Here is a 211,778-nt window from a genome sequence, read left to right on the forward strand (position 1 = left end):
CCGGTCTCGATCGAGACCGGCGGTTTAGAGTTTCACGTGAATCCGCCGCCTTTTATTCGGCGGCAGTCAGCAGTACGGGTGCCGCATCGCGGACCTTGCTGTCGACATGGCCTTCGAACTTCTCGAAGTTGGCGATGAACATCGAAACCAACTTCTTCGCCTGCACGTCGTAAGCTGCACCGTCGGCCCAGGTGGAGCGCGGGTCGAGGATCGCCGTGTCGATGCCTTCTGCTGCAATCGGAACAGCAAAGCCGAAGTTCGGATCGGTGCGGAACTCGGCCTTCTTGAGTTCCCCGGTGAGTGCCGCCGTCAGCAAGGCGCGGGTCGCCTTTATCGGCATGCGGCGACCGACGCCATAGGCACCACCGGTCCAGCCGGTGTTGACCAGCCAGCAATCGACGCCATGGCGGGCGATCAGCTCCTTCAGGAGGTTGCCGTATTCTGCCGGGTGGCGAGGCATAAAGGGAGCGCCGAAGCAGGTCGAGAAGGTGGCCTCCGGCTCCGTCACGCCCTTTTCGGTTCCGGCAACCTTGGCCGTGTAGCCGGAGAGGAAGTGGTACATGGCCTGTTCCGGTGTCAGTCTGGCGATCGGCGGCATGACACCGAATGCATCAGCGGTCAGCATGATGATCGTCTTCGGATGCGGCGCGATGCCGGTCTCCGATGCATTCGGGATGAAGTGCAACGGATACGCGCTGCGGGTGTTTTCCGTCAACGAGGCATCGTCGAAATCGGGTACGCGATTTTCATCGAGCACGACATTCTCGAGTACGGTGCCGAACCGCCGCGTCGCCGCGTAGATCTCAGGCTCGGCTTCGGCCGAGAGCCTGATCGCCTTGGCATAGCAGCCGCCTTCGAAGTTGAAGATCCCGTTCTCACCCCAGCCGTGCTCGTCGTCGCCAATGAGCGTGCGGCTCGGGTCGGCGGACAGCGTCGTCTTGCCGGTACCCGACAAGCCGAAAAACACTGCGGCATCCCCGTCCGGTCCAACATTCGCCGAGCAGTGCATCGGCATGACGCTCTTTGCAGGCAGCAGGTAATTCAGCACCGTGAAGACGGATTTCTTGTTCTCACCCGCATAGGAGGTACCGCCGATCAAGACGATACCGCGCGTCAGATCGCAGGCGATCACAGTTTCAGTGCGGCAACCATGCCGCGCCGGATCGGCTCGAAAGCTCGGCAAGTTGATGATCGTCAGCTTCTGTACGAAGGTTGCAATTGCTTCGCGGCTGGGTCGGATCAGCAGGTTGCGGATAAACAGCGCATGCCAGGCAAACTCGGTGATGACGCGTGTCGGCAAAGCGTTCTCGGGATCGGCGCCACCGATCAGGTCCTGGACATAAAGCGTTTTACCGGCGGCATGCGCCAGCATGTCACGATGCAGGATGTCGAAGTGATCCGGGGACATCGGTTTGTTGTTGTCCCACCAGATGGCGCCTTCGGTCTTTTCGTCGCGGACGACGAACTTGTCCTTCGGCGAGCGGCCGGTGTGCTGGCCGGTCACGGCCCGCAATGCGCCATCGGCGGTCAGGTCAGCTTCGCCCTTACGGATCGATTCCTCGCAAAGCTCCGTTTCCAGGAGGTTGTAATTCACGCGGGAAACGTCGGTGAAGCCGATCGCTGCGACCCCATTGGACGGATTGAAAAGTCCAAACTCCTGCATGCGCGCTTCCTTCACTAGGTGTTGATATTTCCCACCAACTAGCTCTCGTTCACGCAAAGAGCAATAGCAACCCCCCTAATAACACAATGATATCAATTATTTAATCGATTTAAAAAAATTTATTCCAGATTAAATCGGTTTAGTATCTGTTTTAGTTCCCGCCGCTGACCAGTCGGCGAAGGATGAGCTATAATTGTATTCCCTGGAGCGGCATCTATCTTTGCCACAATTTGTTCCACCTTTATACTCACAACGCGCAACGGCGGATTTGCCGAACCTGGCTGGGGTTACTCCAGGAGATGCGCAAAATGATGATGGAGACGGAGAGCATGCAGACAATCGCGCTCGTAGACGACGATCGCAACATTCTCACCTCGGTATCGATTGCGCTTGAAGCGGAAGGCTACAAGGTCGAGACCTATACCGATGGTGCGTCCGCACTCGACGGCCTCCTTGCACGGCCGCCGCATTTGGCGATCTTCGATATCAAGATGCCGCGCATGGACGGCATGGAACTGTTACGCCGGCTTCGGCAGAAATCCGACATTCCAGTAATCTTCCTGACATCCAAGGACGAGGAGATCGACGAATTGTTCGGCCTCAAGATGGGTGCGGACGACTTCATCACCAAGCCGTTCTCCCAGCGACTCTTGGTCGAGCGTGTGAAGGCGATCCTTCGGCGCGCCACCGCGCGGGAGACACAGGGCGGCGCAATCGGCGCGAAGCCGGGCATCGACGCGCAACAGGCGCGCACGCTCGAGCGCGGTCAGCTGCTGATGGACCAGGAACGCCACACCTGTACCTGGAGGGGCGAGCCGGTCACGTTGACCGTGACGGAATTCCTGATCCTCCATTCGCTGGCCCAGCGCCCCGGCGTGGTAAAGAGCCGCGACGCCCTCATGGACGCTGCCTATGACGAGCAGGTCTATGTCGACGACCGCACTATCGACAGCCACATCAAGCGCCTGCGCAAGAAGTTCAAGATGGTTGACGGCGACTTCGATATGATCGAAACGCTCTACGGCGTTGGCTATCGCTTCCGCGAAGCGGCCTGACTGGCCGCTTCCGCGCCCGGCGTGAAAGCCATGCCTGGCCGGGCTCAAAGCCGGTCCTTTGAGAGGACGTTTGGTGGCAGATCAACTGCTCGAAAGCGAGATGATCGATGATTCCGAGATGCGCCGTGCACCACGGCGCATCTGGTCGCATCCCTTTACCCTTATACGGCGCGTATTCGGCCATGCGGTCTTTTCGAGCCTCACACGCCGAATCCTGTTCTTCAACATCGCCGCAACCGTCGTTCTTGTCGGCGGCATCCTGTACCTCAACCAGTTTCGCGAAGGGTTGATCGACGCGCGCGTAGAGAGCCTGCTGACCCAGGGCGAGATCATTGCCGGAGCAATATCGGCGTCCGCCTCGGTCGACACCAATTCGATCACCATCGATCCCGAAAAGCTTCTGGAGCTTCAAGCCGGGCAGAGCATCACACCGGTCCCCAACGATGAGGACCTCGATTTTCCCATCGACCCGGATAGGGTGGCACCGGTCCTCCGCCGGCTGATCTCACCGACCCGTACCCGTGCGCGCATGTTCGATGCAGACGCCAATCTGCTTCTCGATTCCCGACATTTGTATTCCCGAGGCCAGGTGCTGCGCTTCGATCTGCCGCCCGTCGAGCATGAGGCGACGAGCTGGAGCGACTGGACTGCCGGTCTCTTCAACCGCATGCTGCAGCAGCGCAACCTTCCTATCTACAAGGAGGCACCCGGTGGCGATGGTTCGATCTATCCGGAAGTCATGAATGCGCTGACCGGCGTACGTGGCGCCGTCGTCCGTATTACAGAAAAGGGCGAACTGATCGTTTCCGTCGCAGTCCCCGTGCAACGGTTTCGGGCCGTCCTCGGCGTCCTTCTCCTATCGACCCAGGCAGGTGATATCGACAAGATCGTCCACGCGGAACGGCTCGCGATCATGCGCGTCTTCGGGGTGGCGACCCTGGTCAACATCCTCTTGTCGCTGCTGCTCTCGTCGACGATCGCAAATCCGCTACGGCGGCTCGCGGCAGCGGCCATCCGCGTTCGTCGTGGCGCAAAGCAACGTGAGGAAATTCCCGACTTCGCCTACCGCCAGGACGAGATCGGCAACCTTTCGATTGCACTTCGTGAAATGACGAATGCGCTCTACGACCGTATCGATGCCATTGAAAGCTTTGCGGCTGACGTCAGCCATGAGCTGAAGAACCCCCTCACCTCCCTCCGGAGTGCGGTGGAAACTCTGCCGCTCGCAAAAACGGACGATGCGAAACGCCGATTGACGGAAATCATCTTCCACGACGTGCGCCGGCTCGACCGCCTGATCAGCGATATCTCGGATGCTTCCCGCCTCGATGCCGAGCTGGCCCGCACGGATTCTTCACCCGTCGATCTTCAGGCATTGCTCAGCAACCTCGTCGACATTTCGCGGCAGATCCGCAGCGGCCGCAAGCCCGTCGAGATCAACCTGACCGTCGAGAACAAGGGCCTCGCCAAATCGGCGTTCGTCGTCAACGGCCACGACCTGCGGCTCGGGCAGATCATCACAAACCTTATCGAAAACGCCCGGTCCTTTGTCCCCGAACAGAGCGGCCGGATCGCCATCCGTCTGTTTCAATCCCGCGGACGCACCAACATCACAGTCGAGGACAACGGCCCCGGGATACAGGCGGAAGACATCGATCGGATCTTCGAGCGCTTCTACACCGATCGCCCAGAAGGCGAGAGTTTCGGGCAGAATTCAGGGCTTGGGCTGTCGATCAGCCGCCAGATTGCGGAAGCGCACGGCGGCACACTGAGGGCGGAGAACATCATCGACGCCAAAACCGGTGAGATCAAAGGCGCCCGCTTTGTCCTCTCGTTTCCGGCAGGGGAACAACAATGACCGCAGTACCGGTCAACGTACACGCAACCGCTATCGTGGTCCGCGAAGCAGGACTGCTCTTCATCGGACCATCGGGGGCTGGAAAATCAATCACCGCATTCAACTGCATGGTTGCAGCGCGACGTTCGGCCGCATTCGCGGCACTTATCGCCGACGACCAGGTTTTCCTGTCCCAGAAGGACGGCGCACTGTTTGCCACATGTCCTGATACAATCGCGGGACTGATCGAGATCAGGGGAAGCGGGATTGCACGTCTGCCGCATATTCCATCCGCGCCCATTCACCTTGCCGTGTTGCTCGTCGAACGCAATTCCATGGAACGACTGCCCCCGGAAGGGGAAGTCTTCGACATCCCGGGAATTGGGTCGCTACCACAGCTTCGAATGGTGCAGGAAGCACAGGAGCCGTTGGCCATAATCGCTGCTTTTTATCCAGATATCGGTATACCGCGGACGTTCTGAACGTCGAAGCAACGGATTTTTGACTTGCACTTCAACTCTACATGGCGAAGATGGCTTCCCACCGCTGGACGGCCTTTGTGCAATGCGATATTGGCCGCTTGTTTCCGGAGCAGGGGGAATTCATGATCGGACTTGTGCTTGTCACGCATGGCAAGCTGGCTGAAGAATTTCGACATGCACTCGAGCATGTCGTCGGTCCTCAGAAGTACATCGAAACCGTATCCATCGGCCCTGAAGACGACATGGATCAGCGGCGTCAGGACATCTTGGATGCGATCGATCGCGCCGATGATGGTCACGGCACGATCATCCTGACGGACATGTTCGGCGGCACGCCGTCGAACTTGTCGATCTCCGTCATGGACAGCGGCCGCATCGAGGTCATTGCCGGTGTGAACCTGCCAATGCTGATCAAGCTTGCGGGGATCCGCAGCGAGAACGACATGGACAAGGCGCTTGTCGATGCATCGGAAGCCGGCCGCAAGTACATCAACGTCGCCAGCCGCGTCTTGAGCGGCAAGTAAGCATAAGACACATGTCCTCTCAGTCCCGCGAACTCCTCATCATCAACAAGCGTGGCCTGCATGCCCGAGCTTCCGCGAAATTCGTGCAGACCGTCGGCCAGTATCAGGCCGAGGTTACGGTCACGAAAGACGGGACCAGTGTCGGCGGCATGTCGATCATGGGTCTGATGATGCTGGCGGCCAGCACAGGCTGCAGCGTCGAGGTCACGGCCTGCGGTCCGCAGGCGACTGAAGCCCTGGACGCCCTGGAGCACCTGGTGGCCAACAAATTTGGCGAAGACGCCTGACGCTCCGCCTTCAGGCGACATAAACATATAAACACTTCTTTATGTCCCGTTGCCAGCAGCCGGCAAGCCTGATAAACCGGCTGCCGACTGGTCTGCGGAGGCGCCTCCGGCGTCCACAGCACATTTTCAGCTGGAGAGCTTCATGAGCACTGAAAAAGATTACATCGTCGCCGACATCGAGCTTGCCTCATACGGCCGGAAAGAACTGGACATCGCGGAAACCGAAATGCCAGGCCTGATGGCTTGCCGCACTGAATTCGGTGAAAGCAAGCCGCTCAAGGGCGCCCGGATTTCCGGTTCGCTGCACATGACGATCCAGACGGCCGTTCTGATCGAGACACTGACGGCACTCGGCGCCGACGTACGCTGGGCTTCGTGCAACATCTTCTCCACCCAGGACCACGCCGCTGCCGCGATCGCGGCCACGGGCGTACCGGTCTTTGCCGTCAAGGGCGAGTCTCTGACGGAGTACTGGGAATACACCGACAAGATCTTCCAGTGGGCCGACGGCGGGCTCTCCAACATGATCCTCGATGACGGCGGCGACGCCACCATGTACATCCTGCTCGGTGCCCGCGCCGAAGCCGGCGAGGACGTTCTTTCGAACCCGACCTCGGAAGAAGAAGAAATCCTCATCGCGCAGATCAAGAAGCGCCTCCAGGCATCGCCGGGCTGGTTCACCAAGCAGCGCGACGCCATCAAGGGCGTGACCGAAGAAACCACGACCGGCGTTCATCGTCTCTATGAACTTTCCAAGAAGGGCCTGCTGCCCTTCCCCGCGATCAACGTCAACGACTCGGTCACAAAGTCCAAGTTCGACAACAAGTACGGCTGCAAGGAATCGCTGGTCGATGGCATCCGCCGCGGCACCGACGTGATGATGGCCGGCAAGGTTGCCGTTGTCTGCGGCTACGGCGATGTGGGCAAGGGCTCCGCGGCGTCGCTCGCCGGTGCCGGCGCCCGCGTCAAGGTTACGGAAGTCGATCCGATCTGCGCCCTTCAGGCCGCCATGGACGGGTTCGAAGTGGTCGGTCTTGAAGATGTCGTCGATTCAGCCGATATCTTCATCACCACAACCGGCAACAAGGACGTCATCCGCATCGACCACATGCGTGCGATGAAGGACATGGCCATCGTCGGCAATATCGGCCACTTCGACAACGAGATCCAGGTTGCGGCTCTCAAGAACCTCAAGTGGACCAACGTCAAGCCGCAGGTCGACCTGATCGAGTTCCCGAAGGGCAACCGCATCATCCTTCTTTCGGAGGGACGCCTGCTGAACCTGGGTAACGCCACCGGCCACCCGTCCTTCGTCATGTCGGCATCGTTCACCAACCAGACGCTGGCGCAGATCGAGCTGTTCACCAAGCAGGACGAGTACAAGAACGACGTCTATATCCTGCCGAAGCACCTCGACGAGAAGGTTGCGCGCCTTCACCTCGGCAAGCTCGGCGTGAAACTCACGGAACTTTCTGAAGAACAGGCAAGCTATATCGGCGTGTCTCAGCAGGGTCCGTTCAAGGCGGAACACTACAGGTACTAAATCTAGACCTTTCATCCACAACATATTGATGGCCGCGGTCTTGACGAGACCGCGGCTTCTTTTTTGCGCTCACCCTTCCCGCCGATTCCTTAACCAAGTATTGTCTGAGATGTCGATTCGCTCCTGCTTCGGGCAAGGGCGAAATGGGATGTCTTGTCGAGATGCGGCAAAGGACGGAGACAGACCGGAGATGTCGGTGAACAAAAAGAACCTCCCTCAAGAGGTGGATTCCCGTTGCGATGGCGCAGCTTCGTCACAAGACGACAACGGGGATGACGCTTCCAGGGCCTCTTCCAAACCGAAGGCTTCGGCTCGTCGGAAGTTTCCATTGCGCGCGCTCCTTTCCGGCAGCGCTCTTGCAACATTGGCAACCGGTGCCCTCGCGCAGCAACAGGCCGATCCCACCGGGAGACTGTTTTCCTCCACTGAGGTCGCCATCTCGTCGCTGATCGTCGGGGCCTTGGGTGCCGCACTTCTTTCCGTCCTCTGGCTGGTGCGCCAGCGCGGCAATATGGAGGCTGAGACGCAGGAGATGCGCTCTGCACTCTCCGAGGCGCAACAACGAATTTCGAAATACGAGGCGCTGATCGCGGAAAAGAACCGCCGGATCATTATCTGGGAAGGCTCGAATTCGCGGCCGGAAGTTCTTGGTCACCTGCCGGCCGATACCGGAGCACCCCAGAACGACCGAGAGTTTCTTGCCTTCGGCCGCTGGCTGCGGTCCGGCTCGGCCGGCGAACTCGACGGGGCCGTGGAGGCGCTTCGCAGCGACGCCCGCAGCTTCGACATGGTCGTCGAAACCAATCGGGATGAAATCCTCGAAGTGCAGGGCCGCGTCTCTGGCGGAAAGGCCTTCGTACGTTTCATAGCCCTCAACAACCTGCGCGCCGAGCTCGCAGAGTTGAAAATCGAGCGGGAGCGGCTTCGAGGATCCATCACACTCTTCCAGTCCCTCCTCGACACGATCGAACAGCCGGTCTGGCGCCGCGACAACGACGGCAAACTCACCTGGGTCAACCATGCCTATAGCGACGCTGTGGATGCATCCAACCCGACCCAGGCAGTCGGCGAGGCGCGAGAGTTCCTCGGCACGATCTCACGCGAGAACATTCGCGCCAACTCGACCCCGACGTCGCCCTTCCACGATCGGATATCCACCGTCGTGCAAGGAAACCGAACGATTTACGAAATCGTCGACGTGGTCGCTACCGGCGGCTCCGCCGGCATGGCCATCGACGTATCGGAGGCCGAAGCCGTCCGCGAGGAACTGAAACGGACGCTGCGCAGCCACGCGGAAACTCTCGATCATCTCGCAACGCCCGTTGCGATCTTCGACCGGGACCGTCGCCTGCAATTCTATAACCAGGCTTTCGTCACATTGTGGGGCTTCGATCTCGGCTTCCTGGATTCACGGCCGGACAACAACGAACTGCTCGACCGGTTGCGCAGCGCCAACAAGCTGCCCGAACAGCTCAACTGGCGGACATGGAAGGAATCAGCGCTGTCGGTCTACCAGGCGCTTGATACCAAGACCGACCTTTGGCACCTGCCGAACGGTCAGACATTGCGGGTTATCGCCACGGCGCATCCCCAGGGCGGCGCGACCTGGGTCTTCGAGAACCTCACCGAACAGGTGGATCTAGAAACGCGCTACAATACCCTCGTGAAGGTTCAGGGCGAAACGATCGACCACCTTTCCGAAGGCGTAGCGGTGTTCGGCCCCGATGGCCGCATCCGCCTGTCCAACCCCGCATTCCGTGCACTCTGGGGCGTTACCGCAGAGCAGGCAACGCCCGGCACCCACATCCGCACCGTTGAGGAGGCCTGCGCACCGTCCTATGACAAGCCAGACGGCTGGCGCCGTTTTGGCCAGATGCTGACCAATTGCGACGACGAGAGACCCTCGCTGCAGGGGACGTTCGAGCTCTATTCGGGCCTGATCCTGGATTACGCGGTCACTCCGCTTCCGAACGCCCAGACGATGTTCACCTTCGTCGACATGACGGCGAGTGCGCGGGCCGAGCGCGCGCTGACGGAAAAGAACGAAGCACTGCGGAGGGCGGACGAGATCAAGAACGATTTTGTCCAGCACGTTTCCTACGAATTGCGATCGCCGCTGACCAATATCATCGGATTTACCGATCTGTTGAAGACGCCCGGCGTCGGACCACTCAGCGAGCGGCAGGCCGAGTATATCGAGCACATCTCGACGTCGTCGTCACTGCTGCTCACCATCGTCAACGATATCCTCGATCTCGCGACCGTTGATGCCGGTATCATGCATCTCGATTATGCGGAGGTCAGCATCGACGACCTTCTCGATGACGTCGCCATGCAGATCGCCGACCGGTTGCACGAAAACGAGGTCACCCTGGAGATCACTGCCCCAACGGGTCTCGGCAGCATCGTCGCCGACCAGCAGAGATTGAAGCAGATCCTCTTGAAGCTGCTGACCAACGCGGCGAAATTCGCGCCTGAGGGCAGCACCATAACGCTGAACTGCCGGCGCACAGATTCGGACGTTTTCTTCTCCGTTTCGGACAACGGTCCGGGCATTCCCCAAGACATGCTGAGCACCGTATTCAACCGCTTTGCATCCAACCCCCGCGGCGGCAAACGGAGCGGGGCAGGGCTCGGCCTTTCCATCGTCGAGAGCTTTGTCCACCTGCACAAGGGTGAAGTCAGCATCGACAGCCAGCCCGGCAGCGGCACGACCGTCACATGCCGCATCCCCACAGGCGCAACCATGCGCTCCATCGCTGCTGCAGAATGACGGCCAGTCAGCCGATTGTTCTGGAGCTCGCCGACGAGGCCGCCACCAAGCGCTTCGGTGAGGATCTCGCGCTTGCCCTGAAAGCGGGCGACTGCCTGGCGCTGTCGGGCGATCTCGGCGCCGGGAAATCCACATTGGCGCGCGCACTGTTGCGAGCGCTTGCCGATGACGACCAGCTCGAAGTCCCCTCGCCGACGTTCACGCTGGTTCAATCCTACGAGCTGCGCATCCCTGTTTCGCACTTCGATCTCTACCGCCTTGGTGATCCTTCGGAACTCTATGAACTGGGGTTCGACGAGGCGCTTGCTTCGGGCATCTGCCTTGTGGAGTGGCCGGAGATGGCAGACGAGCTGCTACCACCCTCGCGGCTTACGCTGCGCCTTGAGCACCAGGATCACGGCCGCCTTGCGACACTGCACGGGCCGGATGCTGCCTTGAAGCGCATCAGGCGATCGCTGGCCATTCGGGAATGCCTTGACCGGTGGGGATATGCTGGTGCCGGTCGTCGCTATCTGACCGGCGATGCCTCCATCCGGGCTTACGAGAGCACCACCTTGGGCGACGGCTCGACTTACGTCCTCATGGATTGGCCAAGGCAGCCCGAAGGACCGCCTGTTCTCGATGGCAAACCCTATCCGAAGGTCGCCCATCTGGCGGAAAACGCCTATCCCTTCGTCGCGATTTCCAACTACCTGAGGGAAATCGGGCTGGCGTCACCCAAAGTCCTGCATGTGGACTACGAACAGGGCATCGTTCTCCTCCAAGACCTTGGAAGCGAGGGCGTGGTTGACGACGACGGCCAGCCGATCGACGACCGTTATCGGGAAAGCGTCGTCTGCCTCGCCTTCCTGCACGACCATCCGATGCGTCAGGACTTGGCCGTGGATACCGACCACGTCCATCACATCCCGGACTTCGATCCTGTAGCGATGAAGATGGAAGCCCGTCTGCTTCTCGACTGGCACCTGCCCTGGAAGCGCGGTGCACAGCCGACCGACGAGGAACGGCAGGACTATCTTTCGATCTGGGACGAGCTGATCGGCAAACTCGACAATGCCGAGAAGAACCTTCTCCTGCGCGACTTCCATTCGCCGAACATCATCTGGCGCCCGCAGGAAGTCGGCGTCCGGCGCGTTGGGCTCATCGATTTCCAGGATGCCATGATCGGGCCAACCGCCTACGACCTCGCCTCCATCGTCCAGGACGCCCGCGTCGATATTCCAAAGCCCTTGGCCGAACAGATGATGGCCGACTACCTGGCGCTAAGGCATCGGCAGGGAAATTTCGACGAGAAAACCTTCCTGAAGGCCTTCGCGATCATGTCGGCGCAACGCAACTGCAAGCTGGCTGGCCTCTGGGTACGGCTGATGCAGCGCGACGGCAAGCCGGGCTACATGAAGCATATGCCGCGCACGCTGTCTTATCTGGCGGCAGCGCTGAGCCACGAAACACTTTCACCGTTGCGCGAGTGGTGCATGAAAGCCGGAATAACCCTACCCGAATCATGAGCCCTGCTTTAGAAAGCAAGGCATGAAGATCACCCAGGCCATGGTGCTGGCGGCGGGGCTCGGAACCCGCCTTCGCCCGATCACCGATACGATGCCGAAGCCGCTGGTGCGCGTCGCCGGCAAACCGATGATCGACTATGCGCTCGATGCGCTCGCCGATGCCGGCGTTCGCCGCGCGGCCGTGAATGTCCACCATTTCGCCGATCAGATGGAATTACATCTGGCGCGCTATCCACGGCTCGACGTGATCGTCTCCGACGAACGCGACCGGCTGATGAATTCCGGCGGCGGGCTCGCCAAAGGCATCAAGCTGCTCAAGCCCGGCCCGCTTTTCGTGATGAATTCCGACCTCTTCTGGGTCGGCGAGCCACGAAACCAACCCACGAACCTGCAGCGGCTTGCGGAATTCTTTGATCCGGCCTCGATGGACATGGCGCTGCTGTGCGTACGGCTTCAAGACACCACGGGTCATAACGGCAAGAAGGATTTCCAGCTCGACGCCGACGGCCGGCTGAGCCGTTACACAGATGGCGCGGAGCCTCTCGTCTATGCCGGTGCCATTGCGCTCAATTCCTCGCTGTTCGACGATGCGCCGGACGACGCCTTCAACCTCAATCTCTACTTCGACAGGGCGATCGAACGCGGCCGACTGCACGGTCTGGTCCTGAATGGCCACTGGCTGACCGTCGGAACACCAGAGGCGCTCGACGACGCGGAGGAGGTCCTCGCGCGCTTCACGGCGGAGGCCTGAAAATGCAAACACATCGCCCGAAGCGAATCTTCACAATTCCGCCCGGCACTCCCTTCCTCCGCACCCTTGCCCGGTCTCTGTGCGAAGGGCATCTGAACGAGAACTTCCGCCACGATCCGGCCGACCCGCTGTCGCTTGCCAACGTCACCATTTTCGTACCTACCCGACGCTCGGCCCGCGTCCTTCGATCCGAATTCGTCGATCTTCTCGGTGGTGGGTCGGCAATCCTGCCGGTTATCAGACCGCTCGGCGAAACGGATGACGACAGCGGCTATTTCGATCTCGCCGCCCCGGAAGAAATGGATCTCGCGATGCCGATCGGCGGGGTCGCCCGGCTCCTGGAACTCGGCCAGCTTATCCTCGCCTGGCGAAACCGGCTGCCTCAGGTGGTCATCGATATCCACTCCGATTCTCCGCTGATCGCGCCTGCCAGTCCGGCCGATGCGATCTGGCTTGCCCGCTCGCTCGCCGAGCTGATCGATTCGGTGGAGACCGAAGAGCGGGACTGGGCAGATCTCGAAAAGCTGGACTCAGGCGAGCACGCCCTGTGGTGGCAGCTGACGGCCGAATTCCTGCTGATCGCCAGCGCCTTCTGGCCAGCACGCCTGGAGGAGCTGCGGCGCTCATCCCCGGCAAGGCATCAATCCACTCTTCTGCGCGGCGAAGCCCGACGGATGGCCGAGCGCGAGCACAAGGGACCTGTGATCGTTGCCGGTTCTACGGGTTCTGTGCCGGCCGCCGCGGACCTGATTGCCGCCATCGCATCTCTTCCCCATGGTTCGGTGGTTCTCCCGGGCCTCGACCTGACGGAGGAAGACTGGTGGGCGACGCTTTCCAGCGAGGGGCCAGATGGTCGGATAGAGCCTTCGAGCCGCAGCCATCCGCAGTTCGGTCTAGCGCGGCTACTTAACAAGCTCGGTGTCGATCGCTCGGAAATCAAAACGCTGGGCACGCTCGCACCGGACTTGGCCTATCGCGCGGCCACACTGTCCCACGCCATGGCCCCGGCAGCGGCGACGGACCAATGGAATAGCTGGCGCGCATCCGCTGACAGGGACGAGCTCGGCCAGGCCTTCGCCGAGGTCGCGCTGATTGAAGCCGCCAACGAACGAGAAGAGGCCGTTGCCATCGCAATTGCCCTTCGGTTGGCGCTCGAACAACCGGCCGCAGACGGCGGTGCATCGCAGGCGGCGCTGATCACTCCTGATAGAAATCTTGCCCGACGGGTTACGGCTGAGCTCGGGCGCTTTGGCATCATTGCCGACGATACGGCGGGTACGCCGCTATCCGCTACACCGCAAGGCACGCTGCTTCAGCTCCTCCTGGAGGCAACGCTGAGGCCGGGCGATCCCATCCCACTCACGTCCCTGCTGAAGCATCCACTCGTGCGGCTTGGCCTTGGCTGGGATGAGATGCGGCACGCGGCGGAAGCACTGGAGCTTCTGGCGCTTCGTGGCGGTCGTGGCGACCTCGAAATATCGGCGCTGGAGCCGCTCTTGGAACGCCAGCTGGCGGCGCATGCCTCGGACAGACATCCGCCCGCCTGGCGCCTGGCGGTTGGCGATGCCGCGATCGGGCAGGCACGCGACCTCGCACAACGCTTGCAGAAGGCCGTAGAGCCGCTAGCCTCCGCTCTCCTCGGCCGCAGGCTCGATGGTCGTGGCATCACCTCCAAGCTTGCCCTCTCCGATTGGGCAGAGCGCACCGGGCGCACGCTGGAAGCCCTGGGCATGGATGAGAGAGGCGATCTGGCCGCACTCTGGTCCGGCGAAGCGGGCGAGCGGCTGTCGTCTCTGCTTTCTGAAGTGATCGAGACTGACGGACAGATGGAGGCCGACGGGCCGCAATGGATCGATATCGTGCAGGCGATCACCACCGGCGAGGCTGTGAAACCGCGCTCGCTCAGCCATCCGCGTGTCTTCATCTTCGGCACGCTGGAAGCCCGGCTGCAGAACGTCGATACGATGATCCTCGGCGGACTGAACGAAGGTTCATGGCCCGGGCAGACCGTCAACAACCCCTTCCTGTCGCGCACCATGAAGACCGACATGGGACTTGAGCCGCCAGAGCGGCGCATCGGCCAGCTGGCCCATGACTTCGCGATGGCGAGCGGCACCCGCCATCTGATCTTTTCTCGATCACTGCGCAAGGGTTCCACGCCGACGGTTGCTTCCCGCTGGCTGCAGCGGCTTCTGGCGCTCGGCGGCGACGATTTTGCCAGCAAGCTGAAAGAACGTGGCCGACAGTACCACCATTGGGCGACCGCCATCGATGCCGGTGAAACACAGCCTCCGGCAAGGCGACCAGCACCGAAGCCTCCCGCCCATCTGCAGCCGGTGAAATATTCCTTCAGCGAAGTCGGGCGCCTGCGACGCGATCCCTATTCGATCTATGCCCGCCGCATCCTGAAGCTCGACCCGATCGACCCCTTCAACGCCGATCCCGGTGCGTCCGAGCGTGGGACGCTCTATCACGCGATCATCGATCGCTACACGCGCGAAAAGCATGTGCCCGACACTCCGGCGTCCCACGAGGCGATGGCGCGGATCATTGACGAGCTGTTTGCTGCAGAAGGCCTGCCGGGGCACATTGACCAGGTCTGGCGCCCGCGTTTCGTAGAAGTGTCCCGCGCCTTCCTGAGATGGGAAGCCAAGCGCATTGGCGACATCCGATCGACCGAGACCGAATGCGGCGCCAGCTGGGAGATTCCCGGTGCCGGCATCCGGCTTACCGGCATCGCCGACCGGATCGACATCAAGGGCACCGGTCTGGCGACGATCATCGACTACAAGACGGGCTCCAATCCGACGCCATCCCAGGCACGCACACTTCTCGATCCGCAGCTCGCGCTCGAGGCGGCAGCGCTACGGGCCGGAGCCTTCAAGTCTGCTGGCAGTACCGAACCTGACGAGCTTCTCTACGTGCGACTGAAGCCCGGCGACCGGTTCAAGCCTGAAATCATCAACAATGAGGCCACCAAGAACGGAAAGTCGGCCATCGACCTTGCAGATGAATCGGTCGAGCAGTTGACCAAGTTCGTTACGGTCCTGAAGAGCGGAGAAGCCGGCTACGCGTCCCGCCTCGTTCCGTTCATGCAGAGCAACTATGGCGGCGAGTACGACCATTTGGCGCGCGTTGCGGAATGGTCCACAGCAGACGACGAGGAGGAAGAAGCCGATGAATAGCGCTCTTCCCGTGGGAAACGATCCGATCAACTGGCTGGACTGGACGGCGGTCCAGCAGTCGCTGGCGTCCGACCCGATCAGCTCTGCCTGGGTTTCGGCCAATGCCGGTTCCGGCAAGACACATGTGCTGACGCAACGCGTGATCCGGCTTCTACTGTCGGGCTGCCGTCCCTCCTCGATCCTCTGCCTTACCTATACGAAGGCCGCCGCCTCCGAAATGTCGAACCGCGTCTTCCAGAGGCTGGCAGAGTGGGCAGTTCTTGGCGACGCGGATCTAGCGAACCGCATCAGCTTAATTGAAGGTCATGAGCCGGATTCTCTCAAGCTTGCGGAAGCGAGACGACTGTTCGCAAAAGCACTGGAAACGCCGGGTGGGCTGAAGATTCAGACCATCCATGCCTTCTGTGAAGCGCTACTGCACCAGTTCCCGCTCGAAGCCAACGTTGCCGGCCACTTCGCGGTCCTCGACGACAGTGCCGCTTCCGCCCTGCTGGGCGAAGCACGTCGCTCGTTGTTGACAGCAACTTCGGCCGAAGACGACCCGGCGCTTGCCGAAGCGTTCGCGCACGTTCTCGATCTCGGCGACGAGTTCGGCCTCGAAACCCTGCTCGGCGACATCATCGCCCGGCGCACCGCCATCCGGAACTTTCTCGAGCATGCCGAGGGACAGGGCGGCGTCGATCTTACCCTGAAGGCGGCTTTCGGGCAGCAGCCTGGCGATACGGAACAGAGCCTCGCAGACGCCTACTGGCCGCTACCCGGCCTGTACGGCGGGGCCTTGACGACCTACCTGCAGCTTGCCGACGAGAAGGGCGGGTCGAAGGTTCTGGAGGTTGCCTACGGGCTGAGGCTCTGCGCCAAGGAGATCGATCCGCATCTTAGGGCGCAATACCTCGATGATATCTTCCTGACGAAGACGGGCAATCCGAAAGCCGACAGTTCGCTGGTGGCGAAGAAGATGCTGGATGCATCACCGATGCTGGGCGAGGCCATTGAACTCGCCCGCGCACACGTCGTCGCATGTCGTGACCGGCTGAGGATCATGCGGATGATCCGGGCAACCAAAGCAGCGCTCCTTCTCGCCGACCGCCTGAACGGTGACTATGAGGACCTGAAAAGGCAGCGCAGCCTGCTCGACTTCGAAGACCTTATCGCCAAGACGGCGGACCTTCTGACCCGCGACGGGGTCGGCGCCTGGGTGCATTACAAGCTGGATCAGGGCATCGACCACATCCTCGTCGACGAGGCGCAGGATACCAGCTCCGTGCAGTGGACGGTGATCAAGTCGCTGGCCGAGGATTTCTATTCCGGCCAGAGTGCCCGGGACCTCCGCCGCACCATCTTTGCCGTCGGTGACGAGAAGCAGTCGATCTACTCCTTCCAGGGCGCACGCCCGGAACGCTTTGCGGAAGAGCGCGCCCGCACGGAGAAGGATGTCCGGAAAAGCGGCCAGAGTTTCAACCCGGTCCGGTTGCCGCTGTCGTTCCGCTCGACCGCAGACGTCCTTGCCGCCGTCGACCAGGTATTTTCCCTGGAGGATAACGCGAGGGGATTGAGTTTCGACCGCGAACCGATCGTCCATCGTTCAAACCGCATCGGCCATCCCGGCGCCTTCGACCTGTGGAACGTCGTCGAGCCCGAAATTGCGGACAGCGCCGACGACTGGACAGCGCCCTTCGATTCCACGCCCGACAAGGCGCCATCCGCGATCCTTGCCGCACGCATCGCCCACTCGGTCGAGGGACTGATCGGCAAGGAAACGATCATCGAGAAGGGCGTCGAGCGTGCCATCGCGCCGGGCGACATACTCGTTCTGGTGCGCAAGCGCGACGCCTTCGTGAATGCGCTGACCCGGGCCCTCAAGCGACGGGGCAACATTCCCGTTGCCGGCGCCGACCGTCTCCGTCTCACCAGCCACATCGCCGTGCAGGACCTTCTGGCGCTTGGGCGCTTCCTCGTCCTGCCGCAGGACGACCTGTCGCTGTCGGCGCTCCTCAAGAGCCCGTTGTTCAATCTGTCGGAAGAGGACGTGTTCGAGGCCGCCGCAATTCGACCGGAGAAAACGAGCGTTTGGCAGCATCTGGGTCGGCTGGCAGAAGACCAGCCCCTCCGTTTCGCTTCCACCGAGCAGTTGCTGAGGCAGTTGCTCGCGCTATCACGGCGAATGAGCCCACATGACCTTTATGCACGGCTGCTGGGGCAGATGGGCGGCCGGCGCAAGTTCTTGGGGCGGCTGGGCACAGAAGCCGGCGACATCCTCGATGAGTTTCTCAACTTTGCACTGGATCACGAGGGCAAGGGCCTGCCGGGTCTGCAGTCCTTCGTATCAACGCTCGAAATGGAATCGCCTGAAATCAAGCGCGAGCAGGACAGCGGCCGCAACGAAGTCCGGATCATGACGGTGCATGCCTCAAAGGGGCTGGAGGCACCGATCGTCTTCCTCATCGACGGCGGATCGAAGGCCTTCGTGTCCTCGCATGTGCCAAAGCTGCGCCTCGTTCCTCACAGGGACGTCGAGATCCCTGCCTGGATGCCGTCAAAGACACTCTCCAATTCCATTACCGCCGGCGACGACGAGCGGCTGAAGCAGGCGACCGAGGAAGAGTATCGCCGGCTTCTCTATGTTGGCATGACACGTGCGGCGGATCGCCTGGTTGTCTGCGGCTATCGCGGAGCACGGCCCAACCCTGACACCTGGCACAGCATGATCGTCACGGCTCTCTCTGGCCATCCAGAACATTGCACCGCCGGCGTATTCACGGGTCCGGAGGGCGAATGGGACGGCTTCCGCTGGCGACTTCCCGCCTCGGCAGGGAAGATCGCGCAGAAGGAAGCTTCCACCGAAAAGAACCTCGCCGCCGCGCCCCTGCCGCCGGTGTTGAACAGGCCGTTGCCACCGCAGGCGTCCCTCCCCCGGCCGCTCAGTCCGTCCGGCGCCGGCACAATGATCGACGACGATGCCGACGATCTGGTCACAGCGTCCCCCTTGTTCGGCGAGAAAACCGAAGGCAACCTGTCGCTTCAGAAGGGCCGGCTGGTGCACCGCATGCTTCAGGTCCTGCCTGACTTTCCGGCGGATGAACGACCGCAGGCAGCGCGACGCTATGCGGAACGTGCGGCACGCTTCTGGCCTTCCGAACCGCGCGAAGCCCTGATCGGCTGCGTGCTCACCGTCCTGACGCACCCCGACCTGCAGCCCGTCTTTTCCGGCCACAGCCGTGCGGAAGTGTCCGTCATGGGCACGGTCCAGCTCAAGGGCACGGATTACGCGATCTCAGGCCGGCTCGACCGGATGGCGGTGAGCGAGCGCGAAGTCACCATTCTGGACTACAAGACAAACCGGCGTCCTCCACACCGGGAGGAGGACGTGCCCCTGACGCATCGCGCACAGCTTGCGCTCTATCGAGAGATCCTGCGACCGCTCTATCCAGACCACGATTTCCGTTGCGTTCTGGCCTATACCGAGACCGGAAATGTGATCTCGCTGACGTCAGAGATCCTCGACCGTTCGCTTGCAGAGCTGAGGACAAAGTGAGATAGCGGTATTGAAAACGGGGCTAGCCGGCCTCACATTGAGCACAACCAAATCTTCCCCAATGCTTCCCAAGGAGAGCCCCATGGCTACCGTGAAAGTCGACAACAGCAACTTCCAGGCCGAAGTTCTGGACTCCACCCAGCCCGTCGTCGTTGATTTCTGGGCCGAATGGTGCGGTCCGTGCAAGATGATCGGTCCACACCTGGAAGAGATCTCGAACGAACTCGCCGGCAAGGTGAAGGTCGTCAAGCTGAACATCGACGAAAATCCGGAGCTGGCAGCAAAGTTCGGCGTTCGCTCCATTCCGACGCTCGCCATGTTCAAGGACGGCGAAGTTGCCGACATCAAGGTTGGCGCAGCGCCGAAGACGGCGCTTTCCGCCTGGATTTCCAGCGCCGCCTGAGTGCCTGCTTCCTTCAAATGAAAAGCCCGGCTTTGAGCCGGGCTTTTTTATTTCGGGGGTGTCCCGTTGTCGGCGAGCACATTGCCGACGAGATAGAGCGAGCCGCCGATCAGTATCCGCGGCGACATCTCGCCCGGCATCTGGCGCCTGGCAATCTCCGCCAAGGCCTCGGCAACCGAGCTGACCGGTTCTGCGATCAAGCCGGCGTCAAATGCGCTGTGAGCCAACAGGATCGGATCAAGCCCTGCATCCGAACCATGAATCGGCACGGTGAAGACATGTTCGGCAATATCGGCGAAGGCGCGGAAATAGCCGACAGGCTCCTTGGTATTGATCATGCCTATTATGAGATAGAGCGGGCGGGACTGGCGCTCCTCGAAGCCGGCCATTGCCTCGGCTATGACTTCGCCAGCGCCTGGATTGTGGCCCCCATCGACCCAGATTTCCGCATCCGCCGACGCAAAATCCAGAAGAGCCCCTTCCAGAAGCCGTTGCAAGCGGCCGGGCCAATCAACCGTCGACATCGCCTTTTCGATCATCGCATCGGTCAGCTCAAATCCCGCGGCCTTGACCGCGCGAATGGCGGCAGCGGCGTTGGCAATCTGGTGACGACCAGGCAACCGCGGCAGCGGCAGATCCGCAAGCTCGAACTCGTCCTGATAGATGAGCCGCCCGAACTCCTCGTGCGCCGAGAAATCCTGCCCGTAGACTGAAGTCGGGCAGGAAAGCCGTTCTGCAGTATGGACGAGAACGTCAAGAGCGGGCTCGTATTCCTGCCTGCCGATGACGACGGGGCAACCGCGCTTCATGATACCGGCCTTTTCTGCCGCGATCAGTTCGACCCTGTCCCCCAGGTATGGCTGGTGGTCCAGCGAGATCGGCATGATGACGGAGACGGCCGGCTTGTCGATGACGTTGGTCGCATCGAAGCGGCCACCCAGACCGACCTCGAGAATGACTGCGTCCGCAGGCTGCTCGGAGAACAGGACGAAGGTGACGGCGGTCAGTATTTCAAAGACGGTGATCGTCTGCCCGGCGTTGGCGGCCGCTACGCGCCGCAGTGCCTCGGCGAACAGTTCGTCGTCAACAATGGCCGATCGGCCCCCTCGGACGCCGATACGGTACCGTTCGTGCCAGTTCACCAGATGCGGCGAGGTGTGAACATGAACGCCAAGACCCGCCGCCTCCAGCAATGCGCGGCAGAAAGCAGTCGTCGAGCCCTTGCCATTGGTGCCGGCGATATGGATCACCGGCGGCAGTTTCTGGTGCGGATTTCCCAGGATCTCCAGAAGCCGCCGGATGCGATCCAGCGAAAGATCGAAGCCCTTCGGATGAAGGGTCATCAGCTTCTCGATCTCCTGTTCGGCCGCACTGACGGCGGGTGTGTTCGTGGCGTTCATCCCGCCGCTCCGGCTCATCAGGGTCTGGTTATCAGGCGCTCGCCGCCATGGCAGGGATCGCCGCCGGTACGGCTGCCGTATCGTTTGCCGCGGGTGCCTTGGTCAGTATCTTCAAGAGCGTGGCAAGAGTGTCCGCCAGGTCGTGGCGCTTGACCACCATGTCGACCATGCCGTGCTCGAGGAGATATTCCGCGGTCTGGAAGCCTTCAGGAAGCTTTTCGCGCAGGGTCTGCTCGATGACGCGCTTGCCGGCAAATCCGATTTCGGCGCCGGGTTCGGCGATATGGACGTCGCCCAGCATCGCATAGGATGCGGTTACGCCGCCCGTCGTCGGGTTGGTCAGCACGACGATGTAGGGAAGACCGGCTTCCTTGAGCATATCGACGGCGACAGTTGTCCGTGGCAACTGCATCAGCGACAGGATGCCTTCCTGCATACGGGCCCCACCAGAAGCGGGGAAGATGACCAGCGGGCACTTTTCCGCAAGCGCACGTTCGCAAGCCTTCACGATCGCTTCACCGGCGGCCATGCCGAGCGAACCGCCGATGAAGTTGAATTCATGAACGACTGCGACCAGCTTCACGCCGCGCACCTTGCCGAGGCCGGCCAGGATCGTGTCTTCCTGCTCCGTTTTCAGACGGCTGTCCTTCAACCGGTCGGCGTATTTCTTCGAATCGCGGAATTTCAGCGGGTCCTGCGCCACCTTCGGCTGCGGCAGGGACTCGTAGACGCTGCCATCGAACAGGTCGGTCAGACGAGCCTTTGCCGGCATCTTCATGTGAAAGCCGGACGCAGGTATGACCCACTTGTTTTCTTCCAGGTCCTTGTGGAAGACCATCTCACCCGTTTCCGGGCACTTGATCCAGAGGTTCTCCGGAACCTCACGGCGGCCGAGCATGGAATTGATCCGCGGCCGGACGTAATTGGTGATCCAGTTCACTTGGCTTACTCCTAGTAAATTCTGCCCAATGTGGGAAAACTATTCGGCGGCAACAAGGCGTGCCGAGCGGACGCCCGTTGCAAGACCGCGGACGAATGTCGCCACGGACTGCACCGTATCGGCGGTTGCCTGACCATCCTTGTCAAGCGATGTCGCCACCTGATTGACGATGGCTGTGCCGACCACCACGCCGTCGGCCGAGGCGCCGATTAGACGCGCATGCTCGGCCGTCTTGACGCCGAAACCGACGCAGACCGGCAGATCGGTCGAAGCCTTGATGCGGTTGACCGCATCGGCGATCTTCGTCGTATCGGGCAGCGCCGAGCCAGTGATGCCGGTCATCGAGACGTAGTAGACGAAGCCGGACGTATTATCGAGCACCTTCGGAAGACGCTTCGCGTCGGTCGTCGGCGTCGTCAGGCGGATGAAGTTGATGTCCCTGCTGCGGGCGGGGATGCAGAGCTCGTCGTCCATTTCTGCCGGCAGGTCGACGATGATCAGCCCATCGATACCTGCTTCCAGCGCCTCGTCCAGAAAGCGATCAACGCCATAGACGTAGATCGGGTTGTAATATCCCATGATGACGATCGGGGTCGTATCGTCGCCCTTGCGGAAATCCCGCGCCATCTGAAGCGTCTTCGCCAGCGAATGGCCGCCCTTCAGCGAGCGCTGGCCTGCCAGCTGAATCGCAGGACCATCGGCCATCGGATCGGAGAACGGCGCGCCGAGTTCGATTACGTCGGCGCCGGAAGCCGGAAGCGCCTTCATGATTTCCAGCGAGGTCTCATAGTCCGGATCGCCGCCCATGAAGTAGGTGACGAGTGCTGGGCGGCCCGCGGCCTTCAACTCGGCGAATTTCTTGTCCATGCGTGCGGTCATATCAGAGCCCCATTCCGAGAATCTTGCCGACGGTGAAGATGTCCTTGTCCCCGCGGCCGGAGAGGTTCATCACGATGATCTGGTCCTTACCCATCTTCGGGGCGCGCTTGATCACCTCGGCGATGGCATGGCTCGGCTCCAGCGCCGGGATGATCCCTTCGACACGGGTCAGCAGCTGGAAGGCTTCGAGCGCCTCGTTGTCCATGATCGGCGTGTATTCGACGCGGCCGATGGAATGCAGCCAGCTGTGCTCCGGACCGATGCCCGGATAGTCGAGCCCGGCGGAAATCGAGTGGCCCTCGAGGATCTGGCCATCATGATCCTGCAGGAGATAGGTACGGTTGCCGTGCAGCACGCCGGGGCTGCCGGCGGTAATCGACGCACAATGCTCGTCACCTTCGAGACCGTGACCACCTGCCTCCACGCCGACAAGCTGGACGTCCTTGTCGTCGAGGAAGGGATGGAAGATGCCGATGGCATTCGAACCGCCGCCGACCGCAGCAATGATGAGATCGGGAAGCCGGCCCTCAGCTGCAAGAATCTGCTCGCGCGTTTCCTGGCCTATCACCGCCTGGAAGTCGCGGACCATTTCCGGATAGGGATGCGGGCCGGCGGCCGTACCGATCAGATAATAGGTGTCATCGACGTTGGTGACCCAGTCACGCAGCGCTTCGTTCATGGCGTCCTTCAGCGTGCCGTTACCGGCGGTCACCGACTTCACTTCGGCACCGAGGAGCTTCATGCGGAAGACGTTAGGCGCCTGACGCTCGACGTCGGTGGCGCCCATGTAGACGACGCAAGGCAAGCCAAAACGGGCAGCCACGGTCGCTGAAGCGACACCATGCTGACCAGCACCGGTTTCAGCGATGATGCGGGTCTTGCCCATGCGCTTGGCAAGCAGGATCTGGCCGATGCAGTTGTTGATCTTGTGCGAGCCAGTATGATTCAGCTCTTCACGCTTGAAGTAGATCTTGGCACCGCCGAGATGTTCCGTCAGGCGCTCGGCGAAATAAAGCGGGCTCGGTCGGCCGATATAGTGCGTGCCAAGATGCGCCAATTCCTTCTGGAATTCCGGATCCGTCTTCGCCCTGTCCCATTCCTCCTGCAGCTCAAGGATGAGGGGCATCAAGGTTTCCGCGACGAAACGTCCGCCGAAGATGCCGAAACGGCCATCCTCGTCGGGTCCGGAACGGAAGGAATTCGGTAGCGGCGTCTCGTTCACTCTGTACTCCCTCAGGCTCGGACCGAACCGGCCTCTGCAATGGCATCAAAGAAGGCGTCGATCATTCCGAGATCCTTCACGCCGGGCGCAGTTTCGACCCCGGACGAGACATCTACGCCGCTCGCCCTGGTGGACGCGAGCGCCAGACCGACATTGTCTTTGTTCAATCCCCCGGAAAGCATGTAATCGACGCTTTCGTCAAGCGAAGCCATGATATTCCAGTCGAACGAAACACCGTTGCCGCCCGGCAGCTCGGAGCCGGCCGGCGCCTTCGCATCAAAGAGGAACCGATCCGCTACGCCGATATAGCGGTCTACCGGATCGAGGTCGACGGCTTCACGAACTGAGAATGCCTTCATCACCGGCAGGCCGTAAAGTGCCTTCACGTGCAGGATGCGTTCGGGGCGCTCGTGCCCATGCATCTGGAGAATGTCAGGCTTCAGGAGGTGGACGATGTCGTCCAGTTCCTCATCATTCGCATCGACGGTAACCGCAACGATCTTCACCCTGCCTCGCACGGGCTCTGCCAGATCGGCCGCAGCCTCGGGCGCGATGTTGCGCGGGCTCTTGGGAAAGAAGATGAAGCCGACATGGGTCGCCCCGCGGGCCACGGCCCGCTGGACAGCCTCCAGCGTCTTCAATCCGCAAATCTTGATGTCCGGTTTCATGCCCTGCGAGTTCGCATGAAATCATGGCGGAGTCGAGATAAAAGCGCCAAGAGGCCGGGGGTTGCCCTCATCCTGAGGCGGCCAGGCACAGGCGTTCCGCACGAAAGATCAATCAGCAAGGCGCGAACTGCGGCCCCACTCTCCCTGAACCTGCAGCGGGGAGATAAGACACGGTCGCACTGTTAGCCAAAGTCTATCGCGTGCAACTGCGAACCGTACTGTTTCAACCAGGCTTTGGCTTCGTCAGTGCGCGGGCACAGCTGATGGCAAAGAGCCCAGAACCCGGGGCCGTGGTTCATCTCGTCGAGATGCGCGACCTCGTGGGCGGCGAGATAATCGATGACGAAGGGCGGTGCCATGACGATGCGCCACGAGAAGCTGAGATTGCCGTCCCAGGAGCAGGAACCCCACCGGCTTCGGGTGTCCTTCATGGTGATCGACTTCACCGGCTTCCGTACGCCCCGCGCATGGACCTGAACCGCCGCTTCCAGATCGCGGCGCGCCTCCTTTCTCAGGAAGGCGGAGATGCGCCGACCGGAATGCTCCGGCAGGCCGCTGACGCGGAGGACCGCCCTGCCGTCCGTGACGACAGGCTCCGTAACACCACGCAGGCTGCCTGTGTGTTCGATACGATGGGATACGCCACGCAGCATGAGGGTGGCGCCATGGCCAAGCGCCGTCTGTTCTTGTGGGAAACGGGCAAGCCTGGTCAGCAGCCAGCCCTGGTGACGATCCAGAAAGTCGTCAATTTCGACCTTGCGGAGGCCGACCGGCACAGTCAGGCTCAGTCCCCTCGCCCCCGGTTCGATACGTAGGGTGATCCGGGTGGAACGCGGATGCTCGCGGATCGTCAGCGGCATGGCGCGGTTGCCGATCTCAAGGGTCCGCTTCTCGGAAGCCAGGGGCTGCCGCCGCGAGCGGACCGATTTTTTGAGAAGTGCGAACATCCGTTCTATCTAGCCGATTCGTGCCCTGCGCTCATAACAAAACCGGCACCCGAAGGCGCCGGCCGATATTGTTTCACGTGAATCCTCAGAGATCGACGACGCCGTTCTCGCCCGAAGGGCGGTTCTTGCGCTCGCGCATGAAGCGATCGAACTCTTCCTGATCCTTGGCGCGGCGCAGTTCCCGCGCGTAGCTGTCGAACTCTTCGCGCATCTCGTCGAGCTTGCGGCGCTCTTCGTCGAGACGGTTCAGCTCTGCTTTCCGCCAATCATCGAAGGCTACGTTGCCCGTCGAAAAATGCGTGTTGTAGTGGGACTTCGCCCGCCGGCAGCCGGCAAACATGCCATCTGCCCTGCGGTTTGCGTCGCGTTTGAAGCCCTGCAGGCGTTCGCCGAACAGGATGTAGGCAAGCATGGCGAGGCCAAGCGGCCAGAAAACCACGAAACCGAGCACCATCAGTGCGATGGTGGCCGGCGTCCAGTCCGGACGAATCAATGCTGATTGGTTCATCGGTCACACCCTTCGTTTCTCTTGTTTCCCCGGGGGCAACCTCATGCCGACCCGTGAGAATCGATTTGGGAAGTCGAAAGACCTGCTTCAAGAATAAGCCGTGAAAATTCGGCGATCTCCCTGAAACTACCGGGTGAAATCGGATCAGCCCGCCTTTCCGCCCTTTATGACGCGCTTTACCGGGCTCTTCTTCGTGGATGCACCGCGGGCATTTCTCGCCGTGAACTCAAGAATGCGCGGCGCGATTTCCCTGCGGAAACGGGAACCGTTGAAGACGCCGTAATGGCCTACATCCGGTTGCATGTAATGCATGCGCATGTCTTCCGGAATGTTCGGCGAGATTGTCTGCGCCGCCCTCGTCTGACCAAGACCGGAAATATCGTCGTTCTCCCCCTCCACAGTCAGGAGCGCGACGTTGCGGATCGCCTGGGTATCCACCCGGGTGCCGCGATGCATCATCTCGCCCTTCGGCAAGGCATGCTTGATGAAGACGGTATCGACCGTCTGCAGGTAGAACTCTTCCGTGAGGTCCATGACAGCGAGATACTCGTCATAGAAATCGCGGTGTTTCTCGGCAGAATCACCGTCGTTCTGCACCAGGTGTTCGAAGAATTCGTTGTGGGCCGTAATGTGACGGTCGAGGTTCATCGACATGAAGCCCGAGAGTTGCAGGAAGCCCGGATAGACCCGCCGCATGAAGCCGGGATGCGGAAATGGAACGTTCATGACGACGTTGTCGCGAAACCATTCCAGCGGCTTGTCCTGAGCCAGATCGTTGACGGCAGTGGGGTTCTCCCGTGTATCGATGGGCCCGCCCATAAGCACCATGGACGCAGGCACAAGCGGATCCCCGGCAGCCTCCATGAGTGCGACGGCCGCCAGAACCGGAACGGAGGGCTGACAGACACCGATAACGTGGGTGCCGGGACCGATGTGGTGGACCATCTCGATCAGATAATCGATGTAATCGTCGAGATCGAAGCGACCGTCGACTGCCGGCACCATGCGGGCATCGATCCAGTCGGTGATATAAACCTCCGCGCTTGGCAGCAGTGCTTCGACGGTGCCGCGCAGCAGTGTCGCATAGTGCCCTGACATCGGTGCCACGAGCAGCAGCTTCTGGTCCGACGCAGGCTCTGTCGGCAAGTCCCGCCGGAAGTGGATCAGATCGCAGAACGGCTTCGACCACACGATCTCCTCCGTCACCTTGACGGTCTGACCATCGACGATCGTCGTCGGCAACCCGAATTCCGGCTTGCCGTAGCGGCGCGTCATCCGTTCGAACAATTCAAGGCTCGCGGCCATGCTGCGGCCCATCGCCGTATGGGCGAGCGGATTGAGGGGGTTGGTATGAAAGAACTTCATCGCGTCGGCTGCAGCGCGGAACGGCGCAATAGCTGCGTGATTCATCTCGTAGAACTGGTAGATCATGGAGGTGCCGCCTTTCGTGAGGTCCGACGCGACATCCGGGAACAGGCGCATCGTTTCAGGAGCAGGGAGAGGCTAACAGGTTTTCGTTGCAGCGCAACATCAGGACCAATCACCGATAAAAAATGCCAGACGCAAGCGCCTGGCATTGAGAATGGCAGAGACCAATTAAGGTTCCGTTCGTCGCGGCTCTTTAGCGATCGGCAACAAAGGTCTGGCGCTGGTCGCCCAAGCCCTCGATGCCGAGTTCAACCACGTCACCCGCCTTGAGGTAGCGCGGCGGCTTCATGCCCATACCGACGCCGGGCGGCGTTCCGGTGGAAATGACGTCGCCCGGCTGCAGCGACATGAACTGGCTGAGGTAGGAGACGACAAAGGCGACGCCGTAAACCATGGTCTTCGACGAGCCGTTTTGCATGGTCTCGCCGTTGACCTTAAGCCACATACCGAGATTCTGCGGGTCTGCAACTTCGTCCTTGGTAACCAGCCACGGGCCGATCGGGCCGAAGGTGTCGCAGGATTTGCCCTTGGTCCACTGGCCGGAACGTTCGGTCTGGAAAGCGCGCTCGGAAACGTCGTGGGATACGCAGTAGCCGGCGACATAATCCATCGCATTCGCTTCCGAAACGTACTTGGCAGTCTTGCCAATGACGACGCCAAGCTCGACTTCCCAATCGGTCTTTTCAGAGCCGCGCGGAATGAGGACATCATCATTCGGGCCGACGATCGCGGACGTCGCCTTCATGAAGATGACTGGCTCCGGAGGTACAGTGGCACCGGTCTCAGCTGCATGGTCGGAGAAATTCAGGCCGATGCAGATGAACTTGCCTGTACCGGCAACGCAGGCGCCGATGCGGTCGACCTGGAGTTCCGGGAGGCTCTTCGGATCAATGGCCGCGATCTTTGCAAGACCTTCCGGCGAAATCGCTGCGCCGCCGATATCGGCGACGTGCTGGGAGAGATCCCTCACCTTGCCGTCCGCATCAAGAATTGCCGGCTTTTCCTGGCCCGGCTGACCAACACGCATCAGTTTCACGAATGTGCCTCCACTTGTCTGACAAGTGCCTTATGGAGGATGGGCGCGCCGTTGTCACCCCGTTTTATGAGACGAGCAGTTGCACTTGCCTGCTTCGGTTCTATCTAACATTCAAGCAAATGCAGCAGCGCCAGAGGCATCATGACCCACAGCAACCACCGTGAATCAGAGCATATGATCGATGCCTTCTTTCTGGACCGCTGGTCGCCACGCGCCTATACCGGCGAGGCGATGGACAAGGAAACGATCATGACCATTCTGGATGCCGGCCACTGGGCTCCGTCGTCTGGAAACAACCAACCCTGGCGGTTCGTCTATGCGTTGCGGGATAGCGAGAGCTGGCCGGTCCTTCTCGACATCCTGGCGCCCAGCAACCAGCGCTGGGCGCAGAATGCGTCCGCCTTGATCATCTTCGTATCGAAGACATACCGGGTGTCGAAAGACGGCGAAAAGAAGCACGCTCATACCCACGCCTTCGACACAGGCGCGGCCTGGTTCTCGATTGCTGCGCAGGCGATGAAGCTTGGCTACCACGCGCATGGCATGGAAGGCATGGATCGCGACAAGGCGGTCCAGGTACTGGGGATTCCGGAAGGTTTTCGAGTGGAAGCTGCCTGCGCAATCGGCAAGCTGGCTCCGAAGGAAACGTTACCGGACGATCTGCGAGAACGGGAAACGCAGAGCCAACGCAAGGCGCTGGCCGAGGTTGCCTTTGAAGGAAGCTTCGCCGGCGAAGAATAAAAGGTTTCACGTGAATCATCCACAGAAAGATTCACGTGAAACGCTTCAATCTAGATATCCAGGTTAGCTACGTTGAGGGCGTTGTCCTGAATGAATTCGCGGCGAGGCTCGACTTCGTCGCCCATCAGGCGCGAGAACAATCCATCCGCATCTGTTGCATCGGGGACCTTTACCTGCAGCAGCGTACGAACATTCGGATCGAGCGTAGTTTCCCAGAGCTGCTCGGCATTCATCTCGCCCAGTCCTTTGTAGCGCTGCATGGAAATACCCTTGCGGCCGACCGCAAATACCGCATCCAAGAGCGCCAGAGGCCCGGAAATCTCTTCCTCAACGTCCTTTCGTCCGAGCATCGGCGGGGTGCCGTATGCTTCGTGCAGACGATCAGTCATCTGGTCGATATGGCGGGCATCGGCGGAACCGATAAGGGCGACATCGAGGAACGCGATTTCCTTGACCCCACGCACCATACGCTCGAAGCGAAGACCGCCCTCGCTCGTGACGTGACCAGACCAGCCGCGTTCAGTTTCTTCCGCAATCACGTCAAGGCGGCGCGCCACCTCGTCCGCGGTCTGCTGGGCCCGTTCCGGATTGTCGGTCAGATCCGGGTGGAGAGCGCCGGCGATCGCCGCCTGTTCCACCACGGAGCGACTGTAGCGTGAGTGCAGGCCATCCAGTAGATGGCGTAGCCTCATCGCATCATGGATAACCTCCCGCAGGTCCGCACCGGTGCGAACTTCGCCCGATCCAAGCGACAGGCGGGTATCCTCCAGGCCACTGCTAATCAGGTAGTCTTCAAATGCCTTCTGGTCCTTGAGGTATTGCACCGACTTGCCGCGCGTAACTTTGTAGAGCGGCGGCTGGGCGATATAAATGTGGCCGCGCTCGATCAGAGCCGGCATCTGCCGGAAGAAGAAGGTGAGCAGCAAGGTACGGATGTGGGCGCCATCGACATCAGCATCCGTCATGATGATGATCTTGTGGTAGCGCAGCTTCTCGATGTTGAACTCGTCTTTGCCGATCGACGTGCCGAGCGCGGTAATCAGCGTGCCGATTTCCTGGCTGGACAGCATCTTGTCGAAGCGCGCGCGCTCGACGTTGAGAATCTTACCACGCAGCGGCAGGATCGCCTGGTTTTCACGCGAACGTCCCTGCTTTGCGGAGCCCCCGGCGGAATCGCCCTCGACGAGGAAGAGTTCGGACTTTGTCGGATCGCGCTCGGAGCAGTCGGCGAGCTTGCCGGGCAGCGAAGCGATATCAAGAGCGCCCTTGCGGCGGGTAAGTTCACGCGCCTTGCGTGCGGCCTCGCGTGCAACGGCCGCTTCCACGACCTTGCCGACCAGGATCTTCGCATCGGCGGGATGTTCTTCGAACCAGGTGCTGAGCGCCTCGTTGACGAGGCTTTCGACAACCGGCCGTACTTCGGAGGATACGAGCTTGTCTTTCGTCTGCGACGAGAACTTCGGATCCGGAACCTTGACCGAAAGCACCGCCGTCAGACCTTCACGGCAGTCCTCGCCCTGCAGCGTCACCTTTTCCCTCTTGGTGATACCCGAGGTTTCTGCATAGGAGGTGACCTGACGCGTCAGCGCGCCGCGGAAGCCAGCCATATGCGTGCCGCCGTCGCGCTGCGGGATGTTGTTGGTGAAGCAGAGGACATTCTCGTGGTAGCTATCGTTCCACCACATCGCCACCTCGACGGTGATGCCGTCCTTTTCGCCCCTGATCGCGACCGGCTTGTCAACGAGCGGCTTCTTGGCACGATCGAGATAGCGGACGAAGGCTTCAAGACCGCCGTCGTAGAGCATTTCCTCTTCGCGAACATCCGGCTTGCGCTTGTCTGTTAGCCGGATTCGAACACCGGAATTCAGGAAAGCGAGTTCGCGCAGGCGATGCTCGAGCGTATGATAATCGTACTCGGTCATGGTGAAGGTTTCGGAGCTGGCGAGGAAGGTGACCTCGGTGCCCGAACGCCCTTCATATTCACCGACGACCTCCAGCGGTGCATCCGCGACGCCGTGGGTGAAGGAAATCTGGTGGATCTTGCCGTTGCGACGGATGCGAAGCTTCAGCCATACGGAGAGCGCGTTCACAACCGAGACGCCAACGCCGTGCAGACCGCCGGACACCTTGTAGGAGTTCTGGTCGAACTTACCGCCGGCATGCAGCTGCGTCATGATGACCTCTGCCGCAGATACTCCCTCGCCGGTGTGAATATCGGTCGGAATGCCGCGGCCGTTGTCCGTTACCGTGATCGATCCGTCGGCATTCAGCGTGACGGTGACCAGGTCGGCATGACCTGCAAGCGCTTCATCAATCGCGTTATCGACGACCTCGTAGACCATGTGATGGAGACCCGAGCCGTCATCGGTATCACCGATATACATGCCCGGCCGCTTGCGCACCGCATCCAGTCCCTTCAGGACCTTGATGGAGTCTGCACCATATTCTTCACTCGCGCCGTTTTCGTTCACGGGTGTGTCGGTCATCAACGATCTTTCCAAATTGTCCGTCGGCAGGAGATTTCAGTAGCGAATCACCTGCGTATCCACTGGGGAATATAGGGAGTTTGGGACGGTTTCTAAAGAACAAGCCCCCTCATCGAGGCGTTAAATCAGGGGATTCCGCACGATTCAGTTCTTCGAACGAGGCTCGTCCAGAAGTTTCTCCAGCGCCTCTACCATATCCGGTGACAAAGTGCGAATCTCGCGGGCGAGCCGGTTCGCAAGCGCCGTGAATTGCGGGGGAAGACCGCTCGTATCAACCACGACACGCGGATGCGAGGCTTCCGCTGTCATGAACAATTCGTCCGCCTCGTCCCAGATGATGTTGAAATAGCCTGCGATCCGCTGGAGCAGGTCGAAGCTCGGCTTGCCCTTCTTGCCGTGTTCGAGCGCTGAAAGATAAGCGGGCGATACGCCTATCGCTCGAGCCAGATCCCGCTGAGTTACTCCCTTGCGTTTCCGCAAGTCGCGAAGTGCATGGGCAAACGGCGTCACAACTGCCGCCTCGAGCGACTGAGACGCACGTAAAGGGCGCCCTCGCCGCCATGGTGACGTGCTGCCCATTCGTAGGATGACACCAGGAAACGGAAGTCCGGCTTCGAAAGCCAGAGTGGCACCGCGCGTCGCAAAGCACCTTCGCTACCCATCGAGCTTCCCTTGCCCGTGATCACCAGGACATGTCGCAATCCGCGATCGTGAGCCCGGAAAAGAAAGTCGAGCAGAAGATCGTGCGCCTCATCCTGAAAGAGGCCATGGAGATCGATCCTGGCCTCGATGGGAAGACGTCCCTTGGCAAGCTTGCGATGCACGGGCTTTTCGAGCGGATGATGGTTCCCGGCAGGTCGCTTCGGTCTTGCCGCGCTCTCGTCCCGGACCACGGGATTCTGTGGCGGTGCAGGCCGGGCAAGCGCGGCCTCTTCAGCCGCGAGCATGGCTGCGATCTCTTCTTCGTATTCGCGCGCATCGTCCTGGCGACCGGGCATGGCACGCGTCGATTTCGCGACCTTCCCCCAGAGGATCCGTTCTTCCGGGCTTAGCTTTCGACTGCTTGTCATCCTACAAGCCTTGCCGCCGCAGCTTTGGGAACGAGGATATAGAAATCAGCGTCGTTTCGCACGGTCCCCGCCATTTCGCCCGCTGCATCGCCGGAGCCGGTAAAGACATCTCCGCGGGCGGGTCCAACAATTGCACTGCCCGTATCGAGCGCCAGCATCGTACGCGCAAACGGCTTGCCCTGGTCAAGATGGGTGAGCGTCGGTGCATGGACAAAGAAGGGGAATCCGAAGGTATGGATGAGGCGATCCACGGCCAATGCCCGGCCCGGTGGAAGCGGTATCTTCGCCGCGGCTATGGGACCCAGACGTTCGTCACCGGCCTCGGCTTCCTTGAAGAAGATGTATGAGCGATTGTGCCAGAAGACTTCATCGACCTTTTCCGGATTGGCCGTGAGCCACGCTCGGATGGTCTGCATCGACACCGTAGCGGCATCGATTTCACCACGCTCGATAAGAAGCTTGCCGATCGCCGAGAATGGATGGCCCGCCTTGGCGGCGTAGGTGATGCGCTTCATCTGTCCGTCCCGAAAGCGGAGCCGCGCCGCGCCCTGCACGTGCGTGAAGAAGACATCCTGCCTGGACCTTGCCCAGGCTATTTCCAGCCCGCAGCCTTTCAGGTGGTCGCAGTCGATCGCCTTTCGGTCCGGGTATGCCGAAACGATGCCATGCTCCAGCCGCCCGAACATGTAGGACGGATCGAGGCTCTGGGGACGGTTCACGTCATCGAGATCGATAAGGTCACCCGGCCGGCGATAGAACGGAAAGGCCCATTCATCCGAGGGGGTATCCGAAACATCGACTTCCGGTTCATAGAACCCCGTGACGAAACCGGATCCGCCGCCATCACAACAGATCAAAAATGGCTGAAAGTTGTTTTCGAAAAACGTCCGGGCGGCAGCGGGATCAGAGGCATCCTCCTCCCGTACCGCTTCATAGGTCGGGAGAATGTCGGCGCATGTCAGTCCAAGAGAGCCCGCCCTGTACGCTTTGACGGAGCGGATATGGTCGAGACAATTCCGCATGCCCTCGAACAGGCCAGCGGGATTGTCGGCTTTCCAGCCCGGCAGATGCTGGAAATCGACCCGCCGGAGGGAAAAGCCCGACGAGCCGTTGGTCATTGCTCGGATTCAGTGGCGACGAGCTTCCAGTTCGGATCGCGAGACCGAACATCGCGTGCGAAGGTCCAGATATCGGTCACTTCCGCAACGGATTCCTGGTCACCTTCAACGACTCCGCCATCCTTGTCGTAAGTTGCCGAGATGAGCTGGCTGACAATGCGCACCGTAATCTGCTCCTCATCATCCTTAACGCTCGCATGGGTGAGATCGGCCTTGTCGATGCCGACGAACGTCGACTTGACCACATCGCCCTTCGCTTCGCGATCGGAAATCGCAGCATCGAACCCATCATAGACTTCCTTGGACAGGAGGCCCTTCAGGGTTTTACGATCGCCATCAGCGAAGGCCATCACGATCATCTCGTAAGCCATGCGGGCGCCATTGAGGAACTCGCGCGGATTGAAGGATGAATCAGCCTTGAGCAGATCGCGCAAGCCGTCATTCAAAGGCGTACCCGGCTTTGCGACGGCATCGATCTCGGCGAACCGGTCTTCCTCGGAGACATCGCGGCGTGGCAGCGTCACAACCTTGCTGTCATCGCTGGCGGGTGCCTTCGTTGCTTCGCGAGCGCTATAGGGATCGAAGGGCGGCTTCTCGCTGCCAGTCCGCCGGCCGAGCACGCTACGCAACTGCAGAAAGATCAGGACTGCCGCGACGAGGAAAAATAGAGTTATGAAGTCGTTGGAGCCCATATTAACCCGCAATGCCGTTTAAATTGTTGCTACGAGTTCTCATATAGTCCGCAAAGCAGGATCATTCAAATAGCGAACGCGAGATCGATTTGCGACAAGTCAGGAACAACATGCGTACTCCCTGGATAGCTATCCTATTCCTTCTCCTGCCACTTGCCGAAATTGCCGGTTTTGTGGTGGTGGGACAGATGGTTGGGGTTTGGGGAACTCTCGGCCTGGTGCTGCTGAGCGGCGTAGTGGGAATAATGCTCCTGCGGATACAGGGACTTCAGATGCTACGGCGTCTCTCGGAGGAAGGTCGCGAGGGTAGAGTACCGGGGGACACGATCGTCCAGGGAGCGATGATTGTCGTAGCCGCCGTGCTTTTCATCGTTCCTGGCTTCGTCACGGACCTGATCGGGCTGGCGCTGCTCATCCCTTTCGTCAGGCGCACCTTGTGGTCGGCGATCGGGCGCCGCGTCGTGGTGGTCCGATCCGCGCCCCACAGCCGAGGTCCCACCAGCGGACGGAGCACAACCCCCGGGCCGGACGGGCCAGTGGTCGATCTGGATGACGAGGATTTCCGGCGTGATCCCAATCCGTCCTCTCCATGGTCGGACCGCAGGATCCGCGACGAGTAGGCCGAAGAGCCTCAGGCTTGTAAGGTTTCCGGCGAAATGTTAGACGGCCTCAACCTTACAAAGTCTCGAGGACATCGCATGGCCAACGAAAACGAATCGGGCGCACAGAGCCCTTCGCTCAACATTCTTGCCCAGTACACGAAGGACCTGTCCTTCGAAAATCCGGGCGCTCCTCGTTCGCTGCAGTCCCGCGACAAGGCTCCGGCGATCAACATCAATGTGAACGTCAACGCCAATCCGCTTTCCGAAACGGATTTCGACGTCGTGCTAACGCTCAACGTCGATGCCAAGGATGGCGACAAGGTCGTGTTCGCAGCGGAACTCGTCTATGGCGGCGTCTTCCGCGTCACTGGCTTCCCGCAGGAACACATGCTGCCGGTTCTCTTCATCGAGTGCCCGCGCCTTCTTTTCCCGTTCGCCCGCCAGATCGTTGCAGACGTCACCCGCAATGGTGGCTTCCCGCCGTTGATGATCGACCCGATCGACTTTGCGCAGATGTTCACCCAGCGCATGGCGCAGGAAAAGGCCAAGGCGCAGGTTCAGCCGCTCAACAGCTGATTGCTTCCAGATTTGGTATTTTACGAAGCCCGGGCCTTTGCGTCCGGGCTTTTTGTTTCGTAGCGATTCCACATCGCCTTATCGCCCAGGCCAGCAAGCATCTGCTGATGGGCCTCTTGTTCGGTTTCCGTGAACCGCGGAGCCAGAGGCCGTTGCCGGCGGGAGATACCGGCAACGTGATCGTCCATTTCGACGACGGTTGTCGAGGATTCGACGCCGACAAGACCAAGTGCCGCCTGCCGGCCGCCAGTCATCTCAATATAGACTTCGGCTAGCAGTTCGGAGTCGAGAAGCGCACCGTGCTTGGTGCGGTGAGTATTGTCGATACCGTAACGACGGCAGAGTGCATCGAGCGAGTTTGGGCCCATGGGGTGCTTCCGGCGGGCCATCGACAGAGTGTCCACGACGTGTTCTGTCGGCACCGGCGGCAATCCGATACGTTCGAATTCGGCATTGATGAAACCCATATCGAACGTCGCGTTATGGGCGATCCACTTCGCGCCGTCGAAAAACTCTATGATCTCGTTCGCAACGTCTGCGAAGCGCTTCTTGTCCTTCAGAAACTCATCGGTAATGCCGTGAACGGCAAGCGCATCGGGATGAACCTTCCGGTCTCCCGGATTGATGTAGATATGCAGCGTTCGGCCGGTCGGGAAATTGTTGAAGAGTTCGATGCCGCCGATTTCGATGATGCGGTCGACCTTCGACTCCAGGCCCGTCGTTTCCGTATCGAAGATAATCTCACGCATCTTTTGTCTCGCTTGTAATGCCCGCGCGCAATGCGGCAATAATTTCGTGCACGCGCTGCCGCGCCGCATCCACGCCGTGCCCGGTATCGATCAGGAAATCGGCCTTCTTGCGTTTCTCGGCGTCGGAAATCTGCCGAGCGAGAATCATGTCGAATTTTTCCACAGTCATGCCGGGACGCGCAAGCACCCGGGCGCGCTGTATCTGTGGATCGCAGGTGACAACGACCACGATGTCGACACGATTTTCCGCGCCGACCTCGAACAATAGTGGAATGTCGAGCAGAACCATGTCGCTTTCGGCTGCCCGATTGGCATGAAGGAATTGAAGCTCCCTTTGCCGCACGAGCGGATGGACTATGGCCTCAAGCTCCTTAAACTTAGCCGGATTCTCAGCCAACTGCCGGGCTAATTCCTCGCGGTTCACGCCTTCCGCGTTTACCGTGGCAGGAAAAGCCTTGCCGATGGGCCCAACCGCTTCAGACCTGTAGAGATCGTGCACCACCGCATCAGCGTCGTTCACCGGGATCCCAGCATCGGCGAACATTTTTGCCGTCGTCGATTTCCCCATGCCGATCGAGCCGGTCAATCCAATAACAATCATGCGTGACGATCCATATCCGCAATCACCAAGGAACGAAGGTCGTCATCGACTTTGGGACGAGTACCGAACCATTTCTCGAAACCCGGTACAGCCTGGTGCAGCAGCATGCCTAGACCATCGACTGTCGCAACGCCATGCGCATCGGCCTGCCGGAGGAATGGCGTCTTGAGTGGAACATAGACGATGTCCGTAACCAGGGCTTTAGGCCCCAGCAACGTGAAGTCGATCTCTGGTGCGGCCTCACCATCCATTCCGAGCGAGGTCGTGTTGACGAAAAGGCCGGCGCCCTCGAGCACTTCCGGCAATGCCTCCATCGGGTGAGCATGAACAGTTTCGCCAAACCGGTCGGCAAGTTCCCGCGCTCGTGCCACCGTGCGGTTGACCACATTGATTTCGCCAACGCCGCGGTCGCGTAGCGCGCGGATCACGGCCCGGCTGGCGCCGCCGGCTCCAAGGATTACTGCTCGTTCCGCCTTGTCCCAGCCGGCATGACGTTCATCCAGATTGGCCGCAAAGCCATAGACATCTGTGTTTGTCGCGCACAGGCGCCCATTTTCCAGCCAGAGGGTATTTGCCGCGCCCAATTCCTCAGCCAGAGAATCGCGCTGATCGGCAAGAGCGAAGGCCGTTTCCTTGTGCGGGATTGTGACGTTGCCACCGACATAGGGCGACCGACCGGATTTCAGCGCCACAATAAAGCTTGTAAAATCGTCGGCGGTCAGAGCTTCGGCCCTGTACTCACCCTCAATGCCGAACTGCTTCAGCCAGTAGCCGTGGATAAGGGGCGAGCGTGAATGCTTCACCGGCCAGCCGGTTACGAAAGCCTTAACCATTGTTTCACGTGAATCAGCCATCGATTGCACCCAATTCCCGCAGTTTCTCCAGGAGAGGCAGCATGGGCAGTCCCAGAATGGTGAAATAATCTCCTCTGATTTCCGAGAAGAGTTGAATGCCCTCGCCTTCCAGCTGGTAAGCGCCGACGCTCGCAAGCAGCTTGTCGCCGCAACGTGCGACATAGTGATCAATGAAGGCATCGCTGAGTTGGCGAACTGTCATGTCGGCATGCGAGACATGTTCCCACACGACCGTGCCATCCCGCACGAGAACTACCCCGCTGTTAAGACGATGGGTCTTTCCCGACAGGGAGGCAATATGGCACCTCGCCTCTTCGATGTCCCTGGGCTTGTGATAGACGCGCGCTCCCAGCGACATGGTCTGGTCCGACCCTATGACCAGTGCGCCTGGAAAATGCCGGGCGACATCGAGTGCCTTCTCCCGTGCGAGTTCTACAGCGACCTGTTCCGGGCGGGCATGACTTGCTTCAAGACCGGCCTCGATCGAGCGCTCGTCGATCTCTGCGGCGCGTGCTTCGAATGGTAGGCCCGCATTCTGCAAAAGCATGCGGCGGAAAGGGCTGGACGAAGCGAGAATAAGGGATGTCGTCAAGGCCATGTGTTCCTGCGGAAGGGATTATCCCGCTTATCGCAGCCGAGGGCGCAGCGCAACGATAGCGGCGGCCGTCTCTTCGATCGACCGACGCGTGACATCGATGATCGGCCATCCGTGTCGGGCGCAAAGGCTGCGGGCATACTTCAGTTCTTCCTGGATGCTCGCACGATCGGTGTAATCACGTCGATCGAACCCATATGTCACGCCAAGTTCGCGATGTTCCCTCACCTGTGAAATGCGATCCGTCGTTGCGAGGAGGCCAACGATGAGCGGGCGCGTTGCACGCAAGAGGCTGTCGGGCAGTTCAACGCCGACGACGATAGGGAGGTTGGCAGTCTTGATACCCCGGTTAGCGAGATAGATGCTGGTCGGCGTCTTTGACGTCCGGCTGATCCCCACCAGAACGACATCTGCCTGATCATAGTCTTCCGGAAACTGACCGTCATCGTGATCCATGCTGAAGTTGAGCGCCTCCATACGGGCGAAATAGTCCGCATCCAGTGCATGCTGAGCACCGACCCGCCGCCTCGACGGGGAACCAAGATAGGCCTGGAACGTTAGCATCACCGGCTCGAGGACGTTTACGCAAGGAATACCGAGTTCACGGCAGCGGATATCGAGAACCTGGGCGAGGTCCTGATCGACGACCGTATAGAGCACGATCCCGGGCTCTCGATCGATCGCCTCAAGGACCGCGAGCAACTGCTTTCTGTTCCGGATCAGGGGATAGATATGCTCGACGGGCGATGAGCCCTGGAATTGAGCCGAGACCGCCCTGCCGGCGGAGATGAGCGTTTCGCCGGTTGAGTCAGAAATCAGGTGCAGATGAAAGAAGTTTTTACGGTTCTCCACGTTGTTCTTTACCCTTTGTTGATAACTAGGGAGAACCGGGTCGGATTGACCGGAGCTGCCTTAGGGGCCGGGATAACCTCCGACTTTTCCACATTTAGATCGGCTTCGGAGAGCCCGTCAGCGGGGTTGTGGACAAACTTGAAAGGCGCCCGCCTATCCTCACTCATCCACACGTTATCCACACACAGCCTACCTTTATGGAGCGCCTAAACCACTGACTTATCGTGACAAATCCAACTCTTCCCAGGTACCACGCCTTTCAGATAGATTTTTTTCCTCAAGCAGGCTCATAGGTGACGGATCGTCGCGCTTTCTGTGGAGAGCGTTTAATCCTTGATATTCACCGACTCTAAGAAATAGAAACTCTTTTAAAATCATTTCTTTATTTAGGAGGAAACCTTGACCGGCCCATTCCGGAAGATAATTTCAGTGCTCGAAGGCAAAACGATCGCTCCTCCGCCGATCTGGCTTATGAGACAGGCTGGACGATACCTTCCCGAATATCGCGAGACACGAGCCAAGGCGGGAAGCTTTCTTGATCTCTGTTACTCGCCCGACCAGGCGGTCGAGGTGACATTGCAGCCGATCCGACGTTACGGCTTCGACGCCGCAATCCTGTTTTCGGATATTCTCGTGATCCCCGATGCCCTGCAGCGGAACGTACGCTTTGTGCAGGGAGAGGGCCCACAGATGGATCCGATCACCGTGTCGGATATAGAACGCTTGAAAGGTGACCGTGTCGCCGGTCACCTTTTGCCCGTCATCGAGACTGTTCGCCGTCTTCGCCAGGAATTGCCGGAGGAAACGACGCTGCTCGGATTTTGCGGTGCGCCTTGGACGGTGGCGACCTACATGATTGCCGGGCATGGGACGTCCGACCAGGCGCCAGCGCGACTGTTCGCCTACCGCAACCCTGCGGCGTTCGAAAAGCTACTGGATTTCCTGGCTGACATTTCAGCCGAATATCTGATTGCTCAGATCGACGCTGGTGCCGATGCGGTGCAGATCTTCGATTCCTGGGCCGGTGTGCTGGGTGAAGCAGAGTTCAATGCCTATGCCGTCAAGCCAGTTGCGCGAATGATCCGCACCGTGCGCACGGCGCGGCCCGGTGCGAAGATCATCGCTTTCGCCAAGGGAGCCGGCATGAACCTTCGGACTTACCGCCAGGGAACCGGCGCAGACGCGATCGGACTCGACTGGTCGGTCCCGCTTTCGTTTGCTGTGGAGCTCCAGAAGGAAGGTCCGGTACAAGGAAATCTGGATCCTATGCGTGTCGTCGCGGGTGGCCGGGCACTGGAGGAAGGTATAGACGCTATCCTGCAGGCATTGGGCAACGGACCGCTGATATTCAATCTCGGTCATGGCATTACGCCGGAAGCGGATCCGTCTCACGTTACCGATCTCGTGCGGCGCGTGCGTGGTGAAACGGGATGAACTCCGATGAGAAGCAGGTTTCCGAGAGTGCAGGAAGGCGCGCCAACAAGCGGGCGATAACAGCGCTCGCTGTGTTCGTCGCGATCATCCTGGTTCTGTACGTCTGGCAGCCGGACAGCTTCCATCTGTGGATCAAGGCACTCCACGTGGTCGCGGTGATTTCCTGGATGGCCGCGCTCTTTTACCTGCCACGGCTTTTCATCTATCACAGTGACGCTGAACCCGGTTCAGCTCAATCCGAGACGTTCAAGATGATGGAGCAGCGGCTGCTCAAGGTCATCATGAACCCGGCGATGATGATCTCCTGGGTCCTGGGTCTCTACCTCGCGTGGGACGTCTACGGTTTCCAGGGTGGCTGGTTGCACGCGAAAATTGCTCTTGTCGTTCTCTTGACCGGCGTGCATGTCCTTTTCAGCCGTGCGGTACGCACATTTTCGGCCGATGGGCCAAGGAAGTCGCCGCGCTACTGGCGGATAATGAACGAAGCGCCCACCCTGCTGATGATCGCGATCGTTATCCTCGTGATTGTAAAGCCGTTTTGACGTCACTCCGCTTTACGCAGGAATTTGAATGTTTTCCCTTGCGGCTGGCAGCATGAGTCGCTATTTTCATCACACCTCATCTCGTGGCATGCTTGTAATCCCTCTTCCTCCCCGGACATCTCCGCGGCGAGAATTTGACCAGCACGCCCTTTTCCCTTCTCTGCATTTAACGTGGTTCCCTTCATGGCTGAAATGAAGCTTCAAGAACTTAAGAGCAAATCGCCTACCGATTTGCTGACCTTCGCCGAGTCCCTCGAGGTCGAAAACGCCAGCACGATGCGCAAGCAGGAGCTGATGTTCGCGATCCTGAAGGTTCTGGCCAGCCAGGATGTGGAAATCATTGGCGAAGGCGTGGTGGAGGTTCTGCAGGATGGCTTCGGTTTCCTGCGCTCCGCCAATGCGAACTATCTTCCCGGTCCGGATGATATCTACATCTCGCCATCGCAGATCCGTCGCTTCTCGTTGAAAACCGGCGATACGGTCGAAGGACCGATCCGCGGGCCAAAGGAAGGCGAACGCTATTTCGCGCTCCTGAAGGTGAATACGATCAACTTCGATGATCCGGAGAAGATTCGTCACAAGGTTCACTTCGACAACCTGACACCGCTCTATCCGAATGAGCGGTTCAAGATGGAACTGGACGTTCCTACGTCCAAGGATCTCTCGGCGCGGGTTATCGACCTGGTGGCGCCGCTTGGTAAGGGCCAGCGCGGCCTGATCGTGGCACCGCCTCGTACCGGTAAAACCGTACTGCTGCAGAATATCGCCCATTCGATCACCGCCAATCACCCTGAATGCTATCTGATCGTTCTCCTAATCGACGAGCGTCCGGAAGAAGTGACCGACATGCAGCGTTCGGTGAAGGGCGAAGTGGTTTCCTCGACCTTCGACGAGCCGGCCGTGCGCCACGTACAGGTTGCTGAAATGGTGATCGAGAAGGCCAAGCGTCTTGTCGAGCATGGGCGTGACGTCGTGATCCTGCTCGACTCGATTACCCGTCTCGGCCGCGCCTACAACACCGTTGTTCCTTCTTCGGGCAAGGTTTTGACCGGTGGTGTGGACGCCAACGCCCTGCAACGCCCCAAGCGTTTCTTCGGCGCTGCGCGTAACATCGAAGAAGGTGGCTCGCTGACGATCATCGCCACTGCGCTGATCGACACCGGCAGCCGCATGGACGAAGTGATCTTCGAAGAATTCAAGGGCACGGGTAACTCCGAAATCGTGCTTGATCGCAAGGTTGCGGACAAGCGTATCTTCCCGTCGATGGATATCCTCAAGTCGGGTACCCGTAAGGAAGACCTTCTCGTCCCGCGTCAGGACCTTCAGAAAATCTTTGTCCTTCGCCGGATTCTCTCGCCGATGGGAACGACGGACGCTATCGAGTTCCTTATCGACAAGCTGAAGCAGACAAAGAGCAATGGCGATTTCTTCGACTCGATGAATACATAATCATTAGCCGGATTCATTAACAGAAAGCGCCCGGTAGGATTACCGGGCGCTTTTGCCTTTCTGGTCCTATACGGTGAGCAGAATGACTAAACCGACGGATACGATATTTGCTCTTTCCAGCGGCGCCTTGCCTGCCGGCGTTGCCGTAGTGCGGATCAGTGGTCCCCTCGCATTCGAGGCATTGATCCGGTTGACAGGCAAACCTCCCGGTACGGCGCGTCACGCTGGGCTACGCTCTGTCAGAGACAGCCAAACTCACCTGATCGATCAAGCGCTGGTGATATCCTTTGTTGCACCCCACTCCTTTACTGGCGAGGACTGCGTAGAGCTGCAGCTGCATGGCAGCCGGGCGGTGGTCAACGCAGTCCTTGCCGAACTGGCGGCGATCGACGGCTGCCGGCTTGCAGAGGCGGGTGAGTTTTCCCGTCGGGCTTTTGAGAATGGGCGCCTGGACCTGGTCGAAGCCGAGGGTTTGGCCGAGCTGATTGCAGCAGAGACCGAGATGCAGCGGCGTCTCGCTGTGGAACAGGGATTTGGTGGCCAATCGAAGCTCTATGAGGGTTGGGCAAAACGCCTCACTTTCGCGCGTGCGATGATCGAGGCTGAACTCGATTTTGCGGACGAGGATGACGTTCCCGGCGCCGTCGGCGAGCAGGTGACTGAGGAGATATCCTCGGTACAGAAGGAGATAGAGGACCACCTTTCCGCAGCCAAGGCCGGGGAGATCATCCGCGGAGGTTACAAGGTCGCGATCGTGGGGCCGCCGAACGCAGGCAAATCCAGCCTTATCAATTTCCTTGCGCAACGTGACATCGCTATCGTGACTGATATCGAAGGCACCACGCGGGATGTTCTCCATGTCGATCTGGACATGGATGGTTACCTGGTAAGGGTTTTTGATACTGCCGGCCTGCGGGAGACCAGCGATATTGTAGAGCGGGAAGGTGTGCGTCGTGCTGAGCAGTTGATCGGCCAGGCGGATCTTGTTCTTCTGCTAGCTGAAATCGATTCGGTAGCGGAACGTTGTGGGGTGGAAGCCGGGGATGTCCTACACATCGGCACAAAGCTTGATATTCATGGCGCCTCGTCTCGGTATGATATCTGCCTGTCGACTGTTACGGGCGAAGGCACAAGCGTATTGCGTGAGGCCATCATTGCTCGGATCCAACGGGTTTGGTCGGGCGCGGTGGCGCCCACTCGCGAGCGTCAGCTCCTTTTGCTGCGAGAGACTTCCCTTTCTGTGCATTCGGCGCTAAAGGCAAGTGAGCTAGAACTGCGCGCGGAGCATCTGCGGGCCGCGGCAAGCTCTCTTGGCCGCATAACCGGACAAGTAGACGTCGAACAACTGCTGGACGTCATCTTTTCGCAGTTTTGCATCGGCAAATAATCACGTGATTCACGTGAAACACACCATGGTAGTGAGCAAATGACCGGGCGGTATGATGTCATCGTAATTGGCGGAGGCCATGCAGGTTGCGAGGCGGCCAGCGCGGCGGCGCGCTTGGGCGCCAGAACCGCCTTGATCACGCACAAGCGTGACACGATCGGCGTCATGTCCTGCAATCCTGCGATCGGGGGTCTTGGCAAGGGGCACCTCGTTCGGGAAGTGGATGCCCTCGACGGGTTGATGGGCCGTGTTGCCGACGCAGCGGGCATTCAGTTCCGTCTGCTCAATCGTCGTAAGGGTCCGGCAGTGCGTGGCCCACGCACGCAGGCAGACCGCAAACTCTATCGACTTGCGATGCAGCGCGAAATCTTCGAACACCCCAACCTGGAGGTAATCGAGGGCGACGCCTACGACATATCTTTTGAGAATCAAAGAGTTACAGCCGTAATTCTTGGCGACGGACGAAGCTTCCCATGCGAGTCCGTTGTGTTGACGACGGGAACATTTCTGCGCGGCCTCATTCATATCGGATCCGAAAGGACACCTGCGGGGCGAGTTGGTGAAGCGCCTTCACTTGGCCTTTCCTCCACTCTGCAGCGGTTCGGTATACAGTTGGGGCGGTTGAAGACCGGCACCCCTGCCCGCCTTGACGGAACCACGATCGACTGGACTTCAGTCGGCCGGCAGGAAGCGGACGATATTCCTGTACCGTTCTCATTCATGACGGATGCGATCGTGAATCCTCAGGTTGCTTGTGGAGTGACCCGCACAGTTGATGCAACCCACCGGATCATCAGCGAGAACATCCATCAATCAGCCATGTATTCAGGCCAGATCGAAGGTGTGGGGCCACGCTATTGCCCATCCATTGAAGACAAGATCGTTCGCTTCGGAGAACGGGATGGCCATCAGATTTTTCTGGAGCCGGAAGGTTTGGACGATAGCACCGTATATCCGAACGGCATTTCCACCTCTTTACCCGCCATTATTCAGGATCTCTTCATCCGCACTATCCCGGGATTGGAAAAGGTCAGGATTGTGCAACCTGGATATGCGATCGAGTATGACCATGTTGACCCGCGAGAGCTATCTGCCGCTCTCGAGGTTAAGAAGCTTCCTGGACTTTTCCTCGCCGGTCAAATCAATGGCACGACCGGATATGAAGAGGCAGCGGCGCAGGGACTGGTTGCTGGCCTTAACGCAGCACTCAAGGCGGGTGGCAGCACTGCCTATCACTTTAGCCGCTCTAGTTCTTATATCGGCGTTATGATTGATGACCTGACCACGAGGGGGGTTACGGAGCCCTACCGCATGTTCACCTCCAGGGCGGAGTACAGGCTTTCATTGCGGGCCGACAACGCGGACGAAAGGCTTACGCCGGAAGGTGCGCGCCTTGGATTGGTGGGCAGCAGAAGAGCTGAACGCTTCATCGCATATGAGACTGATCTGGCAATGTGGCGCGAACGACTGCAAGCCGTTTCGGTGACGCCGAATGAGGCTGACCAGTATGGCCTGAAACTCAACCGCGACGGACAACGGCGTAACGCTTACGAGCTCCTGGCTCATCCTGACCTCACCATGGTGGATGTGAAGAGGATCTGGACCGAGTTCAACTCCGTTCAGCCGCGCGTCTCGGATGCCCTGGAAATAGAGGCCGGCTATGCCGTCTATATCGATAGACAGCAGGGGGACATTCTGGCGCTCCGCCGGGACGAGAGCTTGGTGATACCTGATGACTTTGACTATTCAGAGCTCTCTGGGCTTTCGAATGAGTTGAAGAGAAAGCTATCGGCGCAGCGCCCTGCCACTCTTGCCCACGCTTCGAAAATTGAAGGCATGACGCCCGCCGCATCCGCTTTGCTTCTGGCGTTGATGCGTAAACAGAATGCAAAACCCGCAATGCGAGTCCAGTGATGCAGTTGAACGGAAGACGTGTTTCACGTGAAACGCAGCAGAAGCTTGAGCATTTTGCGGAACTGTTCGGCAAGTGGGCCAAAAGCATAAACCTCGTCGCCCCGTCAACACTCGACGAGTTGTGGAACCGGCATATTGTGGACAGCGCGCAGCTTTTCCATCTCCATCCGAAGCCGGCGGTCTGGCTGGATCTGGGTTCCGGGGGAGGATTTCCCGGAATTATTACTGCTATTCTTGCCAGCGAGTTTGACGACGGCTGGGTTCACCTCGTGGAAAGCAACCACAAGAAGGCCTCGTTTCTACGAGTTGCCCTGATGGAGACCAAAGCGCGGGGAACGGTTCATCCGGTCCGGATCGAGGATGCACAAGGCAAGATCGGTGCCTGTGATGTCATCTCGGCGAGAGCGCTGGCCGATCTAGATCTCCTTTTTCGCTATATCTCGCCCTGGATGATCGGAACTGAAACGAAGGCTTTGCTGCACAAAGGCCGGGATTACAGACGGGAGGTAGACAAAGCGCGTGGTGATTGGGACTTCGATCTGGTAATACATCCAAGCGTCGTTGAGACCGACTCGGTTATTCTCGAGATCAGCGATCTCCGTCCCAAGGATCCATAGCGTCGTCAGGTGCGGCATGAACCACAGTAATCGTATTATCACCATAGCGAACCAGAAGGGTGGCGTCGGCAAGACGACGACCGCCATCAATCTCGCAACCGCCCTAGCGGCAATCGGTGAGCATGTGCTTATCGTGGACCTGGACCCGCAGGGAAATGCCAGTACGGGCCTGGGAATTGATCGGCGTGATAGGGCTGTTTCGTCCTACGATCTGCTGATGGGGACGCACACTGTCGAACAAACCGTCATGCCGACCGCCGTCCCCAACCTCTCCATCATACCGTCCACGATGGATCTTCTGGGATTTGAAATGGAAATTTCCCAGGAGGCGGATCGCGTTTTTCGGCTCAAGCGCGCGCTGCACCAGGAGTTGCTGCCCTACTCCTATGTGATCCTTGATTGCCCGCCATCGTTCAACCTGTTGACGATGAATGCAATGGCGGCTGCGCAATCTGTCCTCGTGCCGCTTCAATGCGAGTTCTTTGCCCTCGAGGGACTGAGCCAGTTGCTGGAGACCGTGAACCAGGTGCGCGAAACGGTAAATCCGGGTCTGGACATCCAGGGTATCGTGCTGACGATGTTCGATTCACGAAACAATCTGGCGCAGCAAGTTGTGAACGACGTGCGGACTTATCTTGGCGACAAGGTCTACCATACGTTGATCCCGCGGAATGTTCGCGTGTCCGAAGCCCCCTCTTATGGGAAGCCTGCCCTCCTTTACGATCTCAAATGCGCCGGAAGCCAGGCCTATCTTCAGCTGGCGTCGGAGGTTATCCAGCGAGAGCGTCGCCGCAAAGCGGCCTAACTATTGGTGACAAGAATGAGTGACGATCTTTCGAAACGACGGCTCGGCCGCGGCCTTGCAGCCCTGATCGGACAGATGGACCAACCTGTTCCGGTAGATGCCGCGCCCAAGGGCGTCAGCGCGGACCGTATGGTGCCGATCGAGCATGTCAGCCGTAATCCGCGTAATCCGCGTCGGCAGTTCGATGAGGGTGATCTGCAGGATCTGGCAAGTTCGATCCGCCAGCACGGAATTGTCCAGCCGGTTGTCGTCCGCCCCGTCGAAGATCGCTATGAGATCATCGCCGGCGAACGCCGTTGGCGCGCGGCGCAACTGGCCGGGCTTCACGAAATTCCGGTTATTGTTCGTGACGTTGACGACCGGACGGCTTTGGAAATCGCCATCGTAGAAAACGTTCAGCGCGCTGACCTCAATCCGCTTGAAGAGGCCCTGGGCTACGATCAGCTAATTGCGGAATACGGCTATACACAGAACGATCTTGGCGGCATTATCGGCAAAAGCCGTAGTCACGTCGCCAACAGCCTGCGGCTGCTTAAGCTCCCGGAACCCGTCCGAGATATGCTATCGTCAGGCGATCTTTCCGCCGGCCACGCGAGAGCGCTGATCACCACATCGGATCCGGTTTCTCTTGCCCGCATGATCGTTTCCAAGGGGATGTCGGTTCGCGATGCGGAGCGTCTTGCCCAGAACGATATCAAGGCTCAGTCGGAGCCAGCAGCGGGAAAGTCGGACCAAAAGGATTCCGATACGCTGGCGCTGGAGCGCACGCTTTCCGACTCGCTTGGTCTGGACGTAAAAATCAATCATCGTGGTGGTTCCGGCCAGGTGCGGATCAACTACCGGACACTTGAGCAGCTGGAAGAGATCTGCAGGCTGTTAGAGCGCCGCTGATTAACGCTGCGCGCGAGCGGACTGTATGGCGATCGCCATAAGGGCCTGGAAGGCAATGCTGTCCTCCAGGCTTTGCTTTTGCCGGGTTTGCAGTATTGCGCCCTGAAGCCGCTCTGTCTCACGGCTTATTCCCTCTGCCTGCCAGCTTCTGAGTGCCCTTTCAATCAAGGGCTTACGCTTGAAGTGGATATGCCGACCGAGCGTCATCATCACCTGGCCCGGCTGCATCTTCTTGTCATCCATTTCTGCGCGCATGAGTTCCATCATCTGGAACTGCTTGAGGCAGGACTGGAGGACGAGGAAGATCGGGGTCTTTGACGTGCTCACCTTCTGAAGGGCATGCCGAAGTGCAGGAAGGTCGCCCGTTAGGACCGCGTCTACCGCCTCGTCTGCCGAAACACTGCTGGCGTCGCCAATGATTGCCGCAACATCTTCTTCCTCGATCGTTCCTGCGCCGCGGCAGTAAAGCGCCAGCTTGCGAATCTCGTTCCTCGACGCCGCGCGGTCGCCGCCGAGTAGGTCCAGAAGGTGACTACGTGCTGTGGAAGTGATGGCAAGGCCGTCGGCTGCCAGTTCCATGTCTATCAAAGCGTTCAGCGCGCGGACATCATCCGCATAGCAGGGAACGATTGCTATCAGCTTCGACGGTTCGGCAATCTTGCGCAGCCCGCTTCCCTTCTTCAACTCGCCTGCTTCGACAATCAGAATATTTGCGGGGGCCGGCCCATCGGCAAGCACCGACATGGCATCCAGAAGTGCCTTCTCGTTCGAGGCGCCACGCAGCCATATGAGCTTGTCGCCGCCGAACAGGCCGAGTGCGTTGACCTCGTCCAGTAGTCGACCGGGGTCATTCTGGAGGTCAGATACGCTGAGTTTCAGGGTCGCAAACGGGTCGTCCTGTACTATGCCCGTCTTTTTGGCGAGCAGAGCCGCGCGCTCAGATACAAGACCGCGGTCGGGACCATAGATCACGAAGATCCGATAGAGTTCTCTTGAACGCTCTGCGAAGCGCTCGAACTCGTGCGACTTTATTTCTGCCATGTCACTTGTGGCTGGGGCGTTTGAGGCGGCTCTTTGGCCAGCGCGATCGCAAGATCGGCGCGGATGAATTCCGCAAGCTCACGTGCCGCCCGGTTCTCCGCGTCCCGGACGGATCGAAGCTCGGCAAACTCCTGGCGCGAAACGTCTAGAAGTGCGGTTGCTCTACGAGAACCGGACTTCAGCACCTGACCATCGCTGACACGAGATATGGCGTATGTGCCAGACACAACCACGCGCCCAGGCTGCAATCCACGGGCATCCTCGTCATCCAGAATGTCGCTATAGGTCGAATAGACAGACAACTGAACCTGATACTGAGGGTTAGAAGCTTCGCCTTCCCCACCGGAAGTGAGGAAAATAAGCTGATTGCGGACGACCTGTCCTACTCGGTCGGAAGCGTCGGAGAATGCGATCGCAGCCAGCTTTGTCCCTGTCCCAGACGCTTCAGAATAAAGCGGGCGGACCTGACAAGCAGACAGCCCCGCTACGACGATCAGACCTGTGGCAAGTGTTGCAAGCCGGCGGATGGAGCGGAAGGCGTCAAACGACAATGTTCACAATCCTCTGTGGGACGATGATGATTTTTCTCGGTGCCCGCCCGTCCATTGCAGCACGCACAGCATCCAATTGTAGAACCGCAGCCTCGATGGCATCTTGAGCCGCGTCGCGCGCGATTGTCAATTCCGCACGCTTCTTGCCGTTGATCTGCACCGGTAGCGTGATCTCGTTCTCGACAACGAGCGCGGCATCATACCGAGGCCAGTCCGTGCGCGAAAGCAGCTCGTTGTTTCCGAGCACAGCCCAGCACTCTTCTGCAAGATGCGGCGTCATCGGGGCCACGATCTGAACGAGGATCTGGGCGGCATCGCGCACTGCGGCGCGATAGTCTTTGTCCCCTTCTCCAGCGATGACGCGCGTCAAAGGAGCGGCAAGACTGTTCACAAGCTCATAGATACGCGCAACTGCTTTGTTGAAGGACAACCTGTCGTAATCGTCTTGGACTGCCTTAAGCGTTTTGTGGGCAGCTTGGGAAATCGCCAGCCCCTCACCTTCCTTAGCCGGATTCGAAGATACGGTGGCAAGGTTGGGTGCAGCCTCGGAAATCAGTCGCCACATACGCTGCGTGAAACGGTGCGCACCTTCGACCCCTGCTTCCGACCATATGACATCGCGATCAGGCGGTGAGTCGGACAGAACAAAAAAGCGAGCAGTATCAGCGCCATATGAGGCGATGATATCGTCCGGATCGACGACGTTCTTCTTCGACTTCGACATCTTCTCGATCAAGCCGATCGTAATCTCCTCGCCCGTCGACATCAGCGTAGCCCGCCGCTTCCCGTCGATTTCCTCGATAGAGATATCGGCGGGAGCGACCCATTCGCCATGTGCGCCGTTGGCGCGGCGGTAGGTCTCGTGGACCACCATGCCTTGTGTGAACAGCCCCTTGAAGGGTTCCTTCACGTCCACATGGCCCGTTTCCTTCATGGCTCGCGTGAAGAAACGGGAATAGAGCAGATGCAAGATGGCGTGCTCGATGCCGCCGATATACTGGTCCACCGGGAGCCAGTGATTGGCCGCCTTCGGGTCGGTCGGGGCATCTTCCCACGGAGCCGTAAAGCGCGTGAAATACCAGCTCGAGTCAACGAAGGTGTCCATCGTGTCGGTTTCACGGCGCGCATCGGCGCCGCACTGCGGGCAGCCGACGTGACGCCAGGTCGGATGGCGGTCAAGCGGATTGCCTGGCTGGTCGAAGGTCACATCATCCGGCAGCTGTACCGGCAGGTTTTTCTTCGGCACGGGTACAACGCCGCAGACTTCGCAATGAATGACCGGGATCGGGCAGCCCCAATAGCGCTGGCGCGAGATGCCCCAGTCGCGCAGGCGGAAGTTCACCTTGCGCTCACCCTGCGGCATGTTGCCAAGCAGCGTACTTGAAAAGCGGTCGGCGACCAGCTGGAAAGCTTCTTCGGGGGTCTTGCCGTCCAGGAAGCGGGAGTTGATCATGACGCCATCGCCATCATAGGCAGTGTCGCCGATCTCGAAACCCGCAGCGTCGGCGTCTGCCGGCATGACCACCGGCACGACCGGCAGGTCATACTTACGGGCGAAATCGAGGTCTCGCTGGTCACCAGAGGGGCAGCCAAAGATCGCCCCGGTGCCGTATTCCATCAGAACGAAGTTGGCGACGTAAACCGGCAGTTCCCAGGACGGGTCGAGCGGGTGCTTGACGCGGATGCCCGTATCGATACCGTTTTTCTCGGCGGTTTCCAGCGCAGCTAGCGACGTGCCGTGGCGGTGGCATTCCTCAACGAAGGCTTCGATAGCCGGATTCTGCGCAGCGGCTTCCTTTGCAAGCGGGTGATCCGCGGCAATTGCAAGGAAAGAAGCACCAAAGAGCGTATCGGGGCGTGTGGTGTAGACCGACACCTCCGAGTGGCCGGACGGCGCGGTTCCGGAGACCAGCTGCCAGCGAATGGTCATGCCTTCCGAGCGACCGATCCAGTTCTTCTGCATCAGCCGGACCTTTTCCGGCCACTGGTCAAGTGTGTCCAGGGCGTCGAGCAGGTCTTCACTGAAGTCGGTGATTTTGAAGAACCACTGGACCAGTTCGCGCTGCTCGACCAGCGCGCCGGAGCGCCAGCCACGGCCGTCGATGACCTGTTCGTTGGCGAGCACGGTCTGATCGACCGGGTCCCAGTTCACCTTCGACTGCTTGCGATAGACCAGGCCCTTTTCCATCATGTCCAGGAAGAGATGCTGCTGGCGATGATAGTATTCCACGTCGCAGGTCGCGAACTCGCGTGTCCAGTCCAGCGAAAGCCCCATGGCCTTCAGCTGCGCCTTCATCGAGGCGATGTTCTGGTACGTCCATTCCTTGGGATGCACCTTGTTGTCGCGCGCGGCGTTTTCAGCCGGCATGCCAAAGGCGTCCCAGCCCATCGGGTGAAGGACATTGTAGCCCCTCGCCCGCTTGTAGCGAGCAACGACATCGCCCATGGCATAATTGCGCACGTGGCCCATGTGGATGCGACCCGACGGATACGGGAACATCTCGAGGACGTAATATTTCTCGCGCGGATCGGCGTTATCGGTCTCGAAGACCTTCGCCTCGTTCCATCTTTGCTGCCAGCGTGGCTCGGCCTCGCGCGGATTGTAACGTTCACTCGCCATTTAAATAATATTCCGGGAAATGCAGACAGGGATTGGCCCAGACCTTCATCATGAAACCCCTCAAGCGTCAAGTTTTACGGGTTTCAGCGCCGGTAAAGTTTCATGCATAGCCGCTTTGATCTTGGCAGACGGGAACATGCCGGTTAATCGCTGGCGGGCGCAGCAACAGGAGAGCCGGCATGACGACGGAAAAGCAGCTGAAGGATGTGTTGTCTCGGATCGCCACCGCCGAACGCCAGGCCAACCGTTCATCGGGAGCGGTTTCACTGGTTGCCGTTTCGAAGACGTTCGATGCCGATCAGATCCGGCCTGCGATCGCCGCCGGCCAGCGCGTCTTCGGCGAAAACCGCGTTCAGGAAAGCGAAGGCAAGTGGCCAGGCCTGAAACGGGAGTTCGCGGATATCGAACTGCATCTGATCGGTCCCCTGCAGTCCAACAAGGCAGCAGAAGCAGTCGCGCTCTTCGACGTGATCGAGACGGTGGACCGGGAAAAAATCGCGCGCGCTCTTGCCGATGAGATGATGAGACAGGGCCGGAAGCCGCGTCTCTATGTGCAGGTCAACACGGGCTTGGAGCCGCAGAAGGCGGGCATTCCCCCAAAGGAAACTGCTACCTTCGTGACGTTTTGCCGAACCGAACTCGGTCTCACCATCGAAGGGCTGATGTGCATCCCCCCGGCGGAGGAGAATCCCGGCCCGCACTTTGCGCTCCTCGCAAAGCTCGCAACGGAATGCGGAGTCGAGAAGCTCTCCATGGGCATGTCGGGTGATTTCGAGACAGCGATCCAATTCGGCGCTACCAGCGTGCGTGTCGGATCTGCTATCTTTGGTAGTCGCTAAGGCTCAATAGCCCTTTAGTCTGGCTTTCCAGACACTCTACCCCATCCTAATGTGGTCCCCAAGGCTGCGCTGGGACCATGGGAGGAGCAGATGCAGAGCACATATTTCGACGTCTACCGGGACTGGCAGGCGGCACCGGAAGACTTTTGGCGGCGCCAGGCCGAGAAACTTCACTGGTTCAAACCGGTCGAGAAGGTCTTTGACAAGGACCAGGGTGTCTACGGGCGCTGGTTCACCGGCGGCGAGACCAATACCTGCTACAACTGCATCGACCGTCATGTCAAAGCGGGCCGGGGGGAGCAGGACGCGCTGATATACGACAGCGCCATGAATGGCACGAAGCGGATCTTCACCTATAGCCAGGTTCTCGATGAGGTCCAGGCAATCGCCGCAGTGCTTCGTAATTGCGGTGTCGGCAAGGGTGACCGAGTGATCATCTACATGCCTATGGTGCCGGAGGCGGTGTTCTCGATGCTCGCCTGCGCGCGGCTGGGGGCGATCCACTCCGTTGTGTTCGGTGGATTTGCCGCGCATGAACTGGCAGCCCGGATCGACGACTGCGGGGCGAAGGTGGTGGTCAGCGCGAGCTGCGGCCTCGAGCCGGGGCGGGTGGTGGCCTACAAACCGCTGCTCGACCACGCGATAGACCTGGCGAAGGTGAAGCCGGATGCCTGCCTGATCCTGCAGCGGGACGAACTGCACACGCCGCTGCGCTACGAGCATGGGGATATGGACTTCAGCCGAGCGGTCGAAGCCGAAAAGAACAAGGGAACGGTCGTTCCCTGCCAACCAGTGGCGGCGACCGACCCGCTCTACATACTCTATACGTCAGGAACCACCGGCCAGCCAAAAGGGGTCGTTCGTGACAATGGCGGCCATATGGTCGCGCTCAACTGGACAATGGATAACCTCTTCGGCGTGAAACCGGGAGAGGTCTTCTGGGCCGCGTCGGATATCGGCTGGGTCGTCGGCCATTCCTACATCGTCTATGGGCCGCTTCTCGCAGGCAATACGACCGTATTGTTCGAAGGCAAGCCGGTCGGGACGCCCGACGCCGGCACCTATTGGAGAATCGTCTCGGAATACGACGTGAAGGTCCTATTCACGGCGCCGACTGCCTTCCGCGCCATCCGGAGGGATGATCCAGAGGCAGCAATGGCCGCGGAGTACGATCTCAGCGGAATGCGTGCACTGTTTCTGGCCGGCGAGCGCGCCGACACCGAAACGCTGAAATGGGCAGAGCAGGTATTGAAGGTTCCGGTGATCGACCACTGGTGGCAGACGGAAACGGGCTGGCCGATGGTCGGCAACCCGGTGGGGCTCGGGCTCCTGCCCTTCAAGCCGGGATCTCCAACGAGACCCATGCCGGGCTATACGATCCATGTACTGGACGATGAGGGACATCCGGTTGTGTCCAATACGCTCGGCAATATCGTCGTCAAACTACCGCTGCCGCCTGGCTGCCTAGTCAGCTTCTGGAATGCGGACGACCGTTTCCGGCAGACCTGCCTCGAGGAGTTTCCGGGCTACTACAAGACGGCGGATGCGGGACTGCTCGACGACGACGACTATCTCTTCGTCATGGCTCGCACGGACGACATCATCAACTGTGCCGGCCACCGCCTGTCCACGGGTGCCATGGAAGAAGTATGCGCGACACATCCGGATGTTGCGGAGTGCGCCGTCGTCGGTGTGGCGGATTCATTGAAAGGGCAGATCCCGTGCGGGTTCCTGGTGCTCAAGAACAATGTCACGCGTGAGGAGAAGCTCATCGAAAGGGAGGTCATCGACCTGATCCGCAACGAGATCGGGCCGGTGGCGGCTTTCCGCACGGTCATGGTCGTCAAACGCCTGCCCAAGACCCGCTCCGGAAAGATCCTGCGTGGAACGATGCAGAAGATCGCCGACGGGTTGCCGTGGAAGATGCCGGCGACCATCGACGATCCTGCCATTCTGGAGGAAATCATCGAGATCCTGAAAGCGCATGGCTACGCCAAGGCGTCAGACGCCGGGACGGCCGCGTAGTACTTGAAAACGTTGGATGTTGTCGATCGAAAGGCCCCGGATGAAGCCGGGGCTTTTTCGTTCGCACGGGGGCGGGCCTGCCCCCCCAAATCTTAAGCCCCACGCCAGCATATTAACTATTTGTTAACCATGGGAGAGCTACATCCTGGCAATGATTTGTTTACGTAGATGACCAAAGTGCTAACAGATGCTCGTTCTATCCGTATCAAAGGCCGCTCCTTCCTGGCGGTTGTTTTTTCCCCCGACATGCCCCTGGATGATTGGCTGAAGCGGCTCGACGACCTGGCGTCTCGATCGGCGGGCTTCTTCCTCAATCGGCCTGTGGTGCTGGATGTAAGCGACCTGCAGATCGACAGGGCAGAGCTGAAGGAACTGCTCGCAGCCTTCGCCGAGCGTAATGTCAGTATTATGGGGATCGAGGGCGCGCGGCCATCCTTGCTGGGGCCTGGAATGCCGCCCAGCCTGAAGGGCGGACGCCCTGTTTCAGAAGAGGCAATGGCAAAGGAACCGGCAGCGGAGGTCTCCGCCACTGAGATGAAATCGGCTGTGTCGGTGGGAGAGGTTCGTCAGGCCCTGCCGTCAATGATCATCCATGAACCGATCCGTTCCGGCCAGTCCGTCATTTTTCCGGAAGGCGACGTGACTGTAATCGGGTCGGTTGCCTCCGGAGCCGAAGTGATCGCCGGTGGATCAGTCCATATCTATGGCGCGCTTCGCGGCCGGGTGATGGCCGGTTCCGTCGGCAACGCCTCAGCACGAATCTTCTGCCGAAAGCTGGAGGCAGAACTCCTGGCGATCGACGGCATCTACCAAGTTGCAGAGAACATGGCGGAAAGCCTGAGGGGACAGCCCGTCCAGCTCTGGCTTGAGAACGATATGATCATGGCAGAGACACTTATCTGAGCCCAAAGGGCCGGAAAACAGGAGAGAATCTATGGGGAAAGTCATTGTGGTGACGTCGGGTAAGGGCGGGGTCGGCAAGACGACATCCTCCGCCGCGCTCGGCGCAGCATTGGCCAAGAGGGGCGACAAGGTTGCGGTTGTCGACTTTGACGTCGGCCTGCGTAATCTCGATCTGGTGATGGGTGCCGAACGCCGCGTCGTCTACGATATTGTCAACGTCATCCAGGGTGACGCAAAGCTGCCGCAGGCACTGATCCGCGACAAGCGGGTCGAAACGCTTTTCCTCCTGCCGGCCTCACAGACACGCGACAAGGATGCGCTGACGCCGGAAGGTGTGGAGGCCGTCATTGCCGAGCTGAAGCGCTATTTTGACTGGGTTATCTGCGACAGCCCGGCTGGTATCGAAAGCGGTGCCACGCTTGCCATGCGGCACGCTGACGTCGCAGTCGTGGTGACCAACCCGGAAGTCTCTTCAGTCCGCGATTCGGATCGCATCATCGGCCTGCTCGATGCAAAGACCCTGAAGGCAGAACGGGGCGAGCGGATGGAGAAGCACCTGCTGCTGACCCGCTACGACGCCAACCGCGCCGAGCGCGGCGACATGCTCAAGGTCGATGACGTGCTGGAGATCCTCTCCATTCCGCTGCTCGGGATCATTCCTGAGAGCATGGATGTCTTGCGTGCCTCCAATATTGGTGCACCGGTGACGCTTGCGGATGCAAACAGTGCACCTGCCATGGCTTACTTCGATGCCGCACGCCGCCTGGCCGGTGAGACCGTACCGATCACCATTCCGGGTGAGAAGCGTGGATTCTTCGGCAAGATTTTCGGAAGGAAGGCCGCATGAGCATTTTCGCCCTGTTTCGCAAGCAGCGGTCGGCGCCGATGGCGCGCGAAAGACTGCAGGTACTTCTTGCCCATGAACGCGCCTCGAGCAGTTCCGACCTTGTCTCCGTGCTTCGTGAGGAAATCCTGGCGGTGATCGCCAAGCACGTACAGCTCGACAACGACAAGGTGAAGATCAAGATGGACCGGGACGAGAACGTTTCGATCCTGGAGATCGACGTGGAAATCCCGCTCGATGCTACCTTGAAGGCTGCCTGATACACACGCTGCCATCCAGACAAGAAAGCCCGCCGGAGCGATCCGGCGGGCTTTCTGTATTCTGCGGATAAGGAAGCTTAGTAGCGATCGTCCTCGTCTTCGTCGCGCGGGGCCGACTTCAAGGAGCTGAGCTTGGCGAAGACGGCGTCGGCGTCGATTTCCTTTTCCTCTTCGCGATCGGCGCGATAGCCGAGGTTTTCGGTCTCGGTCGCTGATTGAAGGGTCGCACCGAGTTCAGCTGCGGTTGGCAGCGGCCGGCCCTTGGAAGCGCGCTCTACTTCAAGATCGAGATCAATCTGGCTGCAGAGGCCGAGGGTGACCGGATCCATCGGGGCAAGGTTCGCCGCGTTCCAGTGGGTGCGCTCGCGAATCTGTTCGATGGTCGACTTGGTCGTGCCGACGAGGCGGGAAATCTGCGCGTCCTTCAGCTCCGGATGATTGCGGACAAGCCAGAGGATGGCATTGGGACGGTCCTGACGCTTGGAGACCGGCGTGTAACGCGGGCCACGGCGTTTCGATTCGGGAACGCGTACCTTCGGCTCGGACAGCTTGAGCTTATGGTTCACGTCGGCCTCGCCGCGCTGGATTTCGTCGCGGGAGAGCTGGCCCGTGGCGATCGGGTCGAGACCCTTGATGCCCTGCGCCGCCTCACCATCGGCAATCGCCTTCACCTCAAGCGGATGCAGCTTGCAGAACTGGGCGATCTGATCGAAGGAAAGCGCGGTATTGTCGACCAGCCAGACCGCGGTTGCCTTCGGCATAAGCAATTGTTGAGCCATGGATATAGTTCCTCTGTCCGTCCGCGCCGGTGTCGCGGGCGTGGGTATCAACCACAATTTCCGGGAATTCGGACGGTCTATAACCGGATTGCGGTCAAATTGCAAATATCGCGCAACATGAACCGTTTGTCTAATTGATGCGCCAGTTTCAGCTGATATGTATGCAGCACGATCCGGATCTCAGGGTCCGGTTTTCGATGTGACGAATGGGGAGGAGACCATGTCCGAGAAGGTTTATCCTGTGTCGCGCGCCACCAAGAGCCTGGCGCTGATCGACAAGGAAAAATACGAGAAATGGTACGAGGAAAGCATCGAGAACCCTGACAAGTTCTGGGGCAAGCACGGCAGGCGCATCGATTGGTTCAAGCCCTATACCAAGGTCAAGAACACCTCCTTCAAGGGCAAGGTCTCGATCAAGTGGTTCGAGGACGGTCTTACCAACGTCTCCTATAACTGCATCGATCGCCATCTGAAGACGCATGGCGAGCGGACGGCGATCATCTGGGAAGGCGACAACCCGTATATCGACAAGAAGATCACCTACAACCAGCTTTACGATCAGGTCTGCCGCCTCGCGAACGTCCTGAAAAAGCAGGGCGTCAAGAAGGGTGACCGGGTCACCATCTACATGCCGATGATCCCGGAAGCCACCTATGCGATGTTGGCTTGCGCCCGTATCGGCGCCGTGCATTCGGTCGTCTTTGGCGGTTTCTCGCCGGAAGCGCTTGCCGGCCGAATCGTCGACTGCCAGTCGACCTTCGTCATCACTTGTGACGAAGGCGTGCGCGGCGGGAAACCCGTGCCTCTCAAGGAGAATACGGACAAGGCGATCCATATTGCCGCGCGCCAGTATACGACCGTCAGGAATGTGCTGGTCGTCCGCCGAACTGGCGGTAAGGTCGCTTGGGCCCCGGGTCGCGATCTCTGGTACCATCAGGAGATCGCAAGCGTGAAGGGGCATTGCGAACCGGTGAAAATGAAGGCGGAAGATCCGCTGTTCATCCTCTACACCTCGGGTTCGACCGGCAAGCCGAAGGGTGTGCTGCACACAACCGGCGGCTATCTCGTCTACGCCGCGATGACGCATGAATACGTCTTCGACTACCATGACGGGGATATCTTCTGGTGCACGGCGGACGTCGGATGGGTGACCGGCCACTCCTATATCGTCTACGGGCCGCTGGCGAACTGCGCGACAACGCTGATGTTCGAAGGCGTACCGAACTTCCCGGACCAAGGCCGGTTCTGGGAGGTTATCGACAAGCACAAGGTCAACATCTTCTACACCGCGCCGACCGCCATCCGCTCGCTAATGGGGGCGGGCGACGAGTTTGTGACGCGCTCTTCTCGCTCCAGCCTCAGATTGCTGGGCACCGTCGGCGAGCCGATCAATCCCGAAGCCTGGGAATGGTACTATCGCGTGGTCGGGGATGCTCGTTGCCCGGTGATCGACACCTGGTGGCAGACGGAAACGGGCGGCCATATGATCACGCCGCTGCCGGGTGCGACGGATCTCAAGCCAGGATCGGCAACGGTACCGTTCTTCGGGGTTCAGCCGCAACTCGTCGACAACGAGGGCAACGTGCTGGAAGGCGCCGCTGACGGCAATCTCTGCATAGCCGATTCCTGGCCCGGGCAGATGCGCACGGTCTATGGCGACCACGAGCGTTTCATCCAGACTTACTTCTCCACCTACAAGGGCAAGTACTTCACCGGCGACGGTTGCCGGCGTGACGAGGATGGCTACTACTGGATTACCGGTCGTGTCGACGACGTTCTCAACGTCTCCGGGCACCGCCTGGGTACGGCGGAAGTCGAATCGGCGCTGGTATCGCACGATCTCGTGTCGGAAGCGGCGGTTGTCGGTTATCCGCACAGCGTCAAGGGGCAGGGTATTTACTGCTATGTCACGCTGATGTCCGGCCATGATGGCGATGACACGCTACGCCAGGAGCTGGTCAAGCATGTCAGAAGCGAGATCGGCCCGATTGCGACGCCGGACAAGATCCAGTTTGCGCCGGGGCTGCCGAAGACCCGCTCGGGCAAGATTATGCGCCGCATCCTGCGCAAGATTGCCGAAGATGACTTTGGAGCGCTTGGCGATATCTCGACCCTGGCCGATCCGGGCGTCGTCGAGGATCTGATCGCCAACCGCCAGAACAAGGCGGGCTGACGCGTGAATTGAAGGCCCGCCGTGCTCGGCGGGCCTTTGCCTATCCTCGCACTTAGCGGGTTTCACATGCGGGCTTCTGCTTCCGGCCGCCGTCGTAGTCTTGCGCCAGTCCAGCCAGCAAAAGATGGTCCGCCGCCCGAATGTCGCCTGCCAGGGTAACATCCGCCACCACGCGGCCGAAATATTTGTCGCCTGAGATGCGGCTGAGCCGGACGGTCGCCGATGCCTCCGCCAGCTCCTCGAGAGCACGTCTGGCGGCAAGGCCGGCTTCCCTTATCTCCAGGCACTTTGATCGGATTTCGGGCGTATCGATGCCACGGATACGAACGTAGACTTCGACCTTCTGCTGCGGCCATGGCCGCGCCTCGACGAGCAGCGTATCACCATCGATAACGCGAAGAACCTGCGCTTCGACTGGTCCGGCAATCTCATCGCGCGGTGATGCATTCGCCGTAAACGCGACGGTTAGCTGCAGGATGGTGGACAACAGGATTCGCATTAGAGGAATAAATTCCTTAACTCGTGCGATGTCAATAGGATTAAATGTCTCTAAAAGTCGATGGCGCGGCCGTTGATCTCCCAGTCGCCGAAGCGAGCAGGGTCGGCACCGCCACGGCCGCCGATTTCCGTCGGCACTTGGGCCCGCGCTTCCGTCTGGCGACGCTCCTCTGCCTCCGCGAGGGCGCGCTTGGCTGCCGGGCTGAGAACCTTCTCTGGAGCCATGTCTTCCGTAGTCACGTTGCTATTGTCGTTGTCGGGTGCCTGCATCGTTCACTCCGTCGTGCGGAAATATTGAAAAGAATAGGGTGATAGACCACATCATAGAGCGTTCACCACCGGCAATAAAGCCGCGGGCTTCCGGAGATCGATGATGAATATGATTCGTACCGCCATGCTTCTGGCCTTCATGACGGCTCTGTTCATGGGCGTTGGATTCCTGATCGGCGGGCGCAGCGGCATGATGATCGCGTTCCTGATGGCTGCCGGCATGAACCTCTTCTCCTACTGGAACTCGGACAAGATGGTCCTGTCGGCCTATCGGGCACAGCCGGTGGACGAGCGCAATGCGCCGGAACTCTTTCAGATGATACGGCAGCTTTCCGACAATGCGGGCCTGCCGATGCCGAACGTCTATGTCTATGACAGCCCGCAGCCGAACGCCTTTGCGACCGGCCGCAACCCGCAGAATGCAGCCGTCGCAGCGTCAACCGGTCTGTTGGAAAGCCTCACTCCCGAGGAAGTGGCAGGCGTGATGGCGCATGAGCTTGCGCATATCCAGTACCGCGACACGTTGACCATGACGATTACAGCAACCCTTGCCGGTGCGATCTCGATGCTGGGCAACTTTGCCTTCTTCTTCGGTGGAAACCGGGAAAACAACAACCCGCTCGGTTTTATCGGGGTGCTGGTCGCGATGATCGTTGCGCCCCTGGCGGCCATGCTGGTGCAGATGGCGATCAGCCGGACGCGAGAATACTCGGCCGACCGGCGTGGTGCAGAGATTTGCGGAAACCCGATCTGGCTTGCCTCCGCGCTTGGCAAGATCGCCGGCTCGGCGCAGGTCATCCATAACGACGACGCGGAGCGCAACCCGGCGACGGCACATATGTTCATTATCAACCCGCTCTCCGGCGAGCGGATGGACAATCTGTTCTCGACGCACCCGAACACAGAAAACCGCATCGCAGCCCTCCAGCAGATGGCCTCCGAGTTCGGATCCGGTGGCTCGACGCCGGGCTTCGGTGCTGATAGACCCTCGCGCACCGCGCGATCCGTTCCCCAAACCGGCTGGGGCCGCGGTCCATCCGAGCCGCGCAAGGGACCCTGGTCTTGAACCAAGAAAAGCCAGCCAAAAAACCATTCAAGGCACATTCCAAGAAGAGGGTGCCGGATAGCAGCAGCGAACTGGCCGGACCTCCCAAGGCAGGGTTGGAGACGCGCATGGTCGCGTCGAAGCTCTTGTCCGCTGCCATCGACAAGAAGATTTCGCTCGACGGAATGCTGGATCCGGTCCATGGCAACCCGGCCTATAAGCAGCTGAGCGATGCTGATCGGGCGCTTGCCCGCGCAATTCTCGTCACGTCGTTGCGGCACCTGCCGCGGCTGGAGGCTGCCATAAGCGCCATGCTGGACAGTCCACTGCCGGAGGGTGCGCGTGCGCTTCATCATGTCCTCGTGGTTGCTGCAGCCCAGATACTGCATCTCGACGTGCCGTCGCATGCGGTGGTGGACGTCGCGGTGGAGCAGGCCAATCGCGACCCGCGTAACCGACGGTTCGCCAAGCTTGTAAATGCGGTCCTGCGCCGGCTTGTCCGTGAAAAGGAGGCGGTACTGGAGCAGACGGCCTCCGTTTCCCCGGTTCCAGAATGGTTTTTTGGACGACTGGCCGATGCTTACGGAATTGAAGCTGCACGCGAGATGGCCGAAGCGCAGCTTGTCCCGCCGACAATCGATCTCACCGTCAAGTCGGATCCGGAGGCCTGGGTCGAACGGTTGCAGGGGAGGTTGTTGCCGACCGGTAGTGTCCGCCTTCCCGCCTTCGAGGGTGCCGTTTCCTCCCTGCCGGGCTATGAAGACGGGGAGTGGTGGGTGCAGGATGTGGCAGCCAGCATCCCGGCCAAGCTATTCGGCGACATAAGGGGGAAGCGTATTGCCGACCTTTGCGCGGCACCTGGCGGCAAGACTGCACAGCTCGCTGCAGCGGGCGCCGAGGTGATTGCCGTAGAGCTGTCTGCCAATCGTCTTGCCCGCCTCAAGGAAAATTTCACGCGACTGGGCCTAAGCGCGCATCTTGTCCAGGAGGATCTCTTCCAGTTTGCGCCGGACGAACTGCTGGACGGCGTGCTTCTGGATGCCCCATGTTCCTCGACGGGGACGACCCGCCGGCATCCCGATGTTCTCTGGACGAAGGGTCCGGGGGACATCGCCAAGCTGGCCGCACTCCAGGCAAAAATGCTGCGTCATGCGGTCAAACTGGTGAAGCCGGGAGGCCTGATCGTGTTCTCCAACTGCTCGCTCGATCCTCTGGAAGGCGAACAACTGGTGGCCAACCTGCTGGCTGAAGACAAGGGCCTGGAGCGGGTCCCGGTTGATCCGAAGGATTGGCCCGGCCTGGAGGAGGCTGTCTCCGCAGTCGGGGAATTCCGCACCACGCCCGCAATGTTACCGGCTACAGAGGGGTTTCCTGGCGGCCTGGATGGCTTCTTCGCGAGCGTGTTGCGGCGACGGTAAGCATTTCTTTACCATAGAAGTCGATTGTATTCGAATGAACTAAAGGTTGATCCTGCCCGTATGTGCGGGCAGGTCGATCCTGCGGAGTGTTCCAGATTGATTATGCAGCTCGCGGATCGCCGGCGGTTGGTGGCCTTCGGCTTGCGGGAAACCGGCCGCCGTTTCTACCGGCGCACTGCCGGCTTGCGGCTGGCGTTGACGCCGTTTTCCAATTCCGTACCCGACCGGTTGATTGTCGCTCCGACGGACCTGCATGCCATCGACACGTTCGTGGCTGAGGAAATCGCGTATGGGCGCTTTCCACTCGCAGGCACCTCGCTTGATGCCGGCCGCCAATCTCCCTTCGCTATCGATCCTCCTTCACGCATGTTTGCCGAGCGGCTTCATTCGTTCGCCTGGCTGCGCCACATACGGGCCGAGCGAACCGAGCAGGCGTGTGCCCATGCGCGATCCATCGTCGCAAGCTGGATGACCTTGCATGGCGGTAGGGTCCGCGGGGTGGCCTGGCGACCGAATGTGGTTGCAGAACGGGTTATCGCCTGGCTGTCGCACTCAACCGTGGTTCTGCAGGGTGCGGAGGCCGGCTTCTACCGCCGGTTCATGAAGAGCCTCGCATACCAGGTGCGGTATCTCCGGCGCATTGTCCGCGGCATGCCGATGGAGGAAACGCGGCTTCGAATCCGCATTGCGCTGGCCATGGCCTCTATCTCGATGCCAACGCGTAACGCGTTCATTCGGCGCGAAGGCAGCCGGCTGGACCGGGAGCTGGAGCGTCAGATCCTCCCCGATGGCGGCCATGTCTCCCGCAATCCACGTGCGAACCTGGACCTTCTTCTCGACCTCCTGCCGCTGCGGCAAACCTATATAAACCTGGGACACGACGTACCGCCGAAACTGATACCGACAATCGACCGCATGTATCCCGCGCTGCGCTTCTTCCGGCACCAGGACGGCGACCTCGCTCTATTCAATGGTGCGACCTCCACGCCGGCGAGCGAACTGATATCCGTGCTGCGCTATGACGAGACGGCGGGCAAGCCGTTCAAATCGCTTCCACACATGAACTATCATCGGCTTTCCTCGGGCAGTGCGACCGTGATCGTCGATACGGGAAAGCCTCTGACGCCGGAACTGTCACAGAGGACACATGCCGGCTGCCTCGCCTTTGAAATGTCCGCCGGTCGCCACCGCTTCATCGTCAACTGCGGTGCGCCGAAGTTTGCCCAGCGTGATTTCAGGCAGCTTGCACGCTCAACTGCCGCTCACTCCACGGTAACCTTGAACGAGACCTCGTCCGGCCGCGTGCTGCGTTCACCTCTCTGCGGATCTTCCATCCTGACGGGCATCAGCAGCGTGGAGGCCGAACGCTGGGAGGATGACCGCGGGAATGACTGGCTTCGTGCGATCCACGACGGCTATCTGAGGGAATTCGGCTATTACCACGAGCGTGAAATCGGGCTCAGCAGCAAGGGCAACAAGATCAAGGGCCACGATCGGATGTTCAGCCCGGAGGGAGCCAAAAATCATACGAAGGCCATCCAGGCGACGGCACGCTTCCATATTCATCCGGCCATCAGCCTCTCCAGAATAGACACCGAAACGATCATGCTCGTCGCTCTCGACGGCGAGACCTGGCATTTCAGCGCACCCGGTCTGGCGGTGAATGTCGAAGAGGATATCTTCTTCGCGGATGCTTCGGGATTTCGGAACAGTCAGCAGCTCGTCATCGAATTTTCGCTACCCGAGGTCTCGGACATAAGGTGGATGTTGAAGCGGGCGGAATAGGCGTTTCTTCTTCGGGGAAGCTGTGCTAACGCGGCCGCAACCGCCGTTGCGCGCCGCCCCTAGCGCCTTTTCCAGGAGAAACCGATGGCCGTCGTTTCCAAAAAGATCCCCGCTCCCGAACACGTCAAGATCCGTACGGCGCTGCTCTCGGTTTCCGACAAGACCGGAATTGTCGAACTTGCGCGAGCGCTGGCCGATCAAGGCGTGCGGCTTCTTTCGACTGGCGGCACCCACAAGGCGATCGAGGCGGCCGGGCTTCCGGTGACCGACGTCTCGGAAGTCACCGGCTTTCCGGAAATCATGGATGGGCGCGTCAAGACGCTGCATCCCAACGTGCATGGCGGCCTGCTCGCCATCCGTGACGATGAAGACCATACCGCGGCAATGAAGAAGCACGGTATCGAGGGCATCGACCTCGCAGTCATCAATCTCTACCCGTTCGAAGAGGTCCGTGCGGCGGGCGGCGACTACCCGACCACGGTCGAAAACATCGATATCGGCGGACCGGCGATGATCCGCGCCTCTGCGAAGAACCATGCCTATGTAACGGTCGTGGTCGACCCCTCGGATTATCCGGCCGTGATCGAGGCGCTTCGTACCAATGACGGCCAGACGGTCTATGCCTTCCGCCAGAAGCTGGCGGCGAAAGCCTATGCCCGCACGGCCGCCTACGACACGGCGATCTCCAACTGGTTTGCCGAGGCTCTCGACATCGAGATCCCGCGCTACCGGACGCTGGGCGGCGTGCTGAAGGAGGAGATGCGCTACGGAGAGAACCCGCACCAGAGCGCTGGCTTCTACGTGACTGGTGAGAACCGTCCCGGAGTCGCGACGGCAAAGCTGCTGCAGGGCAAGCAGCTCTCCTATAACAACATCAACGACACGGACGGCGCCTTCGAACTGATCGCCGAGTTTTCGCCGGAACAGGGTCCGGCCTGCGCGATCATCAAGCACGCCAATCCCTGCGGCGTGGGCAGTGCCTCGACACTCAAGGAAGCCTATCTGCAAGCGCTTGCCTGCGACAGCACATCGGCGTTCGGCGGCATCATCGCGCTCAACCAGCTGCTCGACGGCGAGACGGCGGAAGAGATCGTCAAGCTGTTCACGGAGGTGATCATCGCGCCGGAAGTGTCCGAGGAGGCGAAAGCGATCATTGCGAAGAAGCCGAACCTTCGGCTGCTTGTAACCGGTGGTCTTCCGGACCCACGCTCGCGCGGCATCACGGCGAAGACGGTGGCCGGTGGCCTGCTGGTCCAGACGCGTGACAACGGCATGATCGAGGACATCGATCTGCGCGTCGTGACCAAGCGTGCGCCGACCGATCGCGAACTCGAGGATCTGAAGTTCGCTTACAAGGTGGCCAAGCACGTGAAGTCCAATGCCATCGTCTACGCCAAGGACGGCCAGACCGCCGGCATCGGTGCCGGGCAGATGAGCCGGATCGATTCGGCGCGCATCGCGGCCCTCAAGGCAGAGGAAGCGGCAAAGGCGATGGGCTGGGCCGAGCCGATGACCAAGGGTTCGGCGGTTGCGTCGGAAGCCTTTTTCCCGTTCGCGGACGGCCTGCTTTCGGCGATTGCAGCCGGTGCAACGTCGGTCATCCAGCCGGGTGGTTCGATGCGCGACCAGGAAGTCATCGATGCAGCCGACGCAAACGGCGTTGCCATGGTCTTTACCGGCATGCGCCACTTCCGCCACTGAGCAGCGGAAACCCTCTACCGAGCCGGATTTTTCTCCGGGTCGCCGGCCGGGTAGGGTGTTGTGATGAGAAGCAGCAGTCCGGCCAACAGGAAGATGATGAGCGTCGCCATGCCGAGCCTGGCGGAGCCGGTGGCATAGGTCGTCATGGAAAACAGCAGGGTCGCGAGGAAGCTGGTGGCCCGGCCCGAAAGCGCATAAATACCGAAATAGCGGCCGGATTCCGACAGGCTGACACTGCGCGCCAGATAGGATCGCGATGAGGCCTGTACCGGGCCGAAGGCGATGCCTATCAGGAGTCCGAATAGAATATATGCCTTCTCCGCTGCTGTGCCGAAGAGCCCGCCGCTGTCTTCCACCGACAGAGATAGGAGGCCAAAAAACACCATGCCCGGGCCGGTGGAAATGATGCCTGTCGTTGCGATCAGCAGCAGGATCAGGCTGAAGATGATGACCGTCTTCGATCCGAGACGACGGTCAAGACGGCCGGCGACAAAGCAGCCGAAGATCGCGACGACGTTCAACAGGATGCCGTAGATGCCGATTTCGATAGTTGCCCAACCGAACATGCCTGCGGCAAAAGCTCCGCCGAGGATCAGCAGGCCGTTGACGCCGTCCTGATAGAGCATGCGGGCGAACAGGAAACGGGTAATGCCGATCCGCTGCCGTAGTTCGCCGATGGTACCCCGCAATTCTTCAAGACCGCTGCGAACGGCCTGCCGCAATGGAAGCCCTTTGGCTGCGTCCGGCGTAAAGAGGAACATCGGCATGATGAACAAGAGGTACCAGACGGCGGCGATCGGACCAGTGATGCGGGCATCCTCGCCCAGCGCGGGATCAAGGCCGAATAGCGGAGGAATACCGATGATCGTGAGGCCCGTTTCAGGGCTGCCAGCAAGAAGCGCCACCACGAGAATGAGTACGATCATACCGCCGAGATAGCCGAGACCCCATGCCGTGTTGGAAACCCGCCCGACCTCTTCCCGGTTGACGAGGCGAGGCATCATGGAATCGTTGAAAACGACGGAAAACTCTGCCGCGATCGAGGCGAGGATCATCAGGACAAGTGGCAGGATCAGCGGTGAACCGGGCGCTGCAAGCCACAACAACAGCAGGCAGACGATTTTCAAGACTGCAAAGCATGCAATCCATGGTTTGCGCGGACCGGATTGATCGGCGATCGATCCGAGAACGGGGGATAGGAGGGCGATCACGATCGACGAGATCGTCGCCATATTCCCCCAGGCTGCCTGGGCCGAGATCGGGTCGTCCGTCAGCCGGGCCACGAAATAGGGGCCGAAGACGAATGTGGTGACGACCGTGAAGAATGGCTGAGCTGCCCAATCGAACAGCATCCAACCCCAGATACCACGGCGCGGCACCACCGGTGCCGGATTGCTTGCGTGAGCCGCGCTCACTCGTCGGATCCCCGGCCTCGTTCGTCGAGGAAAGTCCTCATGGGGATCGCATCTCGGCCAGATCGGTCAAGAGGCCGGCTGCGACGGTCATTTTCGAAAGGTTGAGTTCCGCCGAATCGGTCAAGGCTATGAGTTCGTCGGCGACCCGGTTCACCTGCTGGCGGCTTTTCGCATACCAAGCCTGCAGCGGCTTCTTTTCCTTTGCGTGGGACATGAGCGCGGAGATAGCGATATTTCTTCGTGCCGTCGCGATCTGTTCCAGGCTTCGGGTAAGGGCGAGACTTTCATAATGGTCTGCTGTGGTGACGCGCTCGCCACCATCTAGGAGCCGGTTAATGCGGAAGGTTTCCGTCACTGCGAAATATGTCTGGGCGACAGGACCGAGCTCGATACTCGTGCGGCCGCTGATCAGAAGCATCTCCGGCACGAGTACCAGCGTGGAGAGGCGCGCGACGTCTTCGGCAAGCGCAACAGGCACTCCATCCGCCTGAAGTTGTTCCGCTTGCTGCTGGATCTGCTCCGAGAGGCCGAGATTGCCAATCGAACCGCGTAGCTTCTTCGCGCCGGAACGCAGGATTTCCATTGCCGTCTTGATATCCTCCGCGCCAGCTCTGGTTTGCAGGATGAGCCGTGTGGCGTCGGCGAAGATTTCCGAGATCCTTGCATATACGGCGTTCTGGACCCTGCCGGGGACCTGTCCATCCAGTGCGTCCGTTGCATCCCAAAGGCTCGGAAGATCGAAACCATCGCGAGCAAGGAATGCGGCTTTCACGATCTCGGCGAAAGATGCGCTGGTAGTATCTCTCATTAGCTGTGCGAAGCCAGGTCCACCCCGATTGACGACTTCATTGGCAAGAACCGTTGCCACGATCTCGCGATGCAGGCGATGGTTCTCGATGTCGGAAGCGAACGTCTTCTGCATCCGGGCGGGGAAATATTCCTTAAGAACCGACGCAAAATAAGGCTCATCCGGAAGGGAGCTCTCCAGGAGCTCGTCGAACAGGGTCAACTTCGCATAAGATAGCAGAACCCCAATCTCCGGACGGGTGAGGGGGCGTCCAGCCTGATAGCGCTCAGCCAGCTCTGAATCAGAAGGGAGAGTCTCGACTTTACGGTTCAGTAGTTTGTGAGATTCCAGCACGGACATAAGGCGTGAGAGTTCCTCACGGTTCTCTGAGCCCTTTCGCTCCGTGAGAGAAATCGCCAAGGTTTGCAAGTAGTTGTTGCGCAGGACGAGGCCACCCACCTCGTCCGTCATGGCGGCGAGGATCTGGTTGCGCTTTTCTCGCGTCAGGCGGCCTGCCTGCATTGCGGAACTGAACGCAATCTTGATGTTGACCTCGACGTCCGAGGAATTGACCCCAGCAGAATTGTCTATCGCGTCTGAATTGCATCGCCCGCCAGCGAGCGCGTAGGCAATTCTCCCCTTCTGGGTAACGCCGAGATTGGCACCTTCGCCGATCACCCTGGCTCTTACCTCGCCGGCGACGACGCGGATCGGATCGTTGGCCCGATCTCCCACCTCAGCATCGGTTTCTGAGGCGCCCTTGATGTAGGTGCCGATACCCCCGAACCAGAGAAGGTCCACCGGACTCCTCAATATCGCAGTCATGATCTCATAAGGCGTGGCCACCGATTTCTCGATTCCGATGGCTGTTGCCGCCTGGGGTGTCAGTGCGACCGATTTTTCAGAGCGCGAAATGATCATCGCACCTTCGGACAGAGCTTTCCGATCATAGTCCTGCCAGCTGGATCGCGGCAGGCCAAAGAGACGCTGCCTTTCGGCAAAGGAAACTTGAACGTCCGGATCAGGATCGATGACGATATCGCGGTGGTCGAACGCAGCGATCAGTCGGATAAAGGGCGACAGTAGCATGCCGTTTCCGAACACGTCGCCGGACATGTCGCCGACCCCGGCTACCGTGAATGGGGTAGTCTGGATATCGATATCCATTTCACGGAAATGCCGCTTTGCGGCTTCCCAGGCACCGCGCGCAGTAATGCCCATTTTCTTGTGGTCGTAACCAGCCGATCCGCCGGATGCGAAGGCGTCGTCGAGCCAGAAGCCGGCTTCCTGCGCGAGCCCATTGGCGGTATCGGAGAAGGTGGCGGTGCCTTTGTCGGCTGCAACGACGAAATAGGGGTCGTCGCCGTCAAGCCTGACTGTGTCCGGAGGCCCAACAACGTCAGCACCGACGATGTTGTCCGTCACCGAGAGAAGCGTGCGGATGAAGGTCTTGTAGGCCTCGCGGCCGGCGAGGAACACCTCTTCGCGAGAACCGCCAACGGGCAGCGTCTTCGGAACGAATCCGCCCTTCGCACCGACCGGAACGATGACAGCGTTTTTGACCTGCTGGGCCTTTACAAGGCCAAGCACTTCCGTTCGGTAATCCTCTGCACGGTCAGACCAGCGCAAGCCGCCGCGGGCTACCTTTCCGAAGCGCAGATGCACACCTTCCACTTCGGTACCGTAGACGAAAATTTCCCGGAAAGGCTTCGGATCGGGTAGGCCGTCCAGCAGGTTCGGATCGAGCTTGAACGCAAGCGTTGCGCGCGGCAGCCCTTCGCCGGTGCGCTGGAAGTAATTGGTCCGTAGTGTCGAGTCGATAGCATTGATGTAGCGACGGAAGATGCGATCGTCGTCCAGGTTCGGCACGCCTGCCAGTGCCTGCTCGAGTTCGGCATGATGGGCAGACAACTTCTTTTCGCGGGTTTTGTCATTCAGGCTTGGATCGAAATCGTCGCGGAACAGCTGAAAGATGCTGCGCGAGATCATCGGATATCGCGCCAATGTATCGGCGATGAGAGCCTGAGAATAGACGATGCCGGCCTGTCGCAAATAGCGCGCGTAGGCGCGCAAGACAGTAACTTCGCGTGCTGTCAGCCCGGAAAGCAGGACGAGGCGGTTAAAGGAATCGTTGTCGGCTGTGCCATGGAAGGCGGCCAGAAATGCATCTTCGAGCCGCTGACCGTCCCGTGAAAGCTCAAGAGCGCCAGCTTGCCTTGCCTGCAGCTCCATATCGTGGAGCACGATATGGCGGCCTCCATCCGCTGCCTGCAGCTCGATTTCGAATGTCCGTTCGCTGACCACGCGGAAACCCAGGTTTTCGAGCAAGGGGACGCGTCGCGAGAGCGACAGGTGTTCCGGCTGGTGGAAGATCTTCAGTCGGACTGTGCCAAGTTCGTCAGTGTCGCGCGTGTAGAACTCGATGGAAATCTGCTGGCCCGCGGCGCAGGCGGTAATATCCGGCAGATCGGCGACCGTTTCCTCCGGGGTGAATGCTTCCTGAAAAGCGTAGTTGACCGACAGCCTTGGTCCATCCTCCGCGAGCGCATTGAAGCGCTGTTCCCATGGCGTTGAAATTGCACGGATGACCTCCTCAAGCTTTGCCTGAGGAATGCGGGGTGTCTTGCCGAGGCGGCGGCCGATGATGACGTGGACCCGTGCAACGCCTCCTTCAGGGAAGGCAGGATAGTAGGCAGATACATGACCTTCATACGCCTTGGCGAGATAGTCGCTCACCTTTTCGCGCACGAAGGAATTATACTCCTCGCGGGGCACGTAAACGATCACAGAGACAAACCGATCGAAGTGATCGATACGCGGCAGGACCCGGACCCGCGGCCTTTCGCTGAGCTCCATGATCTGTTCGCAGAAGCGGGCGAGTGTCGGGACATCAATCTGGAAGAGATCGTCGCGCGGATAGGATTCCAGCGTGTTCGTCAGCATTCGGCCGGAGTGGCTGTTCGGATCGAAGTCGAACTGTTCCTCGATACGCGCTGCCTTCGCCCGCAAGAGCGGGATGTCCCGAACTGAATGCGTATAGGCCGTCGCAGTGAACAGGCCGACAACACGCAGCTCGCCGATCACCTCGCCGTCCGTATCGAAGCGCTTGATGCCGACGTAGTCCATGTAGGCCCGACGATGGACAACCGACTTCACGTTTGCCTTGGTGACGATCAGGAAGTCCTGTCCCTCCAGGAACTCCAGGATTTCCGGTGTCGTCGTTACCGAGTCCTTGCCCTGGCGGAGGACGAGAACGTCGGGATCCGACAGGATTCCCAGGCCGCGGCCCTTGCTACGCTCAACTTTCGCATCCGCTCCTTTGCCTGAGTAGACATATTCGCGCATTCCCAGAAACGTGAAGTTGTCGTCGCGCAGCCAGTCGAGGAAGGCGAGTGCCTCGTCCCGGTCGCTCTTCTTTCGGCTGGCGGAATAGCTGCCGAGCTGCTCTGCGGCGCCCTCCAGTATCTCCAGCATCGATTTCCAGTCGGTGATTGCCAAGTGTACCTGATCAAGAACGCCGTGGATCCGCTTTACCAGCGCGTCGGCTTCCTGGCCGGAGATAGGTGGAAGATGAATCTGCATCAGGCTGACGTGATGTGCCGGGTCGCCTGGATGCTCGCTGGAGCGAAGGACTGGTTCCTTGCCGGGTTCCAGGAGCAGGATGGGATGCACTGCCATATAAAGATCGCGGTGTGTGCTCGTAACCTCACCCATCACCGAATCGAAAAGGAACGGCATGTTGCGATCAACGACAGTAAGCACATGGACGGCTACTCCGTCGGGTTCGACGCCCTCCACGGGTTCGATGGTGACGGCGGGCCGGACGCGTGTCCAGGCCTGCAGGGAGGAGGCTGCATGCACGGCGGCTGCCGCGAGCATCTTGGGTGTGTAAGACTCGAGATCATCGGTACTGCCGCGCCCGAAAAGGGCCGAGGGATCAAGAAACGGCCTAGCGCCATCGGCGGCGATCACCCGTGCTTTCTCGATATGTTTGTCCCGCTTCGGGTTATGCCTGCCCATGCCAGTATTCTCCTAGATGATGCCGCAACATGCTGCTGCCATTGTCGATCCGTCAACCACCTATAAGATCAAAGCGATCCCCGGGCGGAATCCGGCCCCGTTTCCTTTAAACAGCACGGAACGGCTGCTTATTGACAAGCAACAGTGAAAAAACGATCAAGCGCCATCGAAACTGGAGGCTTTAACATGGAAAACTCCGGCGCGGTGATCGTGATCTCCAGTCACGTCGTTCGCGGTTCCGTAGGAAACCGAGCTGCAGTTTTTGCCCTGGAGACCCTTGGTTTCCCCGTCTGGGCACTGCCGACAGTCGTGCTTCCATGGCATCCCGGTCATGGCAAGTCGACCCGCCTCACATTCTCAGAGAACGATTTTGACGCCGTCATCGATGACCTTATCCGTGCACCTTGGCTTGGCGAGGTGAAGGCCGTTCTCACCGGATATTTCGGCAATAGCGGCCAGCCGAGAGCAGTGGCACGACTGATCCGGGCATTGCACGATCGTAATCCAGATTTGCTATACGTTTGCGATCCGGTCATGGGTGATCTTGGTGGGTTGTACATTCCTCAAGAGACGGCGGAAGCGATCCGGGATGAGTTGCTGCCACTGGCGACCATTGCGACGCCCAACCGTTATGAGCTTGCCTGGCTTTCCGGGAGCGACCTGGACAGCAATGCCGAGATCATGGAGGCGGCGCTGGCGCTTGGACCATCTCGCATGCTGGTGACCTCAGCGGTGCCGATGATGACAGGCGGGACCGGCAACCTATATCTCACCGGTAAGCACGCGTTCCTTGCGGAACATCGGCTGATCGACAGCCCTCCGAACGGGTTAGGAGATCTGCTGGCGGCTCTCTTCCTTGCCCGGACACTATCCGGCGCCGATGAGGAACGCGCGTTGCAGATGGCCACTGCCAGTGTCTACGAAGTGTTGGCCAGAACGAGCAAGCGTGGGAGCGACGAGCTGACATTGGAGAGGGATGCGGCAAGCCTGACAACGCCGATGGCCATGGTGCAGATGCGGCGCCTCGTTCATCCGCTCCAACGGGTTCGGCGTTGACCACGAGTACGACATAGTATCGTTGATCTCACGATAACCTCAGGATAAAGCTAAGCCATGCACCAGTTCCCTGACCGCCTTCTGACCGGATACCGTAACTTTATGAGCGGCCGTTATGTCGATGAGGCCGATCGCTACCGCGGGCTGGCTGAGACGGGTCAGAAGCCCCACACGCTCGTGGTTGCCTGTTGCGACTCCAGGTCGGCTCCCGAGACAATATTTGATTGCGGGCCTGGAGAGCTTTTTGTGGTGCGGAACGTCGCAAACATGGTGCCGCCGTTCGAGCCGGACGGTCAGTTCCATGCGACCTCGGCCGCCTTGGAATATGCGGTCCAGGCTCTGAAGATCAGGAACATCGTCATCATGGGGCACGGGCGCTGCGGTGGTATTCAGGCGGCGCTTGATCCTGCAATGGAGCCGCTTTCACCGGGAGACTTCATCGGCAAGTGGATGGGTCTTGTTCGTACCGCGGCCGATCAAATTCAAAGCAACAACCTGATGACGCAATCGGAGCGCCAGACCGCGCTGGAGCGCGTGTCCATCCGTAGCTCCATCAATAACCTCCGGACTTTCCCGGAGGTCCGGAATCTCGAGGAACAGGGCGAACTGCAGATCCATGGAGCATGGTTCGACATCTCGACCGGCGAGCTCTGGGTCATGGACGGCAAGACGGGCGATTTCTTCCGCCCTTCTGACGAGACGCTGACGGCGGCAAGTCCGGAAACTGCCGCCGAATAGGCTATGCTTTACTGGCCGTCGATCTTGGCGCCGATATGCGCAATCGCCTGCTGGTAAACGGTTGCCGCATTCCAGCCCTGGATCGCCACGTAGTTCGGTTCGCCCGGCTGATAGCCGGCGCCGCGCTGCCAGCCATGTCCTGCGAGGAAGTTTGCGGTTGAAGCAAGAGCATCGGGACGGGAACGAACGAGATCGATGTGCCCATCGCCATCGCCATCGACGCCGTAGCGGATGACATTGGCGGGGAGGAATTGGGTCTGACCGATTTCGCCGTGCGCAGCGCCCTTGGCTGTTGTGCTCAGGTCGCCCCGCTGCACCAATTGCAGAGCGGCAAACAGCTGTTCGGTGAAATAGGCCGAGCGGCGGCAGTCATAGGCGAGGGTGGCAACCGCCGACAGAGTGTGCTGGTTGCCCAGGAAGCTGCCGAAGCCGGTTTCCATGCCCCAGATCGCGACGAGCGGACCAGCGGGCACGCCGTAACGACGCTCGAGCGAAGCGAAGAGCTGAGCATTGCCGGATTTCATTTTCTTGCCACGCGCGATGATCGTCGCACCACCGCGCTTTTCCATGAACTGGTCGAATGACAGCTTGAAGCTGCGTTGCCCACGATCGGCGCGGATGGTTTCGCGGTTGTACGAGACGGCGCTGAATGCCTTGTCGATGACAGCGGGGCTGAGACCAGCCGCCCTGGCCTGCGGCTTGAAATCCTCGACCCAGCGGCTGAAGCCGGATGAGTCATTGCCACATTGCGCAGCTGCTGCCGGCAACGCCAAACCTGTGAGCGCTGCGGCCAGGATGGTTGCGCGCATTATCTTCGACATGGATCAATCCGCTTTTGAGGGCACAGTCGGCCCAAATATTTTCTCTGGAGGGTGTTTATGACGTCAGCGAATGCACGCTGCAACTCATCAGGAGTGAATTGTTCGTGATGGTTGCAACGGCAATACCAGCGCCGCAACAGGCGGCACTGGTATCTGGACGTGCTTAACAATCGCTTACGCGGCGAGCTTGCGCGGCTTGATAAGGGCCCGATTGATCAGGAGTTCTGCTATCTGCACCGCGTTGAGAGCGGCGCCCTTGCGAAGGTTGTCGGAGACGATCCACATGTTGAGGCCGTTCTCGACGGTTGCGTCTTCGCGAATGCGCGAAATGTAGGTCGCATCCTCGCCGGCGCATTCGACCGGCGTGATATAGCCGCCGTTCTCGTGCTTGTCGATGACGAGGCAGCCGGGCGCTTCGCGCAGGATGTCACGTGCCTCGTCGGCAGTGATCTCGTTCTCGAACTCGATGTTGACCGATTCGGAATGGCCGATGAAGACAGGAACGCGAACTGCGGTGCAGGTGACCTTGATCTTCGGGTCGAGTATCTTCTTCGTTTCCGCCAGAACCTTCCACTCTTCCTTCGTGTAGCCGTCTTCCATGAAGCTGTCGATATGCGGAATGACGTTGAAGGCGATGCGCTTGGTGAACTTATTCGATTGGACCGGATCTGCGACGAAAACCGCGCGAGTCTGCGTGAAGAGTTCGTCCATGCCTTCCTTGCCGGCGCCAGAGACGGACTGATAGGTCGAGACGACAATACGCTTGATCTTTGCCGCATCATGGAGCGGCTTCAGCGCCACAACGAGCTGTGCCGTGGAGCAATTCGGGTTGGCAATGATGTTGCGCTTCTTGAAATCGACGATCGCATCCGGGTTTACTTCAGGAACGATCAGCGGAACGTCGGCGTCGTAACGCCAGGCCGAGGAATTGTCGATCACGACGCAACCCTGGGCGCCGATCTTCGGCGACCACTTCTGGGAAATGGTGCCGCCAGCGGACATCAGGCAAATGTCGGTGTCGGAGAAATCATAGTTCTCGAGATTCTGTACCTTCAGAACCTTGTCTCCGAAGGAAACCTCGGTGCCCTGCGAACGTGAAGACGCAAGGGCGATGACCTCGTCGGCGGGAAAGCCACGTTCGGCCAGGATGTTCAGAATTTCTCTGCCGACATTCCCCGTCGCGCCCGCAATTGCAATCTTGAAACCCATGATGTGCTCTCTTTCTGTCTCTCCTCGATCTTGGAGGGGGAAGCCGCGATCCATCGCGGGTTTCCTTGTCCCCAGCCTAACCGGGGAGAGAGCGGTGGGCCAGAGACGTCAGACGGTTTTCGTCGTCGTTTTGGCCGTGGTTTTGCAGGAGGCGAAAAAGCATTGGATCAGACCGGCCACATGTGCCGGTTGAAAATCAGCAGCGATGTCATACTCGCAGCGGTTCATAGGATGCTTTCCCGTTCGACGCAGGTGTTTAAAACATTCTCATCCGGAGTCAAGCTGAGAGCAGGACGGCGGCAACGTTTATAAGAATGGCGTAATGGATCGATAACAGGAGGATGCCGTGACAAGCGTCATCCTTGATGGATGGTCGCTTGTCACGAGCGGGAACAAGATCAGGCTGCGAGCGCCTTAAACTCTGCGAGGATCGCATCGCCCATTTCCGTGGTTCCAACCTGGCGGCAACCGTCGGCCATGATGTCGCCCGTGCGGAGGCCGCTGTCGAGAACGTTGGCGATCGCCTTTTCCAGCCGGTCGGCGTCCTGAACCATGTTGAACGAATAGCGCAAGCACATGGCGAAGGAGGCAATCATGGCGATCGGGTTGGCAATACCCTTGCCGGAGATATCTGGCGCGGAGCCATGCACGGGCTCATACATGGCCTTGCGCTTGCCTGTCTTGGCATCGGGCGCACCGAGTGACGCGGACGGCAGCATGCCGAGCGAACCCGTCAGCATGGCGGCAACGTCGGAGAGCATGTCGCCGAACAGGTTGTCGGTGACGATGACGTCGAACTGCTTCGGCGCCCGCACCAGCTGCATGCCTCCGGCATCCGCCAGCATGTGCTCGAGCTTCACTTCGGAGAACTTCGTCTTGTGCGTTTCAGTTACGACCTGGTTCCAGAGCACGCCGGATTTCATGACGTTGCGCTTTTCCATGGAGCAAACCGCATTGTTGCGCGTACGGGCCATCTCGAACGCGACGGCAGCGATGCGCTCGATTTCGTAGGTGTCGTATACCTGGGTGTCGATGGCGCGCTTCTGGCCGTTGCCGAGATCGCTGATGGTTTTTGGCTCGCCGAAATAGACGCCGCCGGTCAGTTCGCGGATGATGAGGATGTCGAGGCCTTCGACCAGTTCCGGCTTCAGCGATGATGCGGAAGCGAGCGCCGGATAGCAGATGGCCGGACGCAGGTTGGCGAAGAGCTCGAGGTCCTTGCGCAGGCGCAACAGACCGGCTTCGGGCCGGACCTCATAGGGGACGTCGTCCCACTTCGGTCCGCCGACCGCTCCGAACAGAACAGCGTCTGCCGCCATGGCTTTTTCCATGTCCTCATCGGAAATAGCCGCGCCATGCGCATCGTAAGCACTGCCGCCAACCAGACCTTCGTCCGTTACGAAGCCGGCATCCATGCTTTCGTTCATGTAGGTGATAATCTTGCGGACTTCGCCCATGGTTTCGGGGCCGATGCCGTCACCGGGAAGAAGGAAGAGAGACTTCGTCATCGTATGATTTCCTCAAATTGGGCAAGCTCACCCTCCGCACGGCCATGGCCGTACCTTCGTGACCTCCTCCGAGCCTGCCGAAGGACGAGGTCTGGCAGACTCTACGTGGCGCCGGCTCCGATGCGAGCCGTCACCTCAATTTCAACTTTCATCTCCGGCATGATGAGGCCGCATACGATCATGGTTGCGGCGGGTCGGATATCGGCAAAGGCCGCTCCCAATACCTCCACGGTGGCATCATAATTTGCCATGTCGGTGATGTAATAGCGGACGCGGACGACGTCCTTCAGGCTGCTGCCTGCCTCGTGCAAGGCCTTGCCGATCGTGGCCAGTGCGTTCTCGGTCTGCGCCGCGACGTCCTCCGGCATCTCCATTCTGGCATAGTCGTAGCCCGTTGTGCCGGAGACATAGACCATGTCCCCGTCTACAACGGCGCGTGAATAGCCGATCCTGGTTTCAAACGGGGAGCCGGACGAGATGCGCTTGACCATGGCGGGTAAGCCGCCTCAGAGCCAGGGCCGCTCGGTGCGGATCTTGTTCTCGAAGCCGCCGATCACGGTCTCGCTTTTCAGGGTTGTGGCGATATCGTCGAGCCCTTCCAGCAGGATGTGACGGCGTGCCTGATCGATGTCGAAATGTATCGAACCGCCATCCGGACCGGTGATTTCCTGGGCTTCGAGATCGACCGTAAGGATGGCATTCGAACCGCGCGACGCATCATCCATCAGCTTGTCCAGATCGTCCTGGCTGACGACGATGGGCAGGATGCCGTTCTTGAAACAGTTATTATAGAAGATATCGGCGAAGCTCGTGGAGATCACGCAGCGAATACCGAAGTCGAGAAGCGCCCAGGGTGCATGCTCGCGAGAGGAGCCGCAGCCGAAATTGTCGCCGGCGACAAGGATCTTGGAGTTCCTGTAGGCGGGCTTGTTGAGGACGAAGTCAGAATTCTCCGAACCGTCTTCCTGATAGCGCGCTTCAGCGAAAAGGCCCTTGCCGAGCCCGGTTCGCTTGATTGTCTTCAGGTAGTCTTTCGGAATGATCATGTCCGTATCGACATTGACGACCGGAAGCGGCGCTGCAACGCCGGTGAGCTTGACGAACTTTTCCATGATCTGCCTCCACATGGATTATCTGCGAAGGCCTTAAATCAAATCGGGGGGGATTTGAAGGACCGATTTACCCTCAAGCGGTACGCCGAAGAGCGGAAAAGCAGTGTTTCCGTTGTCTGCCGTGCTTTTGGCTCAGAGATCGATGATCGTGCCGCGACCGTCGTTCCAAACACGCATCTCGGAATTCTGCCGCTTGGCCTTCACCTGAGCCGGCTTCAGTCGTGCGGATAGAAGGCGGCCGGCTGCAAGTACGCCAAGTATGCCCACAAACGCGACCGTCAACGATGCGGTCAGCAGGGCTGCCAGCGCGAACAAAGCGACGCCAGTGGTGAAAAGGAAGAACGAACGGATATTTTGCATGGTCCAGACCTTTCTCGTACGGTCAATGTGGTTGCTGACGGCTCGCCTTGCAAGACTTTCGTTTGGTGGTGATATTGCGCCGAGCTCAAAAGCTTGTCACAAAATCGCGATGACGACCGTTAATCTCGCCCCAATACGTTTTCCTCCGCCTCGCCGTTCCTGCCTCAGTGTGCCCGCGATCAACCAGCGTGCGCTCGACAAGACACATGGGTTGGAGTGCGACGTTGTGATCTTCGATCTCGAGGATTCGGTCGCGCCGGAGAGGAAGGCCGAGGCACGGGACAATCTGCGGCGCTTTTTCCGCGAGACACCGCTTGAGGGCGTAGAGAGGGTCATTCGCATCAACGGTGCCGACACCGAGTTTCGCGGAAGTGATCTGGATCTGGTTCTGGAACTGCAACCTGATGCGGTACTACTGCCGAAGGTTGGAGATCCTGCGGAAGTCCGCGAGGCGACGAAATTTCTATCCGGAGGCCCGACAGAGGTACGGCTGTGGGCAATGATGGAAACGCCGAGGGGCGTGCTGAATGCAGCAATGATTGCCGAGGTTGGCCGTGAGGCCGATGGCCGGCTGGATTGCTTTGTGCTCGGCCTCAACGATCTGCGCAAGGAAACCGGCGTTCCGCCCGAGCCGGGAAGGGCCTATCTGGTCCCCTGGATGATGCAGGTGGTGCTGGCGGCCCGAGCCCATGGGCTGGATGTCCTCGACAGCGTGTTCAACGATTTTCGCGATGAGGCCGGTTTTGCCGCAGAATGCGGGCAGGGCAGGTCTATGGGATTCGATGGCAAGATGCTGATCCATCCGGCTCAGATTGCGGCTTCGAACGAAAGCTTCGGTCCTGCACCGCAGGCGTTGATCGAGGCGGAAGCCATCATCGCCGCGTTTTCAGATCCCGCGACCGGGGATCGCAACGTCATCAACATGAATGGCCGGATGGTCGAGCGGCTTCACCTGGAGCAGGCGGAGAAGCTCATGGCCACGGCAAAGCAGATTTCACTCAGAAAGAAGAAGACATGAAACTATACCGCCTCCTCACAGCTCCCGACGACGCCTCCTTCTGCCACAAGGTAACTGCTGCGCTGAACAAGGGATGGGAGCTTTTCGGCTCTCCCACATATGCCTTTAACGCCAATACGGGTGAAATGCAGTGCGGGCAGGCGGTAACGAAGACCGTTGACGGCAAGGATTATCATCCCGACATCAAGCTTGGCGAACAATAACGCCTTGCAAGCGGATCAGCGGTCGGTTGCCTCTTCGGCGCTCTCCTCGATCCGCTCCATGTCATCGTCGCTCAAACCGAAATGATGGCCGATCTCGTGGATCAGCACGTGAGTGATGATGTCGCCGAGCGTTTCTTCGTTTTCGGCCCAATAATCCAGGATTGGGCGGCGATAGAGCCTGATCCTGTTCGGCAGTTCGCCGGTTTCCATGCTGAAACGTTCGGAAATCCCACGTCCTTCAAAAAGGCCGAGCAGATCGAACGGGGTTTCCAGGGCCATGTCTTCGAAGATTTCGTCATCAGGGAAATCTTCGATCTCGATGGTCAGGTTAGCGGTCAGCGCCCGGAATTCTTCCGGTAGATTGCCGTAGGCTTCAATCGCCAGCGACTCGAATGCGCTAAGTGTCGGCGCGTGGCGATCCCGCCAGTCGTCGGTTTGGTCAATTCGGGCCATAGATGCTCCTTTGGCAGTCCATATAAGCTATTCTGCGAAATTTTCGAGAGGATTCATGGACCTCCGGGGAGGGAAGCAAAATGGTTGTTGACTCTTCGCGAGAGCTCTGGAATCCATAAGAACATAAAGTGAACATGTTGGAATGGAGCTGACGCCATGGCTAAATATGCCGCGGCGCAGGAGAGACTTTTTGCCCTGCGTGAAACGATAGCAAAGTTGGAGGGCAGGTCCCCCGCTCTGGTGGTGGAGGGGCAGCCATGGGCAGGAAAGGGATCGGTCAGCCGCACGTTCCCTCGGAGAGTTTTTTTTGGAGTTCCGGAAGTCGATGCGGCCCTGGACGAAGGCATCCCTCTTGATGGCATTACGGAAATCCGAACCCTCAGCATGCGCGATGCCGGAGCAGGAAGCGGTTTTGCGCTTGCCCTCGCAGCCGTTATCCAGAAGGCAGCTGAAGCTTCCGCTCTTTTATGGATCAGCGACAGGGTGTCGAGCGGAGAGGCAGGGCTGCCGTATCCGATCGGGCTTACGCAGTACGGCCTGGGGGTGGAAGACTTCCTCCATGCGGTGCCCCGGAAGCTGGACGATGCGCTGTGGCTTGCAGAGGCGGCAGCATCGAGCGGGGCACTGGCGGCTACTATTCTCGAGATCAAGGGCAATCCTTCGTCTTTCGGCTTGTCCGAGAGCAGGAGGTTGAACCTCAGGGCAAAAGCGGCGGGGCGGCCGATTTTGCTTCTGCGGCATGCGGGCGAGGAGGAGGCGAGCAGTGCCGTATTCCGCTTTTGTGTCGAACCGAGACCTGCTTCAGAGCGGCCTCTCCCCGACGGATCGATGCTTGGCGGCAGCATCGGCTCTTCCGTTTTCCGTCTCACCCTTGAGAAGAGCCGTAATCCGGCTCCGATCTCCTTTATTCTGGAGTGGAATTCCCATGACCGTCAATTTTCCCTCACCCGACAATCAGAGCTGTCTCGCCTTTCCGGGCGTGCGGCAGCGCGTTCTGGCGCTCTTTTTCCCGCATCTGGCGACCGATCGGACCGCGCGTCGGCTTTGGGGCGCCTCCTGGCGTTTGGCAGGGCGTCCTGATCACCCGCCCTTGCTCTGTTCAGGCCGGCGCGACAGTGCCATTCGCCTCACAGCGCTTGACGAAGTAGCCGCAGTTCTGGGCCTCAGATGTGGTCAAGGCCTTGCCGAGGCACGCGCTATGCATCCGACGATCGATGTCGTCGAAGAGGATCCGCTGGCGGACAAGGCACTTCTGGAAGCGACTGCCGACTGGTGCGATCGATACACGCCGTTGGTGGCGATCGATGGCAGCGACGGCTTGTTTCTCGATATTACCGGCTGCACGCATCTTTTCGGCGGGGAGCAGGCGCTGCTGGACGATATTCTCTTCCGGCTGCTCCAGATGGGCTTCAAGGTCCAGGGCGCAATTTCCGCGTCTCCAGGCTTATCCTGGGCCGCCTGCCGTTTCCGCGAAGGCGGTGTAATTGCGGAGGGAGCGGCGGAAGAGGTGCTTGGATCCTTGCCGGTTGCTTCTCTCCGGATCGATGATCAAACCGTTGCAGCCCTGAAGAAGCTAGGGTTGAAAGAAGTCGGGGACCTGCTTTCCGTGCCGCGTGCGCCTTTGGCACGCCGTTTCGGAGGACATGTGCTGCTTCGGCTCGACCAGGCTTTGGAGCGCGAGGAAGAGCCGATTTCTCCTCGCCGCCCGGTTGCTTATCTTTCGGTGGAGCGCAGGCTGCCGGAAGCTATTCAGGCGGAAGACGATATTTTGGGGCTTACGGCGCGCATTGCCGCGTCCCTTCGGCCAAATCTCGAGGCGCGCGGTGCGGGAGGGCGGGTTTTCGAATTGGTCCTGTTCCGGGTCGATGGCCGGGTTTTCCGGGTCATTGCCGGCGCTTCCCGGCCTTTGCGGGATCCGCAGAAAATCGCCAACCTGTTTACCGAACGCCTGAAGGCCGTTCATGACGAGTTGGATGCCGGTTTCGGGTTCGAACTTCTGCGCCTTAATGTTCTTCATCACGATTCCTTTGAGGAGGCACAGGGGGATCTTGTGGGCGTTTCACGAGACGGAGCACAGCTCGCTGACTTGATCGATCGCGTATCGGCAAGGCTGGGCAAGGGTGTGCTCCGGGGTTTTCAGTTTCGCGAAAGCCATATCCCCGAACGAGCGGTCGTGGCCAAGCCGGCTATTTCCCTTAACTCCGATGTTAAAGACAGGAGGGCGCCTGCCGCCATGACGAGGGTCGAGCGGCCTTTGCGGCTGCTTCCCAGGCCGGAACTGATGGAGGCTTTTGCTGCAACTGTCCCAGATGGTCCGCCCAGCCGGTTCAGGTGGCGCCGGGTCCTGCATGATGTCGCCCGCGCAGAGGGGCCGGAGCGGATTTCTCCTGAGTGGTGGCTGGATGATGCGGCGTCAGAGGAACGGGATTACTTCCGGTTGGAGATTGCGTCCGGACATCGCTTCTGGGTCTATCGCAAAGGCCACTACCAGCCAAATTATCAGCCCACTTGGTACATGCACGGGATGTTCGCATGACCTCGCAGGCCCCTGTCTTCTTCGAGATCGGTGCGCGCACCAATTTCTCCTTTCTGGAAGGAGCCTCCAAACCTGAGGAAATGGTGTTGACGGCTTCCATGCTCGGACTTTCCGGCCTTGGGATTGCCGACCGCAACTCCGTCGCCGGCGTGGTTCGCGCCCATAGCCATGTGCGCGAATTGAAGGAAAAACATCGGCGCAAAGAGGAAGACAGAAAATCGGAGAGCGATGGTCTTTCTCCTTGCCGAGTCCAGCCCGGCGCGCGCCTCGTTTTCTCCGACCATATGCCCGATGTTCTGGCGTATCCGATAAACCGTAAGGGCTGGGGTAATCTATGCCGGCTTCTCAGCCGGGGGAATCTGAGGGCGGGAAAAGGCTCGTGCATTCTGGAGGAGTGGGATCTTCTGGAATGGGGCGGAGAGATGATGCTGGCCGTCATTCCCGATCCCACCCGCGTCACCGACAATACCTATCTGCAGAGGTTCGAAGAGGCACTGAGGCTGCTGCGTAAAAGATTTGGCAAGGCGCTCTACCTCGCCCTGTCTCCCAGCTATGACAGTCTGGACAGTTTCGTCTTTGCGACGTTCGCCTTGATTGCACGCCGCAACCGGGTACCGCTGCTGGGGAGCAACCAGCCGCTCTATAATCTTCCGGAGAGACGGCGCCTTTCCGATGTCGTGACGGCGATCCGCGAGCATGTGACGATTGCAGAGGCCGGGTTCCGACTGGCACCAAATGCCGAGCGGCACTTGAAGACAGGGCAGGAAATGGCCCGCCTTTTTGCGGACTATCCGGAGGCCGTTGCCAATACCGAAACATTTTTTAGCCGACTTTTATTTTCGCTGGACGAGCTTCGGCACAACTATCCCGATGAGAGCGTTCCGGGTGAAACGGTATCCGAAACGCTGGAAAGGCTGACTCGTGAAGGTGCGGCAGAGCGCTATCCCGGTGGGATTCCGGCGAAAGTCACCGAGCAGATCGACTACGAGCTCGCCCTCATCAAGGGGAAGAAATACGAGCCTTACTTCCTGACGGTGCGTCATATCGTCTGGCACGCACGGCATGTGCTGAAGGTTCTCTGCCAGGGACGCGGCTCGGCGGCCAATTCCGCCGTGTGCTACTGCCTTGGTATTACTGAGGTGGATCCCACCTCCACGAAACTCCTGTTTGAGCGGTTCATCTCGACCGAGCGCGATGAACCGCCTGACATAGACGTGGATTTCGAGCATGAACGGCGTGAGGAGGTCATTCAATACATCTACCAGCATTACGGCTTTCGTCATGCGGGGCTTACGGCGGCAGTGACGAGCTACCGAACCCGGATGGCGGGGCGCGAAGTGGCCAAGGCTTTCGGCCTTTCCGAAGATGTGCAGGCTGCCTTGTCGAGCACGGTCTGGGGCTGGTCCGAGGATGGGCTCTCCGAGCGGGAGGCAAAGGTTGCGGGTCTCGACGTCAGCGATCCGACGACCCTTAGGGTGATGGCGCATGCCAAGGAGCTCATGGGATTTCCAAGGCACCTGACGCAGCACGTCGGCGGGTTTCTGATCACCCGGGACAGGCTCGACGAGGTGGTGCCGATCATGCCGACGGCCATGCCGGGTCGCTACATGATCGAATGGGACAAGGACGATCTCGATACGTTGAATCTGCTCAAGATCGATGTGCTGGCGCTTGGGATGCTGACCTGCCTCAGGAAGGCATTTGAGCATTTGAGCTTTCATTACCAGCGAGAGGAGACGCTTGCCGGCCTGATGCAGGATCAAAGAGCGGATGTCTACGATATGATTTGCCGGGCCGATACGATCGGCGTCTTCCAGATAGAAAGCCGGGCGCAGATGAGCATGCTGCCGCGGCTGAGGCCACGCCAATTCTATGATCTCGTGATTGAGGTCGCGATTGTCCGGCCTGGTCCCATCCAGGGCAACATGGTGCACCCTTACCTCAAGCGGAGAGAGAAGCGGGATAGGGGAGAGGAGATCCATTACGAAAAGCCGGAATTGAAGGCGGTCCTGGAGCGGACCCTTGGTGTTCCGCTCTTTCAGGAGCAGGCGATGCAGATCGCGATCACCGCCGCAGGTTTCAAACCGGATAAAGCGGATCGGCTGCGGCGGTCCATGGCAACATTCAAGCGCTCTGGGCGGGTCGAGGAATTCAAGAGGGATATGATCTCGGGAATGGTGAAAAACGGCTACTCCGCGGAGTTTGCCGAACGCTGTTTCAGCCAGATCGAAGGCTTTGCCGAATACGGCTTTCCGGAAAGCCATGCAGCATCCTTCGCGCTGTTGGTTTATGCTTCGTGCTGGGTCAAAACATATTATCCGGACGTCTTCTGCGCGGCGCTCCTGAACTCGCAGCCTATGGGCTTCTATGCGCCGGCCCAACTGGTGCGCGATGCGCAGGAGCATGGCGTCGATGTCCGGCCGGTGGACGTCAATCTTTCTGATTGGAACAGCGGGCTGGAGAAGGGGGAGTATAGAAGGAGCGGAATAGACCCGCGTCACCGGGAGATGCGCAATGTGATCCTTACGGAAAAGGCCGTGCGATTGGGCTTCCGCCAGATCAAGGGACTTTCTGAAGAGACCATCAAGGATCGCCTGATCGAAAATCGCGGCAGCGGTTATGTCTCCATCCGCGATCTCTGGCTTCGTTCCGGCATCGACAAAGCTGACATCGAACGGCTGGCCGATGCCGATGCTTTCGGTTCGATAGGGCTTTCTCGCCGAGAGGCTCTTTGGCAGGTTCGTGGGCTCGATGCCAGAAAGGCGACCGACAAGCTGCCGCTCTTTGACCAAGTCAAGCAAGGCGAGCTTCAGATAGAGCCGGCGACGCGTCTGCCGAAGATGCTTTCCGGCGAGCAGGTCATCGAGGACTACCGCTATCTATCACTGTCGCTGAAGGCGCATCCGACATCCTTCCTGCGCGAGAATTTCATTCGGCAATGGGTCACGCGTAGCGTCGATCTTCTCTCGCTACCGAATGGCTGTAGGGTGACGATCGCGGGCCTTGTACTGGTGCGGCAGCGGCCTGGGTCGGCGAAGGGTGTAATTTTCATGACGCTCGAGGATGAAACCGGTGTCGCCAATGCGATCGTCTGGCCCAAGGTTTTTGAACATTATCGGCCGATCGTCATGGGGGCCCGACTGGTGAAGATCCGCGGCAGGCTGCAGAGTGCGCATGGTGTCATTCATACCGTTGTGGAGCACATGGAAGATGTCACTCATATGCTTGGTCTGCTTCAGAACGAGGCACGGCGTTTCGGGTCCCTCCGATCCGACGAAGCGCTGGGATCGGGGAGCGGCAGCTATCGCAACAGGGAGGACTTTATAGGGCAGGACGTTTCCGGAAGTGCAACCAAATCACAGACACCGTCCTTGAATGAATCCAAGCCGGAGGATGTCATGCCAAAAGGGCGCAATTTTCACTAGCAGCCCATATCTTCTCGGCGCTTCTGCAAGCGCATCAAAAGCGACAGCTAATAAAGTGAATCGATTTTTCTTGACATCCACGGTCTTCTTTCGCAAAAAGCGGATGTCATTGGTCATGTTTGACGGGTTGACCGAGAATGCTTGTTTGTAGCTGTAATTACATAACTGATAAAGAGATCCGCGACGTTATCGTTGGGCTCCTCGACGACGATTGCTGGCAGCTGATCGTACCCGCAAAAGTCTATCATGCCATGAGCAAGCGCGGCCGCTGTTGTGGCTGTTTCCCGAACGTCGTCGATATCATCATCAGGACGACCGAGGAATATCACGCCCGTAACCACTCGACGGAAGCGGAAGTTATCGATTATATGTCCCGCCTGAAGCAATTCCATGAGGAAAACAGGAGAGCGGACATTGAAAGGCGACACCAGCGTCATCGAGCGGCTTAACGAGGCTCTTTTCCTCGAACTAGGCGCCGTCAACCAATACTGGCTTCACTACCGTTTGCTGTCGGATTGGGGTTTCACCAAGCTGGCAAAGAAAGAGCGTGCTGAATCCATCGAAGAGATGCAGCACGCTGATCGCATCATCGATCGCATTATCTTCCTTGAAGGTCATCCCAACCTCCAGACGGTTGCTCCGTTGCGGATCGGCCAGAATGTCAAGGAAGTTCTCGAGGCTGATCTTGCCGGCGAATACGATGCCCGCACTGCCTACAAGGCATCGCGCGACATCTGTCACGCGGCCGGAGACTATGTCTCCATGAAGCTTTTCGAGGGGCTCCTCGCAGATGAGGAGGGTCATATCGACTTCCTCGAGACCCAGCTCGATCTGCTCGGAAAGATCGGTGAAGAGCGCTACGGCCTCCTCAACGCCGAACCTGCGGATTCCGCCGAGTAACATCAAAAGCCCGGGGTCGTATCTGTCACCGGGCTTTTTCATTCCACTGCCGCAAGATTGCGTTGCCCCCAGGAGCGGTAACGCTGTCTCATCGCTCAGATGTGACTGCCAAGCTCCACTCAGTGGTGCCATGCAAGCGGTGCCGTTGAGGATCACGTCAGCCGTCGCGCACCCGGGGCGTTATTTGTTGCGGACAGACAACACGCCAGATCATTTTCAATGTCTCGTACTAATTGACATCACGCAAAGACAGAACTCGCCGCACCCGGTTATTCCTTTCGCTAAACTGATTGAAGGAATTGGCGCCGCCCTGCGTTCCTACAACCGGGCGACCTGAGCAACCAAAGGATTGCGGCATGACGCAGTTTTTCGCTGCCTTTGCGACCTTTATTGCGCTGCATTCAATCCCCGCCATCCCGAGGATAAGAGGAGCATTGGTGTCGCGCCTTGGCCACGGCACCTATATCGCGGCCTATTCTGCGGCTTCCCTCGCTGCACTTGGCTGGCTCTTCTATGCAGCCTTCAACGTGGACTATATCGAGTTATGGGAACCCGCCGCCTGGCACGGATGGGTCACTTTCATCGCCGCGCCGGCAGGGCTATTCCTCGTCCTTTCCGGTCTCGTCAGCCGGAATCCTTTCTCGACGACGGCGCGTCGCAATGACGGTGAGCAAGGCGCCATCGTGGCGATAACCCGCCACCCTGTCTTGTGGGGCTTCCTGCTCTGGGCCGCAGGCCATGTCCCGCCCAACGGAGACTTGCGCTCGCTACTGCTCTTCGGCGGCTTTGCCGGATTTACCGCAGGCAGCATCGCGATGATGGAAAAAAGAGACCGCAAGAAACATGGCGCGACCTGGCCGACAAGGGTTCAGGCCACGTCCATAATTCCGTTCCGGGCGATCATGCACGGACGCGCACGCCTGCGCATCGATTATCCAATGCTACTGGGGCTTGCTGCTGCTGCGATGTCCGTTCTCTGGCTACTGGGCGGCGGACATGCGCGGCTGTTTGGGGGCGACCCGCTTCTCTTTATCCAAACCCTGGCCAGCGGCGGATGACTGCTACCTTTCCTTGACGGATTGCATCGCGACCGAGGTCGAGGTGCTGGCGACATGCGGCAGGCTGGAGATCTTTTCTCCCAGGACCTCGCGGTAGCGCCGGATGTTGGGTGTTCTGATCTTCAGCAGGTAGTCAAAGCGGCCGGCGATCATGTGGCATTCCTCGACTTCCCTGATCTTGCTGACTGCTTGATTGAATTCCGTCAGCGCCTTCTCACGCGTATCCGATAGCGTGATCTCGGCGAAGGCGACATGATCGAGACCGAGCTTTTGTGGATTGAGTATCGCGCGGAAGCCGAGGACATAGCCTTCATCGACCAGCCTTTTCAAACGGGCGGCACAGGGTGTCTTGGACAGACCAATCCTGCTTGCGAGCTCTGTCACGGGGATGCGGCCGTCATCGGAAACCACTTCCAAGATCTTTCTATCGTAACCGTCAAGTTGGCTATCTTTTGGTGGTTTCATGGTCAGATCAACTGGGAAAAATTGAGATATAAGGAAAATAGACGCTATTTGACCTTCTGAAAAGTCCCTTCGCGCCTCTATGGCTGTTGTATGATGAACCATCAATCCTTCATTTTGGACCCGCAGATGACCGTGCAGCGCCCGCCCGCCTCCTCTTCACAGCCCCAGCCACTCTTCGCCAAGTTCGCGCCTCCTATCCGCGAGCAGGGTCCTCTTCGTCAGGCGATCACCGCCGCGTACCGGCGATCTGAGTCGGACTGCCTCGCCCCTTTGCTCCAAGCGGCGACAATGCCGGACGCGATGCATCAGGACATCCGGGAAACGAGCAGGGCCTTGATCACCGCGCTTCGAGCAAAACACACGGGCTCTGGGGTGGAAGGGCTCGTGCACGAATACTCCCTCTCGAGCCAGGAGGGTGTGGCGCTCATGTGCCTTGCGGAAGCGCTGCTGCGCATCCCTGACACCGCAACACGCGATGCGCTCATCCGCGACAAGATTTCCGCCGGCGATTGGAAGTCGCATGTGGGCGGCGGTCGCTCATTGTTCGTCAATGCCGCCACCTGGGGCCTTGTGGTTACCGGCAAGCTGACTTCCACGGTCAACGACCGCAGTCTTTCTGCTGCACTGACGCGCCTTATCGCTCGGTGCGGCGAGCCGGTCATCCGCCGTGGCGTCGACATGGCGATGCGGATGATGGGCGAGCAGTTCGTGACCGGAGAAACGATCGATGAAGCGCTCCGGCGCGCCCGCGCACTGGAGGAAAAAGGCTTCGGCTATTCCTACGATATGCTGGGCGAGGCGGCCACGACGGCCGCGGATGCGGAGCGCTACTTCGGGGACTACGAGACTGCGATCCATGCAATCGGAAAGGCGTCTGCCGGACGTGGCATCCACGAAGGTCCCGGAATTTCCATCAAGCTCTCGGCGCTGCATCCGCGCTATGTTCGCGCACAGGCCAACCGGGTCATGGGCGAGCTGCTGCCGAAGGTAAAGGCTCTGGCGCTGCTCGCGCGATCCTACAATATCGGCCTCAACATCGATGCAGAGGAAGCCGACCGGCTGGAGCTCTCGCTCGATCTTCTCGAGGAGCTTTGCCTGGACACCGATTTGCTGGGTTGGGACGGCATCGGGTTCGTCGTCCAGGCTTACGGCAAGCGCTGCCCCTTTGTTCTCGATTACCTCATCGACCTCGCCCATCGCTCCGGCCACCGCATCATGGTGCGGTTGGTGAAAGGCGCCTACTGGGATGCCGAGATCAAGCGCGCCCAGCTCGACGGGCTGGAGGATTTTCCGGTCTTCACCCGCAAGATCCATACGGATGTGTCCTACATCGCCTGCGCGCGAAAACTCCTTGCCGCCACCGATGTCATCTTTCCGCAGTTCGCGACACACAATGCGCAGACGCTGGCGACGATCTACCATCTCGCAGGGCCGGATTTTCACGTTGGCAAATACGAGTTCCAGTGCCTGCACGGCATGGGCGAACCTCTCTATGACGAGGTCGTCGGGGCAAAGAAGCTCGATCGACCGTGCCGTATCTACGCTCCTGTGGGTACGCATGAAACACTGCTGGCCTACCTCGTTCGCCGGCTTCTCGAAAACGGTGCCAATTCCTCCTTCGTCAACCGCATTGCCGATTCGGCCGTCTCGGTCGAGGAACTGATTGCGGATCCTGTGGAAGCCGTAGAAGGCTCAGCGAACCCGGGTTCCAGGCATGAGCAGATCGCGCTGCCGCAGGCCATTTTCGGCGCGACGCGCGTGAATTCCGCCGGGCTTGATCTCTCCAACGAAAATACTCTGGCGCGGTTGAGTGCTGAGCTGCAAGCCAGTGCCGCCGTCAACTGGATGGCAGTGCCAAAGATCGTCGACGTTACGCCGGCTGGCAGGGCACGTTCCGTCGTCAATCCGGCCGATCATGCCGACGTGGTCGGGATGGTCACCGACGCGACGGAGAGCGAGGTGATGGCTGCGGCCCAGCGGGCTGCGGTAGCTGTCGTCGATTGGTCCGCCGTACCACCCGTCGATCGCGCGTCGAGCCTGGAGAAGGCGGCAGACCTGATGCAGGAGCGGATGCCGATCCTGCTCGGCCTGATCATGCGTGAAGCCGGCAAGTCGCTTCCCAATGCCATTGCCGAAGTGCGGGAGGCGATCGACTTCCTGCGATACTATGCGGAGCAGGCACGCCGGACGCTTGGTCCATCCCATCGGCCGCTCGGCCCGATTGTCTGCATCAGCCCCTGGAACTTCCCGCTTGCCATCTTTACCGGGCAGGTTGCCGCCGCTCTCGTGGCTGGAAATCCCGTTCTCGCCAAGCCTGCGGAGGAAACGCCCCTCATCGCCGCGGAGGCGGTACGTCTGATGCACGAGGCAGGGATACCGGCAGGAGCTTTGCAGTTCGTGCCCGGTGACGGCGCGGTCGGCGCTGCGCTTGTCGGGTCTCTCGAAACGATGGGTGTGATGTTCACCGGATCGACCGAGGTGGCCCGTCTCATCCAGAAACAGCTTGCGGATCGGTTGCTGCCGAATGGCAAGCCTATTCCGCTGATTGCCGAAACCGGCGGACAAAATGCGATGATCGTGGATTCCTCTGCCCTTGCGGAACAAGTCGTCGGCGACGTCATCGCCTCGGCTTTCGACAGCGCGGGACAGCGATGCTCGGCGCTGCGTGTCCTGTGCCTGCAGGAGGAGGTTGCCGACCGCACGCTGGCAATGCTGAAGGGGGCTCTGAAAGAGCTTCGTATCGGGAGCACGGATCGGCTGAGTATCGATACCGGGCCGGTCATTACCAACGAAGCCAAAGGCAACATCGAGGCGCACATCGAGAAAATGCGATCGCTTGGCCGGAAGGTAGAGCAGATCGACATGCCGGCTGAAACGGCCGCCGGCACTTTCGTCTCTCCGACGATCATCGAGTTGCAGTCATTGAAGGACCTTGAGCGGGAAGTCTTTGGCCCCGTTCTCCACGTCATCCGCTATCGGCGTAGCGAGCTGGATCGCCTGATCGACGACATCAATGCGACCGGTTATGGCCTCACTTTTGGTCTGCATACCCGGCTCGACGAAACAATTGCGCATGTCACGAGCCGCATCCGCGCCGGAAATCTCTACGTCAACCGCAATGTCATCGGTGCGGTTGTCGGTGTCCAGCCGTTCGGCGGGCGCGGCCTGTCCGGCACTGGTCCAAAAGCGGGCGGTCCACTCTATATCGGACGTCTGGTCGAAAATCCGCCGGTTCCGCCGCAGCACAGCTCGATCCATACGGATCCGGTCCTGCTCGATTATGTGCGCTGGCTGCAGGTGGAAGGCAAGGATGATGCGGCTGAGGTTGCTGCCGCAATGGGCAGCGCTTCCGCGCTCGGATTGAATATCCAGCTTCCTGGCCCGGTTGGCGAAAACAACCTCTACGCGTTGCATGCGCGCGGGCGTATCCTGCTTGTCCCGGAGACGGAAGCCGGACTTTATCATCAGCTCGGTGCTGCCTTGTCGACGGGAAACCATGTCGTCATCGACGAAGCGAACAAGACGATGGGTCTCATCGCTTCCCTTCCGGATGCGGTGGCTTCCCGCATAACCTGGTCCCAGGATTGGGCGGCCGACGGTCCATACGCTGGTGCCCTGATCGAAGGCGCTGCGGAGCGGGTGAAGTCCGTCACTCAGCGGATCGCTACACTGCCGGGTCCGCTTGTGCTGGTGCAGTCGGCATCGACGGAAGAGATGCGCGATCGGGCGGATGCCTATTGCCTTGGCTGGTTGGTGGAAGAGGTCTCTATCTCCATCAACACCGCCGCGGCAGGCGGCAATGCCAGCCTGATGGCAATCGGCTAGCGTCTACCGGCCGCCGTAGCGCTAACGCGTTGCGACGGCCAAGCGGTTTCACGTGAAGCACCCTTGCCAGACACGAACCGTGTGTCTTTGATGCCTCGTCTGTCGGAAGGCGAGGGAGGAAGCACATGGAACCGTTTGTCTTTAACACGACGCCTCGGATCGTATTCGGGCAGGGAGCCTCCAACCGGATAGCCGCGATCGTGGCGGATCGCTGTGGTGGCCGAATTCTGTTCATCACCGATCCGGGCTTGCGAAGTCTGGGTTTGTGCGATCCGCTGCTGAAGTCGTTTTCGGATCAGGGTATCGATCTTGTCATTTTCGATCATGTCGAAGCGGATCCGTCGCTTTCCACCGTCCTGAAGGTAGTCGATGTCGGCAAGGAAAACGAAATTACGGGCGTGATCGGTTTTGGCGGAGGATCTTCTCTCGATGTTGCAAAGATCGCGGCGCTGCTGCTTGGCTCCGGCGAGGACATCAAAGACGCCTGGGGCGTGGGCAATGCACAAGGACCACGACTGCCCTTGGTCCTTGTGCCGACGACTGCGGGAACCGGCTCGGAGGTCACACCGGTTTCAATCATCACCGTGTCCGGCGACGAGAAGCGCGGCGTCTCGTCGCCGCTCATTCTGCCGGACATCGCAATTCTTGATCCCGATCTGACATTGGGCTTGCCCGCGCATATCACCGCCGCGACGGGTATCGACGCAATGGTCCATGCGATCGAGGCGTATACATCCAGGAACGCCAACAACAATCCTCTTTCAAAGATGCTGGCAAGGCAGGCATTGCAACTGCTTGGTGCCAATATCGAAAAGGCAGTCTGGAACGGCGGCGACCGTGAAGCGCGGGGCGCAATGCTTCTGGGGTCCATGCTCGCCGGTCAGGCCTTTGCCAATTCTCCTGTTGCGGCGGTCCACGCGCTCGCCTATCCGATCGGCGGCTCTTTCCATATCCCGCACGGGCTTTCGAACGCGCTTGTTCTGCCGCACGTACTGCGTTTCAATGCGCCGAATGCAGCGGTTGCCTATGCCGAGATTGCGGCCGACGTCTTCCCGGATCTGCGCTCGGACGAGAGCGCGCAACAGCGCTGCGCTTCTTTCATAGGGCGCTTGGAGGAGTTGTCCGCAAAGCTCGGCCTACCACCACGCCTGCGTGATGTTGGGATAGGCGAGGGGCATCTGGCGGGCATGGCACGCGATGCGATGAAGCAGACCAGGCTTCTGGTCAACAATCCGCGTCCGGTTACCGAAGCGGATGCCCATGCAATCTACCGGGCTGCATGGTAGACCGAGGGGTCAAAGGAACCCGTGTGTAGCAGCGGCAAGCATAGCATAGCGTGCGGCCTTGCCGATGAAAACCAGCAGCAGGAAGGTTGGTAGCGGCTCGCGAAGAACACGGGCGATAACCGTAAGGGCGTCTCCTCCGATCGGTAGCCAGCTGAGGAGCAAGGACCACTTGCCGTATCTGCGGTACCATGTCTGAGCCTTCTCCAGGCTTTCAGGACTCGCGGGAAACCAGCGGTGGTCTCTGAAACGCTCGATGCCGCGACCGAGGCCCCAGTTGACGGCCGCACCCAAAGTGTTGCCGACGGAGGCCACTGCGAGAAGCGCCGGTGTCGAATAGTCCCCCGACAGGATCAGCCCGACGAGAATTGCCTCGGACTGCATCGGGAAGATCGTCGCCGCTATGAAAGCGGCGGCAAACAGGCCCGCATAGGCGGCAATGTCCAGCATTTCATCCTTTTCCTGACTTTCTTGCAAAAAAAGAGGGGCGGACTTGCATCCGCCCCCTCCGTTCGCTTTCAACGGAAAGCGATCTCAAGCCTGGCTAGGCTTTTCACCGTCTTCCAAGGCCGCGTCGTCAGCGGCGGCCGCCTTCGCGCGGCGCGTCCGCCAGTCACCAAGGAACAGCAGGATCGGCGCGGCGATAAAGACTGACGAGGAGGCGGCTATGAGGATGCCGAAGACCATCGGGATCGCAAAGCTTTCCACCGCGCTTCCGCCCCAGATCGCCATGGGGAGCATGGCAAGGAAGGCGGTGACGGAGGTGTAGAGGCTTCGTGCGAGGGTCTCGTTGATCGACCGGTCGATCAGTTCGCGTAGCGGCATCTTCTTGTAGAGCCGCATATTCTCACGCATTCGGTCATAGACAACGACCTTGTCGTTCACCGAGTAGCCGACAAGCGTCAGCAGCGCGGCGATCGCTGTTAGATTGAAGTCGAGGCCGGTGATGGCGAAGAAGCCCACCGTCTTGGTCACGTCCAATATGAGGGTTACAATGGCGCCAACAGCGAAAGGCCATTCGAAACGCACCCAGATATAGACAAGCATGGCAAGCGATGCGAGGACGACGGACAGAATACCGGCGGTCGCCAGTTCGCCGCTGACCTTAGGTCCGACGACTTCCGTCCGTTCTACCTTCGCGGTCGGGTCGATCTTTACGACTTCAGCTCGCAGCCGCTCCACCGCTGTGGTCTGGGCTGCCTCGCCTCCGGCCTGTCGTTCGACGCGCACTAGAAGGTGGTTGGGGCTGCCGAATTCCTGAAGCGCCACCTCACCTATGCCCAGTTCGCCAAGCTGGCTGCGGAAAGCAGCAAGATCGGCTTCCCCTTCGGTGACGACTTCCATCTGGATGCCGCCACGGAAGTCGACGCCATAGTTCAGACCAGGCGTGAAGAATAGTACAATCGAGGCGAATGACAGAACGAGAGACACGCCGATACCGACGAAACGCGCCTTCATGAAGTTGATCTGCGTGCCGTCCGGGATGAGGTTGATCGCCAGGAGCGGCTTGATTTCAATCTTCTTCAGCTTGCGGCGGGTGGCGATGAAGATCATTGCGACGCGGACGACCGAGACGGCCGTGAACATCGAGATCGCGATGCCGATGCCCATGGTGACTGCGAACCCACGTACCGGTCCTGATCCGAACCAGAACAGCAGCACGGTGGCGATCAGTGCGGTCACGTTACTATCGACGATCGTTGAATAGGCCCGGGCGAAGCCGGCGTCGATGGCAGCAAAGGCGCTCTTGCCCTTTCGCGCCTCCTCGCGGATACGCTCGTTGATCAGAACGTTGGCATCGACCGCAAGGCCGATGCCAAGAACGATACCCGCGATACCCGGCAGGGTGAGTGTCGCCCCAAGCATGGTCAATCCGGCAAACGTCAGGATGACGTTGAGGGTCAGCGCAATGTTCGCGAGGAAGCCCCAGGCTCCGTAAAGAACGAACATGAAGGCGACGACGAGCAGGAATCCGACAAAACCGGTGAAGATGCCCATCTCGATGGCGTCCGAGCCGAGATCGGCGCCGACGGTGCGTTCTTCGATGACAGTCAGCTTGGCGGGCAACGCGCCTGCACGAAGCAGAGCGGATAGGGTATTTGCTTCCTCGATCGAGAATCCGCCGGAAATCTGGCCCGATCCGCCAGTAATCGGCTGGCGGATGACGGGCGCGCTCAGCACCTTGTCGTCGAGAACGATCGCGAACGGGCGACCGACATTGGCCTGGGTGATCTGCGCAAAGCGGCTGGCCCCGGCAGTATCAAAACGGAAATTGACGATGGGCTCATTGGTCTGTTGATCGAATGCCGCGCGCGCGTCCGTCAGGCGATCGCCCGACAGTTCGACGCGGTCCTGCACCGGATACTGGTTGCCTTGCTCATCGGCCAGCATGGTGACGCCAGGCTCGCCCTGGTTTCCAAGAAGGTGGAAGCTCATCTTGGCAGTGGAGCCGAGTAGCTGACGCAGACGCGACGGATCCTGCTCGCCCGGAAGCTGGACGAGAACGCGGTCGTTTCCGACGCGCTGGATGGTTGGTTCGGCGACGCCCACCTGATCCACGCGCTGGCGGATGATTTCAAGGCTCTGCTCTACCGCGGCACTGCCGTGCGAGGTGATGCCCGCTTCGGTGTAGGCGATCGTGATCGTGTTGTCGGAAGGCGTGCGGATTTCGAGGTCGGACTGGCCGATCGACGTGCCGAACCCGACCGGATTGGACAGTGTCTGAAGCTGGGTGACCGCTGCACCTCGTTGCGCCGGATCGCGCAAAGTCACAGTGATCGTGTCGCCGGCGCGGCGAACGCCGGCCGGATCGATCCCGTTGTCGCGCAGAGCGCGGCGGCTATCCTGGAGCAGGTTCTGAAGCCGCTCATTGACGAGGTCGGTACGGTCCACTTCCAGCACGAGGTGTGATCCACCCCGCAGGTCGAGGCCGAGTGAGACGCGGTCGTGCGGAAGCCAGGAAGGCAACCGGTCGAGTGTCGATTGGGGAAGCACATTCGGCAACGCGACCAGAATGCCGATGAAGATGATGAAGGCGTAGGTCACCACCATCCAGGGAGAATTTCTCATGTTATTTTTTCCTGCTGGGCCCTCTGTGGCGCTCGCGGAGCGGCCGGGCCACGATATTTCTGCATCACGCTGCGCCGGAGGCGCCGTTTCAAACCGTTGCTGGCGGTGCGCGAGGCTGGAAGCCGTCTGTCGGTATTGCGAGGCTGCTACATGCCGGCATTGAATGCAGGCCTTCGCTCTCGCACCCCGGAGACGCCGGCATGGAATGCCAGACGGCGCCATCACCCGGATCGTGCCTGGACAGATCGGTATTGTTGTCGCGTCGCTCACTTGCTGCGACCAGGCGAAGCGGGTCGCGCTTCCCAAGGTGCGGAATTTCCGACCTGCTTTCTGCAGAAGACACTCCGGCCTTCGGCAGCGCGTTTTTAGTTGGATCGGCAGCTAACCCGAGGAAAGCGGCGAGAAAAAGCCCAAGCGTCAGCCAGGGCCACCAATCAAGGTGCGGCCGTCGATGCCTGCTGGATGATGTCCGCGTTATCGGCGGAAATGGCGCCATCCGCTTCAACTCCGGAGCGTTCGCGCCCTCATTCCGAGGGCCGGATGCGGCGTTCTACTGGAGACGCTGGATCGGGTCAATGTTCCAGCGTCTCAGCCGGGCGGAGTTGAAACCCCGTGAGTTCCATCCTCGCTCATATCTGAACAGGCACTGTTCGTTATTGGACATGGACGACCGCCGGAAGTCTTCCTAAGCTCGGGCAGGGAGGACTACTGAATGAACCGAATGAAAGGCAAGGTCGTGCTTGTTTTCGGAGCCGGCTCGGTGGGGCCTGGCTGGGGAAATGGCAAGGCGGCAGCCGTTGCCTATGCCCGTGAGGGTGGCCGCGTCGTTTGCGTGGATGTCAACGGCGAAGCTGCGAAGAATACGCTGGACGTTATTCTGTCTGAAGGGGGTGAGGGGCTTGCTCTCTCGGCCGATGTGACGAAGGCCGATGAGATCAGGGCCACTGTCGATGAGGTACTGGATCGCTTTGGCCGCATCGACGTTCTTCACAACAATGTCGGCATCAACTTGCCGGGTGGCGCTGCCGAGGCGACCGAGGAAAGCTGGCGTCTGGTCATGGATGTGAACCTTACCAGCGCCTTCCTGACCTGCAAGGCGGTCCTGCCGATCATGGAACGGCAGGGCAGCGGCGCGATCATCAATATCTCGTCGCTGGCAGCCATACGGTGGACCGGATATCCCTACGTTTCATATTATGCATCGAAGGCTGCGCTCAACCATTTCACACGCGCCATCGCGATTGAATATGCCGCCAAGGGCATACGGGCAAATGCCATCCTGCCCGGCCTGATGGATACGCCGCACATCCAGAAACAGATCAGCGGTTATTACGCATCGGCCGACGAGATGAAGGCTAAACGGGATGCCCTTTCGCCCATGAAGCGTCAGGGCGATGGTTGGGACATCGCCTGGGCCTCCGTTTTTCTGGCTTCGGACGAGGCAAAGTTCATCACGGGTATCGAGCTACCGGTTGATGGGGGCATGCATGTGACCGTTGCTGGAAGCCTGGGGAATTGAGGAGCGGCAGGTAGATTCGGCAGCAATGCACGGAAGTCCATAGTGTGGATCGCAAGCGCTTGTTTTGCGCCTCAATTAGGAAGTTTTCGCTTGCAAGGCTGGTTCTTCACCGCCAAAGTCCGGGCTTGGAGACAAGGAATGAGGTCCATTTAATGGATCGACAAGCGGCAGGAGGAGCCGCAGGAGGTGCCGGAGGGTTCGTCATCCGGCACCGGTGTTGAGGAGCACTATCCTGCCTACGATCCCCCTGCCGATGGCGCCATTGGCGCATTGGAGGAGATGCATGCGTGACGGTAGCTGACAAGACGGCCGACCTGTCGGAGGAGCTCCTGCTCGGAGGGCTGGAGACCCTGGAGCCACCGCGGACGGGGTCGGCATGGATGCGGCCGTTCGAAATGGTCGCGGCGATGCTGCTGGTGGTGATCATCGCCTTACTGTTCACCGGTGTCGTATCACGCTACGTGTTCTCTTATCCCATCATCTGGATCGATGAGGTGGCATCCATCTCGTTTCTCTGGCTTGCGATGCTGGGGTCCACCCTGGCGGTTGACCGCAGCGAACATTTGCGCCTGACATTGTTCGTCAATTTGCTTCCCGATCGTTTGCGCGCACTCGCGAATACAACCGGATTGCTGCTTGTCGCGCTGTTCCTGGCGGTCATGCTGAGGCCCGCCTTCGAGTACGCGATGGAAGAATCCTTCATCACATCTGCGGCGCTCAATATTCCCATGAGCTGGCGTGCCTCTGCGCTGCCGGCCGGTATCAGCCTCATGCTGGTTCTCGCCCTTTATCAAGGCCTGCGGGGTGCGAGCCTTGTCCACACTCTCAAGGCTATCGCTTCCATCGCCGTGGTGACCGCAATCCTGTGGGTGCTGATGCCCGGGTTCAAGGCGATCGGCAACTGGAACATCCCGATTTTCCTCGTCGGCTTCGTTGCCTTCTTCCTCGTTGTCGGCATTCCAATTGCTTTCTGTTTCGGTCTCGGCACGCTCGCGTTTCTGTCGTTCAGCACGTCGGTACCGATCTTCGTGATGATCGGCAGAATGGACGAGGGCATGTCGAGCATCATTCTGCTGTCGGTGCCGATCTTCGTCCTGCTTGGCTGCATCCTCGACGCAACCGGTATGGGCAAGGCGATCGTGGAGTTTCTGGCCTCGCTGTTGGGGCATGTCCGTGCCGGAATGTCCTACGTCCTGCTGGGGTCGCTTTTCCTGGTCTCCGGCATTTCCGGTTCGAAGGTTTCCGACATGGCGACCGTCGCGCCGGCGTTGTTTCCGGAGATGAAGCGCCGGGGTCACAAGCCGTCGGAAATGATCGCTCTTCTGGCTACCGGTGCGGCCATGGCCGAGACGGTGCCGCCATCGATCGTACTGATTGTTCTTGGGTCGGCGGCAGGGGTGTCGATTGCCGGGCTTTTCACGTCAGGTTTCGCCATCGCCATGGTGCTTCTGCTGGTGCTGGCGGTTCTGGCCCGTTGGAAATCACGTCATGAATCGATGGAAGGCGTGCGCCGCGCGCCACTCTCGATGATCAAGAAGGCCCTGCTGGTGGCGGCGCCGGCTCTCATCCTGCCGTTCATCATACGCACGGCGGTCGGCGAAGGAATTGCGACAGCCACGGAAGTATCAACGATCGCCGTCCTCTACGCCATGATTATCGGGATCACGCTGTACGGAGGCATCAGCCGTGCGCGCCTCTATTCGATGCTGGTCGAGACGGCGGCTCTTTCCGGCGCGATCCTGATGATCCTTGGGGCTGCCTCGGCCATGGCCTGGGCACTGACGCAAACCGGCTTCGCGGCGCAACTCGTCCAAGGTGTTCAGGAACTTCCTGGCGGCTGGCTGAGCTTCATGGGCGTAACCATCCTGATCTTCCTGATCCTCGGCTGTGTGCTCGAGGGTCTGCCGGCGATCGTGCTGATGGCGCCGATCATGTTTCCCGTCGCCCGCTCGCTCGGCATCAATGACATCCATTATTCGATGGTGGTGGTCACAGCCATGAATATCGGCCTGATGACGCCGCCGATCGGCATTGGCTTCTACATTGCCTGCAAGATCGGCAACGTCTCGCCCGACCAGGCGATGCGCGCGATCTGGCCATATATCGGCGCCTTGATGGTCGGCCTTGTGCTGATTGCAACGGTGCCCTTCTTCTCGACTGCTTTCCTGTGAAAGCCTTGAGGCCGAATGAGAATAAACCATGGAGGAGGGATCTATGAACATCAAACGCAGAACGCTGATGCTGGGGGCTGCAGCAACCGGGATCGCCACGACCTTTTCGATCCGCACGCGCCCGGCGAATGCGGCCGAGTTCACCTACAAGTTTGCCAACAACCAGACGCTGACACACCCGATGAACGTCCGTGCCAAGGAGGCTGTCGAGAAGATTCAGGAGGAGTCTGGTGGCCGGATGGCGATCAATATCTTCCCGTCCAGCCAGCTTGGCGCCGATACGGACATGCTGAACCAGGTGCGTTCCGGTGGCGTCGAGATGTTCAGTCTCTCGCCGATCATCCTTTCGACGCTGGTGCCGAATTCGTCCCTGAACGGTGTCGGTTTCGCCTTCAACAGCTATGATGAAGTCTGGCCGGCTATGGATGGCGAGCTCGGCACGTATGTTCGCGGGCAGATCGAGCAGAAGGGATTGCTCACGCTCGACAAAATCTGGGACAACGGCTTCCGCCAGATCACCTCGTCGAAGGGTGCGATCGAGACGCCTGCCGATCTGGAGGGCTTCAAGATCCGCGTACCGGTGAGCCCGCTTTGGACATCGATGTTCACAGCCTTTGGTTCAGCTCCAGCCAGCATCAACTTTGCCGAAACCTATACGGCGCTGCAGACCGGCGTCGTCGACGGTCAGGAAAACCCGCTCGCTATCGTTTCGACGGCAAAGCTATTCGAGGTTCAGCAGTACGTCTCGATGACCAACCACATGTGGGATGGTTTCTGGATATTGCTCAATCGCCGCGCGTGGCAGGGCCTGCCGGAAGATTTGCAGGAAATCATCTCCAAACACTTCAATGCCGCCGCAGAGCTTCAGCGCAAGGACGTCATGGACCTCAATGCCACTGTCCAGAGCGAACTCGAGGGCAAGGGCATGAAGTTCAATTCGCCGGATGCCAAGCTGTTCCAGGAAAAGCTGAGGAGCGCCGGCTTCTACGCCGACTGGAAGAGCAAGTACGGCGACGAAGCCTGGGCAATTCTGGAAAAGGCGATCGGCAAGCAATTGAGCTAGCCGCAAGCACGGTGGGAAGCGATCTATGAAACCGATCGAGAATATGGACCTTCGAGAGGTCGCTTCCGCTTCCGGCGCACAGGCCGTCGAACGCGCGCTCAGGCTTTTGTCGTTCGTCGGGAAAGGCGCCGAGAACGGTGTTTCGCTGGCTGACGTCGTTCGGGACAGCGGACTCAACAAGCCGACGGCGCGAAGGTTGCTGATGGCGTTGATGCGGTCCCGCCTCGTTGAACAGGACGAATTCACGCGAAGGTACTATCTCGGTGGGGAACTATATGTCCTAGGCATGCTGGCCTCGCGCCGGCACGGCCTGCTGGACATGGCGGCAGAAAGCCTGCGCAGGCTGTCTGTCGTATCTGAAGACACAAGCTTTATCTCAATGCGGCGTGATGACTATGCCGTCTGTCTGCATCGACAGGAGGGTACGCATCCGGTGCGCACCCATGCGCTGCTTTCCGGAGACCAGAACCCGCTAGGGGTCGGAGCTGGTTCTCTTGCCATGCTCGCCGTCCTTGCCGATGCGGAGGTAAACGCGATCCTCCAGCGGGTCGAGGGCGTCATCGCTACAGACTATCCAGCCTATTCACGAGACATCATCTGGCAGGACGTCATCCGAACACGAGAGTTGGGGTACGCGCTTAATCCCGGTCGCGTCGTGTCGAGTTCCTGGGGTGTCGGAATGGCAATCTTGTTTCCGGATGGCCGTTTGGCTGGCGCCTTGTCCATTGCCGCGATCGATAGTCGTATGGGCGAGAAGCGCCAGACCGAGCTTGCGACGCTGCTCCGCGAGGAAGTGGATCGTATTCAAGCTAAGTTCAAGGGACTTTTCCAATCGCAGGGTGTGACCACGGCGATACCGCAAATTCCGCAATTGGCCACGGCACCCGAGCTCGCATAGGCACAAGGAGAGAGAATATGACGACAGCACAGATTGTCGGTTGGGCTCACTCGAAATTCGGCAAGTCCGCGGCGCCCACCACACGTGAACTGATGGCGGAGGTCATCGGTCCGGCGCTTGCCCATGCGGGTATCGAGCCCGGGGATGTTGACGGCATTTTCGTCGGCGTCTTCAACAACGGGTTTACCAAGCAGGACTTCCAGGGCGCGCTGGTGGCCATGGCGGCCGATGGCTTCGACCATACGCCGGCGGTGAGGTTGGAAAATGCCTGCGCCACAGGGTCGGCGGCGATCTATTCGGCGCTGGATTTCATTGCTTCCGGCCGCGGCAAGATCGCATTGGTGGTCGGAGCCGAAAAGATGACCTCGCTGCCGACCAAGGAGACCGGAGACGTGCTTCTCTCCGCGTCCTTCCGGGAGGAGGAGGCCGATATCGAAGGCGGATTCGCCGGCCTCTTCGGGCGCATCGCCAGTACCTATTTCCAGCGATACGGCGATCGTTCCGAAGAACTGGCGATGATTGCCACCAAGAACCATGCCAACGGCATGTCCAATCCCTATGCCCACATGCAGCGGGATTTCTCGTTCGAATTCTGCAACACGGTTTCCGACAAGAACCCTTATGTCGCGGCGCCGCTGCGGCGGACCGACTGCTCGCTGGTCTCCGATGGTGCGGCTGCGCTCGTGCTGGCCCATCCGGATGTCGCCGCCGATATGCAGCGAGCCGTTGCATTCCGTGCCCGTACCCACGTCAACGACATCCTCGCTCTTTCGCGGCGTGATCCGATCGCCTTCGATGGCGCGCGACTGGCCTGGCAGAAATCGTTGGCGGACGCGGATCTGACGCTCGACGACCTGGATTTCGTCGAGACCCATGACTGCTTCACGATCGCCGAACTCATTGAATACGAAGCCATGGGACTTGCAAAGCCGGGCGAGGGTCACAAGGTCATCCGCGAGGGAATGACCGCCAAGGGCGGAAAGCTGCCGGTAAACCCCTCGGGCGGGTTGAAGTCGAAGGGGCATCCGGTCGGCGCCACCGGGGTGTCGATGCATGTGATGGCCGCCATGCAGCTTTGCGGTGACGCAAACGATATGCAGGTCCCCAATGCATCGAAGGCTGGCGTTTTCAACATGGGTGGGGCCGCCGTCGCCAACTACGTCTCCATCCTGGAGCGGGTGAAATGAACGCCGTCACCTCTGTCGGTGCCGAGGGTCCCGTCGATCCTGCGGGCGGATTGGTACCGCGATCCACGCGGGTGATGAATCTCGCCCGCTTCGTCACGCAGGCACGGCGCCGCAATCCTGATGACGTCGCTTTCGTCTGGGGTGAGCAGACATGGACCTGGACGGAATTCGAAGCACGGATCGATGCGATGGCCGCCGTCTTGCAGGAGCGCTACGGCGTGATGAAGGGCGACCGGATCCTGGTGCAGTCGCAGAACTGCAACCAGATGTTCGAGTCCATGTTCGCCTGCTTCCGGATTGGCGCGGTATGGGTGCCGACCAACTTTCGCCAGACCCCGGATGAGGTTGCCTACCTCGCCAAGGCGAGCGGCGCGACCGGCATGATCTGCAATGCATCCTTCCCGGATCATGCAAGGATCGTCACCAGTGAGAACCCACAGATTGGCTTCGTGATCGCTATCGGCGACGCTGGTTTTGGCCCGTCTTATGATGCGATCGTGAACGAATCGCAGGGCGCGAAACCGGCGGAGGCTGCCGTCTATCGCGATGATCCCTGCTGGTTCTTCTTCACCTCCGGCACGACTGGTCGACCGAAAGCCGCCGTCCTGACCCACGGGCAGATGGCCTTCGTGGTCAACAATCACCTTTGCGACCTCATGCCGGGCGTTGCGTCGGCCGATGCTTCGCTGGTCGTCGCGCCGCTTTCCCATGGAGCCGGCGTCCATCAACTGACGCAAGTGGCGCATGGGGTGAAGACCATTCTGCTGCCGACGGAGAAGTTCGATATCGATGCGGCGTGGGCGCTGATCGAGAAGTGGCGCGTATCGACCATGTTCACCGTCCCGACGATCCTGAAGATGCTGGTGGAGCATCCTTCGGTCGACCGGTACGATCACTCGTCGCTGCGCTATGTGATCTATGCGGGCGCGCCAATGTATCGCGAAGACCAGAAGCGCGCGCTGAAGGCTCTGGGGCCGGTGCTGGTGCAGTATTTCGGGCTTGGCGAAGTCACTGGCGCGATCACCGTTCAGCCACCCGCGCTCCATGCCGCTGGAGACGGCGATCACATCAAGCTCGGAACCTGTGGGTTCGAGCGCACGGGCATGCAAGTTTCCATACAGAACGATGCTGGGGAGGAAGTCGGCGCCAACGAGACCGGAGAAATCTGCTGTACCGGTCCGGCAGTCTTTGCGGGCTACTATGACAATCCCGAGGCCAACGAAAAGGCTTTCCGCAACGGCTGGTTCCGCACCGGGGATCTCGGACATATGGACGAGGAGGGCTTCCTCTACATTACCGGGCGTGCGTCCGATATGTATATCTCGGGCGGCTCGAACGTCTATCCGCGCGAGATCGAGGAAAAGATCCTGACCCACGCGGCGATCAGCGAAGTGGCAGTTATCGGCGTTCCCGATCCGCTGTGGGGAGAGATCGGCATCGCAGTATGCGTCGCCAGGACTGGTGCTGCGGTCGAGGAGGCAGAGTTGTCGGCCTTCCTGGATGGCAAGATGGCGCGCTACAAGATGCCTAAGCGCTTTATCTTCTGGGATGCCCTGCCGAAATCTGCCTACGGCAAGATCACCAAAAAGATGATCCGCGAGGAACTGGAGCGGCGCGGCGCGCTGGTCAATGAACCGACTGATATGAAATCGCAGTCTGGGCGGCAGATCGTACACCCCGGACCCGTTGCCGAAGTCAGGCGTGAGGTCGCTCCCACGCAACTGGTGCCCATTGCCGGTGTGCTTAAGCCCGGCGAGACTTTCATGGCCGGCGTAGCCCGGGTTTTCTCCGAAGCTGGTTGCCACGGAGGCTTCCTGACCGTCGAGGGCGGGGCTTGCGATCCCTTCCGCTATGTCCTGCCCGCCTTCTCCCCGGATCAGGAACACGCGGCCTGGTACAGCGACACGTTCGCCCCTGCAGCCGGTGGTCGCTTCATTAAGGCGACGGCAATCGTCGGCGAGCGTGACGGTGCGCCCTTCCTGCACTGCCATGGCATTTGGGATACCGGGGAGGGCATACCCAGGATGGGACACGTGCTGCCCTTCGACAGCATTGTCAGCGAACCGATTAAGGTTCGGGGATACGGCAGCACTGACGCAACCTTTGTATCCATTCCCGACCCGGAAACTAATTTTACGCTCTTCTCGGTCATGGGCGAGGGCCGTTCCGGTAGCGGGGTCCTTCTTCGCATCAGGCCGAACGAGGACGTGTGCACGGCGGTGGAGGAGACGTGCAGTGAGTACGGCATTGAAAAGGCGCAGGTCTACGGGATCGGCAGCATCTTTGAGCCGAGCTTCGAGGATGGGCGCCGGATACCATGTCTTGCAACCGAGATCGCCATAGAGAACGGGCGCGTGGAGCAGGTTGCAGGTGGTCCGAAGGCCACGATCGATACTGCGGTAGTGGATGTCGAAGGCAAGACCTATCATGGGCGTCTCAAGCGCGGCGACAATCCTGTCGGCGTCACGTTCGAACTGGTCATCGTCGCGGGGGGAGTAGACTGATGCCTACAGCGAGTGTCGTGGTTACTGGGGCTGCGTCCGGCATCGGACTGGCTACCGTGAGGCTTCTGGCAGGAGCGGGCTGGCATGTCGTCGCCGCTGATCGGGATGAAGCAGCGCTGGAGAACCTGGCGGCAGATGAAGATCTGGCGATAACGCCGGTCCAATTGGACGTGACGAACGAGAAGGGGATTTCCGAGCTTGCCGTCCGTTGCCGCGCGCTCGGTTCCCCTTTGAAGGCATTGGTGAACAGTGCCGGTATCGCCGCCAATGACCGTTTTGCAGAGACCACCGCGGAACAGATGCGGCGTGTCTATGAGGTCAACGTCATCGGGACCTTTCTGCTGTCGCAGGCGCTTGCTCCGATATTGCGTGACAATGGCGGTGGCTCGATCGTCCATCTCGCCTCGGTCTCAGGCATCAAGGGCAATTTCGGCCGCTCTGCCTACGGCGCTTCCAAAGGAGCCGTGGTGACGCTGACCAGGATCATGGCGGTCGAACTGGCGGGCGACCGCATCCGCGTCAATGCGATTGCGCCGGGACCGATCGAAACGCTGATGGTGAAGCAGATGCATACCGAGGTGACGCGCGAGGAGTGGCACCGGACGCTGCCGATGCGCCGATACGGGACGCCGGAGGAGGTCGCTGCGGCCATAGCGTTTCTCACCGACGAACGGCAGTCATCCTATGTGACGGGACAGGTGCTATCCGTCGATGGCGGGTTCACCGCGGCCGGGCTGATGACGTCATAGCGGCACCCGTGTTGCGTTGACATCCGGCTGGCAAAACAGAAGAGTGCCCTACGGTCGTCGGCGTTCTCGGGGGACATCATGTCTAAGCGCACGGTACTCAATCTTTCGGCTATTTTCCTTTCCCTTGCGACACTTGTAATGCCGCTCGGCGCTGCAGAGCGAAAGGTTGAAACAACAGCCGACGGCGACTACTTCGGCTTCGACCTCCGTACCGTTCAGGATGTCTCTCAGGCACAGTGTGAGGCCGCATGTGTTGGTGACAATGCCTGCAAGGCCTTCACCTACAACACCAAGGCACAGTGGTGCTTTCTGAAGTCCGACTTCAATCAGCTCAATACCTTCCCCGGCGCCGTGGCCGGCAAGATAGTCGAGGTCGCCAATGAGCCCGATATCGGTGCGCCTCCTCACCTGAGCTTCCTGTCGGAGGATCTTGTTCGCCAGGCACGGGACTACAAGGCAAATCTTGCACTTGCCGACAATCAGCAAGGCTATGGTGCGGAAAACCTGAAGACGGTCGCGCAAGGCGAGCTTCTCGCCGGCAACCTGGACAATGCGGTCTACAACTTCAAAGGCGCGCTTTCGATCACGCCGGATGATGGTGCGCTCTGGATAGAACTCTCCCGGGCCGCTGCAACTTCGGACAGCGGCGACATGGCGGGCGAAGCTGTAATGTCAGCCATCAACGGCTATCAATTGAGCCGGACCACTCAGGTTCGCGCCGACGCACTGGCAGTGCTCGCGGCAGGTCTCGAGAAGCAGCAGAACTACCGTCCTGCGTTGACCGCCTACAAGGACAGCCTCGCCCTCGTGACTGCGCAGACGGTGCAGGCGGCGTTTAACGATCTGCGCGAACGGCAAGGTTTCCGGGTCGTCGGCAATACGGTCGATGCGGATAGTGCCAATCCTCGGGCCTGCGTGCAGTTTTCCGAACCGCTCGTGAAGGCAGCAGACTACGCGCCCTTCGTGGTGCTGGATGGCGAGGCGCCCACGGCGCTCGAAGCCAAGGACAATCAGATCTGTATTGAAGGCCTCACGCACGGGCAGCGGCTGAAACTGTCGCTGCGCCGCGGCCTGCCGTCCTCGGTTGACGAAAATCTGGAAGCGCAGGTCGATCTTGACCTCTATGTGAAGGACCGTTCGCCGACGGTGCGTTTCACCGGTGATGCCTTTGTGCTGCCGTCGACGGCCCGGCGTGGCATCCCGGTCGTCTCGGTCAATACGGACAAAGCCGACCTGAAGCTCTACCGCATCGGCGACCGCAACATCGTCTCGCTTCTGACCAATTCGCAATTCCTGACACAGATGGACGGCTACGGCGCGTCAAGGATCGAGCAGGAAAGCGGCGAGCTTGTCTGGGAAGGGACGATCGATCTCGGCCAGGACCTCAACAAGGAAGTCATCACGAGTTTTCCGGTCGATGAAGCGCTGCCATCCCGCAAGCCCGGCGTGTATGCGATGACCGCTTCCGCTGCGAATGCGGTCAATCAGGAGTGGGAGAGCAAGGCAACCCAGTGGTTCGTCGTCTCCGATATCGGTCTTTCCACCTATGCCGGCACGGATGGGCTCAACATCTTTGCGCGTTCGCTCGGTTCCGCAAAGCCGCTGGCTGGAATCGAACTTCAACTCCTTGCCAGGAACAACGAGGTCCTCGGTACGGCGACGACGGACGCGGACGGTCGCGCGACCTTTACGGCCGGCCTGATCCGCGGGACGGCTGCAATGGCGCCCGCCCTGGTTACCGCCAGGAACGGTGACCAGGACTACGTTTTCCTCGATATGACACGCGCCGGCTTCGATCTCTCCGATCGCGGCGTAACCGGCAGGCCTGCGCCGGGCGCCATCGATATTCTTGCGTGGACGGAACGCGGTATCTATCGGCCCGGAGAAACGGTGCATGCTACGGCCTTAGCGCGTGATGTCGATGCGAACGCCATCGACAGATTGCCGTTGACCTTCGTGGTTCTTCGTCCGGATGGCGTGGAAGACCGGCGAATGGTGGAGAATGGGTCTCTCGGTGGCTACACGCTCGGCCTGCCGCTACTCGAAACGGCGATGCGCGGCACCTGGACGATGCAGATTTTCACCGACCCGAAAGGATCGCCCATCGGCGAGAAGTCGTTCCTGGTGGACGATTTCGTTCCAGATCGCATCGAGTTCGACATCACCAGTACGGCTGAGGAGTTAAGCCCCGCAACCGTGCTGCCCGTGGAGATCAATGGACGGTATCTCTACGGTGCACCGGCCGCAGGCCTTTCCCTGGAAGGGGAAGTTGTGCTGAAGCCGACGCGACAGAGCGAGGCATTCGCCGGCTACCAGTTTGGATTGACGGACGAGGAAGCGACCGAAGCGGTTCGCGTGCCGCTTGAGGAACTCCCGGATCTCGACGAAGACGGGAAGTCCATGCTGGAGGTATCGATCGACGAGGTGCCATCGACGACCCAGCTCATCACCGCAGACATCGTCGTACGCATGCAGGAGGCGGGTGGACGGGCGGTCGAGCGGACCCTGTCGCTGCCGGTGAGATCGGAGACGTCAAAGATCGGCATCAAGCCTGAATTCTCGGGCGATCTGGCCGAGAATTCCGTTGCCGGTTTTCATCTGATCGCCGTGGACCCGGATGGCCGAAAGATCGATATGGCCGGCCTGTCCTGGAAGCTGTTGAAGGTCGAACAGGACTATCAGTGGTACCGCGAGGGAAGCGCCTGGCGCTACGAGCCCGTCACGCGCACCAGCCAGGTTTCCGACGGCAATGTTACGCTTACCGCAGACGGCGTCCAGCTCTCGATGCCCGTAACCTGGGGACGTTACCGGCTGGAGGTGGAGAGCAGCCAGGATGGCGGAACCGCCTCCAGTGTGGAGTTCGACGCAGGCTGGTTCGTCAGTGCCAGTTCGACGGAAACGCCGGATGCGCTGGAAATCGCGCTCGACAAGCAAAGCTATGCGGTTGGCGAGACGGCCAAGCTCAAGATTTCCTCCCGCTATGCCGGGGAGCTGGTGATTGCCGCGGGTGCGGAGGAACTGATTTCGGTCCAGACCGCCAGCCTCGGTGCAGATGGGGGTGAGGTGGAAATTCCCGTTACCGCTGATTGGGGCGCCGGCTCCTACATCACGGCCACGCTGTTCCGGCCAGGCGACGGACAGGAAAGCCGCATGCCGATGCGGGCAATCGGGATCACGTGGCTGAAGGTCGATCCGGCCGACCGGGACCTCGTTGTCACCGTCGACGCACCTGAGCAGACGCTGCCGCGACAGCCGCTCGACATTTCAGTTCAGGTGGCTGGTGCCGGTTTGGAGGAGGAGGCTTACGTCACGGCGGCCGCCGTGGATGTCGGCATTCTCAATCTGACGCGTTACGAGCCGCCGGCCCCGGACGACTGGTATTTCGGCCAGCGACGCCTGGGCCTTGAAATCCGCGATCTCTACGGCCGCCTCATCGACGGTTCGCTTGGCGCCATGGGACGAATCCGCACGGGCGGCGACGGCGGCAGCATGGCACTGCAGGGTAAGCCGCCGACCGAAAAGCTGGTAGCTTTCTTCTCAGGCCCCGTTCGTCTCGACGCGGAAGGCAGGGCCAATGTGTCCTTCGATATTCCGCAGTTCAACGGGACAGCGCGCCTGATGGCTGTCGCGTGGACGAAGACCGGTGTCGGACACGCGGTCAGGGACGTGGTGATCCGCGACCCCATCGTCGTTACCGCAAGCTTGCCGCGTTTCCTGGCTCCTGGAGACGAGAGTAGCCTGCGCCTCGATATTGCCAACACGGATGCTCCGGCTGGAGATTATCAGCTCGAGATAGTCACCAGTGACGCCATTTCGTTCGAAGGGGATGCGGCCTCTACCGTCCGACTGGAAGCGGGTGCAAAGAAGGACCTGACGTTGCCTTTGAAGGGTTTGGAGCCCGGCGATGGTCGCTTGACGCTCCGTCTTACCGGAGCCTCCGGTGTCTCTATCGAGCAGGTGGTGAGCATTCCGGTAAGGCCCGCGACATTGCCGATCACCGAACGCCGCGTGATCGCGCTTGCTCCCGGTAACAGCCTGATGGTGAGCGGGGACCTCCTGGCGGACAGTATTCTTCCGGGGGCATCGGTGAGCGTCAATGTCAGCCGGTCCAGTGCATTCGATATTCCTGCGCTGTTGATGAGTCTCGACCGCTATCCTTACGGTTGCACCGAGCAGACGACCAGCCGCGCCTTGCCGCTGCTGTATCTGAGCGAGCTGGCAGTCAAGAATGGACTGGCCGATGACGCGGAGATCAAGCAGCGGGTGCAGGATGCGATCCATCGCATCCTGTCCAACCAGTCGTCGTCGGGAAGCTTTGGCCTCTGGGGACCGGCAGGCGGCGACCTGTGGCTCGATGCCTATGTAACCGACTTCCTCTCCCGCGCCCGGGAACAGGGCTATGAAGTGCCGGAGCGGGCGCTGGCACAATCACTTGAGAACCTCCAGAATGCGCTCTCCTACACGACCAACGTCCGCGATCAGGGCAACGAGATCGCCTATGCGCTCTATGTCTTGTCCCGCAACAGGAAAGCCGCGATCAGTGATCTTCGTTACTACGCAGATACGATGCTGTCAGACTTCCCGACACCGCTTTCCAAGGCGCATATAGCAGCCTCGCTTGCGCTCTACGGTGACGCGCAGCGGTCGCGGAGCATCTTCGTCGATACGTTGGGCATGGCCGAGCAGTCGCAGATCCAAAAGGTGAGCCTCGCGCGCTCTGACTATGGCTCGGCGCTGCGTGATGGTGCCGCTGTTCTGGCAATTGCTGCAGAGAGCCGGCCGGTCCCGCCGATCGTGCCGGCGCTGGCCGATATCGTGGCCAGAGAGTGGGAGCAGAAGACCTATACAAGTACGCAGGAACAGACCTGGATGCTTCTGGCGGCCAGGGCGCTTGACGCCGGCGACGATGATCTGGCGCTGGACGTGAATGGCACCGATCACAAGGGCACGCTGATGACGAGAATGGCGGGCGAGGCCGTCCTCGGCCATCCGCTGACGGTCACCAACAACAGCGGGGATGCCCTTTCGGCGACGGTCACGACTGTCGCTGCACCTGTCCAGCCGCTACCGGCGGGCGGCGATGGCTTCGCCATAGACCGTAGCTACTACACGATGGACGGGGAGCCGGCGAACATCAGCGAGGCTCGACAGAACGAACGGTATGTCGTGGTGCTGACAATTACCGAAACCAATGACTGGCCGTCCCGTATCCTGGTGCAGGATCTGTTGCCGGCCGGCTTCGAGATCGACAATCCGAGTATCGTCAACAGCGCCCAGCTGGCCAATTTTGATTGGGTCGGCGAGGTGTCGCCTGCACACACCGAGTTCCGCAACGATCGTTTTGTGGCGGCGTTCAACCGGAACAGCGGAGACAACCGGGAGATTACGCTGGCTTACGTCGTTCGGGCGGTGACGCCTGGCGTCTACGACCACCCAGCGGCTCAGGTCGAAGACATGTACCGTCCGCAATTGTCCGCGCGGACGGCGGCAGGACGCATGGAGGTCGTGGCGGCGCAATAAGATGAAGGCCTGGCACAAACTTTCCCTGGGCATCGGAACAGGCGCCATCGCCCTGACAGGACTGGCGCTGGGGCTGGAGGCTGCCGACCGCGCGTTTCCCCCACCCTTGGAGAACGTGGGGCTCGTCTCCGCCGAAGTGCTGGACGCCGATGGTGAGCTGCTCCGTGCGTTCGCTACTCCCGAAGGGCGATGGCGTCTCAGAACCACCGCCGATGATGTCGATCCTCGTTTTGTCCAGATGCTGATCGCCTATGAAGACCGGCGTTTCCATGAGCACAGCGGTGTCGATCTGCTGGCGATAGGACGTGCGGCGCTTCAGTTTGTCGGAAACGGGCGCATCGTTTCCGGCGGCTCGACGCTGTCCATGCAGGTGGCGCGGCTGATCGAACCTCGCCAAACGCGTTCTCTCTCGGCAAAGCTGTTGCAGGCCGTTCGTGCAATCCAGATCGAAATGCGTCTCGACAAGCAGCAGATCCTGGAAGCCTATCTCACCCACGCGCCTTACGGCGGCAATCTGGAGGGTGTACGGGCGGCAAGCCTGGCCTATTTCGGCAAGGAGCCTCGGCGGCTGACAGTTGCCGAGGCGGCGCTTCTGGTGGCCCTACCTCAGTCGCCGGAAAACCGTCGGCCGGATCGCAACTGGAAGCTGGCTGTCGATGCTCGCGGGCGCGTGCTGAGCCGCCCCGCCGTGACAGAGGTGATCGGTGAGGGCGAGGCGGAGCGCGCCTCGGGCGATCCGGTTCCGAAACGAAGGCTGCAACTGCCGGCACACGCGGCGCACCTAGCCGAAGCCGCGCTCCGAAAGCAGCCCGGTACAATCGAGCACAGGACCACCTTGCGGAGAAACATCCAGCAGGCGCTGGAGCAGGTGGTCCGTGAGGCGGCGGCAAAGCTTAGTCCCAAAGTGTCTGTCGCCATGATGATGGCTGATATCACGACTGGTGAGATTGTTGGCGAAGTGGGATCTGCCGATTACTTCGACGCCAGTCGTTCCGGGTGGATCGACATGACCCGCGTCAGCCGGTCACCCGGCTCGACCCTGAAGCCCTTCATCTATGGCCTCGCCTTCGAGCAGGGGATCGTATCCCAGGAAACGATCATCGAGGATCGGCCGGCGGATTTCTTCGGTTATCGCCCGAAGAACTTCGACATGGGTTATCAAGGCGATGTCTCGGTCCGGCAGGCACTGCAATTGTCGCTCAATGTGCCTGCAATCCGGCTGCTGGATGTCGTCGGGCCGTCGCGACTGATGATGCGGTTACGGCGTGCCGAGGTAAGACCTTCATTGCCGCCGCATGAGGCACCAGGGCTGGCGATCGGGCTTGGTGGGGTCGGCATCACGTTGAAGGATCTGCTGCAGGCTTATGCCGCACTTGCCAATGGCGGACAGCCGGTGCGTCTGGGGGATGGGATTGATGGCCAGTCTGGCGCGATGGAGGGGGAGCCGCTGCTCGAGCCGCAGGCAGCGTGGCATGTAGCCGACATTTTATCCGATGTCCTGCCGCCACAGGGAAGCCCCCGACTGGGCATCGCTTACAAGACCGGCACGAGCTACGGTTATCGCGACGCCTGGTCCGTCGGTTACGATGGCAGATACGTTCTGGGCGTCTGGGTGGGCCGGCCAGACAATGGCGCGGTCCCCGGAATTGCGGGGTACCAGACGGCCGCGCCAATTCTCTTCGAGGCCTTTGCCAAGTCTGGCGTTCCCCATACGCGGCTGCCACCAGCGCCTCCCGGTATCGGGCGGGTAGCGCAGGCCGAGCTGCCGCTTAGTCAGCGCCGTTTCTCCATGACGGCAAGTGGCCTCATCACGGCATCGGCCCGCGAGCCTGTCCCTCAGATCGTCTACCCGCCGGAAGGCGCGAAAATCGATCTCGGGGTGACGTCGGCGATCGACCCGATGCCGCTTGCTCTGAAATTGCAGGGGGGAAGGGCGCCATTCCGCTGGCTTGTCAACGGCCGGCCCCTGGAGGCTGCGTCTCGCCGCCGTACCAGCGAATGGCAACCGGACGGAGCCGGTTATGCCACGCTGACGGTTATCGACGCTGCCGGCCGAGCCGCCAGCGTCAGGATTTTCGTGGAGTGAGTGCTCCACCTACCCTTCAAGGGCAGGATGAATGCATCAGGCGGCGCTCGCCGCCTTCTTTCTGGCTACACGTTCCCGGATGGATTCGACGTCCGCCCGCGGCGTCGCCTTGAACAGCGTACGCGTGTAGTCGTGCTTCGGATCCGAGAAAACCTCGTCGCGTGTGCCGTATTCGACGGCCTCGCCAAAATACATCACCATGACTTCGTCAGCGATGTAGCGCACCACAGAGAGGTCGTGGCTGATGAAGACATAGGTGAGGTCGAACTCGTCCTGCAGGTCGGCCAACAGGTTCAGTACCTGGGCCTGGACCGAAAGGTCGAGTGCCGAGACAGGCTCGTCCAGCACCAGCAGCTTCGGGTTCAGCATCAGCGCGCGCGCGATGGCGATACGCTGGCGCTGGCCGCCGGAGAACATGTGCGGGTAACGGTTGTAATGCTCCGGGCCGAGGCCGACCTTGATCAACATCTCCGCGGCGCGTTCACGCCGTTCCGCGGCTGACATCTTCGTGTTGATCGCCAGAGGCTCACCGAGCACATCGCCGATCTTCTGGCGAGGGTTCAGCGAACCATAGGGATTCTGGAATATGATCTGCACCTTCTGGCGCATTTCGTGGGACAGATGGCCGGGACGCGTATCGACCTTCTTGCCGTCGATCAGAAGTTCGCCAGCGGTCGGCTCGTCTATGAAGGTGATCATGCGAGCAAGAGTGGATTTGCCGCAGCCGCTCTCGCCGACGATGGCCAACGTCTTGCCGCGCTCCAGCTTGAAGGACACGCCCTTGACCGCATGGACGGTCTTCTTCGGCTTCATGAAGCCGGCCGGCAGTTCGTAGTCGCGCTTGATGTCGCGCACTTCGAGCATGGTGTTATCGGTCATGATATCGCTCTTTGTCTCCATCATGCGTGTGCCTCCGGTGCGGGTTCCGGATTGCCGTCGAAGAAGGCGGAGACGGTGGTCAGGCGGTCGCCGGTCGCATTCTCCGGCAGAGCTGCCAGCAGCGCCTTCGTGTAGTTGCTCTTCGGGCTTTCGAACAGGGAAAGCACGTCAGCTTCTTCCATCTTGCGGCCCTTGTACTGCACGACGACGCGGTCGGCGGTTTCGGCCACAACGCCCATGTCGTGAGTGATCATGATCAGGCCCATGCCGTTCTTGGCCTGCAGCGACATGATGAGATCGAGGATCTGCTTCTGGATCGTCACGTCGAGCGCGGTGGTGGGCTCGTCGGCGATCAAGAGCTTCGGATCGCAGGCAATCGCGATGGCGATCATCACGCGCTGGCACTGGCCGCCCGACATCTGGTGCGGGAAGCTGTTGAGGCGCTCTTCCGGGTCTGGCAGGCCGACCAGGCGAAACAGTTCGATCGCCCGCTCGCGACGAGCCTTCTTGTCGAGACCGAGGTGGATACGCAGCACTTCCTCGATCTGGTAGCCGACCGTGAAGCACGGGTTGAGGCTGGCGACCGGCTCCTGGAAGATCATCGCGATATCCTTGCCGATCAGCTTGCGGCGCTCGGCAGGGCTGAGTTTCTGGATATCCTTGCCTTCGAAGAGTATGCGGTCGGCGGTAATCTTCGCCGTCCAGGGCAGCAGGCCCATCACCGCCAGCATCGAGACTGACTTGCCGGAGCCGGATTCTCCGACGATCGCCAAGACTTCACCCTTTTCAACGGTGATCGAGACGCCGTCGACTGCCCTGAACCATCCCGTTGAGGTTTCGAATTCGACGGTGAGATTGTCGATTTGCAGAAGTGCCATGATCAGGACCTCTTCAGTTTCGGGTCAAGCGCATCGCGCAAGCCGTCGCCCATCAGGTTGATGGCAAGAACGGTGATGAGGATGGCTAGGCCCGGGAAGGTGACAACCCACCACGCGCGCAGGATGAACTCGCGGGCTTCGGCCAGCATCGTGCCCCATTCGGGCGCAGGCGGCTGCGCGCCCATTCCGAGGAAGCCGAGCGCTGCGGCGTCCAGGATCGCGTTCGAGAAAGACAGCGTTGCCTGGACGATCAGCGGTGCCATGCAGTTTGGCAGGATGGTGCGGAACATCAGGCGGAACGGGCCCGCACCGGCGAGGCGTGACGCCGTCACGTAATCGCGGGACTTTTCCGCCATAACGGCGGCGCGGGTCAGGCGCACGAAATGCGGCTGAAGGGTAATCGCGATCGCGATCATGCCGTTGGTCAGGCTCGGACCGAGGATCGCAACGAGCACCAGCGCCAGAAGCAGTGACGGGAAGGCGAGGATGATGTCCATCAGTCGCATGATGACGGTATCGATCCAGCCACGGTAGTAACCGGCGATCAGGCCGACCAGGATACCGCCCACCAGCGAAAGCGTCGTCACGAAAACGCCGATAAACAGCGAGTACTGCGCTCCGTAGATCAGACGCGAAAGAATGTCGCGACCGACGGGATCTGTGCCGAGAAGGAAGGTGGTGTTGCCCCCCTCGATCCACGCGGGGGGCACGAGGATGGCGTCACGATACTGTTGGAACGGCGAGTGCGGCGCGATCACTGATGCGAAAACAGCGACAAACACGAGTGCGACGAAAACAAACAGGCCGATGACGGCGCCGCGGTTTTCGGAGAAGTAGAACCAGAACTCCTTGAGCATCTGGCGTCGTAGCGCCGCGCTCGAGAGGACTTGCGGAGAGTTGTCGATATCTGTGATGGTATCGGCCATGGGATTTTCTCCTTCTAGTGCCGGATACGAGGATTGATCAGGCCGTAGAGCAGATCAACTATGAGATTGACGATCATGATGATGCCCGCGATCAGCAGAAGGCCACCCTGGATAACCGGGTAGTCTCGCCTGAATACGCTATCGACCATCCACTTGCCGATGCCCGGCCAGGAGAAGATCGTCTCGGTCAGGATTGCGCCCGCCAGCATGACGCCGATCTGCAGGCCGATCGTTGTGATCACCGGGATCATGGCGTTACGCAAAGCGTGGATGCCGACGACGCGGAAGGGTGAAAGTCCCTTGGCGCGGGCCGTGCGGACATAGTCCTCGGACAGCACTTCCAGCATTGCCGACCGTGTCTGGCGTGCGATAACAGCCAGAGGAATCGTGGCCAGCACGATTGATGGCAATGCGAGGTGGCTGATTGCCGACATGAAGGCACCCTTCTGGCCCGACAGCAGCGAGTCAATCAGCATGAAGCCGGTGACTGGCGGGAAGAAGTACATCAGCGATATACGACCCGACACCGGGAACCATTGCAGCGTGCCGGAGAAGAATATGATCAGCAGAAGGCCCCACCAGAAGATCGGCATGGAATAGCCGACGAGGGCAATACCCATGAGGGTCTGGTCGAAGAAGGAGCCCCGCTTGATCGCCGCGATCACGCCTGCCGGAACGCCAATGGCGATGGCGAGGATGATTGCGCAGAACGAGAGCTCGACCGTGGCAGGAAACAGTGCCCAGAACTGGCCGAGAATAGGCGTCTTGGAGACAATGGAAGTACCGAAGTCCCCGGTCAGCACACCGCCGAGGTAATCGAAATACTGTATGACCATCGGCCGATCGAGACCGAGTTGCGCGCTGATCTGTGCATGACGTTCGGGAGACATCACGCGCTCGCCAGACAGCAGTGCGACGGGGTCACCAGGCAGAAGCCGGATGAAGGAGAAAGCAATAATTGAAACCCCGATAAAAGTCGGGATCAGAACGGCGAGACGCCGCAGGAGAAAGCCGAACATAGGAAACCTTCTGTGTCCTTGAGCCGTGGCGGGTCGGTGTCAGATTCCGCAAACGGCGCTTGAAGTGGTTTCACTTCATTTTTTATTTGGCCTCATAAAGCAAAAGCCGCGGGAAACGCAACGCGCCCCGCGGCAATTTAGCCTTTTCAGAGGCGATTACTCAGCTATATCGACGCTTTCGAAGGTGAAATCGCCGAGCGGGCTCTGAACGAAGCCCGATACTTCCTTGCGCATAGGAACGATCGACAGCGAGTGATCGATCGTTGCCCAAGGCGCATCCTTCTTGAAGATTACCTGTGCTTGTTCGTACAGCTCAGCGCGCTCTTCCTGGTCGGCAGTAATCTTTGCCTTCTTTACCAGATCGTCGAATTCCTGGTTGCACCACTGCGCGCGGTTGTTGCCGCCAACGGCGTTGCAGCCCAGCAGGGTGTCGAGGAAGTTGTCCGGGTCACCGTTATCACCAGTCCAGCCGAGGATGACGGCGCCGTCGCGATCCTTGGCCTTCGAGCGGTCAAGATATTCGGCCCACTCGTAGGAAACGATCTCGACGTTGACGCCGATCTTGGCGAAGTCATCCTGGATGATTTCGGCCGAGCGACGAGCGTTCAGCATGTAAGGACGCGAAACAGGCATGGCCCAGATCTTCATGGAGAGGTTCTGAACGCCTGCTTCTTCGAGCATTTTCTTGGCGGCATCGAGATCGTAGCTGTCGTCCTCGATGGCGTCGTTGTAGGACCACATTGTCGGCGGGATCGGGTTCTTCGCCGGCGTTGCCATGCCCTGGAAGACGGCATCGACGATTGCCTGCTTGTTGATTGCCTTGTTCAGCGCCTTGCGAACTTCAGGCTTGTCGAACGGAGCCTGCGTCGTGTTGTAGGCCAGGTAGGCGACGTTCAGGCCTTCCTGCTCCAGAACCGTCAGGTTCTCGTCGGACTTCATGGACTCGACGTCAGCTGCGTTCGGGAACGGCATCAGGTGGCATTCGCCAGCCTTCAGCTTCTGGTAGCGAACGGCGGCATCCGTGGTGATCGCAAAAACGAGATCGTCGATCTTCGGTGCGCCACCCCAGTAGTCGGGGTTTGCCTTGTAGCGGATAACGGCATCCTGCTGATAGGCGACGAAGGAGAACGGACCGGTGCCGATAGGCGCCTGGTTCAGCTTTTCCTTGGTGCCTGCAGCTTCCAGGCTGTCGGCATATTCCTTCGATACGATCGAAGCGAAGGGCATGGCGAGGTTGGCAAGGAAGGGTGCCTCCGGACGGTTCAGCGTGAACTTGACCGTCGTGTCGTCGACCTTTTCAATCGACTTGATCAGTTCCGGGAAGCCCATGCCGGCAGAATATTCCCAGGCCGTGCCTGGCAGATACTGGTTCCACGGGTTGTCGCTCTTCAACTGACGTTCGAAGGACAGGATCACGTCGTCAGCGTTGAGGGCGCGGGTCGGCGTGAAGAATTCGGTCGTGTGGAACTTCACGTCAGGACGGAGCTTGAAGGTATAGACCGTACCGTCTTCGGAAATTTCCCAGCTTTCTGCGAGGCCGGCAACCGGCTTGGTGGTGCCGGGTTCGAACTCGAGCAGACGGCTGTAGACCGGATGCGCAGAAGCATCGAAGGTGGTGCCGGCGGTGTAGAGGCCGGGGTCGAAGCCTTCCGGTGAACCTTCCGAGCAATAGACGAAGGTCTTGGCGCTTGCGGCGCTTGCAAAGAAAGTTGCCGACAGCAAGGCTGCTGCAATGGCGATCTTGTGTTTCACGGGTTTACTCCCAGTTCTCTTGGCCGGCATCCCGCCGGACCCGATTGATGTCGTTCTGACGATGCGTCTCCGCATCCGATGTGCGTCTTTCTTCTTCACCTCCTGCCGGCCGAGCCATGCTCAACCGACGATCAAGCTTTTACCCCTTTGAGGCAGCCGCGGAAAGATCGGCGGGCCACCCCATTTTTCCACCAGCGTGTTCTCACGCCGATTTCCGGCTGTCCGTCATCTGATGGAACGTTGTGCCTCAGATCGCTCTCAACCTGCAGAGTTTTGCCTTAATTGGGTAAAACTTTGGAAATTGCGGCCAGACCGTGGCGCGGGAGCATAGCGATTAAGACGTGCTTGTCGAGATGCTACCTTAAAGGCGCGATGACATGCTCTGGCTGATGCTGAACAAGTGGTTCAGAGCTGAGGCTTTTGAGTGCTGCATTTGCGGCTATCGCCGAATGAGTCTACGGGTTTCGGCAATGCATTGCAGCAAAGGCGACGTGTCATGACAGTAGGCATTTCCAATCATCCGCTGGTCTGGGATCTGGTCGAGCGAAAGAGAGACGCGTTCGTGGACCTGAGCGATCGTGTATGGGAGACGCCGGAGACCTGCTACATGGAGACCCAGTCGGCCGCGGCACATCGGCAGATGCTCGCGACGCAAGGTTTCCGTATCACCGACAACGTCGCCAGTATTCCGACAGCGCTGGTTGGTGAGGCAGGGGACGGCGGTCCGGTGATCGCCTTCCTGGGAGAATACGACGCCCTTGCCGGTCTAAGCCAGAAGTCGGGCGCTGTCGCGCATGAGCCGCTGATAGCCGGTGCAAACGGCCATGGCTGCGGCCACAATCTTCTTGGCTCGGCTTCTCTTCTGGCGGCTACGGCGATGAAGGACTGGTTGGAGCAGACGGGCACTCCTGGCCGCGTTCGCTATTACGGGTGTCCGGCAGAGGAAGGCGGAGCTGCCAAGGCCTTCATGGTCCGCGCTGGCGCCTTCGACGATGTCGATATCGCGATCAGCTGGCATCCGAGCAATTTTGCGGGCGTCCAGCGAGAAACGTCACTTGCCAACTGCCGGATCGATTTCGAGTTCTTCGGCCGTGCGGCGCATGCGGCAGCCGTGCCGGAACTCGGCCGCAGTTCCCTGGATGCAGTCGAGTTGATGAGCGTCGGCGTCAATTATATGCGCGAGCACATGCACTCTGATTGCCGCATCCACTATGCAGTTCTGGACAGCGGCGGCATTTCGCCGAATGTGGTGCAGGCGTATGCCAAGGTGCGGTACGTGGTTCGCGCTCCTGACCTCTCCGGCCTGTTCGCATTGATCGAGAGGGTCAAGAAGGTCGCCGAAGGTGCGGCGTTGATGACGGAAACCAGGATGGAAAGCACTGTTCTGGCGGGTGTGTCCAACCTGATCGTCAACACGCCGCTTATGGACGCGATGCAAGGTGTATGGGAAAGCCTTGGTCCTGCTGCCTTCGATCAGGCCGATATCGCTTTTGCGGAGCAGATACGTGCCACCCTTACGCCCGAAGATATTGCAGCAAGCTGGAATCAGGAGCGTCTCGACCAAAGGGATATTCCGCTTACCGACTTCATCCTGCCGCCGCACAACGAGGTGCGCCAGATGGGCGGTTCGACGGATGTCGGTGATGTCAGCTGGGTCGTTCCGACCGTCCAGGCATATGGGCCTACCCTAGCGATCGGTACGCAGCTCCACACATGGCAAGTGGTGGCGCAAGGCCAGAGCCCCCTTGCGCACAAGGGAATGGTAGCGACAGCCAAAGTAATGGCGGCGACAGGATTGGCTGCCCTGCAAAGTGCGGATTTGCGCGAGGCCGCGTGGGTCGACCTGAAGCGTCGCCGAAAGGGGCAGGACTACATCAGCCCGATCCCGGAAGGTGCCGAGCCGCCTGTCGCGGCGATGACCGTGAAATAAATGTGAGACATTTGGCGCCGCTTTCGGATGATGACGCAGGTCATTGTTCGGGCTATGACAATTGCGCGTGATTTGCCAAGGAGACACCCGTGACCGTGCAGCCCAACTCCATCGAGGCCCGTGATCAGGCCTACCACCTGCATTCCTATACAAATGCGCGATCACTGGAGCGTGACGGCGCGCTCGTGATCGAGCGTGGTGAGGGCGTCTATGTTGTCGACAACAACGGCAAGAAATACATCGAAGCGATGTCCGGTCTGTGGAGCGTTGCTGTCGGTTTCGGTGAAAAGCGGCTGGTAGATGCAGCTTCCCGGCAGATGGCGAAGCTGCCCTATTACCATACCTTCACGGCGCGTACGCACGGCCCTGCTGTCGATCTCGCCGAGAAGCTGATCCAGATGTCGCCGGTGCCGATGTCCAAGGCATATTTCACCAATTCCGGCTCGGAAGCGAATGATACGGCTCTGAAGATGGTCTGGTATCGATCCAACGCGCTGGGAAAGCCGGAGAAGAAAAAGGTCATCTCCCGCATCAAGGGCTATCACGGCGTGACGATCGCCAGTGCCAGCCTTACGGGCCTGCCAAACAATCACAGGTCGTTCGATCTGCCGCTTTCCGGCATCCTCCACACGACCTGCCCGCACTATCGCGCATTTGCGCAGCACGGCGAAACGGAGGAGCAGTTCGTTGCCCGCTGCGCGCAGGACCTTGAGGATCTGATCCTCAAGGAAGGACCTGAGACGGTGGCCGCCTTTATCGGTGAGCCGGTCATGGGCGCCGGCGGCGTCATCGTGCCTCCGGAAGGCTACTGGGATGCGATCCAGACGGTCCTGCGGAAGTACGATATCCTCCTCATCGCGGATGAAGTCATCTGCGGTTTCGGTCGCACAGGAGAGATGTTCGGCACGACGACGTTCGGGTTGCAGCCTGACATCATGACCTTGTCGAAACAGCTCTCTTCGTCCTATCAGCCGATTTCGGCGCTTCTTATCAACGAGAAGGTCTATGCGCCGCTCGCTGATGAGTCCCAGAAGATCGGCACGTTTGGCCATGGTTTCACTGCAAGCGGCCATCCGGTTGCGGCCGCCGTCGCCTTGGAGAATCTCGCGATCATCGAAGAACGAGACCTGGTCGGCAACGTCCGTGAATTGAGCCCGCTTTTTCTGAAGCGTCTCAATGCACTGGAAAGCCATCCGCTCGGGCTCGAAGCCCGCGGTATCGGCCTTATCGGCGCCCTGGAACTCAAGCCGAGGGATGGCTTTACTGCTGGTCAGCTCGGCCCCAAGTTTGCATCTTTGATGATGGAGAAGGGCGTTATCGGTCGAGCTATCGGCGATAGCATTGCACTGTGCCCGCCGCTCATCATCACGGAGCAGCAGGTCAATACGATCTTCGACACCTTCGAGGCTTCACTGGATGCGTTCCAAGCGCAGCTTGAAGCGGCGTAACGTCAGATGATCAGCCGGTGTGGTTCGCATTTTCCGGCTGATTGCGCTCGACGCGAGCAGACCTGTATCATCGCGTCATGCCGATGTTCCTAGAGCCGTACTGGCCCCACATTCTTTTCGTTCTATCGCTCCTTCTGGGGGTCCCGGCCGCAATCCATGCGGCGATGACGAAAGAAGAGGTCCGGTCGGCCATCGGGTGGGTCGGCATCATCATCCTTTCGCCCATCGTCGGTGCGCTGCTCTATTTCATCGCAGGCATCAACCGAATCCGGCGAAGCGCCATCAGTGACCGCCGTTTTCTGTTGCAGGGCCACGTGCGGGACCATTTCGAAACCTATGACGCCACCGACGAAATCGTGACGGAACAGTTCGGTCGCCGATTTGCGGCGATGAAAACTCTCGGTGACCGGGTCACCAGTCACGAGCTCACGACGGGCAATGCGATTTCGGTCCTGAGTACCGGCGATGACGCCTATGGGGCGATGCTGAACGCGATTGGCGAGGCCAGCCGCTCGATTCTTCTCGAGACCTACATCTTCGATCGGGACCGGGTGGGGCGTCGCTTTGCTGACGCGCTCATTGCGGCGGCGAAGCGTGGAGTAGCGGTGCGAGTTCTGATCGATGCCGTGGGAGCCCGATATTCGGTTCCGAGCGTGCTTGGCATGCTGCGCGATGGCGGCGTCATCGTGGACGTTTTCAATGGCAACGTGATCATGGGGCTCAGGCTGCCTTATGCAAACCTCAGGACTCACCGCAAGATTCTCATTGTTGATGGGGCTGTAGCGTTTACGGGCGGGATGAACATCCGTGAAGGATTTTCCAGCGAGTTTTTCGGAGATAAATGCTCGGGGGACACGCATTTTCGAGTGTCGGGCGCCGTTGTTGCCGATCTTTTTGCAATTGCAGCCAATGATTGGCGTTTTACCGCAGGCGAAGATTTGCAGGATAATGTCTGGCAGATTGTGCCGCCGACGGCAGATCCCGGGACCCCCGTCGCGATCCGTGCGGTCTCGTCCGGGCCGGACCGAAACGTCGAAACCAACCATAAGATGCTGATGGGGGCATTCTCGATTGCGCGAACATCCATCCGCATCGTTTCTCCCTATTTCCTGCCGGATCGAGAACTGATTACCGCACTGATCACGGCTGCCCGCAGAGGTGTCGAGGTCGATATTATCGTACCGCAGACAAACAATCTCACGCTCATCGATCGCGCCATGACTGGTCAGTTCGATCAGCTTCTGAAGAACTATTGCCGCATCTGGCGCGCCTCCGGTGCCTTCGATCATTCGAAGCTGATGGCGATCGACAGCTGTTGGGCCTTTGTCGGTTCTTCCAATCTCGACCCGCGCTCGCTCCGTCTCAATTTCGAAGTCGACATGGAGGTTATGGACCATTCTTTTGCACAGGCATTGGAACGAAGAATCGACGTCACCATTTCCTCCTCGAAGCAGGTGACCTTGGATGACCTGAGGAGCAAGCCATTTCCGGCCCGTCTCGTGGATCGCATCCTGTGGCTTGGGTCGCCTTATCTATGACGTGAGTGGCGCAGATACAGATTGCGCTCAGTGGATATCGATAGAACTGCCCGCAGGGGATCATGCGCACCAAAAGAGAAACGCTCCCGGCCAACATCCTCGCCTCCATTCGCGAACGCAAGAGAAGGGAACGCGGTTCTCTCGCCACGCCCTCACCAGAGGGGCGCGAGGGCGGAGTGCTGATCGCCTCCTACAACGTTCATAAATGCGTCGGAGTGGACGGCAAGTTCGACCCCTATCGCATCAAGGAGGTCATCAAGGAGATCGGGGCGGATGTTATTGCGCTTCAGGAAGCCGATACCAGGTTCGGTGAACGGCGCGGGTTGCTGGATCTCGACTGGCTGGAGCGGGAAACCGGGCTGCTGCCCGTGCCAGTCAAAGGCTTTGCCAAAGCGCATGGATGGCATGGAAATGTCGTCTTTTTCCGCGAGGGCCTTGTCCGTAATGTGCATCAGGTCAAGTTACCTGGACTGGAGCCCCGCGGCGCGCTGATCGCCGAACTGGAGCTGAAGGGCGGCAATGCTATTCGGATAATCGCCGCGCATCTCGGTTTGCTGCATCGGTCACGCCACCAACAGACGCGCATGATCATCGACCTCCTTCAGTCGCGGGAAGAACAGCCCACCGTGCTTATGGGTGATCTCAACGAATGGAGACTGGGGGATCGCTCTTCCCTCAACACGCTGACGTCGATCTTCGGCCTTCCGGCTGGTGTACCGAGTTTTCCTTCCCGGTTGCCGGTATTGGCCCTCGACCGGATCATGGCAAACCGGCCGGAGCTTCTCGACCCGGTAGAAGCGCACGATTCGCCCCTTGCCCGGCTTGCATCCGATCATCTGCCGATCAAGGCGCGCATCCGGCTTCAGCCAAACGTCGTCGCCGACGAGGCGTGAACCTAAAACGTTTAGTCATACTATTGAACGTGGCGGCTCGACGTCGTAAGGCAGCAGCCGACTGACAAACCAAGAGGAGCCGTCCATGACCATCTACCAGAATCTCATCGCAGGCGAATGGGTGGGCAGCGAAGCCTCCAAGAACATCAGCCCCTCCGACACCAATGACATCGTCGGCGCATATGCCCAGGGCTCTGCCGACGATGCCATCCAGGCGATCGCTGCCGCCAAGGCCGCTTTTCCAGCCTGGTCCCGCTCCGGTATCCTGGAGCGTCATGCGATCCTCAAGAAGGCAGCAGACGAGATCCTGGCGCGCAAGGAAGAGCTCGGCAATCTGCTTGCTCGCGAAGAAGGAAAGACCCTTCCTGAGGCGATCGGTGAAACCATCCGTGCTGCCCAGATCTTCGACTTCTATGCCGGCGAAGCGCTGCGCCTGACCGGGGAGGTCGTACCTTCAACGCGTCCGGGTATCGGCGTCGAAATCACGCGCGATCCGCTTGGTGTTATCGGCATTATCACGCCGTGGAACTTCCCCATCGCCATCCCGGCATGGAAGATTGCACCGGCTCTCTGCTACGGCAACACCGTCGTCCTCAAGCCCGCCGACCTGGTACCGGGCTGCGCCTGGGCAATCGTCGATATCCTGCATCGCGCCGGCCTGCCGAAGGGCGTGCTGAACCTCGTCATGGGTCGCGGCTCCGTTGTCGGCCAGGCCATGCTGGACAGCCCGGATCTCGCCGGCATCACCTTCACCGGCTCGACCGGCACCGGCAAGCGCGTTGCGCTCGCTTCGATCGAACATAACCGCAAGTACCAGCTGGAAATGGGTGGCAAGAACCCGATGGTCGTTCTCGACGATGCCGACCTTGGTGTCGCCGTCGAAGCCGCCGCGAATTCCGGCTTCTTCTCGACCGGCCAGCGCTGCACGGCCTCCTCGCGCCTGATCGTCACCGAAGGCATCCACGACAAGTTCGTGGCCGCCCTGACCGAAAAGTTGAAGACGCTGAACGTCGATAACGCGCTGAAGCAGGGAACGCATATCGGCCCGGTCGTTGACGAGAAGCAGCTCAGCCAAAACATGGACTACATCGAGATCGGCAAGCAGGAAGGCGCCAAGCTGGCCTTCGGCGGTGAGCGGATTGAACGCGAGACCCCCGGCTTCTACCTTCAGCCGACGCTGTTCACCGAAGCAACCAACCAGATGCGCATTTCCCGCGAGGAAATCTTCGGACCGGTGGCCAGCGTCATCCGGGTCAAGGACTACGACGAGGCTCTTGCTGTTGCCAACGACACGCCATTCGGCCTCTCCGCCGGTATCGCTACGACAAGCCTGAAGTACGCCACCCACTTCAAGCGCAACTCGGAAGCTGGCATGGTCATGGTCAACCTGCCGACAGCAGGCGTGGACTTCCACGTGCCGTTCGGCGGGCGCAAGGCCTCTTCCTTCGGATCGCGTGAGCAGGGGAAATATGCTGCCGAGTTCTTCACCACCGTGAAGACTGCCTATACGCTACCCTGATAAGCGGCGATCGTCGCCGCCTTCCAAGGATTGCCGATGACAAGCATTGCCATGATCGAAGCTGCACGCGACCGCCTTGCCGGCCGCGTGCAGCGCACGCCGCTGCTATCGTCCCCGTTTCTGGACGAAATTGCCGGTCGCAGGGTCTTCATCAAGCCCGAATGCCTGCAGCACACGGGATCCTTCAAGTTCCGCGGTGCCTGGTCCGCTATCTCGGGGCTCCCTCCTGAAGTCCGTGCGAAGGGCGTGATCGCCTTCTCCTCCGGCAATCACGCGCAAGGGATCGCACTGGCAGCCAAACTTCATGGAATTCCAAGCGTCATCGTGATGCCCTCGGACGCACCTCGCATAAAGATCGAGAATACCCGCGCCTATGGTGCAGAGGTGGTGCTCTATGACCGTGCGACGGAGGATCGCGACGCAATCGGTGCAAGATTGTCAGAGGAAAGAGGACTTACGCTCGTCAGGCCGTTCGACGAGCCTCTTGTGATCGCCGGACAGGGAACCGCCGGCCTGGAGATCGCAGAACAGGCCAGGGAGATGGGCATACAGGAGGCGGACGTGCTGGTTCCGACCGGCGGAGGCGGGTTTGCTTCGGGCATTGCCCTTGCTCTCGAAGCCAAGGCACCTGGCCTGCGGGTTAGAAGCTGCGAGCCAGTTGGTTTCGATGATGTTGCTCGTTCGCTGGCGTCAGGCTCTATCGAACGAAACTCAAGTCTTTCCGGCTCCCTGTGCGACGCGATCGTCACACCGCAGCCCGGCAATCTGACTTTTCCGATACTGTCACGTCTGTGTGGAGCGGGTATCGCAGTCACGGATGATGAGGCCTTGAAGGCGATGATGCTCGCATTCAATCGACTGAAGATCGTCGTGGAGCCGGGTGGGGCGGTTGCACTTGCTGCGGCGCTTTTCCACGGGCAGACGCTGGGGGACACCGTTATTACTGTGGTTTCGGGTGGAAATGTTGATCCAGAGATCTTCAAGATGGCGATGGAGCGCTACGGCTAAGGATCGCCGGCTGCCGAACCTCCCTGAATGCGAGGCAGAATTTTTCCTACGAGGCAGGAGTTTGTGGAACTTTATCTCTACTAAATGGATAGAGATAAACTATCATGAACATGTCTTTCGCGGTCCAGGAGGAAATGATGAGGCTCAGCCGATCCACTCTGCGTTCCCCGGTCCTGCTTGCCCGTGTCGCACACCGGTCTGAACAGCGCGCGTTTCTTGCCAATATGGCTCTGGTGACAGTCGCCTTTCTTTTCGTGGCTGCCGTCACTCTCGGGTTCGTATCTTAAAAGCCTCCCAAGGCCAGGATCCTTCGCCCCTTTGGGGCGGAGGATCCTTTTTATTTATCGTGCGGCCAACCAGGTTTCTGCGAGCTCCACCCAAAGACTTGCGCCGATCGGCAAGGCTTCGTCATTAAAATCGAAGCGCGGATGGTGCAGCGGTGGGTCGTTCTCGGTACGCGCGGTTCCCAGGAAGAAGTAGCTGCCGGGTCGCTCTGCCAGCATATAGGCGAAGTCTTCGCTTCCCATCATGGGGCGAGGAACTTCGCGAACCGCGGTATCTCCCACAACCCGTTTCGCGACATCCCGAACGAAGTCCGTTTCCGCCTTGTGATTCACCGTAGGGTCATAGCCGCGCTCGTATTCGAGGCTGACGGACATGCCGTAGCTGGCGGCCTGCCCTTCCGCGATCGACCGGATACGCTTTTCCAGAGTATTGCGCACCTCCGGGTCGAAGGAGCGGATCGTCAACAGCATCTCCGCTCGTTCGGGTATCACGTTGCTGGCCTGGCCCGCATGAAACGCTCCGACCGTCACCACGGCTGGCTCAAGAGGATGAAGGTTGCGCGAGACGACAGTCTGCAGCGCCATGATGATGCTGGCGCCTGTAACGATCGGATCGGCCGTAGCCTGCGGCTCGGCTCCATGTCCGCCGCGTCCGTTGACCACGATTCGGCACTCGTCGACCGCTGCCATGATGGGGCCTTCACGGACGAAAATCTGTCCGAACGGAAGGCCGGGATCGTTGTGCAGGGCGAAGACGGCGTCACACGGGAAACGTTCGAACAGCCCGTCCTCGATCATCATTCTGGCACCGCCGAAATTCTCTTCTGCGGGCTGGAATATCAGGTGGATAGTGCCGTCGAAGTTCCGGCGCTCGGCCAGCAGCTTTGCAGCTCCGAGCAGCATCGTGGTGTGGCCGTCATGGCCGCAGGCATGCATCAGTCCCTCGGTCTTGCTGGCATGAGCGGCACCAGTTTCCTCGTGGATTGGCAGGGCATCGATATCGGCCCGAATGCCCACGGAGCGGTCGCTGGTACCGTTGCGGAGGGTGGCGACGAGGCCGGTCTTGGCCAGTCCGCGTGTGACTTCGTAGCCCATCCCTGCGAGCTGGTCGGCAATGAAGTCCGATGTTTTGAACTCCGAGAGGCCCAATTCCGGATGCTGGTGCAGGTGGTGCCGGATGGCTACCAATTCGGGCATCTGGTTGGAGATATGGATCGTCATTTGTTCTTCGCTCTCATGGAATGTGCTGTCGCGGCAGATTTTACGATCCTTATCAATTGCGACAGTCGATGGTAAGTGGCAGTGGCAGCTGCTGAGCAATCTGGCCGTTCAGGTGTCATTCAGCCTGGATGCGATAGGAGCGAAAATGGATCTATCCGTGTAATCTCAGGCTGCATTGTTTGCAAAATCCGACCCGCCCTCTATTTCCCGTTGTCGCGGAGACCTTCCGTCGCCGGCGCATCGGGTTACCCGCAAGATGAATGGCTTTTCTTGGTTAAGCCGAGTAAGCCAATCCCGACATTAGTGTAAGTCAGAAGCTGAACCATGTCCTTTAATAGTACTCCGTCTACATCGTCTCGCGAGACCGAAGCCAAGCAGGTCGATCATAACGATACGATCCGGGCAAACTACTTGACGAATGACGATCTTCGGGATGTGGGGCAGGTCTTTGGCAGGGACGGCGCGCAGAGCCTTCCCGAATTTGCGTCGTTCGAGTTTTTTTCGCGACACAAGTCGAATGAAAAGGAAATTCTGAGGGTCTATCGGACCATCGCCGCGGATGTCGACGCCGGTGCAGCGATTACGCCCGCAGCAGAATGGCTGGTGGACAATCACTACATCGTCGAGGAGGCGATCCAGGAAGTCCGACGTGACTTCCCCAGGCGCTTCTACCGGCAATTGCCGCGGGTAACGATCGGCGGCCATGAGATGCCGCGCGTCATGGCGCTCGCCTGGCTCTACGTTGCCCATACGCACAGCACGATTTCCAAGGAATCGCTTGCAGCGATGGTCGAGGGCTTCCAGGAGACCGAGCCTTTCGAGATCGGCGAATTGTGGGCGCTGCCCTCGTTCCTGCGTTTCGTGCTGATCGAGAATCTTCGCCGGATTGCAGTGCGCGTCGATCGTTCACGGCGCATGCGCATCAAGGCGAATGAACTGGCGGACACGATCATCCGCCTTAATGACGAGGCGGCAAGCGCGGGCGTGCTCAAGGACATGGAACCGCTGGTCCCGGATCCGACGTTTGCGACGCAGTTCTTCTATCGTCTTCGCAACGCGTCGCAGACCTCCAACTTTGCGGTCTCCTGGCTTGAGGATCGGCTTAAGGAAGCCAATACCGACCCCGAGGAAGTAATGATGGCGGAACACAACCGCCTTGCTTCCGGCAATGTCACCGTGGGCAATATCATCAAGAGCCTGCGTGAAATCGACGACACGGAATGGAGCGTCTGGTTCGAGGACGTCTCGCATGTCGACAGGATTTTCCGCGAGCGGTCGGACTACGAGAGCCTCGATTTCGGCTCCCGCAACAGCTATCGGAACCGGATCGAAAAACTTGCTCGTCGTTCTCACATGACCGAGATCGAGGTTGCGCGGACGGCGATAGAACTCACCGCGCGAGCGGTGGAGGAAGAAGCCGAGCCGGGCGACAGCAATATTGGCGCGTTTCTCGTTGGCCGGAAAAGGAAGCAACTGGAGGCGGAGGTTCAGTACGATGCACCGCTCCTGCAACGTACGATCAGGCAGATCCGCCGCCTGCATTGGGTGGCGATAGCGGCTCCCGTTATGCTTCTGACGCTGCTTGCCATGGTGGTGGTCGGCTGGTTCCTCGCCGATGCAGGGATGTCTGCTCCGCTCCTGGTTCTCTTCCTGCTGATGTTTGCCCTGCCGGCATCCGAGGGCGCAACGGGACTGTTCAACACGCTGGTGACCTACTTCGTGAAGCCGGCGCGGGTCGTCGGCTATGAATTCAAGGATGGCATTCCCGAGGACGCACGCACGCTTCTCGTCGTGCCCTGCATGATCACCAGCCGGGATACCGTCGATGAACTCGTCCGAAACCTGGAGGTCCACTATCTCGCCAACCCGCGAGGCGAGATCTATTTCGCGCTGCTGAGCGACTGGAAGGACAGCTCCGTCGAAGAATCGGCGGAAGACCTGGAGATTCTGGACTACGCGAAGCGCGAGGTCGCAACTCTTGCCCGGAAGTACACCTATGACGGCAAGACCCGGTTCTATCTTCTTCACCGGCGCCGTCTATTCAATCCGGGCGAAGGCGCCTGGATGGGCTGGGAGCGGAAGCGCGGCAAGCTGCACGAACTGAACATGCTGCTGCGCGGCGACCAGGACACCAGCTATCTGCCGGGCGCGAATGTCGTTCCCGAGGGCGTCCAATATGTGATGACGCTGGATGCAGACACGCGCCTGATGCGCGATGCAGTGACCAAGCTCGTGGGCAAGATGCATCACCCCATAAACCGTCCCGTTCTCGACGCGGATTCCGGGCGTGTCGTGGAAGGTTATGGCATCCTGCAGCCGCGCGTGACGCCGTCGCTCACGACCGGCAAGGACGCCTCGGTTTTCCAGCGTGTCTATTCGGTCGGGCGCGGTCTCGATCCGTACGTGTTTACTGTTTCCGACGTTTACCAGGATCTTACCGGGGAAGGGACTTTTACAGGCAAGGGCCTCTACCACGTCGACGCCTTCGAACGCTCGATCAAGGGTCGCATCGAGGAGAACTCGGTCCTTAGTCATGACCTTCTGGAAGGCTCGTTTGCGCGCTGCGCACTCGTTACCGACGTCGAACTGGTGGAGGATTTTCCAACCCGCTACGAAGTCGAGGTCTCGCGGCAGCACCGATGGGCGCGTGGCGACTGGCAGCTTCTGCCTTATATTCTTGATCCAGCACGCGGCGTGTCGGCCCTGGGTCGCTGGAAGATGGTCGATAATCTTCGGCGTTCGCTGACGCCTATCGCCTGGTTCTTTGCGTCCGTCCTAGGTTGGTACTTCTTCGAGCCTTTGGGTGCGCTCGTCTGGCAGATCTTCCTGATCTTCCTGTTGTTCGTTGCCCCGACATTGTCGCTCATTACAGGCGTATTCCCACGCAGCACGGATATCGTGCCCCGAGCGCATTTCTATTCCGTCTGGTCCGACATCCGCTCCGCGAATGCGCAGGTAGCGCTTCGCATCGTCTTCATCGCCGACACGGCGTGTTTGATGACCGATGCCATCGGCCGCTCGCTCTACCGGCTCCTCGTCAGCCGCAAGCTGATGCTGGAATGGAAAACTGCGGCAAGCATCCAGTCCAGTGCGCAAGGTAGCCCCACCGACTATTATCGTCAGATGTGGCATGCACCCGCAATCGCGGTCTTCAGCCTGATCTTTGCAGCAGTGCCCGGCGATAACGCCTTCCTCGTCGGTCTTCCCTTTGCACTCTTGTGGATCTTTTCACCGTTGGTTGCGTGGTACGTCAGCCAGTCGGCAGAGACCGAAGACAGATTGTTTGTGCCGGACGAAGTCTCCCTTGAGCTACGCCGGATTTCGCGGCGTACGTGGCGTTACTTCGACACATTCGTCACTGCCGAGGACAATCATCTACCGCCAGACAATTTCCAGGAGCGGCCGGAGCCGCTCGTTGCGCAGCGGACATCTCCCACAAATATCGGTGTCTATCTGCTATCGGCCGTCTCTGCCCGGCAGTTCGGCTGGATCAGCTTCGCGGATACGATCGAGCGCATCGAGCGCACAATTGCCACCGTGGACAAGATGGAAAAGTACCGGGGCCATCTCCTGAACTGGTACCATACGGACAGTCTTGCTCCCCTCGGCCCCCGCTATATCTCGGCCGTCGACAGCGGCAACCTTGCGGGGCACCTGATCGCGATCTCGTCGGCATGCCGGATGTGGGCGGAGGCACCTTCAGCGCATCTTCAGGCGAGCCTCGATGGGATCGGCGACGTTGTGGGTATTCTGTCCGAGGCGATGATGGCGTTGCCGGACGATCGCAAGACGGTTCGACCGCTACGCCGCCGGCTTGAGGAAAGGATCAGTGGCTTTGGCAATGCGCTTGCGGCCGTCAAGCGGGAGCATGAATTCGCGTCGATCCGGATCATCAACCTCGCCGTCCTGGCGCGGGACATCCAGAAGCTTGCGACGAATCTTCATCACGAGACGAAGTCCACGCCGAGCGATGAGCTGACCTACTGGGCGGGCGAGCTTGTCGATGTGTGCGAAGCGCATATCTCCGACAGCGTCTTTGACCACTCCAATATCGAGCCTTTGCGACAGCGACTGATCGCGCTGGGTGATCGTGCGCGGGATATCGCGTTTTCGATGGATTTCACATTCCTGTTCCGCAAGGACCGGCGGCTCCTGTCGATCGGCTACCGTGTAGACAGCAACGAACTGGACGAGGCGTGCTACGACCTCCTGGCCTCCGAGTGCAGGCTCACCAGCCTGTTCGCGATCGCCAAGGGCGACCTGCCCAACGAGCACTGGTATCGTCTGGGCCGCCAAGTCGTACCGATCGGAGCGCAGGGCGCGCTGGTATCCTGGTCTGGCTCGATGTTCGAGTATCTCATGCCACCACTCGTCATGCAGGAGCGGCAGGGCGGCATCCTCAACCAGACCAACAACCTGGTGGTCAAGGAGCAGATTGCTCATGGCCGCAGGCTTGGAACACCTTGGGGTATCTCGGAAGCTGCGTTCAACGCGCGCGACCACCTGCTGAACTATCAATATACCAACTTCGGTGTGCCGACCCTCGGCCTAAAGCGAGGCCTCGGACAGAACGCCGTCATTGCACCCTATGCATCGATTCTGGCGAGTCAGTACGATCCGCTTGCAGCCTTGGAAAACCTGGAGAAGCTCAAGCAGCTCGGCGCACTCGGCCGCTACGGTTTCCACGATGCAGTCGATTTCACGCCCACTCGCGTACCTTCCGGTTCGCGCTGCGCCGTCGTCTATAATTACTATGCCCACCACCATGGGATGTCGATCGCGGCGGTCGCCAACGTCGTCTTCAACGGCTATCTGCGCGAACTTTTCCATGCGGACCCGGTTATCGAAGCTGCGGAGCTCCTCCTGCAGGAGAAGGCGCCGCGCGACGTTCCGGTCATGAGCGCCAAGTACGAGGAAACTCCCGGCAAGGGTCAGGCTGACCTGCTTCGGTCAGAGATCCGCACCATCGAAGACCCCGCGTTCCGAGATCGTGAGCTCGCGCTTCTCTCCAATGGCCATTACTCCGTCATGCTCACCGCAACCGGGACCGGCTATTCTCGCTGGAACGGTCAGGTGGTTGCCCGGTGGAAGCCGGATCCGACAGAGGATCGTTGGGGCCAGTTCATCTTCCTGCGTGATACCAGCAGTGGAGCCTGGTGGTCTGCGACTGCCGAGCCTCGCCGTGCCGAGGGCGAGATCACCAAGACGATGTTCGGAGACGACAAGGTCGAATTGCACAAGACGGTGGGCGACCTTACCAGCGTTGTCGAGTGTATCGTGGCCACCGAGCACGATGCCGAAGGACGTCGCGTCACCCTTCTCAACATGGGTAACGAGGACCGCTTCATCGAGATCACCTCCTATCTGGAGCCGGTCTTGGCCATGGAGGACGATGACAATGCGCACCCGCTGTTTTCGCGGATGTTCGTCCGGACCGAGATCGGCAAGCGTGGTGATGTGATCCGCGCCTGGAGAAACAAGCGAAATCCGTCCGATCCGGATATGGTCGTGGCGCATCTTGCTGCCGACAATGCCGGCTCGGCTCGTCCGACCGAATTCGAAACCGACCGCCGCAAGTTCCTGGGCCGTGGCCGCAGCCTTTCCGAAGCTGCCGCCTTCGATCCGGATGCGAGCTTGTCCGGCACGGATGGCTTCACGCTGGACCCGATCATGGCGTTGCGGCGCGTGGTGCGCGTGCCGGCCGGGAAGAAGGTCAATGTGATCTTCTGGACGATTGCAGCCCCACAACGGGATGAGCTCGACCGGGCGATCGAACGGTATCGCCATCCGGACGCTTTTGCCCAAGAACTGGTGCAGGCCTGGACACGAACGCAGGTCCAGATGCGTCACCTCGGGATCACGTCCCAGCAGGCGGCGAGCTTCCAGCATCTGGCCCGATACCTGATCTATCCCGATATGCCCCTGCGGTCGGATCAGGAGACGCTGCAGGCAGGCCTGCAGCCGCAATCGGCGCTATGGCCGATGTCGATTTCCGGCGACTTCCCGATGTTCGTTCTGCGTATCAATGACGAAATGGACATGGATGTTGCGAAGGAAGCGCTGGGTGCCCAGGAATACCTGCGTTCTCGCGGGGTGATTGCCGACCTGGTATTCATCAACGAGCGGTCCTCTTCCTACGCGCAGGAAATGCAGCACACGCTCGAGGCTCTTTGCGAAAAGCTCCGGCGCGCCGGGCAAACGGAAACAGGGCAGCCGCATGTCTTTGCATTGCGGCGCGACCTGATGGATGAAACGACCTGCGATGCGATCATCTCGGCAGCGCGCGTGGTTTTCCACGCACGCAACGGAAAGCTCATCGATCAGCTCAACCGGGCGGCATCGCTGTTTGCAGCGCCTTTCGATTCGAATGCCTATCATCGACCTCTGCTTACGGCCGGTGAACTCACTGGCGGCGGCATGGAAAAGTCCGATGGCAAGGGACTGGAATTCTGGAACGGTTTCGGCGGTTTCGATAAGGATGGAGCCGAGTATGTCATCCGCCTTCGCGGCGGACAGGCGACTCCGCAGCCGTGGATCAATGTCATCGCAAACGACCGATTCGGCTTTCATATTTCTGCCGAAGGTGGTGGCTTTACGTGGGCGCAGAACTCACGGGATTATCAGCTGACACCGTGGACCAACGACCCGGTCATCAACCGGCCGGTCGAAGGGTTTTATGTCGCCGATCAGGAAAGCGGCAAGGTGGTCAGCCCGTTTGCTTCGCTTTCGCAGCGTCCCGACCTCGCGTTCGAGGTGCGGCACGGTCTTGGTTACTCTGTGTTCTCCACCGATGACGCCGGCTTGAAGTTGACGCTGACGCAGACGGTGGATCGCGAGCGGCCAGTGAAGCTGTCCGCGATGCGGATCCATAACGGTAGCGACCGAACCCGACGATTGCGCATATTCGGCTATGCCGAATGGTTGCTCGGCAACAATCCCGGACGTGCAACGCCTTACATCGTCACGAGCCATGACGAGGAAAGCGGGGCTGTGCTTGCGACGAACCGCTTCAACACCGTCTATCGTCGGTTTGCCTTCCTTGCGTCGAGCGAGACGATATCCAGCTTCACGACAAGCCGGCGTGACTTTATCGGACGCTTCGGATCCATCGCGGCTCCGGCTGCAGTCAATTCGCGCAATCCGCTCGGCGGCATGACCGGTCTGGATGGTGATCCTTGCGCGGCCATCGCCTGCGATATCGTACTTGCCCCTGGCGAGGAGAAGGAAATTTGCTTCTTCCTTGGCGATGCCGATACCAGGGAGGCCGCCGCTGCTCTCGTCAGTGACATCAGGAAGGACAGCGTAGCCGGTATTCTTCAAAGTTCTCGGGAGTTCTGGCAAAAAACGACGGGCAAACTGCAAGTGTCCACACCGGACAAGGGGCTCGATTACCTCGTCAACCATTGGCTGCCGTATCAGGCACTCGGTTGCCGCATCACGGCGCGCAGTGCTTTTTACCAGGCTAGCGGGGCCTACGGTTTCCGGGATCAGCTACAGGATACACTGGCATTTCTGTCGCACGAGCCTTCGCTTGCACGCCGGCAGATCATCAATGCCGCTTCGCGGCAATTTCCAGAGGGTGATGTCCAGCATTGGTGGCTGCCCGCCAACGGGGCCGGGGTGCGGACGAGAATTTCGGATGACGTCGTCTGGCTCGCCCATGCAGCGCATGAATATATCGTCGCGACGGGGGACAAGTCTCTTCTGGATGAGCAACTGCCTTTCCTCATCGGGCCGCTCCTCGATGCAAAGGCGCATGACGCCTTCTTTGAGCCGCAGGTTGGCGAGGAGACTGAGAGCCTTTACGAGCATGCGGCTAAAGCACTCGATCTAGCGATCGAACGGACGGGGGAGCATGGCCTGCCACTCATCCTTGGCGGTGACTGGAACGACGGCATGAACCGTGTCGGTATCGGCGGCAGAGGTTCCAGTGTCTGGCTCGGATGGTTCCTGGCCGGAACTTTGCGGAGCTTCGTGACGTATGCCGAGGAGCGTGGTGATCAGGGCCGCGTGGAGCGCTGGACGGCCCATACCGCGCGCCTCAAGGATGCGCTTGAGACGGCAGGCTGGGACGGGTCCTACTACCGTCGCGGCTATTTCGACGACGGTTCGCCATTGGGCTCCAGTGAAAGCATGGAATGCCGGATCGATTCCCTTTCGCAATCCTGGAGCGTGCTTTCTGGCGAGGGTGATCCGGAGCGCGCTGTTCAGGCCATGGACGCCGTCCTTTCGCAGTTGGTCGATGATGACGCAGGCATCATCCGGCTCTTCACGCCGCCATTCGCGGACATCCCGTTGGATCCCGGCTATATCAAGGCCTATCCGCCTGGCGTCCGCGAAAATGGCGGCCAGTACACCCACGCAGCGATCTGGGTTCTGTTGGCACTGACCCGGCTCGGCCGCGGTGACGATGCGTGGCGGTGCTTCAATCTGCTCAACCCGATCAATCACGCTCGCGACATGCAGGGCGCCGAACAGTATCGTGTCGAGCCCTACGTCGTGGCGGCTGATGTCTATGGTGCGGGCGCCCTTACCGGACGTGGCGGCTGGAGCTGGTATACAGGCTCGGCCGGTTGGCTCTACAGAGCGGCAGTGGAAGGCATTCTTGGCATTCGCAAGCAAGGTGACCGGCTCGTTGTCCGGCCGGTCCTCCCGTCGGAATGGTCCGGTTTCACTGCCGAGATCGCGCTTGATGGCGTTCTGTGCAAGGTGATTGCTGAAAAGCAGGGCGAGCGTGGTCTCATCGTGACGGTGAACGGCAATGAGACCGACGACGAGGGCAGTGTCGCCCTGAGCTCTCTCGGGACCGCGCGCCTGCCCGAACCTGCGACGGTTTAAATGGCATCCTGAAATGAAAAAAGGCTCGCATGACAGCGAGCCTTTTTTGTTGCGAGCAGAGCCAGCCTAAGGCTGAATGACGACGACAGGCGCGGCAGCGGATGATGCCTCGTCGTCGGTGAGAATGCCGCTGGTCTTCAGCAGGGATGTGAAACGCCCACCGCTCCGGCTCAACTCGTCGAAGGTACCCATCTCCACGATCCGTCCGTCTTCGAGGAAGATCACCTTGTCAGCATCGCGTACTGTCGATAGGCGGTGGGCAATAATGAAGGTGGTACGGTTTTCCCGCAAACGGTCGATGGCGGTCTTTACGCGCGCCTCCGTCTCCACGTCGAGCGCGCTGGTCGCTTCGTCGAGCACCAGGATGGGTGCATTCTTCAGAATTGCCCGCGCGATCGCGATGCGTTGACGCTCCCCGCCGGAAAGGCGATTGCCTCGTTCTCCGACAGACGTGTCGTAACCACTGAGACGGGTTTCGATGAATTCGGCGGCCGCTGCGGCCTCTGCCGCCTTGGCGATGTCTTCTTCGGTCGCTCCCTCGCGACCCAGGCGGATGTTCTCGCTGATCGATCGGTTCAACAGGCCAGCATCCTGGAATACCGTCGCGATCGAATGGCGAAGGGACTTCCGCGTCACTTTTCCGATGTCTTTACCGTCGATCAGGATCTTGCCTGCCTGCGGCTCGTAGACCCGCTGCAGCAGATTGATCAGTGTCGTCTTGCCGGCACCGGTCGGCCCAACGATTGCGACAGTCTCGCCTGCCCTGGCAGTGAAGGAGACGTCGTGGACGCCCTGGCTTGTATTCGCGAAACCGAAGGTAACTTCCCTGAACTCCACTTCCCCGCGAACGTCGCCGAGATCGGCGGCATCGGCGGGCTCGGCGCGTTCCTGGACGGAGTCCTCCAGCGCAAAGAAGTCCTCCAGCTTGGCGCGGGCTTCGAAAATCTGGCTTGCAAACTGCCGCAGCAGGTCGAGGCGTCCGATCAGAAGATTTGCAAAGCCGATGAAGGCGACCACATCGCCGACCCGGATTTCGCCGCGTTGAACCAGAGCTGCGCCAATGACGAGAATGACGCCCATGGAAACCGTCGATGCCGTACGGTTGAGGCCGCTGGCCAGCGCCCACCAATCAAGCACGGGGTATTGTGCGGAAAGAAGATTTCGAGTGTAATCCTTCAGCGCCAGTGTTTCTGCTTCAATCCTGTTGTAGCTATGCAGTACAGATACGTTGCTAATTGAGTCGCTTACATGCGAGAAGACGTTGTGGTAATGACTTTCAACGGACGCCTGACCCTCTTTTGTGCGGTTCATCACGATCTTGCCGATGATCCAGTAGAAAATACTGAGAACACCCAGAACGATGCTGAGACGCCAGTCCATGGAGATCGCGGTCGGGATGAGAAGCAGTAGTGCCACGGCCGTCGCAAGATGGGTGCGCATGAATTCGAGCCAAAGGCTGAACAGCGTTTCGGCAGCTCGCAGCAGCGTATGAAGCGCATTGGAGGTGCCGCGCTGGTGGTGCCAGGAAAGCGGCATCGAAATAATGCGTCCAAAAGCCTCGGTCAGAAGGGTTGCCCGCCGGCCATGAGCGAGACGATCTGCTTCGCGGGCGACCAGCACGTAGGCGACGGTGTTGAACACCCCGAAACCTGCCCAGAGCATAAGCACCGGCGCGACGTCACCGCCCGAAGAAATAGCGTCGATGATGCGTCCGAAAAGAATGGGTTCGGCGATCGTGATCACCGCAAGAACTATGTTGGCCAAAACCACCAGCGTCACGCGGAAGCGGTTAGCAGAAAGGTATTTGAGGGCTCGTATATAAACTTGGAACAGCGTCACCTGCCACTACCTTTTCTTTTCGTTGTATTGCCTGCTGCCTGAATGGCCAAACTTCGTCAACATACATGCCAGCGACAGCCTGAAGCTCGCCTGAACAATGGTTGCGAGTTGAAAAGGTTTCTGCCGCTCCGCCGGAGTGGCTGACGATACGATTGTATGCCGCTCCTATCCAAAATCTAGCGACACAGATTCAACTATTGCTAACTACGGACGTTGATCATCAACATTTGCGGGAGTTGCCGAACAAGGGCAAAGCGCATGGGAAAGGGCTGGGGGCAGCTGTGAGTGTATATCTCATCGTACAGTTTCTGGTTCTGGCTGGCGAAACCAGGACCCCGGACGAGCTGACAAAGCAGCTTGAGGAACTTTTGGCCAATTACTCTTTCGATTTTTATCGGCTTTCACTTCAGCCGAAATCGCCCGGTGGTACAAAGGGTACGGCTCTTGCCAGCCGCTGGCCGAATGGTTGGCGAGATCTATATGCCGCCAAGAAGTATGCGCTTGTTGACCCTGTCGCGAGAATGCTTGCCCTGTCGCATCGACCCTTCCGGTTGCGTGATGCGGTGTCCCGCCAGCGGAGCGACCCAAAACGCACGCGTATGCAGCGAATGATGCAGGACGCCGCCCGTCACGGTGTCACGGATGGATACGTGTTTCCCATTCATGGCCGGACGGGCCTGTTGGGAAGCATGATGGTCGGTGGGCGGCCGGTAGATCTTTCTCCTACGGAAATTGCGCTTTTCGATGCCGTCGCCAAAAAGACCATGTGGCGTTTCCTGGAAGTCCGCGGCTGTGCCTCTGGCATTGAAGGAACCGAAACCCTGGACGCTGACCTGACCCGGCGGGAAATAGACGTCGTCTCATATCTCGCGGAAGGGCTGACATCGCCGGAGATCGCGAAAGCGCTACAGATTTCCAGCCATACTGTAGACTGGTACATCCACGGACTGCAGGAGAAGATGAGTGCAAAAAATCGTCAACACGTGGTGGCACTGGCACTTCGCAAGGGCTTCGTAACCTGAACTACCCGGCCGATGGTCCCGCTGAGCAAGGGAGAAATTGAACTTCCGCAATTATGCAGGTAATGATCTCTTCGCAGTGCAGCATATGCCGTGGTTGATGGAGGAGATCTACCTTGCCTATATCGAAAATACTGGTCGCGAATCGATCCGAGATAGCCATTCGCGTTTTTCGCGCGGCGAACGAACTCGGGATCAAAACAGTTGCGATATGGGCGGAAGAAGACAAGCTCTCGCTGCACCGTTTCAAGGCGGACGAAAGCTATCAGGTCGGACGAGGGCCGCATCTCGAGAGGGACCTTGGCCCGATCGAGAGCTATCTATCGATCCCCGAAGTGATCCGTGTTGCAAAGCTTTCCGGGGCGGATGCCATTCATCCGGGTTACGGACTTCTGTCAGAAAGCCCCGAATTCGTCGATGCCTGCAATGAGGCCGGCATTATCTTCATCGGTCCAAGGCCGGATACGATGCGCCAGCTCGGCAACAAGGTCGCTGCCCGCAATCTGGCGATCTCCGTCGGCGTGCCCGTGGTGCCGGCGACAGAGCCGCTTCCAGACGATATGGCGGAAGTTGCGCGCATGGCGGCCGAGATCGGCTATCCGGTGATGCTCAAGGCCTCCTGGGGCGGCGGGGGGCGCGGTATGCGTGCCATTCGCGATCCCAAGGATCTGGCCAAAGAAGTCATCGAAGCGAAGCGCGAGGCTATGGCCGCCTTCGGCAAGGACGAAGTCTATCTCGAAAAGCTCGTCGAGCGTGCAAGGCACGTCGAAAGCCAGATCCTGGGCGACACGCATGGCAATGTCGTTCACCTGTTCGAGCGCGACTGCTCGATCCAGCGTCGCAACCAGAAGGTCGTCGAACGCGCCCCGGCCCCCTATCTGAACGACGTTCAACGGCAGGAGCTTGCGGCATTTTCGCTGAAGATCGCCGAAGCGACGAACTATGTCGGCGCTGGCACGGTCGAGTATCTGATGGATGTCGACACGGGCAGGTTCTACTTCATCGAGGTCAATCCACGCATCCAGGTGGAGCATACGGTCACGGAAGTCGTGACCGGTATCGACATCGTGAAGGCGCAGATCCACATCCTCGAAGGCTTTGCCATAGGTACGCCGGAATCGGGCGTCCCGGCGCAGGAAAATATCCGTCTCCACGGCCATGCGCTGCAGTGCCGTATCACCACGGAGGATCCGGAGCAGAACTTCATTCCCGACTATGGCCGGATTACCGCCTATCGGTCGGCTGCAGGCTTCGGCATACGCCTTGACGGCGGCACGGCCTATACCGGTGCGATCATTACACGTTTCTACGACCCGCTGCTGGTGAAGGTCACTGCCTCCGGAGGCACGCCGCAGGAGGCCATCAGTCGTATGGACCGCGCCCTTCGTGAGTTCCGCATTCGCGGGGTGGCGACCAATCTGACCTTCCTCGAGGCGATCATTGGTCATCCGAAATTCCGGGATAATTCCTATACGACGAAGTTCATCGACACGACGCCGGAGCTCTTCACGCACGTGAAGCGCCAGGACCGGGCGACCAAGCTGCTTACCTATCTGGCGGATGTCAGCGTCAACGGACATCCGGAGACCAAGGGGCGACCAGCACCTGCAGCGCAGGCAGCGAAGCCGGTAGTACCTTACATCAACGGCCCCATCCCCGAAGGAACGAAACAGAAGCTCGACGCGCTCGGCCCGAAGCAATTTGCCGAGTGGATGCGTGGCGAGAACCGGGTCCTTATTACCGATACGACGATGCGCGACGGCCATCAGTCGCTGCTGGCGACCCGTATGCGGACCTACGATATTGCCCGCGTTGCAGGCGTCTATGCGCGCTCGCTGCCGAACCTGTTCTCGCTGGAGTGCTGGGGTGGTGCGACCTTCGATGTCTCGATGCGCTTCCTTACCGAAGACCCATGGGAGCGCCTGGCGCTCGTCCGGGAAGCTGCGCCCAATCTTCTGCTGCAGATGCTGCTACGCGGCGCAAACGGTGTCGGTTACAAGAATTATCCCGACAATGTGGTGAAGTACTTTGTCCGGCAGGCTGCGAAGGGTGGCATCGACGTTTTCCGTGTCTTCGACTGCCTCAACTGGGTCGAGAACATGCGCGTCTCGATGGATGCGGTACAGGAAGAGAACAAGCTCTGCGAAGCAGCCATCTGCTATACCGGCGACCTTCTCAACAGTGCCCGACCAAAATACGACCTGAAATACTACACAGGCCTGGCAGAGGAACTGGAAAAGGCGGGCGCGCATATCATCGCCGTCAAGGACATGGCCGGCCTCCTGAAGCCGGCTGCTGCCAAGGTCCTGTTCAAGGCGCTGCGCGAGGCGACCGATCTGCCTATCCATTTTCACACCCACGACACCTCGGGCATCTCGGCTGCCACCGTGCTGGCAGCGGTGGACGCCGGGGTCGACGTCGTGGATGCGGCAATGGACGCGTTCTCGGGGAATACGTCGCAGCCGTGCCTTGGTTCGATCGTCGAGGCGTTGTCCGGTTCGGAGCGCGATCCGCATCTCGATCCGGAATGGATCCGCCGTCTCTCCTTCTATTGGGAGGCGGTCCGCAGCCAGTACGCGGCCTTTGAGAGTGACCTGAAGGGGCCTGCGTCGGAAGTCTACCTTCACGAAATGCCGGGTGGCCAGTTCACCAATCTCAAGGAACAGGCGCGTTCGCTTGGTCTTGAGGCACGCTGGCACAAGGTGGCGCAGACCTATGCCGACGTGAACCAGATGTTCGGCGACATCGTCAAGGTCACGCCATCCTCCAAGGTGGTGGGTGATATGGCGCTGATGATGGTGAGCCAGGAGCTGACCGTCGCCGATGTCGAGAACCCGGAGAAGGACATTGCGTTTCCGGAATCGGTCGTGTCGATGCTGAAGGGCGATCTCGGCCAGCCTCCGGGCGGATGGCCGAAGGACCTGCAGAAGAAGGCGCTCAAAGGCGATAAGCCCTATACCGCGGTTCCCGGCTCGCTGCTGCCGCCGGCCGATCTCGATGCGGAACGCAAGGAGGTTGAGACTAAGCTCGAGCGCTCGGTAAGCGACTTCGAGTTTGCGTCCTATCTCATGTATCCGAAGGTGTTCACGGATTTTGCTCAGGCGATCGAGACCTACGGGCCGGTCTCCGTGTTGCCGACCCATGCCTACTTCTACGGTATGGCGGACGGAGAAGAGCTCTTCGCCGACATTGAGCGGGGAAAGACGCTGGTCATCGTCAACCAGGCGGCCAGCGGCACCGATGCAAAGGGCATGGTGACGGTGTTCTTCGAGCTGAATGGTCAGCCGCGCCGCATCAAGGTGCCGGACCGTGCGCATGGCGCCACTGGCGGCGCGGTGCGGCCGAAGGTCGATGGTTCCAATCCCAATCATCTCGGTGCCCCAATGCCGGGCGTCATCTCCACCGTCGCGGTCTCGGCCGGCCAATCTGTGAAGGCAGGTGACGTTCTGCTCTCCATCGAGGCTATGAAGATGGAGACAGCCCTGCATGCCGAAAGGGACGGCACAGTCGCCGAGATCCTGGTGCGGGCCGGCGACCAGATCGATGCCAAGGATCTCCTTCTGGTTTACGGCGAATAGACCGTAAAACTCACAGCCGGCTGTCCTCCAACATAAAATGTGAGCCAGCCGGCCGCTGTTGGTGCTTGCGGCTCTAATCGATTTAAATAAAGTCGCCGCGACTCACGGGATGCGGAAACATGGACATGCCTAGCGGACACGTTGAAGACACTCGGCGTGGATACCTGACACGCGAACGAGTTGGTGTTTCGCTGCTCTTTCTCATGAACGGCTTTCTTGTCGGAGCCTGGGCGCCGAAGATTCCCGAGTATGCCGAGCGCCTTGCGCTGACGGAAAGCGCACTGGGTGTGATGATTCTGGTTTTTGGCCTGGGATCTCTGGTCATGATGCCGATCGCTGGCAGTCAGATCGCAAGATTTGGCTCCAGCACGGTGTCGCGTGTTTCCGCGGTCCTGGTCACGCCGACACTTCTGTTCCTCACTTTGGTCGGAGATATATGGTCGGGGGCCATCGCGATCTTTTTCTTTGGTGGCCTGATAGGAGCCATGGATGTTGCGATGAATGCCAACGCGGTCGCTGTCGAGAAGCACATGCGTCGCGCAATTATGTCCTCCTGTCACGCATTCTGGAGCCTTGGCGGTTTGCTGGGCGCCGCAAGCGGGGGCTATCTGATCGAGCGTCTCGGCGTGTCCGGCCACTCTGTCCTCGTCACGGTAGTAGCGGCACTGATTGTTGCTGCGGCCTGGCAGTTCATCCTCCCGGACGCGCCTCATCCTGAGGAAGTTCATGAGCGCGCGCGCCTGCCGCGCTCGCCGTTGCCGTGGCTGCTCGGCTTGATGGCTCTTTTCTGCATGATCCCGGAAGGGGCCGTGATCGACTGGAGCGCGCTCTATCTGCGCCAGGAGCTGGGCTCTTCCGTGACGGCCTCCGGCTTTGCCTTCGCAGCCTTCTCGCTCACGATGGCGATCATGCGCTTTGCAGGTGACATCGTTCGCGACCGCTTTGGTGCGGTGCGAACACTGCGGGTTTGTGCGGTCGTATCGATCACGGGACTGGTGATTGCCGGCTTTGCTCCCAACGAGGCCTACGCGATCGCCGGCTTCGCCCTGGCCGGGATCGGTATCTCCAATCTCGTCCCGATCGTCTTCTCCGCGGCGGGAAACTTGCCGGGCATGCGGCCGGGCGTCGGCCTTTCGGTGGTAACGACGATGGGCTATTCCGGCATCCTGGTGGCACCATCTGCCATCGGTTTTGTTGCCGAGCATACCGGCCTGGCGATCATCTTTGCCAGTTTGTCGGTCCTGCACATCTTGGTGCTGGTGCTGTCGCCATTGGCGCGGCACGCTGATGGCGTGCGGCACGATTGAAGCTGACGCACTTGCTCGAAAGTGAAGGGGCCAGTGGTTGACAACCACAATTGCATCATCCACCTGAAAGGCATCTTTTCCAGCTTGCGAGAGCCAGATGTCTACACCCATCGACTATGATCCTAAGCCGCGACGCGCGACGGTGGCCGTCGACGTCGGAGGTGTGATTGTCGGTGGCGGAGCGCCTGTCGTCGTCCAGTCGATGACGAATACGGATACTGCCGACATCGACGCGACTGTTGCGCAGGTGGCAGCGCTGCATACGGCCGGCTCGGAGATCGTCCGTATCACCGTGGACCGCGACGAAAGTGCAGCTGCCGTGCCGAAGATCCGTGAGCGCCTGCTGAGGCTCGGCATGGATGTACCGCTCATCGGCGACTTCCATTACATCGGCCATAAGCTGCTTGCCGATCATCCGGCCTGTGCCGAGGCGCTCGCGAAATACCGCATCAATCCGGGCAATGTCGGCTTCAAGGACAAGAAGGACAAGCAGTTCGGCGATATTATCGAGATGGCGATCCGCTACGACAAGCCGGTACGCATCGGCGTCAACTGGGGGTCTTTGGACCAGGACCTGCTGACGACGCTGATGGACCGCAATTCGGAAGCAGGCTCTCCCCTGTCGGCACGCCAGGTCATGCACGAGGCGATCGTGCAGTCGGCGCTGATCTCTGCCGAGCTTGCGGAAAGCATCGGCCTGCCGCGAAACCGCATCATCCTGTCGGCCAAGGTCAGCCAGGTGCAGGATTTGATCGCATGCTATTCGATGCTGGCCGAGCGCTCAAATCACGCGCTGCATCTTGGGCTCACCGAAGCCGGCATGGGTTCGAAGGGCATCGTCGCGTCATCTGCGGCCATGGGTTATGTCCTGCAGCACGGGATTGGCGACACGATCCGCGTTTCACTGACGCCGGAACCGAACGGTGACCGCACGCGTGAAGTGCAGGTCGCGCAGGAAATCCTGCAGGTGATGGGCTTCCGTCAGTTCATTCCCGTCGTTGCGGCATGTCCCGGCTGCGGTCGCACAACATCGACCGTCTTCCAGGAGCTGGCTCAGCGGATCCAGGAGGACATTCGCAAGAACATGCCGGTCTGGCGTGAGAAGTATCCCGGCGTCGAAGCCCTCAACGTCGCTGTCATGGGCTGCATCGTCAACGGGCCGGGCGAGAGCAAGCATGCCGATATCGGCATTTCGCTTCCCGGCACGGGCGAAAGTCCTTCGGCCCCCATCTTCATCGACGGCAAGAAGGCGATGACGCTACGCGGGCCGAACATAGCATCGGACTTCGAAAAGCTGGTGATCGATTATATCGAGCAGCGCTTCGGCCACCGTTCGGCTGCCGAATAACACCGGCTGTCCCCGTATCGCCGTAATTTGTGGTAAATGACGACTCACCACAGATGACGGGGATTTCGATTCGGATGATTAAGAAACTCGCATTCGTCGCGCTTGCCGCGACCTATCTTTCCGCATGCACCACGACTGACCCTTATACAGGGCAGCAGAAGATGTCGAACACGGCTGGCGGTGCTGCCATCGGTGCGGGCCTCGGTGCGCTCGGCGGCCTCGTTGTTGGCGGCGGCGACAAGGGTCGCAATGCTCTGATCGGCGCTGCGATCGGCGGCCTCGCCGGTGGCGCGATCGGAAACTACATGGACAACCAGGAAGCCGAACTGCGACAACAGCTGCAGGGAACCGGCGTCTCGGTGACCCGCGCAGGCGACCGCATCATCCTCAACATGCCGTCGAACATCACATTCGGAACGGATCAGGATCAGGTCATTCCGCCGTTCTATGCGACACTCGATTCCGTGGCGATCGTCCTGAACAAGTTCGGCAAGACCTATATCGACGTTAACGGTCACACCGACTCGACCGGAAGCGTGCAGCACAACCAGGGCCTGTCGGAGCGCCGCGCAGCCTCGGTCGCCAACTATCTGGGTAGCCGTGGTGTCGACCAGCGCCGCATCTCGACAATGGGCTTCGGTCCGTCGCAGCCGGTTGCCTCGAATGCAACGCCGGAAGGACGTGCGCAGAACCGTCGCGTCGAAGTTTCGATTGCGCCGATCGAGCAGAACTGATTTCCACATGATAAGGACGAGCCGTCAGATACGGCTCGTGCTTATCTCTTTCGGTCTGCGATGAAGCGCGCGGTTTCCTGCAGCACGACAGCACGTTCGCCGAAGTCGGACAGCAGTTCCACGGCTTCGCGAGCAAGAGCCGCGAGACGCTCCTCCGCCCAGGCTGGCCCATGCAGTGCCACCAGCGTTCCCTTACCGCGTGCGGCATCCTTGCCGGTCGCCTTGCCCATCGTCTCGGCGTCAGCAGTTACGTCGAGAAGGTCGTCGGCGAGTTGAAAGGCGAGGCCGATCTTCTGCCCGAAGGTCCGCAGTCGCTGCCGGTCTTCAGTACCTGAGCCAGCAACAATGGCGCCGGCTTCGCAGGCAAAGCGCAGAAGTGCTCCCGTCTTCATCGCCTGAAGCGTCAGGATACCTTTTTCGTCCGGGGCATCTTTTTCGGCGGCCAGATCGAGCGCCTGTCCGCCAGCCATGCCGCCGATGCCTGATGCCCGCGCCAGTGCCAGAACCAGCTCAGTCTTCTGCCTGTCCGCAAGCCTGGTCTCGGGCGCTGCAATGATGTCGAAGGCATAGGTCAGCAGACTGTCGCCGGCGAGGATAGCGGAGGCCTCATCAAACGCCTTGTGCACCGTCGGCCGGCCGCGGCGCACATCGTCGTCATCCATGGCTGGCAGATCGTCGTGGACCAAAGAGTAGCAATGCACACACTCGAGCGCCGCGCCGACGCGCGCCGCCACTTGCGGATCGCCCCCGAGAAGGGACGCGCTCTCCTGAACCAGGAAGGGACGTAGCCGCTTTCCACCGTTCAATGTTCCATAGCGCATCGCGGCCAGCAGAGACGCGGGGCGAGTAATTTCCCCCGGCAGACAAGTATCGGCAAGGAGAGACGAAAGCAGCGCTTCCATCCGTTTCCCGCTTTCAGTCAAATGTTGTTCGAATGCGATCATGGTCGTTGTCATGATGGTTGTTTGGCATGCGCGGCATACACACGCAACGGCCATTCGCGCTTGCGGTAACTTTCAGTCTATCCACTGGTCAGATCCGATACCAAAGGCTAAGAAACGCCGGACGAACGAGGCGAATGTGGACGTTGCACCCGAAGGACGCGCAGAAGAGGGAGAGGCGGAATTGAGCCGCAGCAGACGGACATCGTTTGCCGGACCGTTGCGCCGACTGGTCCTGATCGGTCTGGTGCTCCTGGTCGCGCCCTATGTGCTGATCCTTCTCTACACTCCGTTTTTTATGCGTCCGATCTCGACCTTGATGGTTGCTGACCTGGTCTTGCTGCAGGGCTATGACCGGCGCTGGGTAAGCCTGGACGAGATCTCTCCCAATCTCGTCCGTTCGGTGATGATGTCGGAGGACGGGCAGTTCTGCCGCCACGGCGGCGTGGACTGGGGGGAGATGAAGGCGGTAGTCGAAGGAGCGCTCGGCGGCGAGACCACGCGTGGCGCCAGCACAATCCCGATGCAGACCGCCAAGAACCTGTTCCTATGGAACGGCCGCTCCTTTGTCCGAAAGGGACTTGAGCTTCCGCTGGCTATTGCAGCCGATTTCGTGTGGTCGAAACCTCGCCTGATGGAAATCTATCTGAACATCGCCGAGTGGGGCCCCGGAATCTACGGTGCGGAGGCCGCAGCCCAACATCATTTCGGGGTGTCGGCGGCGGATCTCACGCGCAGGCAGGCGGCGCTTCTGGCGGCGGCACTGCCAAACCCCATTGAACGCGTAGCCGGAAAGCCAGGTAGGGGCATGCAGCGTATTGCAGGTGTAGTAGAGCGGCGGGCGCGCAATTCAGGCGATTACATCACCTGCATTTATGAATGAGGTTCAGACTTTTCATTGGTCGTCGTTTCTGAAGCCGCTAAATGGTACAGGATCAGGAGAACCAGTATGGAAAAGCTCACCCTCTACATCGGCAACAAGAATTACTCTTCCTGGTCATTGCGGCCCTGGCTTGCCTTGACTGCTGTCGGGGTCCCCTTTGAGGAGGTACTCATCCCGTTTGATTTTCCGGATGGGAATCCACGGTTTCGCGAGGTTTCGCCCACGGGCCGTGTGCCGGTTCTCCATCATGGACAGGTACGGGTATGGGAATCCCTTGCAATCATCGAGTATGCGGCAGAGCTTTTCCCCGACCATGGAATGTGGCCGACCGCGGTCGGTGATAGGGCCGTCGCGCGTTCGATCTCGATGGAAATGCTCGCGGGCTTCCGTGCCTTGCGGGGAGCCTGCCCCATGAACATGCGTCGACCGAAGCGAAGGATTGAGCTGCCGGAAGGCGTGGAGGATGATGTGGCACGGATCGCTTCGATCTGGAAGGAATGCGTCGCCAGATCCGGCGGCCCCTATCTTTTCGGCAGGTTCTCAGCGGCCGATGCCATGTATGCGCCGGTCGTCAACCGGTTCAAGATCTACGATCTGGTGGAAGATCCAGCCGTACTCGATTACATGTCCGCAGTCGAAGCTCATCCCGCCTGGCTGAAATGGCAGGAAAGTGCCCTTGCGGAGACTTGGATCGTTCCGGAAGATGAGGCTTAGCGGAAATTTTGCGGTGGGGACTGGTCAACAAGACAATCGCCATGTATAAGCCGGCCAAATTTCCGAGATAGAGACATGTCCAGTTCGGCTAGAGTTCCGGCCGGGGATCATGTTTTGCACGAAAGTGGAGTAACGAAAATGGCTGTACCGAAGAGAAAAACGAGCCCGTCGAAACGCGGTATGCGCCGTTCGGCTGATGCGCTGAAGGCTTCGACCTACGTTGAAGACAAGAACTCCGGCGAACTGCGCCGCCCGCACCACATCGACCTGAAGACGGGGATGTATCGCGGTCGTCAGGTTCTGACGCCGAAGGAAAGCGCATAATCGCTTCCAATATCTGAACAAAAAAGGCCGGGAAACCGGCCTTTTTTGTTGCCTGGCGAAGAGACGTCAGAGAGAATCCAGTCTGCTCTGCAGGCTGCGTAGCTGTTCCTTCAGGTCTTCGATGTCCTTGGAGTCTGACTTCTTCGAGGGAGGAGCGGCCTGCTGCGCCCCGAATGGCGAGAACATCTGCATCGCCTGACGGAAAACCTCCGTGTTGCGCCGAACCTGCTCTTCCATCAATTGTATTGGCGCTTGCAGGTTCTTCGTCAGAGGTGTCTCGCCCAATGCCCGCGTCATCTGCTCGCGCATCTGTGCCTGCTGTTCACTGAACGAATGCATCGAGTGTTCGAGGAAGGTCGGCACGACCATCTGCATCTGATCTCCGTAGTAGGAGATGAGCTGGCGCAGGAACGAGATCGGAAGCAGAGTGTTTCCCGTTTTTGACTCCTGCTCGAAGATGATCTGCGTCAGTACCGAATGGGTGATGTCCTCTCCGGTTTTTGCGTCCTGGACGATAAATTCCTCGCCCTTCTTCACCATCTTCGCCAGATCCTCCAACGTCACATACGTGCTCGTGCCCGTATTATAAAGCCGTCGGTTGGCATACTTCTTGATGACGATTTCGCCTTCGTTTTTGGCCATTTTTTGCCTCCTCGCCTCGTCCCTTGGTTATCGGACCGGGCTCTCCCACCCGAAATGTAAGCTTAAACAGGAGCGGCTGACAATGGAATTTTGTGCGGCGCGGTGTGAGCATATACCGCGCAGCAAAAGCCGCACAATGCAGGTCTCTAAAAAAGCTAATGCTTAGGTGGTTTGACTTCGGTCACAAGCTTTGCCAGTCTTTTAGAAAATACGAATAGCGAGGAGACATCAGTGCCCAATCCTTCGATTGTAATCGCCTCTGCCGCACGAACGGCGGTCGGATCGTTCAACGGCTCCTTTGCCAATGTGCCTGCTCACGATTTGGGAGCTGCGGCGATCGAAGGCGCCTTGTCTCGCGCCGGTGTCGATGCAGGTGAGGTGGACGAGGTTATTCTCGGGCAGGTGCTTTCGGCCGGTGAAGGGCAGAACCCGGCCCGCCAGGCGGCGATGAAGGCCGGCATTCCTCAGGAAGCGACGGCGTGGGGCGTCAACCAGCTCTGCGGATCGGGTCTGCGTGCGGTTGCAATCGGCATGCAGCAGATTGCGCTCGGCGATGCGCGGATAGTGGTTGCCGGCGGCCAGGAATCCATGTCCATGGCGCCGCACTGCGCCCATCTTCGCGGAGGGGTAAAGATGGGCGACATGAAGATGATCGATACGATGATCAAGGACGGTTTGACCGATGCTTTCCATGGCTATCACATGGGCATCACGGCCGAGAATGTGGCGCGGCAGTACCAGCTGTCGCGCGATGAGCAGGACCAATTCGCTGTGCAGTCCCAGAACAAGGCCGAGGCTGCCCAAGCAGCCGGGCGCTTCAGGGACGAAATCGTGCCTTACGTGGTGAAAGGCCGGAAAGGCGACGTGACTGTGGATTCCGACGAGTATATCCGCGTCGGCGCGACCCTGGACAGCATGACCAAGCTGCGTCCTGCCTTCGACAAGGAAGGTACCGTGACGGCCGGCAATGCATCGGGCATCAATGATGGTGCTGCGGCGGCGGTCCTGATGACGGAAGAAGAGGCGGTGCGCCGTGGGATTACTCCGTTGGTGCGGATCGTGTCCTGGGCAACGGCCGGCGTCGATCCGCAAATCATGGGAACGGGGCCTATCCCGGCGTCGAGAAAGGCGCTTGAGAAGGCGGGCTGGAGGCCGGCAGACCTTGACCTCGTCGAAGCGAACGAAGCCTTTGCCGCCCAGGCCTGTGCCGTAAACAAGGAACTTGGATGGGACCCGTCCATCGTGAATGTCAACGGTGGCGCCATTGCCATCGGCCATCCGATTGGGGCTTCCGGCGCTCGAATCCTGAATACGCTTGTCTTCGAGATGAAGCGGCGCGGCGCGAAGAAGGGGCTGGCGACGCTCTGCATCGGTGGCGGAATGGGCGTTGCCATGTGCGTGGAGGCGATGTGAGGACGTAAAGTCGCTGCCTCAGCGCGAGGCAGTGGCCGTCTTCCTTGAATGCCGCCGCGCGGGCGATCGCGATCGGCCAGTGTAAATGCAAGGAAGGGGAGGTCTCATGAGCAGGGTTGCATTGGTTACTGGTGGCACGCGCGGCATCGGCGCGGCAATTTCCATAGCTCTCGGCGCGGCTGGTTACCGTGTCGCGGCCAATTTCGCCGGAAACGAGGAGAGGGCACGATCCTTCGGCGAGGAAACCGGCATTCCCGTCTTCAAATGGGATGTCTCCAGCTACCAGGCCTGCGCCGAGGGGGTTGCCCGGATAGAGGCTGAACTTGGCCCTGTCGAGGTCCTCGTGAACAACGCGGGCATTACCCGGGACGCCATGTTTCACAAGATGACGCCGGATCAGTGGAATGAAGTCATCGCGACCAACCTGACCGGCCTCTTCAATACCACCCATAACGTCTGGGCGGGCATGCGTGACCGGAATTTCGGGCGCATCATCAACATCTCGTCGATTAATGGTCAGAAGGGGCAGATGGGCCAGGTCAACTATTCTGCCGCCAAGGCGGGCGACCTCGGCTTCACCAAGGCACTGGCGCAGGAGGGTGCCGCCAAGAACATCACGGTCAACGCCATATGCCCAGGTTACATCGCCACGGAAATGGTGAAGGCAATTCCGGAGACTGTCCTGAAGGAACGTATCATTCCCCAGATACCGGTTGGTCGCTTGGGAGAGCCGGAGGAGATTGCGAGATGCGTAGTGTTCCTGGCCTCCGACGATGCCGGATTCATTACTGGCTCGACGATGACGGCAAACGGTGGCCAGCACTTCGTGTGAGCCTGTCTTTGTTCGCCGCTTCACACTAGAACAAAAAAATGGCGCCGGCAGAATCGGCGCCATTTTTCGTCATAGATGGATGCTTAGCGGCAACGCGCTTCGTAAGTCCGGCCATAACGGTCGCGATAGACGCAGTAGCCGGAACGTTCCTGAGAGGCGCCGACCAGGGCACCCACTGCGCCGCCTGCTACGGCGCCAACAGCGGCACCACCCCAGCTGTTCGTTGCGACTCCGCCGATGACCGCGCCGGTGCCGGCGCCGATGGCAGTGCCGCGCTCGGTAGAGGTGCAGGATGCGAGAGAGCCGATAAGGGCTGCGGCGAGCAAGATCTTCTTCATGTTTCTTCCTTCCCGTTTAGATGAGCGTTTTATTTATATCCTGCCCATGAGCAGGAGTATGATGACGATAACAAGGACGAGTCCCAGGCCTCCTGATGGTCCGTATCCCCAACTGCGGCTGTGACCCCAATTTGGCAGGGCGCCGATCAGCAACAGTATGAGTATGACCAGCAACACCGTTCCGAGCATATGTGTTCTCCGATCCATGATCTGCCAGAATGCGGGAACAAACGCATTTTCTACCGTTTTGTTCCAAGGGTGCAATGGTGAACAGGTCACCAAACCAAACTACATGATCAAGCAGCGAGGCCGGGCTGTGTGAGGAGAACAAACGGGCACCGTCCGGAGTCAGCGATTCGTCGCTGATTCGTTCCGGTTTGTTCCTGGGTCAGGTGACTTGGGAGAAATAGTGGGAGAAGCCTGAAAATCCCTTGTTATTCACGGTTCAGATAGCCATTTCTGTCCTGTCGCCGCCTTACGACCGGTCGGCGAGTAGTTGTTGTGCGGATCAGATTTTGAATTTCCAACCGATGATGCTTAGTGGACGTGGCGTGACTGCCGTCCTCGGCCCCACAAACACCGGAAAGACGCACTATGCCATCGAGCGCATGGTGGCCCATGGCAGCGGTGTCATTGGCCTGCCGCTGCGGCTTCTGGCGCGCGAAGTCTATACTCGGGTCGTGGAAAAGGTCGGGATCGCCCACGTTGCGTTGATCACGGGTGAGGAAAAAATCGCGCCGCCCGGCGCTCGCTTTTCTGTCTGCACGGTCGAGGCCATGCCGAGGGAGACCAAGGCGGCGTTCGTGGCGATCGACGAGGTACAGCTCGCGGCAGATCTGGAACGCGGTCACATATTCACGGATCGGATACTGCATCTGCGCGGTCGGGAGGAGACCTTGCTTCTCGGCGCCGGCACCATGCGGCCGATCCTGGAGCGCATTCTTCCCGGCATTACGGTCATCGAGCGCCCCCGGCTGTCACAACTGTTCTATTCCGGGCAGAAGAAGATCACGCGCCTGCCGCAGTGCACTGCTATCGTCGCGTTTTCCACGGAAGAAGTTTATGCGATCGCCGAGCTGATCCGTCGGCAGCGTGGTGGCGCCGCCGTTGTTCTCGGCGCGCTCAGCCCGCGTACGCGCAATGCCCAGGTCGGCCTCTATCAGGAAGGCGACGTCGAATATCTGGTTGCGACGGACGCGATCGGCATGGGGCTCAATCTCGATGTCGACCATGTGGCCTTCGCACAGGATCGCAAATTCGATGGTTTCCAGTTCCGCCACCTCAACCCTGCGGAGATGGGCCAGATCGCCGGCCGCGCGGGCCGCCATGTCCGCGACGGGACATTTGGCGTCACTGGGCAAGTCCAGCCGCTGGACGACGAACTTGTGGAGCGCATCGAGAGTCACGAGTTTGACGTGGTGAAGGTACTTCAATGGCGATCGAAGTCGATGGACTTTTCGTCGATCCGAAACCTGCGGGCGAGCCTGGAGGTGGCCCCCACCGTTCCCGGCCTCACAAGGGCATTACCCGCAACAGATAGCCAGGCGCTCGAGCATCTTTCCCGCTACCCGGAAATCATCGATACGGCGACAACACCGGCGCGCGTCGAAAAACTCTGGGAGGCTTGCGCCTTACCGGATTACAGGCGGATTGCGCCGGCTCAGCATGCTGACCTTATTTCGACGCTTTTCTCCGATCTGGTACGACACGGGACGGTGAACGAAGATTTCATGGCAGAGCAGGTGAAGCGTGCTGACCGCACCGATGGCGAAATCGATACGCTCTCGGCGCGGATTGCGCAAATCCGGACTTGGACGTATGTGTCTAACCGCCCCGGCTGGCTGGCTGATCCGACACACTGGCAAGAAAAGACCAGGGAAATCGAGGACAGGCTGTCGGACGCCCTACATGAACGGTTGACGAAACGCTTTGTTGATCGCAGGACATCTGTGCTCATGAAGCGCCTGAGAGAGAATGCAATGCTGGAAGCAGAAATCAGTGTGAATGGTGATGTCTTCGTGGAGGGTCACCACGTCGGACAGTTGGCAGGGTTCCGGTTTACGCCGGTCTCTGGGGCTGAGGGGCCCGATGCGAAGGCTGTCCAGACAGCAGCGCAAAAGGCTCTGGCGCTCGAATTTGAAGCGCGCGCTGCGCGTCTTTATGCGGCGGGCAACAGCGATCTCGCCATCGGATCGGATGGTTGCGTGCGATGGCTCGGCGATCCTGTCGCCCGGCTAGCACCTAGCGACCATGTCATGCGCCCGCGAGTTATCCTTCTTGCCGACGAGCAACTTGCCGGCAATGCGCGCGAGCATGTTGTGGCCCGGATCGAGCGGTTCGTAAATCATCATACCGCCACAGTGCTGAAACCGCTCGATGATCTTTCGCGCGCCGAAGACCTGCAGGGCTTGGCCAAGGGACTTGCCTTCCAGCTGGTGGAAAATCTCGGTGTCATGTTCCGTCGGGACGTCGCCGACGACGTCAAGTCGCTGGATCAGGATGCGCGCGCCTCGATGCGCCGCTACGGCATTCGGTTTGGCGCTTATCACGTCTTCATGCCCGCTTTGCTGAAGCCGGCGCCGGCTGAACTGATTACCTTGCTCTGGGCTCTGAAAAATGACGGCCTGGATAAGCCCGGCTACGGAGAGTTGATCCCGGCACTCGCAGCCGGTCGCACGTCGGTCGTTGCGGATCCAACCTTCGAGCGCACGTTCTACAAGCTTGCGGGTTTCCGGTTCCTCGGTAAACGTGCGGTGCGCGTCGATATCCTCGAGCGCCTCGCTGACCTGATCCGGCCTCTCCTGCAGTGGAAGCCCGGCGCGTCGCCGCGCCCCGAGGGCGCCTACGACGGACGTCGTTTCGTTGCGACGACGTCGATGCTTTCTATTCTCGGAGCAACTCCCGATGACATGGAAGAAATCCTCAAGGGTCTGGGCTACCGCGCGGATGTCGTGACGGCGGAGGAAGCGGCAGCTGTCCTTTCGGCTCAGCAGCCTGGGATTGCCACCGAAGCATCGGCTCCAGAAGAGACGACGACAGAAGAAGGTCAGATCGACGGTGCCGCAAGCGATGGTGAGGACGCGATAGTGTCCGAACCTGCGCCAGTGGCTGATGAGCAGCCGCCGGTGGCCTCGGTTGAGGCTGCAGAGGGCGTTTCCGAAGAGGACTTGGCAACCGCGGTGACGGCCGAAGCCGAGGCGCCCAAGCCGGTTCTTCTGTGGCGTCCTGCTGGCCGTAATGAAAACCAGCGTGGCGGTCGCCCCCAACAGGGCGAACGTCGCCACGGTGCACGCAGCGAGAACCGCGGCCAAGGCGAGCGGGAAGCGCGCGAAGGTGCTCGGCCGGATCGAGAAAATCGTCGACCAGGCGGCAAACCGGAGCGCTCGAACCGTGGCGACAGGCAGGACAGGCCGGACCGCGGCAAACCGTCGCAGCCAGCACGCTTCGAAGCAAAGCCACCCCGCAAGGAGAAGCCGGTGGATCCTGATTCACCCTTCGCCAAGCTCGCTGCGCTGAAGGAACAAATGAAGAAGTAGCCATGGTGGACAAGGAAGAGTCACATGACGGTTCGCCTCAGCGCATCGACAAGTGGCTCTTCTTTAGCCGGATGGTGAAATCGCGTGCCGTTGCGCAATCGCTGATCGCCTCGGGGGGCGTAACGATCAACGGGCAGCTCGCCGAGCATTCAAGTGAGATGGTTCGATCGGGTGACAAGATCGGGATTGCGCTTGAGCGTCGCGACCTCCTGCTTGTGGTTCGCGGTCCCGGGATTCGTCGCGGCCCTTTCGAAGAAGCCTGCCGGCTGTACCAGGACATTTCCGAGACCCTTGGAGAGAAGAGGCGACTGACGCCCTTCGAACGTGCTCAAAGGCGGCTAAAGCCCTGACGCTCGTAGTGTCGCGATGGCCAACGCGTCGAGAATAATGCTCTTCATCCAGCCATTTTGATGGAAGGTTTATCCTTGCTAAGTGTAAGGAAAGGCTCTACCTCACAGACAAAAGCGTAAGGCGTGTATCGAGCCATAAGCCGATACACCGCGCCTGCGCCGCCGGTTTCCCACCCTCCCAGCGCGAGACCGGATCGACGGTGGTTTCTGGAGTGCCGCATGACTTATGTCGTGACTGACAACTGTGTTCGTTGCAAGTATACGGATTGCGTCGAAGTATGTCCGGTGGACTGTTTCTACGAGGGAGAGAACTTCCTTGTAATCCATCCTGACGAATGCATCGACTGCGGTGTTTGCGAGCCGGAATGTCCGGCTGAGGCGATCAAGCCGGATACCGAACCGGGTCTCGACAAGTGGCTGAAGGTCAATGCCGACTATGCGCAGGTCTGGCCGAATATCACCATCAAAAAGGATCCGATGCCGGAGGCAAAGGAGATGGATGGTGTCGCAGGAAAGTTCGAGCAGTTCTTCTCGGCCGAACCGGGTAGCGGAGACTGATCAGGTCGATCGTTAAAAGTTGTCATCAGAACGGCTGTTTGCCTATCTGATGTGCAATTGATCATTGTCCTCGATTCGCTGTGCATAAAGCAAATTATTGATTTCGGCACTTTTTTGTGGTAGACAACAAGAACTGTTCCACAAGGCGGCACGCGCGTGCCCAAAAAACATCTCGAAAGCAATAGGTCGTTTAAGCGCGGTCTCCGTGACATCACAGTGATCTATGTGTCGTCGCCATTCGCGATGGAGTTGTTTTTTCGCGCACGTTAGTCGGACCAGTATCGAGTGACCTGACGGTTTTCCCCCGTCTCATCCGGGCCTGCCTGACCCGGCCCCGGTAGTGCACCGGGTGCGTACAAGGGAGTTTGTTAGACGAATGACGACCCAGCAGAAAAAATCTTCGGCGCGCCATGGCTTCAAGACCGGTGAAGCAATTGTGTATCCGGCTCACGGCGTGGGTATGATCACGACCATCGAGGAGCAGGAAGTGGCGGGCATGAAGCTCGAGCTTTTTGTGATTGAATTCGAGAAGGACAAGATGCGGCTCAAAGTGCCTGTGGCAAAAGCGGTCAGCATCGGCATGCGCAAGTTGTCAGAGACCGATTTCGTAGAGCGGGCGCTCAAGGTTGTTCAGGGCAAGGCTCGCGTCAAGCGGACGATGTGGTCGCGTCGTGCGCAGGAGTATGATGCGAAGATCAATTCTGGCGATCTGATTTCTATCGCTGAAGTCGTGCGTGATCTTTATCGCGCTGAAAATCAGCCTGAGCAGTCCTACTCCGAACGTCAGTTGTACGAAGCTGCCCTCGAGCGCATGGCACGAGAAATCGCAGCCGTGAACAAGATGTCCGATACCGAAGCTGTTCGCCTCGTCGAGGTCAACCTCGCCAAGGGCCCGAAGCGTGGCAAAGCGCTCGAAGAAGACGAAGCTCAGGAAGAAGCGGCATAAATCGCCTAATCATCCCGCTCAAAGACCCGGCCTTCGTGCCGGGTTTTTTATTGGAACTTTTTTCTGTGCGCGACGTTACCCCGCCGGAACGGCGAATTCGTGCGCGCGCCAAAGCCGCATCCGATGAAGCTGGTTTCCTACAGAACTAGGGGACGCCTTTCGAAGGGCAAGTCCTCCCGGGAACTAAGAAGGGGATCAAGAGCGCGATTGCAACTACCCGGCCTGCTGCTCAACCGGGTCTGAAAGCGGTGATCGTCTTCTTGGCAGGTCAGCTAATCTCACGGAGAAGACCATGAAGACCATGTCTGCGGATCGCAATATGATCAAGATCGCCATGTCCGCTCCATATCTTGCGAGAGACGAAGAGCGAAACCTCGCGATCCGCTGGAAGGACGATCATGATCAGGATGCACGAAATCAGATCGCCCTTGCGCATATGCGGCTGGTCATCGCCATGGCATCAAAGTTCCGCGGCTTTGGACTGCCGATGAGCGATCTCGTCCAGGAGGGGTATGTCGGCCTGCTTGAAGCCGCCGCTCGGTTCGAGCCGGCGCGTGACGTACGGTTTTCCACCTATGCCAGCTGGTGGATCAGAGCATCGATGCAGGATTACATTCTTCGCAACTGGTCTATCGTCCGCGGCGGGACAAGTTCCGCGCAGAAGGCCCTCTTCTTCAATCTTCGTCGCCTGCGCGCCAAGCTTGCCCGAGGCGACAGCAATCTGACGTCCCGTGCCATCCACGAGGAAATCGCGGTGGCGCTCGGTGTCAGCGTTGCGGATGTGCAGACAATGGATGCGCGCCTTTCCGGCAATGACGCATCCCTACAGGCGCCATCCATTGCTGGCGATGCCGACAGCGGTGAACGGCTGGATCTACTCGCCAGTGCAGAACCGCTTCCGGATGAGCAGGTCTCCGGAATGATCGATGGCGAACGCCGGCTGCGTTGGCTGCAGGGCGCACTGACGAAGCTTAACGAACGGGAAAAGAAGATCATCCGTGCCCGCCGCCTCACTGACGAGGGCGCGACCCTGGAGGCCCTTGGCGTGGAGCTCGGCATCTCGAAGGAGCGAGTTCGTCAGATCGAAAGCCGCGCAATCGAAAAGCTCAAGTCGGCCCTGGTTTCGGCCAATCCGCAAATGGCGGCAGTCAACTAGGTCGCCACCTTCACTCCGATATGATCTTCACCTTCTGGCCGGGCGAAATCGTCGCCCCGGCTGGCAGAGCATTGATCAGTTTGAACAGATCGAGCTTACGGTCGGTTCCCATCATCCGCCCGGCAAGTGTCGCCAACGTATCGCGCGGTCCCACCGTCAAAACTCGCACCCTGAGCGGCTTGAGGGCGGCAGTTTCCTTCGGCGTCATCTGGCGGAAGCTCGACGTCAGTATCGCGGAGACCTGATCGAGGGTTGGGCTTCCCTTTGGCACTGCCGTCAGGAACCTAAAGATCTGGTTGTTCAACCGGATCACCGTTACGTCGAAATCCCATCGCTCCGCAGAAGCTCGCGCAGTAGCGCCCTCCAGACCGTTGACGGTCACGGGACGCACAGTCTCGGGCCTGAGACCTGCAACCCAGCCACTTGTAAGATAGTTCGTCAGACTGGTTGTGTCGCCTGCATCGACCCCATCGAAGCGAATGGCCGTCTCGCCGGGCCCGGTGGCCAGGACAGCATCGACCTTGTTGTCGATTCTGAACTCCGGCGGTACCTCGAAGCGAATCCCAAGGCCTCCGTGGAGAAAGGTCTGCCCGCGCACGAAGCCTTCCTCGGGACTATCCCCGTAGAGGAGGCCGTCAATGCCGGCTAGGTAGTAGTTGCGCCCTCGGTCTCCGACGGTCCCTTCCATCCCTTGGGCGCGCGCATGACGGCGCGCGAGGTCCGTACGCTGCGGTGCGTTGGGGTGGCTGGACAAGAAATCGAGGCTCTGGTCGGTATCAGGATCAACGGAAGAGAAACGCGCATAGGCCGCCATCGAATCGAGGAACCTGGGAGCCGCGTAGGGATCGTAACCCGCTTCGCCGAGCATCCGCACGCCGATGACGTCCGCCTGCAGCTCCTGCTGTCGCGAGAAGGCAGCCAGACGAAGCTTTCCACGGGCAAGAGCCTGCTTGCCGGCAAGATCGCTTGAAAGTACTTCCGCCACCACGCGGCTTGCGATTACCTCGGCCTCTTCCCGCCGCTGCCGCTCGATACCGTGATTGGCTGTGACGTGGGCCATCTCATGCGAGAGAACAGCCGCAACTTCCGAGGCGTCGTTTGCTAAAGCGAGGAGACCGCGGGTTACATAGAGGTAGCCGCCTGGGAGAGCGAACGCATTTATGGCTGGAGAATTGAGAATGGTTATCCGATAAGATTGCACCGGATTTTCGGAAACTGTCGTCAACGCCCCGGCGATGCGGGCCACCAGCTTCTCGGTTTTCTCGTCGTGGTATTCGCCGCCATAGCTTGCAACGATACGAGGATGCTCTCGAGCCCCCATCTGCGCGCGCGGATCGTTCTTCTGGACCTCGTCAACGATCTGCGGCGAGTCCGAGGGAGAGACGTTTGGCTGGTAGGCCTGGTCGAGGATAGACTGGCAACTCGACAGCACAACTGCGGACGCGACCAGAATGGCGATGTTTCGCGTAGCAACGCTTGCCGAGCGAAATCTACGGGCCGGGGCGAGTGCCAGTCCTTCCCGCTGTATCGTCTTCGTTATCGGCTTCACCATCATCATGACCCGCTATCCGACGTGTTATGCCGGAAATGCCCCAACCTCAGGAAAGGCGATACTTGCACTCTTCGACTTAGCGATTTTTGCGCTGCAATCACAGAGGCTCTCACTCAAATAAGAAGTTCCGGTGCAGGCAAAAAGGCGCTGTTGCTGCGATGCCACCGTGCCAAGACCAAATTGTGGCGATCCGACCTACCCCGAGAGGAATTGGGAAATCGCCGGCACGCCGCATCGGGTCAGGAATTCCTCGGTGGTCGCCTGAACGATCACTTCTCCTTCGTCAATGAAAACCACATTCGTCGCCAAACGCTTCAGTTCGTCCGGATCATGAGTAACGATGAGGATCGTGGCTTTCGTCTGCTCGTGGAGCCGCAGAAGCATCGAAGCCATGCTGAACCGCAGGCCAGGATCGAGAGCGGCAAAAGGCTCATCCATCAGCAGGACCGGCCTTTCCCGCACAAGCGCGCGTGCGAAGGCCACCCGTTGCCGCTCCCCGCCTGAAAGCGAGGCTGGCATTCGTCGTTCCATGCCGGTCAGGCCCACCTCGGCCAGCGATCTTGAGACTGCTTCGCGGTCCTGCTCGGTCAATTTGAGCGACGGATTGATGCCGAGCCCGATATTGGTGAACACATCGAGATGGCCGAACAGGTTGTTGTCCTGGAAGACCAAAGAAACCGGCCGTTCAGAGGGGTGTCGATCCGTCAGATCCTTGTCATCGAACAAGACCTTGCCTGCATCCGGGGTTTCGAACCCCGCAATCAGATTGAGCAGGGTCGACTTACCTGAGCCGGACGGTCCGCTGATCGCAGTTATTGTCCCTGCCGCGAAGCTGCAATCGAAGCGAAGCTGTGTGTCGCCCAGCGTCAGCAACACGCTGTCCAGTCGTATTTGCGGCGCTTGGTTACCTGCCGGCATGCTTGCTCCTGTCAGTGCCGATTCCGGACGTCCCGATAAATGTCAGCGCGAGGCATACGATGCCAAGAATGAGTGCCAGACCATCCGCGTCCGCGGTCCTGTAACTTGAGAGCCGGCGGTACAGTAGCCACGGCAGCGTGACGAAGTCATTCGAGCCGAACAGCGCCACCGCTCCCAGATCTCCCAATGACAATGCCATGGCGAAGGAAAGGGCCAGAAGCACAGGCCGCAGCAAGACAGGCCGGTCGATCCGCAAGAGCTTTGCGATGCCGCCAATCCCCAGGCTGGCGGTCAGGCGCGCAGTGCGTCGCCAGTGCTCGCCAATCGCAGGCTCAAGAACCCGCATGACGAAGGGTAGCGCCATCAGGGCGTTTATCGCGACGACCAGATATGGTGCCATTCGGGTCACGTCACCCCATGGTCTCAGCAGAAAGAACCATCCGGTTCCCAACACCACTGGCGGCACCAGAAGCACGAGCGAAGAGGTGGCGGCAAGAACGGTAGAAAACATGCGCGCAGTCTTGCCTGACTGTTTCTGGTCGCCAATAGCTATGCGTGCTGAAATGATTGCAATTGCAATCATGACCGACACGACGCCGGACGACAGGGCGATTGCGGCGCTGGTCGATGCCGCCTCCAGGAAGGCTGGGCTCATTACCAGCCTTGGCAGGTCCGCCTGCAGCCCTGCGGCCAGGATCGAGAAGAGCGGCAGAAGGATGAAGAGGGTCGCGCAGCCGATCACCGTTCCGTCCCACAAGCGGCGGCTCCAGGTTTGTCCGTCAAAGCGTTGGACGCGCCGACCACTGGCGGGAAGGGTCTGGTCCGTGGACGGAAGCAGGCTGAGCAGGCCGAGGACAATGGCGGTCAGCGTGATCTGCATAACGGACAGAGCAATCGCTCGTGGCGGATCGAAGTCGAAGCGCAAGGATTGGTAGATGGCCACCTCAAGCGTCGTCGCTGCGGGGCCGCCTCCGAGGACGAGGACGAGCGTGAAGCTGGTGGCGCACAACATGAAGATCAGCCCCGCGATGCCCGGCAGGATCCGTGCGAGTGCCGGCCATTCGATGAAACGCCAGATCGACCAGGGCTTCATGCCCAGTCCGGTCGCCAGCAGCCAGTATTCGCCCGGTAGCCGGTCGAGTGTCGCCACCATCAGCCTGCAGGCCAGAGGCAGGTTGAAGAAGACGTGAGCGAGGAGGATGCCGCCCAGGCCGTAAATGCTGACAGGTTCCGCAAGGCCAAGGTTCAGCAGCAGGCCGTTCAATAGGCCCTGCCGGCCCCAGATGGTGATCAGACCGAGTGCTGCCACAAGCACGGGCAGTCCCATTGGGAGCGCCATCAGCCGCAGAATCCAGAGGCGACCGGGGAACTCGGGACGTCGGGCAAGTGCGAGTGCAACGGGGATGGCGAGCGCTATGGAGAGCAATGTCGACAGGTTGGCCTGCATCAATGTGAACTGCAGAACTTTCCAGGTGTAAGCGTCGAAAAGGCTGCGGTGCGATGGCGTGGCGTCAAATCCAAGGAGAGCCAGAACCGCCAACCCGACGAAAAGCGATACGAAGGCGAAGGCGAGAATACCCAACCCTATTCCACGCCGGTGTTCCGCTCTCGTCAGCATCGGCTGTGTTTACCGTCCGCTCATGGCGGCAAGCCACTCGTCGATCCATGCCTGGCGGTTCTTGGCCACCTCGGCGGGATCCATGATCAGCGTTTTCTGAGGTTTGACCAGCCGATCGAATGGTTCGGGTAATTTCTCCGACATCTTCGCTGCCGGCATCATCCAGTTGGTGGTCGGGATGATGTTCTGGAACGCGGGTGACATCATGAAGGTCAGAAACTGCCTCGCCAGATCCTTATTCTCTGAGCTTTTGAGCAGGCCGGCCAACTCGATCTGGATGTAGTGGCCTTCCGAGAATGCAGCGGCCTGATACCGATCGGTTCCTTCTTCAACCATATGGTAGGCCGGGGATGTGGTGTAGGAGAGCACCATAGGCACTTCGCCCTTGGTGAAAAGTCCATAGGCTTCGGACCAACCGGGCGTCACCGTCAGGACGCGCCCTCTGAGTTTCTCCCAGGCTTCCGGCGCCTTATCGCCGTAGACGGACTTCATCCACAACAGCAAGCCAAGCCCGGGCGTCGAGGTGCGCGGGTCCTGAATAGCTATCTTCACGGCGGGATCACCCTCGACCAATTCCCTAAGGCTCGTTGGGGGCGTCTCAAGCGCCTGGGTGTCGTAGACGATCGCAAAGTGCCCGTAGTCGTAAGGGATGAAGGTATCGTCGCTGTATCCGCCGGGAACCGTGATGGGACCCGTATCCAATCCATGCGCCTCGAACAGATTGGTAGCCTTCGCCTCCGTGGCGAGGTTCGTATCAAGGCCAAGAGCCAGATCGGCTTGTGTCGTCTCGCCCTCCAGTTTCAGCCGCGACAGGAGTGCCACGCCATCCGCAACGCCGACGAAATTCACGGTGCAATTGCAAGTTTTCTCAAACGCCGCCTTGACCTTCGGCCCCGGGCCCCATTCTGCGGTGAAGCTCTCGTAGGTGTAGATCGTCAGCTTAGCTTCCTGCGACAGCGCGGAAGAAGCCAGAACAGAAGTCAGAAAAATGGACAGGACAATCTTCCGCATCAACATCTCCGTATTCGTAAAGAGGGAATAGGCGCTGATGAAAAGCCGTCTAATCCCTCCGCCGGTGTTAACCGGATCAGGTTCCGCGGGTTGGCATTGCCTCTCAGCCGCGTACGCGGCACCCCGTTAGATCAGGCGAAGATGTAGCGAGCGATGTCACACTTGGCAAGCTGTTCAGACAGGCTGTTGCCGTCAGTGGTGCCGCCGGAAAACCCGCAGTTCCCGCGGTACGGCGGCGATACCTCCGGTACGGCTGGCGACAGCGAAATTGATCGACTGCTCCACGACATGCGGCATGACGGGTTTAGTCAGAACGCCAAGGGGACCGTTTTCAATCTCTTCCACGTCCTCCGGATTGCCGGTCATGAAGATAACGGTGATCCCGTACGTCTCGGCCAGTTCTCGCCCGATGCTTGGCCCCGTCCTGCCGTCGGACAAATTTACGTCGACGAAGGCAATGTCCGTTGTCTGGGCAAGCTCCAGGGCATGGCTGCGTCCACTTGCAAAGCCCGCGACCTTGAGACCCATGGCCTCGACGGTTTCAGCCACATCAAGTGCGATCAGGAACTCGTCCTCGACAATCAGGACGCGCTGATCTGCCGATTGGGCCAGCCGACGACTCGGTACATTAGTCAGCATTGGGTGTCTCCCGGGTTTAGTTGCCTTGGCCACCAGTTTAGCCGTACCAGATCGATACTGCTGACCGAACGGCTCCCGGGATCTATTGTTCCGGATCGTTACACCAAGGCTGCGGTTAAACGGCTGGTATGGCTAACGAACCGTTAAGCTTAACCCTCCAGCTCCTCACGCAGCATTTCCAGCTCAAGCCACTCCTCTTCCATGCCCATCAGCTTTTCACGAAGCTTTTCCAGCTCAGCGGCCAAGCGGTTGAACGTGCCGGGGTCCTTCGTGAAAAGATTGGGATCCGCCATTTTCTCTTCTCGTGCGGCGATATCGGCTTCTGCCTTCGCCATCTCTTTCGGAAGGTTTTCCAACGCGAACTTCTGCTTGAAGGATAGCTTGCCTTTTGCTTTTGCGGGCTCGACCGACGGCGATGATGCTTCGCTCCTGGCCTTTTCCTGTTTCTCAGCGTGCCGCCGTTCCTCCTGCGCACCTTTCCGCTGTGCCAGCATGTCGGTGTAGCCGCCGGCATATTCGACCCAGCGGCCATCGGGCGCATCCGGGACCGCAGGGGCGATGGTCGAGGTAACGGTGCGATCGAGGAAATCGCGATCGTGGCTGACGAGGATGACAGTGCCGTTGTAGCCGGCGACGATCTCCTGCAGCAGGTCGAGGGTCTCGATGTCGAGATCGTTGGTCGGCTCGTCGAGGATCAGCAGGTTGGATGGCCTGGCCATCATGCGGGCCAGCATAAGCCGCGCTCGCTCCCCGCCCGAGAGGTTCTTGATTGGCGTGCGGATCTGTTCCGGCTGGAACAGGAAGTCCTTCATGTAGCCCGCCACATGGCGCTGCTCTCCGTTGACCAGAAGGGTTTCACCCCGCCCGTCTGTCAGGTAGTGCGAGAGCGTTTCCTCGGGATCGAGGTCCTCCCGTTTCTGGTCGAGCGTCGCGATCTCAAGATTGGTGCCCAGCTTTACGATGCCGGCATCCGGGGTCAGCTCTCCCGTCAGCATCTTCAGGAGCGTCGTCTTACCCGCACCATTGGGGCCGACGAGACCGATCCGATCACCGCGATGGACGCGGAGCGAGAAGGGGCTGACGATGGTGCGCTCTTCGTAGTTCTTGCTGATAGCTTCGGCTTCGATCACCAGCTTGCCGGATTCCTTGGCTTCGGTGACGGTTGCCTGCACGGTGCCCTGAGGTCCCTTGTGGCCGCGGTAGTTGGCCCGCATGCTATGCAGATCGCCGAGGCGACGCATGTTGCGTTTCCGCCTCGCTGTCACGCCATAGCGCAGCCAATGCTCTTCCCGCTCGATGGCCTTGCCCAGTTTGTGCTGCTCCAGTTCCTCGGCTTCCAGAACCTCGTCCCGCCATGCCTCGAAGTGGGAGAAGCCGCGGTCGAGGCGCCTTGCCGTGCCGCGATCCAGCCAGACGGTGGCGTTGGAAACCTTTTCCAGGAAGCGTCGGTCATGGGAAATCAGGACGAGTGCACTGCGGGTCTTTCTCAGTTCGTCTTCCAGCCATTCGATCGTCGGCAGATCGAGATGGTTGGTGGGCTCGTCCAGCATCAGGATGTCGGGTTCAGGCGCCATGACGCGGGCAAGTGCTGCGCGTCTGGCCTCACCCCCGGAAAGGCGATTGGGATCCTCTTCACCCGTCAGGCCCAGGTGCTCGAGCAGATAGGTGACGCGATAGGGATCGTCGCCAGGTCCCAGCCCTGCTTCGGCATAAGTTTGAACGGTGGAATAACCCGCAAAATCCGGAGCCTGCTCCAGGTAGCGGATCGTGGCGCTGGGGTGGCGGAAAACTTCGCCGGATTGTGCCTCCACCATTCCGGCGGCGATTTTCATCAGCGTCGATTTTCCGGAGCCGTTGCGTCCGACGAGGCAGATGCGGTCTCCCGGCTCCACCTGCAGGCCCGCGCCCGCCAATAGCGGGGTGCCACCGAAGCTAAGGAAAATATCGTCGAGTTTCAGGATCGGGGGTGCCAAGGATCAGGCTCCAGTCAGGTCATAGGGGCGTGCAAGGATCATTGCCTTGCCGCGATCAAGCGCGAAGCTCACGGAGCCTTCGGCAACATTGGAAATGGTACGGGCGGAACCGAAGGGCAAAGAGAACCTGTGGAGCGGATAGCGGACATTGCTGATATCCAGCCCCTCCAGGTCGGAGAAGCCGATCACCGAGAACAGCGAGCCCGTCGGCAGGTCAAGGTGGCGTGAACCCGGCAGCAAGGGTACGGCTTCCTCTGTGCCCGAGGTCAGGACAACGTCAAATCCACGTTCGGCGAGGCTCAACGCATGAAGCAGATGCTGGATGGCGTGATCACTGCGCTCGCCGCCGAGCGCCCCGACGAAGATCAACCGCTCCGCGCCACGCTCGATCGCTTCGGCGGTAGCGATTTCACCGTCCGTCTCGTTCTTTGCCGTTGGAAAGGGCTGGCGTTCGACCTGAGGCCATCTGTCGATCAGCGCCTGTGTCGTGGAGTCGAAATCGCCCACCCAGAGTTCCGGTTCCATTTGCAGAGTAGCCGCGTGACGCATGCCGCCGTCGGCTGCGATGATGCGGCTGCCTTCAACCGAACGGCGAAGCCGGTCTGTCAGGGTAAGCTCGCCACCGAGCAGGATCGTGAATGTCGCCTTTGTCATCCGCCAAGCCCATAGCCCAATCCGGTAGGGCAGGGAAAGCCGCTTGTGTAAACCGAGGCGACGCGGGAGGTAGTATATGGCGCTGGAAGGGAGGTCCGGGCACTCGTGCAAGGCACGCGCTTGCCTGCTGATTGACCTTCGCGGAAGAAGAGCCTATTTAAACGGTACTTCGTGGTGATTTGGCCGGTCGGCTTGCAGCCACGTTAAACAAGTCGCTAAAGGGCCGCGAGAAGAGCACTTCCACGCGCCGGTTGCGATTTGTCGCCACCGGCTTTTTCGTTTTTGTGAGTGTGTGATGCCGATCAAGATTCCCGATACGCTGCCCGCCTTCGGAACCCTGGTTCAGGAGGGTGTGCGGGTCATGACGGAAACAGCCGCCGTGCGGCAGGACATCCGTCCGCTCCAGATCGGGCTTCTCAACCTCATGCCCAACAAGATCAAGACGGAACTTCAGATGGCGCGGCTGGTCGGCGCCTCGCCGTTGCAGGTCGAGTTTTCGCTTGTGCGGATCGGCGGCCACAAGGCGAAGAACACATCGGAAGAACACCTGCTTTCCTTCTATCAGACCTGGGAGGAAGTGAAGCACCGCAAGTTCGACGGCTTCATCATCACCGGGGCCCCGGTGGAAACACTGCCCTATGAAAGCGTCACCTACTGGGACGAGATGCAGCAGATTCTCGACTGGACCACGACGAATGTCCATTCGACGATGAATGTCTGCTGGGGCGGAATGGCGGCGATCTACCACTTCCACGGCGTGCCGAAGCACGAGCTGAAGGAGAAGGCCTTCGGTGTCTATCGCCACCGCAACCTGTGCCCCGCGTCGGTTTATCTCTCAGGTTTCTCCGACGATTTCCAGGTTCCCGTATCGCGTTGGACAGAAGTTCGCCGCGAGGACATCGTCAGGGTTCCCGAACTGGAGATCCTGATGGAATCCGAGGAAATGGGCGTCTGCCTGGTCCATGAGAGGCAGGGGCGGCGGCTCTACATGTTCAACCACGTCGAGTATGATTCGACCTCGCTGGCGGACGAGTATTTTCGCGACGTTGATGCCGGCGTGCCGATCAAGATGCCGCACGACTATTTTCCGCACAACGACGCCGCGTTGCCGCCGCAGAACCGGTGGCGGAGCCACGCCCACCTTTTGTTCGGAAACTGGATCAACGAGATCTATCAGACCACGCATTATGATCTGGAGAAGATCGGCACGGAGTAGCTCCGTCTCCTTTGTCCTGACCAGGCTGCAAAGCTTAGCCGTTGCGCGAGGCGCGCAAATCGATCAGGTTCAGCCGGCGCTGACCAGGGAGGCATGGCATGGTTGAACGGGAAGTTTTCGGGAAAACGGCGAAAGGCGAAACGGTTCACCGCGTGAAGATCGCTGGCGGCGGCCTGACCGCGCATGTGATGACCTGGGGTGCGGTGATCCAGGATCTGCGGCTCGAAGGTCATCAGCCGCCTCTCGTGCTGGGCTTCGACAGTTTCGACAACTATCCGAAGTACTCGTCCTATTTTGGCGCTACGCCCGGACGCTGTTCCAACCGCATAACCGGTGGAAAATTCGCGCTGGACGGAAAGCAGTACCAGCTGGAACTCAACGAAAAGGGCGTGACCCATCTGCATGGCGGCAGCGACGGTATCGCGAAGCGCAACTGGGAGATCGTCGATCTCGCGGACGACAGGGTGGTGTTGCAAATCATCGATCCGGACGGGCGCGCGGGCTATCCGGGTAATTGCACGGTCACCGCAACCTATCACCTTAAAGCCGACGGCGTGCTCAACGTGGCCTACGAGACAACTGCCGACCAGCCCACACCCTGCAACATTTGCCAGCACACCTACTTCAACCTCGACGGGCGAGAGGATGCGCTTGGTCACGACATCATGATCGCTGCCGACGAGATTACCGTCGTTGACGACAGGCAGTGCCCTACCGGCGAGTTGATGCCTGTCGCGGGCACAGGCTTTGATCTCCGCAGGATGGGCCCGATGAATCGACAGGAAGATGGCGAGCAGGTGCTGTTCGATCACAATTTCTGTCTGTCCGAAGAAAGAGTGGCGAAGCGGTCGGTGGCGTTGGCGCGTAGCGTCAATTCCGGCGTTTCGCTGGAGGTGCGCACGACCGAGCCTGGCCTGCAATTCTACGCTGGTTTCAAGCTGGACGTGGCGGTGCCCGGTCATGAGGGACGGCGCTACGGCCCATTCGCCGGCTTCTGCCTGGAAACGCAGATCTGGCCTGATGCGGTCAATCACCCGAACTTCCCCAATGCCGTGCTTCGACCGGGTGAGGTTCTGCGGCAGGAAACCGACTACGTTTTTTCGAAGAACTGAAAAGAAAAGAGAATTGGATGTGAGAGGCGGCAGGCTGGTCCTGCTGCCACAGCGATGCTCTGACGTTTGCAACGTCGCGAAACACATCGGCATGAGTTCTGGAAGAAAATGGAGCGGGTGAAGCGATTCGAACGCTCGACCCCAACCTTGGCAAGGTTGTGCTCTACCCCTGAGCTACACCCGCTCATATCCGCGATCCTGGGGTAGTAGGTGGATCGGGTGTCGTCCGTTGTTGCGGCGACGGGCGCTATATGGCCTAAGTGATTTTCGATTGCAACAGGGAAATGATGCCCGGCGGGAGAATTTTTTACAACGCCTCAAACAAGCCTGTCGGCTGCCGGCAGCACACCAACAGCGCCACCGTCGCTTTCCCTGTCCGATGACTTGCCGGACCTGGCCGGCCGCGCTAAGCCAAGAGTATCAACATCCGACGGCATTTTCTCCATTCCTGTGGCCAGAAACATGAACGATACCTCCTCTATGCTTCCTCCCAGGACCGCTGGCGATTTCTTCCTGTTCCTGGACGGGCTCGGCATCTCCCATTCCACCAAAGCTCATGCACCGGTATTCACTGTCGCGGAATCAACGAGCCTGCGCGACGAGATTCCCGGCGGTCACACGAAAAACCTCTTCGTGAAGGACAAGAAGGATCGCTACTTCGTGCTGACGGTCGAGGAGAATGCCACGGTCGATCTGAAGACTGTCCATAAGGTTATCGGCGCGTCAGGCCGCGTCTCTTTCGGCAGACCGGAAAAACTGATGGAATATCTCGGGGTCGTGCCCGGTTCGGTCACCGTCTTCGGAGCAATCAATGATGCTGGCGGCGACGTCACCTTCATCCTTGACGAAGACTTGATGCGCCACGACGTCATCAACGGGCATCCCCTGTCGAACGATGCCACCACCTCCATCGACAGCGGTGATCTTCTACGGTTCCTTGAAGCGACGGGTCATACACCGCTTGTCTTGAAAGTGACCGACTGACATACGATGTTTCGCCTCATGTAACGCGGCGACGAGACCCGGGAGACAAATTGATGAGCGGCACAGACAATCCCTACGGCGGCTCCTATGGCGGTCAGATGACCGGCTCCACGCAGTTTGGCGCCCCCTCGGCGACGAACGATGCCGGTGGTGTGCATGTCAAGGATACGAGCACGGCAGGGTTTACAGCGGATGTCATCGAAGACTCGCGGAACCAGCCCATCCTGGTCGATTTCTGGGCTCCCTGGTGTGGTCCCTGCAAGCAGCTCACACCGATACTGGAGCGTGTCGTCAACGAGGCGCAGGGCCGGGTGAAGTTGGTCAAGCTCAACATCGACGACCATCCGTCCATTCCCGGACAGATGGGCATCCAATCCATTCCGGCTGTCGTTGCCTTCGTGGATGGTCGCCCCGTGGATGGTTTCATGGGCGCTGTCCCGGAAACCCAGCTTCGCGAGTTTATCGACCGGGTTGCGGGTCCCGCCGGTGCCGATCAGGCTGCCGAGATAGAGGCTGTGCTTGGCGAGGCCGAGACGCTGATGGGCACTGGCGACACTCAGGGTGCGGCTCAGCTTTACGGCGCTGTGCTGCAGGTAGACCCGGCCAATGCCAAGGCTGCTGCGGGCATGATGCGCTGCATGATCGAGTTGGGTGACCTGGCTCGTGCCTCGCAGATGCTCCAATCGCTTCCGGAAGAGATTGCGCAGGATGCTGCGATCCAGGCTGTGGCCAAGAAACTGGAGCAGTTCGAGGAGGCCCGCAAGCTTGGGGATCCCCAGGCTCTCGAGCAGGAATTGGTGCTGAATGCGGATAATCACGAGGCGCGCATGAAGCTTGCAAAAATCCGTAACGCCGAAGGCAGGCGGGAAGAGGCAGCCGAGCATCTGCTGACGGTCATGCGCAAGGACCGGACCTTCGATGATGACGGAGCCCGCCGACAGCTGGTGGAGTTCTTTGAGGCGTGGGGTCCGAAGGATCCGGCGACCACCGCCGCCCGTCGTCGAATGTCATCGATCCTGTTCTCCTGACACAGGTAGTTAAAAGGCGCACTTGCGATCCATCGCGGGTGCCCCACATTACCGCCAAAGGCGTCATATCCATGCCGCCCGTTTGCGGTCCGGGAGGTTGGACCCCATGATTGTGGGAAATGCCAGATACGTGAAGCGGGAAGATTTGCCGGAAACGGTTCCGGTATTCCCACTCACGGGAGCCTTGTTATTGCCGGGCGGCCAGTTGCCGCTCAATATCTTCGAGCCTCGTTATCTCGCCATGTTCGATGCGGCGCTTGCCGGCGACCGGCTGATCGGCATCGTGCAGCCGGCGCTGACGGAGCAGCAGAATGGTGACGCCACCCGACCCGGGCTGAGCAGCGTGGGTTGTATCGGTCGTATCACATCGTTCGCCGAGACCGGCGATGGCCGCTATATCGCTTCGCTGAGTGGTGTCTGTCGTTTCCGGTTGTTTGAGGAAGTCGGTGAAGGCCACCCCTACCGGACGTTCAAGGTCGCCCCGCTGCTGGCGGATCTATCGACTGACGACGACGAGGGGACGGTGAACCGGGCGGAGTTGCTGCGCGTGTTCCGAGCCTATCTGGATGCGAACAAGCTGGAGGCCGATTGGGAGAGCGTCGAGCGCGCCGGCAACCGGACGCTCGTCAATTCGCTGTCGATGATGTCTCCCTTCGGTCCGGCTGAAAAGCAGGCTCTGCTTGAGGCGCCGGATCTGAAGACGCGGGCCGAGACGCTTGTGGCGATCACTGAAATCCTGCTTGCCCGCGGTGGCGGGGATTCCGACAACATGCTGCAGTAGGTGCCATGGACGAAAAACTGAGCAAGGTTGATCCGAAGCTTCTGGAGCTTCTCGTCTGCCCGCTAACCAAGGCACGGTTGTCCTTCAATCGCGAAACGAACGAGCTCGTCTCGGAGAAAGCGAGGCTCGCCTACCCGATAAGGGACGGCGTGCCGATCATGCTCATCTCGGAAGCGCGAAAGCTGGAAGACTAGCTTTAGCGAGTGTCCTGCTGCCTCAGATGGTTTCACCTGCAAGCAGTTTGGGGCGCCCTTCTCCGGAAGTTCCTGATGCCTGGTCGATGAAATAGGACTTCAATCCCGGTAGTCTCTCTACAAGCCCCAGACCGAAATCGCGTGCGATGCGGATCGGCGTGATGTCGTTGGAAAACAGGCGATTGAGCACGTCGGTGGTGACGCCCATGCGGAAAGTGTCGAACCGGCGCCAGGACTGGTATCTCTCAAGCACGTTCAATGCTCCGATATCGAGGCCGAGCCGGTCGGCTTCCACGACGGTTTCCGCGAGCGCTGCGACATCCTTGAAGCCAAGGTTCAGTCCCTGGCCGGAAATGGGATGGATGCCATGTGCGGCATCGCCGGCAAGAGCAAAGCGCGGCGCAACGAAGGAACGGCTCAAGGTCAAACCAAGCGGGAAGGACTTGCGGCTGCCAGCGACGGTGATTTCGCCCAGCTTGTGCCCGAAACGACGCTGTAGCTCGGCTTCGAATACCAGATCGTCGGAGGCGACGAGGTTCTCGGCCTCGTCCTTGCGTTCGGTCCAGACAAGCGAAGAGCGGTTGCCGGTGAGGGGCAGGATGGCGAAAGGCCCAGAGGGCAAGAAATGCTCTTCCGCGACACCCTCATGCGGGCGCTCATGGGCAACCGTGGTGACGATGCCGGCCTGTCCGTAGTCCCAGGTTACCGTCTTGATTCCGGCCATATCGCGCAGCCTGGACCGCACGCCGTCACAGGCCACCAGAAGCCGGGTATCGATTGTGCTCGCATCCGATAATGTGACCGTCGTCCTGGCGCCGGTGGTGTTGAATGCCGTGGCGGAGAGACCGTGGCGAATGGTGATGCCGAGCCGTTCGCAGGCCGCGCGGAGCGCGCGAACCATCGCGACATTGGGCACCATATGCGCGAAGGGCTGGCCTTCTTCCACTTCACCGTCGAATGTCAGGAAGACCGGTCTCACGGGATCAGAGGTCCGTGAATCTGTTACGATCATTCGGTTGATCGGCTGCGCTTCCGGGGCGATGTCGTTCCAGACGTCCAGAACCTCAAGCATGCGTATCGCCGCCGCGATGATGGCAGAGGCGCGCTCGTCCTTCTGCCAGACATGGTCAGGCGCAGCCTCGATGACCTCCACTTTCAGGTGGGGTGCGGACTGTTTTACCGCCACCGCGGCTGAAAGGCCCACATAGCCTCCACCGACAACCAGCATATCCAGCATTTGGCTCACTCCCGCGACACTTGAGAAGATGACATGGTCCATATAGATCATCCGGCAACTGGTTCCTATTACCGGAGTCCGCCATTATGTCACGCCCGCCTGAATTCCAAGATGCGATGGATCGTCTCCTCACGACGCTTGATCTCGAAAAGCTCGAGGAGAACCTCTATCGCGGCAGTAGTCCACAGGTGGGCTGGCAGCGGGTGTTCGGCGGACAGGTGATTGCCCAGGCTCTCATGGCGGCCCAGCGGACGGTGGATGAAAACCGTTACGTCCATTCACTCCACGCCTACTTCATGCGGCCGGGCGATCCCGCTGTGCCGATCGTGTACCAGGTGGAGCGGATACGGGACGGATCAAGCTTCGCCACGCGGTGGATCGTGGCAATCCAGCATGGGCGGCCGATATTTTCCATGTCCGCATCTTTCCAGGTGGAGGAGGATGGGCTCGATCATCAAGTGTCCATGCCGCCCGTTACACCGCCGGAAGAGTTGATGGGCGAAAAGGAATTCAAGGAGCTGTTCCTCGCGCAGGCCCCGGCAGGGGTGCGGAAATACTGGAACCGGGACCGTCCGATCGAGATCCGGCCTGTCTCACTCGTCCATTATCTGACGAAAGAGAAACTGGAGCCTCGGCAGGATATCTGGGTGCGGGCTGTCGGAGAGGTGCCGGCGGATCGTCACTACCAAGCCTGCGTACTGGCCTATCTGTCCGACATGACCTTGCTCGACACGTCCCTCTATGCGCATGGCACGTCAATCTTCGATCCCAAGCTGCAGGTCGCCAGTCTCGACCATGCCATGTGGTTTCATCGACCCTGCGCGCTGGAAGATTGGCTTGTCTACACGCAGGACAGCCCGAGTTCGTCAGGTGCACGCGGCATGACGCGGGGTAGCCTCTACACGCGGTCCGGAGAGTTGATTGCGTCTGTTGCGCAAGAGGGGTTGATTCGCAAACGAGCAGTTGAGTAAATATTAGGCATCATGGAATTTGTGCGTAATTCCAAGGCAATAAAGTCGCCCGTTGCTGCCTTTCGTTTAGGCGAAATAGAAAAAGCACTTTAAAAACATAATCTTATAAATCCATGTCGAAACTGGCACGCCCTTTGTATGTAAGTCGGAAGTCGCTGTCTCTGATCAGCAGCGATGCGGGACGTTGGCTTCGGCCGAACAAACAGAGGATGGGAAAGCCAGATGAAAATCGTGATGGCCATTATCAAGCCGTTCAAGCTGGACGAGGTGCGTGAAGCGCTCACGGCAGTCGGCATCCAGGGCCTGACCGTTACCGAAGTGAAGGGCTACGGGCGGCAAAAGGGGCATACGGAAATCTACCGCGGTACGGAATACGCCGTCAGCTTCCTGCCGAAGCTGAAGATCGAAGTCGCAGTGCCTACGGATCTTGTCGACAAGACCGTGGACGCGATCGCTTCCGCCGCTAAGACCGGCCAGATCGGGGACGGCAAGATCTTTGTATATTCCATTGAGCAGGCCGTGCGCATCCGGACCGGCGAGACCAGCACAGAAGCGCTTTAACAACGGCTGATTGGGGAGCTACCTATGAAAATTTCTAGACTTTCAACCTCGCTCGGTCGTGTGAGTGCTGCTTCAGCAGCCTTCCTGGCGCCCGTTGTCGCTTTCGCGCAGGATGCGGCTGCACCCGCCGCTGAAGCTGCTGCGGTCGTGCCGGAAAAAGGCGATACCGCCTTCATGTTCATTTGCACTCTGCTCGTCTTCTTCATGCTGATGCCGGGCCTAGGCTTGTTCTACGGTGGCCTCGTGCGCGCCAAGAACATGCTGTCCGTGCTCATGCAATGCACCGTGGTCGGTGCGACCATGATGCTCGTATGGGTGATCTACGGTTACTCCTTCGCCTTCGGCGGCTCGGAGAATGCCTATTTCGGTGGCACAGCCAAAATGTTCCTGTCCGGCGTGACCATGGACTCGACAGCCGCGACCTTCTCGGATGCGGTCATTCCCGAATTCGTCTTCATGCTGTTCCAGATGACGTTTGCAGCCCTTACCCCGGCGCTGATCGTCGGCGCTTTCGCTGAACGCATCAAGTTCTCCGCCGCCGTCCTGTTCTGCGTTCTGTGGGCAACGTTCGTCTACTTCCCGGTCGCTCATATGGTGTGGGATGCCAACGGCCTCCTGTTCGGAATGGGTGCGCTTGACTTCGCTGGTGGTACCGTCGTCCATATCAACGCAGGTGTTGCCGGTCTCATTGGCGCGATCATGGTCGGCAAGCGCACGGGCTTGGGCAAGGACATGATGGCACCGCATTCGATGACGCTCACGCTCGTCGGCGCCGCCATGCTTTGGCTCGGCTGGTTCGGCTTCAACGCCGGTTCCAACCTCGAAGCGTCCGGCGGTGCGATGCTCGCAACCGTCAACACGTTTGTGGCGACGGCTGCAGCGATCATCTCCTGGTGCGTGGTTGAAACGTTTACCCGCGGCAAGGCTTCGATGCTCGGTGCCGCGTCCGGCATGATTTCCGGTCTGGTCGCCATCACGCCCGCAGCTGGTATTGCCGGACCGATGGGTGCGATCGTCATGGGTCTTCTCGTCTCGCCGCTCTGCTACTTCTTCGTAGCCGTCGTCAAAAACAAGTTGGGTTATGACGACACGGCAGACGTCTTCGGCGTTCACGGTGTCGGCGGCCTCTTCGGCGCACTCGCAACCGGCATCTTTGCCTCCTCGTCGCTCGGCGGCATCGGTTATGCCGAAGGCGTGACCATGGGTGGCCAGTTCATGACGCAGCTGACCGCAGTCGTCATCACCATCGCATGGTGCGGTATCGTCTCGGTGATCCTTTACAAGGTCGTTGATGTGATCATCGGTCTTCGGGTCACTGTCGAAGCGGAGCGCGAAGGTCTCGACCTTTCCTCCCACGGCGAAGCCGCCTACCACTCCTGATAACAGTTTGCGGCGGTACCAATCCGCCGCAGCACAATCTGCCGCAAAGAGCCGCTTTTTGTATCGAACTTTCGCCCGGACCTCGGTCCGGGCTTTTTTATATCGGCTTCCGGATGTCCCAGGCGCGGTGGTTAAAGGCACATTAACCATCTTCACGCTACGTTGCGCCGACTGCGGTGGGTTTGAGCTCATGCTAGCCCCGACCTCCCTCAAGCGTTGCAACGGCGGACAGAGTAATGGGTAGAAGCAATTCAGCAGCAATGGGCGATGGTTCGGCGAGGGCCATGCTGACGACTTTTGTCGTCAGGCAAGCCATGGCGCTGGCTGGGTTTGGCATTTTCATCGCTCTCGCTCTCGCAGTTGCCGCCCTCGCGACCTGGAACGTAGCGGATCCGAGCTTTTCCTACGCGACCGATAATCAGCCCACGAATTTGCTTGGCTATTTCGGGGCCGCCTTTGCGGACCTCATGATGCAGTTCTTTGGCCTTGCGTGCCTTGTCGCACTTCTGCCCGTTCTTGCATTTGCGCTGGCATTGATTTCGGGACGCGAGTTCAACCGCGTGCCGGCACGGCTGGCGGCCTGGGGCGGCGGTACGCTTCTGGTCTCCGCGTCGCTCGGCTGCTTCCCGGCGCCATTTACCTGGCCCATTCCCAACGGCATCGGCGGCGTCATCGGTGATATGATCCTGCGCTTCCCGGCGCTCTTTGTTGGCGCCTATCCGACCGGAATGCTGGCAACGATCCTTGGCATCTTCTTTGCGTTTCCGGCCGTCTGGCTGCTCCTCTTTGCGTCTGGCCTGGTGGGCGAAGCGTTCGAGGATGAAGATGAGGACTATGCTCCGGCCGTTGCCACCAATTCACGGGCACGACAGGTCGTCGAGGATGAGGATGACGATGAAGGCGTATTCGCAGGCTTTCTGGCGCTCGGCGCTCTCGCCCACTACTGGTATATCGGGCAGGCTCGCATCCGCCGTCTTTTCGGCATCAAGCCGGGCTCTCGCAGTACGTTCGATCAGCCATATGATTTCAACGACGACGAATTCGGTACGCTGAACGAGCCGGTGCGGGCGAAGGCTCCTGCCGCTGCCGGGCACCGTGTTGAACCGTCCCTCGATAGTCCTGCGCATGGCGGCGTCGCTCGTCGCTCGATCGTTTCGCCGCCCATGGCGCACCATGACGAGGATGACCTGGACGACTCCTTCGTTCGGCCTGCGGGTATTCTATCCGATGATGACGATGTTCCGTTCGCAGCCACGCGGCGCCCAACGGCGTCCGGTACAGGACGTGCTCAGCCAAGGGTAGCTGCGCCTCCTGCGCCACCCAGGCCCAGCCCGCGGGTTGCTCGTGACGCTCAGGCATCCTTCATCGATTCGGACGGCTTCCAGCTTCCATCCGTCCATCTGCTTGCGGAACCGAAAGCGATTGCTCGCGATGCCACACTTTCGGCGGATGTGCTGGAGCAGAATGCCCGCATGCTGGAAGGTGTGCTGGAGGATTTCGGCGTCAAGGGCGAGATCATCCATGTTCGTCCAGGTCCGGTCGTCACGCTTTACGAACTGGAGCCGGCACCCGGTATCAAGTCCTCGCGCGTCATCGGCCTTGCCGACGACATCGCCCGCTCGATGAGCGCGATCGCTGCTCGCGTTGCCGTCGTTCCCGGCCGCAATGCGATCGGTATCGAACTGCCGAACCGCACCCGCGAGACGGTCTATCTGCGCGAGATGATCGGCAGCAAGGACTTCGAGAACAGCAAGGCGAAGCTCGCCATGGCACTCGGCAAGACGATCGGCGGCGAGCCGGTCGTGGCCGACCTAGCAAAGATGCCGCATCTGCTGGTCGCGGGTACCACGGGCTCGGGTAAGTCCGTGGCCATCAACACGATGATCCTGTCGCTTCTCTACCGCTATACGCCGGAGAAGTGCCGCCTGATCATGATCGATCCGAAAATGCTTGAACTCTCCGTCTATGACGGTATTCCACACCTTCTTTCACCGGTGGTCACCGACCCGAAGAAGGCCGTCGTAGCGCTCAAGTGGACCGTCCGCGAGATGGAAGAGCGTTACAAGAAAATGTCGAAGATCGGCGTGCGCAATATCGACGGCTTCAACAGCCGCGTCGAACAGGCGCTGGCCAAGGGCGAGGTGATGACGCGCACCGTCCAGACCGGTTTCGATCGCGAAACCGGCGAGGCGATCTACGAAACGGAAGAGTTCGATCTGAAGCCGATTCCTTACATAGTCGTCATCATCGACGAGATGGCCGACCTGATGATGGTCGCCGGCAAGGACATCGAAGGTGCAGTCCAGCGTCTGGCGCAGATGGCGCGTGCCGCCGGTATCCACGTCGTCATGGCGACGCAGCGTCCATCGGTGGACGTCATTACCGGCACGATCAAGGCCAACTTCCCGACGCGTATCTCCTTCCAGGTCACGTCGAAGATCGACAGCCGCACGATCCTCGGGGAGCAGGGCGCCGAGCAGCTGCTCGGCATGGGCGACATGCTCTACATGGCCGGTGGTGGCCGCATACAACGCGTCCATGGCCCGTTCGTCTCTGACGTCGAGGTTGAGGAGATCGTTGCCTACTTGAAAACCCAGGGCTCGCCTCAATATCTGGAAGCCATCACAGCCGATGACGACGAGGAAAATGATGGCGGCGGCCCCTCGGGCACTGCGAACCTCTCGGATTCCGAAGATCCCTACGATCAGGCGGTGGCAATTGTGCTACGTGACGGGAAGGCGTCGACTTCCTATATTCAGCGAAGGCTCGGCATCGGCTACAATCGCGCAGCCTCTCTGATCGAGAGGATGGAGCAGGAAGGACTGATCGGTCCCGCCAATCATGCCGGAAAACGCGAGATTTTGGTGCCGACCGAAGCCGACATCCTGGAACGCTAGGACCGCCGCCGCGTTGGCCATCAAGCTGCCGCCTTTCGAGGCCAGGAAGCGGTGAAGGAGAAGACAGAATGAATAAAAAGACCAACTGCTCCCCGTCGTTCGGTGCCATCAGCCGCAGATCCTTCTCCGCCGGATTGCTGGGGCTTGCCACGTCGGCGCTTATTCCATCGACAGGTGCCGCTCAGGGTGCCGGTGGCTCGGCCGCCGCGCAGAAGATCGCCGACCATTTCTCGTCCGTGAAGACGATGATGGGCGAGTTCGTCCAGTTCGGTCCGCGCGGAGAGCAGACAGGCGGAAAATTCTTCATCGAACGCCCGGGCAAACTGCGGTTCAACTTCGAGGATCCGTCCCCGATCCGCGTGATTGCCGACGGCAAGAATGTCGTCATCGGCAACATGAAGCTGAAGACCTGGGATCTCTACCCCTTGTCCAAGACGCCGCTCAGCCTGTTGCTGGCGGAACGGATCGATCTTTCGAACGAGACGGTTCGCGGCGTGCGGGAGGAGCCGGACCTGACGACGATCGTGCTCGGTAACCGGACGATTTTCGGCGATTCGACGATCACCATGATGTTCGACTCTAAGACGTACGAGCTCAGACAGTGGACGATCACGGACGCGCAGAACAAGGACACGTCGGTGATGATCTACAACGTCAAGAACGGTGTTGGTTTCGAGGAGCGGGTCTTCCGTATTCCCTACGACGAAGTCCGCAAGCTCTGATCGAAAGCAAGGGATCCTCTGGGTCCCTTTTTTACTTCACCCTTCACATAAAATTTTCTAAACCTTCGGGCACCCGCCTGAGGAATAAGAATGACATTCTCCATCACCACCTGGAACATCAATTCGGTGCGGCTTCGCATGCCCATCGTCGAACAATTCATCGTCCGCCATCAGCCGGACATCCTGTGCCTTCAGGAAATCAAGTGCCAGGAGCACGAGTTCCCCCTGCAGCCGCTGAAGGATCTCGGATACCAGCACATTATCATCCATGGCCAGAAGGGCTATCATGGCGTGGCGATCGCCTCGCGGGTGCCGCTTGCGGAGGATCACCGCCAGAACTATTGCGGCGTGGGTGACGCACGGCATATCTCGGCTCTTTTCGAGCGCGGGTCACGGCGTATCCGCCTGCACAATTTCTATGTCCCCGCCGGCGGAGACGAACCAGATCGGACCATCAATCCGAAGTTCGGGCACAAGCTGGATTTCGTCGAGGAAATGAAGACGCTGAAGGCGGACATGCCCGGTGTTTCGTCCATTCTTGTCGGCGACCTCAATATTGCACCGCTGGAAAACGACGTCTGGTCGCACAAGAAGCTTCTGAAGATTGTCAGCCATACGCCGATCGAGACCGACGCCATGAAGGACATCATGGCCAAGGGCGGCTGGCTCGACCTGATGCGGCAGCACACGCCGGAACCGGAAAAGATCTATACGTGGTGGAGCTACCGCGCCAAGGATTGGGAGGCTGCAAACAAAGGCCGCCGGCTTGACCACATCTGGTCATCCGCCGATCTCGGCCCGTTCCTGGACAGGATCGAGGTGTTGAAGGAAGCACGAGGCTGGAATCAGCCGTCGGACCATGTTCCCGTTACAGCCGTCTTCAAGTTCTAGGTATCGGTTCCGTTGTCAGGTGAACCGCTGCTGCATTCCTGTTGTAGCGGTCGCCATGGCAACGATGTTGTCGCGAATGCGGACCTCAACCATTTTGCCTACCTGCGGATATTCCTCCAGCAGCCGGTGGAAGAGCGTCCGGGTGATACGCAGGACCTCGGCGTCCTCCACGGCTATCGCGGTGAACTTGCGCTCCACCATCGTGATCAGCGCAAGCTCCGACAAAAGCGTGCCGGTCACCGCGACATCCTGCAGTCGCGCAGAACCTCGCTCCGAGGCGTAGAGTTCGAAGGCTCCCTTCGCCACCACGAAGGCGCATTCGGCGGGAGATGCCTCGCGGAACAGTTCCTGTCCGCCGGCCACGCCTCGACGTTCCGCTCCAAACGCGAGCAGACGTAGCTGGTCCTCCTCGAGTTCCCGGAAAAGGGCTACCTGCGAAAGGAGGCGGATGTCGTCATTGAGCGCCATTGCGGCCGTTCCTTACGGTACGATCTTGTAGCCACCGTTTTCCGTCACGAGGATCTCCGCGTTTGACGGATCTCGCTCGATCTTCTGGCGCAGGCGGTAGACGTGGGTTTCCAGCGTGTGGGTGGTAACGCCGGAATTGTAGCCCCATACCTCTTCGAGCAGGATGTCGCGGGTTACGACCTTCTGGCCGGCGCGGTACAGATAACGGATGATCGCGGCTTCCTTTTCCGTCAGCCTGATCTTCTTGCCGTCCTCGGTCGTCAGCAGCTTCTGGCTAGGCTTGAAGATGTACTGCCCCACGGGGAACGTCGCGTCTTCGCTCTGCTCGTACTGGCGCAGCTGCGCCCGGATACGGGCCAGGAGCACCGCAAAGCGGAACGGCTTGGTGATATAGTCGTTCGCGCCTGCTTCGAGCCCCAGGATGGTGTCGGAATCCGTATCATGGCCGGTCAGCATGATGATCGGTGCCTTGAAACCGTTCTTCCGCAACAGCTTCACGGCCTCGCGGCCGTCCATGTCGGGGAGCCCGACGTCCATGATCAGCAGGTCGACCTGGCTGGACTTCGCAGTCTGCATGGCCTTTGCTGCATTCGCCTCCTGCAGGAGAGAGAACTCCTCATAGAGAGAAAGTTGCTCCATCAGGGTTTCGCGCAGGTCGTCGTCGTCGTCCACCAGCAAAATCGTGCGAGCTGCCATGTGTTCTCTTGCCTCTTGTGTTGCCCTGCCCTTTTTCTCTTCTATAGCACGAGAGGGCAAGCGGTTTCAGGCACTTGATCTAGTTTGCATCGTGCTATGAATTTAAACCAAATCATCTTCAAAGCAAAAACTCGTGAGGAAAGATGGCCGATTTGAGCAGGCGGAGGCAAATTGGCACAAATCTCGTCATCGTCCGGGCGGTTCCGGGTAACCGTTCGCGGGCCATGGTCTGCTTCGGGGGGATGACGGTACCGGCGGCTCTCGGTCGCTCCGGCCGCACTGCTTTCAAGCGAGAAGGCGACGGCGCCACGCCGATTGCGTCGATGCGATTGCTCCACGGTTTCACGCGCGGAGATCGGGTGAAGTCACTGCGCACACCGCTTCCGATGCGCCGGATTGCCAAGGACATGCTCTGGTGCGACCAGCCGGACCATCCGAGCTACAACCGTCTTGTCCGGGCGCCTTTTCGGCCCAGCCATGAGGAAATGATGCGTCAGGACGGGCTCTACGACATCTGCCTCGTGCTCGACTGGAACATCACCACGCGCAGCCGCCATCGCGGCTCGGCTATCTTCTTCCATCTCATCAAGCCAGGCTATCAGCCGACGGCCGGCTGCGTCGCCGTCAGCCTCAGGGACATGCAACGGCTGATCCGCTTCATGCGACGCGGAACTGTCGTGCGGATTCTCTGACAATCCAGAATCGCGTTGTGTGCCGCGAGTGTCGCATAACCGTAATGGACGCCTCCTAGTGTCGCCTCGGTTTACACCGAAGATGTTCATAAGGAGATTGTCATGACCGAAGAGCGCTGTCCGAAGCCGTTCCCCACCACGCAGCTTGAAGAGGCGGATGGCGAAGGGCACAATTCCAGCGCCAATCCGACCATGGGTGAGATCATCAGCAGACGGTTTTCCCGCCGCAATTTCCTGCAGGGCTCGCTGGCGGTGTCTGCGATTGCCGCAACGGTCAGCCCTGTGGCATTGATGACAGCCGACAAGGCAAAGGCTGCCGCTGTATCGGCCTTCTCTTTCCCGGAGGTAGAGGCAGGCGTCGATGCCAAGCACCACGTTGCAGAAGGCTATGATGCGGACGTGTTGCTGCGATGGGGCGATGCTCTTTTCCCGGATTCGCCGGAATTCGATCCGAACGGCCAGACTGCCGAAGCGCAGGCGCGACAGTTCGGCTACAACAACGACTATGTCGGGTTCGTTCCACTGGAAGGTGCCGACGACCGCGGCCTGCTTGTCGTCAACCACGAATACACCAATCCGCACCTCATGTTCCCGGGCATCGTCACCATCGTCGATGGTGAGGTGAAGCAGGGCTCGCTCAGCAAGGAGCAGGTGGATGTCGAGATGGCTGCTCATGGCGGCACGATTGTCGAAATCCAGCGAGTGGACGGAAAATGGCAGGTCGTTCGCGACGGCCAATACAATCGCCGCGTTACCGTATCGACCGAGATGGAGGTCACGGGTCCCGCAGCCGGGCATGACCGCCTGAAGACATCGGCCGATAGCACCGGCACCAAAGTTCTGGGTACGCTTAACAACTGCGCCGGCGGCGTCACCCCCTGGGGCACCTACATCATGGCCGAGGAGAACTTCCACGGCTACTTCTCCGGCGAACTGCCGGCGGACCATCCGGAAGTGGCCAATTACGAGCGCTATGGCGTTCCGGAGGGCGGCTACGACTGGGCGAACTTCTACGATCGTTTCGACCTTGGCAAGGAGCCCAACGAGCCGAATCGCTTCGGCTGGATCGTCGAGGTCGACGTCATGGATCCGACGTCGATGCCGAAGAAGCGCACGGCGCTTGGCCGGACCAAGCATGAGGGTGCGGAATCGATCGTCGCGGAAAACGGAAAGGTCGTCTTCTACCTCGGCGATGACGAACGTTTCGACTATGTCTACAAGTTCGTCACGGACGGGACCTACAATCCGGATGACCGTGCGGCCAACATGGATCTTCTCGATGCCGGTACGCTCTACGTCGCCAAGTTCAACGATGACGGCACGATGCAATGGCTGTCGATGGTCCACGGCGAAGGTCCGCTCACGCAAGAGAACGGCTTTGCCAGCCAGGCCGACATCGTCATCGAAACCCGCCGCGCAGGCGACCTTCTCGGTGCCACCAAGATGGACCGCCCGGAAGACGTCCAGCCGAACGGCGTCAACGGCAAGGTCTATGTGATGCTGACCAACAACACGAAACGTAAGGACGATCAGGTCGATGCGGCCAACCCGCGCGCCGAGAATGCTTTCGGTCATATCATCGAGATCGCCGAAGACGGGGGCGACTTCACCGCGACATCGGGCAAGTGGGAAGTGCTGCTGAAATGCGGGGATCCATCGGTGGCCGAAGTAGGTGAGACGTTCTCTACGGAAACGACAAAGAACGGCTGGTTCGGCATGCCGGATAACTGTGCGATCGATGCGGCTGGTCGTCTCTGGGTGTCGACCGACGGCAATAACAACAAGGCGACGGGACGGACCGACGGCCTGTGGGCGGTCGATACGGAAGGCGATGCACGTGCGACGTCGAAGCTGTTCTTCCGTGTTCCTGTCGGCGGCGAGCTGTGCGGCCCGTTGTTCACCCCGGACGACGAGACGGCCTTCGTTGCGGTCCAGCACCCGGGTGACGGTGGCGAGGACTGGGATGGCCATGGTCGTCCATCATACTACGAGGACCTGTCGACGCGTTGGCCCGACTTCAAGGACGACATGCCAGTTCGTCCGTCCGTCCTAGCCATAACCAAGATCGGTGGCGGCAAGATTGCAGTCTGATTGCCTTTAGAAACGAAAATGCCCGGAACATTGCCGGGCATTTTCTTAAAATCAGATCGCTGTAAATGTTACTTCCACTCGCGGATGTCGACGAAGTGGCCGGCGACTGCGGCCGCAGCGGCCATGGCCGGGGACACGAGATGTGTGCGGCCCTTATAGCCCTGGCGACCCTCGAAGTTGCGGTTGGAGGTAGAGGCGCAACGCTCGCCCGGCTTCAGCCGGTCGTCGTTCATGGCCAGGCACATGGAACAGCCCGGCTCGCGCCATTCAAAGCCGGCTTCCTTGAAGATCTTGTCGAGACCTTCTGCTTCCGCCTGCTCCTTCACCAGACCGGAACCTGGAACGATCATCGCCGATACCGTTGGAGCGACTGTGCGCCCCTCGACAACCTTTGCGACGGCCCGAAGGTCTTCGATGCGGCCGTTGGTGCAGGAGCCGATGAAGACGCGGTCGATTGCGATGTCCGTCATCTTGGTGCCGGGCTTCAGGCCCATGTAGTCCAGTGCACGCCATTTGGAGACGCGCTTGGTCTCTTCCTGGATGTCGTCCGGGTTGGGAACGCTGCCCTGAACCGAGATGACGTCTTCCGGCGACGAACCCCAGGAGACGATCGGCGGCAGGTTGGCGGCATTGAGCACGACGACCTTGTCGAAATGCGCACCCTCGTCGGTATTCAGCGTCTTCCAGTAGTCGAGCGCCATATCCCAGGCGGTGCCCTTCGGAGCGCGCGGTTTGTCCTTGATGTATTCGAAGGTTTTTTCGTCCGGCGCGATCAGGCCGGCGCGGGCGCCGCCTTCGATCGTCATGTTACAGATCGTCATGCGTCCTTCCATCGACAGCGAGCGAATGGCTTCGCCTGCGAATTCGATGACGTGGCCCGTGCCGCCGGCCGTGCCGATCTCGCCGATGATGGCAAGGATGATGTCCTTGGCGGTGACGCCTTCGGGCAGCTTGCCGTCGACACGCACCAGCATGTTCTTGGCCTTGCTCTGCACCAGCGTCTGGGTGGCAAGAACATGCTCGACTTCGGACGTGCCGATGCCGTGCGCCAGTGCGCCGAACGCACCGTGCGTTGAGGTATGGCTGTCGCCGCACACGATCGTCATGCCGGGTAGGGTGAAGCCCTGCTCAGGCCCGACGATGTGGACGATGCCTTGGCGCTTGTCCTTTTCGGAGTAGTACTCGACGCCGAAGTCATGGGCATTCTGCGCAAGTGCTTCGACCTGGATCCGGCTCTCCTCGTTCTTGATGCCGATGTGCCGGTCCGGGGTCGTCGGCACGTTGTGGTCGACGACGGCGAGCGTCTTTTCCGGCGCTCGGACCTTGCGGCCGGCCAGACGCAGGCCTTCGAAGGCCTGCGGCGACGTCACTTCGTGAACGAGGTGACGGTCGATGTATAGGAGACAGGTTCCGTTGTCGTTGTTGACGACGTGGTCGTCCCAGATTTTGTCATACAGGGTACGGGGTGCGCTCATGTCTGCCATTCCGTTGAGAGTTTTGAAATGCGGGAAAATCTCCGGCATTCATCGCTGCCGGTGCGATACGGATCGACTTAGCTAAGTCGGTTGCTTAGAGCGCCCGAGACGCGCGCGAAAAATCGTGCCGGCAGACGCTTGTGGTCCTGCAGCACGATGAACTGGTTCGCGAGGCATCCGAATTTCGATCCCATGGAAAATTTCTAGCAGTTTTTTCAGATCGCGGCAATGTTATCAGTGGACCTGCGAACAAAGGTAAAATTCTCCGAACTCAAATGATACAGCTGCCCTAATTGGGCTCTATTCGGAGCAAACTACCGTTGTTAGCGGAGGGGGTGCAAAGATGAACACGATGGTCCGGTCGCCGGTCAATGAAGCGGAACGGATGCTTTCCGTCCGTTCGCTCATCTCCGGCAACACGATAGCATCCACGCCGGAACTGAGCGCCTTGGCGGAATTGGCCAAGGGAGTGTTCCATGTGCCCACTGCAGCCATCAATATCATCGATGAGGATTGGCAACGTGTAGCATATCAGGCGGGTGTTCCGATCGCCGAGTGCCCCCGCGAGCTTTCCATCTGCACGCGCGTCGTTGTGGCCAACGAGTTCCTTGTGATTCCGGATATGACCAAGCATCCGGAGATCAGGGAAGCTCCTTATGTGACCGGCGATCCGGGTTTCCGCTTCTATGCGGGCGTACCCGTGGCACTCGAGCCTAACCTCCCGGTGGGCGCGTTCTGCCTTATCGATGTCAAGCCGCGCGAATTCTCGGATGCGGACATCGAGCAACTCGAGAAGTTTGCTTTCATTGCGAGCGCGCTGCTGCGTCTCCAGAAGACGAATCTCATCATGCAATTCGCAGAGCGGGAACTTAGAACGGCAGCGATGACCGATCCCCTGACGGGATTCTACAACCGCACAGCCCTGCCGAAAATTGTCGACGTGGGCCTTGCTGCGGCTATGACCTCTGCACAGACATTCGGCGTTCTGTACCTCGATATGGACGGCTTCAAGTCGATCAATGACAAACTGGGCCATGCTATGGGTGACGAAGTGCTGTGCGAGGCGGCTCTACGTATCCGCGAGGTCCTGCGAGCCGAAGACGTCTGCGTTCGCATGGGGGGCGACGAGTTTGCCATATTCATGTCGGGCTCGTGCGATGCGGCGGGCCTCATGATGGTCTCCGAGAAACTTCTTTCCGCGTTTCGGCGTCCGTTTCACATCGACGGACACACCATCAAGGCGTGCCTCAGCATTGGTGCCGCTCTTGCTCCGCAGGCCGGAGCAGAACGTGTGCAGTTATTGCGGAACGTCGATACTGCTCTTTACCGAGCAAAAAAGGCCGGCCGCGATTGCGTTGTGGTCTTCGAAGGCTAGCGCCTATGCTTTTGTCCTGTAACAGGAAACAAAAAAGGCGGCTCGAAGGCCGCCTTTTTTAATTCCGGAAGGGAATGCTTATTCAGCGGAACCTTCGGCAGCCTTTGCTGCTTCAGCTTCCTGGGCAGCCTTGGCTTCAGCGGCTTCCTGAGCTGCCTTTTCGGCGGCCAGTGCCTGTGCTGCTGCTACCTTTTCGGCTTCCAGGCGTGCCTTTTCCTCGGCGGCTGCGGCGCGCTCGGCGTCGTTCAGCTTGCGGGCGCGGGTGCCGGTGTTTTCGACGATACGAGCCGACTTGCCGCGACGATCGCGCAGGTAGTACAGCTTGGCGCGACGGACCCTACCGCGGCGAACGATTTCGACGCCTTCGACGAGCGGCGAGTAAACCGGGAATACGCGCTCGACGCCTTCGCCGTAGGAGATCTTGCGAACGGTGAAGCTCTCGTTGATGCCGCCACCCGAACGGGCGATGCAGACGCCTTCGTAAGCCTGTACGCGGGTACGGGTGCCTTCACGAACGCGGACGTTGACGCGAATGGTGTCGCCGGCGGCGAACTCGGGAAGCTTGCGCTGTGCTTCGATCTTGGCGGCCTGTTCGGCTTCCAGTTCCTGGATAATGTTCATATCAAACCTCTATGTTCTTCTGAAACAGCCAGAGCGCTCGATTGTCATCCTTCGGTCATGCCTCCGGATTTTGCCCCATCAGGGCCAAGAGCGGGTTCGCCATTCTTTGCTTGGTGGTTGACGGGGACAGCCCCATTACCGCGTGGGCCAATACACGAAAGAATCCCGCTTGTCATCCCTTGGTCTGCAAAATCCCTGCCGATCAGTGCCCCGTGGACTGGAAGCACTGTGAACGGCGCGATTAAGGATTTGTCGAATCACAAGATAATCAGCAGATTGTGATTGCCGTATGGCCAAGAGATCGGGGAGCAGTGTCATGACAATCAGCAATCCGTCACCATCGTTATACAACGAGGATCTCGCGCCCGCCAAAGAACGTAAATGGGGCGCCTTCAGCATTTTCAACGTCTGGACGTCCGACGTCCATAGTCTGTGGGGCTACTATCTTGCTGCAAGTCTCTTCTTGCTTTGCGGCAGTTTCATCAACTTCGTCTTTGCCATCGGCATAGGCTCGCTGGTGATCTTCTTTCTGATGAGCCTGGTGGGGAATGCCGGGGTGCGCACGGGTGTGCCGTTCCCGGTGCTTGCCCGTGCATCCTTTGGCACGTTCGGAGCCAATGCGCCTGCGCTCGTTCGGGCCATCGTGGCCTGCTTCTGGTATGGCGCACAAACGGCTGCGGCATCGGGTGCAATCGTGGCGCTGGTCATCCGCGACGAAGGCATGCTCGCCTTTCACCAGAACAGCCACATGCTAGGGCATTCCACCCTCGAGGTGATCTGCTTCGTGATTGTCTGGAGCCTGCAACTGCTGATCATCCAGCGCGGCATGGAAACGGTGCGCAAGTTCCAGGACTGGGCCGGCCCTGCGGTATGGATCATGATGCTGATCCTCGCCGTCTATCTGCTCGTTAAGTCCGGCACCTTCTCCTTCGGTTCGGAAATTCCGCGCGACGTTCTGATTGAGAAGACGCGTGGGGCCGGAATTCCCTACGAGCCAGGGACCCTTGCCGCGCTCGCGGCGGTGGCGGCGACCTGGGTGACCTATTTTGCGGCCCTCTACCTGAACTTCTGCGATTTCTCGCGCTACGCGAAAGATGAGAAGACGTTGCGCAAGGGGAACCTCTGGGGCCTGCCGATCAACCTTCTAGCCTTTTGCCTCGTGGCAGGTGTTACGACCACTGCCGCCTTCGCAGTCTATGGCGAGGTGCTGCTGCACCCGGAACAGATCTCGGCGAAGTTCGATAGCTGGTTCCTGGCCCTGCTTGCGGCCCTCACCTTTGCCGTGGCCACATTGGGGATCAACGTCGTTGCGAATTTCGTCTCCCCCGCCTTCGATTTCGCCAATGTCTTTCCACGCCGGATAAACTTCAAGCGTGGCGGCTACATTGCGGCACTCATCGCGCTCGCACTCTATCCCTTCGCGCCATGGGAGACGGGCGCCGCGAACTTCGTTAACTTCATAGGTTCGACGATGGGGCCGATCTTCGGCGTGATGATGGTCGATTACTACCTGATCCGGAGGGGCCAGCTTGATGTTGCCGCGCTCTATCAGGAAGACGGCGAGTTCCGATTCCGGAATGGCTGGCATGGCAGCGCCTTCATCGCATTTGGCATCGGCACGCTCTTCTCGTCCATCTTGCCGACGTTCACCTCCATCCTGCCGGTCTGGTGGGGCATCTATGGATGGTTCTTCGGTGTCGGTATCGGCGGCGTTGTCTATTTCGTGCTGAGGATGGGGGCGCGGCGCAGGCCCGCCTACGCCTGAGTATCTGAGCCTGATGCCCGGCCTTTGTGTCGGGCATCGTCCTTGATCCTATTCCAATGATTAGACCGATTATGCAAAGTTCAAATATCTGGGAATGCCGATGACCATTGCGACTATCGTGCTGCTGTTCGTGTCGGCATTTCTTGCGGGAGCAGTCAATGCTATTGCCGGTGGCGGCACCTTTCTCACGTTCGGGGCGCTTACCCTCGCCGGCATGCCGCCCATTACCGCCAACGCAACTTCCTCCATCACCCAGTTCCCCGGCTACATCACGTCCACGCTGGCCTATCGGGACGAAATAGCCAAAAGCTGGCGAAGCGCGATTGCACTGTCCATCGTTTCGGTGATTGGAGCCGTTGGGGGCTCCTTGCTCCTGCTCTCTCTCGACAATCCGTCCTTCCGGACGATCGTGCCCTGGTTGCTCGCGGCCGCTACCGCTATTTTCGCTGCCGGTCCCTGGCTGAAGCCGAAGGTATCGGCGGAGCGGTCGGTCAATTCGCCGGCAAGCGTCGTCGCGCAGTTCTTCACGTCGATCTACGGCGGCTTCTTCGGCGCCGGCATGGGCATCATGATGCTTGCTGTCCTCGGCATCACGTCGGGTGGCACCTATCACCATCTCAACGCGCTGAAGAACCTGCTGTCGATACTAATTGCTGCGGTGGCCATCGTCATCTTCGTCAGCGGCGGTGTAGTGGCGTGGCCGCAAGCACTGGTTATGATCCCGGGCGTGGCGCTCGGCGGCTATGCCGGCGTCTGGATGGCGCGGCGGGTACCGCAGACGGCGATGCGTGTGATGGTCGTTGCCGTGGGCATGGCGCTGACGGTCTATTATTTCGTGACGGGCTGAAGCAGGTCCGGGCGCCGTTCACGCGTCAGCTTCAGGGATTGTTCGTGGCGCCACTTGTCGATTGCTGCGTGGTTGCCGGAGGTCAACACGGGCGGAATGCCCTGCCCCTCAAACAGCTGCGGCCGCGTATAATGCGGGTGTTCGAGCAGCCCGTGCTCGAAGCTCTCATGGGTTCCTGAAAGAGCGTTCCCCATGACGCCGGGGAGGATGCGCACGACCGCGTCGAGCAGCGTCAGCGCGGCGGGCTCGCCGCCGGACAGGATGTAGTCGCCGATCGAAACTTCCTCGAGCTCGCGGGCGTCGATCACCCGCTGATCGACCCCCTCGAAACGACCGCAGACGATCACTACGCCGTCGCCTTCGGCCAGTTCGCGCACACGCTGCTGGGTCAATGGCCTGCCGCGCGGGCTCATGAGAAGGCGAGGGCGAGGGACTTCTGCCGAAGCATGGTCGATTGCCTTGGCCAAAATGTCCGCTCTCAACACCATGCCGGCGCCACCGCCAGCGGGCGTATCATCCACCGTGCGGTGCCTGTCTTCGGCAAAGTCGCGGATCTGTACGGCCTCGAGAGACCATTGGCCTCTTTCGAGGGCCTTGCCGGCGAGCGACGTGCCGAGATGGCCGGGAAACATTTCGGGATAGAGTGTGAGAACCGTGGCGCGGAAGGTCATCGCCGTTTACTTGCCTTGGCCCTTGGGAGGTGCGCCCTTGCCCCTGTCGCCCTTGCCCCTCTCGCCGGGGCCCTTGTTGCCTTTGTCATCGGCATCGTCGATCAGGCCGGCGGCCTGTGGATCGATAAGAATGCGCCCGGCCTCCAGGTCGATCTCGAGCACAGCAGCTTCCGAAAAGGGAATGAGCACGGGTCGCCTTCCAGGCCCCTTCAGCTCGAGAAGATCGCCTGCGCCGAAGTCGTAGACGCCGCTCACCGTCCCGTAGCTCTTGCCGTCGGCGTCCACCGCCTCCAGTCCTTCGAGGTCTGCATAATAGAACTCGTCGTCCTCAAGCTCGTCGTCAGGCAGGTTTTCCCTCTCGATGAAGAGCTCCAGCCCGTTCAGCGCTTCTGCCGAATTACGGTCGTTGACGCCGCGGAACCGGATGATTGCGACATTTTTGGCGTCGCGGATCTCGAGGATCTCGAACACCCGCCCGTCCATGCTGTGGAGGTGACCGTAGTCGCCGAGTGCCAATGGGTCGGCTGTAAAAGATCGCACTCTGACCTCGCCGCGCAGCCCTTGCGCTGCGCCGATCGTGGCCATCAGGATCGGGTTTTGAAGCTTCGTCATGCGCATCATCCGGTCAATGCGCCTTACGCCATTTATGGCGCACCAAGGACGCTGTAGCTCTTAGTTTGCGTATCGCACTTTTCCGAAAATCGATTTCGATTTTGGGCTCGAAGTGCAAGAGGCGCTTTTACCGGCAGTTCCGGCAAATGAAAACAGAAAACGGGCGGCACGTTTGCGCACCGCCCGTCCTACCGCAAAAAAGCGGAGCAGGAATTATTCCGCAGCGGCTTCCGCAGCGGCAGCCTTGGCATCTTCAGCCTTCTGGGCGCGCTCGGCAGAGCGTTCCTCGGCCTTCTTGCCTGGCTTTGCCTTTTCCGGGTTGTTCTTGGCATCGCGCTGGGCAACGCCGGCCTCTGCGAGGAAGCGAAGAACGCGGTCGGTCGGCTGGGCGCCCTTTGCGATCCATTCCTGGATGCGCTCGATGTTCAGCTCGACGCGCTTTTCGTTGTCCTTCGGAAGCATCGGGTTCCAGGAGCCGAGCTTTTCGAGGAAGCGGCCGTCGCGCGGCGAGCGGGCGTCGGCAACGACGATCGTGTAGTAAGGACGCTTCTTGGAACCGCCGCGGGCGAGACGAATCTTCAGGGACATTGTTTTACTCCTAGGTTTTCTTGAGGCCGCCGTCGGGCGGGCTGTTTGGTTTTATGCGAGTTGCTTTGGGCCGCCGTGTTCGGCGGCGATGGCTTCATGATGCCGGATGACTTCCGTGATGACGAAGTTCAGGAACTTCTCGGCGAAATCCGGATCCAGATGGGCATCCTTCGCCAGATGGCGCAGGCGTTCGATCTGGTAGTCCTCGCGCGCCGGGTCGGCCGGCGGCAAATCGTATTTGGCTTTCAACAGGCCGACTTCCTTCGTGCAGCGGAAGCGCTCGGCAAGCATGTGCACGAGAGCTGCGTCGATGTTGTCGATCGACTGGCGGTAGCTCGAAAGCTGGGCTTTGATTTCAGGGTCAATCATTGCTCACGCGTCCTCTCACTTCTTCTTCGGCAGGCCGGGAAGACCTGGGAAGCCGCCGCCGAGACCCGGCAGGCCGCCACCCATGCCCGGCATTTCGCCGCCGGGAAGACCCGGCATCGAACCCGGCTTGAAGCCGGCGGCCTCCGCCTGCTTCTGTAATGCTTCAAGCTGCTTTGGGTCGAGCTTGGAGAGGTCCGGCATGCCACCCATGCCACCCATTCCGCCCCCGAGACCCCCAAGTCCCATCTTGCCGGCAAGGCCGCCCATCATCTGCTTCATCATGCCGCCTTTGCCCTTGCCGCCCATGGCTTTCATCATGTCGGCCATCTGGCGGTGCATTTTCAGCAGCTTGTTGATTTCCGCGGCATCGGTGCCGGAGCCTGCCGCAATGCGCTTCTTGCGGGAATGTTTCAGCATGTCCGGGCTGGAGCGTTCGGCCTTGGTCATCGAGCCGATGATGGCGATCTGGCGGTCGAACATCTTGTCGTTCATGCCGGAAGCCGCAAGCTTGTCCTTCATGCCGGCCATGCCGGGCATCATGCCCATGATGCCGCCCATACCGCCGAGCGACTTCATCTGGCGCAACTGGTCTGCGAGGTCGTTCAGGTCGAACTTGCCCGACTGCATCTTCTTGGCCATCGCCGCGGCTTTTTCCGCGTCGATGTTTTCGGCAGCTTTTTCGACCAGCGAAACGATGTCGCCCATGCCGAGAATACGGTCGGCGATCCGGCGGGGATGGAACTCCTCCATCTCCGTCATCTTCTCGCCGGTACCGATCAGCTTGATCGGCTTGCCGGTGACGGCGCGCATCGAAAGGGCCGCGCCGCCGCGGCCGTCGCCGTCCATGCGGGTCAGAACGAGGCCGGTAATGCCAACGCGTTCGTCGAAATTGCGGGCGAGATTGACGGCGTCCTGACCGGTCAGCGAGTCGGCGACGAGCAGGATTTCATGCGGATTGGACTTCCGCTTGATCTCCGCCATCTCCTGCATGAGCGGCTCATCGATATGGGTGCGGCCGGCGGTATCGAGGATGACGACGTCATGGCCGCCGAGCTTGGCGGCCTGCACGGCGCGCGCGGCGATATCGGTCGGCGTCTGGCCAGCGATGATCGGCAGCGTGTCGACGCCGGTCTGCACACCCAACTGGCGCAACTGTTCCTGGGCTGCCGGGCGTCGCGTATCGAGCGACGCCATCAGCACCTTCTTCTTCTCACGATCCGTCAGCCGCTTGGCGATCTTGCCGGTCGTGGTCGTTTTACCCGAACCCTGCAGACCGACCATCATGATGACGACGGGAGCAACGGCATGCAGGTCGATGCCGACGCCTTCCGAGCCCAGCATCTCGATGAGTTCGTCATGGACGATCTTGACGACCATCTGGCCGGGCTTGATCGACTTCAGGACAGCGGCCCCGACGGCCTTCTCGCGGACGCGATCGGTAAAGGAGCGAACGACCTCGAGCGAGACGTCGGCTTCGAGTAGCGCACGGCGAACCTCGCGCAGGGCAGCGGAAACATCCGCTTCGCTCAATGCGCCACGGCCGGTCAGTCCATTCAGAATGGAGCCAAGACGGTCCTGGAGGTTTTCGAACATCGTGTCTTCCTTCTTCGTTTCCGGGGCGACCGAAAACGTCGGGTCTTTCGCTGTCAAAAACAAGACGCAAAGCCAAATAGCACCCGAGGGCGCCACGCGCTGTCGGGTGTTGACCTCCGGGTTCCCGAATGTTTTCGGTTCCCGGTCGGCGGCTCCAAGTCTTCAAACTTGTCAGCAGATTGGCGGGCTTAAACAGGAAATGGGCGTGGAAGTCAAGCTTTGGCCGGTGGCCGATCAGCCGTCATAACATTTGCGTGGCTAACGGCCGCCCGCTTGAAGCTTTATCGACGGCTTCTTATACAAGACTGATGAACCGTCGAAAATTTCTCAAATGGGCCGGCATCGGCTCGCTGGTGACATTGGCCGGCGGCTTGACGGCACGAGGTGCCATGGCAGGCAACGCCTATTACTCCGGTCCCGTTTCCGATCATTTCGACGGCACGCATTTCTTCAATCCCGGCGGAGAGGAGCCGCGCGGCACGTTTGATCTCCTGCGCTGGAAGCTCGGCAACGGCAACATCCCCTGGCCGGACACCTTTGCCAGCCCCTTTCCGCAGGCCGTGCCGGAAGCCCGCGTCACCGGAAACCGCGTCGTCGTCACCATGGTCGGCCATGCCTCAATTCTCATCCAGGTCGCCGGCCTCAACATCCTCACCGATCCGGTATGGTCCGAGCGCACCAGCCCGTTCACATGGGCAGGACCAAAACGGGTCAACCCGCCGGGCATCCGCATGGACGACCTTCCACCGATCGACATCGTGCTGGTCACCCACAATCACTACGATCATCTCGACCTCGAAACGTTGTCGGTGCTGCAGGGCCGCGACAAGCCTCATTTCGTCACCCCGCTCGGCAATGACGCGATTATCCGGACCCGCCTGCCGGATGCCCGGATCACTGTCATGGACTGGGGTGGACGGCAGGCGGTCGCGCCGGGTGTCGCCTTCCACTGCGAGCCCTGCCACCACTGGTCTGCGCGCGGTCTGGGCGACCGGCGCAAGGCGCTGTGGGCCGCCTTCGTGTTCGAAACGCCGGCCGGCGGGATCTATCATATCGGCGATACCGGTTTTCACGACGGTACCAATTACCGTGCTGCCCGAGAAAAACATGGCGGCTTCCGCCTCGCCAATCTGCCCTTCGGAGCCTACGAACCGCGCTGGTTCATGAAGGCGCAGCACCAGAACCCCGAAGAGGCGGTGGAAGGCATGCAGTTGTGCGGCGCGTCCTTCGTTGCCGGTCATCACTGGGGTACGGTCAAGCTGACCGACGAAGGGATCGAGCAGCCCGTCGAGCTGCTTCATGCGGCACTGGATGCCCGTGGCCTCGGTCGCGATCGTTTCCGGCCGATGCGGCCCGGCGAAGTTTTCGAGGTTCCCGCTTGACGTATGGCCTACTCTTTTGCTTGATGCGAAAACATGACTAGTTGAGGCAAGAAATGCAGGTCGAACTGGAACGCCCCACGGAAGCCACCCGCATCCAGCGCATAAAGGCGATGACCACGGGAACGCACGATACGCTTGACAAACGGATCATGCGTGCGGAACCCTTCGCCAGCCGCGAGAGGTATGCGCTGTTCCTCGATGTCCAGCATTGTTTCCACGCCGATGTCGCGCCGCTCTATGCGTCTGCTGACCTAAACCGCCTTCTGCCAGGCCTGGTCGATCGGTGCCGGCTGGGGGCGTTGCGCCAGGATATCAGCGACCTCGGCGGGGTGGCGGCGCAACTGGTGTCTACGGTTGATACCATGACGCCGGCCACCGCGCTCGGCTGGGTCTATGTCGCCGAGGGCTCCAATCTCGGTGCCGCCTTCCTGCTCAAGGAAGCCTCCAAGCTCGGCCTGTCGAATGACTTCGGTGCCCGCCACCTCGCCAGTCATCCCGCCGGTCGTGGCCTGCACTGGCGCAACTTCGTCTCCGCCTACAACGACCTGCCGCTATCGTACACAGAAGAGCTTGAGGCCGCCGAGGGTGCCAAGGCCGCCTTTCGCCGCGTGCACGGGCTGGTGGAGGAGATTTTCGGGTAGAAGCGGGCTTTGGTGCCTTGGGTTTTAGGTCATCGGGTCAAGCCCGCTAAGGCCGTCAGGGTGTGCTGCGCAGCGCTAAATACGTGTCGTGCACTTGAGCACGCCGAAGGCCACCCACATGTGGGGCTTCTCCATCACGGTTGGACTTGCCGTCGCGGAGGCCTATCCACGGCCGGCACTGGTAATTCCATGCCTTTTCGGCCATATACGGCGCAAGAAGCGGGCGCCGTCCCCACACTGGATCAAGGTCATGGCAGAACTGGTCGAATTCGCGAAGATGAACGGGCTTGGCAACAAGATCCTGGTCGTTGACATGCGCGGTCGCCGGGACACGGTCACGCCTGAAGCAGCAATTACGCTCAATGCCGATGCGGCCACGCGGTTCGACCAGATCATGGCGATCCATGATCCCAGGGCGCAAGGCACCGATGCCTGGATCGACATCCTGAATTCCGATGGCTCGAAGGCGCAGGCTTGCGGCAATGGCACGCGCTGCGTCGTGCAGGCATTGGCCGCCGAGACCGGCCGCAAGAGTTTTACCTTCCAGACGGTCGCAGGCATCCTGAATGCGCAAGAGCATGAGGACGGCACGATCTCCGTGGACATGGGCAAGCCGGTCTTCACGTGGAACCGCATCCCCTTGTCGGAGGAGTTCTTCGACACGAGCCGCATCGAGTTGCAGATCGGCCCGATCGACGCGCCCGTGCTACATTCGCCCTCGGTCATGTCTATGGGCAATCCCCATGCGATCTTCTGGGTCGATCGGGATCCGATGGAATTCGATCTCGAGCGTTTCGGCCCGCTTCTCGAAAACCACCCGATGTTTCCCGAGAAGGCCAATATCACACTGGCGCAGGTGACATCGGATTCGTCGCTGCGCACCCGCACGTGGGAACGGGGTGCCGGCCTGACCTTGGCTTGTGGTTCGGCGGCCTGTGCAGCAGCCGTATGCGCCGGCCGGACCGGCCGGACCGGCCGGACGGTGACGATCGATGTTGCCTCCAGCCCCGTTCGTCAGCCGCTCGTCATCGACTGGCGCGAGGACGATCACGTCGTCATGACGGGGCCGGCTGAATGGGAATGGTCCGGCAAGGTCGATCCGGCAACGGGCACTTTTACACGCGACGAGGAGCCCTGTCGTGACGAGCAAGAGGCGCAGGTCAATTGAGCGGCGTCGACGTCATCACCTTCGGCTGTCGGCTCAACACCTATGAATCCGAAGTGATGCGGGCGGAGGCGGAAAAGGCTGGCCTCAACAACGCGATCCTGGTCAATACCTGCGCGGTCACCGGCGAAGCGGTGCGTCAGGCCCGCCAGGCGATCCGTCGGGCGCGGCGGGAAAACCCGCATGCGCGCATCATCGTTACCGGTTGCGCAGCGCAGACTGAAAAGCAGACCTTTGCCGATATGGTGGAAGTCGACGCGGTACTCGGCAACGAGGAAAAGCTGAAGAGCGTCTCCTATCGCAGCCTGCCGGATTTCGGTGTGTCGGCGGAAGAAAAGCTGCGCGTCAACGACATCATGAGCGTGACGGAAACTGCGCCGCAGATGGTCAGGCATATCGACGGGCATGTGCGCGCCTTCATCCAGGTGCAGAATGGCTGCGACCATCGCTGCACCTTCTGCATCATCCCTTACGGCCGCGGAAATTCCCGCTCCGTGCCGATGGGCGCGGTGGTTGATCAGGCTCGCAAGCTTGTCGAAAGCGGCTATCGCGAGGTCGTGCTGACCGGCGTGGATGCCACCAGTTACGGCGCCGATCTTCCCGGCCAGCCGACGCTCGGGCTGCTGGCAAAGACGCTGCTGAAACAGGTACCGGAGATCCTGAGGCTGCGCCTGTCGTCGATCGACAGTATCGAGGTAGACAGCCACCTCTGGGACCTTATTGCCGACGAGCCACGGTTCATGCCGCATCTGCATCTGTCGCTGCAGCATGGCGACGACATGATCCTGAAGCGCATGAAACGCCGCCACAGCCGCGCGGAGGCACTTGCCTTCGCACAGCAGGCCCGTCGACTTCGACCGGATATCGCCTTCGGCGCCGACATGATCGCCGGTTTCCCGACGGAAACCGAGGAGATGTTCGAGAACGCCGCGACACTTGCGGAAGAGGCCGGCATTTCCTTCCTGCACGTCTTCCCCTACAGCCCGCGCCCCGGCACCCCCGCAGCTCGGATGCCTCAGGTCGATCGCGTGCTGATCAAGGAACGGGCTGCCCGGCTTCGCGCCCGGGGCGAAGCCCTGCATCACGCCCATCTCGACGGCATGGTTGGCACTGCGCAAGCGATCATCGTCGAAAACCACGGCATGGCCCATACGGAAAACTTTTCGCTGGTTGCTGCACCCGGGCTTATTCCCCGCGACTTCCAGCGCGTTATGATTACCGGACACAACGGCAAACATCTCGATATGCAGGTCATGGCCGCTTCGTCCCACGAGCGGGCAGCCTGATCGGAACGGATTTCTTATGGCATTGAGTTTCATCAAGCGCGTCTTCACCTTCGGCGACAAGCCAGCCCCAGTAGTGGCCGCGGACGCTCCCGCGCCACTCGCCGAAGCCGAGCGACTGCCATCCGCCGATGCGGTGACCCCCGTACAGCCGACGGCGGAAGAAGCGCAGCTGGTCCGGACGGACGTCGAACCGCATTTTCGTGACGATCCTCTTCCCGTTGCGGAAGCGGATCCCGTCGCTACAATCGAAATGGAAACCACCGGCGGGCCGGCGGCCGACGATGCCGTTGCTACCGTGGTCGAGGCCGAGCCGGTCGAGGAAGAGGTTGCGGCGATCCTTCCGGGCGCCGAGGAAACGTCCGATCTTGGTGTCGTGCCACTGTCCTTGCTGGAGGCGGAGGCTGCGGCGGAAACAGAGAACGCACCAGTTACGGGCGCGCCCCTCCATGAACAATCGGAAGCGGCATCTGCGCTGAGCCAAAGTGAAGGGTCGGCTGATCCAGCTGTCAGCGAACCTGTCCTCCCCAAGGGCTTTTCCACCGCCAAGGACGAAACGGAGGCCGTGGCTATCGTGCCGCTGCCGAAACTCTCCTGGTACCAGCGCCTGCGCGCCGGCCTGGCCCGGACCTCGTCGCAACTGACGGGCCAGATCTCGGCACTCTTTACCAAGCGCAAGCTGGATGACGAGACGCTTGAGGACCTGGAGGATTTGCTGATCCAGTCGGATCTTGGCGTCGAAACGGCGATGCGCATCACCGGCGCACTCTCCTCGGAACGCTACGGGAAGGATGTTACCGGCGAGGACGTGTCGCGTATCATGGCGGCGGAAATAGCCAAGGTCCTCGGCCCTGTCGCCAGGCCGCTGCAGCTCGACCTCAACCACAAGCCGCATGTCATCCTCGTGGTGGGCGTCAACGGTACAGGCAAGACGACGACGATCGGAAAGCTCGCCGCCAAGCTCTCTGGCTCAGGCCTGAAGGTCATGCTGGCCGCGGGCGATACCTTCCGCGCTGCCGCCATCGAGCAGCTCAAGATATGGGCCGATCGTACGGGTTCCGAATTCATCTGTACGAAGCTCGGCGCCGATGCCGCTGGGCTCGCCTATGACGCCTACGAGCAGGCGCGCGCCAACAAATCCGACGTGCTGATCATCGACACCGCCGGGCGCCTGCAGAACAAGGCTGAGCTGATGGCGGAACTGGAAAAGATCGTGCGGGTGCTTGGCAAGCTGGATCCCGACGCACCGCATACGGTGCTCCAGACGCTGGATGCCACGACCGGCCAGAATGCTCTGCAACAGGTGGAAATCTTCCGCAACGTCGCCGGTGTCAGCGGCCTGATCATGACCAAGCTGGACGGGACGGCGCGCGGCGGCATCCTTGTGGGCATTGCCGCCAAGCACAAGCTGCCGGTCTATTTCATCGGTGTCGGTGAGGGCATCGACGATCTCGAGCCCTTCGAGGCGCAGGATTTTGCCGACGCCATTGCGGGTGTGACGCATTGATGCCACAGAAACAACGTTTGCCCATCCGCAATATCCGGAACAGAAGTTGAAACCGATGCACATCGAAAGCGATACCAAGCCAACCGTGGAAGAAAAGCAGCATCCGACGCTGAAGTTTGTCCTTGAGATCGGGCCGCTTCTCGTCTTCTTCTTCGGCAATCTGCGCGGCGAATGGCTGGCGAAGACATTTCCGGCCCTCACCGCCGTTGGCGGACCGCTGTTGATTGCCACGGCGCTCTTCATGGTCGCCACCGTCATCTCGCTCGTGGTCTCCAAGATCGTCTTCAAACACTTACCCGTCATGCCCTTCGTCTCCGGCGTCGTGGTCATGGTGTTCGGGACGCTATCGATCTGGCTGCAGGACGAGACCTTCATCAAGATGAAGCCGACGATCGTGAACTCGCTGTTCGGCGTTGTGCTGCTAGGCGGGCTGTTGTTCGGCAAGGCGCTGCTGGGCTACGTGTTCAACGCGGCGTTCAATCTCGATGACCTCGGCTGGAGGAAACTGACCTTTCGCTGGGGCCTGTTCTTCCTGTTCCTCGCCGTTCTGAACGAGGTCGTTTGGCGTAATTTCTCCGACGAGGCGTGGGTCAACTTCAAGGTCTGGGGCACAATGCCGATCACCATCGCCTTCACGTTGGCCCAGATGCCGCTCATCATGCGCCACACGGTTTCTGAAGCCGCCACGGAAGCCGACAAGTGAGCACGGCGGCCTTTCCGTCGCATACCGGAAAATCCGCCCGGTTCTGGCTCGGCGTTGCGCTCGCAATCTTCGTGCTGCAGATCGTCATCCTCTACGCCATGGGCAGGATCCCGATCTGCGAGTGTGGCTACATCAAGCTGTGGGAAGGCGGGGTCAATACGAGCGGCAACTCGCAGCATCTGTCGGATTGGTACACGCCGTCCCACATCATACATGGCTTCCTGTTCTACGGCTTCGCATGGCTGCTGTTCCGGCGCGCACCGCTGACGGCCCGGCTGTCCTTCGCGATCCTGATCGAAGCGGCTTGGGAAATTCTGGAAAACACGCCGATGGTGATCGATCGCTATCGCACGGCGACCATGGCGCTCGGTTATACCGGCGACAGCATCCTGAACTCCGCCATGGACACCGTCTTCATGGTGCTGGGCTTCCTTGCCGCCGCACGCCTGCCGATCTGGATGATCGTCGCAATTGCTGTATTCTTCGAGCTTATGACCGGCTGGATCATCCGCGACAACCTCGCGCTTAACGTGGTGATGCTGATCTGGCCCGTAGATGCGATCCGGGAGTGGCAGGCAGCACTCTGATAATGGTCACTGGAAGCGTGATCGGCCCGGTCGCGACGTCGATGACTACGGCAGGAGTTGCCTCTGGCGCTGGAGATCCCGTTGGAAACCCAAGATAACTTTGCCTACCTCTTGCCGTTCATCATGGTGACGTTCGGCTGCATCTTCCTGATCGCCTCGCGCTGGAGCGGTGCCTCCGGCCGCTACTGGGGCATGGGATACATCTGTGCGGCTTTGGGTTTCACGGCACCGGTGATCCTGCAGGGCGCGCCGCCCGAAATGGGGGCGCTGATCGCCAACCTGCTGTTTTTCGCAGCCTTCTTTCTCTACGGCCATGCGCTCCTGATGCGCTTTCGCCGTCCACTTCTCGTGGTGCCGCGATTGTTGGTCTCGTTCATCGGTTTCGCAGCCGTAACCTACCTGATCCTGGTTGAGCACGATCTTCGCGGACAGCTTATCGCAGGCGATACATCAATTGCGGTGCTGCTTGCCTTGGCAGTCTTCATGGTTCGACGGCACGTCAGGACTTTTGCCGACAAGTTTCTGGTCGGCATGGCGGGTTTGGTCGTTATCGAGACAGCTGCGCGCACCCTCCTGATGATGCTCCTGACGTCGACGGATGCCTACGGTTCGTTCGATACCTTCCTGGCTTCGGACTATGCTTTTTTCATGCAGGTTGGGGCCAGCATTGTCGGCTTCCTTCTGGCGCTGACGGTGCTCGGAACGGTGATGTGGGATATCGTCGCGGAACATCGCCATGCGGCGGAACGCGATCCGCTGACCAATCTTCTCAACCGTCGCGGCTTCGAGGTCATGTTGCCGGATTTTCAACGCGGGGCGGTGCCTGCGGGATCGGTCGTGGTCGGCGACATTGATCATTTCAAACAGGTCAACGACCGTTTCGGGCATGCAGCCGGCGATCAGGTCATCATCGGATTTGCCGATGTGTTGCGGAGGCATCTCCCACCATCAGCTATAATTTCGCGTTTCGGTGGCGAGGAGTTCGTGGCCTTCCTGCCTGGAGTGACTGCAGCGGAAGCGGCAAGAAGCGCTGAGACCGCAAGACTTGCGTTTGCCACGGCGGACTGGGGTGCGAACGGGATATCATCGGGGCCTACCGCCAGCTTCGGTGTTTCGGCGACAGCGCCGGGTGATCATTCCGCTCACGATGCCATAGGTCGCGCCGATGCGAGCCTCTATCTTGCGAAATCAAGCGGGCGAAACCGCGTCGGAGTCGAGAAGCAACTGGCGCCTGTGGCTCCGTCGCTTCGCATCGTTTCGTGACCTGACCGGTCAGGCCCCTGCCGCGGCTTTTTCTATGGCCGGCAGCAGGTCCTGCGTCAGGCTCCGCTCGTCGAATGGACCGACCTTCTTGTAGAGGATCGTGCCGTCGGGGCCGACGAGATAGCTTTCCGGGATGCCGTAGACGCCCCAGTCGATTGCGGCCTTGCCGTTCGGATCGACACCGATCGCATCGTAAGGATTGCCGAGTTCACCCAGGAACCGAAGGGCGTTATCGTTGCGATCCTTGTAGTTGATCCCGACAATCGTCAGCCGCTCGTCTTTCGCCAGATCCTTGAGGATCGGGTGTTCCTGACGGCAGGGTACGCACCACGAAGCAAAGACGTTGACGAGTGTAAGCTTGCCGGCGAAGGCGGCATCGGTCAGTGCCGGTGTGTTCGAGCCGTCGAGTGGCGGAAGGGCCAGCGAAGGTGCTTTTTCCCCGATAAGTGCAGACGGTATGGCGGAAATGTCCAGGCCATTGACGTCCTGATCGTAGAGCATCTTGCCTGCGATCGCGGCGAAACCTGCAAACACGAGGAGCGGTACGAGTGCGAGCACGTAGCGGCCGATCCCGCGGCGGCGTGCCGGGCTTTCGGTCTCGCTGGTCATGCGGAGCCACCCTTGCGGGCATCGGCGGAGCGGCGATGAATGCCTGCTGCCTCAAGCTCTGCGAGTTCACGCCGGCGTGCCCGTCCGTCAAGCCAGACCCAACCGATGAGGAGCGCAACGATGACAGCTGCGGACCCGTAGGAAAGTGCGATGTAAAAACCGTGGCTCATACTACAGCTCCCGTCCGGCCATGCGGGCCGCCATCCGCCGCTGGGCGGTGACCCGGCGACGCCAGATCTCGTTGCGCATCGCCATCAGATGCAGCGTAAAGAACAGGAAGGTGAAGGCAAACGCCATGACGAGCAGAGGGATCAGGAATTCGTTGTCGATGGTCGGCCCGTCCAGGCGCATCACGCTTGCCGGTTGATGCAAGGTATTCCACCATTCGACGGAAAACTTGATAATCGGGATGTTGACGAAGCCGACAAGGATGAGGACGGCGCTCAGGCGGGCCCCGCGTGATGGATCGTCAAGCGCGCGATTGAGCGCGATCAGGCCGAGATACATGAGGAAGAGAATAAAGACGGAGGTCAGGCGCGCGTCCCAGACCCACCAGGTGCCCCACATAGGCTTGCCCCAGAGCGCTCCTGTCGCCAGCGCAATCAGCGTGAAAGCGGCCCCGAGGGGAGCTGCGGCCTTATGGGATACGTCAGCCAGCGGATGGCGCCAGACAAGCGTGCCGATCGCCGACAGGGCCATGACCGAATAGCACATCATCGACAGCCATGCGGCCGGCACGTGGACATACATGATCCGCACCGTACTGCCCTGCTGGTAGTCTCCCTGGGTGGTAAAGCTGAGGTAGAGGCCGACCCCGAACAGGACGGCGGTGAGACAGCCCAGCCATGGGATGATCCTGGCAGCCAGCCCCAGGAAACGCGTCGGGTTAGCGAGGTCGCTGAACTTGGTAATGGCGAGACTTTCGGACATGGGTTCTTTCTAGGCGATCATATCGACGGCAGTCTTGATCCTAGTCAATCACCGGCATTGCGCAAAGCCAGGGCCGCGCCAAGCGGGCCTAGTACGGCAAAAAACATCGTGATCGCAATCAATATCAAGAAAGGCGGCATAAACGGGGCAGGATCCTGAACGGCGGCGTAGGAGGCGCTGACGCCGAAGATCAGGACCGGTATTGCGAGCGGCAGGACCAGGATCGAGACGAGCAGGCCGCCGCGTGGCAATGCGACGGCTACGGCGGCACCCACCGCCCCGATGAAGGTCAGGGCCGGGGTGCCGACCAAAAGCGTCAGGGTCACTGCGCCGATGGCGACCTCGCTCATGTTCATGAACAGACCGAGCAGCGGCGCCGCGATGACCAGGGGCAAGCAATTGGCCACCCAGTGGGCGAGGCATTTGACCAGGACCGTGAGCACGAGCGGATGCTCCTGCATGAGGATCAGGTCTAGCGAACCATCCTCCCTTTCCGTCTGAAAGAGGCGATCGAGCCCGAGAAGAGCGGACAGCAGTGCGCCGATCCAGACGATGGCCGGGCCGATGCGGGAAAGAAGGTTGAGGTCGGGTCCGACACCGAAGGGGATCACCGCCACGACGGTCATGAAGAAGAGCACACCGATCAGTGCGCCGCCACCGGCGCGGACGGAAAGTTTCAGGTCGCGCAAGAGTAGAGCGGTCATAGGCGCGGCTCCCAGGGAAGATGCCCGGCAGGGCAGAGAGGGGTCGCAATGCGCCTGACAGGAATGGACGGCATCACCAAGCCTCCTCCATGACGCCGGCAAACCCGGTCATCTGCAATTCCTGGGTGCCCTCCAGGCCGAGTGGCTGGTGCGTTGCCGCCAGCAGCAGGCCGCCCCGGTCCAGATGCTCACGAATCAGATCCGTGAAGGTTGCCTCCGCTCGCGTGTCGAGTGCCGCCGTCGGTTCATCGAGGATCCAGACCGGACGATGTGCGACGAGGAGTTTGGCGAAGGCCATGCGCCGCTGCTGGCCGGCTGAGAGATAGCCGAAGGGCAGGTGTGTAATGCCTTCAAGGCCGACGCGATCGGCAGCTTCGTGGACCGAGAGCGCCGTTCCGCCGTCAAAATCTCCGAAGAAGCTTTTCCAGAAGGAGAGGTTCTCCGCAACGGATAGTTCGGCCTTCATGGCGTTGCGGTGGCCGAGATAGTGGCAAGCCTCACTGGCGCGAACCGATATGTCGCTGCCGGGCGCCGCCCAGGTCACGGTACCCCGTTCGGGCCGCAGCAGGCCTGCCACCACCCTCAGGAGTGTCGACTTTCCGGATCCGTTGCGACCGGTGAGGATAAGTGCCTCGCCAGCCCCAAGATCAAACGAAATGTCGGAGAAAAGCAGATCCTCGCCGCGCCGTGCGGCCAGCTTGTCGGCCGTCAACCGCATGCTCGATGCTTTCTTTAAGATTTTAAACACCCGACTAAAAAAATTGTACCGATGCCACTTTAGCAGTCTGGAACCCTTCTTAGAAATTATCTATAAGCTTCGCAACCACGCCAGCGGCCGGCGTGATTTCCATCTTGCGCCGGACCTGAAGACTTTTGTTTTCTCGTGCGGACAGCGGAAATGGTCGTACCCGCATCCTGATGTGCATGAAGTGCATAGGCGTCCGCACGCGCGTGTTGGCTATCAGAATGAGCGGGGTCTATCCGTGGCTAAATCTCTCGACAGCTTTAATTGTCGCTCCGTCCTTACCGTGGGCGGTAAGGACTATGTCTATTACAGCCTGCCCAAGGCCGAGGCGAACGGCCTGCAGGGCGTCTCCAAGCTTCCCTTCTCGATGAAGGTCTTGCTCGAGAACCTGCTCCGCTTCGAAGATGGCAAGTCCGTCACCAGGGAGCAGATCCTCTCGATCGCCGAATGGCTGAACAACAAGGGCAAGGCCGAGGCGGAAATCGCCTATCGTCCGGCTCGCGTGCTGATGCAGGACTTCACCGGCGTCCCGGCCGTCGTTGACCTGGCGGCCATGCGCGACGGTATCAAGTCGCTCGGTGGCGACCCGGAAAAGATCAACCCGCTTGTCCCAGTCGATCTCGTCATCGACCACTCGGTCATCGTCGACGAGTTCGGCACGCCGACGGCATTCGCGCGCAACGTCGAGCTTGAATACGAACGCAACGGCGAGCGCTATCGCTTCCTGAAGTGGGGCCAGCAGGCGTTCAAGAACTTCCGCGTCGTTCCGCCCGGCACCGGCATCTGTCACCAGGTCAACCTCGAGTATCTCGGCCAGACGGTCTGGACGAACGAGGAAGACGGCGAGACTGTCGCCTATCCGGACACCTGCGTTGGCACCGACTCGCATACGACGATGATCAACGGCCTCGGCGTCCTGGGCTGGGGCGTTGGCGGTATCGAAGCCGAGGCCTCCATGCTCGGCCAGCCGGTCTCCATGCTCCTGCCGGAAGTCATCGGCTTCAAGCTGACGGGCAAGCTGAAGGAAGGCGTCACCGCGACCGACCTCGTCCTGATGGTCGTGCAGATGCTGCGCAAGAAGGGCGTCGTCTCCAAATTCGTTGAATTCTTCGGCCCTGGCATGGACAATATGCCGCTGGCAGATCGTGCGACGATCGGCAACATGGGACCGGAATACGGCGCCACTTGCGGCTTCTTCCCGGTTGAT

General features: G+C 59.9%; 174 protein-coding genes, 1 tRNA gene, 1 pseudogene and 2 riboswitches. Of the genes and pseudogenes, 104 read left to right on the top strand and 72 right to left on the bottom strand.

Going from position 1 to position 211,778, the window contains the following annotated elements:
• Positions 1-52 precede the first annotated feature (52 nt).
• On the bottom strand, positions 53-1,663 hold the full coding sequence (locus LH464_RS06620) for a phosphoenolpyruvate carboxykinase (protein WP_226785587.1): 1,611 nt from the start codon (positions 1,661-1,663) through the stop codon (positions 53-55).
• Between the two features lie 329 nt (positions 1,664-1,992).
• Here LH464_RS06620 and LH464_RS06625 point away from each other — a divergent pair, with 329 nt between their 5' ends.
• The 12 genes from LH464_RS06625 (at position 1,993) to trxA (LH464_RS06680) (ending at position 19,546) form a co-directional block, all read left to right on the top strand.
• The gene (locus LH464_RS06625) at positions 1,993-2,718 is read left to right on the top strand and encodes a response regulator transcription factor (RefSeq protein ID WP_226785746.1); all 726 of its coding nucleotides are present in this window, start codon (positions 1,993-1,995) and stop codon (positions 2,716-2,718) included.
• 100 nt (positions 2,719-2,818) lie between these two features.
• Positions 2,819-4,576 (top strand): sensor histidine kinase, encoded by a 1,758-nt coding sequence (locus tag LH464_RS06630; RefSeq protein ID WP_226785747.1) that lies wholly within the window; start codon positions 2,819-2,821, stop codon positions 4,574-4,576.
• The gene (locus tag LH464_RS06635) at positions 4,573-5,037 is read left to right on the top strand and encodes an HPr kinase/phosphorylase (RefSeq protein ID WP_226785588.1); all 465 of its coding nucleotides are present in this window, start codon (positions 4,573-4,575) and stop codon (positions 5,035-5,037) included. The genes LH464_RS06630 and LH464_RS06635 overlap by 4 nt, the downstream gene beginning before the upstream one ends.
• A 122-nt stretch (positions 5,038-5,159) precedes the next feature.
• Positions 5,160-5,561, top strand: coding sequence for a PTS sugar transporter subunit IIA (locus LH464_RS06640; RefSeq protein ID WP_226785589.1), 402 nt, complete (start codon positions 5,160-5,162; stop codon positions 5,559-5,561).
• An 11-nt stretch (positions 5,562-5,572) separates the two neighbouring features.
• Complete coding sequence (locus LH464_RS06645; protein WP_226785590.1) at positions 5,573-5,848, top strand: HPr family phosphocarrier protein; 276 nt, start codon at positions 5,573-5,575, stop codon at positions 5,846-5,848.
• A gap of 142 nt (positions 5,849-5,990) precedes the next feature.
• The gene (gene ahcY / locus LH464_RS06650; RefSeq protein ID WP_226785591.1) at positions 5,991-7,391 is read left to right on the top strand and encodes an adenosylhomocysteinase; all 1,401 of its coding nucleotides are present in this window, start codon (positions 5,991-5,993) and stop codon (positions 7,389-7,391) included.
• A 190-nt stretch (positions 7,392-7,581) separates the two neighbouring features.
• Complete coding sequence (locus tag LH464_RS06655) at positions 7,582-10,164, top strand: PAS domain-containing sensor histidine kinase (RefSeq protein ID WP_226785592.1); 2,583 nt, start codon at positions 7,582-7,584, stop codon at positions 10,162-10,164.
• Positions 10,161-11,672: a tRNA (adenosine(37)-N6)-threonylcarbamoyltransferase complex ATPase subunit type 1 TsaE gene (gene tsaE, locus LH464_RS06660; RefSeq protein WP_226785593.1), complete on the top strand. Its 1,512-nt coding sequence runs from the start codon at positions 10,161-10,163 to the stop codon at positions 11,670-11,672. Before LH464_RS06655 ends, tsaE begins: the two co-directional genes overlap by 4 nt.
• Positions 11,673-11,694: 22 nt before the next feature.
• A complete protein-coding gene (locus LH464_RS06665; protein ID WP_226785594.1) occupies positions 11,695-12,423 on the top strand; it encodes a nucleotidyltransferase family protein in 729 nt (242 codons plus the stop codon).
• A 2-nt stretch (positions 12,424-12,425) separates the two neighbouring features.
• A complete protein-coding gene (gene addB / locus LH464_RS06670; protein WP_226785595.1) occupies positions 12,426-15,608 on the top strand; it encodes a double-strand break repair protein AddB in 3,183 nt (1,060 codons plus the stop codon).
• The gene (addA, locus tag LH464_RS06675; RefSeq protein ID WP_226785596.1) at positions 15,601-19,143 is read left to right on the top strand and encodes a double-strand break repair helicase AddA; all 3,543 of its coding nucleotides are present in this window, start codon (positions 15,601-15,603) and stop codon (positions 19,141-19,143) included. Before addB ends, addA begins: the two co-directional genes overlap by 8 nt.
• An 82-nt stretch (positions 19,144-19,225) precedes the next feature.
• Positions 19,226-19,546 (top strand): thioredoxin, encoded by a 321-nt coding sequence (gene trxA / locus LH464_RS06680; protein ID WP_226785597.1) that lies wholly within the window; start codon positions 19,226-19,228, stop codon positions 19,544-19,546.
• Positions 19,547-19,593: 47 nt separating this feature from the next.
• On the opposite strand, the gene LH464_RS06685 is transcribed toward trxA (LH464_RS06680), so the two are convergent.
• The 9 genes from LH464_RS06685 to LH464_RS06725 form a co-directional block, all read right to left on the bottom strand.
• A complete protein-coding gene (locus LH464_RS06685) occupies positions 19,594-20,946 on the bottom strand; it encodes a bifunctional folylpolyglutamate synthase/dihydrofolate synthase (RefSeq protein WP_226785598.1) in 1,353 nt (450 codons plus the stop codon).
• Between the two features lie 31 nt (positions 20,947-20,977).
• Positions 20,978-21,886 carry an acetyl-CoA carboxylase, carboxyltransferase subunit beta gene (gene accD, locus LH464_RS06690; RefSeq protein WP_226785599.1) on the bottom strand — a complete coding sequence of 303 codons (909 nt, stop codon included), beginning with the start codon at positions 21,884-21,886 and terminating at the stop codon, positions 20,978-20,980.
• A gap of 39 nt (positions 21,887-21,925) precedes the next feature.
• Positions 21,926-22,765, bottom strand: a complete 840-nt coding sequence (gene trpA / locus LH464_RS06695) for a tryptophan synthase subunit alpha (RefSeq protein WP_226785600.1) — start codon at positions 22,763-22,765, stop codon at positions 21,926-21,928.
• 1 nt (position 22,766) lies between these two features.
• Complete coding sequence (trpB, locus tag LH464_RS06700) at positions 22,767-23,987, bottom strand: tryptophan synthase subunit beta (protein ID WP_226785601.1); 1,221 nt, start codon at positions 23,985-23,987, stop codon at positions 22,767-22,769.
• Between the two features lie 11 nt (positions 23,988-23,998).
• Positions 23,999-24,655 (bottom strand): phosphoribosylanthranilate isomerase, encoded by a 657-nt coding sequence (locus LH464_RS06705; RefSeq protein ID WP_226785602.1) that lies wholly within the window; start codon positions 24,653-24,655, stop codon positions 23,999-24,001.
• A 182-nt stretch (positions 24,656-24,837) separates the two neighbouring features.
• Positions 24,838-25,602, bottom strand: coding sequence for a M48 family metallopeptidase (locus LH464_RS06710; RefSeq protein WP_226785603.1), 765 nt, complete (start codon positions 25,600-25,602; stop codon positions 24,838-24,840).
• 85 nt (positions 25,603-25,687) lie between these two features.
• A complete protein-coding gene (locus tag LH464_RS06715; protein WP_226785604.1) occupies positions 25,688-26,110 on the bottom strand; it encodes a DUF2852 domain-containing protein in 423 nt (140 codons plus the stop codon).
• 144 nt (positions 26,111-26,254) lie between these two features.
• Complete coding sequence (locus LH464_RS06720) at positions 26,255-27,541, bottom strand: polyhydroxyalkanoate depolymerase (protein WP_226785605.1); 1,287 nt, start codon at positions 27,539-27,541, stop codon at positions 26,255-26,257.
• A gap of 190 nt (positions 27,542-27,731) precedes the next feature.
• Entirely contained in the window at positions 27,732-28,574 is an 843-nt protein-coding gene (locus LH464_RS06725; protein ID WP_226785606.1) for a fumarylacetoacetate hydrolase family protein, read from the bottom strand.
• Positions 28,575-28,715: 141 nt separating this feature from the next.
• On the opposite strand from LH464_RS06725, the gene LH464_RS06730 reads away from it, so the two are divergent.
• Positions 28,716-29,315 carry a nitroreductase family protein gene (locus tag LH464_RS06730; RefSeq protein ID WP_226785607.1) on the top strand — a complete coding sequence of 200 codons (600 nt, stop codon included), beginning with the start codon at positions 28,716-28,718 and terminating at the stop codon, positions 29,313-29,315.
• Positions 29,316-29,365: 50 nt separating this feature from the next.
• Here LH464_RS06730 and gyrB read toward each other — a convergent pair whose 3' ends face one another.
• The 5 genes from gyrB to LH464_RS06755 all read right to left on the bottom strand — a co-directional run bounded on the left by gyrB (position 29,366) and on the right by LH464_RS06755 (position 34,681).
• Positions 29,366-31,801 carry a DNA topoisomerase (ATP-hydrolyzing) subunit B gene (gene gyrB, locus LH464_RS06735; RefSeq protein WP_226785608.1) on the bottom strand — a complete coding sequence of 812 codons (2,436 nt, stop codon included), beginning with the start codon at positions 31,799-31,801 and terminating at the stop codon, positions 29,366-29,368.
• A gap of 144 nt (positions 31,802-31,945) precedes the next feature.
• Entirely contained in the window at positions 31,946-32,311 is a 366-nt protein-coding gene (locus LH464_RS06740; RefSeq protein ID WP_226785609.1) for a helix-turn-helix domain-containing protein, read from the bottom strand.
• Entirely contained in the window at positions 32,308-32,871 is a 564-nt protein-coding gene (locus LH464_RS06745; RefSeq protein ID WP_226785610.1) for a Smr/MutS family protein, read from the bottom strand. The genes LH464_RS06740 and LH464_RS06745 overlap by 4 nt, the downstream gene beginning before the upstream one ends.
• Entirely contained in the window at positions 32,868-33,989 is a 1,122-nt protein-coding gene (gene mltA / locus LH464_RS06750; RefSeq protein ID WP_226785611.1) for a murein transglycosylase A, read from the bottom strand. Before mltA ends, LH464_RS06745 begins: the two co-directional genes overlap by 4 nt.
• Positions 33,986-34,681, bottom strand: a complete 696-nt coding sequence (locus tag LH464_RS06755) for a Tim44/TimA family putative adaptor protein (protein WP_226785612.1) — start codon at positions 34,679-34,681, stop codon at positions 33,986-33,988. Before LH464_RS06755 ends, mltA begins: the two co-directional genes overlap by 4 nt.
• A gap of 110 nt (positions 34,682-34,791) precedes the next feature.
• Between LH464_RS06755 and LH464_RS06760 the strand changes: the two genes are divergently transcribed.
• Both LH464_RS06760 and secB read left to right on the top strand, forming a co-directional pair.
• Complete coding sequence (locus LH464_RS06760) at positions 34,792-35,301, top strand: FxsA family protein (protein ID WP_226785613.1); 510 nt, start codon at positions 34,792-34,794, stop codon at positions 35,299-35,301.
• Between the two features lie 78 nt (positions 35,302-35,379).
• Positions 35,380-35,859 carry a protein-export chaperone SecB gene (secB, locus tag LH464_RS06765; RefSeq protein ID WP_226785614.1) on the top strand — a complete coding sequence of 160 codons (480 nt, stop codon included), beginning with the start codon at positions 35,380-35,382 and terminating at the stop codon, positions 35,857-35,859.
• Between the two features lie 20 nt (positions 35,860-35,879).
• Here the strand turns inward: secB and dnaQ are convergent, their stop codons facing one another.
• The 5 genes from dnaQ to LH464_RS06790 are packed head-to-tail and all read right to left on the bottom strand — an operon-like array spanning position 35,880 to position 39,510.
• Entirely contained in the window at positions 35,880-36,608 is a 729-nt protein-coding gene (dnaQ, locus tag LH464_RS06770) for a DNA polymerase III subunit epsilon (RefSeq protein WP_226785615.1), read from the bottom strand.
• A complete protein-coding gene (gene coaE, locus LH464_RS06775; protein ID WP_226785616.1) occupies positions 36,601-37,209 on the bottom strand; it encodes a dephospho-CoA kinase in 609 nt (202 codons plus the stop codon). The genes dnaQ and coaE overlap by 8 nt, the downstream gene beginning before the upstream one ends.
• Positions 37,206-38,063, bottom strand: a complete 858-nt coding sequence (locus LH464_RS06780) for a shikimate dehydrogenase (protein ID WP_226785617.1) — start codon at positions 38,061-38,063, stop codon at positions 37,206-37,208. The genes coaE and LH464_RS06780 overlap by 4 nt, the downstream gene beginning before the upstream one ends.
• Positions 38,056-38,655 (bottom strand): Maf-like protein, encoded by a 600-nt coding sequence (locus tag LH464_RS06785; RefSeq protein ID WP_226785618.1) that lies wholly within the window; start codon positions 38,653-38,655, stop codon positions 38,056-38,058. Before LH464_RS06785 ends, LH464_RS06780 begins: the two co-directional genes overlap by 8 nt.
• Before the next feature lie 33 nt (positions 38,656-38,688).
• The gene (locus tag LH464_RS06790) at positions 38,689-39,510 is read right to left on the bottom strand and encodes a pyruvate, water dikinase regulatory protein (RefSeq protein ID WP_226785619.1); all 822 of its coding nucleotides are present in this window, start codon (positions 39,508-39,510) and stop codon (positions 38,689-38,691) included.
• A 399-nt stretch (positions 39,511-39,909) separates the two neighbouring features.
• Here LH464_RS06790 and hemE point away from each other — a divergent pair, with 399 nt between their 5' ends.
• The 8 genes from hemE (at position 39,910) to LH464_RS06830 (ending at position 48,549) form a co-directional block, all read left to right on the top strand.
• Positions 39,910-40,944: a uroporphyrinogen decarboxylase gene (hemE, locus tag LH464_RS06795; protein ID WP_226785620.1), complete on the top strand. Its 1,035-nt coding sequence runs from the start codon at positions 39,910-39,912 to the stop codon at positions 40,942-40,944.
• On the top strand, positions 40,941-41,486 hold the full coding sequence (gene hemJ / locus LH464_RS06800; protein ID WP_226785621.1) for a protoporphyrinogen oxidase HemJ: 546 nt from the start codon (positions 40,941-40,943) through the stop codon (positions 41,484-41,486). The genes hemE and hemJ overlap by 4 nt, the downstream gene beginning before the upstream one ends.
• 183 nt (positions 41,487-41,669) lie before the next feature.
• Positions 41,670-42,935 (top strand): transcription termination factor Rho, encoded by a 1,266-nt coding sequence (gene rho / locus LH464_RS06805; protein WP_226785622.1) that lies wholly within the window; start codon positions 41,670-41,672, stop codon positions 42,933-42,935.
• 82 nt (positions 42,936-43,017) lie between these two features.
• Positions 43,018-44,322, top strand: a complete 1,305-nt coding sequence (mnmE, locus tag LH464_RS06810; protein WP_226785623.1) for a tRNA uridine-5-carboxymethylaminomethyl(34) synthesis GTPase MnmE — start codon at positions 43,018-43,020, stop codon at positions 44,320-44,322.
• Positions 44,323-44,361: 39 nt separating this feature from the next.
• Positions 44,362-46,236 carry a tRNA uridine-5-carboxymethylaminomethyl(34) synthesis enzyme MnmG gene (mnmG, locus tag LH464_RS06815; RefSeq protein ID WP_226785624.1) on the top strand — a complete coding sequence of 625 codons (1,875 nt, stop codon included), beginning with the start codon at positions 44,362-44,364 and terminating at the stop codon, positions 46,234-46,236.
• A complete protein-coding gene (rsmG, locus tag LH464_RS06820) occupies positions 46,236-46,853 on the top strand; it encodes a 16S rRNA (guanine(527)-N(7))-methyltransferase RsmG (RefSeq protein WP_226785625.1) in 618 nt (205 codons plus the stop codon). The genes mnmG and rsmG overlap by 1 nt, the downstream gene beginning before the upstream one ends.
• Before the next feature lie 16 nt (positions 46,854-46,869).
• Positions 46,870-47,658 (top strand): ParA family protein, encoded by a 789-nt coding sequence (locus LH464_RS06825; RefSeq protein WP_226785626.1) that lies wholly within the window; start codon positions 46,870-46,872, stop codon positions 47,656-47,658.
• Positions 47,659-47,673: 15 nt separating this feature from the next.
• Positions 47,674-48,549, top strand: a complete 876-nt coding sequence (locus LH464_RS06830) for a ParB/RepB/Spo0J family partition protein (protein WP_226785627.1) — start codon at positions 47,674-47,676, stop codon at positions 48,547-48,549.
• Here LH464_RS06830 and holA read toward each other — a convergent pair whose 3' ends face one another.
• The 3 genes from holA to leuS are packed head-to-tail and all read right to left on the bottom strand — an operon-like array spanning position 48,550 to position 52,761.
• Positions 48,550-49,590, bottom strand: coding sequence for a DNA polymerase III subunit delta (gene holA / locus LH464_RS06835; protein ID WP_226785628.1), 1,041 nt, complete (start codon positions 49,588-49,590; stop codon positions 48,550-48,552).
• Positions 49,578-50,141, bottom strand: coding sequence for a hypothetical protein (locus LH464_RS06840; RefSeq protein ID WP_226785629.1), 564 nt, complete (start codon positions 50,139-50,141; stop codon positions 49,578-49,580). The genes holA and LH464_RS06840 overlap by 13 nt, the downstream gene beginning before the upstream one ends.
• A complete protein-coding gene (gene leuS / locus LH464_RS06845; protein ID WP_226785630.1) occupies positions 50,131-52,761 on the bottom strand; it encodes a leucine--tRNA ligase in 2,631 nt (876 codons plus the stop codon). The genes LH464_RS06840 and leuS overlap by 11 nt, the downstream gene beginning before the upstream one ends.
• Positions 52,762-52,940: 179 nt before the next feature.
• On the opposite strand from leuS, the gene LH464_RS06850 reads away from it, so the two are divergent.
• From LH464_RS06850 to minE, 5 genes are all read left to right on the top strand, one after another.
• Positions 52,941-53,600, top strand: a complete 660-nt coding sequence (locus LH464_RS06850) for a YggS family pyridoxal phosphate-dependent enzyme (protein ID WP_226785631.1) — start codon at positions 52,941-52,943, stop codon at positions 53,598-53,600.
• Between the two features lie 90 nt (positions 53,601-53,690).
• Positions 53,691-55,625, top strand: a complete 1,935-nt coding sequence (locus LH464_RS06855) for an AMP-binding protein (protein WP_226785632.1) — start codon at positions 53,691-53,693, stop codon at positions 55,623-55,625.
• Between the two features lie 168 nt (positions 55,626-55,793).
• Positions 55,794-56,528: a septum site-determining protein MinC gene (gene minC / locus LH464_RS06860; protein ID WP_226785633.1), complete on the top strand. Its 735-nt coding sequence runs from the start codon at positions 55,794-55,796 to the stop codon at positions 56,526-56,528.
• 31 nt (positions 56,529-56,559) lie between these two features.
• Complete coding sequence (minD, locus tag LH464_RS06865; RefSeq protein ID WP_226785634.1) at positions 56,560-57,375, top strand: septum site-determining protein MinD; 816 nt, start codon at positions 56,560-56,562, stop codon at positions 57,373-57,375.
• The gene (gene minE, locus LH464_RS06870) at positions 57,372-57,632 is read left to right on the top strand and encodes a cell division topological specificity factor MinE (RefSeq protein ID WP_226785635.1); all 261 of its coding nucleotides are present in this window, start codon (positions 57,372-57,374) and stop codon (positions 57,630-57,632) included. The genes minD and minE overlap by 4 nt, the downstream gene beginning before the upstream one ends.
• 77 nt (positions 57,633-57,709) lie before the next feature.
• Here the strand turns inward: minE and LH464_RS06875 are convergent, their stop codons facing one another.
• Complete coding sequence (locus tag LH464_RS06875; protein ID WP_226785636.1) at positions 57,710-58,411, bottom strand: DUF1013 domain-containing protein; 702 nt, start codon at positions 58,409-58,411, stop codon at positions 57,710-57,712.
• A gap of 220 nt (positions 58,412-58,631) precedes the next feature.
• Here LH464_RS06875 and acs point away from each other — a divergent pair, with 220 nt between their 5' ends.
• A complete protein-coding gene (gene acs / locus LH464_RS06880; RefSeq protein ID WP_226785637.1) occupies positions 58,632-60,584 on the top strand; it encodes an acetate--CoA ligase in 1,953 nt (650 codons plus the stop codon).
• A gap of 52 nt (positions 60,585-60,636) precedes the next feature.
• On the opposite strand, the gene LH464_RS06885 is transcribed toward acs, so the two are convergent.
• Entirely contained in the window at positions 60,637-61,083 is a 447-nt protein-coding gene (locus tag LH464_RS06885; RefSeq protein WP_226785638.1) for a thermonuclease family protein, read from the bottom strand.
• 50 nt (positions 61,084-61,133) lie between these two features.
• On the bottom strand, positions 61,134-61,352 hold the full coding sequence (locus tag LH464_RS06890; RefSeq protein WP_226785639.1) for a DUF1674 domain-containing protein: 219 nt from the start codon (positions 61,350-61,352) through the stop codon (positions 61,134-61,136).
• A 103-nt stretch (positions 61,353-61,455) separates the two neighbouring features.
• Between LH464_RS06890 and htpX the strand changes: the two genes are divergently transcribed.
• The 4 genes from htpX (at position 61,456) to purH (ending at position 67,301) form a co-directional block, all read left to right on the top strand.
• Entirely contained in the window at positions 61,456-62,418 is a 963-nt protein-coding gene (gene htpX, locus LH464_RS06895) for a zinc metalloprotease HtpX (RefSeq protein WP_226785640.1), read from the top strand.
• Entirely contained in the window at positions 62,409-63,815 is a 1,407-nt protein-coding gene (locus tag LH464_RS06900; RefSeq protein WP_255648291.1) for an RsmB/NOP family class I SAM-dependent RNA methyltransferase, read from the top strand. Before htpX ends, LH464_RS06900 begins: the two co-directional genes overlap by 10 nt.
• Positions 63,816-63,917: 102 nt before the next feature.
• Entirely contained in the window at positions 63,918-65,600 is a 1,683-nt protein-coding gene (locus LH464_RS06905; protein ID WP_226785749.1) for a heparinase II/III family protein, read from the top strand.
• Between the two features lie 84 nt (positions 65,601-65,684).
• Complete coding sequence (gene purH / locus LH464_RS06910) at positions 65,685-67,301, top strand: bifunctional phosphoribosylaminoimidazolecarboxamide formyltransferase/IMP cyclohydrolase (protein WP_226785641.1); 1,617 nt, start codon at positions 65,685-65,687, stop codon at positions 67,299-67,301.
• A 14-nt stretch (positions 67,302-67,315) separates the two neighbouring features.
• Here purH and LH464_RS06915 read toward each other — a convergent pair whose 3' ends face one another.
• A complete protein-coding gene (locus LH464_RS06915; RefSeq protein WP_226785750.1) occupies positions 67,316-68,653 on the bottom strand; it encodes an MFS transporter in 1,338 nt (445 codons plus the stop codon).
• A gap of 100 nt (positions 68,654-68,753) precedes the next feature.
• Positions 68,754-73,523, bottom strand: a complete 4,770-nt coding sequence (locus tag LH464_RS06920; RefSeq protein ID WP_226785642.1) for an NAD-glutamate dehydrogenase — start codon at positions 73,521-73,523, stop codon at positions 68,754-68,756.
• 186 nt (positions 73,524-73,709) lie between these two features.
• Between LH464_RS06920 and pdxY the strand changes: the two genes are divergently transcribed.
• Both pdxY and LH464_RS06930 read left to right on the top strand, forming a co-directional pair.
• On the top strand, positions 73,710-74,579 hold the full coding sequence (pdxY, locus tag LH464_RS06925; RefSeq protein WP_226785643.1) for a pyridoxal kinase PdxY: 870 nt from the start codon (positions 73,710-73,712) through the stop codon (positions 74,577-74,579).
• Between the two features lie 57 nt (positions 74,580-74,636).
• Positions 74,637-75,317, top strand: coding sequence for a carbonic anhydrase (locus tag LH464_RS06930; protein WP_226785644.1), 681 nt, complete (start codon positions 74,637-74,639; stop codon positions 75,315-75,317).
• Positions 75,318-75,325: 8 nt separating this feature from the next.
• Here LH464_RS06930 and LH464_RS06935 read toward each other — a convergent pair whose 3' ends face one another.
• From LH464_RS06935 to LH464_RS06960, 6 genes are all read right to left on the bottom strand, one after another.
• The gene (locus LH464_RS06935; protein WP_226785645.1) at positions 75,326-76,138 is read right to left on the bottom strand and encodes a lytic murein transglycosylase; all 813 of its coding nucleotides are present in this window, start codon (positions 76,136-76,138) and stop codon (positions 75,326-75,328) included.
• A gap of 174 nt (positions 76,139-76,312) precedes the next feature.
• Positions 76,313-77,347, bottom strand: a complete 1,035-nt coding sequence (locus LH464_RS06940) for an aspartate-semialdehyde dehydrogenase (RefSeq protein ID WP_226785646.1) — start codon at positions 77,345-77,347, stop codon at positions 76,313-76,315.
• A 398-nt stretch (positions 77,348-77,745) separates the two neighbouring features.
• Complete coding sequence (leuB, locus tag LH464_RS06945; RefSeq protein WP_226785647.1) at positions 77,746-78,855, bottom strand: 3-isopropylmalate dehydrogenase; 1,110 nt, start codon at positions 78,853-78,855, stop codon at positions 77,746-77,748.
• 101 nt (positions 78,856-78,956) lie between these two features.
• On the bottom strand, positions 78,957-79,346 hold the full coding sequence (locus tag LH464_RS06950; protein WP_226785648.1) for a RidA family protein: 390 nt from the start codon (positions 79,344-79,346) through the stop codon (positions 78,957-78,959).
• 15 nt (positions 79,347-79,361) lie between these two features.
• The gene (gene leuD / locus LH464_RS06955) at positions 79,362-79,967 is read right to left on the bottom strand and encodes a 3-isopropylmalate dehydratase small subunit (protein WP_226785649.1); all 606 of its coding nucleotides are present in this window, start codon (positions 79,965-79,967) and stop codon (positions 79,362-79,364) included.
• A gap of 132 nt (positions 79,968-80,099) precedes the next feature.
• On the bottom strand, positions 80,100-80,327 hold the full coding sequence (locus LH464_RS06960) for a hypothetical protein (protein WP_226785650.1): 228 nt from the start codon (positions 80,325-80,327) through the stop codon (positions 80,100-80,102).
• A 109-nt stretch (positions 80,328-80,436) separates the two neighbouring features.
• Between LH464_RS06960 and LH464_RS06965 the strand changes: the two genes are divergently transcribed.
• On the top strand, positions 80,437-81,345 hold the full coding sequence (locus LH464_RS06965) for an HpcH/HpaI aldolase/citrate lyase family protein (RefSeq protein ID WP_226785651.1): 909 nt from the start codon (positions 80,437-80,439) through the stop codon (positions 81,343-81,345).
• Positions 81,342-81,548: a DUF1737 domain-containing protein gene (locus LH464_RS06970; RefSeq protein WP_226785652.1), complete on the top strand. Its 207-nt coding sequence runs from the start codon at positions 81,342-81,344 to the stop codon at positions 81,546-81,548. Before LH464_RS06965 ends, LH464_RS06970 begins: the two co-directional genes overlap by 4 nt.
• 15 nt (positions 81,549-81,563) lie before the next feature.
• On the opposite strand, the gene LH464_RS06975 is transcribed toward LH464_RS06970, so the two are convergent.
• On the bottom strand, positions 81,564-82,001 hold the full coding sequence (locus tag LH464_RS06975) for a metallopeptidase family protein (protein WP_226785653.1): 438 nt from the start codon (positions 81,999-82,001) through the stop codon (positions 81,564-81,566).
• A 156-nt stretch (positions 82,002-82,157) separates the two neighbouring features.
• Between LH464_RS06975 and LH464_RS06980 the strand changes: the two genes are divergently transcribed.
• The 6 genes from LH464_RS06980 to LH464_RS07000 all read left to right on the top strand — a co-directional run bounded on the left by LH464_RS06980 (position 82,158) and on the right by LH464_RS07000 (position 89,920).
• Positions 82,158-83,081 carry an ImuA family protein gene (locus LH464_RS06980; protein WP_226785654.1) on the top strand — a complete coding sequence of 308 codons (924 nt, stop codon included), beginning with the start codon at positions 82,158-82,160 and terminating at the stop codon, positions 83,079-83,081.
• The gene (locus LH464_RS06985; protein ID WP_390624936.1) at positions 82,981-84,537 is read left to right on the top strand and encodes a Y-family DNA polymerase; all 1,557 of its coding nucleotides are present in this window, start codon (positions 82,981-82,983) and stop codon (positions 84,535-84,537) included. The genes LH464_RS06980 and LH464_RS06985 overlap by 101 nt, the downstream gene beginning before the upstream one ends.
• Positions 84,534-87,962, top strand: coding sequence for an error-prone DNA polymerase (locus LH464_RS06990; RefSeq protein ID WP_226785655.1), 3,429 nt, complete (start codon positions 84,534-84,536; stop codon positions 87,960-87,962). The genes LH464_RS06985 and LH464_RS06990 overlap by 4 nt, the downstream gene beginning before the upstream one ends.
• Before the next feature lie 137 nt (positions 87,963-88,099).
• A complete protein-coding gene (locus LH464_RS24700; protein ID WP_315859600.1) occupies positions 88,100-88,411 on the top strand; it encodes a (2Fe-2S)-binding protein in 312 nt (103 codons plus the stop codon).
• Positions 88,377-88,862, top strand: a complete 486-nt coding sequence (gene bfr, locus LH464_RS06995; RefSeq protein WP_226785752.1) for a bacterioferritin — start codon at positions 88,377-88,379, stop codon at positions 88,860-88,862. The genes LH464_RS24700 and bfr overlap by 35 nt, the downstream gene beginning before the upstream one ends.
• 356 nt (positions 88,863-89,218) lie before the next feature.
• Complete coding sequence (locus LH464_RS07000; protein WP_226785656.1) at positions 89,219-89,920, top strand: NnrU family protein; 702 nt, start codon at positions 89,219-89,221, stop codon at positions 89,918-89,920.
• A gap of 3 nt (positions 89,921-89,923) precedes the next feature.
• Here LH464_RS07000 and LH464_RS07005 read toward each other — a convergent pair whose 3' ends face one another.
• Positions 89,924-90,385 carry an Lrp/AsnC family transcriptional regulator gene (locus LH464_RS07005; protein WP_226785657.1) on the bottom strand — a complete coding sequence of 154 codons (462 nt, stop codon included), beginning with the start codon at positions 90,383-90,385 and terminating at the stop codon, positions 89,924-89,926.
• Positions 90,386-90,511: 126 nt separating this feature from the next.
• On the opposite strand from LH464_RS07005, the gene putA reads away from it, so the two are divergent.
• Together putA and LH464_RS07015 are read left to right on the top strand one after the other, a co-directional pair.
• Positions 90,512-94,210, top strand: coding sequence for a trifunctional transcriptional regulator/proline dehydrogenase/L-glutamate gamma-semialdehyde dehydrogenase (gene putA, locus LH464_RS07010; RefSeq protein WP_226785658.1), 3,699 nt, complete (start codon positions 90,512-90,514; stop codon positions 94,208-94,210).
• 125 nt (positions 94,211-94,335) lie between these two features.
• A complete protein-coding gene (locus LH464_RS07015; protein WP_226785659.1) occupies positions 94,336-95,496 on the top strand; it encodes an iron-containing alcohol dehydrogenase in 1,161 nt (386 codons plus the stop codon).
• Positions 95,497-95,505: 9 nt separating this feature from the next.
• On the opposite strand, the gene LH464_RS07020 is transcribed toward LH464_RS07015, so the two are convergent.
• Positions 95,506-95,943 carry a YqaA family protein gene (locus LH464_RS07020; protein WP_226785660.1) on the bottom strand — a complete coding sequence of 146 codons (438 nt, stop codon included), beginning with the start codon at positions 95,941-95,943 and terminating at the stop codon, positions 95,506-95,508.
• 84 nt (positions 95,944-96,027) lie between these two features.
• Positions 96,028-98,562, bottom strand: coding sequence for a protein translocase subunit SecD (secD, locus tag LH464_RS07025; protein ID WP_226785661.1), 2,535 nt, complete (start codon positions 98,560-98,562; stop codon positions 96,028-96,030).
• A gap of 712 nt (positions 98,563-99,274) precedes the next feature.
• Here secD and LH464_RS07030 point away from each other — a divergent pair.
• From LH464_RS07030 to pbpC, 10 genes and pseudogenes are all read left to right on the top strand, one after another.
• On the top strand, positions 99,275-100,081 hold the full coding sequence (locus LH464_RS07030) for an SDR family NAD(P)-dependent oxidoreductase (RefSeq protein ID WP_226785662.1): 807 nt from the start codon (positions 99,275-99,277) through the stop codon (positions 100,079-100,081).
• A 287-nt stretch (positions 100,082-100,368) separates the two neighbouring features.
• Positions 100,369-102,252 (top strand): TRAP transporter large permease, encoded by a 1,884-nt coding sequence (locus LH464_RS07035; protein ID WP_226785663.1) that lies wholly within the window; start codon positions 100,369-100,371, stop codon positions 102,250-102,252.
• Between the two features lie 43 nt (positions 102,253-102,295).
• The gene (locus LH464_RS07040) at positions 102,296-103,315 is read left to right on the top strand and encodes a TRAP transporter substrate-binding protein (RefSeq protein WP_226785664.1); all 1,020 of its coding nucleotides are present in this window, start codon (positions 102,296-102,298) and stop codon (positions 103,313-103,315) included.
• A gap of 25 nt (positions 103,316-103,340) precedes the next feature.
• Positions 103,341-104,213: an IclR family transcriptional regulator gene (locus tag LH464_RS07045; protein WP_226785665.1), complete on the top strand. Its 873-nt coding sequence runs from the start codon at positions 103,341-103,343 to the stop codon at positions 104,211-104,213.
• A 17-nt stretch (positions 104,214-104,230) separates the two neighbouring features.
• The gene (locus tag LH464_RS07050) at positions 104,231-105,400 is read left to right on the top strand and encodes an acetyl-CoA acetyltransferase (protein ID WP_226785666.1); all 1,170 of its coding nucleotides are present in this window, start codon (positions 104,231-104,233) and stop codon (positions 105,398-105,400) included.
• Positions 105,397-107,025, top strand: a pseudogene (locus LH464_RS07055) (acyl-CoA synthetase); the annotation flags it as partial. The gene LH464_RS07050 and the pseudogene LH464_RS07055, both read left to right, overlap by 4 nt.
• 525 nt (positions 107,026-107,550) lie before the next feature.
• The gene (locus LH464_RS24790; RefSeq protein WP_390624937.1) at positions 107,551-107,904 is read left to right on the top strand and encodes a PCC domain-containing protein; all 354 of its coding nucleotides are present in this window, start codon (positions 107,551-107,553) and stop codon (positions 107,902-107,904) included.
• Entirely contained in the window at positions 107,904-108,653 is a 750-nt protein-coding gene (locus LH464_RS07060; RefSeq protein WP_226785667.1) for an SDR family NAD(P)-dependent oxidoreductase, read from the top strand. Before LH464_RS24790 ends, LH464_RS07060 begins: the two co-directional genes overlap by 1 nt.
• Before the next feature lie 78 nt (positions 108,654-108,731).
• Positions 108,732-114,173, top strand: a complete 5,442-nt coding sequence (locus LH464_RS07065; RefSeq protein ID WP_226785668.1) for an alpha-2-macroglobulin family protein — start codon at positions 108,732-108,734, stop codon at positions 114,171-114,173.
• A gap of 1 nt (position 114,174) precedes the next feature.
• Complete coding sequence (gene pbpC / locus LH464_RS07070) at positions 114,175-116,259, top strand: penicillin-binding protein 1C (protein WP_226785669.1); 2,085 nt, start codon at positions 114,175-114,177, stop codon at positions 116,257-116,259.
• A gap of 36 nt (positions 116,260-116,295) precedes the next feature.
• Here pbpC and LH464_RS07075 read toward each other — a convergent pair whose 3' ends face one another.
• From LH464_RS07075 to LH464_RS07095, 5 genes are all read right to left on the bottom strand, one after another.
• Entirely contained in the window at positions 116,296-117,159 is an 864-nt protein-coding gene (locus LH464_RS07075) for a dipeptide ABC transporter ATP-binding protein (protein ID WP_390624938.1), read from the bottom strand.
• Complete coding sequence (locus tag LH464_RS07080) at positions 117,159-118,016, bottom strand: ABC transporter ATP-binding protein (protein WP_226785670.1); 858 nt, start codon at positions 118,014-118,016, stop codon at positions 117,159-117,161. Before LH464_RS07080 ends, LH464_RS07075 begins: the two co-directional genes overlap by 1 nt.
• A 2-nt stretch (positions 118,017-118,018) precedes the next feature.
• Positions 118,019-118,942 carry an ABC transporter permease subunit gene (locus tag LH464_RS07085; RefSeq protein ID WP_255648287.1) on the bottom strand — a complete coding sequence of 308 codons (924 nt, stop codon included), beginning with the start codon at positions 118,940-118,942 and terminating at the stop codon, positions 118,019-118,021.
• 14 nt (positions 118,943-118,956) lie between these two features.
• Entirely contained in the window at positions 118,957-119,961 is a 1,005-nt protein-coding gene (locus tag LH464_RS07090; protein ID WP_226785671.1) for an ABC transporter permease subunit, read from the bottom strand.
• Between the two features lie 156 nt (positions 119,962-120,117).
• Positions 120,118-121,713 carry an ABC transporter substrate-binding protein gene (locus tag LH464_RS07095; protein WP_390624934.1) on the bottom strand — a complete coding sequence of 532 codons (1,596 nt, stop codon included), beginning with the start codon at positions 121,711-121,713 and terminating at the stop codon, positions 120,118-120,120.
• 508 nt (positions 121,714-122,221) lie between these two features.
• Here LH464_RS07095 and LH464_RS07100 point away from each other — a divergent pair.
• From LH464_RS07100 to LH464_RS07130, 7 genes are all read left to right on the top strand, one after another.
• On the top strand, positions 122,222-123,643 hold the full coding sequence (locus LH464_RS07100) for a M20 family metallopeptidase (protein ID WP_390624939.1): 1,422 nt from the start codon (positions 122,222-122,224) through the stop codon (positions 123,641-123,643).
• An 89-nt stretch (positions 123,644-123,732) separates the two neighbouring features.
• Positions 123,733-125,091: an aspartate aminotransferase family protein gene (locus LH464_RS07105; RefSeq protein ID WP_226785673.1), complete on the top strand. Its 1,359-nt coding sequence runs from the start codon at positions 123,733-123,735 to the stop codon at positions 125,089-125,091.
• Positions 125,092-125,168: 77 nt separating this feature from the next.
• Positions 125,169-126,629, top strand: a complete 1,461-nt coding sequence (gene cls / locus LH464_RS07110; RefSeq protein ID WP_226785674.1) for a cardiolipin synthase — start codon at positions 125,169-125,171, stop codon at positions 126,627-126,629.
• A gap of 62 nt (positions 126,630-126,691) precedes the next feature.
• Complete coding sequence (locus tag LH464_RS07115; protein WP_226785675.1) at positions 126,692-127,522, top strand: endonuclease/exonuclease/phosphatase family protein; 831 nt, start codon at positions 126,692-126,694, stop codon at positions 127,520-127,522.
• 85 nt (positions 127,523-127,607) lie between these two features.
• On the top strand, positions 127,608-129,041 hold the full coding sequence (locus LH464_RS07120; protein ID WP_226785676.1) for an aldehyde dehydrogenase family protein: 1,434 nt from the start codon (positions 127,608-127,610) through the stop codon (positions 129,039-129,041).
• A gap of 36 nt (positions 129,042-129,077) precedes the next feature.
• Entirely contained in the window at positions 129,078-130,049 is a 972-nt protein-coding gene (locus tag LH464_RS07125; protein WP_226785677.1) for a threonine ammonia-lyase, read from the top strand.
• 104 nt (positions 130,050-130,153) lie between these two features.
• Positions 130,154-130,336 carry a hypothetical protein gene (locus tag LH464_RS07130; protein WP_226785678.1) on the top strand — a complete coding sequence of 61 codons (183 nt, stop codon included), beginning with the start codon at positions 130,154-130,156 and terminating at the stop codon, positions 130,334-130,336.
• Positions 130,337-130,390: 54 nt separating this feature from the next.
• Here the strand turns inward: LH464_RS07130 and LH464_RS07135 are convergent, their stop codons facing one another.
• Positions 130,391-131,554, bottom strand: a complete 1,164-nt coding sequence (locus LH464_RS07135; RefSeq protein WP_226785679.1) for a M20 aminoacylase family protein — start codon at positions 131,552-131,554, stop codon at positions 130,391-130,393.
• Positions 131,555-131,878: 324 nt separating this feature from the next.
• Here LH464_RS07135 and LH464_RS07140 point away from each other — a divergent pair, with 324 nt between their 5' ends.
• Complete coding sequence (locus LH464_RS07140; RefSeq protein WP_226785680.1) at positions 131,879-140,392, top strand: GH36-type glycosyl hydrolase domain-containing protein; 8,514 nt, start codon at positions 131,879-131,881, stop codon at positions 140,390-140,392.
• Positions 140,393-140,458: 66 nt separating this feature from the next.
• Here the strand turns inward: LH464_RS07140 and LH464_RS07145 are convergent, their stop codons facing one another.
• Complete coding sequence (locus tag LH464_RS07145; protein WP_226785681.1) at positions 140,459-142,231, bottom strand: glucan ABC transporter ATP-binding protein/ permease; 1,773 nt, start codon at positions 142,229-142,231, stop codon at positions 140,459-140,461.
• A gap of 101 nt (positions 142,232-142,332) precedes the next feature.
• Between LH464_RS07145 and LH464_RS07150 the strand changes: the two genes are divergently transcribed.
• The 5 genes from LH464_RS07150 to LH464_RS07170 all read left to right on the top strand — a co-directional run bounded on the left by LH464_RS07150 (position 142,333) and on the right by LH464_RS07170 (position 150,217).
• On the top strand, positions 142,333-143,253 hold the full coding sequence (locus LH464_RS07150; protein WP_226785682.1) for a helix-turn-helix transcriptional regulator: 921 nt from the start codon (positions 142,333-142,335) through the stop codon (positions 143,251-143,253).
• A gap of 113 nt (positions 143,254-143,366) precedes the next feature.
• The gene (gene pyc, locus LH464_RS07155; protein ID WP_226785683.1) at positions 143,367-146,828 is read left to right on the top strand and encodes a pyruvate carboxylase; all 3,462 of its coding nucleotides are present in this window, start codon (positions 143,367-143,369) and stop codon (positions 146,826-146,828) included.
• A 119-nt stretch (positions 146,829-146,947) separates the two neighbouring features.
• A complete protein-coding gene (locus tag LH464_RS07160) occupies positions 146,948-148,135 on the top strand; it encodes an MFS transporter (protein WP_226785684.1) in 1,188 nt (395 codons plus the stop codon).
• Positions 148,136-148,232: 97 nt separating this feature from the next.
• A complete protein-coding gene (ispG, locus tag LH464_RS07165; protein WP_226785685.1) occupies positions 148,233-149,483 on the top strand; it encodes a flavodoxin-dependent (E)-4-hydroxy-3-methylbut-2-enyl-diphosphate synthase in 1,251 nt (416 codons plus the stop codon).
• A 74-nt stretch (positions 149,484-149,557) separates the two neighbouring features.
• A complete protein-coding gene (locus tag LH464_RS07170) occupies positions 149,558-150,217 on the top strand; it encodes an OmpA family protein (protein ID WP_226785686.1) in 660 nt (219 codons plus the stop codon).
• Between the two features lie 41 nt (positions 150,218-150,258).
• Here LH464_RS07170 and LH464_RS07175 read toward each other — a convergent pair whose 3' ends face one another.
• Entirely contained in the window at positions 150,259-151,161 is a 903-nt protein-coding gene (locus LH464_RS07175) for a polyprenyl synthetase family protein (protein ID WP_390624935.1), read from the bottom strand.
• Between the two features lie 181 nt (positions 151,162-151,342).
• Here LH464_RS07175 and mtgA point away from each other — a divergent pair, with 181 nt between their 5' ends.
• The 3 genes from mtgA to rpmF all read left to right on the top strand — a co-directional run bounded on the left by mtgA (position 151,343) and on the right by rpmF (position 153,079).
• Complete coding sequence (gene mtgA, locus LH464_RS07180; RefSeq protein WP_226785688.1) at positions 151,343-152,041, top strand: monofunctional biosynthetic peptidoglycan transglycosylase; 699 nt, start codon at positions 151,343-151,345, stop codon at positions 152,039-152,041.
• 66 nt (positions 152,042-152,107) lie between these two features.
• On the top strand, positions 152,108-152,755 hold the full coding sequence (locus LH464_RS07185) for a glutathione S-transferase family protein (RefSeq protein ID WP_226785689.1): 648 nt from the start codon (positions 152,108-152,110) through the stop codon (positions 152,753-152,755).
• A gap of 138 nt (positions 152,756-152,893) precedes the next feature.
• Positions 152,894-153,079, top strand: a complete 186-nt coding sequence (gene rpmF / locus LH464_RS07190) for a 50S ribosomal protein L32 (protein ID WP_006724402.1) — start codon at positions 152,894-152,896, stop codon at positions 153,077-153,079.
• Between the two features lie 66 nt (positions 153,080-153,145).
• Here rpmF and phaR read toward each other — a convergent pair whose 3' ends face one another.
• Positions 153,146-153,721, bottom strand: a complete 576-nt coding sequence (phaR, locus tag LH464_RS07195) for a polyhydroxyalkanoate synthesis repressor PhaR (RefSeq protein ID WP_226785690.1) — start codon at positions 153,719-153,721, stop codon at positions 153,146-153,148.
• 231 nt (positions 153,722-153,952) lie between these two features.
• Here phaR and LH464_RS07200 point away from each other — a divergent pair, with 231 nt between their 5' ends.
• Together LH464_RS07200 and phbB are read left to right on the top strand one after the other, a co-directional pair.
• Positions 153,953-155,134 carry an acetyl-CoA C-acetyltransferase gene (locus tag LH464_RS07200; RefSeq protein ID WP_226785691.1) on the top strand — a complete coding sequence of 394 codons (1,182 nt, stop codon included), beginning with the start codon at positions 153,953-153,955 and terminating at the stop codon, positions 155,132-155,134.
• A 106-nt stretch (positions 155,135-155,240) separates the two neighbouring features.
• A complete protein-coding gene (phbB, locus tag LH464_RS07205; protein WP_226785692.1) occupies positions 155,241-155,966 on the top strand; it encodes a beta-ketoacyl-ACP reductase in 726 nt (241 codons plus the stop codon).
• Positions 155,967-156,049: 83 nt separating this feature from the next.
• Here phbB and LH464_RS07210 read toward each other — a convergent pair whose 3' ends face one another.
• Positions 156,050-156,304, bottom strand: a complete 255-nt coding sequence (locus LH464_RS07210) for a YMGG-like glycine zipper-containing protein (RefSeq protein WP_226785693.1) — start codon at positions 156,302-156,304, stop codon at positions 156,050-156,052.
• A gap of 33 nt (positions 156,305-156,337) precedes the next feature.
• Entirely contained in the window at positions 156,338-156,493 is a 156-nt protein-coding gene (locus tag LH464_RS07215) for a DUF3309 family protein (protein ID WP_226785694.1), read from the bottom strand.
• Positions 156,494-156,834: 341 nt separating this feature from the next.
• On the opposite strand from LH464_RS07215, the gene LH464_RS07220 reads away from it, so the two are divergent.
• The 5 genes from LH464_RS07220 (at position 156,835) to LH464_RS07240 (ending at position 162,850) form a co-directional block, all read left to right on the top strand.
• Positions 156,835-159,840, top strand: a complete 3,006-nt coding sequence (locus tag LH464_RS07220; RefSeq protein WP_226785695.1) for a helicase-related protein — start codon at positions 156,835-156,837, stop codon at positions 159,838-159,840.
• Between the two features lie 2 nt (positions 159,841-159,842).
• Complete coding sequence (locus tag LH464_RS07225) at positions 159,843-160,190, top strand: RNA-binding S4 domain-containing protein (protein ID WP_226785696.1); 348 nt, start codon at positions 159,843-159,845, stop codon at positions 160,188-160,190.
• Between the two features lie 219 nt (positions 160,191-160,409).
• Positions 160,410-160,748, top strand: a complete 339-nt coding sequence (gene fdxA, locus LH464_RS07230; protein WP_226785697.1) for a ferredoxin FdxA — start codon at positions 160,410-160,412, stop codon at positions 160,746-160,748.
• A 376-nt stretch (positions 160,749-161,124) separates the two neighbouring features.
• Positions 161,125-161,694, top strand: a complete 570-nt coding sequence (locus LH464_RS07235; RefSeq protein ID WP_226785698.1) for a CarD family transcriptional regulator — start codon at positions 161,125-161,127, stop codon at positions 161,692-161,694.
• Positions 161,695-161,986: 292 nt separating this feature from the next.
• A complete protein-coding gene (locus tag LH464_RS07240; RefSeq protein WP_226785699.1) occupies positions 161,987-162,850 on the top strand; it encodes an RNA polymerase factor sigma-32 in 864 nt (287 codons plus the stop codon).
• Between the two features lie 10 nt (positions 162,851-162,860).
• On the opposite strand, the gene LH464_RS07245 is transcribed toward LH464_RS07240, so the two are convergent.
• From LH464_RS07245 to LH464_RS07275, 7 genes are all read right to left on the bottom strand, one after another.
• Positions 162,861-164,405 (bottom strand): M48 family metalloprotease, encoded by a 1,545-nt coding sequence (locus tag LH464_RS07245; protein WP_390624940.1) that lies wholly within the window; start codon positions 164,403-164,405, stop codon positions 162,861-162,863.
• 192 nt (positions 164,406-164,597) lie between these two features.
• Entirely contained in the window at positions 164,598-165,320 is a 723-nt protein-coding gene (locus LH464_RS07250) for a thiamine ABC transporter ATP-binding protein (RefSeq protein ID WP_226785701.1), read from the bottom strand.
• Positions 165,307-166,938, bottom strand: a complete 1,632-nt coding sequence (gene thiP, locus LH464_RS07255) for a thiamine/thiamine pyrophosphate ABC transporter permease ThiP (RefSeq protein WP_226785702.1) — start codon at positions 166,936-166,938, stop codon at positions 165,307-165,309. Before thiP ends, LH464_RS07250 begins: the two co-directional genes overlap by 14 nt.
• 9 nt (positions 166,939-166,947) lie before the next feature.
• Positions 166,948-167,949: a thiamine ABC transporter substrate binding subunit gene (thiB, locus tag LH464_RS07260; RefSeq protein WP_226785703.1), complete on the bottom strand. Its 1,002-nt coding sequence runs from the start codon at positions 167,947-167,949 to the stop codon at positions 166,948-166,950.
• Positions 167,950-167,985: 36 nt separating this feature from the next.
• Positions 167,986-168,085, bottom strand: a riboswitch (TPP riboswitch).
• Positions 168,086-168,141: 56 nt separating this feature from the next.
• A complete protein-coding gene (locus LH464_RS07265) occupies positions 168,142-168,588 on the bottom strand; it encodes a response regulator (RefSeq protein WP_226785704.1) in 447 nt (148 codons plus the stop codon).
• A gap of 149 nt (positions 168,589-168,737) precedes the next feature.
• The gene (locus LH464_RS07270) at positions 168,738-170,561 is read right to left on the bottom strand and encodes an ABC-F family ATP-binding cassette domain-containing protein (protein ID WP_226785705.1); all 1,824 of its coding nucleotides are present in this window, start codon (positions 170,559-170,561) and stop codon (positions 168,738-168,740) included.
• 3 nt (positions 170,562-170,564) lie between these two features.
• Positions 170,565-171,215 carry a thiamine diphosphokinase gene (locus LH464_RS07275; protein ID WP_226785706.1) on the bottom strand — a complete coding sequence of 217 codons (651 nt, stop codon included), beginning with the start codon at positions 171,213-171,215 and terminating at the stop codon, positions 170,565-170,567.
• Between the two features lie 161 nt (positions 171,216-171,376).
• Positions 171,377-171,454, top strand: a riboswitch (SAM riboswitch).
• A gap of 56 nt (positions 171,455-171,510) precedes the next feature.
• On the opposite strand from LH464_RS07275, the gene metA reads away from it, so the two are divergent.
• Positions 171,511-172,431 carry a homoserine O-acetyltransferase MetA gene (gene metA, locus LH464_RS07280; protein WP_226785707.1) on the top strand — a complete coding sequence of 307 codons (921 nt, stop codon included), beginning with the start codon at positions 171,511-171,513 and terminating at the stop codon, positions 172,429-172,431.
• Between the two features lie 98 nt (positions 172,432-172,529).
• Positions 172,530-173,543: an aldose epimerase family protein gene (locus tag LH464_RS07285; RefSeq protein WP_226785708.1), complete on the top strand. Its 1,014-nt coding sequence runs from the start codon at positions 172,530-172,532 to the stop codon at positions 173,541-173,543.
• A 109-nt stretch (positions 173,544-173,652) separates the two neighbouring features.
• Here the strand turns inward: LH464_RS07285 and LH464_RS07290 are convergent.
• Positions 173,653-173,727: transfer RNA gene (locus LH464_RS07290), tRNA-Gly, on the bottom strand.
• 278 nt (positions 173,728-174,005) lie between these two features.
• Between LH464_RS07290 and LH464_RS07295 the strand changes: the two genes are divergently transcribed.
• From LH464_RS07295 to LH464_RS07310, 4 genes are all read left to right on the top strand, one after another.
• On the top strand, positions 174,006-174,527 hold the full coding sequence (locus tag LH464_RS07295; protein WP_226785709.1) for a prolyl-tRNA synthetase associated domain-containing protein: 522 nt from the start codon (positions 174,006-174,008) through the stop codon (positions 174,525-174,527).
• 53 nt (positions 174,528-174,580) lie between these two features.
• Positions 174,581-175,555 (top strand): thioredoxin, encoded by a 975-nt coding sequence (gene trxA, locus LH464_RS07300; protein ID WP_226785710.1) that lies wholly within the window; start codon positions 174,581-174,583, stop codon positions 175,553-175,555.
• A 106-nt stretch (positions 175,556-175,661) separates the two neighbouring features.
• Complete coding sequence (locus tag LH464_RS07305; RefSeq protein WP_226785711.1) at positions 175,662-176,336, top strand: LON peptidase substrate-binding domain-containing protein; 675 nt, start codon at positions 175,662-175,664, stop codon at positions 176,334-176,336.
• Positions 176,337-176,341: 5 nt separating this feature from the next.
• On the top strand, positions 176,342-176,530 hold the full coding sequence (locus LH464_RS07310) for a Trm112 family protein (protein WP_226785712.1): 189 nt from the start codon (positions 176,342-176,344) through the stop codon (positions 176,528-176,530).
• Between the two features lie 22 nt (positions 176,531-176,552).
• Here the strand turns inward: LH464_RS07310 and LH464_RS07315 are convergent, their stop codons facing one another.
• Positions 176,553-177,767 carry a ubiquinone biosynthesis hydroxylase gene (locus tag LH464_RS07315; protein WP_226785713.1) on the bottom strand — a complete coding sequence of 405 codons (1,215 nt, stop codon included), beginning with the start codon at positions 177,765-177,767 and terminating at the stop codon, positions 176,553-176,555.
• Between the two features lie 86 nt (positions 177,768-177,853).
• On the opposite strand from LH464_RS07315, the gene tesB reads away from it, so the two are divergent.
• From tesB to LH464_RS07345, 6 genes are all read left to right on the top strand, one after another.
• Positions 177,854-178,738, top strand: a complete 885-nt coding sequence (gene tesB, locus LH464_RS07320; RefSeq protein WP_226785714.1) for an acyl-CoA thioesterase II — start codon at positions 177,854-177,856, stop codon at positions 178,736-178,738.
• Between the two features lie 222 nt (positions 178,739-178,960).
• Positions 178,961-179,299, top strand: a complete 339-nt coding sequence (locus LH464_RS07325) for a P-II family nitrogen regulator (RefSeq protein ID WP_226785715.1) — start codon at positions 178,961-178,963, stop codon at positions 179,297-179,299.
• Positions 179,300-179,323: 24 nt separating this feature from the next.
• Positions 179,324-180,679 carry an ammonium transporter gene (locus tag LH464_RS07330; RefSeq protein WP_226785716.1) on the top strand — a complete coding sequence of 452 codons (1,356 nt, stop codon included), beginning with the start codon at positions 179,324-179,326 and terminating at the stop codon, positions 180,677-180,679.
• Positions 180,680-180,915: 236 nt separating this feature from the next.
• The gene (locus LH464_RS07335; RefSeq protein WP_226785717.1) at positions 180,916-183,576 is read left to right on the top strand and encodes an FtsK/SpoIIIE family DNA translocase; all 2,661 of its coding nucleotides are present in this window, start codon (positions 180,916-180,918) and stop codon (positions 183,574-183,576) included.
• Between the two features lie 68 nt (positions 183,577-183,644).
• Complete coding sequence (locus LH464_RS07340) at positions 183,645-184,298, top strand: outer membrane lipoprotein carrier protein LolA (RefSeq protein ID WP_226785718.1); 654 nt, start codon at positions 183,645-183,647, stop codon at positions 184,296-184,298.
• A gap of 90 nt (positions 184,299-184,388) precedes the next feature.
• A complete protein-coding gene (locus LH464_RS07345; RefSeq protein ID WP_226785719.1) occupies positions 184,389-185,189 on the top strand; it encodes an exodeoxyribonuclease III in 801 nt (266 codons plus the stop codon).
• A gap of 15 nt (positions 185,190-185,204) precedes the next feature.
• Here LH464_RS07345 and LH464_RS07350 read toward each other — a convergent pair whose 3' ends face one another.
• A complete protein-coding gene (locus LH464_RS07350; RefSeq protein WP_226785720.1) occupies positions 185,205-185,657 on the bottom strand; it encodes a cyclic nucleotide-binding domain-containing protein in 453 nt (150 codons plus the stop codon).
• A 12-nt stretch (positions 185,658-185,669) separates the two neighbouring features.
• Positions 185,670-186,353 carry a response regulator transcription factor gene (locus LH464_RS07355; protein WP_226785721.1) on the bottom strand — a complete coding sequence of 228 codons (684 nt, stop codon included), beginning with the start codon at positions 186,351-186,353 and terminating at the stop codon, positions 185,670-185,672.
• Between the two features lie 143 nt (positions 186,354-186,496).
• Here LH464_RS07355 and LH464_RS07360 point away from each other — a divergent pair, with 143 nt between their 5' ends.
• Both LH464_RS07360 and LH464_RS07365 read left to right on the top strand, forming a co-directional pair.
• Positions 186,497-187,045, top strand: coding sequence for a L,D-transpeptidase family protein (locus LH464_RS07360; RefSeq protein WP_226785722.1), 549 nt, complete (start codon positions 186,497-186,499; stop codon positions 187,043-187,045).
• Between the two features lie 102 nt (positions 187,046-187,147).
• Entirely contained in the window at positions 187,148-189,136 is a 1,989-nt protein-coding gene (locus LH464_RS07365; RefSeq protein WP_226785723.1) for a PhoX family protein, read from the top strand.
• 68 nt (positions 189,137-189,204) lie between these two features.
• Here LH464_RS07365 and leuC read toward each other — a convergent pair whose 3' ends face one another.
• A complete protein-coding gene (gene leuC / locus LH464_RS07370; protein ID WP_226785724.1) occupies positions 189,205-190,611 on the bottom strand; it encodes a 3-isopropylmalate dehydratase large subunit in 1,407 nt (468 codons plus the stop codon).
• A gap of 343 nt (positions 190,612-190,954) precedes the next feature.
• On the opposite strand from leuC, the gene LH464_RS07375 reads away from it, so the two are divergent.
• Positions 190,955-191,986 carry a sensor domain-containing diguanylate cyclase gene (locus LH464_RS07375; RefSeq protein ID WP_226785725.1) on the top strand — a complete coding sequence of 344 codons (1,032 nt, stop codon included), beginning with the start codon at positions 190,955-190,957 and terminating at the stop codon, positions 191,984-191,986.
• 78 nt (positions 191,987-192,064) lie between these two features.
• Here the strand turns inward: LH464_RS07375 and rplS are convergent, their stop codons facing one another.
• Entirely contained in the window at positions 192,065-192,607 is a 543-nt protein-coding gene (gene rplS / locus LH464_RS07380; protein ID WP_226785726.1) for a 50S ribosomal protein L19, read from the bottom strand.
• Between the two features lie 316 nt (positions 192,608-192,923).
• On the opposite strand from rplS, the gene LH464_RS07385 reads away from it, so the two are divergent.
• Both LH464_RS07385 and LH464_RS07390 read left to right on the top strand, forming a co-directional pair.
• The gene (locus LH464_RS07385) at positions 192,924-194,372 is read left to right on the top strand and encodes an NCS1 family nucleobase:cation symporter-1 (RefSeq protein ID WP_226785727.1); all 1,449 of its coding nucleotides are present in this window, start codon (positions 192,924-192,926) and stop codon (positions 194,370-194,372) included.
• Positions 194,373-194,472: 100 nt separating this feature from the next.
• On the top strand, positions 194,473-195,219 hold the full coding sequence (locus LH464_RS07390; RefSeq protein ID WP_226785728.1) for a sulfite exporter TauE/SafE family protein: 747 nt from the start codon (positions 194,473-194,475) through the stop codon (positions 195,217-195,219).
• Here the strand turns inward: LH464_RS07390 and trmD are convergent.
• The 5 genes from trmD to ffh form a co-directional block, all read right to left on the bottom strand.
• Positions 195,201-195,890 (bottom strand): tRNA (guanosine(37)-N1)-methyltransferase TrmD, encoded by a 690-nt coding sequence (gene trmD / locus LH464_RS07395; protein WP_226785729.1) that lies wholly within the window; start codon positions 195,888-195,890, stop codon positions 195,201-195,203. The two genes, LH464_RS07390 and trmD, sit on opposite strands and share 19 nt — an antisense overlap.
• A gap of 6 nt (positions 195,891-195,896) precedes the next feature.
• Positions 195,897-196,502, bottom strand: a complete 606-nt coding sequence (rimM, locus tag LH464_RS07400) for a ribosome maturation factor RimM (protein WP_226785730.1) — start codon at positions 196,500-196,502, stop codon at positions 195,897-195,899.
• 213 nt (positions 196,503-196,715) lie between these two features.
• On the bottom strand, positions 196,716-197,090 hold the full coding sequence (rpsP, locus tag LH464_RS07405; RefSeq protein WP_226785731.1) for a 30S ribosomal protein S16: 375 nt from the start codon (positions 197,088-197,090) through the stop codon (positions 196,716-196,718).
• Between the two features lie 51 nt (positions 197,091-197,141).
• Positions 197,142-197,459, bottom strand: coding sequence for a chorismate mutase (locus LH464_RS07410; protein WP_226785732.1), 318 nt, complete (start codon positions 197,457-197,459; stop codon positions 197,142-197,144).
• A gap of 15 nt (positions 197,460-197,474) precedes the next feature.
• Complete coding sequence (gene ffh, locus LH464_RS07415; RefSeq protein ID WP_226785733.1) at positions 197,475-199,052, bottom strand: signal recognition particle protein; 1,578 nt, start codon at positions 199,050-199,052, stop codon at positions 197,475-197,477.
• 308 nt (positions 199,053-199,360) lie between these two features.
• On the opposite strand from ffh, the gene LH464_RS07420 reads away from it, so the two are divergent.
• The 8 genes from LH464_RS07420 to LH464_RS07455 all read left to right on the top strand — a co-directional run bounded on the left by LH464_RS07420 (position 199,361) and on the right by LH464_RS07455 (position 207,583).
• Positions 199,361-200,434, top strand: a complete 1,074-nt coding sequence (locus tag LH464_RS07420; RefSeq protein WP_226785734.1) for an MBL fold metallo-hydrolase — start codon at positions 199,361-199,363, stop codon at positions 200,432-200,434.
• 53 nt (positions 200,435-200,487) lie between these two features.
• The gene (locus LH464_RS07425) at positions 200,488-201,075 is read left to right on the top strand and encodes a biliverdin-producing heme oxygenase (protein ID WP_226785735.1); all 588 of its coding nucleotides are present in this window, start codon (positions 200,488-200,490) and stop codon (positions 201,073-201,075) included.
• Between the two features lie 250 nt (positions 201,076-201,325).
• On the top strand, positions 201,326-202,243 hold the full coding sequence (gene dapF / locus LH464_RS07430; protein ID WP_226785756.1) for a diaminopimelate epimerase: 918 nt from the start codon (positions 201,326-201,328) through the stop codon (positions 202,241-202,243).
• Positions 202,240-203,526: a tRNA (N(6)-L-threonylcarbamoyladenosine(37)-C(2))-methylthiotransferase MtaB gene (gene mtaB, locus LH464_RS07435; RefSeq protein ID WP_226785736.1), complete on the top strand. Its 1,287-nt coding sequence runs from the start codon at positions 202,240-202,242 to the stop codon at positions 203,524-203,526. Before dapF ends, mtaB begins: the two co-directional genes overlap by 4 nt.
• A 16-nt stretch (positions 203,527-203,542) precedes the next feature.
• Complete coding sequence (gene ftsY / locus LH464_RS07440; protein ID WP_226785737.1) at positions 203,543-205,030, top strand: signal recognition particle-docking protein FtsY; 1,488 nt, start codon at positions 203,543-203,545, stop codon at positions 205,028-205,030.
• A 55-nt stretch (positions 205,031-205,085) separates the two neighbouring features.
• Entirely contained in the window at positions 205,086-205,733 is a 648-nt protein-coding gene (locus tag LH464_RS07445) for a septation protein A (RefSeq protein ID WP_226785738.1), read from the top strand.
• Positions 205,730-206,320 (top strand): DUF2585 domain-containing protein, encoded by a 591-nt coding sequence (locus tag LH464_RS07450; protein ID WP_226785739.1) that lies wholly within the window; start codon positions 205,730-205,732, stop codon positions 206,318-206,320. The genes LH464_RS07445 and LH464_RS07450 overlap by 4 nt, the downstream gene beginning before the upstream one ends.
• 81 nt (positions 206,321-206,401) lie before the next feature.
• On the top strand, positions 206,402-207,583 hold the full coding sequence (locus tag LH464_RS07455; protein WP_226785740.1) for a GGDEF domain-containing protein: 1,182 nt from the start codon (positions 206,402-206,404) through the stop codon (positions 207,581-207,583).
• Positions 207,584-207,592: 9 nt separating this feature from the next.
• Here LH464_RS07455 and LH464_RS07460 read toward each other — a convergent pair whose 3' ends face one another.
• The 5 genes from LH464_RS07460 to ccmA all read right to left on the bottom strand — a co-directional run bounded on the left by LH464_RS07460 (position 207,593) and on the right by ccmA (position 210,544).
• Positions 207,593-208,192: a DsbE family thiol:disulfide interchange protein gene (locus LH464_RS07460; protein WP_226785741.1), complete on the bottom strand. Its 600-nt coding sequence runs from the start codon at positions 208,190-208,192 to the stop codon at positions 207,593-207,595.
• Positions 208,189-208,362: a heme exporter protein CcmD gene (gene ccmD, locus LH464_RS07465; protein WP_226785742.1), complete on the bottom strand. Its 174-nt coding sequence runs from the start codon at positions 208,360-208,362 to the stop codon at positions 208,189-208,191. Before ccmD ends, LH464_RS07460 begins: the two co-directional genes overlap by 4 nt.
• A 1-nt stretch (position 208,363) precedes the next feature.
• The gene (locus LH464_RS07470; protein ID WP_226785743.1) at positions 208,364-209,122 is read right to left on the bottom strand and encodes a heme ABC transporter permease; all 759 of its coding nucleotides are present in this window, start codon (positions 209,120-209,122) and stop codon (positions 208,364-208,366) included.
• 44 nt (positions 209,123-209,166) lie between these two features.
• Entirely contained in the window at positions 209,167-209,826 is a 660-nt protein-coding gene (gene ccmB / locus LH464_RS07475) for a heme exporter protein CcmB (RefSeq protein WP_226785744.1), read from the bottom strand.
• 73 nt (positions 209,827-209,899) lie between these two features.
• Positions 209,900-210,544 carry a heme ABC exporter ATP-binding protein CcmA gene (ccmA, locus tag LH464_RS07480; RefSeq protein ID WP_226785745.1) on the bottom strand — a complete coding sequence of 215 codons (645 nt, stop codon included), beginning with the start codon at positions 210,542-210,544 and terminating at the stop codon, positions 209,900-209,902.
• Positions 210,545-210,809: 265 nt separating this feature from the next.
• Here ccmA and LH464_RS07485 point away from each other — a divergent pair.
• A partial coding sequence (locus LH464_RS07485) for an aconitase family protein (RefSeq protein WP_315859603.1) occupies positions 210,810-211,778 on the top strand: 969 nt, incomplete at its 3' end.

Origin of the sequence: Pseudorhizobium xiangyangii (assembly GCF_020531965.1) — a bacterium.
In the GTDB taxonomy this organism is placed as follows: domain Bacteria; phylum Pseudomonadota; class Alphaproteobacteria; order Rhizobiales; family Rhizobiaceae; genus Neorhizobium; species Neorhizobium xiangyangii.

Coding starts and splice junctions, on each gene's coding strand:
- LH464_RS07045 (WP_226785665.1), top strand. CDS start 103,341: ATGAAACCGATCGAGAATATGGACCTTCGAGAGGTCGCTTCCGCTTCC.
- LH464_RS07335 (WP_226785717.1), top strand. CDS start 180,916: ATGGGTAGAAGCAATTCAGCAGCAATGGGCGATGGTTCGGCGAGGGCC.
- LH464_RS07060 (WP_226785667.1), top strand. CDS start 107,904: ATGCCTACAGCGAGTGTCGTGGTTACTGGGGCTGCGTCCGGCATCGGA.
- LH464_RS07330 (WP_226785716.1), top strand. CDS start 179,324: ATGAAAATTTCTAGACTTTCAACCTCGCTCGGTCGTGTGAGTGCTGCT.
- LH464_RS07445 (WP_226785738.1), top strand. CDS start 205,086: ATGCACATCGAAAGCGATACCAAGCCAACCGTGGAAGAAAAGCAGCAT.
- ffh (WP_226785733.1), bottom strand. CDS start 199,052: ATGTTCGAAAACCTCCAGGACCGTCTTGGCTCCATTCTGAATGGACTG.
- LH464_RS07140 (WP_226785680.1), top strand. CDS start 131,879: ATGTCCTTTAATAGTACTCCGTCTACATCGTCTCGCGAGACCGAAGCC.
- LH464_RS07130 (WP_226785678.1), top strand. CDS start 130,154: ATGAACATGTCTTTCGCGGTCCAGGAGGAAATGATGAGGCTCAGCCGA.
- LH464_RS06890 (WP_226785639.1), bottom strand. CDS start 61,352: ATGCAGGCACCCGACAACGACAATAGCAACGTGACTACGGAAGACATG.
- leuD (WP_226785649.1), bottom strand. CDS start 79,967: ATGGAAAAGTTCGTCAAGCTCACCGGCGTTGCAGCGCCGCTTCCGGTC.
- LH464_RS06930 (WP_226785644.1), top strand. CDS start 74,637: ATGCACCAGTTCCCTGACCGCCTTCTGACCGGATACCGTAACTTTATG.
- LH464_RS07265 (WP_226785704.1), bottom strand. CDS start 168,588: ATGCTGACTAATGTACCGAGTCGTCGGCTGGCCCAATCGGCAGATCAG.
- LH464_RS06685 (WP_226785598.1), bottom strand. CDS start 20,946: ATGAACGCCACGAACACACCCGCCGTCAGTGCGGCCGAACAGGAGATC.
- LH464_RS07470 (WP_226785743.1), bottom strand. CDS start 209,122: ATGTCCGAAAGTCTCGCCATTACCAAGTTCAGCGACCTCGCTAACCCG.
- LH464_RS07345 (WP_226785719.1), top strand. CDS start 184,389: ATGACATTCTCCATCACCACCTGGAACATCAATTCGGTGCGGCTTCGC.
- LH464_RS07135 (WP_226785679.1), bottom strand. CDS start 131,554: ATGACGATCCATATCTCCAACCAGATGCCCGAATTGGTAGCCATCCGG.
- LH464_RS06960 (WP_226785650.1), bottom strand. CDS start 80,327: ATGCAAAATATCCGTTCGTTCTTCCTTTTCACCACTGGCGTCGCTTTG.
- LH464_RS07340 (WP_226785718.1), top strand. CDS start 183,645: ATGAATAAAAAGACCAACTGCTCCCCGTCGTTCGGTGCCATCAGCCGC.
- ftsY (WP_226785737.1), top strand. CDS start 203,543: ATGGCATTGAGTTTCATCAAGCGCGTCTTCACCTTCGGCGACAAGCCA.
- LH464_RS06920 (WP_226785642.1), bottom strand. CDS start 73,523: ATGGGCAGGCATAACCCGAAGCGGGACAAACATATCGAGAAAGCACGG.
- thiP (WP_226785702.1), bottom strand. CDS start 166,938: ATGCTGACGAGAGCGGAACACCGGCGTGGAATAGGGTTGGGTATTCTC.
- minE (WP_226785635.1), top strand. CDS start 57,372: ATGAGCATTTTCGCCCTGTTTCGCAAGCAGCGGTCGGCGCCGATGGCG.
- LH464_RS07080 (WP_226785670.1), bottom strand. CDS start 118,016: ATGGCACTTCTGCAAATCGACAATCTCACCGTCGAATTCGAAACCTCA.
- phbB (WP_226785692.1), top strand. CDS start 155,241: ATGAGCAGGGTTGCATTGGTTACTGGTGGCACGCGCGGCATCGGCGCG.
- LH464_RS06730 (WP_226785607.1), top strand. CDS start 28,716: ATGACCCACAGCAACCACCGTGAATCAGAGCATATGATCGATGCCTTC.
- htpX (WP_226785640.1), top strand. CDS start 61,456: ATGAATATGATTCGTACCGCCATGCTTCTGGCCTTCATGACGGCTCTG.
- secB (WP_226785614.1), top strand. CDS start 35,380: ATGGCCAACGAAAACGAATCGGGCGCACAGAGCCCTTCGCTCAACATT.
- LH464_RS06980 (WP_226785654.1), top strand. CDS start 82,158: ATGGCTAAATATGCCGCGGCGCAGGAGAGACTTTTTGCCCTGCGTGAA.
- putA (WP_226785658.1), top strand. CDS start 90,512: ATGACCGTGCAGCGCCCGCCCGCCTCCTCTTCACAGCCCCAGCCACTC.
- LH464_RS07170 (WP_226785686.1), top strand. CDS start 149,558: ATGATTAAGAAACTCGCATTCGTCGCGCTTGCCGCGACCTATCTTTCC.
- LH464_RS07460 (WP_226785741.1), bottom strand. CDS start 208,192: ATGACCAGCGAGACCGAAAGCCCGGCACGCCGCCGCGGGATCGGCCGC.
- LH464_RS07085 (WP_255648287.1), bottom strand. CDS start 118,942: ATGGCCGATACCATCACAGATATCGACAACTCTCCGCAAGTCCTCTCG.
- hemJ (WP_226785621.1), top strand. CDS start 40,941: ATGAACTCCGATGAGAAGCAGGTTTCCGAGAGTGCAGGAAGGCGCGCC.
- LH464_RS07075 (WP_390624938.1), bottom strand. CDS start 117,159: ATGGAGACAAAGAGCGATATCATGACCGATAACACCATGCTCGAAGTG.
- LH464_RS07125 (WP_226785677.1), top strand. CDS start 129,078: ATGACAAGCATTGCCATGATCGAAGCTGCACGCGACCGCCTTGCCGGC.
- thiB (WP_226785703.1), bottom strand. CDS start 167,949: ATGCGGAAGATTGTCCTGTCCATTTTTCTGACTTCTGTTCTGGCTTCT.
- LH464_RS06905 (WP_226785749.1), top strand. CDS start 63,918: ATGCAGCTCGCGGATCGCCGGCGGTTGGTGGCCTTCGGCTTGCGGGAA.
- trxA (WP_226785710.1), top strand. CDS start 174,581: ATGAGCGGCACAGACAATCCCTACGGCGGCTCCTATGGCGGTCAGATG.
- tesB (WP_226785714.1), top strand. CDS start 177,854: ATGTCACGCCCGCCTGAATTCCAAGATGCGATGGATCGTCTCCTCACG.
- LH464_RS07020 (WP_226785660.1), bottom strand. CDS start 95,943: ATGCTGGACATTGCCGCCTATGCGGGCCTGTTTGCCGCCGCTTTCATA.
- LH464_RS07030 (WP_226785662.1), top strand. CDS start 99,275: ATGAACCGAATGAAAGGCAAGGTCGTGCTTGTTTTCGGAGCCGGCTCG.
- ccmD (WP_226785742.1), bottom strand. CDS start 208,362: ATGAGCCACGGTTTTTACATCGCACTTTCCTACGGGTCCGCAGCTGTC.
- LH464_RS07240 (WP_226785699.1), top strand. CDS start 161,987: ATGAAGACCATGTCTGCGGATCGCAATATGATCAAGATCGCCATGTCC.
- ccmB (WP_226785744.1), bottom strand. CDS start 209,826: ATGACCGCTCTACTCTTGCGCGACCTGAAACTTTCCGTCCGCGCCGGT.
- LH464_RS07375 (WP_226785725.1), top strand. CDS start 190,955: ATGAACACGATGGTCCGGTCGCCGGTCAATGAAGCGGAACGGATGCTT.
- trpA (WP_226785600.1), bottom strand. CDS start 22,765: ATGACCGCACGCATGGACAAGAAATTCGCCGAGTTGAAGGCCGCGGGC.
- LH464_RS07420 (WP_226785734.1), top strand. CDS start 199,361: ATGAACCGTCGAAAATTTCTCAAATGGGCCGGCATCGGCTCGCTGGTG.
- LH464_RS06970 (WP_226785652.1), top strand. CDS start 81,342: ATGAAACTATACCGCCTCCTCACAGCTCCCGACGACGCCTCCTTCTGC.
- secD (WP_226785661.1), bottom strand. CDS start 98,562: ATGAGAAATTCTCCCTGGATGGTGGTGACCTACGCCTTCATCATCTTC.
- mnmE (WP_226785623.1), top strand. CDS start 43,018: ATGACTAAACCGACGGATACGATATTTGCTCTTTCCAGCGGCGCCTTG.
- addB (WP_226785595.1), top strand. CDS start 12,426: ATGCAAACACATCGCCCGAAGCGAATCTTCACAATTCCGCCCGGCACT.
- LH464_RS06635 (WP_226785588.1), top strand. CDS start 4,573: ATGACCGCAGTACCGGTCAACGTACACGCAACCGCTATCGTGGTCCGC.
- LH464_RS06665 (WP_226785594.1), top strand. CDS start 11,695: ATGAAGATCACCCAGGCCATGGTGCTGGCGGCGGGGCTCGGAACCCGC.
- LH464_RS06720 (WP_226785605.1), bottom strand. CDS start 27,541: ATGATCTACCAGTTCTACGAGATGAATCACGCAGCTATTGCGCCGTTC.
- rpmF (WP_006724402.1), top strand. CDS start 152,894: ATGGCTGTACCGAAGAGAAAAACGAGCCCGTCGAAACGCGGTATGCGC.
- mltA (WP_226785611.1), bottom strand. CDS start 33,989: ATGACCAACGGCTCGTCGGGCTTTTCCCTCCGGCGGGTCGATTTCCAG.
- LH464_RS07410 (WP_226785732.1), bottom strand. CDS start 197,459: ATGATTGACCCTGAAATCAAAGCCCAGCTTTCGAGCTACCGCCAGTCG.
- LH464_RS07360 (WP_226785722.1), top strand. CDS start 186,497: ATGGCCGATTTGAGCAGGCGGAGGCAAATTGGCACAAATCTCGTCATC.
- ahcY (WP_226785591.1), top strand. CDS start 5,991: ATGAGCACTGAAAAAGATTACATCGTCGCCGACATCGAGCTTGCCTCA.
- metA (WP_226785707.1), top strand. CDS start 171,511: ATGCCGATCAAGATTCCCGATACGCTGCCCGCCTTCGGAACCCTGGTT.
- phaR (WP_226785690.1), bottom strand. CDS start 153,721: ATGGCCAAAAACGAAGGCGAAATCGTCATCAAGAAGTATGCCAACCGA.
- minC (WP_226785633.1), top strand. CDS start 55,794: ATGACCAAAGTGCTAACAGATGCTCGTTCTATCCGTATCAAAGGCCGC.
- dapF (WP_226785756.1), top strand. CDS start 201,326: ATGGCAGAACTGGTCGAATTCGCGAAGATGAACGGGCTTGGCAACAAG.
- LH464_RS07185 (WP_226785689.1), top strand. CDS start 152,108: ATGGAAAAGCTCACCCTCTACATCGGCAACAAGAATTACTCTTCCTGG.
- LH464_RS06975 (WP_226785653.1), bottom strand. CDS start 82,001: ATGGCCCGAATTGACCAAACCGACGACTGGCGGGATCGCCACGCGCCG.
- LH464_RS07355 (WP_226785721.1), bottom strand. CDS start 186,353: ATGGCAGCTCGCACGATTTTGCTGGTGGACGACGACGACGACCTGCGC.
- fdxA (WP_226785697.1), top strand. CDS start 160,410: ATGACTTATGTCGTGACTGACAACTGTGTTCGTTGCAAGTATACGGAT.
- tsaE (WP_226785593.1), top strand. CDS start 10,161: ATGACGGCCAGTCAGCCGATTGTTCTGGAGCTCGCCGACGAGGCCGCC.
- LH464_RS06940 (WP_226785646.1), bottom strand. CDS start 77,347: ATGGGTTTCAAGATTGCAATTGCGGGCGCGACGGGGAATGTCGGCAGA.
- LH464_RS06745 (WP_226785610.1), bottom strand. CDS start 32,871: ATGACAAGCAGTCGAAAGCTAAGCCCGGAAGAACGGATCCTCTGGGGG.
- LH464_RS06705 (WP_226785602.1), bottom strand. CDS start 24,655: ATGAAACCGGACATCAAGATTTGCGGATTGAAGACGCTGGAGGCTGTC.
- leuS (WP_226785630.1), bottom strand. CDS start 52,761: ATGGCGAGTGAACGTTACAATCCGCGCGAGGCCGAGCCACGCTGGCAG.
- gyrB (WP_226785608.1), bottom strand. CDS start 31,801: ATGACCGACACACCCGTGAACGAAAACGGCGCGAGTGAAGAATATGGT.
- LH464_RS07285 (WP_226785708.1), top strand. CDS start 172,530: ATGGTTGAACGGGAAGTTTTCGGGAAAACGGCGAAAGGCGAAACGGTT.
- LH464_RS07040 (WP_226785664.1), top strand. CDS start 102,296: ATGAACATCAAACGCAGAACGCTGATGCTGGGGGCTGCAGCAACCGGG.
- LH464_RS06875 (WP_226785636.1), bottom strand. CDS start 58,411: ATGGCTCAACAATTGCTTATGCCGAAGGCAACCGCGGTCTGGCTGGTC.
- LH464_RS07245 (WP_390624940.1), bottom strand. CDS start 164,405: ATGATGGTGAAGCCGATAACGAAGACGATACAGCGGGAAGGACTGGCA.
- LH464_RS06655 (WP_226785592.1), top strand. CDS start 7,582: ATGTCGGTGAACAAAAAGAACCTCCCTCAAGAGGTGGATTCCCGTTGC.
- trmD (WP_226785729.1), bottom strand. CDS start 195,890: ATGACCTTCCGCGCCACGGTTCTCACACTCTATCCCGAAATGTTTCCC.
- LH464_RS06885 (WP_226785638.1), bottom strand. CDS start 61,083: ATGCGAATCCTGTTGTCCACCATCCTGCAGCTAACCGTCGCGTTTACG.
- LH464_RS06640 (WP_226785589.1), top strand. CDS start 5,160: ATGATCGGACTTGTGCTTGTCACGCATGGCAAGCTGGCTGAAGAATTT.
- LH464_RS06935 (WP_226785645.1), bottom strand. CDS start 76,138: ATGTCGAAGATAATGCGCGCAACCATCCTGGCCGCAGCGCTCACAGGT.
- LH464_RS07275 (WP_226785706.1), bottom strand. CDS start 171,215: ATGACAAAGGCGACATTCACGATCCTGCTCGGTGGCGAGCTTACCCTG.
- purH (WP_226785641.1), top strand. CDS start 65,685: ATGGCCGTCGTTTCCAAAAAGATCCCCGCTCCCGAACACGTCAAGATC.
- pbpC (WP_226785669.1), top strand. CDS start 114,175: ATGAAGGCCTGGCACAAACTTTCCCTGGGCATCGGAACAGGCGCCATC.
- rimM (WP_226785730.1), bottom strand. CDS start 196,502: ATGACGAAGCTTCAAAACCCGATCCTGATGGCCACGATCGGCGCAGCG.
- LH464_RS06645 (WP_226785590.1), top strand. CDS start 5,573: ATGTCCTCTCAGTCCCGCGAACTCCTCATCATCAACAAGCGTGGCCTG.
- rpsP (WP_226785731.1), bottom strand. CDS start 197,090: ATGTCCCTGAAGATTCGTCTCGCCCGCGGCGGTTCCAAGAAGCGTCCT.
- LH464_RS07215 (WP_226785694.1), bottom strand. CDS start 156,493: ATGCTCGGAACGGTGTTGCTGGTCATACTCATACTGTTGCTGATCGGC.
- acs (WP_226785637.1), top strand. CDS start 58,632: ATGTCCGAGAAGGTTTATCCTGTGTCGCGCGCCACCAAGAGCCTGGCG.
- trxA (WP_226785597.1), top strand. CDS start 19,226: ATGGCTACCGTGAAAGTCGACAACAGCAACTTCCAGGCCGAAGTTCTG.
- ccmA (WP_226785745.1), bottom strand. CDS start 210,544: ATGCGGTTGACGGCCGACAAGCTGGCCGCACGGCGCGGCGAGGATCTG.
- coaE (WP_226785616.1), bottom strand. CDS start 37,209: ATGATTGTTATTGGATTGACCGGCTCGATCGGCATGGGGAAATCGACG.
- LH464_RS06830 (WP_226785627.1), top strand. CDS start 47,674: ATGAGTGACGATCTTTCGAAACGACGGCTCGGCCGCGGCCTTGCAGCC.
- LH464_RS07305 (WP_226785711.1), top strand. CDS start 175,662: ATGATTGTGGGAAATGCCAGATACGTGAAGCGGGAAGATTTGCCGGAA.
- minD (WP_226785634.1), top strand. CDS start 56,560: ATGGGGAAAGTCATTGTGGTGACGTCGGGTAAGGGCGGGGTCGGCAAG.
- LH464_RS06915 (WP_226785750.1), bottom strand. CDS start 68,653: ATGCTGTTCGATTGGGCAGCTCAGCCATTCTTCACGGTCGTCACCACA.
- dnaQ (WP_226785615.1), bottom strand. CDS start 36,608: ATGCGTGAGATTATCTTCGATACGGAAACGACGGGCCTGGAGTCGAAG.
- LH464_RS07385 (WP_226785727.1), top strand. CDS start 192,924: ATGACAATCAGCAATCCGTCACCATCGTTATACAACGAGGATCTCGCG.
- LH464_RS07220 (WP_226785695.1), top strand. CDS start 156,835: ATGATGCTTAGTGGACGTGGCGTGACTGCCGTCCTCGGCCCCACAAAC.
- rsmG (WP_226785625.1), top strand. CDS start 46,236: ATGCAGTTGAACGGAAGACGTGTTTCACGTGAAACGCAGCAGAAGCTT.
- LH464_RS07120 (WP_226785676.1), top strand. CDS start 127,608: ATGACCATCTACCAGAATCTCATCGCAGGCGAATGGGTGGGCAGCGAA.
- LH464_RS06950 (WP_226785648.1), bottom strand. CDS start 79,346: ATGGTCAAGCGCATCTCGTCCGGCTCCCCGTTTGAAACCAGGATCGGC.
- ispG (WP_226785685.1), top strand. CDS start 148,233: ATGTCTACACCCATCGACTATGATCCTAAGCCGCGACGCGCGACGGTG.
- LH464_RS07235 (WP_226785698.1), top strand. CDS start 161,125: ATGACGACCCAGCAGAAAAAATCTTCGGCGCGCCATGGCTTCAAGACC.
- LH464_RS07425 (WP_226785735.1), top strand. CDS start 200,488: ATGCAGGTCGAACTGGAACGCCCCACGGAAGCCACCCGCATCCAGCGC.
- LH464_RS06630 (WP_226785747.1), top strand. CDS start 2,819: ATGATCGATGATTCCGAGATGCGCCGTGCACCACGGCGCATCTGGTCG.
- leuB (WP_226785647.1), bottom strand. CDS start 78,855: ATGACGAAGTCTCTCTTCCTTCTTCCCGGTGACGGCATCGGCCCCGAA.
- LH464_RS07315 (WP_226785713.1), bottom strand. CDS start 177,767: ATGCTGGATATGCTGGTTGTCGGTGGAGGCTATGTGGGCCTTTCAGCC.
- LH464_RS07090 (WP_226785671.1), bottom strand. CDS start 119,961: ATGTTCGGCTTTCTCCTGCGGCGTCTCGCCGTTCTGATCCCGACTTTT.
- mnmG (WP_226785624.1), top strand. CDS start 44,362: ATGACCGGGCGGTATGATGTCATCGTAATTGGCGGAGGCCATGCAGGT.
- LH464_RS07065 (WP_226785668.1), top strand. CDS start 108,732: ATGTCTAAGCGCACGGTACTCAATCTTTCGGCTATTTTCCTTTCCCTT.
- LH464_RS06825 (WP_226785626.1), top strand. CDS start 46,870: ATGAACCACAGTAATCGTATTATCACCATAGCGAACCAGAAGGGTGGC.
- LH464_RS06760 (WP_226785613.1), top strand. CDS start 34,792: ATGCGTACTCCCTGGATAGCTATCCTATTCCTTCTCCTGCCACTTGCC.
- LH464_RS07115 (WP_226785675.1), top strand. CDS start 126,692: ATGCGCACCAAAAGAGAAACGCTCCCGGCCAACATCCTCGCCTCCATT.
- LH464_RS06855 (WP_226785632.1), top strand. CDS start 53,691: ATGCAGAGCACATATTTCGACGTCTACCGGGACTGGCAGGCGGCACCG.
- LH464_RS07175 (WP_390624935.1), bottom strand. CDS start 151,161: ATGATCGCATTCGAACAACATTTGACTGAAAGCGGGAAACGGATGGAA.
- LH464_RS06780 (WP_226785617.1), bottom strand. CDS start 38,063: ATGGCTGATTCACGTGAAACAATGGTTAAGGCTTTCGTAACCGGCTGG.
- LH464_RS07365 (WP_226785723.1), top strand. CDS start 187,148: ATGACCGAAGAGCGCTGTCCGAAGCCGTTCCCCACCACGCAGCTTGAA.
- pdxY (WP_226785643.1), top strand. CDS start 73,710: ATGGAAAACTCCGGCGCGGTGATCGTGATCTCCAGTCACGTCGTTCGC.
- holA (WP_226785628.1), bottom strand. CDS start 49,590: ATGGCAGAAATAAAGTCGCACGAGTTCGAGCGCTTCGCAGAGCGTTCA.
- rho (WP_226785622.1), top strand. CDS start 41,670: ATGGCTGAAATGAAGCTTCAAGAACTTAAGAGCAAATCGCCTACCGAT.
- LH464_RS06965 (WP_226785651.1), top strand. CDS start 80,437: ATGACGACCGTTAATCTCGCCCCAATACGTTTTCCTCCGCCTCGCCGT.
- rplS (WP_226785726.1), bottom strand. CDS start 192,607: ATGAACATTATCCAGGAACTGGAAGCCGAACAGGCCGCCAAGATCGAA.
- LH464_RS07015 (WP_226785659.1), top strand. CDS start 94,336: ATGGAACCGTTTGTCTTTAACACGACGCCTCGGATCGTATTCGGGCAG.
- LH464_RS07005 (WP_226785657.1), bottom strand. CDS start 90,385: ATGAAACCACCAAAAGATAGCCAACTTGACGGTTACGATAGAAAGATC.
- LH464_RS24700 (WP_315859600.1), top strand. CDS start 88,100: ATGCTTGTTTGTAGCTGTAATTACATAACTGATAAAGAGATCCGCGAC.
- LH464_RS07250 (WP_226785701.1), bottom strand. CDS start 165,320: ATGCCGGCAGGTAACCAAGCGCCGCAAATACGACTGGACAGCGTGTTG.
- LH464_RS07390 (WP_226785728.1), top strand. CDS start 194,473: ATGACCATTGCGACTATCGTGCTGCTGTTCGTGTCGGCATTTCTTGCG.
- LH464_RS06620 (WP_226785587.1), bottom strand. CDS start 1,663: ATGCAGGAGTTTGGACTTTTCAATCCGTCCAATGGGGTCGCAGCGATC.
- LH464_RS06625 (WP_226785746.1), top strand. CDS start 1,993: ATGCAGACAATCGCGCTCGTAGACGACGATCGCAACATTCTCACCTCG.
- leuC (WP_226785724.1), bottom strand. CDS start 190,611: ATGAGCGCACCCCGTACCCTGTATGACAAAATCTGGGACGACCACGTC.
- LH464_RS07160 (WP_226785684.1), top strand. CDS start 146,948: ATGGACATGCCTAGCGGACACGTTGAAGACACTCGGCGTGGATACCTG.
- LH464_RS06850 (WP_226785631.1), top strand. CDS start 52,941: ATGACGACGGAAAAGCAGCTGAAGGATGTGTTGTCTCGGATCGCCACC.
- LH464_RS07050 (WP_226785666.1), top strand. CDS start 104,231: ATGACGACAGCACAGATTGTCGGTTGGGCTCACTCGAAATTCGGCAAG.
- LH464_RS06715 (WP_226785604.1), bottom strand. CDS start 26,110: ATGAACCAATCAGCATTGATTCGTCCGGACTGGACGCCGGCCACCATC.
- LH464_RS07295 (WP_226785709.1), top strand. CDS start 174,006: ATGAACGATACCTCCTCTATGCTTCCTCCCAGGACCGCTGGCGATTTC.
- LH464_RS07000 (WP_226785656.1), top strand. CDS start 89,219: ATGACGCAGTTTTTCGCTGCCTTTGCGACCTTTATTGCGCTGCATTCA.
- LH464_RS07225 (WP_226785696.1), top strand. CDS start 159,843: ATGGTGGACAAGGAAGAGTCACATGACGGTTCGCCTCAGCGCATCGAC.
- LH464_RS07325 (WP_226785715.1), top strand. CDS start 178,961: ATGAAAATCGTGATGGCCATTATCAAGCCGTTCAAGCTGGACGAGGTG.
- LH464_RS07310 (WP_226785712.1), top strand. CDS start 176,342: ATGGACGAAAAACTGAGCAAGGTTGATCCGAAGCTTCTGGAGCTTCTC.
- LH464_RS07210 (WP_226785693.1), bottom strand. CDS start 156,304: ATGAAGAAGATCTTGCTCGCCGCAGCCCTTATCGGCTCTCTCGCATCC.
- addA (WP_226785596.1), top strand. CDS start 15,601: ATGAATAGCGCTCTTCCCGTGGGAAACGATCCGATCAACTGGCTGGAC.
- LH464_RS06710 (WP_226785603.1), bottom strand. CDS start 25,602: ATGTTCGCACTTCTCAAAAAATCGGTCCGCTCGCGGCGGCAGCCCCTG.
- LH464_RS06755 (WP_226785612.1), bottom strand. CDS start 34,681: ATGGGCTCCAACGACTTCATAACTCTATTTTTCCTCGTCGCGGCAGTC.
- cls (WP_226785674.1), top strand. CDS start 125,169: ATGCCGATGTTCCTAGAGCCGTACTGGCCCCACATTCTTTTCGTTCTA.
- LH464_RS24790 (WP_390624937.1), top strand. CDS start 107,551: ATGGGCGAGGGCCGTTCCGGTAGCGGGGTCCTTCTTCGCATCAGGCCG.
- LH464_RS07350 (WP_226785720.1), bottom strand. CDS start 185,657: ATGGCGCTCAATGACGACATCCGCCTCCTTTCGCAGGTAGCCCTTTTC.
- LH464_RS06990 (WP_226785655.1), top strand. CDS start 84,534: ATGACCTCGCAGGCCCCTGTCTTCTTCGAGATCGGTGCGCGCACCAAT.